Annotated in this window: 184 protein-coding genes, 3 tRNA genes and 4 pseudogenes (2 of these 191 only partly in view); 112 read left to right on the forward strand and 79 right to left on the reverse strand. The window is 73.6% G+C overall.

Annotated features, from left to right (window positions below; translation table 11 throughout):
- From atpD to GA0070622_RS08210, 5 genes are all read left to right on the forward strand, one after another.
- A protein-coding gene (gene atpD / locus GA0070622_RS08190) for a F0F1 ATP synthase subunit beta (RefSeq protein WP_091571250.1) crosses the window boundary here: on the forward strand, positions 1-614 show its 3' portion. The gene continues 832 nt to the left of window position 1, outside the view; 614 of the gene's 1446 nt are visible here — the last part of the coding sequence; its start codon lies off the left edge, out of view; it ends in the stop codon at positions 612-614.
- A gap of 213 nt (positions 615-827) precedes the next feature.
- Entirely contained in the window at positions 828-1970 is a 1143-nt protein-coding gene (locus tag GA0070622_RS08195; RefSeq protein WP_091571254.1) for an LCP family protein, read from the forward strand.
- Positions 1971-2079: 109 nt separating this feature from the next.
- Positions 2080-2358, forward strand: coding sequence for a F0F1 ATP synthase subunit epsilon (locus tag GA0070622_RS08200; protein ID WP_047893558.1), 279 nt, complete (start codon positions 2080-2082; stop codon positions 2356-2358).
- Positions 2359-2370: 12 nt separating this feature from the next.
- Positions 2371-2826, forward strand: a complete 456-nt coding sequence (locus GA0070622_RS08205; protein WP_091571258.1) for a DUF2550 domain-containing protein — start codon at positions 2371-2373, stop codon at positions 2824-2826.
- Between the two features lie 1219 nt (positions 2827-4045).
- Positions 4046-4597 carry a hypothetical protein gene (locus GA0070622_RS08210; protein ID WP_091571263.1) on the forward strand — a complete coding sequence of 184 codons (552 nt, stop codon included), beginning with the start codon at positions 4046-4048 and terminating at the stop codon, positions 4595-4597.
- A 47-nt stretch (positions 4598-4644) separates the two neighbouring features.
- Here the strand turns inward: GA0070622_RS08210 and GA0070622_RS08215 are convergent, their stop codons facing one another.
- Positions 4645-5238, reverse strand: coding sequence for a class I SAM-dependent methyltransferase (locus GA0070622_RS08215; protein ID WP_245666148.1), 594 nt, complete (start codon positions 5236-5238; stop codon positions 4645-4647).
- Positions 5239-5367: 129 nt separating this feature from the next.
- Here GA0070622_RS08215 and GA0070622_RS08220 point away from each other — a divergent pair, with 129 nt between their 5' ends.
- The 3 genes from GA0070622_RS08220 to GA0070622_RS08230 all read left to right on the forward strand — a co-directional run bounded on the left by GA0070622_RS08220 (position 5368) and on the right by GA0070622_RS08230 (position 8042).
- A complete protein-coding gene (locus tag GA0070622_RS08220; protein WP_091571268.1) occupies positions 5368-6543 on the forward strand; it encodes a sensor histidine kinase in 1176 nt (391 codons plus the stop codon).
- A complete protein-coding gene (locus tag GA0070622_RS08225; protein ID WP_091571273.1) occupies positions 6540-7232 on the forward strand; it encodes a response regulator in 693 nt (230 codons plus the stop codon). The genes GA0070622_RS08220 and GA0070622_RS08225 overlap by 4 nt, the downstream gene beginning before the upstream one ends.
- Before the next feature lie 81 nt (positions 7233-7313).
- Positions 7314-8042, forward strand: a complete 729-nt coding sequence (locus tag GA0070622_RS08230) for a DedA family protein (protein WP_091571277.1) — start codon at positions 7314-7316, stop codon at positions 8040-8042.
- A gap of 46 nt (positions 8043-8088) precedes the next feature.
- On the opposite strand, the gene GA0070622_RS08235 is transcribed toward GA0070622_RS08230, so the two are convergent.
- Entirely contained in the window at positions 8089-8508 is a 420-nt protein-coding gene (locus GA0070622_RS08235) for a VOC family protein (protein WP_091571281.1), read from the reverse strand.
- A complete protein-coding gene (locus tag GA0070622_RS08240; RefSeq protein ID WP_047893386.1) occupies positions 8484-9056 on the reverse strand; it encodes a cob(I)yrinic acid a,c-diamide adenosyltransferase in 573 nt (190 codons plus the stop codon). Before GA0070622_RS08240 ends, GA0070622_RS08235 begins: the two co-directional genes overlap by 25 nt.
- On the opposite strand from GA0070622_RS08240, the gene murA reads away from it, so the two are divergent.
- On the forward strand, positions 9055-10485 hold the full coding sequence (gene murA / locus GA0070622_RS08245) for a UDP-N-acetylglucosamine 1-carboxyvinyltransferase (RefSeq protein WP_091571286.1): 1431 nt from the start codon (positions 9055-9057) through the stop codon (positions 10483-10485). The genes GA0070622_RS08240 and murA overlap by 2 nt on opposite strands.
- Positions 10486-10550: 65 nt before the next feature.
- The gene (locus tag GA0070622_RS08250) at positions 10551-11399 is read left to right on the forward strand and encodes a 3-hydroxyacyl-CoA dehydrogenase family protein (protein WP_091571292.1); all 849 of its coding nucleotides are present in this window, start codon (positions 10551-10553) and stop codon (positions 11397-11399) included.
- Positions 11400-11490: 91 nt separating this feature from the next.
- Here GA0070622_RS08250 and GA0070622_RS08255 read toward each other — a convergent pair whose 3' ends face one another.
- From GA0070622_RS08255 to GA0070622_RS08265, 3 genes are all read right to left on the reverse strand, one after another.
- Complete coding sequence (locus GA0070622_RS08255) at positions 11491-12300, reverse strand: alpha/beta hydrolase (protein WP_091571296.1); 810 nt, start codon at positions 12298-12300, stop codon at positions 11491-11493.
- Positions 12301-12405: 105 nt separating this feature from the next.
- Positions 12406-13251 (reverse strand): ABC transporter permease, encoded by an 846-nt coding sequence (locus tag GA0070622_RS08260; protein ID WP_091571300.1) that lies wholly within the window; start codon positions 13249-13251, stop codon positions 12406-12408.
- The gene (locus GA0070622_RS08265; protein ID WP_091571304.1) at positions 13248-14096 is read right to left on the reverse strand and encodes an ABC transporter ATP-binding protein; all 849 of its coding nucleotides are present in this window, start codon (positions 14094-14096) and stop codon (positions 13248-13250) included. The genes GA0070622_RS08260 and GA0070622_RS08265 overlap by 4 nt, the downstream gene beginning before the upstream one ends.
- Positions 14097-14247: 151 nt before the next feature.
- Here GA0070622_RS08265 and GA0070622_RS08270 point away from each other — a divergent pair, with 151 nt between their 5' ends.
- Entirely contained in the window at positions 14248-16251 is a 2004-nt protein-coding gene (locus tag GA0070622_RS08270) for a protein meaA (protein WP_091571306.1), read from the forward strand.
- A 57-nt stretch (positions 16252-16308) separates the two neighbouring features.
- Positions 16309-16605: a DUF1540 domain-containing protein gene (locus GA0070622_RS08275; RefSeq protein ID WP_091577020.1), complete on the forward strand. Its 297-nt coding sequence runs from the start codon at positions 16309-16311 to the stop codon at positions 16603-16605.
- A 13-nt stretch (positions 16606-16618) separates the two neighbouring features.
- Here GA0070622_RS08275 and GA0070622_RS08280 read toward each other — a convergent pair whose 3' ends face one another.
- Positions 16619-17236 (reverse strand): DUF4126 domain-containing protein, encoded by a 618-nt coding sequence (locus GA0070622_RS08280; protein ID WP_091571311.1) that lies wholly within the window; start codon positions 17234-17236, stop codon positions 16619-16621.
- Positions 17237-17307: 71 nt separating this feature from the next.
- Between GA0070622_RS08280 and nucS the strand changes: the two genes are divergently transcribed.
- Positions 17308-17967: an endonuclease NucS gene (gene nucS, locus GA0070622_RS08285; RefSeq protein ID WP_091577023.1), complete on the forward strand. Its 660-nt coding sequence runs from the start codon at positions 17308-17310 to the stop codon at positions 17965-17967.
- Between the two features lie 3 nt (positions 17968-17970).
- Here nucS and GA0070622_RS08290 read toward each other — a convergent pair whose 3' ends face one another.
- Positions 17971-19473 (reverse strand): aldehyde dehydrogenase family protein, encoded by a 1503-nt coding sequence (locus tag GA0070622_RS08290; RefSeq protein ID WP_091571316.1) that lies wholly within the window; start codon positions 19471-19473, stop codon positions 17971-17973.
- Between the two features lie 240 nt (positions 19474-19713).
- Between GA0070622_RS08290 and GA0070622_RS08295 the strand changes: the two genes are divergently transcribed.
- The 7 genes from GA0070622_RS08295 to GA0070622_RS08325 all read left to right on the forward strand — a co-directional run bounded on the left by GA0070622_RS08295 (position 19714) and on the right by GA0070622_RS08325 (position 26108).
- Positions 19714-20160 (forward strand): FHA domain-containing protein, encoded by a 447-nt coding sequence (locus tag GA0070622_RS08295; protein ID WP_091571320.1) that lies wholly within the window; start codon positions 19714-19716, stop codon positions 20158-20160.
- 95 nt (positions 20161-20255) lie between these two features.
- A complete protein-coding gene (locus GA0070622_RS08300) occupies positions 20256-21320 on the forward strand; it encodes an alpha/beta fold hydrolase (protein WP_091571325.1) in 1065 nt (354 codons plus the stop codon).
- 123 nt (positions 21321-21443) lie between these two features.
- A complete protein-coding gene (locus GA0070622_RS08305) occupies positions 21444-23234 on the forward strand; it encodes a 3-hydroxyacyl-CoA dehydrogenase family protein (RefSeq protein ID WP_091571329.1) in 1791 nt (596 codons plus the stop codon).
- 40 nt (positions 23235-23274) lie between these two features.
- The gene (locus GA0070622_RS08310) at positions 23275-23769 is read left to right on the forward strand and encodes a SigE family RNA polymerase sigma factor (protein WP_091571332.1); all 495 of its coding nucleotides are present in this window, start codon (positions 23275-23277) and stop codon (positions 23767-23769) included.
- Entirely contained in the window at positions 23766-24842 is a 1077-nt protein-coding gene (locus tag GA0070622_RS08315) for a hypothetical protein (RefSeq protein ID WP_091571335.1), read from the forward strand. The genes GA0070622_RS08310 and GA0070622_RS08315 overlap by 4 nt, the downstream gene beginning before the upstream one ends.
- 57 nt (positions 24843-24899) lie before the next feature.
- Positions 24900-25232, forward strand: coding sequence for a hypothetical protein (locus tag GA0070622_RS08320; protein WP_091571339.1), 333 nt, complete (start codon positions 24900-24902; stop codon positions 25230-25232).
- Between the two features lie 66 nt (positions 25233-25298).
- Entirely contained in the window at positions 25299-26108 is an 810-nt protein-coding gene (locus tag GA0070622_RS08325; RefSeq protein WP_091577026.1) for an alpha/beta hydrolase, read from the forward strand.
- 4 nt (positions 26109-26112) lie between these two features.
- Here the strand turns inward: GA0070622_RS08325 and GA0070622_RS08330 are convergent, their stop codons facing one another.
- From GA0070622_RS08330 to mce, 5 genes are all read right to left on the reverse strand, one after another.
- Positions 26113-27192 carry an AI-2E family transporter gene (locus GA0070622_RS08330; RefSeq protein ID WP_091577029.1) on the reverse strand — a complete coding sequence of 360 codons (1080 nt, stop codon included), beginning with the start codon at positions 27190-27192 and terminating at the stop codon, positions 26113-26115.
- 760 nt (positions 27193-27952) lie between these two features.
- On the reverse strand, positions 27953-30004 hold the full coding sequence (locus tag GA0070622_RS08335; protein WP_091571344.1) for a hypothetical protein: 2052 nt from the start codon (positions 30002-30004) through the stop codon (positions 27953-27955).
- A 169-nt stretch (positions 30005-30173) separates the two neighbouring features.
- Complete coding sequence (locus tag GA0070622_RS08340; RefSeq protein WP_091571347.1) at positions 30174-31430, reverse strand: DivIVA domain-containing protein; 1257 nt, start codon at positions 31428-31430, stop codon at positions 30174-30176.
- A 253-nt stretch (positions 31431-31683) separates the two neighbouring features.
- Complete coding sequence (ccrA, locus tag GA0070622_RS08345; protein ID WP_091577031.1) at positions 31684-33039, reverse strand: crotonyl-CoA carboxylase/reductase; 1356 nt, start codon at positions 33037-33039, stop codon at positions 31684-31686.
- Positions 33040-33344: 305 nt separating this feature from the next.
- Positions 33345-33809: a methylmalonyl-CoA epimerase gene (gene mce / locus GA0070622_RS08350; RefSeq protein WP_091571352.1), complete on the reverse strand. Its 465-nt coding sequence runs from the start codon at positions 33807-33809 to the stop codon at positions 33345-33347.
- Positions 33810-33870: 61 nt separating this feature from the next.
- Between mce and GA0070622_RS08355 the strand changes: the two genes are divergently transcribed.
- The 7 genes from GA0070622_RS08355 (at position 33871) to GA0070622_RS08385 (ending at position 41650) form a co-directional block, all read left to right on the forward strand.
- The gene (locus GA0070622_RS08355; protein ID WP_091571355.1) at positions 33871-35070 is read left to right on the forward strand and encodes an acetyl-CoA C-acetyltransferase; all 1200 of its coding nucleotides are present in this window, start codon (positions 33871-33873) and stop codon (positions 35068-35070) included.
- A gap of 5 nt (positions 35071-35075) precedes the next feature.
- Positions 35076-36059, forward strand: coding sequence for a methylmalonyl Co-A mutase-associated GTPase MeaB (gene meaB / locus GA0070622_RS08360; RefSeq protein ID WP_369700218.1), 984 nt, complete (start codon positions 35076-35078; stop codon positions 36057-36059).
- A 116-nt stretch (positions 36060-36175) separates the two neighbouring features.
- Positions 36176-37066, forward strand: a complete 891-nt coding sequence (locus GA0070622_RS08365) for a hypothetical protein (protein ID WP_091571362.1) — start codon at positions 36176-36178, stop codon at positions 37064-37066.
- Between the two features lie 56 nt (positions 37067-37122).
- Positions 37123-37536 carry an Asp23/Gls24 family envelope stress response protein gene (locus tag GA0070622_RS08370; RefSeq protein ID WP_091571367.1) on the forward strand — a complete coding sequence of 138 codons (414 nt, stop codon included), beginning with the start codon at positions 37123-37125 and terminating at the stop codon, positions 37534-37536.
- A gap of 95 nt (positions 37537-37631) precedes the next feature.
- The gene (icmA, locus tag GA0070622_RS08375) at positions 37632-39320 is read left to right on the forward strand and encodes a coenzyme B12-dependent isobutyryl-CoA mutase large subunit (RefSeq protein ID WP_091571372.1); all 1689 of its coding nucleotides are present in this window, start codon (positions 37632-37634) and stop codon (positions 39318-39320) included.
- Between the two features lie 137 nt (positions 39321-39457).
- Positions 39458-40375, forward strand: coding sequence for a tetratricopeptide repeat protein (locus GA0070622_RS08380; RefSeq protein ID WP_091571376.1), 918 nt, complete (start codon positions 39458-39460; stop codon positions 40373-40375).
- 63 nt (positions 40376-40438) lie between these two features.
- Positions 40439-41650, forward strand: coding sequence for an arginase family protein (locus tag GA0070622_RS08385; protein WP_091571379.1), 1212 nt, complete (start codon positions 40439-40441; stop codon positions 41648-41650).
- Positions 41651-41667: 17 nt separating this feature from the next.
- Here GA0070622_RS08385 and GA0070622_RS08390 read toward each other — a convergent pair whose 3' ends face one another.
- A complete protein-coding gene (locus tag GA0070622_RS08390; protein ID WP_091571382.1) occupies positions 41668-43632 on the reverse strand; it encodes a penicillin-binding transpeptidase domain-containing protein in 1965 nt (654 codons plus the stop codon).
- Between the two features lie 288 nt (positions 43633-43920).
- Between GA0070622_RS08390 and GA0070622_RS08395 the strand changes: the two genes are divergently transcribed.
- A complete protein-coding gene (locus GA0070622_RS08395; protein ID WP_091571385.1) occupies positions 43921-48990 on the forward strand; it encodes an NAD-glutamate dehydrogenase in 5070 nt (1689 codons plus the stop codon).
- 63 nt (positions 48991-49053) lie between these two features.
- Here the strand turns inward: GA0070622_RS08395 and GA0070622_RS08400 are convergent, their stop codons facing one another.
- Both GA0070622_RS08400 and GA0070622_RS08405 read right to left on the reverse strand, forming a co-directional pair.
- Positions 49054-49887, reverse strand: a complete 834-nt coding sequence (locus GA0070622_RS08400) for a class F sortase (protein ID WP_176558940.1) — start codon at positions 49885-49887, stop codon at positions 49054-49056.
- Positions 49874-51022 carry a hypothetical protein gene (locus GA0070622_RS08405; protein WP_091577036.1) on the reverse strand — a complete coding sequence of 383 codons (1149 nt, stop codon included), beginning with the start codon at positions 51020-51022 and terminating at the stop codon, positions 49874-49876. The genes GA0070622_RS08400 and GA0070622_RS08405 overlap by 14 nt, the downstream gene beginning before the upstream one ends.
- Positions 51023-51585: 563 nt before the next feature.
- Between GA0070622_RS08405 and GA0070622_RS08410 the strand changes: the two genes are divergently transcribed.
- On the forward strand, positions 51586-53388 hold the full coding sequence (locus tag GA0070622_RS08410; protein WP_091571389.1) for a glycoside hydrolase family 6 protein: 1803 nt from the start codon (positions 51586-51588) through the stop codon (positions 53386-53388).
- Positions 53389-53494: 106 nt separating this feature from the next.
- On the opposite strand, the gene GA0070622_RS08415 is transcribed toward GA0070622_RS08410, so the two are convergent.
- The 5 genes from GA0070622_RS08415 to GA0070622_RS08435 form a co-directional block, all read right to left on the reverse strand.
- Positions 53495-53878, reverse strand: coding sequence for a hypothetical protein (locus GA0070622_RS08415; RefSeq protein ID WP_091571392.1), 384 nt, complete (start codon positions 53876-53878; stop codon positions 53495-53497).
- Positions 53879-53964: 86 nt separating this feature from the next.
- Positions 53965-54288, reverse strand: a complete 324-nt coding sequence (locus GA0070622_RS08420) for a hypothetical protein (RefSeq protein WP_091571396.1) — start codon at positions 54286-54288, stop codon at positions 53965-53967.
- A 16-nt stretch (positions 54289-54304) separates the two neighbouring features.
- Positions 54305-55960: a sodium:solute symporter family protein gene (locus GA0070622_RS08425; RefSeq protein WP_091571399.1), complete on the reverse strand. Its 1656-nt coding sequence runs from the start codon at positions 55958-55960 to the stop codon at positions 54305-54307.
- 139 nt (positions 55961-56099) lie between these two features.
- Positions 56100-57191 carry a hypothetical protein gene (locus tag GA0070622_RS08430; protein WP_091571403.1) on the reverse strand — a complete coding sequence of 364 codons (1092 nt, stop codon included), beginning with the start codon at positions 57189-57191 and terminating at the stop codon, positions 56100-56102.
- 13 nt (positions 57192-57204) lie between these two features.
- The gene (locus tag GA0070622_RS08435; RefSeq protein WP_091571408.1) at positions 57205-57798 is read right to left on the reverse strand and encodes a hypothetical protein; all 594 of its coding nucleotides are present in this window, start codon (positions 57796-57798) and stop codon (positions 57205-57207) included.
- Between the two features lie 303 nt (positions 57799-58101).
- On the opposite strand from GA0070622_RS08435, the gene GA0070622_RS08440 reads away from it, so the two are divergent.
- The 7 genes from GA0070622_RS08440 (at position 58102) to GA0070622_RS08470 (ending at position 66613) form a co-directional block, all read left to right on the forward strand.
- Complete coding sequence (locus GA0070622_RS08440; RefSeq protein WP_091571412.1) at positions 58102-60465, forward strand: sensor histidine kinase; 2364 nt, start codon at positions 58102-58104, stop codon at positions 60463-60465.
- Entirely contained in the window at positions 60465-60887 is a 423-nt protein-coding gene (locus tag GA0070622_RS08445; RefSeq protein WP_091571415.1) for a roadblock/LC7 domain-containing protein, read from the forward strand. Before GA0070622_RS08440 ends, GA0070622_RS08445 begins: the two co-directional genes overlap by 1 nt.
- Positions 60877-61266 (forward strand): DUF742 domain-containing protein, encoded by a 390-nt coding sequence (locus tag GA0070622_RS08450; RefSeq protein ID WP_091571419.1) that lies wholly within the window; start codon positions 60877-60879, stop codon positions 61264-61266. The genes GA0070622_RS08445 and GA0070622_RS08450 overlap by 11 nt, the downstream gene beginning before the upstream one ends.
- Positions 61247-61849, forward strand: a complete 603-nt coding sequence (locus GA0070622_RS08455) for a GTP-binding protein (protein WP_091571424.1) — start codon at positions 61247-61249, stop codon at positions 61847-61849. Before GA0070622_RS08450 ends, GA0070622_RS08455 begins: the two co-directional genes overlap by 20 nt.
- Before the next feature lie 103 nt (positions 61850-61952).
- On the forward strand, positions 61953-62987 hold the full coding sequence (locus tag GA0070622_RS08460; protein WP_176558939.1) for a lactonase family protein: 1035 nt from the start codon (positions 61953-61955) through the stop codon (positions 62985-62987).
- 178 nt (positions 62988-63165) lie between these two features.
- Positions 63166-64920 (forward strand): substrate-binding domain-containing protein, encoded by a 1755-nt coding sequence (locus tag GA0070622_RS08465; protein ID WP_091571433.1) that lies wholly within the window; start codon positions 63166-63168, stop codon positions 64918-64920.
- 211 nt (positions 64921-65131) lie between these two features.
- The gene (locus tag GA0070622_RS08470) at positions 65132-66613 is read left to right on the forward strand and encodes a sugar transferase (protein ID WP_091571437.1); all 1482 of its coding nucleotides are present in this window, start codon (positions 65132-65134) and stop codon (positions 66611-66613) included.
- Positions 66614-66622: 9 nt separating this feature from the next.
- Here the strand turns inward: GA0070622_RS08470 and GA0070622_RS08475 are convergent, their stop codons facing one another.
- Entirely contained in the window at positions 66623-67753 is a 1131-nt protein-coding gene (locus tag GA0070622_RS08475) for a PP2C family protein-serine/threonine phosphatase (RefSeq protein ID WP_091571441.1), read from the reverse strand.
- A 95-nt stretch (positions 67754-67848) separates the two neighbouring features.
- Between GA0070622_RS08475 and GA0070622_RS08480 the strand changes: the two genes are divergently transcribed.
- A complete protein-coding gene (locus tag GA0070622_RS08480; RefSeq protein ID WP_245666149.1) occupies positions 67849-68427 on the forward strand; it encodes a MarR family winged helix-turn-helix transcriptional regulator in 579 nt (192 codons plus the stop codon).
- A 31-nt stretch (positions 68428-68458) separates the two neighbouring features.
- On the opposite strand, the gene GA0070622_RS08485 is transcribed toward GA0070622_RS08480, so the two are convergent.
- The 3 genes from GA0070622_RS08485 to GA0070622_RS08495 form a co-directional block, all read right to left on the reverse strand.
- Entirely contained in the window at positions 68459-69454 is a 996-nt protein-coding gene (locus GA0070622_RS08485) for a cobalamin B12-binding domain-containing protein (protein WP_091571444.1), read from the reverse strand.
- A complete protein-coding gene (locus tag GA0070622_RS08490; protein WP_245666150.1) occupies positions 69451-71046 on the reverse strand; it encodes a PP2C family protein-serine/threonine phosphatase in 1596 nt (531 codons plus the stop codon). The genes GA0070622_RS08485 and GA0070622_RS08490 overlap by 4 nt, the downstream gene beginning before the upstream one ends.
- A gap of 210 nt (positions 71047-71256) precedes the next feature.
- A complete protein-coding gene (locus GA0070622_RS08495; RefSeq protein WP_091571447.1) occupies positions 71257-72516 on the reverse strand; it encodes an ROK family protein in 1260 nt (419 codons plus the stop codon).
- Positions 72517-72568: 52 nt separating this feature from the next.
- Here GA0070622_RS08495 and xylA point away from each other — a divergent pair, with 52 nt between their 5' ends.
- The 3 genes from xylA (at position 72569) to GA0070622_RS08510 (ending at position 76766) form a co-directional block, all read left to right on the forward strand.
- On the forward strand, positions 72569-73756 hold the full coding sequence (gene xylA / locus GA0070622_RS08500) for a xylose isomerase (RefSeq protein WP_091571451.1): 1188 nt from the start codon (positions 72569-72571) through the stop codon (positions 73754-73756).
- Between the two features lie 11 nt (positions 73757-73767).
- Positions 73768-75225, forward strand: coding sequence for a xylulokinase (gene xylB / locus GA0070622_RS08505; protein WP_091571455.1), 1458 nt, complete (start codon positions 73768-73770; stop codon positions 75223-75225).
- A gap of 110 nt (positions 75226-75335) precedes the next feature.
- Positions 75336-76766, forward strand: a complete 1431-nt coding sequence (locus tag GA0070622_RS08510; RefSeq protein ID WP_091571459.1) for an MFS transporter — start codon at positions 75336-75338, stop codon at positions 76764-76766.
- 59 nt (positions 76767-76825) lie between these two features.
- Here the strand turns inward: GA0070622_RS08510 and GA0070622_RS08515 are convergent, their stop codons facing one another.
- The 5 genes from GA0070622_RS08515 to GA0070622_RS08535 form a co-directional block, all read right to left on the reverse strand.
- The gene (locus GA0070622_RS08515; RefSeq protein WP_091571462.1) at positions 76826-78466 is read right to left on the reverse strand and encodes a glycoside hydrolase family 13 protein; all 1641 of its coding nucleotides are present in this window, start codon (positions 78464-78466) and stop codon (positions 76826-76828) included.
- Between the two features lie 40 nt (positions 78467-78506).
- Positions 78507-79577, reverse strand: coding sequence for a LacI family DNA-binding transcriptional regulator (locus GA0070622_RS08520; RefSeq protein ID WP_091571467.1), 1071 nt, complete (start codon positions 79575-79577; stop codon positions 78507-78509).
- Between the two features lie 65 nt (positions 79578-79642).
- Complete coding sequence (locus tag GA0070622_RS08525; protein ID WP_091571470.1) at positions 79643-80602, reverse strand: carbohydrate ABC transporter permease; 960 nt, start codon at positions 80600-80602, stop codon at positions 79643-79645.
- A gap of 1 nt (position 80603) precedes the next feature.
- A complete protein-coding gene (locus GA0070622_RS08530; protein WP_091571473.1) occupies positions 80604-81653 on the reverse strand; it encodes a carbohydrate ABC transporter permease in 1050 nt (349 codons plus the stop codon).
- 73 nt (positions 81654-81726) lie between these two features.
- Positions 81727-83067 (reverse strand): ABC transporter substrate-binding protein, encoded by a 1341-nt coding sequence (locus GA0070622_RS08535; RefSeq protein ID WP_091571476.1) that lies wholly within the window; start codon positions 83065-83067, stop codon positions 81727-81729.
- Between the two features lie 239 nt (positions 83068-83306).
- Here GA0070622_RS08535 and GA0070622_RS08540 point away from each other — a divergent pair, with 239 nt between their 5' ends.
- Positions 83307-84086, forward strand: coding sequence for a M23 family metallopeptidase (locus GA0070622_RS08540; RefSeq protein ID WP_091571480.1), 780 nt, complete (start codon positions 83307-83309; stop codon positions 84084-84086).
- A gap of 43 nt (positions 84087-84129) precedes the next feature.
- On the opposite strand, the gene GA0070622_RS08545 is transcribed toward GA0070622_RS08540, so the two are convergent.
- The 5 genes and pseudogenes from GA0070622_RS08545 to GA0070622_RS08560 form a co-directional block, all read right to left on the reverse strand.
- Complete coding sequence (locus tag GA0070622_RS08545; protein WP_091571483.1) at positions 84130-84627, reverse strand: TspO/MBR family protein; 498 nt, start codon at positions 84625-84627, stop codon at positions 84130-84132.
- Between the two features lie 153 nt (positions 84628-84780).
- Positions 84781-84924: a GPGG-motif small membrane protein gene (locus GA0070622_RS32465; protein ID WP_007464364.1), complete on the reverse strand. Its 144-nt coding sequence runs from the start codon at positions 84922-84924 to the stop codon at positions 84781-84783.
- Positions 84915-85692, reverse strand: a pseudogene (locus GA0070622_RS08550) (metallophosphoesterase family protein). Before GA0070622_RS08550 ends, GA0070622_RS32465 begins: the two are co-directional and overlap by 10 nt.
- 10 nt (positions 85693-85702) lie before the next feature.
- On the reverse strand, positions 85703-85912 hold the full coding sequence (locus GA0070622_RS08555) for a hypothetical protein (RefSeq protein ID WP_245666557.1): 210 nt from the start codon (positions 85910-85912) through the stop codon (positions 85703-85705).
- A 56-nt stretch (positions 85913-85968) separates the two neighbouring features.
- Positions 85969-86550: a nucleotidyltransferase gene (locus GA0070622_RS08560; RefSeq protein ID WP_091571492.1), complete on the reverse strand. Its 582-nt coding sequence runs from the start codon at positions 86548-86550 to the stop codon at positions 85969-85971.
- A 149-nt stretch (positions 86551-86699) separates the two neighbouring features.
- Between GA0070622_RS08560 and GA0070622_RS08565 the strand changes: the two genes are divergently transcribed.
- Positions 86700-87431 carry a dTMP kinase gene (locus GA0070622_RS08565; protein WP_091571494.1) on the forward strand — a complete coding sequence of 244 codons (732 nt, stop codon included), beginning with the start codon at positions 86700-86702 and terminating at the stop codon, positions 87429-87431.
- Here GA0070622_RS08565 and GA0070622_RS08570 read toward each other — a convergent pair.
- Positions 87416-88093, reverse strand: a complete 678-nt coding sequence (locus GA0070622_RS08570; RefSeq protein ID WP_091577041.1) for an SDR family NAD(P)-dependent oxidoreductase — start codon at positions 88091-88093, stop codon at positions 87416-87418. The genes GA0070622_RS08565 and GA0070622_RS08570 overlap by 16 nt on opposite strands.
- 246 nt (positions 88094-88339) lie before the next feature.
- Here GA0070622_RS08570 and GA0070622_RS08575 point away from each other — a divergent pair, with 246 nt between their 5' ends.
- The 3 genes from GA0070622_RS08575 (at position 88340) to GA0070622_RS08585 (ending at position 91643) form a co-directional block, all read left to right on the forward strand.
- Positions 88340-89254: a MurR/RpiR family transcriptional regulator gene (locus tag GA0070622_RS08575; protein WP_091571497.1), complete on the forward strand. Its 915-nt coding sequence runs from the start codon at positions 88340-88342 to the stop codon at positions 89252-89254.
- Positions 89251-90198, forward strand: a complete 948-nt coding sequence (locus tag GA0070622_RS08580) for an N-acetylmuramic acid 6-phosphate etherase (RefSeq protein WP_091571499.1) — start codon at positions 89251-89253, stop codon at positions 90196-90198. The genes GA0070622_RS08575 and GA0070622_RS08580 overlap by 4 nt, the downstream gene beginning before the upstream one ends.
- Positions 90199-90653: 455 nt before the next feature.
- Entirely contained in the window at positions 90654-91643 is a 990-nt protein-coding gene (locus GA0070622_RS08585; protein WP_176558955.1) for a sigma-70 family RNA polymerase sigma factor, read from the forward strand.
- Positions 91644-91712: 69 nt separating this feature from the next.
- Here the strand turns inward: GA0070622_RS08585 and GA0070622_RS08590 are convergent, their stop codons facing one another.
- Positions 91713-92678: a C40 family peptidase gene (locus tag GA0070622_RS08590; RefSeq protein WP_091571504.1), complete on the reverse strand. Its 966-nt coding sequence runs from the start codon at positions 92676-92678 to the stop codon at positions 91713-91715.
- 465 nt (positions 92679-93143) lie between these two features.
- Here GA0070622_RS08590 and GA0070622_RS08595 point away from each other — a divergent pair, with 465 nt between their 5' ends.
- Entirely contained in the window at positions 93144-93662 is a 519-nt protein-coding gene (locus GA0070622_RS08595; protein ID WP_091571507.1) for a DUF6232 family protein, read from the forward strand.
- Positions 93663-93685: 23 nt separating this feature from the next.
- Here GA0070622_RS08595 and GA0070622_RS08600 read toward each other — a convergent pair whose 3' ends face one another.
- Both GA0070622_RS08600 and GA0070622_RS08605 read right to left on the reverse strand, forming a co-directional pair.
- Positions 93686-94015, reverse strand: coding sequence for a DUF3817 domain-containing protein (locus GA0070622_RS08600; RefSeq protein WP_091571510.1), 330 nt, complete (start codon positions 94013-94015; stop codon positions 93686-93688).
- 25 nt (positions 94016-94040) lie between these two features.
- On the reverse strand, positions 94041-94460 hold the full coding sequence (locus GA0070622_RS08605; RefSeq protein WP_091571513.1) for a hypothetical protein: 420 nt from the start codon (positions 94458-94460) through the stop codon (positions 94041-94043).
- A gap of 122 nt (positions 94461-94582) precedes the next feature.
- On the opposite strand from GA0070622_RS08605, the gene GA0070622_RS08610 reads away from it, so the two are divergent.
- Genes GA0070622_RS08610 through GA0070622_RS08620 form a run of 3 tightly spaced genes read left to right on the forward strand, consistent with a single transcriptional unit; the run spans position 94583 to position 95778 of the window.
- Positions 94583-94885 (forward strand): DUF6158 family protein, encoded by a 303-nt coding sequence (locus GA0070622_RS08610; RefSeq protein ID WP_091571516.1) that lies wholly within the window; start codon positions 94583-94585, stop codon positions 94883-94885.
- Positions 94885-95202, forward strand: coding sequence for a hypothetical protein (locus tag GA0070622_RS08615; RefSeq protein ID WP_091571520.1), 318 nt, complete (start codon positions 94885-94887; stop codon positions 95200-95202). Before GA0070622_RS08610 ends, GA0070622_RS08615 begins: the two co-directional genes overlap by 1 nt.
- 36 nt (positions 95203-95238) lie before the next feature.
- Positions 95239-95778 carry a DUF1360 domain-containing protein gene (locus GA0070622_RS08620; RefSeq protein WP_091571524.1) on the forward strand — a complete coding sequence of 180 codons (540 nt, stop codon included), beginning with the start codon at positions 95239-95241 and terminating at the stop codon, positions 95776-95778.
- A 57-nt stretch (positions 95779-95835) separates the two neighbouring features.
- Here the strand turns inward: GA0070622_RS08620 and GA0070622_RS08625 are convergent, their stop codons facing one another.
- From GA0070622_RS08625 to GA0070622_RS08635, 3 genes are read right to left on the reverse strand one after another with little or no spacing between them, the layout of a single operon-like run.
- On the reverse strand, positions 95836-96045 hold the full coding sequence (locus GA0070622_RS08625; protein ID WP_091571527.1) for a hypothetical protein: 210 nt from the start codon (positions 96043-96045) through the stop codon (positions 95836-95838).
- Positions 96046-96072: 27 nt separating this feature from the next.
- Positions 96073-96306 (reverse strand): hypothetical protein, encoded by a 234-nt coding sequence (locus GA0070622_RS08630; protein ID WP_369700212.1) that lies wholly within the window; start codon positions 96304-96306, stop codon positions 96073-96075.
- 40 nt (positions 96307-96346) lie between these two features.
- Positions 96347-97444 (reverse strand): 3-deoxy-7-phosphoheptulonate synthase, encoded by a 1098-nt coding sequence (locus GA0070622_RS08635; RefSeq protein WP_091571530.1) that lies wholly within the window; start codon positions 97442-97444, stop codon positions 96347-96349.
- A gap of 253 nt (positions 97445-97697) precedes the next feature.
- Between GA0070622_RS08635 and GA0070622_RS08640 the strand changes: the two genes are divergently transcribed.
- The gene (locus GA0070622_RS08640; protein WP_091571535.1) at positions 97698-97913 is read left to right on the forward strand and encodes a hypothetical protein; all 216 of its coding nucleotides are present in this window, start codon (positions 97698-97700) and stop codon (positions 97911-97913) included.
- Here GA0070622_RS08640 and GA0070622_RS08645 read toward each other — a convergent pair.
- The gene (locus GA0070622_RS08645; RefSeq protein ID WP_091571538.1) at positions 97888-98601 is read right to left on the reverse strand and encodes a phosphodiesterase; all 714 of its coding nucleotides are present in this window, start codon (positions 98599-98601) and stop codon (positions 97888-97890) included. The genes GA0070622_RS08640 and GA0070622_RS08645 overlap by 26 nt on opposite strands.
- 81 nt (positions 98602-98682) lie before the next feature.
- On the opposite strand from GA0070622_RS08645, the gene GA0070622_RS08650 reads away from it, so the two are divergent.
- From GA0070622_RS08650 to GA0070622_RS08680, 7 genes are all read left to right on the forward strand, one after another.
- The gene (locus GA0070622_RS08650) at positions 98683-99975 is read left to right on the forward strand and encodes a M16 family metallopeptidase (RefSeq protein ID WP_091571541.1); all 1293 of its coding nucleotides are present in this window, start codon (positions 98683-98685) and stop codon (positions 99973-99975) included.
- Positions 99972-101315 carry a M16 family metallopeptidase gene (locus GA0070622_RS08655; protein ID WP_091571546.1) on the forward strand — a complete coding sequence of 448 codons (1344 nt, stop codon included), beginning with the start codon at positions 99972-99974 and terminating at the stop codon, positions 101313-101315. The genes GA0070622_RS08650 and GA0070622_RS08655 overlap by 4 nt, the downstream gene beginning before the upstream one ends.
- Positions 101316-101409: 94 nt before the next feature.
- Entirely contained in the window at positions 101410-102432 is a 1023-nt protein-coding gene (locus GA0070622_RS08660; protein ID WP_091571550.1) for an aspartate-semialdehyde dehydrogenase, read from the forward strand.
- A gap of 118 nt (positions 102433-102550) precedes the next feature.
- On the forward strand, positions 102551-103240 hold the full coding sequence (locus GA0070622_RS08665) for a TMEM175 family protein (RefSeq protein ID WP_091571554.1): 690 nt from the start codon (positions 102551-102553) through the stop codon (positions 103238-103240).
- 67 nt (positions 103241-103307) lie between these two features.
- The gene (locus GA0070622_RS08670; protein ID WP_091571557.1) at positions 103308-103724 is read left to right on the forward strand and encodes a CBS domain-containing protein; all 417 of its coding nucleotides are present in this window, start codon (positions 103308-103310) and stop codon (positions 103722-103724) included.
- A 155-nt stretch (positions 103725-103879) separates the two neighbouring features.
- The gene (locus GA0070622_RS08675; RefSeq protein ID WP_091571560.1) at positions 103880-104251 is read left to right on the forward strand and encodes an SCP2 sterol-binding domain-containing protein; all 372 of its coding nucleotides are present in this window, start codon (positions 103880-103882) and stop codon (positions 104249-104251) included.
- The gene (locus tag GA0070622_RS08680) at positions 104251-106311 is read left to right on the forward strand and encodes an amylo-alpha-1,6-glucosidase (RefSeq protein ID WP_091571563.1); all 2061 of its coding nucleotides are present in this window, start codon (positions 104251-104253) and stop codon (positions 106309-106311) included. Before GA0070622_RS08675 ends, GA0070622_RS08680 begins: the two co-directional genes overlap by 1 nt.
- Positions 106312-106320: 9 nt before the next feature.
- Here GA0070622_RS08680 and GA0070622_RS08685 read toward each other — a convergent pair whose 3' ends face one another.
- A complete protein-coding gene (locus tag GA0070622_RS08685; protein WP_091571567.1) occupies positions 106321-106698 on the reverse strand; it encodes a VOC family protein in 378 nt (125 codons plus the stop codon).
- A gap of 11 nt (positions 106699-106709) precedes the next feature.
- Complete coding sequence (locus GA0070622_RS08690) at positions 106710-107363, reverse strand: alpha/beta hydrolase (protein WP_091571570.1); 654 nt, start codon at positions 107361-107363, stop codon at positions 106710-106712.
- Between the two features lie 99 nt (positions 107364-107462).
- On the opposite strand from GA0070622_RS08690, the gene GA0070622_RS08695 reads away from it, so the two are divergent.
- Positions 107463-108215 carry a lysophospholipid acyltransferase family protein gene (locus GA0070622_RS08695; protein WP_091571575.1) on the forward strand — a complete coding sequence of 251 codons (753 nt, stop codon included), beginning with the start codon at positions 107463-107465 and terminating at the stop codon, positions 108213-108215.
- A gap of 73 nt (positions 108216-108288) precedes the next feature.
- Here GA0070622_RS08695 and GA0070622_RS08700 read toward each other — a convergent pair whose 3' ends face one another.
- The 5 genes from GA0070622_RS08700 to GA0070622_RS08720 all read right to left on the reverse strand — a co-directional run bounded on the left by GA0070622_RS08700 (position 108289) and on the right by GA0070622_RS08720 (position 113085).
- A complete protein-coding gene (locus GA0070622_RS08700) occupies positions 108289-109032 on the reverse strand; it encodes a hypothetical protein (RefSeq protein WP_091571579.1) in 744 nt (247 codons plus the stop codon).
- Positions 109033-109106: 74 nt separating this feature from the next.
- Positions 109107-109823: a response regulator gene (locus GA0070622_RS08705; protein ID WP_091571582.1), complete on the reverse strand. Its 717-nt coding sequence runs from the start codon at positions 109821-109823 to the stop codon at positions 109107-109109.
- Entirely contained in the window at positions 109793-110995 is a 1203-nt protein-coding gene (locus tag GA0070622_RS08710) for a hypothetical protein (protein ID WP_091571585.1), read from the reverse strand. Before GA0070622_RS08710 ends, GA0070622_RS08705 begins: the two co-directional genes overlap by 31 nt.
- On the reverse strand, positions 110985-112157 hold the full coding sequence (locus GA0070622_RS08715; protein ID WP_091571589.1) for a sensor histidine kinase: 1173 nt from the start codon (positions 112155-112157) through the stop codon (positions 110985-110987). Before GA0070622_RS08715 ends, GA0070622_RS08710 begins: the two co-directional genes overlap by 11 nt.
- A gap of 127 nt (positions 112158-112284) precedes the next feature.
- Complete coding sequence (locus GA0070622_RS08720) at positions 112285-113085, reverse strand: class I SAM-dependent methyltransferase (protein WP_091571592.1); 801 nt, start codon at positions 113083-113085, stop codon at positions 112285-112287.
- 73 nt (positions 113086-113158) lie between these two features.
- On the opposite strand from GA0070622_RS08720, the gene GA0070622_RS08725 reads away from it, so the two are divergent.
- A complete protein-coding gene (locus tag GA0070622_RS08725; protein WP_091571595.1) occupies positions 113159-113599 on the forward strand; it encodes an Rv0361 family membrane protein in 441 nt (146 codons plus the stop codon).
- Here the strand turns inward: GA0070622_RS08725 and GA0070622_RS08730 are convergent.
- Positions 113565-114416 (reverse strand): alpha/beta fold hydrolase, encoded by an 852-nt coding sequence (locus tag GA0070622_RS08730; RefSeq protein WP_091571599.1) that lies wholly within the window; start codon positions 114414-114416, stop codon positions 113565-113567. The two genes, GA0070622_RS08725 and GA0070622_RS08730, sit on opposite strands and share 35 nt — an antisense overlap.
- Positions 114417-114467: 51 nt before the next feature.
- Here GA0070622_RS08730 and GA0070622_RS08735 point away from each other — a divergent pair, with 51 nt between their 5' ends.
- Both GA0070622_RS08735 and GA0070622_RS08740 read left to right on the forward strand, forming a co-directional pair.
- Positions 114468-115016 (forward strand): GNAT family N-acetyltransferase, encoded by a 549-nt coding sequence (locus GA0070622_RS08735; protein WP_245666151.1) that lies wholly within the window; start codon positions 114468-114470, stop codon positions 115014-115016.
- 50 nt (positions 115017-115066) lie between these two features.
- Positions 115067-115606, forward strand: a complete 540-nt coding sequence (locus GA0070622_RS08740; protein ID WP_091571602.1) for a GrpB family protein — start codon at positions 115067-115069, stop codon at positions 115604-115606.
- Between the two features lie 41 nt (positions 115607-115647).
- Here the strand turns inward: GA0070622_RS08740 and GA0070622_RS08745 are convergent, their stop codons facing one another.
- Positions 115648-116085 carry a hypothetical protein gene (locus tag GA0070622_RS08745; protein ID WP_091571605.1) on the reverse strand — a complete coding sequence of 146 codons (438 nt, stop codon included), beginning with the start codon at positions 116083-116085 and terminating at the stop codon, positions 115648-115650.
- Positions 116086-116200: 115 nt separating this feature from the next.
- Between GA0070622_RS08745 and GA0070622_RS08750 the strand changes: the two genes are divergently transcribed.
- Positions 116201-117421 carry a Clp protease N-terminal domain-containing protein gene (locus GA0070622_RS08750; RefSeq protein WP_091571610.1) on the forward strand — a complete coding sequence of 407 codons (1221 nt, stop codon included), beginning with the start codon at positions 116201-116203 and terminating at the stop codon, positions 117419-117421.
- A gap of 20 nt (positions 117422-117441) precedes the next feature.
- Here the strand turns inward: GA0070622_RS08750 and GA0070622_RS08755 are convergent, their stop codons facing one another.
- The 5 genes and pseudogenes from GA0070622_RS08755 to GA0070622_RS08775 form a co-directional block, all read right to left on the reverse strand.
- Entirely contained in the window at positions 117442-117921 is a 480-nt protein-coding gene (locus tag GA0070622_RS08755; protein ID WP_091571614.1) for a hypothetical protein, read from the reverse strand.
- Positions 117922-118090: 169 nt separating this feature from the next.
- The gene (locus GA0070622_RS08760) at positions 118091-118345 is read right to left on the reverse strand and encodes a hypothetical protein (RefSeq protein WP_141684539.1); all 255 of its coding nucleotides are present in this window, start codon (positions 118343-118345) and stop codon (positions 118091-118093) included.
- Between the two features lie 3 nt (positions 118346-118348).
- Positions 118349-118807, reverse strand: a complete 459-nt coding sequence (locus tag GA0070622_RS08765) for an HAD family hydrolase (protein WP_091571622.1) — start codon at positions 118805-118807, stop codon at positions 118349-118351.
- 190 nt (positions 118808-118997) lie between these two features.
- Positions 118998-119462 (reverse strand): annotated as a pseudogene (locus GA0070622_RS33665) (P-loop nucleotide/nucleoside kinase family protein); the annotation flags it as partial.
- 161 nt (positions 119463-119623) lie between these two features.
- Positions 119624-119696: transfer RNA gene (locus GA0070622_RS08775), tRNA-Arg, on the reverse strand.
- 169 nt (positions 119697-119865) lie between these two features.
- Between GA0070622_RS08775 and GA0070622_RS08780 the strand changes: the two genes are divergently transcribed.
- Positions 119866-120600: a hypothetical protein gene (locus tag GA0070622_RS08780; protein ID WP_091571625.1), complete on the forward strand. Its 735-nt coding sequence runs from the start codon at positions 119866-119868 to the stop codon at positions 120598-120600.
- Between the two features lie 5 nt (positions 120601-120605).
- On the opposite strand, the gene GA0070622_RS08785 is transcribed toward GA0070622_RS08780, so the two are convergent.
- The gene (locus GA0070622_RS08785) at positions 120606-121631 is read right to left on the reverse strand and encodes an alpha/beta hydrolase (protein ID WP_176710433.1); all 1026 of its coding nucleotides are present in this window, start codon (positions 121629-121631) and stop codon (positions 120606-120608) included.
- Positions 121632-121709: 78 nt separating this feature from the next.
- Positions 121710-122120 (reverse strand): HPF/RaiA family ribosome-associated protein, encoded by a 411-nt coding sequence (locus GA0070622_RS08790; protein WP_091571628.1) that lies wholly within the window; start codon positions 122118-122120, stop codon positions 121710-121712.
- A 284-nt stretch (positions 122121-122404) separates the two neighbouring features.
- Here GA0070622_RS08790 and ssb point away from each other — a divergent pair, with 284 nt between their 5' ends.
- The 3 genes from ssb (at position 122405) to GA0070622_RS08805 (ending at position 126048) form a co-directional block, all read left to right on the forward strand.
- Positions 122405-123340 (forward strand): single-stranded DNA-binding protein, encoded by a 936-nt coding sequence (gene ssb / locus GA0070622_RS08795; protein ID WP_091571633.1) that lies wholly within the window; start codon positions 122405-122407, stop codon positions 123338-123340.
- Between the two features lie 93 nt (positions 123341-123433).
- Positions 123434-124507 carry a cobalamin biosynthesis protein gene (locus GA0070622_RS08800; RefSeq protein WP_425412757.1) on the forward strand — a complete coding sequence of 358 codons (1074 nt, stop codon included), beginning with the start codon at positions 123434-123436 and terminating at the stop codon, positions 124505-124507.
- A complete protein-coding gene (locus GA0070622_RS08805; RefSeq protein WP_091571636.1) occupies positions 124504-126048 on the forward strand; it encodes a cobyric acid synthase in 1545 nt (514 codons plus the stop codon). The genes GA0070622_RS08800 and GA0070622_RS08805 overlap by 4 nt, the downstream gene beginning before the upstream one ends.
- 34 nt (positions 126049-126082) lie before the next feature.
- On the opposite strand, the gene GA0070622_RS08810 is transcribed toward GA0070622_RS08805, so the two are convergent.
- Complete coding sequence (locus GA0070622_RS08810; RefSeq protein WP_091571639.1) at positions 126083-126484, reverse strand: rhodanese-like domain-containing protein; 402 nt, start codon at positions 126482-126484, stop codon at positions 126083-126085.
- A gap of 111 nt (positions 126485-126595) precedes the next feature.
- Here GA0070622_RS08810 and GA0070622_RS08815 point away from each other — a divergent pair.
- The 4 genes and pseudogenes from GA0070622_RS08815 to GA0070622_RS08830 all read left to right on the forward strand — a co-directional run.
- Positions 126596-127283 (forward strand): annotated as a pseudogene (locus tag GA0070622_RS08815) (uridine kinase family protein); the annotation flags it as partial.
- Positions 127258-128619, forward strand: a complete 1362-nt coding sequence (locus GA0070622_RS08820; protein ID WP_091571642.1) for a dipeptidase — start codon at positions 127258-127260, stop codon at positions 128617-128619. The pseudogene GA0070622_RS08815 and the gene GA0070622_RS08820, both read left to right, overlap by 26 nt.
- Before the next feature lie 91 nt (positions 128620-128710).
- Positions 128711-128917: a hypothetical protein gene (locus GA0070622_RS08825; protein ID WP_091571646.1), complete on the forward strand. Its 207-nt coding sequence runs from the start codon at positions 128711-128713 to the stop codon at positions 128915-128917.
- A 169-nt stretch (positions 128918-129086) separates the two neighbouring features.
- On the forward strand, positions 129087-130670 hold the full coding sequence (locus tag GA0070622_RS08830) for an ATP-dependent DNA ligase (protein WP_091571649.1): 1584 nt from the start codon (positions 129087-129089) through the stop codon (positions 130668-130670).
- Positions 130671-130674: 4 nt separating this feature from the next.
- Here the strand turns inward: GA0070622_RS08830 and GA0070622_RS08835 are convergent, their stop codons facing one another.
- Entirely contained in the window at positions 130675-131490 is an 816-nt protein-coding gene (locus GA0070622_RS08835) for an SURF1 family cytochrome oxidase biogenesis protein (RefSeq protein WP_091571652.1), read from the reverse strand.
- Positions 131491-131625: 135 nt separating this feature from the next.
- Here GA0070622_RS08835 and GA0070622_RS08840 point away from each other — a divergent pair, with 135 nt between their 5' ends.
- Both GA0070622_RS08840 and GA0070622_RS08845 read left to right on the forward strand, forming a co-directional pair.
- Positions 131626-132996 carry a cobyrinic acid a,c-diamide synthase CobB gene (locus GA0070622_RS08840; protein ID WP_091571656.1) on the forward strand — a complete coding sequence of 457 codons (1371 nt, stop codon included), beginning with the start codon at positions 131626-131628 and terminating at the stop codon, positions 132994-132996.
- Positions 132993-133562: a GNAT family N-acetyltransferase gene (locus GA0070622_RS08845; RefSeq protein ID WP_091571659.1), complete on the forward strand. Its 570-nt coding sequence runs from the start codon at positions 132993-132995 to the stop codon at positions 133560-133562. The genes GA0070622_RS08840 and GA0070622_RS08845 overlap by 4 nt, the downstream gene beginning before the upstream one ends.
- Before the next feature lie 106 nt (positions 133563-133668).
- On the opposite strand, the gene GA0070622_RS08850 is transcribed toward GA0070622_RS08845, so the two are convergent.
- Entirely contained in the window at positions 133669-135801 is a 2133-nt protein-coding gene (locus GA0070622_RS08850) for a transglycosylase domain-containing protein (protein ID WP_091571662.1), read from the reverse strand.
- Between the two features lie 121 nt (positions 135802-135922).
- On the opposite strand from GA0070622_RS08850, the gene cobC reads away from it, so the two are divergent.
- Genes cobC through cobA form a run of 3 tightly spaced genes read left to right on the forward strand, consistent with a single transcriptional unit; the run spans position 135923 to position 139394 of the window.
- The gene (gene cobC, locus GA0070622_RS08855; RefSeq protein ID WP_091571666.1) at positions 135923-137005 is read left to right on the forward strand and encodes an Rv2231c family histidinol phosphate aminotransferase CobC; all 1083 of its coding nucleotides are present in this window, start codon (positions 135923-135925) and stop codon (positions 137003-137005) included.
- On the forward strand, positions 137005-138144 hold the full coding sequence (cobT, locus tag GA0070622_RS08860) for a nicotinate-nucleotide--dimethylbenzimidazole phosphoribosyltransferase (RefSeq protein ID WP_091571671.1): 1140 nt from the start codon (positions 137005-137007) through the stop codon (positions 138142-138144). Before cobC ends, cobT begins: the two co-directional genes overlap by 1 nt.
- Positions 138141-139394: a uroporphyrinogen-III C-methyltransferase gene (gene cobA, locus GA0070622_RS08865; protein ID WP_091571674.1), complete on the forward strand. Its 1254-nt coding sequence runs from the start codon at positions 138141-138143 to the stop codon at positions 139392-139394. The genes cobT and cobA overlap by 4 nt, the downstream gene beginning before the upstream one ends.
- 130 nt (positions 139395-139524) lie before the next feature.
- Here the strand turns inward: cobA and otsB are convergent, their stop codons facing one another.
- Positions 139525-142044: a trehalose-phosphatase gene (gene otsB, locus GA0070622_RS08870; protein ID WP_245666561.1), complete on the reverse strand. Its 2520-nt coding sequence runs from the start codon at positions 142042-142044 to the stop codon at positions 139525-139527.
- 77 nt (positions 142045-142121) lie between these two features.
- Positions 142122-143522, reverse strand: a complete 1401-nt coding sequence (locus tag GA0070622_RS08875; protein WP_091571680.1) for an alpha,alpha-trehalose-phosphate synthase (UDP-forming) — start codon at positions 143520-143522, stop codon at positions 142122-142124.
- A 308-nt stretch (positions 143523-143830) separates the two neighbouring features.
- Between GA0070622_RS08875 and ettA the strand changes: the two genes are divergently transcribed.
- From ettA to GA0070622_RS08895, 4 genes are all read left to right on the forward strand, one after another.
- A complete protein-coding gene (ettA, locus tag GA0070622_RS08880; RefSeq protein WP_091571685.1) occupies positions 143831-145507 on the forward strand; it encodes an energy-dependent translational throttle protein EttA in 1677 nt (558 codons plus the stop codon).
- Between the two features lie 13 nt (positions 145508-145520).
- A complete protein-coding gene (locus GA0070622_RS08885) occupies positions 145521-145964 on the forward strand; it encodes an acyl-CoA thioesterase (protein ID WP_091571689.1) in 444 nt (147 codons plus the stop codon).
- Positions 145961-146629 (forward strand): DUF8185 domain-containing protein, encoded by a 669-nt coding sequence (locus tag GA0070622_RS08890; protein ID WP_091571693.1) that lies wholly within the window; start codon positions 145961-145963, stop codon positions 146627-146629. The genes GA0070622_RS08885 and GA0070622_RS08890 overlap by 4 nt, the downstream gene beginning before the upstream one ends.
- A 131-nt stretch (positions 146630-146760) precedes the next feature.
- Positions 146761-147345 (forward strand): type III secretion system chaperone family protein, encoded by a 585-nt coding sequence (locus GA0070622_RS08895; RefSeq protein ID WP_091571696.1) that lies wholly within the window; start codon positions 146761-146763, stop codon positions 147343-147345.
- A 19-nt stretch (positions 147346-147364) separates the two neighbouring features.
- Here GA0070622_RS08895 and GA0070622_RS08900 read toward each other — a convergent pair whose 3' ends face one another.
- The 3 genes from GA0070622_RS08900 to GA0070622_RS08910 all read right to left on the reverse strand — a co-directional run bounded on the left by GA0070622_RS08900 (position 147365) and on the right by GA0070622_RS08910 (position 150434).
- Entirely contained in the window at positions 147365-147751 is a 387-nt protein-coding gene (locus GA0070622_RS08900) for a globin (protein WP_091571699.1), read from the reverse strand.
- A gap of 78 nt (positions 147752-147829) precedes the next feature.
- Positions 147830-149197, reverse strand: a complete 1368-nt coding sequence (locus GA0070622_RS08905) for an MFS transporter (RefSeq protein WP_176558931.1) — start codon at positions 149195-149197, stop codon at positions 147830-147832.
- A gap of 235 nt (positions 149198-149432) precedes the next feature.
- Positions 149433-150434 carry a mechanosensitive ion channel family protein gene (locus GA0070622_RS08910; protein WP_245666563.1) on the reverse strand — a complete coding sequence of 334 codons (1002 nt, stop codon included), beginning with the start codon at positions 150432-150434 and terminating at the stop codon, positions 149433-149435.
- Positions 150435-150800: 366 nt separating this feature from the next.
- Between GA0070622_RS08910 and GA0070622_RS08915 the strand changes: the two genes are divergently transcribed.
- Positions 150801-151340, forward strand: coding sequence for an HNH endonuclease (locus tag GA0070622_RS08915; protein ID WP_091571705.1), 540 nt, complete (start codon positions 150801-150803; stop codon positions 151338-151340).
- Between the two features lie 6 nt (positions 151341-151346).
- Here the strand turns inward: GA0070622_RS08915 and GA0070622_RS08920 are convergent, their stop codons facing one another.
- The 3 genes from GA0070622_RS08920 to GA0070622_RS08930 form a co-directional block, all read right to left on the reverse strand.
- On the reverse strand, positions 151347-152258 hold the full coding sequence (locus GA0070622_RS08920) for a class F sortase (protein ID WP_091571708.1): 912 nt from the start codon (positions 152256-152258) through the stop codon (positions 151347-151349).
- 13 nt (positions 152259-152271) lie between these two features.
- Positions 152272-152787 carry a hypothetical protein gene (locus GA0070622_RS08925; protein WP_091571712.1) on the reverse strand — a complete coding sequence of 172 codons (516 nt, stop codon included), beginning with the start codon at positions 152785-152787 and terminating at the stop codon, positions 152272-152274.
- A 111-nt stretch (positions 152788-152898) separates the two neighbouring features.
- Positions 152899-153345, reverse strand: a complete 447-nt coding sequence (locus GA0070622_RS08930; RefSeq protein ID WP_091571716.1) for an Lrp/AsnC family transcriptional regulator — start codon at positions 153343-153345, stop codon at positions 152899-152901.
- Positions 153346-153492: 147 nt separating this feature from the next.
- Here GA0070622_RS08930 and GA0070622_RS08935 point away from each other — a divergent pair, with 147 nt between their 5' ends.
- From GA0070622_RS08935 to GA0070622_RS09010, 16 genes are all read left to right on the forward strand, one after another.
- Complete coding sequence (locus tag GA0070622_RS08935) at positions 153493-154371, forward strand: tryptophan 2,3-dioxygenase (RefSeq protein WP_091571719.1); 879 nt, start codon at positions 153493-153495, stop codon at positions 154369-154371.
- 14 nt (positions 154372-154385) lie between these two features.
- A complete protein-coding gene (kynU, locus tag GA0070622_RS08940; protein WP_091577058.1) occupies positions 154386-155720 on the forward strand; it encodes a kynureninase in 1335 nt (444 codons plus the stop codon).
- The gene (locus GA0070622_RS08945) at positions 155717-157048 is read left to right on the forward strand and encodes an FAD-dependent oxidoreductase (RefSeq protein WP_091571722.1); all 1332 of its coding nucleotides are present in this window, start codon (positions 155717-155719) and stop codon (positions 157046-157048) included. The genes kynU and GA0070622_RS08945 overlap by 4 nt, the downstream gene beginning before the upstream one ends.
- A 20-nt stretch (positions 157049-157068) precedes the next feature.
- Entirely contained in the window at positions 157069-158550 is a 1482-nt protein-coding gene (locus GA0070622_RS08950) for a 2-hydroxymuconic semialdehyde dehydrogenase (protein WP_091577061.1), read from the forward strand.
- A 44-nt stretch (positions 158551-158594) separates the two neighbouring features.
- Positions 158595-159389, forward strand: a complete 795-nt coding sequence (locus GA0070622_RS08955; RefSeq protein WP_091571725.1) for a 2-keto-4-pentenoate hydratase — start codon at positions 158595-158597, stop codon at positions 159387-159389.
- The gene (locus GA0070622_RS08960; protein WP_091571729.1) at positions 159386-160324 is read left to right on the forward strand and encodes an acetaldehyde dehydrogenase (acetylating); all 939 of its coding nucleotides are present in this window, start codon (positions 159386-159388) and stop codon (positions 160322-160324) included. Before GA0070622_RS08955 ends, GA0070622_RS08960 begins: the two co-directional genes overlap by 4 nt.
- The gene (gene dmpG / locus GA0070622_RS08965) at positions 160321-161379 is read left to right on the forward strand and encodes a 4-hydroxy-2-oxovalerate aldolase (RefSeq protein ID WP_091571733.1); all 1059 of its coding nucleotides are present in this window, start codon (positions 160321-160323) and stop codon (positions 161377-161379) included. Before GA0070622_RS08960 ends, dmpG begins: the two co-directional genes overlap by 4 nt.
- Positions 161376-162149, forward strand: coding sequence for a 2-keto-4-pentenoate hydratase (locus tag GA0070622_RS08970; protein WP_091571737.1), 774 nt, complete (start codon positions 161376-161378; stop codon positions 162147-162149). Before dmpG ends, GA0070622_RS08970 begins: the two co-directional genes overlap by 4 nt.
- Before the next feature lie 20 nt (positions 162150-162169).
- Entirely contained in the window at positions 162170-162631 is a 462-nt protein-coding gene (locus GA0070622_RS08975) for a RidA family protein (RefSeq protein ID WP_091571741.1), read from the forward strand.
- The gene (locus tag GA0070622_RS08980) at positions 162624-163148 is read left to right on the forward strand and encodes a 3-hydroxyanthranilate 3,4-dioxygenase (RefSeq protein ID WP_091571745.1); all 525 of its coding nucleotides are present in this window, start codon (positions 162624-162626) and stop codon (positions 163146-163148) included. The genes GA0070622_RS08975 and GA0070622_RS08980 overlap by 8 nt, the downstream gene beginning before the upstream one ends.
- Positions 163148-164158, forward strand: a complete 1011-nt coding sequence (locus GA0070622_RS08985; protein ID WP_091571749.1) for an amidohydrolase family protein — start codon at positions 163148-163150, stop codon at positions 164156-164158. The genes GA0070622_RS08980 and GA0070622_RS08985 overlap by 1 nt, the downstream gene beginning before the upstream one ends.
- Before the next feature lie 28 nt (positions 164159-164186).
- Positions 164187-164405: a type II toxin-antitoxin system VapB family antitoxin gene (locus GA0070622_RS08990; protein WP_091571753.1), complete on the forward strand. Its 219-nt coding sequence runs from the start codon at positions 164187-164189 to the stop codon at positions 164403-164405.
- On the forward strand, positions 164402-164830 hold the full coding sequence (locus GA0070622_RS08995) for a PIN domain-containing protein (protein ID WP_091571758.1): 429 nt from the start codon (positions 164402-164404) through the stop codon (positions 164828-164830). The genes GA0070622_RS08990 and GA0070622_RS08995 overlap by 4 nt, the downstream gene beginning before the upstream one ends.
- 141 nt (positions 164831-164971) lie before the next feature.
- Positions 164972-166432, forward strand: coding sequence for an amidase (locus GA0070622_RS09000; protein ID WP_091571763.1), 1461 nt, complete (start codon positions 164972-164974; stop codon positions 166430-166432).
- Between the two features lie 56 nt (positions 166433-166488).
- Positions 166489-166791, forward strand: coding sequence for an aa3-type cytochrome oxidase subunit CtaJ (gene ctaJ / locus GA0070622_RS09005; RefSeq protein ID WP_435794693.1), 303 nt, complete (start codon positions 166489-166491; stop codon positions 166789-166791).
- The gene (locus GA0070622_RS09010) at positions 166778-167191 is read left to right on the forward strand and encodes a DUF5130 family protein (protein ID WP_091571772.1); all 414 of its coding nucleotides are present in this window, start codon (positions 166778-166780) and stop codon (positions 167189-167191) included. The genes ctaJ and GA0070622_RS09010 overlap by 14 nt, the downstream gene beginning before the upstream one ends.
- Positions 167192-167426: 235 nt before the next feature.
- Here the strand turns inward: GA0070622_RS09010 and pepN are convergent, their stop codons facing one another.
- Entirely contained in the window at positions 167427-169973 is a 2547-nt protein-coding gene (gene pepN, locus GA0070622_RS09015) for an aminopeptidase N (RefSeq protein ID WP_176558930.1), read from the reverse strand.
- A 229-nt stretch (positions 169974-170202) separates the two neighbouring features.
- Here pepN and GA0070622_RS09020 point away from each other — a divergent pair, with 229 nt between their 5' ends.
- The 4 genes from GA0070622_RS09020 to GA0070622_RS09035 all read left to right on the forward strand — a co-directional run bounded on the left by GA0070622_RS09020 (position 170203) and on the right by GA0070622_RS09035 (position 173296).
- A complete protein-coding gene (locus GA0070622_RS09020; RefSeq protein ID WP_091571778.1) occupies positions 170203-170826 on the forward strand; it encodes a mycothiol-dependent nitroreductase Rv2466c family protein in 624 nt (207 codons plus the stop codon).
- Positions 170827-171094: 268 nt separating this feature from the next.
- Positions 171095-171421, forward strand: coding sequence for a hypothetical protein (locus GA0070622_RS09025; protein ID WP_245666152.1), 327 nt, complete (start codon positions 171095-171097; stop codon positions 171419-171421).
- Positions 171422-171550: 129 nt separating this feature from the next.
- A complete protein-coding gene (locus tag GA0070622_RS09030; RefSeq protein WP_091571785.1) occupies positions 171551-172750 on the forward strand; it encodes a DUF1015 family protein in 1200 nt (399 codons plus the stop codon).
- A 75-nt stretch (positions 172751-172825) separates the two neighbouring features.
- Complete coding sequence (locus tag GA0070622_RS09035; RefSeq protein ID WP_091571788.1) at positions 172826-173296, forward strand: ribose-5-phosphate isomerase; 471 nt, start codon at positions 172826-172828, stop codon at positions 173294-173296.
- A gap of 34 nt (positions 173297-173330) precedes the next feature.
- Here GA0070622_RS09035 and GA0070622_RS33670 read toward each other — a convergent pair whose 3' ends face one another.
- Both GA0070622_RS33670 and GA0070622_RS09045 read right to left on the reverse strand, forming a co-directional pair.
- Positions 173331-173819: a hypothetical protein gene (locus GA0070622_RS33670; RefSeq protein ID WP_091571793.1), complete on the reverse strand. Its 489-nt coding sequence runs from the start codon at positions 173817-173819 to the stop codon at positions 173331-173333.
- Positions 173820-173846: 27 nt separating this feature from the next.
- Positions 173847-175068: pseudogene (locus GA0070622_RS09045) on the reverse strand (GNAT family N-acetyltransferase).
- 99 nt (positions 175069-175167) lie between these two features.
- On the opposite strand from GA0070622_RS09045, the gene GA0070622_RS09050 reads away from it, so the two are divergent.
- Complete coding sequence (locus GA0070622_RS09050; RefSeq protein ID WP_091571796.1) at positions 175168-175692, forward strand: hypothetical protein; 525 nt, start codon at positions 175168-175170, stop codon at positions 175690-175692.
- A 50-nt stretch (positions 175693-175742) separates the two neighbouring features.
- On the opposite strand, the gene GA0070622_RS32470 is transcribed toward GA0070622_RS09050, so the two are convergent.
- Positions 175743-176234 carry a hypothetical protein gene (locus GA0070622_RS32470; protein WP_176558928.1) on the reverse strand — a complete coding sequence of 164 codons (492 nt, stop codon included), beginning with the start codon at positions 176232-176234 and terminating at the stop codon, positions 175743-175745.
- A 316-nt stretch (positions 176235-176550) separates the two neighbouring features.
- On the opposite strand from GA0070622_RS32470, the gene GA0070622_RS09060 reads away from it, so the two are divergent.
- Positions 176551-178431 (forward strand): propionyl-CoA synthetase, encoded by a 1881-nt coding sequence (locus GA0070622_RS09060; protein ID WP_091571803.1) that lies wholly within the window; start codon positions 176551-176553, stop codon positions 178429-178431.
- A gap of 43 nt (positions 178432-178474) precedes the next feature.
- Here the strand turns inward: GA0070622_RS09060 and GA0070622_RS09065 are convergent, their stop codons facing one another.
- Together GA0070622_RS09065 and GA0070622_RS09070 are read right to left on the reverse strand one after the other, a co-directional pair.
- Entirely contained in the window at positions 178475-180589 is a 2115-nt protein-coding gene (locus tag GA0070622_RS09065) for a M14 family zinc carboxypeptidase (RefSeq protein ID WP_091571808.1), read from the reverse strand.
- 95 nt (positions 180590-180684) lie between these two features.
- Positions 180685-183612, reverse strand: coding sequence for an Hsp70 family protein (locus GA0070622_RS09070; RefSeq protein ID WP_091571812.1), 2928 nt, complete (start codon positions 183610-183612; stop codon positions 180685-180687).
- Between the two features lie 128 nt (positions 183613-183740).
- Between GA0070622_RS09070 and GA0070622_RS09075 the strand changes: the two genes are divergently transcribed.
- Both GA0070622_RS09075 and GA0070622_RS09080 read left to right on the forward strand, forming a co-directional pair.
- Positions 183741-184433: an MOSC domain-containing protein gene (locus tag GA0070622_RS09075; protein ID WP_091571816.1), complete on the forward strand. Its 693-nt coding sequence runs from the start codon at positions 183741-183743 to the stop codon at positions 184431-184433.
- Positions 184430-184855, forward strand: coding sequence for a nucleoside deaminase (locus tag GA0070622_RS09080; protein ID WP_091571819.1), 426 nt, complete (start codon positions 184430-184432; stop codon positions 184853-184855). Before GA0070622_RS09075 ends, GA0070622_RS09080 begins: the two co-directional genes overlap by 4 nt.
- A 266-nt stretch (positions 184856-185121) precedes the next feature.
- Here GA0070622_RS09080 and GA0070622_RS09085 read toward each other — a convergent pair whose 3' ends face one another.
- Positions 185122-185460 (reverse strand): hypothetical protein, encoded by a 339-nt coding sequence (locus tag GA0070622_RS09085; RefSeq protein ID WP_091571822.1) that lies wholly within the window; start codon positions 185458-185460, stop codon positions 185122-185124.
- Between the two features lie 235 nt (positions 185461-185695).
- Between GA0070622_RS09085 and GA0070622_RS09090 the strand changes: the two genes are divergently transcribed.
- Positions 185696-186334, forward strand: coding sequence for an SAM-dependent methyltransferase (locus tag GA0070622_RS09090; protein WP_091571825.1), 639 nt, complete (start codon positions 185696-185698; stop codon positions 186332-186334).
- A gap of 304 nt (positions 186335-186638) precedes the next feature.
- On the opposite strand, the gene GA0070622_RS09095 is transcribed toward GA0070622_RS09090, so the two are convergent.
- Positions 186639-186712: transfer RNA gene (locus GA0070622_RS09095), tRNA-Gly, on the reverse strand.
- A gap of 254 nt (positions 186713-186966) precedes the next feature.
- Between GA0070622_RS09095 and GA0070622_RS09100 the strand changes: the two genes are divergently transcribed.
- The 5 genes from GA0070622_RS09100 to clpX all read left to right on the forward strand — a co-directional run bounded on the left by GA0070622_RS09100 (position 186967) and on the right by clpX (position 191549).
- Positions 186967-187040, forward strand: a tRNA-Pro gene (locus GA0070622_RS09100).
- 148 nt (positions 187041-187188) lie between these two features.
- Positions 187189-188535: a trigger factor gene (gene tig, locus GA0070622_RS09105; protein WP_157779179.1), complete on the forward strand. Its 1347-nt coding sequence runs from the start codon at positions 187189-187191 to the stop codon at positions 188533-188535.
- A 174-nt stretch (positions 188536-188709) separates the two neighbouring features.
- Positions 188710-189351: an ATP-dependent Clp protease proteolytic subunit gene (locus GA0070622_RS09110; protein WP_091571833.1), complete on the forward strand. Its 642-nt coding sequence runs from the start codon at positions 188710-188712 to the stop codon at positions 189349-189351.
- Positions 189352-189365: 14 nt separating this feature from the next.
- Positions 189366-190028, forward strand: a complete 663-nt coding sequence (locus tag GA0070622_RS09115) for an ATP-dependent Clp protease proteolytic subunit (RefSeq protein ID WP_013288034.1) — start codon at positions 189366-189368, stop codon at positions 190026-190028.
- 228 nt (positions 190029-190256) lie between these two features.
- Entirely contained in the window at positions 190257-191549 is a 1293-nt protein-coding gene (clpX, locus tag GA0070622_RS09120; RefSeq protein ID WP_089158259.1) for an ATP-dependent Clp protease ATP-binding subunit ClpX, read from the forward strand.
- Between the two features lie 24 nt (positions 191550-191573).
- Here clpX and GA0070622_RS09125 read toward each other — a convergent pair whose 3' ends face one another.
- On the reverse strand, positions 191574-192197 hold the full coding sequence (locus GA0070622_RS09125; RefSeq protein ID WP_091571836.1) for a helix-turn-helix domain-containing protein: 624 nt from the start codon (positions 192195-192197) through the stop codon (positions 191574-191576).
- A 41-nt stretch (positions 192198-192238) separates the two neighbouring features.
- Between GA0070622_RS09125 and GA0070622_RS09130 the strand changes: the two genes are divergently transcribed.
- Positions 192239-193072: an EamA family transporter gene (locus GA0070622_RS09130; RefSeq protein ID WP_091571841.1), complete on the forward strand. Its 834-nt coding sequence runs from the start codon at positions 192239-192241 to the stop codon at positions 193070-193072.
- 40 nt (positions 193073-193112) lie between these two features.
- Positions 193113-193366 carry the beginning of a carbon-nitrogen hydrolase family protein gene (locus tag GA0070622_RS09135; protein WP_091571845.1) on the forward strand. 544 nt of this gene lie beyond the right edge of the window, so only the first 254 of its 798 coding nucleotides appear in the window; the start codon lies at positions 193113-193115; its stop codon lies beyond the right edge, outside the window.

Here is a 193366-nt window from a genome sequence, read left to right on the forward strand (position 1 = left end):
TGCCGAGCGCCGTGGGTTACCAGCCGACCCTGGCCGACGAGATGGGCGAGCTCCAGGAGCGGATCACCTCCGTCCGGGGCCAGGCCATCACCTCGATGCAGGCGATCTACGTGCCCGCCGACGACTACACCGACCCGGCGCCGGCCACCACGTTCGCCCACCTCGACGCGACCACCAACCTGGAGCGGTCGATCTCCGACAAGGGCATCTACCCGGCCGTGGACCCGCTGGCGTCCTCGTCCCGGATCCTCGCCCCGGAGTTCGTCGGCGAGGAGCACTTCGCGGTCGCCACCGAGGTGAAGCGGATCCTGCAGCGCTACAAGGACCTGCAGGACATCATCGCCATCCTCGGCATCGAGGAGCTCTCCGAGGAGGACAAGCTCACCGTCGGCCGCGCCCGCCGGATCGAGCGGTTCCTCTCGCAGAACACCTACGCCGCCGAGCAGTTCACCGGCGTACCCGGCTCGACGGTTCCGATCGCGGAGACCATCGACGCCTTCCGCCGGATCAGCGAGGGGGAGTTCGACCACTTCCCGGAGCAGGCGTTCTTCATGTGCGGCGGCCTGGAGGACCTCAAGGCCAAGGCCAAGGAGCTGATGGGTGAGGAGGGCTGAGAGCCCGATCACATCCACGAAGGCCGCCCCGACGATTGTCGGGGCGGCCTTCGCCTGTTCAGGGCGCCTCCCTACCAGATGCCCGGTTCACCGGCAAGCGGTTCGCCGACGCGCGCGGTACCGTTCCTGACACGACTTCACATCCCGACCGTCGATCTCTGCAACGAAACGGACCCCCGCGCCCGTCTCCTCTTCGTGGCGCGACGATTGGAGATGCTCGTGGGTAAGGGCGACACGGATCGCGGCAAGCGGTCCATGTGGCGTGGCGTGCCCCGGTGGGCCCGCGTCAGCACCATCCTCGGCATCGTCATGATGGTGCTCAGCGGCTCGGTGCTGGTGGGCTACCACGCCCTGGTCGCCCGCTACGAGGGCTCAGTCGGCAAGGGCGACCTCTTCGGCGACCAGGCGGCCGGCGCGACGGAGAAGAAGAGCGACATCAAGGGGCCGCTCAACATCCTCCTGGTCGGCGTGGACCCCCGGACCGCGACAGCCCGCCCGCTCTCCGACTCGATCATGATCCTGCACGTACCGGCCGGCATGGACCGCGGCTACCTCTTCTCGCTCCCGCGCGACCTGCGGGTGGAGATCCCGGCCTTCCCCAAGGCCGACTACGCCGGCGGCACCGACCGGATCAACGCCGCCATGTCCCACGGCAGCAACGTGCCGGGCAAGAACCCGAGCGCGGCGCAGGGCTTCGAACTGCTCGCGAAGACCGTCCAGCAGGTCACCGGCATCAAGCGCTTCGACGCCGGCGCCATCATCAACTTCAGCGGGTTCAAGAAGATCGTCGACGCCATGGGCGGCGTCGACATGTACATCGAGCGGGACGTCAAATCCGAGCACCTCAAGCCGGACGGCTCGGCCCGCCAGCTCAAGCCCGGCGGCGGGGGCTACCTCGGCCCGCAGGCCCGGTACGAGAAGGGCAACGCCCACCTGAACGGCTGGCAGGCCCTGGACTACGTGCGGCAGCGCTACCCGAAGAACGGTGTGCCGGACGCGGACTACGGCCGGCAGCGGCACCAGCAGCAGTTCGTCAAGGCGATGGTGAGCCAGGCGTTCAGCGCCGACGTGGTGGCCAACCCGATCAAGCTGGACCGGGTGCTGCGCGCGGCCGGGCAGTCGCTGATCTTCAACGGCCGGGGCAACAGCGTGGTCGACTTCGGTGTGGCGCTGAAGGGCATCCGCCCCGACGCGATCGAGACGATCAAGCTGCCGGGCGGCCCGATCGGCAGCGGCAGCGCCTACCGCGGTGAGCAACTGCTGCCCCCGGCCGACGACTTCTTCGCGGCCCTGCGGGCCGAGCAGTTGGACGCGTTCCTGCTGGAGCACCCCGACTTCAAGCAGAAGACCAAGTAGCCTGAGCGGGTGCGGGGCCGTCGTGGCCCGGCTCTCACCACCCGCGTTGGGTGGGCGGCGGAGGCGCGACTAGACTTTCGGCAATCCGCCGCCGCAGCAAGGAGACAGCGTGGCACAGCAGCTTCACGTCGAGCTCGTAGCCGTCGAGGAGAAGGTCTGGACCGGCGAGGCCGAGATGGTCGTCGCCCGGACGACCGAGGGTGAGCTTGGTGTGCTGCCGGGGCACGCGCCCCTGCTCGGCCAGCTCGCGGAGCCCAGCCAGGTGCGTATCAAGCAGGCCGGTGGCCAGCAGGTCGCGTACGACGTCGCCGGCGGCTTCCTGTCGGTGACCGGCGAGGGCGTGACCGTCCTGGCCGAGAGCGCCACCCCGGCCACCCCGGCCCGCTGAGCCGACCCGCCGATGGAGATCGTCGAAGGGATCGGAATCGGCGTCGCGGTCGTCGTCGTCGCGCTTCTGGTTCTCTTCGTCCGGCGGGCTCTGTTCACCCGTAGCGGGGGCATCATCCGGCTGAGCGTCCGGGTCACCACGGTGCTCGACGGTCGTGGATGGTCCCCCGGCTTCGGTCGCTTCGTCGGCGACGAACTCCGCTGGTACCGCATGTTCAGCTTCGCGCTCCGCCCGAAGCGGGTGCTCTCCCGCAAGGGGCTCGCGGTGGAGCGGCGCCGGTTGCCCGAAGGGCAGGAGCGCTTCTCCATGCCGTCCGACTGGGTGATCCTCCGCTGTACCAGTCACCACGCTCCGGTCGAGATCGCCATGGCGCGCTCCACGGTCACCGGATTCCTCTCCTGGCTCGAGGCCGCCCCTCCGGGGGCGGTCTCGCCGCGTCTGGCCTCCCAGGACTGGCCCGCCGCCTGACCCCGGCCACCGTCCGAGCGGTCCGAGCGACTCCACCGCGGCGAGGTGGCGGCATCACCACCGACCGGACACGACCGCCTCCCCGTCGTGGCGCTCCGCCTCCGCACGCGGGCGCCGCTTCCGTCCCGGCAGGCACGGCTTCCGTCCCGGTCTCGGTACCGAGCGAGTCATCGCGAGATCTTGGAAGCTGAGCGCCCTCCTGAGGGCCCTTACCTTCCAAGATCTCGCCCTGTCGCCATGCGCCCGCGTCTCACCCCGCCCCCGCCCCTCCCTCCTCGACCGACTGGTTGATCAAGGAGTGTGCGTAGTGCCTCCGGGCGATCGTCGACACAAACTCCTTGATCGACGTGCCGTGGGGGTGGTGGGTGGAACGTGGCGGGGGTCGGGAGGCACCCGTGGTGATCCACTCGCGGGGTTGGCTTGCGCCGGGGGGAACGGTGTGGGTGTCTGCGGGGGCGGGACACCCCATGGCGTTCCACCCAACCCGTGGGGCTGCCGGCGTTGGACGGAACGCCGTGGGCGTCTCCACGGCCGGGACACACACCCACAGCGCTCCACCGATGGGGCTGGCATGCGCTGGGTGGAACGTCATGGGTGTCTCGGCGGCCGGGATGCACCCATGGGGTTCCACTGACGGGGTTGGCGGCCGCTGGGTGGATCGTCATGGGTGTCTCGGCGGCCGGGATGCACCCATGGGGTTCCACTGGCCGGGTTGGCGGCCGCTGGGTGGATCGTCATGGGTGTCTCCGCGGCCGGGATGCCCCCATGGTGTTCCACCGGCCGGGTTGGCGGCCGCTGGGTGGAACGTCACGGGTGTCTGCGGGTGTCTGCGGGTGTCTGCGGGTGTCCGGATGCACCCGTGGGCTTTCACCCGGGCGCGTGGGATGCGGTGGGGTGTCCGGTTCGGTGGTGGTGGGCGGCACCCCGGGCGCGGAATCGGCGGCGGGTCGGCGGCGTTGTAGACGGGTGAACGACCGAGCAGGCAGCGAGCCACCGAGCCGCCGCCCCGCCCACGGGAATGATGGTGGGCGGGCGGTCGTTACACATCATCCCGGCGCCGCGTGCAGGCCCCCCGCCCCGCGAGCCAGCCGGACACCCCCGGCCCCGTGAGCTGGCCCCCCGGCTCCACGAGCGTGCCGGATCCCCCTTCAAGGCTTTTCGCGCGCCTGACGGTGCCCGCACCCCCCCGGGTGTGTTGACCCCCGAATGGAGCCCCCTCATGAACACGATCCTGCGCAAGAGCATTCTCGGTATCGCTGGTCTGGCCTTCACCGGTGGCGTGTTCGCCGGTCCGGTCGCCGCCCACGCCGACACCCCCGCCCACGCCGCCGCCAAGCCCGTCGCGGTCGCGTCCGTGCAGGGCGAGCAGTCGCGCATCACCCTGAACGACGAGCAGACCGCCAACGCCAAGGCGATCATCGCCGTCACGAAGAAGGCCGGCCTGCCGGAGCGGGCCGCGGTCATCTCGATCGCCACCGCCCTGCAGGAGTCGAAGCTGGAGAACCTCGGCCACCTCGGCGACAAGAATGACCACGACTCGCTGGGCCTGTTCCAGCAGCGCCCCTCCTCCGGTTGGGGCACGCCGGAGCAGATCACCGACCCCGAGTACTCCACCCTGGCCTTCCTCAAGGGCCTGAAGCAGGTCGACGGCTGGGACAAGATGCCCCTGACCGACGCCGCCCAGACCGTCCAGGTCTCCGCCTACCCGGACGCCTACGCGCAGTGGGAGAAGCAGGCCACCGACATCGTGGCCGAGCACTGGACCAAGTAAGACGTGAAGGCCGGCACCCCCAACCCGGGGTGCCGGCCTTTCGCACGTCAGCGCGCCACGGGTCGGCGGCAGTGGTAGACCAGGGCCGGTGGCAGGTTCGACCAGACCGTCCGGCCGACGGTCACCTCCTCGAAGGCCCCGGTCAGCAGCCGCCGGAAGCGACGGGCCGGCCGGGTCGCGAGCGCGTGCCGGTAGGCGAACGTGGTGAACGCGCCGCTCGGCCGGAGCGTCCGCAGTACCGCGTCGAGGACGGCGAGTTGACGCCCCGCGCCGAACGCCGCCCACGGTAGGCCGCTCACCACCACGTCGGCGGCGGGCAGGTGCCGGTCGGCCAGCACCCGGTCGAGGGTGGCGGCGTCCGCGCGGATGACCCGTACGGCCGGGTGACGTCGGGAGAGCGCGGCGGCGAAGCTGGGGTTCAGCTCGACCGCCAGGTGCTGGCCGCGTCCGGCCAGCCGCTGCTGGATGGTGCGGGTGAAGGCGCCGGTGCCGGGGCCGAGTTCGACCACCAGCGGCTGTCCGGTGCGGGGGACGGCGGCGGTGATGTCCCGGGCCAGCGCCGATCCGCTGGGCAGCACCGCGCCGGTGGCGAGCGGGTGCCGGGCGAACTGGCCGAGGAAGGCGGGGGCGTCGCTGATCACGGTCACCGACGCTAGGCGGGCGTACGCGGTCCGGGTCTCGTGCGGTGGGCCGGCACACCGGCCAGTCGGAGGAGGGGCACCGGCCGGTGGAAGGGCCGACCTGCCCTTCCCGCTCCGTATCGTGGCCGCATGAGGGGCGGGCGGTGGACCGGGTGGCCCGAGCTGCTGCTCGGGCTCGGCACGGCCGCCCTGGGTCTGATCAGCACCCGGATCGTGATACCCGGCATCCCGCGCGAGGCGTGGGCCGGCGTCTTCGCGGTGCTCGCCGGGCTCATCCTGATCGGGGTACGCCGCTGGCCGTGGCCGGTGCTGCTCGCCACGTCGGCGCTGCTGCTCGTCGCCGACACGGTGACGGTGACCGGTGCGGACACCGCCCAGTTCGCCGCCTCGGTGGCGTTGGGCTACGTCGCGTACCGCTCGGGATGGCCGGGCACCGCCGTCGCGTACGGGCTCTTCGTGGCGGTGACGCTGGTCAACGTGATCGACCCGGGGAACGCGGAGGTGCTCCGTGGTGGTGTCGGCGTGCTCCGGGTGCTGATGCTGGCCGGGTTCGCCGCCGCGCCGGTGGCGTTCGGCCGCTATCTGCGTGGGGTACGGCAGGCGGCGGAGGCGGCCGAGGAGCGGGCCCGGGAGGCCGAGGAGCGGCGGGCGACCGAGGCGCGGATGGTCCGGCTGACCGAGCGGACGGCCATCGCCCGCGACCTGCACGACATCGTCGCCCACCACGTCGCGGCGATCGCGCTGCGGGCCGGGTCGGCGCGGTACGCCGTGCAGCACACCGGCCGGCCGGAGGAGGCGGTGACGGCGCTCGGCGAGTTGCGCGACACCGCCGGGCAGGTGCTGGACGAGTTGCGGGAACTGCTGGAGGTGCTCCGCGACCCGGACGCGGTGGAACCGGCGGAGTCGCAGGTCGAGCCGGTCCAGGTGATCCGCGACGCGGCCCGGCGGGTACGCGAGGCCGGCCTGGCGGTGCAGGTGCGGATGCCGGAGGTGCTGCACCGGGTGCCGTTGGTGGTCGGGACGACCGCGGCCCGGGTCGTGCAGGAGGCGTTGACCAACAGCCTGAAGCACGCCGGGCCGGGCGCGGTCGTCTCGGTCGACGTCCGGGTGACCGATGGGGCGCTCCTCCTGGAGGTGCTGGACAGCGGCCCGGCGCGCCCGCGTACCCGGCTGCCCGTGTCGGGCCACGGCCTGCGCGGCATGCGCGAGCGGGTCGGCCTGCTCGGTGGGACGCTCGTCGCGGGCGGCACCGACGGCGGCGGCTGGCGGCTACGGGTCCGACTGCCGATCAGGGAGAACGAATGATCAGAGTGCTGGTGGTCGACGACCAGGCCCTCGTCCGCGCCGGCGTGGGCCTGGTGCTGCGCACGGCCGGCGGCTTCGAGGTGGTCGGCGAGGCGGGGGACGGGCACGAGGCGGTCCGGCTCGCCGAGCGGCTGCGGCCGGACGTCATCCTGATGGACCTGCGGATGCCCCGGCTCGACGGCATCGAGGCGACGCGACGGATCCTGCGGCAGCAGCCGGCGGCCCGGGTGCTGGTGCTGACCACGTTCGCCGACGACGCGAACGTCTACGGTGCGCTCGGCGCCGGGGCGCAGGGCTACCTGGTGAAGGACGGCGCCCCCGAGGATCTGGTCGACGCGGTGCGGCGGGCGGCATCCGGTGAGCCGCTGCTCGCCGCGCCGGTGTTGGCCCGGGTGCTGCGCCGGGCGCTCGCCGCGCACGACCGCGACCGCGCCCCGGACCCGGCCGCCGCCGGGCTCGGCCTGCTCACCACCCGGGAGCGGGAGGTGCTGGCGCTGGTCGGCGCGGGGCTGTCCAACGCCGAGATCGGGGCGCGGCTGCACCTGGGGGTGACCACGGTGAAGACCCACGTCTCGGCCGCGATGGAGAAGCTGGAGCTGCGCAACCGGGTCCAGGCCGCGGTGGTGGCGCACCGGCTCGGCCTGGTCGACGACGGCTTCAACCCGGTGCCGGATCCGGGTGGACCCTAGGGCGACGACCGGCCACCCGGAGGACCCGGCCCGGCCGTGGGCAGGACGTCGTCGCCCGTCCCGGGCGCGACGCTGGGAGGCATGACCTTCCTGGATTCCCTGGTGGACCGGCTCGACGCGCTGCCGCCGGGCCTCCTGCTGCTGGTCGCGGCGGCGGTGCTCGCCGGCGAGGTGGGGCTGCTGGCCGGTGTGGTGCTGCCGGCCGCGACCACCATGCTGAGGGTCGGGTTGCTGGCCCGCGCCGGTCGCGTCGACCTGGGCGTCGCGCTGGCGGTGACCACCGCCGCCGCGTTCGCCGGGGACCAGCTCGGCTATCTGGAGGGGCGGCTGCTCGGCCCGAGGCTGCGGCGCGGACCGCTGGGCCGTCGGGTGGGGGAGGAGCGGTGGCGGCGCGCCGAGGCGCTGGTCGCCGCCAAGGGTGGGAGCGCCGTGCTGCTCGGCCGTTGGACCGCGTTCGTCCGGACGCTGGTGCCCCGGGTGGCGGGGGCCGCCGGCCTGCCGTACCGCCGGTTCGTGCTCGCCGACGGCCTGGCGGTGGTCGTCTGGGTGCCCGGCACGGTGCTCGTCGGTTGGACGGCCGGCGGCCTGCCGGCCGGTGTGCCGGCCGCCGCCGGGGTGGCGGTGGTCGCGGCGGTCGCGCTCGCGCTGGGGCTCCGGCACCTGCGGGTACGCCGGCGGCGCGCCGTCCGTCGTGCCTGCTCCGGGCCGGTCCGTGGCCGGCGCGGCGCCACCCGCCTCCGGTCGGGCTCGCGGCGGCCGGGGGCCGGTCGCACCGCGCCCGTCCGCCGGGGCGCGATCGACCGGTGCTGAGGCCGGGCGGGGGCGCGGGTCCGTGTCGCCCGCGCCCGCCCCCGGATCAGCTCGTCTCGCCGACCAACTCGACCTCGTAGCCCTGACCGTCGGTCAGGTAGGCGGCATAGTTCTCCGGACCGCCCGCGTGCGGGTGCCGGTCCGGGAAGAGCAGCGTCCAGCCGTGCTCGGGCGCGCCGGCGACCAGGCGGTCGACGGCCGCCGGCGGGCCGGCGTGGAAGGCCAGGTGGTTGAGGCCCGGCGCGAGCCGGTCGTGGGTCCGGCCGGTGAGCGCCGGGGACTCCTCCAGCACCAGGTAGGTGGGCCCGTGCCGCCAGGAGCGGCCGACCGGCCAGTTCTGGTACGGGGTCCAGCCCAGCTCGTCGAGAAGCCAGCCCCACGAACGACTGGCCGCCTCCAGGTCGGGTACCCAGACCTCCACGTGGTGCAGGCCGCCGACGGTCAGCGCTTCCCGCCCGGCACCCATAGCACGTCTCCGTCCGGATTCGCCGTTCTTGACAGGATAAAGAGCAGATCGGAGAGCCGGTTGAGATACTTTGCCGGGAGGGGGCTGGTCCGATCGGGGTCGTGTGCGACCAGCGCCCATGCCGCACGCTCGGCGCGCCGGGCGGTCGTCCGTGCCACGTGCAGCAGTGCCGCGCCCGCGGTGCCGCCGGGGAGGATGAAGGAGTCGAGCTTGCTCAGGCGCGCGTTGTACTCGTCGCACCAGCCTTCGAGGCGCTCGACGTACTCCTCGGTGACCCGCAGCGGCGGGTACTTCGGGTCCGGCTCCACCGGCGTGGCCAGGTCCGCGCCGACGTCGAACATGTCGTTCTGCACGGACTCCAGCACGGCCCGCAGCTCGTCCGGGAGCTGCCCCAGGGCGAGCGCGACGCCGATCGAGGCGTTGCACTCGTCCACGTCGGCGTACGCGGCGATCCGCGGATCGGTCTTCGGCACCTGCTCGTTGTTGCTCAGCCTGGTCATGCCGGCGTCGCCGGCCTTGGTGTAGATGCGCGTGAGGTGGACGGCCATGACGCACAGCCTACGGATACCGGACCTGACGATCCCGGTGCGCCCGGACCGGTCGACCGCGGTGGGGCCGGGTGACGCCGGCGACCCGGCGATCAGCGACGTCGACGTCATCCGGGTACGGGGGGACGCCCGGCTGGCCGGCACCGTGCACGTGGTGGGCGCGAAGAACTCGGCGTTGAAGCTGATGGCCGCCGCGCTGCTCGCGCCCGGCCGCAGCGTGATCACCAACGTGCCCCGGATCACCGACATCGCGATCATGGGCGAGGTGCTGCGCCGGCTCGGCTGCGGCGTACGCTTCGGCCCGGACGACCCGGTCGACCCGATGGTGGCCCGCGGCGGTGTGGAACGGTCCCGCTCGGTCGTCATCGACGTGCCGGAGCGACCCGGCGCGGAGGCCGACTACGACCTGGTCCGCCGGCTGCGCGCGTCGATCTGCGTGCTCGGCCCGCTGCTCGCCCGCCGGGGCTACGTCCGGGTGGCCCACCCCGGCGGCGACGCCATCGGCTCGCGCGGCCTGGACATGCACATCGCCGGCCTGGCCCGGATGGGCGCGGAGATCTCCGGCGAGCACGGCTTCGTCATCGCCGAGGCCCCGGACGGCCTGCACGGCGCGGACATCGTGCTGGACTTCCCGAGCGTGGGCGCCACCGAGAACCTGGTGATGGCGGCGGTGCTGGCCCGGGGCGGCACGACGATCGACAACGCGGCCCGGGAGCCGGAGATCGTCGACATCTGCACCATGCTCAACCGGATGGGCGCGCGGATCTCCGGCGCCGGCAGCTCGACGCTGCACATCGTCGGCGTACCCGAGCTGCGTCCGGTCCGGCACGCCACGGTGGGGGACCGGATCGTCGCCGGCACCTGGGCGTTCGCGGCCGCGATGACCCGGGGGGACGTCACCGTGACCGGCGTCGACCCGGCCTACCTGGAGGTCGCGCTGGACAAGCTGGTCACGGCCGGCGGCCTGGTGGAGACCCGGGGCGACGGCTTCCGGGTACGGATGGACGACCGCCCCAGGGCGGTCGACGTGGTCACGCTGCCGTACCCGGGCTTCGCCACCGACCTGCTGCCGATGGCGATCGGCCTGGCCGCGGTCAGCGACGGCGGCTCGCTGATCACCGAGAACATCTTCGACGGCCGGTTCATGTTCGCCAACGAGATGATGCGGCTCGGCGCGGAGATCCGGACCGACGGGCACCACGCCCTGGTCTGCGGCCGGGAGCGGCTCTCCGGCGCCCCGGTACGCGCCACCGACATCCGGGCCGGCGCCGGCCTGATCATCGCCGGGCTGTGCGCCGACGGGACGACCGAGGTCTCGCACGTGCACCACGTGGACCGGGGCTACCCGGACTTCGTGGCGGATCTGCGGGCGCTCGGCGTCGAGGTGGAGCGCGGCACCGCGCCGGAGGAACCCGACCTGGCCATCTGACGGCCCTTATCCCTCGTTAAGTAGGGTTCTGGAGGACATTCCAGAACACGGCGAGGGAGAAGCAGATGGCGGGTCGACTCGCGGTCGTCGGTGCCGGGCTGATGGGCTCGGGCATCGCCCAGGTGGCGGCGCAGGCGGGCTGGCAGGTGACGCTGCGCGACGTGGACGACGCGGCCACGAAGCGGGGCGTCGACGGCATCCGGAAGTCGCTGACGAAGTTCGCCGAGAAGGGCAGGATCGAGGCGTCCGACGTCGAGGCGACGCTGGGTCGGATCACCCCGACCACCGAGCTGGAGGCGGCGGCCGACGCGGACATCGTGGTCGAGGCGGTCTTCGAGAAGATCGAGATCAAGCACGAGGTGTTCCGCGCGCTGGACAAGATCTGCAAGGCGGACGCGGTGCTGGCCACCAACACCTCGGCCATCCCGGTCACCCAGATCGCCACCGCCACCGAGCGCCCGGAGTCGGTGGTGGGCACCCACTTCTTCTCGCCGGTGCCGATGATGAAGCTCTGTGAGCTGGTCCGGGGCTACAAGACCAGCGACGCGACCATGGACACCGCCCGGTCGTTCGCCGAGGAGATCGGCAAGACCGTGGTGGTGGTCAACCGGGACATCGCCGGCTTCGTCACCACCCGCCTGATCTGCGCGCTGGCGATGGAGGCGGTCAAGCTGGTCGAGTCCGGCGTGATCTCCGCCGAGGACCTGGACACCGCCTGCAAGCTGGGCTTCGGGCACGCGATGGGCCCGCTGGCCACCGTCGACCTGACCGGTGTGGACGTGCTCCTGAACGCCACCCGCAACATCTACACGGACACCGCGGACGAGAAGTTCTTCCCGCCGGAGCTGCTCCAGCGCATGGCCACCGCCGGCGACCTGGGCCGCAAGACCGGCCAGGGCTTCTACTCGTACTGACCGGCTGGTCCCGCCCCCGGCCCGTGCGGCCGGGGGCGGTTCACGTCCGCGGCCGGTTCACGTCCGCGGCCGGTTCACGTCCGCGGCCGGTTCACGGCCGGGGCGGGCTGAGCGCGGCGCCGATCAGCGCGAACGCGTCCGGGAGGACGGTGCCCCAGTAGCCGAAGTTGTGCCGCCCGTCGGCCCAGGCGGCGCGTACCGGCTTCTCGGGCAGCGCCCGGGCCAGCGCGCGGACGTCGGGGAGGAAGTTGTCCTGCCGGCCGCACCAGAGCCCGACCGGGGTGCCGCGCAGCTTGTCGACGCCGGTGAAGACCGCGTCGCCGGGGCGCACCGCCGGGGAGAAGGCCGCCGCCATCCTCAGCCAGCCCGGGTACGTCTCGGCCAGCAGCAGCGCCCCGAAGCCTCCCATCGACCAGCCCCAGACGGCCGTCCGGCTGATGTCGAAGCCGCGCCGGGCGCACCAGGCCGGCACCTCCTCGCGCACCATCCGTCGCGGGTCGTCGTCGCCGGCGGGACGCCAGGAGAGCCGGCCGCCGGTCGCTCCGGCGAGCGCGAACGGCGGGGCGCCGCGCCGCACCGCGTCGGTGAGGAAGCGGGCCAGCCCGAACCGGCCGTAGTCGCGCGGGGTGGCCGAGGCGCCGTGCAGGACCAGGCAGACGGGCAGGCCGCGGCCGTCGCCGTACCCCTCGGGCACGGCGGTCCAGAAGTCCACCTCGCGCCCGCGGGCGCCGGAGGCGATCCGGATCAGCCGCTCGTCCCCGGCCGGGGCGTCCGGCACTGTGGGTTCCGGTCCGGGCCGGGGAGTGGAGAGCTGCCGGGCGGCCAGGCCGCCGACCAGGCCGGCGCCGGCGATCCCTCCGGCGGCGGTCAGCAGTGTCCGCCGGCTCAGCGTGCGTGCCATGCCGGGCAGTGTGCCACCTCGGGCGAGGCGAGTGCGGTCGTGTGCGTGGTTAAGAAGGGGCCCCTCCTCTACCGCAGGCGTTAAGAAGGGGCCCTTCCTTACACCTCAGCCGTCGCGGCGGGTGGTCCACCGGAAGGTGCTCAGGCAGAGCACCAGGCCGATCACGCACCAGGCTGCCAGCACCAGCGCCACCTTGCCCAGCTCGAACGACCCGCCCGGCTCCTGGCCGCCGAAGCTGTCCGGCAGGAAGACCGAGCGCAGGCCCTGGCACATCCACTTGAGCGGGAAGATCGCGGCGACCTGCTGCATCCAGGTGGGCAGGCTGGTGAAGACGAAGAACACGCCGGAGATGAACTGGAGGACCAGCGCGACCGGGGTGACCACCGCGGAGCCGCTGCGGGCGGTGCGGGCCAGCGACGAGATGGCGATGCCGCAGAGCGTGCAGGCGGTGACGCCGAGGACGGCGACCCAGCCGAACGTGAGCCACTTGGCGGCGGTCTGCGGCAGGTCCAGGTCGAACAGCGCGACCGAGACGGCGAGCAGGAGCGCGGTCTCGGCGATGCCGATGACCACCACCATGATCACCTTGCCGGCGAACCAGACCCACTTCGGCATCGGCGTGCCCCGGTAGCGCTTGAGCACGCCCCGGTCCCGCTCGATCGGGATCCAGATGCCGAGGTTCTGGAAGCTCACCGTCATCAGCCCGGTCGCGATCATGCCGGTGATGAAGTACTGCGTGTAGCTGACGCCCGGGGCGATCTCGTCGCTGAAGATCGCCGCGAAGATCAGGATCATGATGATCGGGAAGCCCATCGTGAACACGACGGACTCCCGGCTGCGCAGGAACTGGGTGATCTCCAGCCGGCCCTGGCGCAGCGCCAGCGTGCCCGCGCCGAGCCGCCGGGCCGGTGCCGCGGCGAGCGGGGCCGCCGGCTTCGTCGTGGTGGTCATGAGTGTCCGATCATCCGCAGGTAGACGTCTTCCAGGGTCGGCCGGGTCACGGTCAGGCCGGGCACCTCGCCGCCGAAGCGCGCGGCCAGCTCGGCCACCAGCGCCGTCGGCGTCGCGGTCTCCGCCGAGCCCGGCGTTCCCTCCGGCGTACGCCAGGAGACGGTCGCCAGCGACTCCTGCCGGTTGCCCAGCGCGTTCGGCGGCGCGACCTCGATCACCCGCCCGGCGGCGATCACGCCGACCCGGTCGGCGAGGGCCTCGGCCTCGTCCAGGTAGTGGGTGGTGAGCACGATGGTGGTGCCGGCGGCCGAGAGGTCCCGGATCAGCTCCCAGAACTCGCGCCGGGCCTCCGGGTCGAAACCGGTGGTCGGCTCGTCGAGGAAGAGCAGCTCGGGCCGGCCGATGATGCCCAGCGCCACGTCGAGGCGGCGCTTCTGCCCGCCGGAGAGCGTGTGCGTACGCGCCCTGGCCTTGGCGCCCAGCCCCACCCGCTCGACCACCTTGTCCGGGTCGTCGGCGTCCGGGTAGAAGCCGGAGAAGTGCCGGACCACCTCGCCGACGGTCAGCTCGTCGAACTCGCCGGTGCCCTGGAGCACGATGCCCACCCGGGAGCGCCAACCGGCGTCGGGCCTGGCCGGGTCGACGCCGAGCACCCGCACCTCGCCGGCGTCGCGGTGCCGGTAGCCCTCCAGGATCTCCACCGTGGTGGTCTTGCCCGCGCCGTTCGGGCCGAGCAGGGCGAACACCTCGCCCCGGTGGACGTCCAGGTCCACCCCCGCCACCGCGACGTTGTCGCCGTACGTCTTGCGCAGTCCCCGTACGGAGATCGCGAGCTCGTCTTCCATGACGTCCAGTGTGCGACTGCCGCGTGCCCGGCCGCGGGCCGGGGTGTGGTGGTGTCGCCCATCTGTCGCCGTCCGTGCCCGTCGGTCCGCTCCATGGACCTGTGTGGTTTTCCACAGCCCGTTTTACTGAACGGTAACTTAAACTCCGGCCATGGATGACGCGACGCCGGGACGCCTGCCGGAGCGGGACCGCCCGTGGGTGATGCGCACGTACGCCGGGCACTCCTCCGCCGCGGCCACCAACGCGCTCTTCCGCCGCAACCTGGCGAAGGGGCAGACCGGGCTCTCGGTCGCGTTCGACCTGCCGACCCAGACCGGATACGACCCCGACCACGAGCTGGCCGCCGGCGAGGTGGGCCGGGTCGGCGTGCCGGTCGCGCACCTCGGCGACATGCGGGCGCTCTTCGAGGGCATCCCGATCGCCGAGATGAACACCTCGATGACGATCAACGCGCCGGCCATGTGGCTGCTCGGCCTCTACGGCACGGTCGCCGCCGAGCAGGGCGCGGAGCTGAGCCGCTGCGCCGGCACCACGCAGAACGACATCATCAAGGAGTACCTGTCCCGGGGGACGTACATCTTCCCGCCGGCCGCCTCGCTGCGGCTGACCGCCGACGTCATCGCGTACACGCTGCGGGAGATGCCGCGGTGGAACCCGGTCAACATCTGCTCGTACCACCTCCAGGAGGCCGGCGCGACGCCGGTGCAGGAGGTCGGCTTCGCGCTCGCCACCGCCGTCGCCGTGCTGGACACCGTGCGCGACTCCGGCCAGGTGCCGGCCGAGCGGATGGGCGACGTGGTCCAGCGGATCTCGTTCTTCGTCAACGCCGGGGTGCGTTTCGTCGAGGAGATCGCCAAGATGCGCGCGTTCGGCGCGCTCTGGGACGAGATCACCCGCGACCGCTACGGCGTGGAGAACCCGAAGCAGCGCCGGTTCCGCTACGGCGTGCAGGTCAACTCGCTGGGCCTGACCGAGGCGCAGCCGGAGAACAACATCCAGCGGATCGTGCTGGAGATGCTCGGCGTCACCTTCTCCCGGGACGCCCGGGCCCGGGCGGTGCAGCTGCCCGCCTGGAACGAGGCGCTCGGCCTGCCCCGCCCCTGGGACCAGCAGTGGTCGCTGCGCATGCAGCAGGTGCTGGCGTACGAGTCGGACCTGCTGGAGTATCCGGACCTGTTCGAGGGCTCGCACGTGATGACCGCGCTGGTCGACGACATCGTGACCGGCGCGCGGGTCGAGTTGGAGAAGGTGCTGGAGATGGGCGGCGTGGTGACCGCCGTGGAGTCCGGCTACCTCAAGAGCGCGCTGGTCGCCTCGCTGGCCGACCGGCGTCGGCGGATGGAGTCCGGCGCCGACGTGGTGGTCGGCGTCAACCGGTTCACCGAGACCGAGCCGTCCCCGCTGACCGCGGCCGGCGCCGAGGCGGTCGAGCAGGTCGACCCGGCGGTCGAGGCGGCCGCCGCGGACGGCGTACGCCAGTGGCGGGCCGGCCGGGACGCGGCGGCCGTGGACGCCGCGCTGGACCGGCTGCGGGCGGACGCCGCGACCACCACGAACCTGATGGACGCGACGCTGGCGTGCGTGCGGGCCGGGGTGACCACCGGCGAGTGGGCGGGCGCGCTGCGCCGGGTCTTCGGCGAGTACCGGGCGCCGACCGGGCTCTCCGGCGCGGCCGGGGCCGGTGGCGACGCCGGGCTCGCGTCGGTCCGTGAGCGGGTCGCCGCCACGGCCCGGGAGCTGGGCAGCGGCCGGCTGCGGCTGCTGGTCGGCAAGCCGGGGCTGGACGGGCACTCCAACGGCGCCGAGCAGATCGCGGTACGCGCCCGCGACGCCGGCTTCGAGGTGGTCTACCAGGGCATCCGGCTGACCGCCGGGCAGATCGTGGCCGCCGCCGTGGAGGAGGACGTCGACCTGGTCGGTCTCTCCGTGCTCTCCGGCTCGCACCTGGCGGCCGTGCCGGCCGTGCTGGACGGGCTGCGCGCGGCCGGGCGGGGCGACCTGCCGGTGGTGGTGGGCGGCATCATCCCGGCCGGTGACGCCGACGCGCTGCGGGCCGCCGGCGTGGCCCGCGTGTTCACGCCGAAGGACTTCGCGCTCACCGGCATCATCGACCAGCTGGTCACCGTCATCCGCGAGGCCAACGGGTTGAGCTGACGCGGGAGGCGCAAAAGCCTAAAATCGGGGCAAGACACCCACGGAAGGGCGGGAATGATGACCGCGTCGATGGAGATGCCCCGGGTCCAGGAGTGCGCCGTCCGGTCCTGCGCCTACAACCACACGAATGACTGCCACGCGTTCGCCATCACGATCGGCAGCAGCGACCACGCCCACTGCCACACCTTCGTGGAGCTGCCGGTGCGCGGCGGCATCGACCAGTTGGTCGCCCAGGTCGGCGCCTGCTCACGCTCCGACTGCCAGCACAACTCCGACCTGGAGTGCCACGCCCCGGCCATCACGGTGGGCCCGGACATGGACATGGCCGACTGCATGACCTACCGGAGTCGCTGACCGGCCCAGCCGGCTAGACGCGGAAGCCGGCCGCGCGCGCGGCGGCGCGTTCCCGGCGTCGGTGCCGCCGGCGGCGGACCAGCCAGACCGCGAACACCACCAGGCCGACCGCGAACACCAGCACCAGCACCGGCAGCAGGATCGCCACCACCGACATGACCACGCTCGTCGCGTCCTCGGCGGTGCTGGCCACCGGCGCGCCGAAGCCGGCCGTGGTCGCGTTGACCACCGGCCGGGCGGCGGCCTTGAGCAGGTGCACCCCGAGCGCGATCAGCACGCCGACCACCACCGGCACCCACTGGTGGGTGGAGAAGAACGTGTCCGGGTCGCTGACCGTGACCGTCTCCGAGCCGGAACCGGCGCCGAAGGCCAGGCCGCCCGCGGTCGGCCGGACCACCGTCTGCACCATGTCGTTGACGTGGTCGACCACCGGCACCTTGTCGGCCACCACCTCGACCGCGAGCAGCACGGCGAGGATCGCCAGCACCCAGCCGTTGCCGAGCCACTGCCAACCGCTGGGCAGCTCGATCAGGTCGGTGTAGCGGGCCAGCAGGCCCATCAGCATCAGCGGGATGTACGCGTTCAGACCCGCCGAGGCGGCGAGTCCGGAACCGGTGAGGACTTCGAGCACGATCTCAATATGGCACCGGTGCGCCAGTGGCGCTCGTCGGCGGCGGCCGGGGGCTCCGCTACCCTCGTCGGGTGCGGTTGGTCATTGCGAAGTGCTCGGTGGACTATGTCGGACGGCTCTCGGCCCACCTGCCGCCGGCCACCCGGTTGCTCATGGTGAAGGCGGACGGCTCGGTGTCGATCCACGCGGACGACCGGGCGTACAAGCCGTTGAACTGGATGAGCCCGCCGTGTCGCCTGGAGGAGGCGCCCGGCGTGTGGCGGGTGGTCAACAAGGCCGGCGAGGAGCTGCGGATCACCCTGGAGGAGATCTTCCAGGACACCTCGTACGAGCTGGGGGTCGACCCGGGCCTGCGCAAGGACGGCGTCGAGGCGCACCTGCAGGAACTGCTCGCCGCCAACCCGGAGACGCTGGGGGAGGGCTTCACCCTGGTCCGCCGGGAGTACATGACCGCGATCGGCCCGGTCGACCTGCTCTGCCGGGACGCGAACGCCCGCGCGGTGGCGGTCGAGGTGAAGCGGCGCGGCGAGATCGACGGGGTGGAACAGCTCACCCGCTACCTGGAGCTGATGAACCGCGACCCGCTGCTCGCGCCGGTGACCGGCGTGTTCGCCGCGCAGGAGATCAAGCCGCAGGCCCGGGTGCTCGCCACCGACCGGGGCATCCGGTGCGTGGTGGTCGACTACGACAAGCTGCGCGGCATCGAGCGCGACGAGCTGACGCTGTTCTGAGGCTCAGCGCCCCCGGCCGTACATCAGCTTGGCGACCTTGACCAGGCGGGCGACGTCGGCCGGGGTGCGCTCGAACGTCATGGCCGGCAGCAGCGAGCGGGCCCGGCGGCGGGTGACCGCCTTGGGGCGGCCGAACTCGCGCAGCCCGTCCTCGCCGTGGATCCGGCCGAAGCCGGACTCGCCGGTGCCGCCGAACGGCAGCGTGGACATGCCGGCGAAGGTCAGCGCCGAGTTGACCGAGGCCATCCCGGAGCGCAGCCGCCGCGCCACGGCCACCGCCCGCGCCCGGCCGAAGACCGAACCACCGAGGCCGTACGGGAGGGCGTTCGCGCGCTCCACGGCCTCGTCGACGTCGCGGACCCGGTTGACGGTGAGCGTCGGGCCGAACGTCTCCTCGCGGACGGCCGCCGAGTCCTCCGGCACGTCGACCAGCACGGTCGGGTGCACGTACGGCGGCTGGACCGCCTCCGGGCCACCGAGCACCGCACGACCACCCCGGGCGACCGCGTCGTCGATGTGGCGGCGGATGACGTCGATCTGGGACGGCATGGTGATCGGGCCGAGGTCGGTGCCGTCCGCGCCCACGGTGAGCCGGCCGGCCCTCGTCACCACCTTGTCGACGAACGCGTCGAAGACCTGGTCGACCGCGTAGACCCGTTCGATGCCGATGCAGGTCTGGCCGGCGTTGGTGAGCCCGCCCCAGACGGCGGCCTCGGCCGCGGCGTCCAGGTCGGCGTCGGCGTCCACGATCATCGCGTCCTTGCCGCCGGCCTCCAGCAGCACCGGGGTGAGCGTCTCGGCACAGGCGGCCATCACCTTCTTCGCGGTGGCGGTCGAGCCGGTGAAGGCCAGCTTCGCCACCCCGGAGCGGCACAGCGCCGCGCCGACGTCGCCGAGCCCGTGCACCGCCTGGAACACCGGCTGCTCCGGCACCACCTCGGCGAAGCGGTCGACCAGCCACTGGCCCACGGCCGGGGTGTACTCGCTGGGCTTGAACACCACCGCGTTGCCGGCGGCCAGCGCGTACGCGGCGGAGCCGATCGGGGTGAAGACCGGATAGTTCCACGGGCCGATCACGCCGACCACGCCGTAGGGCTGGTATTCCAGGTGACCGGTGAACTCGGCCAGGATCAGCCGGGAGCGGACCCGCCGGGGGCCGAGCACCCGGCGGGCGTTGCGGGCCGCCCAGTCGATGTGCTCCAACGCGGTGAGGATCTCCACCACGGCGTCGCCGACCGGCTTGCCGCCCTCGGTGTGCATCAGCTCGGCCAGCTCCTCGATCCGCCGGGCGAGCACGCCGCGCCAGCGCTGGAGCCGGTCCCGCCGGCCGGCGAAGCCGAGCCCGGCCCACCAGTCGGCCGCCGGGCGGGCCCGGTCGACGGCGGCGCGCACGTCCGCCTCGGTCGCCACCGGGAGTCGCCCGGCCTCCGCGCCGGTCGCCGGGCTCGTCGACACCAGTCGACCGGCCTCGATGAGCGGGGTTCCGGGGACATGCACAGCGGTCATGGCCGCAGTCTAGACCCGAACATTACTCACCGGTAGGTGTCACGGACCCCGTACGCTGCCCGGACCGGCCCGCGTCGCATCGACGCCGGTGCCACCCGATCGCGCCGCGGCCGACTGCCCGAACGGCGAACGGGAGATGGCCGGCCGGGGTCACGGGGGTGACCGCGCGGTGGTGGGAGCCACTACGGTGAGGTGGCAGGCTGACGCCGCGGGGCGATGTGGGGTGGAGGTCGACGGTCCATGGAGGATCATCCGGAGCTGATGCCGCTGCTGACGGTGTCCGGTGGGGCGATGCGCGGGCTCAGTTTCCGGGTCGGACGGGGTGTCCAGGTGATCGGTCGGGCGCCGAGCGCCGACATCGTGCTCGCCGACCCCCACCTGAGCCGGCGGCACGCCACCGTCCAGGCCACCACCGACGGGGTGCTGCTCACCGACCTCGGCTCGACCAACGGCACCTGGCTCAACGACCGGCGGATCAGCGGAAGCGTGCCGCTCGCCGACGGCGACGTGGTCCGCCTCGGCCGCACCGACCTGCGCCTCTACGACCCGGGCGTGGCCCGCACCGACCCGGTCGGGATGAGCTTCGGCGCGCCGCGGCGCGACCAGCGCCCGACCCTGCCGCTGCCGGTCCCGGCACCGCGCCAGCCGATCGAGTCGCGCGAGGCGCTGCCGATCGACGCCCGCTGACCGCCCGCGCCGCCCCCGGCGGCGACAGGCCCGGGCCGACCGGTGTGGAGGTCGGCCACATGGCTGGGGGCAGGCTGATGTGCCAGCATGCGCTGATGCGGAGCGCACGGCACACGGTCCAGGCCAACGGCATCACCCAGGCGGTCCGGGTGGCCGGCCCGCCGGACGGCGTGCCGGTGCTGCTGGTGCACGGCAACGTCTCCTCCTCCGCGTTCTGGGAGCCACTGCTGCCCCGGCTGCCGGAGACGCTCCGGGTGGTCGCCCCCGACCTGCGCGGCTACGGCGAGACCGACACCGCGCCGGTCGACGCCACCCGGGGCCTCGGCGACTTCGCCGACGACGTGGCCGCCCTGCTGGACGCGCCCGGGCTGTTCGCGCCCGGGGCCCGGCCGGTGGTGGTCGGGCACTCGCTCGGCGGCGGCGTGGCGATGCGGCTGCTGGTCGACCACCCGGAACGGGTGGCCGGGCTGCTGCTGGAGGCGCCGGTCTCCCCGTACGGCTTCGGCGGCACCCGGGACCTCGACGGCACCCCCACCACGCCCGACTTCGCCGGCACCGGCGCGGGCGGCGCGAACCCCGACTTCGTGGCCCGGCTCGCCGCCGGCGACCGGGGCGCGGACGGCCCGACCAGCCCGCGCAACGTGCTGCGCGCCGCGTACGTGGCCGACCCGGCGTCGCTCGGCGACGACGAGGACCTGCTGCTGGAGAGCATGCTCACCACCGCCACCGGGGACGACAACTACCCGGGCACCGCGGTCGCCTCGGCCCACTGGCCGGGGACCGCCGCCGGGCGGCGCGGCGTGCTCAACACGCTGGCCCCGGCCCACTTCCGGCTCGCCGACGAGCTGGTCGCCGTGCCGGTCAAGCCGCCGGTGACCTGGGTACGCGGCGACGCCGACGTGATCGTCTCGGACACTTCGCTGTTCGACTTGGCCTACCTTGGTCAGCTCGGCATGGTGCCCGGCTGGCCCGGCGCCGAGCAGTGCCCGCCGCAGCCGATGCTCGGGCAGACCCGGGCGGTGCTGGAGCGGTACGCGGCGGCCGGCGGGACGTACCGGGAGGTGGCGTTGCCCGGCTGCGGGCACAGCCCGCACCTGGAGCGGCCGGCGGAGTTCGTGTCCGAGCTGCTGGCGCTCGCCGGGGTGGCCGCGCCCGCCTGAGGCGCGGTGCGTGAAATATCCCACGGCGTCTCGACAACGCAGCGTCACGTGGCAGACTCCGGCGCATAACCTTAGCGGCCGTTCATGTCGGCAACGGCGGAGTCAACCAAGGGGAGGCCGGTCGTGGCGCGCGAGTTCACCAGGGTGGGTGTGGTGGGTCTGGGCACCATGGGTGCCGGCATCGTCGAGGTGTTCGCCCGCAACGGCCTCGACGTGACCGCCGTGGAGATCTCCGACGCCGCGCTGGAGCGGGGTCGGGTGACGCTGACCGGCTCCACCGACCGGGCCGTCGCCAAGGGCAAGCTGGCCGAGGCCGACCGGGACGCCCTGATGGCGCGGGTCGACTTCCGGGTCGGGCTGGACGCGCTGCACGACGTGGACCTGGTGATCGAGGCGGTGCCCGAGCACCTGGACCTCAAGCAGCGGATCTTCGCCGAGCTGGACCGGGTGTGCAAGCCGGAGGCCATCCTGGCCACCAACACGTCGTCGCTGAGCGTCACCGAGATCTCCGTCGCCACGACCCGGCCCAACCAGGTCATCGGCATCCACTTCTTCAACCCGGCCCCGGTGATGAAGCTGGTCGAGGTGGTTCGCACGGTGGTCACCTCGGCCGACGTGGTGGCCGACGTGGAGGCGCTCTGTGAGCGGCTCGGCAAGGTCGACGTGACGATCAGCGACCGGGCCGGCTTCATCGCCAACGCGCTGCTGTTCGGCTACCTGAACCACGCGGTCGGCATGTTCGAGGCCCGCTACGCCACCCGCGAGGACATCGACGCCGCGATGAAGCTCGGCTGCGGTCTGCCGATGGGCCCGCTGGCGCTGATGGACCTGATCGGCCTGGACACCGCGTACGAGATCCTCGACACGATGTACCGGCGCGGCGGCCGGGACCGTCGGCACGCCCCGGCCCCGCTGCTCAAGCAGATGGTCACCGCCGGGCTGCTCGGTCGGAAGTCCGGCCGCGGCTTCTACACCTACGAGCGGCCGGGCTCGCCGAGGGTGGTAGCCGACGAGCACACGCCGCCGGCCGGCGACGCCGCGCTCGCCGACGGCGCCCGGGTGGTCGCCAAGGTCGGCGTGGTCGGCTCCGGGACCATGGCCACCGGCATCATCGAGGTCTTCGCGAAGGCGGGCTACGAGGTCATCTCGGTGACCCGGGGCGCGGAGAAGTCGGCCAAGGTCTGCGAGGCGGTCAAGACCTCGCTCAACAAGGGCGTGGTGCGGGGCAAGCTCAGCGAGACCGACCGGGACGCCGCGCTGGGCCGGATCACCTGGTCCGCCACGCTGGAGCACCTCGCCGACGTCGACCTGGTGGTCGAGGCCGTGGTCGAGGAGCTGAGCGTCAAGAAGGCGCTGTTCGCCAGCCTCGACGAGATCTGCAAGCCGGGCGTCGTGCTCGCCACGACCACCTCGTCGCTGCCGGTGATCGACGTGGCGATGGCCACCCAGCGGCCGGCCGACGTGGTCGGCCTGCACTTCTTCAACCCGGCGCCGATCATGCCGCTGGTGGAGATCGTGCAGACCATCCGCACCTCCACCGAGACGTCGGCCACCGCGCGCGCGGTCTGCGCGAAGTTGGGCAAGACCGGCGTGGTCTGCGGCGACCGCTCCGGCTTCATCGTCAACGCGTTGCTCTTCCCGTACCTGAACGACGCGGTGAAGATGCTGGAGGCCAGCTACTCCACCGCGGACGACATCGATTACGCGATGAAGCTGGGCTGCGGCTACCCGATGGGCCCGTTCGAGCTGCTCGACGTGGTCGGCCTGGACGTCTCGCTGGCCATCCAGCGGGAGCTGTACCTGGAGCTGCGTGAGCCCGGATTCGCCCCGGCGCCGCTGCTGGAGCACCTGGTCACCGCCGGCTACCTGGGCCGCAAGAGCGGCCGGGGCTTCCGCGACCACACCCGGCGCTGAGCCGGTCAACAACTCGCGCCGGTGACGGCGTCATGAGGGTGTGACCTTCGAGGAGTACGTCGGCAGTCGCGGCCCGGCCCTGTTGCGCCTGGCCCGGCTGCTGACCGGCGACGCGCACCGCGCCGAGGACCTGACCCAGGACGTGCTGGCCCGCGCGTACGTGCACTGGCGGCGGATCGCCCGCGCCGACCGGCCCGACGTGTACGTGCGCCGGATGCTGGTCAACGCCCACAACTCCTGGTGGCGCCGGCGGGTCAACCGGGAACTGGCGGTGGACACCTTCGCCGAGCGGCCCGAGCGGGGCGACCTCGACGGCGAGGCGGCCGACCGGGACGCGATGTGGCGACTGATCCGCGCCCTGCCCGACCGCCAGCGCGCCGTGCTGGTGCTCCGCTACTACGAGGACCTGGACGACGCGACGATCGCCCAGATCCTCGACTGCTCGCCGGTCACCGTCCGCACCCACGCGATGCGGGCGCTCGCCCACCTCCGGGAGCGCTGCGGCGTCCCGACGACCAAGGGGAGCCGGCAGTGACCGACCTCGACCAGCGGATCACCTCGGCGCTGCGGGAGCGCGCCGACGGGGAGATCGACACCGGCCGCCTGCTGCGGGACGCCCGCACGCTCGGCCGACGCCGGCAGGTGCGCCGCCGGCTCGCCACCGGGACCGCGCTCGCCCTGGTCGGCGTGCTCGGCCTCGCCGGCGCGGTACGGACGGACGTCGGCGGGCTGCCCGGCCGGATGCCCTGGGCCGCCACGACTCCGACGGCGGTCGCGCCGGTCCCGCCGAGGGCCGACGCGGCGCCGGGGGCCGCCCGGCACCCCGACCTGGTCGGCGGCGACCCACGTGTGCTGCACCTGGGGCTGGACACCCGCCGGGCCCGCTACCTGGGATGGGCGGTCTACACCGCGAACCGGACCGAGTCGATCCGGTACCGCGTCGGCGACGGGCGACCGGTGCTGGTCGAGGTGAGCCCGGACCGCCGGGCGGTGAACGAACTTCTGCTCAACGGCCTCCCCGGCGCCGAGGGCGCGATCCCGGTGACCTTCGACGGCAGGGTCCGCGACTTCCGTGTCGGGGGCGGCGGCGTGGTCCGGGCCTGGCAGCCGGTCCCCGGCCTGTACGCCCGGGCGAGCATGCTCGGCGGCGACCGGAGCGCCCTGACCGAGGCGGTGGGCGCCATCCGCTGGAACGAGGCACGCCGGTGCGACGCGCCGCTGCGGCTGGGCGCCGTGCCGCCGGACGCCCAGGTGGCCACCTGCGCGGTCGACGTCGACGCCTTCCCGGGTGGCCTCACCGTCGAGCTGACCATCGTCCGGTCGCCGACGGCGACGATGAGTGTGCAACTGGTGCACGGGGCGCAGATCGCCCAGGACGTCACCAGCGGCAACCGGACGGTGGACGGGCGCCCCGCCCGCCTCTCCACGGACGGGCACCAGCTCGAACTGCTCGGCATACCGAAGGCGCACCTGACCGCCACGTTCGGCTGGCTGTGGCCGAACGAGCCGCCCGCGGGACAGGTCGACTTCACCGAGGCCGAGGCCACGAGCGTGCTCGCCGGGACCCGGGTGGCGCCGGACCTGACCGATCCGGAGACCTGGGACTGAGCCCCGCCGGCCGGGCCGCCCGACCCGGGCCGGTCCGGCCGGCGGCCCGTACGCTTGGTGACCGTGAGCCCCCGTCGCAACCGCCCCCGTCGGGACGAGACCACCGGCCTGGACGCCGAGCGCGCGCGCCACGGTGTGCCGACCGTGCAGCAGTGGCGCGACGGCGACTGGCAGGTGCGCGCGATCAGCGGTGGGGCGTCGGTCAAGACGTACCACTGTCCCGGCTGTGACCAGGAGATCCGCCCGGGCGTGGCGCACCTGGTGGCCTGGCCGGCCGACGACCGGGGTGACCTCACCGACCGCCGGCACTGGCACAGCGGCTGCTGGCGGGCCCGGGACCGGCGCGGTCCCAACCTCCAGCGTGGCCGCGGCGCCCCCCGCTACGGCTGAGCGATCTGGATCACCAGGTTCCCGCCCCGGCGGGCGGCGGGGCCGGTGGCGCGGGAGACTGGCACGGTGAGCACTCCGATTCGCGCGTCGTCGATCCTGCCCGGCCGCCGGGAGGACGTCGAGCTGCACACCGCCGACGGCCTCACGCTGGTCGGCGAGCTGGCCCGGCCGCTGGAGCGCGAGCCGGTCGCCACCCTGGTCTGCCTGCACCCGCTGCCCACCCACGGCGGAATGATGGACAGCCACGTGTTCCGCAAGGCGGCCTGGCGGCTGCCCGCGCTGGCCGACCTGGCCGTGCTCCGGTTCAACACCCGGGGCACCAGCAGCGTCCGCGGCACCAGCGAGGGGGCGTTCGACGGCGCCGTCGGCGAGCGGTTCGACGTGGCCGCCGCGATCGAGTACGCCGAGTTCCACGAACTGCCGAACATCTGGCTGGTCGGCTGGTCGTTCGGCACCGACCTGGCGCTCAAGTACGGCTGCGACCCGGCGGTGACCGGCGCGATCCTGCTCTCCCCGCCGCTGCGCTTCTCCGCACCCGAGGACCTCGCGGTGTGGGCCGAGTCCGGTCGGCCGCTCACCGCGGTGGTGCCGGAGTTCGACGACTACCTGCGCCCGGAGGAGGCCCGGCAGCGCTTCGCCGCGATCCCGCAGGCCGAGGTCGTCGGCGTGGACGGCGCCAAGCACCTCTGGGTCGGCGACGCGGAGAGGGTGCTGGACGAGATCGTCCGGCGGGTCGCCCCCGACGTGCCCCTGCCGCTGCCGACCACCTGGGACGGGCCGATGGAGACCGGTGACGTCAGCGCGTACGCGGACCGCACCGTGGCCGCCTTCGCCGACACCCCGGTCCCCGGGCCGGCCCAGCGGCGCGCGGAGTAACGGCTCAGCGGGCGTCCTGCCGGGGCAGCACCACCTCGCGCAGGATCAGCTGCAACGCGGCCACCGTGGGAATCGCGATGAGCGCGCCCACCACGCCCAGCAGCGACACCCCGAGCAGCGCGGCGAGCAGGGCGGCCACCTCGTTCACCGACACCGCCCGGCGCATGATCTTCGGATAGATCAGGTAGTTCTCCACCTGCTGGTAGACCAGGAAGAACACCAGGCAGGCGATGCCCACCGGCAGGTCGGTGGCGAGCCCGACCAGGGTCACCACCACCGCGCCGAGGGTCGCCCCGATCTGCGGGATCAGGTCGGTCACGGCGACCACCACGGCCAGCGCGAACGGGTACGGCAGACCGACCACCAGCGCGAACACGAACGTGCTCGCCCCGGCCAGCACCGCGATGGCCAACGCGCCGACCATGTACGCCCCGACCCGGGTCAGGATCTCGTCGCCGATCAACCGGACCCGCTCCCGGCGCGAGCGCGGCACCAGCGCGTACCCGAGGTCGCGCAGCCGGTCGAAGTAGGCCAGAAAGTAGATCGTCAGCACCAGCACGGTCAGCACGCGGAAGATCGTGCCGAAGATCAGCTGCGCGCCGCCCAGCACGCCGCCGAGCGCCCGGCCGATCGTGCCGGCGTCCGCCGCCGACCGGACCCGCTCCATCACGTCATAGCGGACCACGAGGTCGTTGACGGTGGGGTTGCGGCGCAGGTCCTCGACATAGCCGGGAAGCTGCTGCACGAACTGCCCGGACTGGGTCACCACCGGCGGCACCAGCGCCAGCAGCCCGCCGATGATCAGCAGCAGGACGGTCAGCGTCACCACCGCCACGGCCAGCCCGTGCGGCAGCCCCCACCGACGCAGCCGCACCACCGCCGGGTGCAGGCCGACCGCGAGGAAGAGCGCGATCACCACCAGCACCAGGATGCCGGCCGCGTTGCGCACGCCCAGGAAGACCGCGTACGCCAGCAGCACCCCGAGCGCCCCGGTGAACCCGACCAGGAAGCTGCTGCGCCGCAGCGGCCGGCCGGGAACGCCGAACCGCCCGCTCGGCTCGAACTCGCCCGGTTCGAGGAGCACGTCGGTGTCGCCCGCTTCCGTTGCGGTGTCGGCGGCACGGCTCGGCCGACCCCGGTTGACCGGGCCCGTGCGGTGCCCGGGCTGGCCGGCGTCAGGCACGGTCTCGGTGCTGCCGTCCTCGGCGCGACCGATGTCGTTCTGGACCGGCCCGCTGTCGTCCCCGGTTGGGGTGGTGTCGTTCTGGTCCGGGGTGGCCGATCCCTCCTGCGACACCCGTTCCTCCCGGCTCCCGCTGCTCCGGCCGACCCGCGGAGCGACCTCCTGGCAAGCCGCGCTACGGACGCCGCGACCCCTGCCCGCAGGTTAGCCGCCACCGCCCGGGCGGACCATCCTTCCGAGGCTTCCCGCCGCATCGAGGCAGACCCCTGTTGCCGATTCGAGACGGTGGGGAGCGCTATGGGTGTGTCACAGCCGCCCATCGCCGGACACCGGCGTCCGTCCGCCCCGGGCACGTTGGTTTCGAGCGATATACCGCTGAGTCATAAATATGACCCAGCGGTATATCGCCTTCGACGGGTGCCATGGGCCGACGGCGTCACCGTCCGTAACGCGCGGACGACGCAGGTTGGCGACTGACCTGCGGCGGTGGCGGGCGGAACGTGGTAGGTGCCGACGTGGTGCGCACGGGACACGGGGATGCCGCCCTCGGGGCGACCGACCTGGTGTGGATCTTGCCGGGTCGGAGCGCGAGCGGGGGCTCGGGGAGGTCGAGCGACGGCGGGTCCGGCGAGCGGCCGAACCCGCCAGAACGCGGGTCGGGTCAGTCCTTGTCGACGGTGACGGTGCTCGGCTTGGCGCTGCGCTCGTCGGTGGTGGGCTTCGTCGGGCGCTTGCCGTTCTCCCCGGTGCTGGTGATCTTCGTCGGGGTGGCGCCGCGGCCGCCCTCGCCCGGCACGGCGGCCACGGTGGGCTCGCCGTCGACGCCGGCGCCGCCGGGGGAGTCCATCGTGGTCACCGGCTCGGCGACCGGCTTGGTCTTTCCCGCCTCAGCCGGCTCACCTGCCGACGTCACCGGCGCGGACCCGTTGACCGGAGCCGGGCCGGCCCCCTTGCCCACCGCCGGCGCGCCACTGCCCACCGGCGTGCCGTCACCCGTCGGGCGGCCGGTGTCGCCGCCGGCGGCGGCCGCGAGGTCGCCCGGGTCGACCGGGGTGGCGGCGATGCCGGCCGAGTCGGCGTCGCGCCGCAGCTCGGTGAGCCGGTGCTGCAGGTCGTCGGACTCCTGCCGCGACTTCCACGTCTCGGTGCGCAGGTCGGCCAGTTCCTGCTGCGCCTTGGCGATCTCCAGCATCACCTGGGCGAGCTGCTGCCGGCCCGCGGCCACCTCCTGCTGGGTGGCGGCCAGGTGCTGCTGGGTGGTGGCGAGGTGCTGCTGGGTCGTAGCCGCGTACTCCTCGAACTGCCGCCGCGAGGCCGCGACGTGCTCGTCGGCCTTGCGGCGCTGGGCGGTGGCGTCCGCCTCGGCCCGGCGCAGCAGCTCGGCGGCTTCCAGCTCGGCCTGCTGCCGCATGCCGAGCGCGTCTTCCTCGGCGGCCTGCCGGACGCTCGCGGCGGTCCGTTCGATCTCGTCGCGCCGGGTGGCGTACGCCTTCTCCAGCTCCTCGTGCCGCTTGGTGTGCTGGTTGTCCAGCTCGTCGCGGCGCTTGGCGAACTCCTGCTCGGCGGTGGCCCGGCGCTGGGCCAGCTCCTTCTCCGCCTTCTCCCGCCGCTCGGCGACCTCCTTCTCCACCCCGGCCCGCCAGGCGCCCAGCTCCTGCTGGGTCTGCGCGCGGGCCTGCTGCACGTACGCCTCGGTCTCGGTGCGCATGCGCTGCACGTACGCCTCGACCTCGGAGCGGTTGCGCTTGCCCGCCTCGACGGCCTCGGTGGTCAGCCGATTGGCCTCGGTCCGGGCGCGGCCGCGGGTGACCTTGGCGGCCTCCTCCGCGTCGTCCACGATCTTCTTGGCCTCGGCCAGCGCCTTGGCGTGGGTGGCCCGCCCGGCCTCGGCGGCGGCATCGGTGAGCCGCTTGGCCTCCTGCTGGCCCTTGGCGTGCACCTCCTTGGCCGCCTCGCGGAGCTGGTTGGCCTCCTGCTGGGCCTTGGCCAGCGCCTCCTTGGCCGACTCGCGCAGCCGGGCGGCCTCCTGCTGGGCCCGGGAGTGGATCTCCTTGGCGGTGTCCCGCAGCTGGGTGGCCTCCTGCTGGGCCTTGGCCAGCGCGTCCTGGGCGGTCCGGCGCAGCTTCTCGGCCTCGTCCCGGGCGGCCGTGCGCAGCCGGTCCGACTCGTCCTTGGCGGTGGTCCGCAGCTTCGCCGACTCGTCCTTGGCTGCCTTCAGCGTGGCCTCGGCCTCGGCCTTACGGGCGGCGGTGTGCCGCTCCTCCTCGGCCCGGCGGGCGGCGAGCGCGATCTCGAAGTCCTTGAGCGCCTGGGCGGCCTGCTCCCGGGCCTCCTCGACGATGTGCTCGGCGGCGGCCCGGCGGGCCTCGATCTCCTCGTTGGCGGCGGCGAGGATGTCGTCGGCCTGCTCCTCGGCCATGGTGAGGATCTGCTCGACCCGCGGACCGAGGTGGCGGAACGAGGCCCGGTCCACCACACCTATCTGCTTGCGCACCTGGGCGAGGTCGCGTTGCAGCACCTCGACCTGGCCGGCCAGCTTGTGGATCTGGGTGTACGCCTGTTCCCGCTCGGTGGTCAGCGCCGCGATCTCGTGTTCCGCGCGGGCGACGTAGCGGTCGACCTGTCGTTTCTCGTATCCCCGCAGCGCGGACTCGAAGCTGGGCTCCGTGGTCACGTCCCCGCCGAGCGCGAACAGTTCCTCGCCGTGCGACATGCCCCCATCCTCACACGCATCCGGCTCTGCTGGGGCGATACGGACGCCCCTTCTGGGACCTACTTCACCCTCGTGGCGAAACGGGCCGGACAGCATGACGGCGCGGGGCGGCACCGGTCACCCGGTGTCACCCCGCGCCGTGGCTCATGCCCCGTCAGCGGGTGGTCGATCAGCTGGCCGACTCGGCCGTCACCTTCTGCCCGGAGGCGTCGGCCTTCGGCGCCTCGGCCTTGTTGGCGCCGCCGGCCGGCACGCCCGGCACGATGCCGGCCAGGCCGGAGAGCATCTGCCCGAGCTGCGAGGTGACCGCGTCCTTCTGGCGGGTGAGGTCCTCGACCTCGCGGCGGGCGGCCTGCGTGGTCAGCTCGGCCTCGGTGCGGGCCTCGTTGAGCACGCGCTGCGCCTCGGCGCGCGCCTCGTTGAGCGTCTTGTCGGCCAGCGCCTTGGCCTTGTCGACCGTGTCGTTGGCGGTGCGCTCGGACTCGACCCGGCGGGCCTCGGCCCGCTGCTCGATCTCCTTCGCCCGCTCCTGGGCGGCGCGGGCCCGCTGCTCGGCCTCGTTCACCAGCTTCTGGGTCTGCGCGACCTGGGCGGCGTGCCGGTCCGACTCCTGGCGCTCGGCCTTCTCGCGCCGCTCGGCGAGCTGGAGCTCCAGGGCCTGGAGGTCCTTGTCGCGCTTGTCGCGCGCGTCGGTGAGCAGCTTGGTCGCCTCGGCCCGCTTCTCCTCGGCCTCCCGCGCGGCCTTGGCCCGCTGCTGGGTGATCTCCCGCTCGGCGGTCGCGCGCAGGGTGGCGACCTCGCGCTCGACGGTCGACTTCAGCTCGGCCACCTCGTGCGCGGTGACCGTACGCAGCTGCTTGGTCTCCCGGTCGGCGTCGGCGCGAAGGGTGTCCGCCTCGCGGCGGGCCTGCACGCGCACCTCGGCGGCCTCCCGCTCGGCGGCGGTGCGCACGCTGCCGGCCTCGCGCTCGGCGGTGGCCTTCATGGCGGCCGCCTCGGCGCGGGCCTTGTCGGTGATCTCCCGTGCCTCGAGGCGGGCGGCGGAGAGGATGCCCTCCGACTCGCGCTTGGCCTCGTTGCGGTGGTCGTTGGCCTGCTCCTCGGCCAACCGGAGGATCTGCTCGACGCGAGTGCCCAGGCCGCTGAGCGTCGGCCGGCTGTTCTCCTCGAGCTGCTTGTTGGTCTCGGTCAGCTTCTGCTCGAGCGCGCCCTGGCGCTGCTCGGCCTGGCGGAGGCGGCGCTGCGCGTCGTTCATCCGCTGCTCGGCCTCGGCGCGGGCCTGCTCGGACTGGCTCAGTGCGGCGCTCAGCCGGCCGATGAAGTCGTCGACCTGGTTGGTGTTGTAACCGCGCAGGCCAACGGTGAAATCGGGCTGTGAGTTCGCGTTATCGAAGAACGCAAGAGGGGAGGACTGCTGCTGGGGCATTGGGACATACTCGCAGACGCCCCAGGGTGGTTCGCAAGAGTGGTCGGCAGCTTTCGCGTCCTGTTTACATGGTCAACTCCGCCCGGCGGCGGGACCGGACCAACCGGCGATCTTGGCAGGTCCCGGGCGGGTCGGACCGGGCCCGGACCGGGGCGTGAAAAGGGCCGCGGGGCGGTGCCCGCGGCCCTTTGTCATCACGACAGTCGAATGGTGTCCCGGTCGTCCGGAAAGGCAATCCGGGACAACCGTACGGTCAGTGCCCGCGGAACCGGTTGATCGCGCTTTCGTGGCGGGACCGCAGCTCGGTGTCGCGGACGCCGAGCCCGTCGGTGGGGGCCAGGCAGCGCACGCCGACCTTGCCCTGGTGCGCGTTGCGGTGCACCTCGTACGCGGCCTGGCCGGTCTGCTCCAACGCGTAGGTCTTCGACACGGTCGGGTGCACCTTGCCGAGCGCGACCAGGCGGTTGGCCTGCCACGCCTCGTGGTAGTTGGCGAAGTGGCTGCCGACGATGCGCTTGAGGTGCATCCAGAGGTAGCGGTTGTCGTACTGGTGCAGGAAGCCGCTGGTGGACGCGCAGGTGACGATCGTGCCGCCCTTCTTGGCGACGTAGACGCTGGCGCCGAACGTCTCCCGGCCCGGGTGCTCGAAGACGATGTCCGGGTCCTCGCCGCCGGTCAGCTCGCGGATGCGCTCGCCGAAGCGACGCCACTCGTCCTGGTCCTGGGTCTCCTCGTCCTTCCAGAACCGGAAGCCCTCGGCGCTGCGGTCGATGACCAGCTCGGCGCCCATCTTCCGGCACAGCTCGGCCTTCTCCGGCGAGGAGACCACGCAGACCGGGATCGCGCCGCCGTTGAGCGCCATCTGGGTGGCGTAGCCGCCGAGGCCGCCGGAGGCGCCCCAGATCAGCACCACGTCACCCTGCTTCATGTTCGCGCCGTGGTGCGAGACGAGCTGCCGGTAGGCGGTGGAGTTGACCAGCCCTGGGCTGGCCGCCTCCTCCCAGCTCAGGTGGCGCGGCTTCGGCATCAGCTGGTTGGCCTTGACCACGCACAGCTCGGCCAGGCCGCCGAAGTTGGTCTCGAAGCCCCAGATCCGCTGCTGCGGGTCGAGCATCGTGTCGTCGTGGCCGGCGGCGTCCTCCAGCTCGACCGACAGGCAGTGCGCGACCACCTCGTCGCCGGCCTTCCACCGGGTCACCCCGGGCCCGGTGCGCAGCACCACGCCGGCCGCGTCCGACCCGACCACGTGGTACGGCAGGTCGTGGCGGCGGGTCAGCTCGGAGAGCCGGCCGTAGCGCTGGAGGAACTTGAAGGTGGGCAGCGGCTCGAAGATGCTGGTCCACACGGTGTTGTAGTTGATCGCGCTGGCCATCACCGCGACCAGCGCCTCGCCCGGGCCCAGCTCGGGGGTGGGCACCTCCTGGACGTGCAAGGCCTTGCGCGGGTCCTTGTCGCGGGTGGCCATGCCGTCGAACATCCGGGTGTCCTCGGCGCGGACCACCACGCCCCGGTAGCTCTCCGGCGCCGGCAGGCCGGCGAGGCCGGCAAGGTCCCGCTCCGGCTGCGCCGAGCCCTCCGCCGCCATGATCGCTTCGAGGATGTCCTGCACGGTGACCTCCCGTTCGTCCGCACCCACACCGGGGGCAGGGGTGCTGCCATCGTCGGCGCCGGTGCGACGGGACCGCCATGTCGGCAATCGACACATCCGGCACCGGTCGCGTTCCTGTGGGGCCGGACGTTACTGAACGGTAGCTAGGGCGGGAACCCCTCTGTGAAAAACTGCATCGACCGATGCGTGGAGGTGTCCGTGGGAAGGTTCAACCGCGCAGGGCCGCGCGTGTTCCCACGTGTTAGGACGCAAGGAAGGGCCCCTTGTTAACAGACGTCTGTTAACAAGGGGCCCTTCCTTGCGTCTCAGGCGGGCTGGACCAGTTCGATCAGCACGCCGCCGGCGTCCTTCGGGTGCACGAAGTTGACCCGCGAGTTCGACGTGCCCCGCCGCGGGGCCTCGTAGAGCAGCCGGACGCCGCGCTCACGCAGCGCCGCGCAGGCCGCGTCGATGTCCGCCACCGTGTACGCGACCTGCTGGATGCCCGGCCCGCGCTTGTCCAGGAACTTGCCGATCGTGGTGTCCGGCGAGAGCGGGGCGAGCAGTTGCACCATGCCGCCGGAGGCGTCCGGCCCGACCGCCAGCATCGCCTCGCGTACGCCCTGCTCGGTGTTCGTCTCGGTGTGCACGCAGCGCATCCCGAACGTGCGCTGGTAGAAGTCGATCGCGGCGTCCAGGTCGGCCACGGCGATCCCGACGTGGTCGATGCGGCGCAGGCCGATGTCTGTGACAAACTCGGCAGCGGGCTCGACGGGGGAGTTCTCAGCCATGACGCTAGTCTGACCGAACAATCGTTAAGGCGTACAGGTCGGCACCCCCTCGGAGGCAGGCATGGCTTCGGTGATCGTCAGCGGCGCGCGAACCCCGATGGGGCGCCTGCTGGGCAACCTCAAGGACCTCCCCGCGACCAGACTCGGTGGCATCGCGATCAAGGCCGCGCTGGAGCGCGCCGGCGTGGCGCCCGAGCAGGTGCAATACGTGATCATGGGGCAGGTGCTCCAGGCCGGCGCCGGTCAGATCCCGGCCCGGCAGGCGGCCGTCGAGGCCGGCATCCCGATGTCCACCCCCGCGCTGACCATCAACAAGGTCTGCCTCTCCGGGCTGGACGCGATCGCACTGGCCGACCAGCTCATCCGGGCCGGTGAGTTCGACGTCGTGGTGGCCGGCGGCATGGAGTCCATGACCAACGCCCCGCACCTGCTGCTCGGGCAGCGCTCCGGCTACAAGTACGGCGACGTGACGGTCAAGGACCACATGGCCCTGGACGGCCTCACCGACGCCTGGGACTGCTGCTCGATGGGTGAGTCCACCGAGCGGCACGGCGCGAAGCACGGCATCAGCCGGGAGGAGCAGGACGCCTTCTCGGCGGCCAGCCACCAGCGCGCCGCCGCCGCGCAGAAGAACGGCCACTTCGCCGACGAGATCACCCCCGTGATCATCCCGCAGCGCAAGGGCGACCCGCTGGTGATCAGCGAGGACGAGGGCATCCGGCCGGACACCACCGCCGAGTCGCTGGGCAAGCTGCGTCCCGCCTTCACCAAGGACGGGACCATCACCGCCGGCAGCTCCTCGCCGATCTCCGACGGCGCCGCCGCGGTGGTCGTGATGAGCAAGGCCAAGGCCAAGGAGCTGGGGCTCACCTGGCTGGCCGAGATCGGCGCGCACGGCAACGTTGCCGGGCCGGACAACTCCCTGCACTCGCAGCCGTCCAACGCCATCAACCACGCCCTGAAGAAGGGCGGCCTGAGCATCGACGACCTCGACCTGATCGAGATCAACGAGGCGTTCGCGGCGGTCGGCATCCAGTCCACCCGTGACCTGGGGATCGACGCGGACAAGGTGAACGTCAACGGCGGCGCGATCGCGCTCGGCCACCCGATCGGCATGTCCGGTGCCCGCCTCGTCCTCACGCTCGCGATGGAGCTGAAGCGGCGCGGCGGCGGCACCGGCGCGGCCGCGCTCTGCGGCGGTGGCGGGCAGGGCGACGCGCTGATCATCCACGTGCCGACGGGTGGCGAGACCCAGGCGTGAGCGACGTGAACAGCCGGGCCTCCGGTCCGGTGCGCCGCAGCCGGGACGTACCCCTGCTGGTGGAACGGGCCCGCGCGGGTGACCCCCGCGCGGTGGCCCGGCTGATCACCCTGGTCGAGTCCGGCGACGAGGTGCTGCCGCAGGTCGCGGCCGCGTTGGCGCCGTACGCCGGGCAGGCCCAGGTGGTCGGTCTCACCGGCTCGCCCGGGGTGGGCAAGTCGACCACCACCAACGAGCTGGTGCGGGCGCTGCGGGCGCGCGGTCACCGGGTCGGGGTACTGGCCATCGACCCGTCCAGCCCGTTCACCGGCGGGGCGATCCTCGGCGACCGGGTGCGGATGCAGGACCACGCCACCGACCCCGGCGTCTACATCCGCTCGATGTCCAGCCGGGGCCACCTGGGCGGGCTCTCCGCGGCCACACCCCAGGCGGTACGGGTGCTGGAGGGCGCCGGCTGCGACGTGGTGCTGGTCGAGACGGTCGGGGTCGGGCAGGCCGAGGTGGAGGTGGCCTCGCTGGCCGACACCACGCTGGTGCTGCTCGCCCCGGGCATGGGTGACGCGATCCAGGCGGTCAAGGCCGGCATCCTGGAGATCGCCGACGTCTTCGTGGTCAACAAGGCCGACCGGGACGGCGCCGACGCCACCGTCCGCGACATCCAGGGCATGATCGCGCTGGGTGAGCGCGGCCCGGGGGAGTGGCGCCCGCAGGTGGTACGCGCGATCGCCGCCCGGGCCGAGGGCATCGACGACATCGCCGCCGCGATCGACAAGCACCGCGACTGGCTGGAGCGGCACGGCGAGCTGCGCCGCCGGCGGGAGGCGCGGGCCGCCGCCGAGATCGAGGCGATCGCGCTGGGCGCGCTCCGCGCCCGGATCGGTTCACTGCGCGACGGTACGCAACTGCCGACGCTCGCGGCGAAGGTGGCCGAGGGCGCGATCGACCCGTACGCGGCGGCCGACGACCTGCTGACCCAGCTCGCCACCTGACGCGCCGGCCGTCCGGCGACCCGGCGTTCCTGGCCCGGTGGCTGGACGGACGGCCAGGGATTGACCGGGGTCGAGGTCGGGTATCGCTGTCGACACCGATCGACGGGGGTGACGGCGTGCAACCGGGCGCGACATCCGCGACACCCGGTGACCGGGCGGCGCGGTGGCGGGGCGACGGGGTCGGTCCCCGCTGGTCGCTGCCGCGTGCCGTGGCGCTGGCGTTCGTGGCGTTCCTCGTGGCGTGCGCGCTCTGGATCGTGGTGCAGGCGGCCGGCGACCGTGACGGGTACGGGATCCTGCTGGGCGGCTGCGGAGCCGTCCTCCTCGCGCACCTGCTGGGCTTCCTCGTCGTGGCGTGGTTGCCCCGCCGGCGCTCGCCGCGGCAGGTCACGTCGGTGCGGACGCCGGACGGTCTGCTCGGGGTTCGGTTCGCGTACTCCCGCTGGGCCTACTACTGGCTGACCGCGTTGCTGCTGCTCAGCATCCTGAGCGGTGGCTCGATGGTCCTTCTCCTGGCGGCCACGGGCGGGAGCGTCGACCGGCTGGTGGCGGCCGGCGTCGGTGCGCTGTTGCTGCTGACCGGTTGGTTCCTGGTCACCGTGCTGCGGCTGGGCGTGGGCGCGGTGACGATCTCGCCCGGCGGGATCACCCACCGTGGCCTGGTCCACCTGCACGTCGTCCCGTGGCACGCCGTGCGCGAGGTGTCGGCCGGCGTGCGGGCGGGCAGCGCGGCCGTGGTGGTCGAGGCCGGCCCGTCGCCGGACACCGTGGTCCGCCACTACACCGGATGGTTCGGCACGGGCGACGGGCGGGAGGTGCCCCGACTGGTGGTCCGCACCGTCTGGCTGGCCACCGATCCGGTCGCGGTGCTGGACGCGCTGGCGTTCTTCCACGAACACCCGCGGGCGCGCGACGAGCTGGCCGACTCGCGGGGGCTCCGACGGATCACCGAGGGGCGGACCCGGCCGCCGGGCCGGGAGGGGCATTCCCACAGTGGAGCGCACTAGTACGCTCGCAGCGCCCCGTCGCGCGGGTGGGGCGGGGACGAATCCGGTGGGAGAACATGGCTGACGAGGCGACCCAGGAGCTGTCGATGCTGCCGAACGCGACCGTGGGCGGGACGACGCACGTCTCCGACGAGGTGGTGGAGAAGATCGCGGTGGCCGCCGCGAAGTCGGTGCCCGGCGTGGCCGAGCTGGGCGGCGACGTGGCCCGGTTCTTCAACTCCGTGCTCGACCGGATCGGGCTGGACCAGGTCGGCGACGCCCGGCGCGGCTGCTCGGCGCACGTGACGAACGGCGCGGCGGTGGTCAACCTGGTCATCGTGATCGACGGCGGCCGGCCGGTGCCCGAGGTGACCGAGGCGGTCCGCGCGGCCGTGACCTCGGCCGTCGAGGCGTACGGGCTGCGGGTCGACGAGATCAACATCAAGGTCGACGACGTGGCGCTGGGTGGCCCGGTGGCACCCTCCGCCTGACGTCGGGTTACCGGCCGGTACGCACATCCTTAGCGATCGTTCAGGACGGCGTTTTACACTCGGTCTTCACGAGGACTCGAGGAGGAGCTCCGCGCATGGACGCTGACGAGATCGCCGCCGGCCGGGCCCGCTGGCAGGCCCGCTACGACGCCGCCCGCAAGCGCGACGCGGACTTCACCACGCTGTCCGGGCTGCCCGTGGAGCCGGTCTACGGCCCGCCCGAGGGCACCGCCTACCCGGGCTTCGAGCGGATCGGCTGGCCGGGCGAGTTCCCGTACACCCGGGGTCTGCATCCGACCGGTTACCGCGGGCGGACCTGGACCATCCGGCAGTTCGCCGGGTTCGGCAACGCCCGGCAGACCAACGAGCGCTACAAGATGATCCTCGGCGCCGGTGGCGGCGGGCTCTCCGTGGCCTTCGACATGCCGACGCTGATGGGCCGCGACTCGGACGACCCGCAGTCGCTCGGCGAGGTCGGCCACTGCGGCGTCGCGGTCGACACGGCCGCCGACATGGAGGTGCTCTTCGACGGCATCGACCTGGCCGCCGTGACCACCTCGATGACCATCTCCGGCCCGGCCGTGCCGGTCTTCTGCATGTACCTCGTCGCCGCCGAGCGGCAGGGCGCCGACCTGTCCACGCTGGACGGGACGCTCCAGACGGACATCTTCAAGGAGTACATCGCGCAGAAGGAGTGGCTCTTCGACCCCGAGCCGCACCTGCGCCTGATCGGCGACCTGATGGAGTACTGCGCCCGGGAGATCCCGCGCTACAAGCCGCTGTCGGTGTCCGGCTACCACATCCGTGAGGCCGGCTCGACCGCCGCGCAGGAGCTGGCGTACACCCTGGCCGACGGCTTCGGCTACGTCGAACTGGGCCTCTCGCGCGGGCTGGACGTCAACGTGTTCGCCCCGGGTCTGAGCTTCTTCTTCGACTCCCACGTGGACTTCTTCGAGGAGATCGCCAAGTTCCGGGCCGCCCGCCGGATCTGGGCCCGGTGGCTGCGCGACGTCTACGGCGCGACCAGCGAGAAGGCGCTCTGGCTGCGGTTCCACACGCAGACCGCCGGGGTGTCGCTGACCGCCCAGCAGCCGGTCAACAACGTGGTCCGGACCGCCGTGGAGGCGCTCGCCGCGGTGCTCGGCGGCACCAACTCGCTGCACACCAACGCGCTGGACGAGACGCTCGCCCTGCCCACCGACGAGTCGGCCGAGATCGCCCTGCGGACCCAGCAGGTGCTGATGGAGGAGACCGGGGTGGTCAACGTGGCCGACCCGCTCGGCGGCTCCTGGTACGTCGAGGCGCTCACCGACCGGATCGAGGCCGAGGCGGAGGAGATCTTCGCCCGGATCCGTCAGCTCGGCGGCGAGGGCCCGCACACCATCGGCCCGATGACCTCCGGCATCCTGCGGGGCATCGAGGACGGCTGGTTCACCGGGCACATCGCCGAGTCGGCGTTCGTCTACCAGCAGGCGCTGGAGAAGGGTGACAAGAAGATCGTCGGCGTCAACTGCCACACCGGCACGGTCGCCAAGGACCTGGAGATCCTGCGTATCTCGCACGAGGTGGAGCTGGAGCAGCGCCGGGTGCTCGCCGAGCGCAAGTCGGCCCGCGACGAGGCGGCGGTCACCGCCGCCGTCCGCCGGATGGTCGAGGTCTCCCGGACCGGGGAGAACATGATCCCGGCGATGCTGGACGCGGTCCGCGCCGAGGCCACCCTGGGCGAGATCTGCGACGCGCTGCGCGCCGAGTGGGGCGTCTACCGCGAGCCCGCCCGCTTCTAGTGCAAGGAGGGGCCCCTTCTTAACAGACGTCTGTTAAGAAGGGGCCCCTCCTTGCACCTCTGAGCAGGGGTGAGAGTCGCAACGTCGCCGTTGCGGGTGAGCGGCGTTCCGTGTGACACGTGCGAGACTAGACAACCATGAGCGACCCACGGATCACCTCGTCGATCTTCACCCGCGGCGCGGTCGACCTCAGCGCGCTGCGCACCCCCGCACCGGCCGACACCCCCTCCGCCACACCGTCACCGGGCGGTCCGCCCGCCGGGCTGCCGGGCAGCCCCGCCGGCACGGCCGCCGTGATCGACGTGACCGAGGCGAACATCCAGTCCGAGGTGCTCGAACGCTCGCTCTCCACACCGGTCGTGGTCTTCTTCGGCGCCGCCGGCTACCCGGAGAGCGACCAGTTCGCCCCGGTGCTGGAGCGGCTGGCCGCCGAGGGCGGGGGAGCGTGGCTCCTGGCCCGGGTCGACGTGCAGCAGCAGCCGCGGCTCGCGCAGATGTTCCAGCTCCAGACGTTGCCGACCACGTACGCCATCGTCGGCGGTCGCCCGGTCGACGCCTTCCCCGGCGTGGTGCCCGAGTCCCAGCTGCGGCAGTGGCTCCAGGCCGTGCTCAAGGCCGCCGGGGTCACCGTGGCCGAGCCCGAGGACCCGCGGCTCGACGCGGCCGACGACGCGCTCATGAGCGGTGACCTCGACGCCGCCGAGGCGGCGTACCGGAAGATCCTGGCCGAGTCCCCGGCGGACGCGGCGGCGGAGGCGGGCCTGGCGCAGGTCGGTCTGGCCCGCCGGGTGGCCGGCGCGGACCCGCAGGGCGCGCTCGACGGGGCCGCCGCCGCCCCCGACGACGTGGCGGCGCAGCTGCTGGCCGCGGACATCGAGGTGCTCAGCGGCCTGGCCGACCAGGCCTACCAGCGGCTGGTCGGCCTGGTCCGCCGGACCGCCGGCGACGAGCGGGACACGGTACGCCAGCACCTGCTCAGCCTGTTCACGATCGCCGGCCCGGACGATCCCGCCGTGGCCTCCGCCCGACGCGCCCTGGCCAGCGCGCTGTTCTGAGTTCGTCGCACACGTGCGGGCCGGCGCACCGCCGGCCCGCCCGACCACCGAGGACGGGAGCCCATGATGCGCCGGATCGCCGTCCTCGACGCGCCGACCAACCTCGGCCTGCGGCCGCCCACGCCCAGCTCCGTCCCGGGCTGCGGCAAGGCCCCCGGGGCGTTGCGCGACCACGGTCTGCTCGCCCGGTTGCGGGCCCGCGACGCCGGCTGCCTGACCCCGCCCCGCTACGACCCCGGCGACTGGCGGCCCGGCGACGGCGTCTGCCACGCGCCGGAGATCTCCGGATACTCCGTGGCGCTGGCCGACCGGATCGGCGCGATCATCGACCGCGGCGAGTTCCCGCTGGTGCTCGGCGGGGACTGCTCGGTGCTGCTCGGCTCGGCGCTGGCCATGCACCGGCTCGGTGAGGCGGTCGGCGGACGGATCGGGCTGGTCTTCGTCGACGGCCACTCCGACTTCCGGCACCCCGGCAACGCCTCGTACGTGGGCGCCGCCGCCGGGGAGGACCTGGCGCTGGTCACCGGGCGGGGGCAGCCCGACCTGGCGGCCATCGAGGGGCGACGCCCCTACTTCCGCGACATCGACGTGGTGGTGCTCGGCATCCGCGCGCAGGACGAGTACCGCCTCGACCTCCAGGCCGCCGGCATCACCACCCGTCCGGTGCCGGCGCTGCGCGCCGAGGGCGCGGCCCGGACCGCCCAGTGGGCGCACGAGCAGCTCGTCGACTGCGCCGGCTACTGGGTGCACATCGACGTGGACGTGCTCGACCCGGCCGTGATGCCGGCCGTGGACGCGCCCGACCCCGGCGGCATCGCCTTCGCCGAGCTGGAGATCCTGCTCGCCGGGCTGGTCGACACCCCGCACTGCCTCGGCGTCGAGCTGACCGTCTTCGACCCCGACTACGACCAGGACGGCGCGTACGCGGCGGAGATCGTGAACACGGTGGTGGCCGGGCTCGCCCCGGTGGTGGCCCCGGGCGCGGTACCGCCCCGGCTGCTGCCGGCCACCCCGCCGGCGCCGGCGCCCCGGGCGGGCAACGGCCGGCCGGAACGGGACCGGCTGTCCGCCCCCGTTGCCGTACCGGCCCCCGCCGTGGCCGTGGAGCCGATCGGCCCGGTTCCCACCGCCGACGGCGACGGGCCGGACGACGTCGACGACCGTCCGCCGGGCGAGCCCGTCGGTGACGACCCGTTGGGGCCGGGCCGCCTCCGGCGTCCGCCCGTCGAGGACGACGAACCGGCCGTGGACCGGCCGGGCATCGACGTCACCTGAGGACGCCGGCGCGCTGCTCAGCGGGCGAGGCCGCGCAGGAAGCGCTCGGCGATCGGCACCGCGCTCGTCGTGCTCGACCCGCCCTGCTCGACGAAGACGGCGAACGCCACGTCGCCCTGCCAGCCGACGAACCACGCGTGGGTGTGCGCCGGGTTGTTGTCGTACTCGGCGGTGCCGGTCTTGCCGTGCACCGGCTCGCCGGGCACCTTCGCCAGCGCCGTGCCGGTGCCGGACGTGACCACGCCGCGCATCATCGTCTTCAGCGCCGCGACGGACTCCGGCTTGAGCGCCGGTCCGGCCGGTGCGGGCTTCGCCGGCGCCGGGTCCAGCAGCAGCTTCGGCTGCTCCCAGCGGCCCCGCGCCACCGCCGCGGTGGCGCCGGCCATCGCCAGCGGACTCACCACGGTGGTGCCCTGGCCGATCGCGGCGGCGGCCTGCTCGGTGGGCCCACCGTTCGCGGAGACCTTGCCGGTGAACACGTCCGCGCCGAGGTCCCAGCCGGCCTCCAGGCCGAGCGTACGGCCCGCCTGCGCGAGTCCGTCCGGGCCGAGCTTCGGCGCGAGCGCGGTGAAGGCGGTGTTGCAGGACTTGGCGAAGTCGGTGGCGAAGGGCACCGGGCCCAGCTCGAAGTTGTCGGAGTTCTTGAAGATCCGGCCGTCGACCTCGGAGGTCTTCGGGCAGTCCACCGTCGTCTGCGGGGTCACCGCGCCCCGGTCGAGCAGGCCGAGCGCGCTGACCATCTTGAACGTCGAGCCGGGCGGCACCTGGGCGGTGAAGGCGAGGTTCTCGCCGGCCGCGCCGGGCCCGTTCGCGGCGGCCAGCACGGCGCCGTCGCTGATCCGCACGGCGACCAGCGCCGAGCGCCGGGTCTGGCCGCGCAACGCGGCGTCGGCGGCGTTCTGGGTGGCCACGTCGAGCGTGGTCCTCACCGGCTGCCCGGCCTTCGGGTCGCTGCGGAACAGTTCGGCGCCGGTCGGTTCGGTGGCACCCTCCGGGGTGAGCCGCTCGGTGATCACGGTGATTCCGGGGACGCCGCGCAGGCGCTCGTCGTACCGGCCCTGCAGGCCGCCGTGGCCGACCAGGTCGCCGCGGGCGTACCGGTCGGGGTGGGCCTGGAGGTCGTCGGCCTGGGCCGGGTCGACCGAGCCGAGCAGCGCCCGGGCGAACTCGCGGGTCGGGGCGAGCATCAACTTGTCGGTGGGGAACCGGGTGCCGGGCAGCTCGTAGATCCGGGGCTTGATCTGCCGGTAGGCCTCCTCGCGGAGGGTCACCACCTCGACCTGCGCGTCCCGGTCCGCCTCCTTGAGGCGTCTGGGCAGGTCGCTCAGGTCGACCGGCGGGGTGAGCGCGGGCCGCACCGCCTTGAACGCGGCGTCCAGCCGGCGCACCAGGCCCGGCACGTCGGTGACCTCGCCGGGGGCGATCTGCACCCGGACCACCGGGCGCGGTGTGACGATCGGCTGGCCGGCGGCGTCCAGCACGCCGGCCCGTTGCGCCGCCTCCCGGCGCAGGGCGAGGCGGTCGCCCTCCTCCAGCTTCTCGTGCACCACGGCCGGCTCCCAGATCACCTGCCACCGGTCGTCGCCGCCGCGCTTGAGGCGCAGCGGGTTGTCGTAGGACCAGCGGACGCCACCGGGCAGCGGCCAGGTCAGCCGGACCCGGGCGGTCGCGATGTCGCCCTTGGTGGTGATCTCGCCGGTGCGCTCCAGGGCCGGTGGGTCGGCGGCCAGCTCGCCGGAGAGCGTCTTGAGTCGTTTCGTCACCTCGGCGGCCGGCACCCGCGCGCCGGTCGGCTCGACGAAGCCGACCGGTTGCAGGTCGCCGGAGCGCCAGCCGGTCAGGAACGCGTCGACGGCCTGCTCCGGCCCGTCCTCGCCGGAGCAGGCGGTCACCGCCCCGGCCGCCATCAGGACGGCGGCCGCCGTCGCGACCAGGCGGTGACGGGTGTGACGGCGGGGGCGGACGGGGTACGACACGGGCATGAAGCGGTCCCTCCGGTGCTCAACTGCCCTGCACGCTAGTACGACCCGCGGCTCCCCACCGTCCCGCCGCCTCGTCCGCCGGGGTGACACGCGGCGCTTGGCAGTGTGATGAACATCGCCAGTCGGGGTACTCCGCGACCGGCCGACCACGAACCCGCAACGGGTGAAAGGACAGAGTCCCGATCCGGACGTCCGGCCGGTGGTCCGCCGACGAAGGCACACAGCGGCAGGGCCTAGGCTGGGCGGCAGAGTGACCCACAACGCGGTGGGTCGAGGGGAGTGGCACCGATGGACCGGCGTCCGGCGATCAAACCGGGACCCGACCTCCGGCAGGCTGACACCAGCCGGGACGATGACAGCTTCGATTCGGCGACCGACGGGGACGGTTACGGCCGTCTCGACACAGGAGTGACCGGGATGACCGGTTCCAGCATCGACACCCTCTACGACCTGGGTCTGCCCGCGCAGGCGCTGGCCGACGAGTCCGAGGACGCCGAGCTGGACGAGCCCGTACCCAACGCGGAGCGCCTGGTCGCCCAGGCGGTGGCGCTGGCCGGCGACGACCACGACGCGGCCACCCTGGTGGACCGGTTCTGGCGGTTCGCGCCGGACGAGGAGTTGATCGGCTTCACCGCCGAGGAGATGTTGGAGGCGGCCCGGGCCCACCGGGACCTGGCCCAGCAGCGGGTGCCGGGCGAGCTGAAGCTGCGCATCCACGAGCCGGACGCCGAGCAGCACCACACGGTCGTCGAGATCGTCACCGACGACATGCCGTTCCTGGTCGACTCGGTCACCGCGCTGCTGAACTCCCGTCACCTCGACGTGCACCTGCTGGTGCACCCGCTGGTCGTGGTCCGGCGCGAGCCGCTGGGTCGGCTCACCGAGGTCTCCGCCGACGTGGAGCCGGACGACGCGATCGCCGGTGACCTGGTCGAGAGCTGGATGCGGATCGAGATCGACCCGGTGCGCGACCCGGCCGAGCGGGAGGCGCTGCGCCGCGAGTTGCAGCGGGTGCTGACCGACGTGCGGGAGGCCGTCGAGGACTGGCCCAAGATGCGGCAGCGGGCGCTGGCGCTCGCCGACGAGCTGGCCGCCGCCCGGACGTCGGACAACCGGCCGCCGGTGCCGGAGAAGGACATCACCGACTCGGTGGAGCTGCTGCGGTGGCTCGCCCACGACCACTTCACGTTCCTCGGCTACCGGGAGTACCGGTTGGTCGACACCGACGGGACGGGCGGCGGCGGGCAGGCCCTCGAAGCCGTCCTCGGCACCGGGCTGGGCATCCTGCGCTCGGACTCGCCGGAGGCCCGGTCGCTCAACTCGATGACGCCCGAGGCGCACGAGAAGGTGCTGGAGAAGCGCCTGCTCATCATCACCAAGGCCAACTCGCGGGCCACCGTGCACCGGTCGGCCTACCTGGACTACATCGGCTTCAAGATCTTCAACGAGGCCGGCGAGGTGGTCGGGGAGCGTCGGTTCCTCGGCCTGTTCTCCACCGCCGCGTACCGGACCAGCGTGCAGGAACTGCCGGTGGTGCGCCGCAAGGTCGCCGAGGTGCTGGACCGCTCGGGCCTGAGCCTGCGCAGCCACTCCGGCAAGGACCTGCTCCAGATCCTGGAGACCTACCCGCGCGACGAGCTGTTCCAGATCAAGACCGACGACCTCTACCACGCGGTGATCGGCGTGCTGCGGATGGCCGGCCGCCGGCAGCTGCGGGTCTTCCTGCGCCGCGACGCGTACGGGCGGTTCATCTCCTGCCTGATCTACCTGCCGCGGGACCGGTTCACCACGCAGAACCGGTTGCGCATGCAGGACATCCTGCTGCGCGAGCTGAACGGCGTCGGCGTCGACTACACCACCCGGGTGACCGAGTCGATGCTGGCCCGGGTGCACTTCATCGTCCGCACCGACCCGAACAACCCGCCCGGCGAGATCGACGCCGACCTGCTGGCCGAGGAGCTGGCGGACGCCACCCGGCTCTGGGACGACGACTACCGGCTGGTGCTGGAGCGCAAGCTCGGCGACGAGCAGGCCAAGCACCTGTTCAGCCGGTACGCCGACGCGTTCCCGGAGGGCTACAAGGACGGGCACACGCCGTACGAGGCGATGAAGGACCTGGCCAAGCTGGAGCTGCTGGAGGAGCCCGGCCAGCTGGAGATGCACCTGTTCCGCAAGCAGCTGGCGCCCCGCCCGTACGCCGCCGGTCGCGCCGCCGAGGCCGACGAGGCCATGGACGTGCGGTTCAAGGTCTACCGGTACGGCGAGCCGATGATGCTCTCCGCCGTGCTGCCGGTGCTGCACTCGCTCGGCGTGAAGGTGGTCGACGAGCACCCGTACGAGGTGGAGCGCGTCGACGGCCGGATCTGGCTCTACGACTTCGGTCTGGAGCTGCCCGAGCGGCACCAGGACCTGGCCGAGGTGCGGCCGCACGTGGAGAACGCATTCGCCGCCGCGTGGCGGGGCGAGGCCGAGGTGGACGGCTTCAACGAGCTGGTGCTGCGGGCCGGGCTCACCTGGCGGCAGGTGGTCGTGCTGCGGGCGTACGCGAAGTACCTGCGGCAGGCCGGCACCGTGTTCTCCCAGGAGTACATGGAGCAGACGTTCATCGCGTACCCGCGGATCGCCGGGCTGCTGGTGGAGCTGTTCGAGACCCGGTTCGCGCCCGGCGCGACCACGCTGGACGAGCGCCGGCAGCGCAACGGCGAGCTGGTCGAGGCGATCGGCGAGGCGCTGGACGAGGTGGCCAGCCTGGACCAGGACCGGATCCTGCGCGCCTACCTGACGCTGATGCAGGCCACGCTGCGCACCAGCTTCTACCAGAAGCCGGTGGGCGGGCGGCCGAAGGCGTACGTGGCGTTCAAGCTGGACCCGCAGGCGATCCCGGACCTGCCGGCGCCGCGACCCAAGTTCGAGATCTTCGTCTACTCGCCCCGGTTCGAGGGCGTGCACCTGCGGTTCGGGCCGGTGGCCCGGGGCGGCCTGCGCTGGTCCGACCGGCGCGAGGACTTCCGCACCGAGGTGCTCGGCCTGGTCAAGGCGCAGATGGTGAAGAACGCGGTGATCGTGCCGGTGGGCGCCAAGGGCGGCTTCGTGCTCAAGCAGAGGCCGGGCGACCGGGACGAGGCGGTGGTCTGCTACAAGGAGTTCATCTCCGCGCTGCTCGACGTCACGGACAACATCGTCAGCGGCGAGATCGTGCCGCCGGTCGACGTGGTCCGGCACGACGGCGACGACCCCTACCTCGTGGTGGCGGCGGACAAGGGCACGGCCACGTTCTCCGACATCGCCAACGAGATCTCCACCGCGCACAACTTCTGGCTGGGCGACGCGTTCGCCTCCGGCGGCTCCGCCGGCTACGACCACAAGAAGATGGGCATCACCGCCCGGGGCGCCTGGGAGTCGGTGAAGCGGCACTTCCGCGAGCTGGGCCACGACACCCAGACCCAGGACTTCACCGTGGTCGGCGTCGGCGACATGTCCGGCGACGTGTTCGGCAACGGCATGCTGCTGTCGAAGCACATCCGGCTGCTCGCCGCCTTCGACCACCGGCACATCTTCCTGGACCCGGACCCGGACGCGGCCCGCTCCTGGGACGAGCGCAAGCGGTTGTTCGACCTGCCCCGGTCGTCGTGGGAGGACTACGACGCCGAGCTGATCTCGGCCGGCGGCGGCATCTACCCGCGTACCGCGAAGTCGGTGCCGATCACGCCGCAGGTGCGCGCGGTGCTCGGCCTCGACGACGACGTCACGCAGCTCAGCCCGCAGGAGCTGATGAAGGCGATCGTCACCGCGCCGGTGGACCTGTTCTGGAACGGCGGCATCGGCACCTACGTGAAGGCGTCGACGCAGACCAACGCCGAGGCCGGGGACAAGTCCAACGACGCCATCCGGGTGGACGGCCGCGCCCTGCGCTGCCGGGTTGTCGGCGAGGGCGGCAACCTGGGCTTCACCCAGCAGGGCCGGATCGAGTACGCCTCCGGCGGTGGCCGCATCTACACCGACTTCATCGACAACGCGGCCGGGGTCGACTGCTCCGACCACGAGGTGAACATCAAGATCCTGCTCAACACCGCGGTCGCCGACGGTGAGCTGGACCGGCCGGAGCGCGACGAGCTGCTGGCCCAGATGACCGACGAGGTCGCCGAGCTGGTGCTGCGGGACAACTACGACCAGGCCCGGGCCGTCAACAACGCCCAGGCGCAGGCCGCCTCGCTGCTCCCGGTGCACCGACGCATGATCAACGAGCTGGAGCGCTCCGGCGCGCTGGACCGGGCGTTGGAGGCGCTGCCGCCGGACGAGGAGCTGGCGGTCCGCGCCGAGAACGGGCTGACCGCGCCGGAGTTCGCGGTGCTGCTCGCGTACGTGAAGATCGTGCTGGAGCGCGAGATCGTCGGCGAGGGACTGGCGGACGAGGAGTGGACGACCGACGTCCTGGTCAACTACTTCCCGACCCCGCTGCGGCAGCGCTTCGCCGACCGGATGGGCCGGCACCGGCTGCGTCGGGACATCGTCACCACGGTCCTGGTCAACGAGGCGATCAACCGGGGCGGCATCTCGTTCGTCTTCCGGGTGGTCGAGGAGACGGCGGCCTCCGCGGCCGACGTGCTGCGGGCGTACGTGGTGGTCCGCGAGGTGTTCGGGCTGGGCGAGCTGTGGAACGCGGTCGAGGCGTTGGACAACAAGGTCTCGCCCGAGTTGCAGACCGCCGTCTACCTGGACACCCGGCGGCTGCTCGACCGCGCGGTGCGCTGGCTGGTGACCAACCGGCGCTCGCCGATCGACGTGCCGGCGGAGATCGCCCGGTTGCGCGACGGGGTGACCCGGCTCCTGCCGGACCTGGAGCACCTGTTCTGGGGCACCGAGCGGGAGGCGATCGCGGCGCACATCGAGTCGCTGGTCGGCAAGGGGCTGCCGCGTGACCTGGCCGAGCAGGCGACCCGCCTGATGTACAGCTTCGGCCTGCTCGACATCGTCGAGACCGCGCAGACGACCGGGCGGGACGTGAGCGAGGTGGCCTCGGTCTACTTCGTGCTCAGCGACCGGTTCCGGGTGGACGCCCTGCTGTCGAAGATCTCCCTGCTGCCCCGGGAGGACCGGTGGCAGACCCTGGCCCGGATGGCGCTGCGCTACGACCTGTACGCCGCGCTGGCCGCGCTCACCGCGGAGGTGCTCGGGTCCACCCCGGACAGCCTCCCGCCGGCGGAACGGGTGCAGGAGTGGGAGCAGGCGAACGCGACCTCGATCCACCGGGCCCACCGGGCGATGGGGGAGTTCGACGAGTCCCGCGCCGACCTGTCCGCGCTGTCCGTGCTGCTGCGTCAGATCCGTACCCTGGTCCGGACCTCGGCGGCGGCCTGACCGCTTCCGTCCGCGCGTGGCCCGGTGGTCGGGGAACCGACCGCCGGGCCACGGCCGTTCGCGCTACGCGGTCATCCGGGCGTAGACGACGATGTTGTTCAGGTAGCTGCCGGCGGTCCGGTCGAACACCCCGCCGCAGGTGACCACCCGCAGGCCGGGCACGTCGGACGGGCCGTAGACCTGCTCCGCCGGGAACGCGGTCTTCGGGTACGACCGGACCTCGTCCACGGTGAACGTGGCGGTCGAGCCGTCCTGCCGGACGACGGCGATGGCGTCGCCCGGCACCAGCGCGCCCAGGTTGAAGAAGACCGCCGGGCCGAGCTGGGCGGAGTCGACGTGCCCGACGACCACGGCGTTGCCGACCTCGCCGGGACTGGCGCCGGGTGAGTACCAGCCGGCCTTCATCGCCTGGTCCAACGGAGGCACCTGGACTGTGCCGTCCGGGTTGGTGCCGAGCGTCATGATCTCGGCCCGCACCCCGATCCGGGGGATCGAGATGGTGGTCGGCGCCGACCGGGGCAGCGCGACCGGCGCGGCGACCGGCGCGGCCGGTGAACCCGGAACGGCCGGTGTGCCGGAGACGGCCGGTGCCGGCGGGGTGGCGGCCGCCGGGGTGGGGGAGCCGACGGCGGCGTCGGGCGGCGTGACCGGCACGTCGGGGGAGGACGTCTCCTCCGCTGTCGGGTCGAGGTCGGCGTCGGGGACCGGGTCGGTGGCGACCGGCCCGGCCTGCGCGATCGGTTGCGGCGGGGTGGGAGGCGGGACGGTCCGCACGGACGCGCCGATCAGCCCGGCGCCCACCATGGCGAGCAGGACGACGACGGCCGCGCCGGCGGCACGCCACGGTCTCCCGTGACGGCCGCCGGCCCGGGTCGTCGTCCGATCAGACGAGGCCACCGGCCCGCCGCCGGCGCAGCAGCACCAGGCCGCCCAGCGCCGCGGCGCCGATCATGCCCGCGCCACCGGTGGCGAGACCGCGGTCCACGCCGGTGGTGGCCATCCCGCCGTCACCGCCGTCGACGCCACCGCGGGGCAGGACCACCAGCTCACCCTCGCCGCAGGAGCCCCTGAGCTCGTAGCGGCCCGGGCGGGCGTGCTCGGAGACGGTGGCCTCGCCGTAGTAGACGAAGTCCTTCCCGTGCTCCCAGCCGGCCTCGTCGCCCCCGCGGCCGTACTCGTCCCCGCCACGGCCGTACTCGTCCCCGCCGCGGCCGTACTCGCCGCCGGACTGCCAGTCCTTGCCGTGCTCGTCCTTGGCGTAGTCGTCCTTGCCGTGGTCGTCCTTGCCGTCCTGCCAGGCGCCGTGCTCGTCCTTGGCGTCCCGGCCGTGGCCGTCCTTGCCGTCCTTGCCGTGCTCGTCCATCGCCCAGTCGGCGGCGTCCCGGCCCGGCTGTTCCTTCTCCCAGCCCGGTTCGGCGTCCTGGCCGTACTCCTCGTGGCCCTGCCAGTCGGCCTGGTCGCCGTGGTCGGCGGCCACTCCGCCGCCCATGCCACCGGGCTGGCCGCCCGGCTGCGGCACGTCGGCCGGCGGCTGCGGCATGCCGTTGCCACCCGGGCCGTGCTCGTCCTTGCCCTGGTCGCCCTTGCCCTGCTCGCCCTTGCCGTGGTCGTCCTTGCCCCGCTCGTCCTTGCCGTGGTCGTCCTTGCCCTCGGGGCCCTTGCCGTGGTCCTCGCGACCGTGCCCGTCCTTGCCGTCGGGGCCCTGGTCGGCGTCCCAGCCCCCGTCGGACCAGTCGCCGCCCTTGTCGGACCAGTCACCACCCTTGTCCGACCAGTCGCCGTGCTCGCCGTCACGGGCCGGGTGGAGGTCGACCTTGCCGGTCACCTTCGACCAGACGGAGGCGTGCTCCTGGGGCTCGGAGCAGATCTCGAGCAGTTCGACGGTGTCACCCGCCTTGACCACGTGCGGCTTGGCGATGACCTTCCCCTCGTCGTGTCCGCCCGCGTAGGCCATCCCCGGGGTGAACACGAGAAGGCCCGCGCCGCCCAGAGCGGCACCCGCGACGACCTTCCCGAGCATCTTCTTAGCCATGACCAGCGTCACTCCATCCCTGTTCGTCCTGAGCCCGACGTCAGTCGAGCTACCGCCGACGTTAGACCTTTTCGCGACTTATTCGGGGAAAGATTCGTTTTTAGGAGTTTGCCGATGATGTGCCGATCCTGGTGCTAAGCCGCCTGAGGTCCGATGTGCGTGCGTCCGGGCTCGCCCCGCCCTGCTGCCCCGTTCGCTCTGCTTCTCCGACCACCAAGATCCCGCCGCGCGAGCCCGCGTAGGGGCGGGATGTCAGGAGGTAGGGTCGGGGAGGCGTATCGAGGCATTGCCATGGAAGCGCTCCCATGCAAGAATCGCTGCACGCGGTTCGGGGAGCCACACCGCGAGCTGAGGCGTCGAGGGCAACCGGTCTCACCGGGCGACGTCGGGCTCCCATCGGCCGGTCCTGCGGACCGGTCGGCACCACCACCACCTCACGCCCGTCCGGGTCGGGCGTCCCCCGAAGAAACCCGTGGCGCGCACGGCCGTTCCCGCAGGACGACCGCCGCCGCCATTCCGCCGGGCCGTACGCGGATCCGGTCTCGCCCAAGGAGATCAGTGGCATGAATCTGTGGAGAAGGCTGTCCGGCCGGAGCCGGACGCTCGCGCTCACCGGCGCCGGCGTCCTCGTGGCCGGCGGGCTGGTGACCCTCCCGGTCACCGCGGCTCAGGCCGCGACCCAGTGCAGCGTGGACTACACCACCAACGACTGGAGCGGTGGCTTCACCGCCAACGTGGTCATCAAGAACCTCGGTGACCCGCTGAGCTCGTGGACCCTCGGCTTCACCTTCCCGAACAGCTCGCAGCGCGTGCAGCAGGGCTGGTCGGCGAAGTGGTCGCAGACCGGTCAGAACGTGACCGCGCAGAACGAGTCCTACAACGGCTCGCTGGCCACCGGCGCCAGCACCAACATCGGGTTCAACGGCGCGTGGAGCGGCAGCAACCCGAAGCCGACCCAGTTCACCCTGAACGGCACGGTCTGCAACGGCGGCACGCCGCCCACCACGACCCCGCCGACCACCACCCCGCCGACGACGACGCCGCCCACCACGACGCCGCCGACCACCACCCCGCCCACCACGACCCCGCCGACCACGACCCCGCCGGGGCAGAAGGTCGACAACCCGTACGCCGGGGTGAAGGGGTACGTGAACCCGGAGTGGAAGGCCAAGGCCGAGTCGGTCGCCGGTGGCAACCGGGTGTCGAACAACCCGACCGCGGTCTGGCTCGACCGGATCGCCGCCATCAACGGCACCACCGGCAGCAGCTCCAACGGCGCGATGGGGGTCCGTGACCACCTGGACGCCGCGCTCGCCCAGGGCGCCGGCTACATCCAGTTCGTCATCTACAACCTGCCCGGCCGGGACTGCTCCGCGCTGGCCTCCAACGGCGAGCTGGGCCCGGACGAGCTGCCGCGCTACAAGTCCGAGTACATCGACCCGATCGCCGCGATCCAGGGCGACGCGAAGTACAAGAACCTGCGCATCGTCAACATCATCGAGATCGACTCGCTGCCCAACCTGGTGACCAACACCTCGGGCAACCCGGGCGGCACCGCGATGTGCGACACGGTCAAGGCCAACGGCGCCTACGTCAACGGCGTCGGCTACGCGCTGGCGAAGCTCGGCGCGATCGGCAACGTCTACAACTACATCGACGCCGCGCACCACGGCTGGATCGGCTGGGACAGCAACTTCGGCCCGGTCGCCGACCAGCTCAAGGCCGCCGCCGTCGCGTCCGGCAGCACGGTGCGCAACGTGCACGGCTTCATCGTCAACACCGCCAACTACTCGGCGCTCAAGGAGCCGTACGTCAAGGTCACCGACTCGGTGAACGGCCAGACCGTGCGGCAGTCCAAGTGGATCGACTGGAACCAGTACGTCGACGAGCTGTCGTTCGCCCAGGCGTTCCGGCAGAAGCTGGTCTCGGTCGGCTTCGACAGCACCATCGGCATGCTGATCGACACCTCCCGCAACGGCTGGGGCGGCTCCGCCCGGCCCACCGGTGCCGGCCCGCTGACCAGCGTGGACGCGTACGTCGACGGGGGTCGGGTCGACCGCCGCTACCACACCGGCAACTGGTGCAACCAGGCCGGCGCGGGCCTCGGCGAGCGGCCGAAGGCCAACCCGGAGCCGGGCATCGACGCCTACGTGTGGGTGAAGCCCCCGGGTGAGTCGGACGGCTCCAGCAAGGAGATCCCGAACAACGAGGGCAAGGGCTTCGACCGGATGTGCGACCCGACGTACACCGGTAACGCCCGCAACGGGAACAACCTCTCCGGCGCCCTGCCGGACGCGCCGATCTCCGGCGCGTGGTTCCCGGCCCAGTTCGCGCAGCTGATGCAGAACGCCTACCCGGCGCTCTGAGTCACCGCCGGACCACCCGCGGCGGCGGGAGTGAGGCACCGCCGCGCGGGTTCCCCGGGCCCCTGGTCGACGCCCACGTCGGCCAGGGGCCCCCGGCCGTCCGGGGTCAGGGGACCGTACGCTCGATCGCCGCCCGGCCCAGCTCGGCCAGGTCGTGGCGGGCCCGTTCCAGGTTCTCCGGGGTCATGTCCTGACCCCGGGCCCGCACCAGGTCCTCCGGTTCCCACGGCTGCTCCGCGCCGGTGCGGATGTTGTCCCCGCCGGCGCCCGTGCCGGTGCCGGTCGCACCGGTGCCGGCCGCGTAGGGGTCGCCGATGATGTCCGGCGCGCCGGTGTCGGCCACCGCGCCGTCCGGCTCGGTGAAGGTCGGGTTGTCCGGGTCGGTGCCGCCGGTACGCAGCTGCGGCACCGTGCTGTCGTCGTCCACCGCCGCCGCCACCTCGGGGGTCTCCTCCAGCGGCCGCTCGCCACCGCGGTCACGATCGGTCATGCTGCTGCCCTCCTGTCCCACTGCGTGATCCCCGGCGTACCCCGTGCGGGCCCGGCCATGCCGACCGGGCGCGACAGCCCGCCGGATCAGGACTCGTCCGGCCCGGGCTCCGGCGCCTCGGTCGGGCTCAGTCGCTGCCACAGCAGCATGAGCAGCCCGAAGACCAGCATCACCGCGCCGGCCCACAGGTTGATCCGGACGCCCTGCGCCTTGTCGATCTCGGCCGAGGAGTCGAAGAGTCCCATCAGCCCGACGATCAGGCCGTACACGACGAACAGCCCGCCGATCACCCGGCGGATGTCGAACAGCCGGGCCGCCGCCGAACGCGCCTCCCGGGCATCCTCGGTCTCGTCCACCAGCGGGTCGTGGGCCTCGCCGCCCTGGTAGTGGCGGTCCTCGTTGTCTGCCATGGCGTGGGTCCCTTCCTCAGAAGACCGGGATGTAGAAGAGGGCGGCCAGGATCACGGCGACGATGCCGAGCAGCACCGGCGAGCGGTACCAGGCCGCGTCGCCGGCCAGCGAGTCGTCGGCCAGCGTGGTGTCGCTGCGGCCGTACACCAGCCCGGTCAGCTCGCTGTCGGTCTTCGGCCGGGTCAGCGGCGTGACGATCGCGGCCACCACCGCGACGGTCACGAAGGCCAGGCCCGCGCCCCAGAAGCTCTCCTCCAGGTCCGAGTTGAAGCTGATCACGCCGGTCTTGTAGAGCACGTAGGTGGCGATCGCCACCACCGTGCCGGACAGCAGCGACCAGAAGCCGGCCAGCGCGCTCATCCGCCGCCAGAACATGCCGATGATGAACGTGCCGAAGAGCGGGGCGTTGAAGACCGAGAAGAGCGCCTGGATGTAGTTCATGATGTTGCTGAAGCCGGCCGCGATGAACGCGGTGCCGATGCCGACCACCACGGCCACGACCGTGGCGATCCGGCCCACCTTCACGTAGTACCCGTCCGGCCGGTCCCGCCGGAAGTACGCCTGCCAGATGTCGTACGTGAAGACGGTGTTGAAGCCGCTGACGTTGGCCGCCATGCCGGCCATGAACGAGGCCACCAGGCCGGTGACCGCGATGCCGAGCACGCCGTTGGGCAGCAGGTCGCGCATGAGCAGCGGGATGGCGTTGTTGTAGACCAGGTCGCCCTGGTCGGCGCCCAGCCCCTTGACCGTGATCAGGGCGATCAGGCCGGGGATCACGGTGACCACCGGGATCAGCAGCTTCGGGTACGCCGCGATGATCGGGGTCCGCCGGGCGGCGCTCATGTTGCGTGCCGACAGCGCGCGCTGCACCTCGGCGAAGTTGGTGGTCCAGTAGCCGAAGGAGAGCACGAAACCGAGGCCGAAGACGATGCCCAGCCAGTGCGCGCCGAGGGGATTGTCGGTGCTGCCGGTGCCCTGCCAGGCGTGCAGGCCGGCCTCGCCGAGCTTGGACTCCCGTACCGCGTCCATCAGCCCGTTCACGCCGCCGACCTTGACCAGGCCGATCACCGTGATCGGCACCAGGCCGGCGATGATCACGAAGAACTGGAGCACCTCGTTGTAGATCGCGCCGGAGAGGCCGCCGACCGTGATGTACGCCAGCACGATCACCGCGCCGACCACGATCGCGACCCAGAGCGGCCAACCCAGCAGCGCCTGCATGATCAGCGCCAACGCGTAGAGGTTCACGCCCGCGATCAGCACCTGGGCGACCGCGAAGCTGATCGCGTTGAGCAGGTGGGTCGGGCGGTTGAAGCGCAGCCGCAGGTACTCCGGGACGCTGCGGACCTTCGAGCCGTAGTAGAAGGGCATCATCACGATGCCGAGGAAGACCATCGCCGGCACGGCGCCGATCCAGTAGTAGTGGACCGTCATGATGCCGTACTGGGCGCCGTTGGCGGCCATGCCGATGATCTCCAGCGCGCCCAGGTTCGCCGAGACGAACGCCAGGCCGGTGACCCAGGCGGGCAACGACCGCCCGGAGAGGAAGAAGTCCACGCTGGTCTTGATGGCGCGGCGGGCGGCGAAGCCGACACCCAGCACCGTGACGAAGTAGAGCGCCAGGATCAGGTAGTCCAGGGCGTTCATGTTCAACCGTAGGCCGCTACCCATGCCTGTAGCTCCCCTCGTGTGGGTGCGTGCTGCGCCCGCAGGTACCCCGATTGCGCAATTTCATGCCTCCTGCGTGGTCCGCCGGGCACGACGGAGCCCCGGCCGTCGGCGGCCGGGGCTCCGGGGCAGGTCGGGCGCCTCAGCGGCCCAGCACGCGGTCCAGGAAGTCGCGGTAGCCGCGCACGGCCACCCGGAGCTGCTCGGTGTCGGTCGAGCCGGACTCCTGCCAGGCGCCGAGCCGGGTGCGCTGCTCCCGCAACGCCGTGGCCAGCGCCTCGATCGCCTCCTCGACCAACGACTCGGCCTCGCCGACCGCGGCGCGCGGGTCGTCCACGAAGCGCAGCTGGACATCGCGCCAGCGGTCCCGGAAGCCCTGCGCGGCCTCCGGGGCGAACAGCGTCGCCGCGTCCGCCGGCACCGCGCCCGGGGTGGGCCGGTCCGCGCCGGCCAGCGCCGTGCCCGAGCCGGCCGCGCCGACCGCCGCCGCGCCCGCCGCCGCCGTGGCGGTGTCCGGGTCGACGGTGTGGTGCCGGCCGCCGTCCGCGTCCGCGGGCACCGGCTCGCTGTCCGGATCGACCAGACCGGGCTCGGCGCTGCCGTACCCGACCGCGCCGTCCGCCGGCGCGCCGTCCCGGACCACCCCGTCGGTGGACCTGTCGTCACGGACCTCGTCGGCGCCCGGGCCGGCGTCGGAGTGCTCCGCCTCCCAGCGGTCCCGGTCGTGCAGCCGGTCCCCGGCGGTCGGGTCGGCCCGCTCGTCGTCCAGCGGCTCGGTGCGGCCGGGCGCGCCGTCACCCGGAACGGCGGTGTCCTCGTCGCGCGCGTCCCGCTCGTCCTGCGGCCGGCCGCTCGCCAGCGCCGACGCGGCCACCGCGTCGCCCACCGTGGCCGCCCCGAACGTGGTCGGCAGCGGCGCCGGCTCGTGGAACTCCGGCCGGCCGTCGTCGTCGCGCGTGGTGTCGGTGTCGTCCGTCCGGTCGGCCGCGTCCCGCAGCTCCCCGGCGTCGTACCCGCGGGTCTCGTCGAGGTCCGCGTCCCGCCGGTCGGTCACGGCCGGGTCGTCGAAGGTGCCCCGGTCGTCCAGCGCGTCCTCGGGCACGTCGGCCCGGTCCGCGCGGTCGGCCCCCGGCCGGTCGGCGTCGGTGTGGTCACCCGGCGGGGGGACCGGCACCGGCGCGGACCGTACGGCCTCGGGGTGGTCCTGTGTGACCTGCTGCTCTTCCTGGCGCATGGCGGCGGCCTCCTCAGCGGCTCGTGGCGTCGTGCTCGTGGTCGGGGTGGCGCTGCTCCGGCGGCTGCTGGCCGACCGGGTCCTCGCCGAGCAGGTCGGCGAAGAGGGCCCGGTAGTGCACCAGCGCCTGCCGGAGGTCCTCGGTGCCGGCCTCGCCGCGCTCGTTGCGCTGCCGGATCTCGTGGGCGTCGCGGTAGTGGGTCAGGGTGCGGGCGTGCTCGACGGAGAGGTGGGCGATCTGGTCCGAGAAGTCCCCGGTGGGGTATCCGCGCTCGGCGATCAGGTGGCCGACCAGTTCGTCGGCGTCGCCGACGGTCTCCGCCGGCGAGTCGACGAAGCGCACCTGGATCTCCTCCCAGGCGGCGGCGTACCGGGCCCGGGACTCCGGGCTCAGCGGGGTCAGCTCCAGCTCGGCGTGCCGGCGCTCGCGCTCGCGCAGCTCACGCTCGGCGGCGCCCCGGCTGTCCTGCTCGGCGACGACCCGGTCGTACTCCGGGCCGAAGCGCTGCTTGAGGGCCCGCCGGCGGTTGGCGACCACGGCGAGCGCGACCAGCGCGGCGATGACGGCGACGACGATGACTATGACGACTACCTGGGTGGGCGACATGGCTCCTCCTTCGCCCGCAGGTATTCCCTCCTGCGGGTGATCGCCAATCCCGTTCCGGAGCACTTTCCGCCGCGGTCCGTGGGAGCCGGCGGCTCGGCGACGCCCTAACGGCGCGCGGCCGGAGTCCATCGGTGTCCGGCGTGACCGTTCCGGACCGTAGTGAGCGGCGAGACGGCCGGTAGTGCATCCGTCCGGGATTACGTATCCTGCCCAAGGCGTCCGGGTCGGGGCCCGGCGTCGTGGCCGGCGATCTGGCGGCCGCTGCCGGCGCCACCCAGCGACACCTTCCCGGGCGAGGTCTGATTGAACACCCGCGACTGGCCGATCCGCGCCAAGCTGACCGCGCTGGTCATCGGCCCGGTGACCGGGCTGCTGGCGCTGTGGATCTTCGCCACCACGCTCACCTTCGGCCCCGCCCTCGACCTGCTCGCCGCGCGTACCCTCCTCTACGACCTCGGCCGCCCGGGCGAGACCGTGGTCGCCGAGCTGCAACGGGAACGGCGGCTCTCGGTGGTCCAGCTCGCCGGTGACGCCGCCCTGCCGGAGCTGGGCGAGCAGCGGGAGCGCACCGACCGGGCAGTGGCCGAGCTGCGCCGCCGGATCGACGGCGAGGACCTGCGCGACGCGGCCGACGACCAGCTCGACGCCCGGCTCGACCAGCTGGGCTCGGCGCTGGAGGCGCTGCCCGCGGGGCGGGCCTTCATCGACGACCGGAAGGTGGACCGGGCCGGCGCGGTCGGCCTCTACAGCGGGATGGTCGGTTCCGCCTTCCAGGCGTTCTCCGCCATGGCCGCGCTGCCCGACGTGCAGCTCAACCGGGAGGCGTCGGCGCTCACCGCGCTGGGCCGCTCCCGCGAGCTGCTGGGCCAGGCCGACGCGCTGCTCGCCGGCGCGGTCACGGCCGGCCGGTACGCCGAGGGCGAGCACGAGCAGCTCGTGCGCACCGTCGAGAACCAGCGCTTCCTGGCCGAGAACGCGGTCGCCGACCTGCCGCCCGACGAGCGCACCGGCTACCAGCGGCTGACCGAGGGCCCGGGCTTCCTCCGGCTGCGCGCCCTGCAGGACACCCTGATCCGCTCCGCCGAGCTGCCCGCCCGGTTCGACGTCCGGGCCTGGGAGAGCAGCCACACCGAGGTCTGGCAGGGACTGCGGGACTTCGAGCTGCGCGGCGCGGACAGCCTGGCCGAACGGTCGGTGCCGATGGCCGTGCGCATCCTGGTCCAGCTCGCCGCCGCCGGGGTGCTGGGCCTGGTGGCCGTCGTGGTCTGCGTCCTGGTGGTGCTGCGGGTCGGTCGGTCGCTGGCGCACCGGCTGACCGGCGTGCGGGGCGCCGCGACCGACATGGCCGAGCGGCGGCTGCCCGACGTGGTCGCCCGACTGCGCCGGGGCGAGGAGGTCGACGTCGACCGGGAGGCCCCCGAACTCGACCACGGCGGCGACGAGATCGGCCAGGTGGCGCGCGCCTTCAACGAGGTGCGGCGGACCGCGGTGCGGGCCGCGGTGGACGAGGTCACCCTGCGCCGCGGGTTCAACGAGGTCATCCTCAACCTGGCCCGCCGCAGCCAGGGCCTCGTGCACCGGCAGTTGGCGCTGCTGGACCGGCTGGAGCGCCGCACCGAGGACCCGGACGAGCTGGCCGGGCTGTTCCAGGTCGACCACCTGGCCACCCGGCTGCGCCGGCACGCCGAGGACCTGGTCATCCTCGCCGGCGCCGCGCCCGGGCGCGGCTGGCGCCGCCCGGTCGCCGCGGTGGACGTGATGCGCGGGGCGATCTCCGAGGTCGAGGCGTACGACCGGGTCGACGTGGGCGAGGTGCAGTCCGCCGGGGTCCTCGGCCGGGCCGTCGGTGACGTGATCCACCTGCTCGCTGAGCTGATCGAGAACGCCACCGCGTTCTCCCCGCCGGGCACCCGGGTGGACGTCACCGGCCGGACCGTCCCGGGCGGTTACGCCATCGACATCACCGACCGGGGCCTGGGCATGTCACCCCCGGCACTGGCGGCGGCCAACCGCAAGCTGGCCGCGCCACCGGAGTTCGACCCGGCCGACAGCGCCCGGCTGGGCCTGTTCGTGGTGGCCCGGCTGGCCGCCCGGCACGGGGTCCGGGTGGAGCTGCGACCGGCCGGGCCGGCCGGCACGACCGCCTCGGTGCTCGTCCCCTCCGATCTGATCACCGACGAGCCGCCGGTCGGCGCGGACGCCACGCCGGCCGGGCCGGAGCGGCGGCGGATGGCGAAGGTGACCCGGCTGACCACGGTGCCGCGGGGGCGGCCGGGCCGGCCGAACCGGGACCGCTCCGAGCCGACCGTGGTGCCGTTGCCGACGGCCCGCGCGTCGACCGTGGAACCGCCGGCCGACGGTGACGGGCTGCCCCGCCGGGTGCGTCGGCGCGGGCCGACGGCGCGTCCCCGGGCGGCCGTCACCGACGTGCCGGCCCACCGGACGCCGGAGGAGGCCCGGCGGGCCATGTCCGCGTTGCAGGCGGGCACCGCCCGGGGGCGTCGGGATGGCTCCCGCACCGTCGGCGGCCCGTCCGCCGCCCGGCTGCGGGACGCCTCCGCCGCCGAGCCGGCCGAGACCGGTACGCCGTCCACCGCGCCGGAGCCGGCGACGGAGCCCTCTTCGCCGGCGCCGGACCATCGAACCGCGACTGAGAGGGACGCCTAGTGGTGCACACGACGCGGCAGAACGCCGATCTCGACTGGCTGCTCGACGACCTGGTGGAACGGGTCCCCGCCGCCCGCCAGGCGGTGGTCCTCTCCGCGGACGGGCTCCTGCTCGGCGCCTCCGCCGACCAGGACCGTGCCGACGCGGAGCACCTCTGCGCGCTGGCGTCCGGCTTCTCCGGCCTGGCCAAGGGGGCCACCCGGCACCTGGGCGGCGGCGCGGTCCGCCAGACGGTGGTGGAGATGGAGTCGGCGTACCTGTTCGTCACGGCCGCCGGGCAGGGCGCCTGCCTCGCCGTGGCCAGCGACGCCGACGCCGACATCGGCCTGGTGGCGTACGAGATGGCGATGCTGGTAATCCGCGTCGGGGAGAATCTGGCCGCACCGGCCCGGGCCGTGGGGGAGCCGACCGATGCGCGCTGAGTCCCCGGGCCCCCAGCACGAGTGGCTGGACGCCGACGCGGGCCCGGTGGTCCGCCCGTACACGCTCACCGGTGGGCGGGTGCGCCCCCCGGTCGACGGCTTCGACCTGCTGGCCTTCGTGCTGACCACGCCGGCGGCCGAGCCGGCCGGCGCGCCCGGTCTGCAGCCGGAGCACCGCCGCCTGGTCGAGCTGGCCCGGCGGCCGAAGGCCGTCGCCGACCTCGCCGCCGACCTGGACCTCGCCGTCGGCGTGGTCCGGGTGCTGCTCGGCGACCTCCTCGCCCACGGGTTCGTCGCGGTGCACCGTCCCCCGGCCACCGCGTACCTGCCCGACGACAACATCCTCAAGGCGGTGGTCAGTGGACTCCGTGCGCTTTGACCGGGAGCCGGCCGCGTCGCGGTTGCCGCTGGCCCTGAAGATCCTCATCGCCGGCGGTTTCGGCGCCGGCAAGACGACGCTGGTCAGCGCGTTGAGCGAGGTGCGGCCGCTGCAGACCGAGGAGGTGCTGACCGGGGCGGGTCTCGGCACCGACGACGTCTCCGGGGTGGAGCAGAAGTCGACCACCACCGTGGCCATGGACTTCGGCCGGATCACCATCAACGACGACCTCCAGGTCTATCTGTTCGGCACCCCGGGCCAGGACCGGTTCTGGTTCCTCTGGGACGAGCTGGCCTTCGGGGCGCTGGGCGCGGTGGTGCTCGCCGACACCCGCCGGCTGGCCGACTGCTTTCCCTCGATCGACTACTTCGAGCAGCGGGGCGTCCCCTTCGTGGTGGGGGTGAACTGCTTCGAGGGCTCCCGGCGGTTCGGGCTGGAGGCGGTGCGGGACGCCCTGGACCTCGATCCGGACGTTCCGCTGGTGCTCTGCGACGCCCGGGACCGGCAGTCCGGCAAGCTGGTGCTGATCTCGCTGGTCGAGCACGTCGCGCGGCAGCGCGGCGAGCCGGTGCCGGTGGGCTGAGCGCCGCCCCGTCCTGGATCCGGTCCGCGAATCACGAGTGACCGGGCGGTTCTCCGGGAAGCCTCTGGTGGGATCGCGGCAGGATCGGCGGAAGGTGGGAGCGGTGACCGGCACGGGCGAGGTCGTCCACATCGGCGGCTACACGGCGGAGGCGGGGGGACGGGCGGAGGGGATCGTCGCGGCGCGGCGGGACCCGGCGACCGGGGCGCTGACCCCGCTCGGCACGGCGGCGGTCACCCCGTCGCCGTCGTTCCTCGTCCGGCATCCGGGGCTTCCGGTGCTCTACGCGGTCAACGAGTTGTCCGAGGGGCGGCTGAGCGCCTTCCGGGTGGCGCCGGACGGCGACCTCGCGCCGCTGGGCGTCCTTCCGACCGGCGGTGCCGAGCCGTGCCACCTCGCGGTGGCGCCGAACGGCCGGCACGTGTTCGTGGCCAACTACGGCGGCGGCAGTGTGGCGGTGTTCCCGGTGGACGCCGAGGGCGTGCCGGGGGAGCGCACCGACCTGGTCCGGCACGAGGGGCACGGCGCCGACCCGGAGCGGCAGGAGAAGGCCCACTGCCACATGGTCTCGCCCGACCCGGGCGGTGGGCCCCTGCTCGCCGTCGACCTGGGCACCGACTCGGTCTACCGGTACGACCTCGACGTCGCCTCCGGGCGGCTGGTGCCCCGGGCGCCCCGGCTGCGGACGCCGGCCGGCACCGGCCCCCGGCACCTGGCCCGGCACCCGGACGGCCGGCGGGCCTGGCTGGTCGGTGAGCTGGACGCCACGGTGACCGCGTACGACCTGACGGCGGAGGGGTTGCACCAGCGGGTCCGGGTCGACGCCAGCGGCCGGACCGGGCACGTGCAGCCCTCGGAGGTGGCCGTCGGACCGGACGGTCGCTTCCTCTACGTGGGCAACCGCGGTGTGGGCACGGTCTCCGTCTTCGCGTTGGACGGCGCCGCGCCGGAGCTGGTGGCCGAGGTCGACACCGGCGGTGGGTGGCCCCGGCACTTCGCGCTGGCCGGGGAGCACCTCTACGTCGCCGACGAGCGGGCCGACCTGATCGGGGTCTTCCGGGTGGACCCGGGCAGCGGCGTGCCGGAGCGGGTCGGCGAGCCGGTTCCGGTGGCGAGTCCGACGTGCGTGCTGGTGTGACGGGGCGGTGACGGACAGCACTGTCCGGAGTGGACCGGAATCACCTGGGATCACTGGCTCGTGACTCAGTGTATCGATTAGGTGATCAACTGTTTCTCCTGCGTAACTTTCGTCCGAACGGTTGTGGCAGTAACCCCACGAGATACGCAAGATGGTCACCGTGTCTGGCCGCCATCGCATGCGTACTAACCTTCGTGGGGCAGGTGCCGCCGCGGCGGCGACCGCTCTCGTCGCCGTCGTAGCCGGTTCCTGGTTCGGATACCAGCAGCTGGCCGGCCCGAACTGCTCGGGTCGGATCGAGCTGTCGGTGTCGGCCGCCCCGGAGATCGCCCCGGCGGTGCGCGGCGCCGCCGACGACTGGGTCGCCAACGGCGCCCGGGTCGGTGACACCTGCATCGCCGTCAACGTCACCTCGGCCGAGCCGGTCGACGTGGCCGCCGCCGTGGCGAGCAAGCACGGAGCCACCCTGGCCGGCGTCGGGCAGGCCAGTGGCACCGCGGTGACGCCCGACGTCTGGGTGCCCGACTCCTCCACCTGGCTGGTCCGGCTCAAGGCCGGCGGGGCCAGCGCCTTCGCCCCGGGCAACGGCGCCTCGATCGCGCGCAGCCCGGTGGTGGTCGCGCTGCCCGAGCCGGTGGCCTCGCGGATCGGCTGGCCGGACAAGGACCTCCGCTGGTCCGACCTGCTCAAGCAGGTGACGTCCAGCAAGCCGCTGCGGGCCGGGATCGTCGAGCCGACGCAGGACGCGGCCGGCCTGTCCGGCCTGCTGTCGCTGACCGCCGCCGCCAGCTCCACCGGTGAGGCCGGTTCCCCGCAGGCCCAGGAGGCCATGGTCGGGGCGCTGCGGGCGCTGGCCACCAACCGGTCCTCGCTGCGGCAGGACCTCCTCGCGCGGTTCCCGCGCTCGTCCGACCCCACGGCCATCGCCAACGGGCTGGGCGCGGCGGCGCTGTCCGAAGAGGACGTGATCGCCTACAACAACACCAAGCCGCCGCTCAAGCTGGCCGCGCTCTACCTCGATCCGCCGCCGATCTCGCTGGACTACCCGTTCGCGGTGCTGCCGGGGATCGAGCCGAGCAAGGCGTCGGCCGCGCGGGTGCTCTACGAGGCGCTGCGCTCCGGCGACTTCAAGGACCGGCTCGCGGCCCAGTCGCTGCGCGCGCCGGACGGCAACTGGGGTCGCGGTTTCCAGGCGCCGACGGGCGCGCCGAGCCCGGCCAACGGTGGGGAGAAGCAGGTTCCGCCGTCCGGTCAGGGCGGCGCGGCCGAGCTGGACCCGGTCGCCATCGCGACGGCGACCACCACGTGGTCGGTCGCCACCCAGTCCGGTCGGATGCTCTGCGTCGTGGACGTCTCCGGCTCGATGAAGAAGCCGGTGGCCACGGCGAACGGCGCCAGCCGGGAGCAGGTCACGGTGGCGGCCGCGAGTCAGGGCCTGGGGCTGTTCGACGACTCCTGGTCGATCGGCCTGTGGACGTTCTCCACCAACCTGCGGGGCACGCAGGACTGGAACGAGCTGGTCGGGATCGGCCCGCTGTCGGGCAACCGGGGCACGCTGCAGCGCGGTCTGGCCTCCATCCGCCCCTCCAGCGGCGACACCGGCCTGTACGACACGATGCTCGCGGCCTACCAGAAGGTCCAGCAGGACTGGGAGCCCGGCAAGGTCAACTCGATCGTGCTCTTCACCGACGGCCAGAACGAGGACGACAACGGCATCTCGCAGAAGGACCTGCTCGACAAGCTGAAGAAGCTGCGGGACGACGAGCAGCCGGTGCAGGTGATCATCATCGGCATCGGCACCGACGTGAACCGCAAGGAGCTGAAGTCGATCACGGACGTCACCGGCGGCGGCGCGTTCGTGACCACCGACCCGAGCAAGATCGGCGAGATCTTCCTGCAGGCGATCGCGTTGCGGCCGCCCGCTCCGCGTTGACCCGACACTCAGCGATAACCTTCCGCCGTACCGGATTTCCGGTACGGCGGAAGGCTTCCCGGGTCAAGCACGGGAAAGTGAACTGACGGTAATGTGTCCGAATCAATCGGTAACCATAATTGTCTTGGCATGATGACCGGGTGCCCCGACCGCAGGCTCCCTCCGGAGCCGGGCGGGGGCGGGGCGGTCCTGAGCAGAGTGGGGAGGACCCGTGACCTCGGCGACGCTGTTGACCCCCGCCAGGACGTCGCGACCCGGTGGTGACCGCCCCGGTGCGACGACGCGAGCCGCGGAGCGGGCCTACATCCGGGTCCTGGTGGTGCTCGACACCGCCGTGCTCGCCGTGGCCATCCTGGTGGGTTACCTGGCCCGGTTCGGTGACGAGCAGCCGACCGGCTCGGAGATCCCCTACGTGGTGGTCGCCCCGGTGCTCCTGCTGGTCTGGCTGGTCTCGCTCAAGGCCATGCGCTGCTACGACGACCAGGTGCTCGGCTACGGCGCGGACGAGTACCGACGGGTCAGCGCGGCGAGCCTGCGGCTCGCCGGCGGCATCGCCATCGCCGGCTACATCGCCGACGTCGGCGTGTCCCGCGGCTTCCTGGCGATCTCCTTCGCGGTCGGCACGCTCGGGCTGGAGGCGGCCCGGTTCGCGGCCCGCAAGCGGCTGCACAAGGCCCGCTACCGGGGCGGCGGCTGGTCGCGCAAGGTGCTCGTGGTCGGCGACACCGCACACGTGCTGGAGTTGGTGCACACACTGCGCCGGGAGCCGTACGCCGGCTACCAGGTGGTCGGCGCCTGCATTCCGGACGCCCTGCTCGCGCCGGTGCCGCAGCGGCTGGGCGACGTGCCGGTGGTCGGGTCGTTCCGGGGCATCCCGGAGGCGGCCACCGCGATCGGCGCGGACACCGTGGCGGTCACCGCCTCCGGCGAGCTGACCGCCACCCGGTTGCGCCGCCTCGGCTGGCAGCTGGAGGGCACCGGGGTGGACCTGGTGGTGGCCCCGGCGCTGACCGACGTGGCCGGCCCCCGCATCCACACCCGCCCGGTGGCCGGCCTCCCGCTGATCCACGTCGAGGCGCCCGAGTTCCGCGGCGCCCGCAAGCTGGTCAAGGGCTTCGTCGACCGGTCGATCTCGCTGATCGCCCTGCTCCTGCTCTCGCCGCTGCTGGCGGTGATCGCGCTGGCGATCAAGGTCGACAGCCGGGGCCCGGTGCTGTTCCGCCAGACCCGGGTTGGCCAGGGCGGCGAGGAGTTCGGCGTCTTCAAGTTCCGCACCATGGTGGTCAACGCCGACGCCCTGCTCGCCGAGCTGGCCGCGCGCAACGAGACCGACGGCCTGATGTTCAAGATGCGCGACGACCCGCGGGTCACCCGGATGGGCCGGCTGCTGCGCAAGTGGTCGCTGGACGAACTGCCCCAGCTCGCCAACGTCCTGCTCGGCCAGATGAGCCTGGTCGGCCCGCGCCCGCCGCTGCCCTCCGAGGTGGCCCGCTACGACGGCGACGTGGCCCGCCGGCTGCTGGTCAAGCCCGGCATGACCGGCCTCTGGCAGGTCAGCGGCCGGTCCGACCTGAGCTGGGAGGACGGCATCCGGCTCGACCTCTACTACGTGGAGAACTGGTCGCTCGCGGCCGACCTGACCATCCTCTGGAAGACGTTCGGCGCGGTGCTCAACAGCCGCGGCGCGTACTGAGGCGGACCGTCAGGGCTGCGGGCCCAGCCAGTCCAGGCAGACCACCACCGCGTCGTCGACCAGGTCGCCGGCCACGAACGCGCGCAGGTCGCCGATCAGCGACCGGACGGCGTCCAGCGCCTCCATCGGTCCGGTGCGGCGCAGGAACCGGTCCAGCGCCGCCTCGCCGTACCGGACCTGCTCGGCGGTCGCGTCGATCACCCCGTCGCTGACCACGAAGAGCCGGTCGCCGCGCTCCAGCTGGAACCGCTGCTCCCGGTAGTCGGTGGCCTCGAACATGCCGAGCGGGAACTGCTTGTCCAGCACCTGCTCGGCCACCACGCCGTCGCGCAGCCGGATCAGGCGGGGCGAGCCGGCGTCGACCGCGGTCAGCGCGCCGGTGGCCAGGTCCAGCTCCAGCAGGAGCACGGAGAGGTGCTGCGCGCCCCGATGCTGCGCGAAGATCGCCTGGTCGGCCAGGGCGGCCTGGTCGGCGAGGGAGATACCGGCCCGGCGGGCGTTGCGCAGCGCGTACGTGGCCAGCGAGGTGAGCAGCGCCGCCGCCACGCCCTCGCCGAAGCCGTTGAGTACCGCGAGCCACAGCCGGTGGCCGTCGTCGGACCAGTCGAAACTGTCCCCGCGCACCGCGTACGCCGGCTCCAGCTGCCCGGCGAGGCTGAACGAGGGCCGGATCCGGCTGCGCCCGGGCAGCAGCTCCCACTGCATCTCGGCGGCCAGGGTGAGCCGTCGGCTGCGGCGGGCGCCCAGGTAGATGTCGGTGGTCGAGGTGACGGCGGCCAGCTCGTGCCCGACCACGGTGGCGATGGTGTCCAGCTGCCGGAGGGCGTCCGGGTCGTCGGGCGCCGGTGAGATCCGCAGCACGCCCCGGCGCTCACCCCGCATCCCCACCGGGAACCACCCGGTCCCGTCGACGACCACCGGCTCCTGGTGGTCGAAGGCGCGCCAGGCCGGGTGACCGGGGCCGGTGATCGGCTCTCCGCCGCCCAACGGCAGCAGTTCGGCGAGCCGGTAGTCGACCTGGTAGAGCTCGGTGCGGGTGATTCCGTACCGGCGGGCCAGCTCGTCGGCGAGCCGGTCCACGATGAGATCTGTCGGCGCATCCGTCACGATCTGGCGCGCGCGAACCTCCGCTCCGCTCATCTTTGCTCCTTTGCACAGGTCGCCGGGCTGGTCCGGGGAGTAGTCTCGGGCCCACCATGACCGAAGAGCGCGGTCCCCGGGGACCTGAAGCGAGTATGTCCGCCGCCCTGGACGAGGCGGCGGGCACCCTGCTGGCCGTCTGGGAGGCGGCGCGGGAGCGCACCACCAGCCGGCTCTCCGGAGCCCAGCTCCGCGCGGTCATGGTCATCGAGCAGTATGACGGGATCAACCTCCGCCGGCTCGCCACCCTGACCGACATGCTGCTCTCCTCCGCCAGCCGACTCTGTGACCGATTGGTGGCGGCCGGAATGCTGGAGCGCGAGCCGGGCCGCTACGACCGCCGGGAGATCTCGCTGCACCTCACCCCGGCGGCCCGACGGCTCCTCGCCGAGCTGCGCACCGACCGGCGACACCGGCTGGCGCGGATCCTGGCCGGGATGAGCGTTGACGGCCGGGCGGCCCTCCTGCGCGGGATGCGCGAGTTCGACGAGGTCGGCCGGCGCGGTGAGGCCACCGTGGCCGAGGGCTGGCCGGTCCTGCAACCCTCCGGGGAGCGCATCGGGGACCCGTTGGCCGAGCCGACGCCCCCGGCCCCGGCCGCCGAACCCACCCCGCCCCACCCGGCCGGCGAACCGCACCCGCCCGGTGAACCCCCGGTGGCCCGCACCGCCTGACCCGGCCCGGCCGACCACCGGGACGGCGCCCTCAGGCGAGGGCGACCGCGGCCCGGGCCGTACGCAGCCGCTCGACCACCCGGGGATGCTCGGTCAGAGCCCGTTCCAGGGCGGCGAGGACGTCGTCGAGCACCCCCCGCCCGCCCCGGGCGGTGAGCGCCTCCCCCTGCCACCGGACGAAGTCCAGCAACAGCTGGTCGTCGTCCACCCGGACGGCCGCTACCAGCGCGTCCACCAGGTGCGCGAGGCCCGAGGCGACGTCCTCGGCGGTTTCCTCCGGCGGATCGACCACGCTCAGCGCGAGCCGGACCAGATCGCGCCTGCGGTGCAGCACCGCCACGTACGCGTCGTCCGGCGGGGGCGGCGGGGAGCCGGTGTGCGCGCCGGCCGACAGCGGCCCGGACAGCAGCCGGACCGCGTCCCGGGCGCTGGCGCCCCAGGCCGCCGCGCCGATCGCCGTCGCCCACCGGCCCTCCGGACCGAAGCCGGGACCGCCGGCCAGCACCGGCACCCCGGCCGTCCGGCTCGCCTCCACCATCCGCGCCGCCCGGACCAGCCGGTTGGGCTGCACACAGCTCAGCAGCACCGCGTCCGGCCCGGTCTGGTGCAGGTAGGAAACCAGGTGCCGGGCCGGCACGCTGGCGCCCAGGAAGGTGACCCGCCACCCGGCCGCCCGGACCACCTCGCTGACGATCCGCGCGGCCAGCGCGTGCCACTCGCCCTCGACGCAGGCCACCACCACGTGCCCGCGGCGTGACGGGCCGACGGCCGCGCCCAGCGCGTCGACCACCAGTTCGCTGACGTGGGTCGCGGCGTGCTCCTGGGCGACGCTCCAGGAACCGGTGAGCCACCGCCGGCCGATCTCCCGCTGGGCGACCGCGACCAGGTCGACCAGGACGTCCGCGACCGAGCAGCCCTCGGCCAGCAGGCCCTGGGCGAGCGCCACCGCGCCGGCCCGGTCGGCCCGCTCCAGGTGGTCGAGGTACGCGGCGAGCGACTCCGGCCCGATCCGGCAATCCGAACTCACGCGGCGGCCACGGCCAGCATGGCGATGTCGTCGTGCGGCTGCCCGTCGAGCCACTCGTCGACGAGCTGGAGGACCCGGTCGACCAGGGCCGCCGGCGGCAGCCCGGCGCCGGAGGCCAGCGCCTGGCGCAGCCGGGCCTCGCCGAACATGGCCAACTCGGTGGGGCCGCCCCGGGCCTCGGTCACCCCGTCGGTGTACGTCAGGAGCAGGTCGCCCGGGGCCAGCCGGATCTCCGCCTCGACGAACCGCGCGTCGGTCAGCGCCCCCACCGGCATGCCGCCGACGGGGACCGCCTCGATCCCGCCGCCGGCCCGGACGACCAACGGCGCCGGATGCCCGCCGCCGGCCACCCGGACCAGCAGCCCGCCGTCCGGCTCCCGGGTCAGCGTGCCCAGCAGGAGCGTGGTGAACTGGGCCCGGCGGGCCGCGCCCGGCGCGTCCAGCAGGGCCCGGTTGAGCAGCTCCATCAGCTCCCGGGGCCGCTGTTCGACCAGGCGCAGCGTCTGCAACGACTGGCGGACCCGGCCGGTCAGCACGGCCGCGCCGACGCCCTTGCCGCAGACGTCGCCGAGCGCGAACAGGCCACCCGCCGGGGTGGGGAACAGGTCGTAGAAGTCGCCGCCGATGCGCAGGCTGTCCCCGGCCGCCCGGTAACCGCCGGCCAGTGCCGTCCCGGCCAGTCGGGGCAGCTCCGGCGGAAGCAGGCTGCTCTGCAGCACGCGGGCCAGGTGGGCCTGCTCGCCGTAGAGTTCGGCGGCGGCCAGCGCGGCGCCCGCCCGGGCGGCGAACTCCCGGGCCAGCGAGATCTCCCGCTGGTCGAAGCCGGGCCGCTCGCGGCGCCGGGCCAGGACGAGCGCGCCGGCCGGACCGCCGGCGCTGGGCATCGGGCTGATCAGCACGGTGCCCGGCCGTCCGAAGCCCGCCGGCAGCACCTCGGCCAGGTCGGCCAGCTCCGCGTCCAGCCAGGGGCTGGGCTCGGTGAGGTCACCCTCCAGCGCCTCGACCAGCCCGGGGACCGACTCCACCGTCCGCCAGCCGGCCACGCCGGTGACCGGGCCGGGGTCGCCGGTCGCGTACCGGATCCAGTGCGGCTCGTCCTCGGCGGGGGGCGGCGGACGGTGCACCACCACGGCGACGTCGGCCAGGTAGGGCACCGGCAGGTCGACGGCGGCGCGCAGCGTCTGGTCACGGTGCAGGGAGAGCCCGAGGCGGCTGCCGGCCTGGGCGAGAAAGGCGGTCCGGGACCGCTCGGTGAGCAGCGCGTCGGTGCGCGCCTGCTCCTCGGTGACGTCCCGCACATACCAGGCGCGGCGTTCCCCGGCGAGCCCGCGTCGCACGCCCCGCAGCCGCCGGCCGTGGTGCTCGGTCTCGAACGATTCGGCGCCGTCGCGGGTCGCCTCGGCCAGCCCGGGCACCGCGCAGCCGGCCAGGTCCACGCCCGGCGTCAGCTCGGGGAGGAGTTCCGCCGCCATGGCGTTGACCAGGGTCACCTCGCCGGCGGCGTCGACGGTCACGACGGCCTCGGCCAGCCCGTCCAGCAGTTCCCGGGCGAGCTGGTCGTCGGCCGGCAGCGCGGCGCCGACCCCGGCCACCCGCCGGGGTCGCTTCCTCCGGGCGTGTCCACCGCCGCTGACCGGCCCGGCGACACCGCCCCGGCGCGCGGCGGTCACCGCCGGTGGCCGGGCGCTTCGGTCGGTCGACCCGTGCGCATGCTGTCGGTGCACCCCTCACTCGCCGGACAGGTTGCCTTGCGGCAAGCGTACCCAGCGGGCACGACGAATGCTTGTCGAGGACGGCCCCGGTCAGCTGCCCCGGGCCAGCCAGCCGACCGGTCGGTCGACGATCCGGCGGACCACCGAGGTGGCTCCGCCGACCGCGGCGGACTGGGCGCCGAGCACCGCGGGTCGCACCGTGACCGGGGACCAGGCGGCCGTGAGCACCCGACGGGAGACCTCCGCCGCCACCGGGGGACGCAGCCAGGGGGAGAGCGGGGCGTATCCGCCCCCGAGCACCACGGTGTCCAGGTCCAGCAGGTTCACCACGCCCGCCACCGCCACCCCGAGGGCGGTGCCGGCGTCGGCCAAGGCGGCCAGCGTGGCCGCGTCACCGGCCTCGGCCAGGTCGGCGAGGCGGGTGGCGGCGGTGTCCGCCGGCAGTTCGGCGCCGGGCAGCCCGGCGGCGGCCAGGATCGCCTCCTGGCCGGCGTACCGCTCCAGGCAGCCCCGGCCACCGCAGCGGCAGGGCCGCCCCTGCGGCTGCACCGGGAAGTGACCGATCTCTCCGCTCCAGCCGCGCGCCCCCCGGTAGAGCGCCCCGTCCAGCACGATGCCGGCGCCGATGCCGATCTCACCGGTGACGTGCAGGAAGCTGCGCGGGCCGGCGGGGCCGGCGTACAGCTCGCCGAGCGCGGCGAGGTTGGCCTCGTTGTCGACCACCAGCGGCGGGACGCCGTCGACCGGCTCGGCGAGGGGCTGCCCGGCGAGCAGCGCCGGCACGTCCACGTCCCGCCAGCCCAGGTTCGGCGCCAGCCGGACCAGGCCGCCGTCGCCCACCAGACCCGGCACGGCGAGCGCCGCGCCGGCCAGGGTCAACCCGTCGCGTACGGCGGCGGCACGCGCCTCGGCGGCCAGCGCGGCCAGCCGGGCGAGCGCGTCGGCGGGGGAGACCGGGCGCAGGTCGGCGCGGCGGACCAGGTGGTGCCGGACCGTGCCGGTCAGGTCGACCACGCAGGCCGCCAGGTAGTCGACGTTCACCTCCAGGCCCAGGCCGGCCGGGCCGTCGGCGGCGAGCACCAGGCCCCGGGCCGGCCGGCCGGCACCGGTGCGCGGGGGTGGCTCGGCCTCGGCGACCAGCCGTCCGGCGATCAGGTCGTCGACGACGGCGGAGACGGTGGCCCGGGTCAGCCCGGTCCCGGCGGCGAGGCCGGCCCGCGAGGGCGGTCGGTCGGCGGCGGCGATCCGCCGGAGCACCACCGCGAGATTCAGCTCACGCAGACTGCCCTGCCGGACCGCTCCGGCAGTGCTGGCGCTGGTCACCACTTGACACTGCCACATCCCCGCCATTTAATTCAACCGCTGAACAAATCGCGGACGCCACCACCACCCGGAGGTTCCCATGGCACCCCGTCCCACCCCCGCGGACAAGTTCTCCTTCGGCCTCTGGACCGTGGGTTGGCCCGCCCGCGACCCGTTCGGCGACGCCACCCGGCCCGAGCTGGACGCCGTCGAGGCCGTGCACAAGCTCGCCGAGCTCGGCGCGTACGGGATCACGTTCCACGACGACGACCTGGTCCCGTTCGGCGCGGACGCGGCCACCCGCGACGCCCGGCTGAGCCGGTTCCGCAAGGCGCTCGACGAGACCGGCCTGGTCGTGCCGATGGTCACCACCAACCTGTTCAACCACCCGGTGTTCAAGGACGGCGGCTTCACCAGCAACGACCGCGACGTGCGCCGCTACGCGCTGCGCAAGGTGCTGCGCAACGTCGACCTCGCCGCCGAGCTGGGCGCGAAGACGTTCGTCATGTGGGGCGGCCGGGAAGGCGCCGAGTACGACGTGGCCAAGGACGTCCAGGCCGCGCTCGAGCGCTACCGGGAGGCCGTCGACCTGCTCTGCCAGTACGTCGTCGACAACGGCTACGACCTGCGCTTCGCGCTGGAGCCCAAGCCGAACGAGCCGCGGGGCGACATCCTGCTCCCCACCGTCGGCCACGCGCTCGGCTTCATCTCCACCCTGGCCCGCCCGGAGATGGTCGGGCTCAACCCGGAGGTCGGCCACGAGCAGATGGCCGGGCTCAACTTCGCCCACGGCATCGCCCAGGCGCTCTGGCAGGGCAAGCTGTTCCACATCGACCTCAACGGCCAGCGCGGCATCAAGTACGACCAGGACCTGGTCTTCGGCCACGGCGACCTGCTCAACGCGTTCGCCCTGGTCGACCTGCTGGAGCACGGCGGCCCGAACGGCGGCCCGGCCTACGACGGCCCGCGCCACTTCGACTACAAGCCCTCCCGCACCGAGGACATGACCGGCGTGTGGGCCTCCGCCGAGGCGAACATGCGGACCTACCTGCTGCTCAAGGAGCGGGCCGCGGCGTTCCGCGCCGACCCGGAGGTGGCCGAGGCGCTGGCCGCCGCCCGGGTGGCCGAGCTGGCCACCCCGACGCTGAACCCGGGTGAGGGCTACGCCGAGCTGCTCGCCGACCGGACCGCGTTCGAGGAGTTCGACCCGGAGGCCGCCGGTGCCAAGGGCTTCGGCTTCGTCCGGCTCAACCAGCTCGCCGTCGAGCACGTGCTCGGCGCGCGCTGAGGCGGGCCGCCATGCCGCTCGTCGCGGGGGTCGACTCGTCGACCCAGTCCTGCAAGGTGGTGGTCCGGGACGCGGAGACCGGGGCGCTGGTCCGGCAGGGCCGGGCGCCCCACCCGGCCGGCACCGAGGTCGACCCCGCCGCCTGGTGGGACGCCCTGCGGGCGGCCGTCGCCGAGGCCGGCGGCCTGGCCGACGTGGCCGTCGTCTCGGTCGGCGGCCAGCAGCACGGCATGGTCTGCCTGGACGAGGCGGGCGAGGTGGTCCGCCCGGCGCTGCTGTGGAACGACACCCGGTCCGCCGACGCCGCCCGGGACCTCGTCGAGGAGGCCGGCGGCGGGGAAACCGGCCGCCGGTTCTGGGCCGAGGCCACCGGCGCGGTGCCGGTGGCCAGCTTCACCGCCACCAAGCTGCGCTGGCTGGCCCGGCACGAGCCGGCGAACGCCGACCGGGTGGCCGCGGTCTGCCTGCCGCACGACTGGCTCACCTGGCGGCTGGCCGGCGCTGCCGGCCTGGACGCGCTGCGCACCGACCGGGGCGACGCCAGCGGCACCGGCTACTGGTCGCCGCGCACCGGCGAATACCGGCTCGACCTGTTGGAGCAGGCCTTCGGCCGGCGCCCGCGGGTCCCGGTCGTGCTCGGTCCGGCCGAGGCGGCCGGACAGCTCGACCCGGCGGCGCTCGGCGACGGGCCGACCGCCGCCGGTCCGGTCGGCGGCGCAGGGTCCGGCGCCGCCGGCCGGGTCCTCCTCGGGCCGGGCACCGGGGACAACGCGGCGGCGGCGCTCGGCGTCGGCGCCGGCCCGGGGGACGTGGTCGTCTCGATCGGCACCTCCGGCACGGTCTTCGCGGTGGCCGACGCGCCGGCCGCCGACGCCGCCGGCGCGGTGGCCGGGTTCGCCGACGCCACCGGGCGGTTCCTGCCGCTGGTCTGCACGTTGAACGCGGCCCGGGTGCTCGACGCCGCCGCGACGCTGCTCGGCGTCGACCTCGACACGCTCGGCGAGTTGGCGCTGGCCGCCCCGCCGGGCGCGGACGGCCTGGTCCTGGTGCCGTACCTGGAGGGGGAACGGACGCCGGACCGCCCGCACGCCACCGGCGAACTGCGCGGCCTGACGCTGGGCACGTCGACCCCGGCGCACCTGGCCCGGGCCGCCGTCGAGGGCATGCTCTGCGGGCTCGCCGACGGCCTCGACGCGCTGCTCGCCCAGGGCGCCCGCGCCGACCGGATCATCCTGGTCGGCGGTGGCGCCCGGTCCGCCGCGGTCCGCGCGATCGCGCCGCAGGTCTTCGGCCGCCCGGTGGTGGTCCCACCGCCCGGTGAGTACGTGGCCGACGGCGCGGCCCGCCAGGCCGCGTGGGTCGCGCTCGGCGGCGACGCCCCGCCGGCCTGGTCGATCGGCGACACCGAGGAGTACACGGCCGAGCCGGTGCCCGCCATCCGCGAGCGCTACGCCCGCGCCCGGGGGTAAGGAAGGGCCCCTTCTTAACGCCTCCGGTAGAGGAGGGGCCCCTTTTTAACACGCGCGTCAGGCCGGGGGCGGTGTCCCGGATCCGGCCCGCACCTGGTTGGCTGCCCTGCATGAGTTCCACCAGGATCTCCCGGCGCGGGAACGCGGCGCACCGGTACTACAGCGTTGTCGTCTTCGTGGTGCTCGCCTCGCTGGACAACGTGGCGATCGGCCTCGTGCCGCCGCTGTACGGGCCGATCTCCGAGGCGTTCGACGTACCCCAGCGGATGCTCGGCCTGGTCACCGCGGTCAGCTTCCTGGTCAGCGCGGTGGCCGCGGTGGGCTGGGCGTACGTCGGCGACCGGAGCAACCGCAAGCCGTTGCTGATGGTCGGCACGCTGGTCTGGGCGGCCGGCACCGGCGGCAGCGCGCTGGCCGGGCAGTACCCGACGTTCCTGGCCGCCCAGCTCGTCGCCGCGGTCGGGCTGGGCGCGGTCGGCTCGGTCGGCTTCTCCGTGGTCACCGACCTGATCTCGCCGCGCCGCCGCGGCCTGGTGATGAGCTTCTGGGGCCTGTCCCAGGGCGTCGGCACGCTGGCCGGCACGCTCACCGGCGGCCTGCTCGGCGCGACCGACTGGCGGCGGCCGTTCCTGCTGCTGACCGTCGTCGGCCTGGCCGCCACCGCGGCGTACCTGTTCACCTACGACATCCGGCGCGGGCAGAGCGAGCCGGAACTGGCCGAGGCGCTCGACGCCGGCGGCGAGTATGACTACCGGATCAGCCGCGCCGACCTGCCCCGGATCCTGGCCCGGCGGACCAACCGGTGGCTGATCCTGCAGGGGCTGACCGCCCAGGCCGCGTTCGGCTCGCTGGTCTGGCTGCCGGTGCTGTTCAGCCAGCGCGCCGAGGCGCAAGGCTACTCGCCGGCCACGGCGGTGGTGGTGGGCAGCGTCTTCGCCACCCTGTTCCAGCTCGGCGGCGCGCTGTCGATCGTGGGCGGGTTGGTCGGCGACGCGCTGCAACGGCGTACGCCGAGCGGCCGGGCCCTGGTCGCGGCCGTGGGCATCCTCGCGGCCGTGCCGTTCTACCTGGTGCTGTTCTTCGTGCCGATCGAGATCGACGTGCCCGACGGCGGCGGCTCCGGCGCGGTGGTGGCGGCGGTGCTGTCCAGTGTGCTGACCGAGCCGACGGTCGGGCTGAGCCTGCTCACCGCCGTGGTGGCGCTGGCGCTCACCTCGGCCAACTCGCCCAACTGGTTCGCGCTGATCGCCGACGTCAACCCGCCCGAGCACCGGGGCACGGTCTACAGCCTGGGCAACCTGGTCAACGGCGTGGGACGGGCGGCCGGCAACGGGGTGGTCGGGCTGGTGTTCGGCGGGCTGCGGCTGGTGTTCCCGCCGCCGCTGAACTACGCCGTCGGGCTGGCCGCGTTCCAGCTCTTCTTCATCCCCACCGGGATCATGTACTGGCTGGCCGCCCGCACCTCGCCCCGGGACATCGCGCAGGTCAACGCGCTCCTGCACACCCGCGCCGACCGCCTGGAAGGAAGGGCCCCTTCTTAACGGGTGAGTGTTAAGAAGGGGCCCTTCCTATACCGGAGGCGTTAACAGGGGGCCCTTCCTTACACCCACCACACGGTGACGTCGGTGGGGACCGCGTCGCCGTCCAGCGGGGCGCTGGACACCAGCACCGAGGCGCCGGCCGGCAGCGGCACCGCTGTCGCGCCGAAGTTGGTCAGCACGGTGAGGTCACCGTTGGTGAACGTCAGCACCTCGTCGCCGGAGGACAGGAACCGCAGCGGGCCCCGCGCCAGCGCGTGCTCGCGGCGCAACCGCAGCGCCGTGCGGTACAGCTCGTACGTCGAGCCGGGCACCCCGCGCTGCCGGTCCAGCGCGTACTCGGCCCACATCGGCGGCTGGGGCAGCCAGCTCGCGTCCGTCGGCCCGAAGCCGTACGACGGGGCGTCGGCCTCCCACGGGATCGGCACCCGGCAGCCGTCGCGGCCGCGCTGGGTGTGCCCGCTGCGGGCCCAGGTGGGGTCCTGCCGGGCCTCGTCGGGCAGCGTGGTGTGCTCCGGCAGCCCCAGCTCCTCGCCCTGGTAGAGGTAGGCCGAGCCGGGCAGCGCGAGCATGAGCAGGCTGGCCGCCCGGGCCCGGCGCAGGCCGAGCGCCACGTCGGGCTGCGGGTCGTCGACGCCGATGCCGTTCATCCGGCCGCCGGCGGTGGTCAGCCCGAGCCGGGAGGCGTGCCGGACCACGTCGTGGTTGGACAGCACCCACGTGGTCGGCGCGCCCACCGAGTCGGTGGCTTCCAGGGAGCGGGTGATCACCGCGTACTGGGCCGGGGCGGTCCAGGCGGCCATCAGGTACTCGAAGTTGAACGCCTGGTGCATCTCGTCCGGCCGGACGTAACGGGCCAGCCGCTCGGCCGGCTCCACCCACGCCTCGGCGACCAGGACCCGCTCCCCGGCGTACGAGTCGAGCAGCCGCCGCCACTCCCGGTAGATCTCGTGCACGCCGTCCTGGTCCCACATCGGCGGCCGGGGCTTGTCCACCTCGCTGCCGGAGAGGATCTCCTGCGGTTCCTGCCAGTCGGCCAGGTCGGCCTGCTTGATCAGGCCGTGCGCGACGTCCACCCGGAACCCGTCCACGCCCCGGTCGAGCCAGAAGCGCAGGACGCCGAGGAACTCCTCGCGCACCTCCGGGTTGTCCCAGTTGAGGTCGGGCTGGCCGGGGTCGAACAGGTGCAGGTACCACTGCCCGTCCGGCAGCCGGGTCCAGGCCGGTCCGCCGAACACGCTCTCCCAGTCGTTCGGGGCCTCGGCGCCGTCCGGGCCCTTGCCGTCCCGGATGACGTAGCGCTGCCGCTCCGGGCTGCCCGGCGCCGCCGCCACCGCGGCGGTGAACCAGCGGTGCGCGGAGGAGGTGTGGTTGGGCACCAGGTCGACGATCACCCGCAGGCCGCGTGCCTTCGCCTCGGTGATCAGCTTGTCGGCGTCGGCGAGCGTGCCGAAGAGCGGGTCGACGTCCCGGTAGTCGGCCACGTCGTAGCCGGCGTCGGCCTGCGGGGACGGATAGAACGGGGACAGCCAGAGCGCGTCGACGCCCAGCTCGGCGAGGTGGTCGAGGCGGGCCGTGATGCCCGGCAGGTCGCCGATGCCGTCGCCGTCGGAGTCGGCGAACGAGCGCGGGTAGACCTGGTAGATGACCGCCTCGGTCCACCAGCCGGTGGCCGGGCTCTGCTGCGTCGCGTCGGTGTTCAGCGCCTTCTCCCTGTCGTGCGTGCGGGGCGAACGGGTCCGTTCAGTGTGCCCGGGGTGGCGCGGTCGAGTCCCGCACCACCAGGCGAGTGGGGAGGATCACCGACGACGGCGTCCCGGTGTCGGTGTCGGCGTCGCGCGGGGCCGGCACCAGACCGGCGTACGGCTCGGCGACCCGGGCGCCCAGAGGGTCGAGCAGGATGCGCGCGGCGAGCAGCCCCTGCTCGGCGGCGGGCTGGGCGATCGTACTCAGCCCGAGCACCCCGGCCAGGTCGTGGTCGTCGATGCCGATCACGCTGACGTCCTGCGGGACCCGGAGTCCGGCGTCGCGCAGCGCGGTGACCGCGCCCATCGCCATCTCGTCGCAGGCGGCGAAGATGGCGGTCGGCGGTTCGCCCCGGGCGAGCAGCTCGGCGGTGGCCCGGGTGCCGCCGTCGATGGTGAACCGGGACTCGACGTCGAGGCTCGGGTCGGGGCGGATGCCGGCCCCGCGCAGCGCCTCCTGGTAGCCGCGCCGCCGGTCGAGGTGGGTGGTGAAGGCCAGCTCGTCGTCGGGGTCGCCGGAGATGTGCGCGATCCGGGTGTGGCCGAGGTCGAGCAGGTGGCGGGTGGCGGTCCGGGCGGCGGCCACGTCGTCGATGCGGACGCAGGGCCAGCCGGGCACACCGCTGCCGGAGCTGATCGTCACCCCGGGCAGGTCCAGCTTGGTCAGCGCGTGCACGTCGGCCGCGCGCAGCGGGGTGGCGACCAGCATGATCGCGTCCACCCGCTTGTGCAGGCCGGCCGGGCGGAGCACCCGCTGGCGGGTCTGCTCCCGGCCGCCGAGGTTGTAGAGCAGCAGGTCGTAGCCGTTCTGCTGGAGGTAGTCCTCGACCGCCTCGACCACGGTGCCGAAGAACCAGCGGGTGATCCGGGGGACCACCACCGCGACGGTGCCGGTCCGGCCGCCGGCCAGTCGGGAGGCGCTCGGCGAGACCGCGTACTGGAGCTGCTCGGCGGCGGCGAGCACCCGGCGGCGGGTGGCGGCGGAGACCGTCGGCAGCCCGCGCAGCGCCCGGGAGACGGTGGCCGTGGAGACCCCGGCCAGGCGGGCGACGTCGTCAATCTTGGTCATCGTGGCTCCCCGCTGCGACCCGTGTCCCACCGCCGCCGGCAGGCCGGCGGCGGTGGGACGACGGATCAACCCTTGACGCTGCCGGCGAGCAGGCCCCGCACGAAGTAGCGCTGGAGGGACAGGAACACCAGCAGCGGTACGACGATCGAGACGAACGCGCCGGCGGTGAGCCGTTGCCACTCGTTGCCCCGCGTGCCGGCCAGCTCGGCGAGCCGGACCGTCAGCGGGGCGGTCTCGTCGCCGCCGCCGGCGAAGATCAGCGCGACCAACAGGTCGTTCCAGACCCAGAGGAACTGGAAGATGCCGATCGCCGCGAGCGCGGGCGTGATCAGCGGCAGCACGATGGTGCGGAAGATCTTCGGGTGGGTGGCGCCGTCGACCCGGGCCGCCTCCATCAGGTCGCCGGGGAGCTGCGAGATGAAGTTGTGCAGCAGGTAGACGGCGAACGGGAGCGCGAAGCAGGTGTGTGCGAACCACACCTGCGCGAACTTCTGCTCGTCGACCAGGTCCCACGCGGGGAGGATCTGGACCCCGCCGAGGGTGACGCCGGTGGAGAAGAACCTCAGCAGCGGCACGAGGGCCATCTGCAGCGGCACGATCTGCAGCGCGAAGATCCCGATGTAGAGCCAGTCCCGGCCCTTGAAGTTGATCCAGGCCAGCGCGTACGCGGCCAGCGAGGCGAACGCGATCGGGAAGAGCACCGACGGGATGGTGATCGCCAGTGAGTTGATGAAGTAGCTGGCGAGCTGCCCCGACGAGCCGGTGCTGAACAGCACGTCCTGGTAGTTCTGCAGGGTGAACTGCGGGTCGCGGAAGAACGTCCACCAGCCGGTGGTCTTGATCTGGTCCTCCGGCCGGAACGAGGAGATGAACAGGCCGAAGGTCGGGATCGTCCAGAGCAGCGCGAGCACGATCGAGACCAGCGTGGCGGTGCGGCTGTTGAGCCGCTTGCGGACCCGGGCGGCCCGGGTGAGCGGCGCCGGGGGTTGGACGCCGGCTCCGACGGTGGGCGTGGCGGTGGTCATCTCAGCCCTCCCGCTGCTTGCGCAGGTTGCGGATCTGGTAGATCACGAGCGGCAGGACCAGGACGAACAGGAAGACCGCGAGCGCCGAGCCCTGCCCGTTCTCGCCGTACCGGAACGCCTGGTTGTACATCTCGGTCGCGATCACGTTGGTGTCGTAGTTGCCGTTGGTGGCGGTCCGGACGATGTCGAAGACCTTGAGCGTGGCGATGGAGATCGTCACCACCACCACGATCAGCGCCGGCCGGATGCTCGGCATGGTGATCCGCCAGAACATCTGCCAGGCGGTGGTGCCGTCCAGCCGGGCCGCCTCGATGATGTCCGCCGGGATGGCCTTGATGGCCGCGGAGAGCACCACCATGGCGAAGCCGGCCTGGATCCACACCATAATCACGATCAGCAGGAGCGTGTTCAGCGGCGAGTCGAGCAGCCACTGCTTCGGCTCGCCGCCGAGGCTGACCACGATCTGGTTGAGCAGGCCGATCTGCTCCTGCCCGTCGCCCCGGAAGGCGTAGATGAACCGCCAGATGATGGCGGCGCCGACGAACGAGATCGCCATCGGCAGGAAGATCAGCGACTTGGCCGCCGACTCGAACCGGGCCTTGTCCACCAGGACGGCGTAGACCAGGCCGAACGCGCTGGCCACCAGCGGGACCAGCAGCACCCAGACCAGGGTGTTGAGCAGGACCCGGAAGATCGAGTCCTCGGAGAACATCCAGCCGTAGTTGTCCAGCCCCACCCAGTCGGTGCTGCGCGCGTCCATGAAGGAGAGCAGCGTGGTGCGGATGGCCGGCACCACCAGACCGATGGTCAGGAACAGCAGCGTCGGCAGCAGGAAGAAGAACGCGAACAGGCCCTCACGCTGCTTGCGCCGGCGCGGCGGCGGACCGCCGGCCGTCACGGCCGCGACCAGCTGCGCCTCCCGGCGCCGGGCGAACCAGGCCGGCACCACGTCGAGGAGCAGGAGCAGGCCGCCCACCACCGCGACGAAAGCGATCAGCCCGTACATCAGCATGAGGAACTTCGGCTGTTCCGCCGCGAAGTCGAACTCCATCAACCCTCCCTCAAGGGTTCGGATGCTTCGAGGGTGGCCCGGTCCGCGACGCGGACCGGGCCACCCTCTCAGATCACTTCCAGCTGCCCTCGATGTCGTTCAGGACGCTCGTGGTGTCCTTGCCGTTGATCCAGGCGACCATGCCCTTCCAGAAGGTGCCCGCGCCGACCGCTGCCGGCATCAGGTCCGAGCCGTCGAAGCGGAAGACGGTCTTGGAGTCCTGCAGGATGCCCACGGAGAGCTTGTCCACCGGGTTCGGGACGTTGTTGAGGTCCAGCTTCTTGTTCGCGGACACCCAGTCACCGATCTTGGCCCGGCTGTTGGCGTACTCGCCGGAGGCCAGGTAGGTCTGCACCGCCTGGACCTCGGGACGGTCGGCGAAGGCCGCGACGAACTCGCCGCCACCCAGCACCGGCTTGCCCTTGGCCGGGTCGATCGCCGGGAAGTAGAACGCGAAGACGTCGCCGTCCTCGGCCACCTTGGTGCCCTGCGGCCACTGATTGGCGTAGAAGGACGCCTGGCGGTGCAGCGCGCACTTGCCGGAGGTGATCGGCGTGCCGGCCTCCTGGAACGCGGTGGTGGCGATGCTCTTCACGCCGCCGAAGCCGCCGTTGACGTACTTCTCGTTCTTCAGGATGGTGCCGGCCTGGTTGACGGCCGTGGCGACCTGCGGGTCGTTGAACGGGATGCCGTGGGTGGTCCACTGGTCGTAGACCTCGGGGCCCGCGGTACGCAGCAGGACGTCCTCGATCCAGTCGGTGGCCGGCCAGCCGGTGGCGTCACCGGACTCGATGCCGGCGCACCACGGCTTGGTGCCGCTCGCCGCGATCTTGTCGCTGAGGTCGATCAGCTCCTGCCAGGTGGTCGGGACCGACCAGCCCTTCTCCTTGAAGGTCTTCGGCGAGTACCACACGAAGGACTTCACGTTGGAGCCCAGCGGGGCGCCGTAGAACTGGCCGTTGACGGTGCTGTACTTCAGCCAGTCGGGGGAGTAGTTCTGCTCGGCCATGGCCTTGGTGTCGGCGCCGGCCGGCTTGAGCTTGCCCGAGTCGACGAAGCGCTTCAGCAGACCCGGCTGCGGGATGAAGGCGATGTCGGGGGCGTTGCCGCCGTCCACCCGGACGGGGAGCTGAGCCTCGAACTCGCCCGAGCCCTCGTGGTCGATCTCGATGCCGGTGCAGTCCTCGAACTGCTTCCAGGACTGGTCCAGCCGGTCGGCCTCGATGTCACGGATCGAGGAGTAGATCGTGACCTTCTTGCCGTCGTTGCCCTGGTACTTCTCGTATGCCGCGCACTCGGGCGAGCTCGCGTTGTCGCTCTTCTTGTCGTTGCCGGTGCCGCAGGCGGCGACGCCGAGCGCCAGCCCCAGCACGCCGGTGACCGCGAGAGCCTGGCGTGATCTGGCAAACGCCATGCCGATCTCCTTCCTTGCCGGCGCGTGGGGGGAAATCGAACCCGCGCCGGTCCGATGGTCGTCCCCACATGTAAGCGCTTGCATCCCGCCCGGTCCACCCCCTGCCGGACACGGCCCGGTAACAATCCCGAAACCCTCGCCAGCGGCCGTGGGTGCGCTCCCACCAATCTTCCGTTCGATGGAACTTTCTGTCACGCTGTCCGCATCGGATTGAAGACTTTCAACATAGGAGGCAGTGGATGCGTAAGCGGTGGCTCAGTCTCGCGTCCGGGGTGGCGGTCCTGGCGGCGGCGGTCCTGGTCCCGGCGGCGCCCGCCCTGGCCGCGCCGACCTTCAAGGTCCCGTTCCCGTGCAATCAGTCCTGGTCCGGCCAGACGCGGACCAACCACAGTCCGGCGAACGCGATCGACTTCAACCGCACCGACGACCTCGGCGACCCGGTGGTGGCCAGCGCGCCCGGCACGGTCGACGTGGTGACGAACCTCGGCGACACGAGCTACGGCAAGTACGTCCGGATCAACCACGGCGGTGGCTGGACGACCTACTACGCGCACCTGAACGCCTTCAACGTCTCGGTCGGGCAGACCGTCGGATACGGCCGGGTGATCGGGTACGTCGGCACCACCGGCGGGTCCACCGGCCCGCACCTGCACTACGAGCAGCGCTCGAGCGGCAGCGCCGTAAAGATCAAGTTCAACGGCGCCCAGGCCCTCTACTGGGGCACGAAGACCTACACCAGCGACAACGGCTGCGCCGGGGCGGACACCGGTGCGGGCACGGTCAACACCGCGGGCGCCGCGCTGACGGTCCGGTCCGGTCCGGGCACCGGCTACAGCGCGGTCGGCACGGTGGCCGACGGCGCCGGGGTGACGATCTACTGCCAGACCAGCGGCACCAGCGTCACCGGCACCTACGGCACCAGCTCGATCTGGGACCGGATCGGCTCCGGGCGGTTCATCTCCGACGCCTACGTCTACACCGGCTACGACGGCTACATCCCCGGCGTGCCCCGCTGCTGACCCCGGCGGGCGCGGGGACGACCGGTCCCCGCGCCCGCACCGGTCAGGAGTTCAGCCGCCAGATGGCGAAGTTGAGCGCGGCGGCGAACGTGACCCAGGCCCAGTAGGGCAGCATCAGCAGCGTCGCGGGCCGGGAGACGCGCCGGAACAGCGCCACGGTCACGCCGATGGCCAGCCACATCACCACGATCTCGGCGAAGGCCAGCCCGTACCGGCCGGCGCCGAAGAACAGCGGCGTCCAGATCGCGTTGAGCACGAGCTGCGCGACCCAGGCCCCGAGCGCGGGGCCGAACCCGACCCGGCGCCAGACCAGCCAGCCGGCGATCGCGATCAACGCGTACAGCACCGTCCAGACCGGGCCGAACAGCCAGGAGGGCGGCGCCCAGGCGGGCTGCTCCAGGCTCTGGTATTCCGCGGAGGTGCCCCGGACGCCCAGCCCGCCGATGGCGGCGGCGGCGAACGTGGCGGCGCCGAAGCCGAGCAGGGCCCACCACTTCCGGACCCCGGCGGTACGCCGACCCGCGCTCTGCGTTGTCTCCATGGTCGAGATGTTTCCGCTCGACGGGGGTCACAAACGCCCGGCCGGGGGCCGGACGTGGAAACGCCGGGATCGCCGGGTCCGGACGCTCCGGTCTGGGAGGACAGAGCGCCGGACCCGACGACCCCGGCGGGTCAGGGGTGAAGGAAGGGTTCGCTAATTGAAGATGCTGACGCCACCCGGGCCGACCAGCAGGCCGACGACGATGAGGACGATGCCCCAGAGGATCTGCCGGCGGAACAGCGCGAGAATTCCGGCGACCACGAGTACGACTGCGAGAATCCAGAGAATCAGCTCCATGGCGGCTGGATACCCGGCTCGCCGATCCCGGAAACCTCCCGGTCAGTCGACCTGGTCGCCCAGGTGGAACACGCTGTAGGCCTGCTTGATCACGGGGTGCGCGACGTTGCGGACGCGGACCCCGCCCGGCGTGGTTCCACGCTCGGTGCCGTGGTGGGCGTGGCCGTGCAGCGCCAGCGCGGTCGGCGCCGAGTCGATCGCCTGCCCGAGCTGGTAACAGCCCAGGAACGGGTAGATCTCCAGCGGCTCGCCGGCCAGCGTGTCCGGCACGGGGGAGTAGTGGGTGAGCGCGACCAGCGAGTCGCACTCCAGCGACAGCAGCGCGGCGGCCAGCGCGTCGGCGCTCTCCCGGGTGGTCCGCACGAAGGCCTTCATCTCCGGCTCGCCGAAGTCGCTGGCGCACCGCCCGGCGAACCCGCCGCCGAACCCCTTGACCCCGGCCACCCCGAGCCGCCCGCCGGCGCACTCCAGCACGGTGCCGGTGCCCTCCAGCACGGTGATCCCCGCGTCCTCCAGCACCTTGACCACCTGCGGCACCTGGTCGCACTGGTGGTCGTGGTTGCCGAGCACGGTGATCACCGGTACGCCGAGGTCGCCGAACTCCCGCGCCACGCACCGGGCCTCGGCCTCGGTGCCGTGGCGGGTCAGGTCGCCGGCGAGCAGCAGCACGTCGGCGCAGTCGGGCAGCTCCTCCAACGCGGGACGGAACCGGCCCACCACGTCCTCGTCCACGTGCACGTCGCCGACGGCGGCGATCCGGATCACCATCGAACCTCCCTCACGGCAGCTCCTCGACCTGGGTGGGCGCCTGGGTGCGGATCACCCCGATGTCGCTCGTCACCGGCGTGTCCGGGAAGCGCTCGGCCACCCGGCGGAGGATCTCCTCCCGTCGGTGCGGGCTCTCCACCTCGCCGTAGAGCACCAGCCCGCGCTCGCGGCGCACCACCGTGATGCCCTGCTCGGCCACGGACGGGTCCTCGGCCAGCATGTTCTGGATCTCCGCCTCCACGTACTCGTCGGGGGGCACGTCGCCGGACCGTCCGGTCACGGGGTCTCCCTTCCGCCGGGCGCGCCGCCGGGCAGCACGTCCAGCCGGTCGAGCAGCACCAGGAACGCCTCCGCGTACGGCGAGTGCTGCGTTTCCTTCCGTACCCGTTCCCAGTCGATCTGTTCCCGCAGCGAACGGGCGAGCGGCAGGGCGCGGGCGAAGTCGCAGTAGTGCTGGGAGAAGCTGAGCAGCTTGTGCACCATCAGCTGGCTGGCCGAGAGCACCGGCATGTGGATCGCGTCGACCGGCCGCACGATGGTGTCGGCGAACGTCTCCTCGGTCACCGGGGTCTCGATCGGCCGGTGGATGAGGTCCACCATGCGTCCCTCGTCGTAGACCTTGACCAGCCAGTCCTCCGGCGGGCGCTCGGCGGTGAAGCCGGCCTCGACCAGCGCCTCCAGGGCCCGGTCGACGTCGGCCTCGCGGAGCAGGAAGTCCACGTCGTGGTCGCTGGAGTGGCCGCCGTGCGCGTACACGGCGAAGCTGCCGCCCAGGGCGAACGGGATCTCGGACTGCTTGAGCACGGCGGCGACCTTCTTCAGCGTGTGCACCAGGGTCTCGTCCCCGCGCTCGGCCATCTGGGTCTCCCGTCGTCGTCATGGGCGGTGGGATCAACAGGCGTACCCGGCGGAAGCTCCGGTCACACCTGTTCCGGCGCGGTCCGTCCGCTCGGGGAGGAAAGCGACAAATCGCCGAGGATGAGCGTCGGTCGGATAACCTCGGCAGGGTGGCCAGCTCACTGCGGACGCGGCGCGGCAGGGCCCGACTGCGCGCCGTCGCCCTGATCGGCATCGACGGCTCGGGCAAGACCACTCAGGCCCACCGGCTCGCCGAGGCGCTCACCGCCGCCGGCCACCCCGCCACCTACCACCGCAACGCCGGCGGTCGCCGCTGGCTCGGCCGCCTCGCCCAGCGGGTCGGCCGGCCGGACGCGCAACGACTCGTCGGCCGCGACGGACTGCTCGCGGTGGAGTCCGCGCTGCGCTGGCTCGCGATCGCGCTGGCCCTGGTCAGTTGCCTGGTGACCGGCCGGACGGCGGTGATGGACCGCTGGTCGGCCTGTCAGTACGCCAGCATCCGGGCGCACGGCGGGCAGCGCTGGGAACGGCTGGCCCGGGCCGGGTACCGGATCTTCCCGTCGCCCCGGGTCACGTTCCTGCTCACCCTCGACCCCGCCGAGGCGTACCGGCGGATCGAGCGGCGCGGCACCGACCACGAGAGCATGCGGTGGCTCACCGCGGCGGACGCCGCCTACCGGTCGCTGCCGGAGTACGCCGGGTTCGTGGTGGTGGACGGCAGCGGCACGCCGGAGGAGGTGTCCCGCCGGATCCGGGCGCACCTGAGCGAGTGGCTGCCGGACGACCCGCCGGCCCTGGCCGCGCCGGGCCCGGAGGGCACGCCTCGGCCCTCCGGCGGCGCGGGGCGGGACGGACCGGTGCCGGCTCAGGCCCGGCCGTAGACCGGGACGCTCGCGCCGCTGGTCGGCGCGGACTCGTCGGAGGCGAGGAAGCGGATCACGGCGGCGATCTCGGCCGGCGGCACCCACCGCCGGTGGTCGGCCTCGGGCTGGGCGGCCCGGTTGGCCGGGGTGTCGATGACGCTCGGCAGCACCGTGTTGCACCGCACTCCGTGCGGCCGGTACTCGACCGCGACCGCGTCGGCGAACGCCCGCACCGCGGCCTTGGCGGTGACGTAGCCGGCCGCGCCGGGGAACGGCGCCACCGCCGCCCGGGCCGACACGCAGACCACCGCGCCGCCGCCGGCCTCGACCAGGTGCGGCAACGCCGCCTGGGTGACCAGGTAGGTCGGGCGCAGGTTGATCCGCAGCATCCGCTCGAACTCCTCGACCGGGGTCTCGTGCACGAGCCCGCCGCTGGCGTACCCGCCGACGAGGTTGACCACCGCGCGCAACGGCGCGGCCGGCTCGTCGGTCGCCGCCTCGACCGCCCGCGCCGCCCCCTCGGGGGTCAGCAGGTCGGCCACGACCCGGACCGGACCGTCGTCCGTCCCGGGCTCCCGCTGGGGTACGACCACCCGCCAGCCGCTCCGCAGGAAGACCGCGGTGACCGCGCCCCCCAGCCCGCCCGTGCCTCCGGTCACCAGCACCGTGCGATCCGCCATGCCCACACGCTAACCGGCCGCCCGGAGGGCCGACCGGTGACCCGGCGACGGCCGTCCGGCCGGCCCGGGAGCGCATGACGGCGGACGGTCCGGTCGGCCGGCGGCACCGACTCGACCGGACCGGATGAGGCGGCCGGGCTGCGACGATGGGACCCTGGGCGAGGGGGCCGGGCGCGGAAGGCGGTAAATTTCCCGATACGCGGCGTCATGGTTGACGCTCACGGCCTGTGAAAGTAAGTTTCATCCGTGGCGAAGAGTCCGAAGATTTCTGCGAGTCACGAGCCCGGTGGACTGATCGTCCACATCAGCGGCCTCCTTCCCTCGCTGTCCCCGGCCGAGCAGCGGGTGGCCCGGCTGGTCGTCGCCGATCCGGCCGACGCGGCCCGGCGCACCATCACCGATCTCGCCACCGCCGCCGAGACATCCGAGGCGACCGTGATCCGGTTCTGCCGGTCGGTCGGCATGGACGGCTATCCCCAGCTGCGGATCCGGCTCGCCGCCGAGGCCGCGCGCCGGATCGAGCCGCCGGACGCCCGGGTGGTCGGCGGCGACATCCCGCCGGGCGCGGACCTGGCGCAGATCATCGCCACCATCGCGTTCAACGACGCGCGAGCCGTCGAGGAGACCGCCGAGCAGCTCGACCCGGCGGTCTGCGAGCAGGTCGTCGAGGCGATCGGCGCGGCCGGCCGGATCGACGTCTACGGCGCGGGCGCCAGCGGCTTCGTCGCCTCCGACTTCCAGCAGAAGCTGCACCGCATCGGCCGCATCGCGTTCTACTTCCCGGACGTGCACACCGCGCTCACCTCGGCCGCGCTGCTCGGCCGGGGCGACGTCGCGGTCGGCATCTCGCACACCGGCACCACCTCCGACGTGATCGAGGTGCTGGAGCAGGCCCGGGCGCGCGGGGCCACCACGGTGGCGCTGACCAACTTCCCCCGCTCGCCGATCTCCGACGTCGCGGACCACGTGCTCACCACCGCCGCCCGGGAGACGACCTACCGGTCCGGCGCGACGGCCAGCCGGCTGGCCCAGCTCACCGTGGTCGACTGCCTCTTCGTCGGGGTGGCCGCCCGCAGCCGGGCCCGGACCAAGAAGGCCCTGGAGGCCACCGCCGAGGCCGTCCAGTCGCACCGGGTGGGTCCCGGGCGGAGGCGGGGATGACGGCGGGCCGGGTGGAGCGGGACGAGGTGGCCGTGGTGCGTCCGGTGGTGCGCGTCGGCGCGCCGACCGAGCGGCGCAACCCGCAGAGCGTCGACCTCGACCTGATGTCGACCCGGGACGTGCTCACCGTCATCAACGAGGCCGACCGGCGGGTGCCGGCCGCGGTGGCCGCCGTGCTCGACGAGATCGCCGAGACCGTCGACCTGGCCGTCGCCGCGCTGCGCGGCGGGCACCGGGTGCACTACTTCGGCGCCGGCACCTCCGGCCGTCTCGGCGTGCTGGACGCGGCCGAGCTGGCCCCCACGTTCAACTCGCCCCGGCACTGGTTCTGCGCGCACCTCGCCGGGGGCCCGGAGGCCATGTGGCGCGCCGTCGAGGACGCCGAGGACGACGAACGGGGCGGCGCCGCCGAGGCGGGCGAGTGCGTGCACCCCGGCGACCTGGTGGTCGGCCTGGCGGCCAGCGGGCGCACCCCGTACGTCCTCGGGGCGCTCGCCGCGTCCCGGGCCCAGGGGGCCGGGACCGTGCTGCTGTGCGCCAACCCGGAGGCCGAGGCCGCCCCGTCGGTGGACGTGTTCATCGGGGTGGACACCGGACCCGAGGTGGTCACCGGGTCGACCCGGATGAAGGCGGGCACCGCGCAGAAGCTGGTGCTGAACACGTTCTCCACGGCCGTCATGGTGCGCCTGGGCCGGGTCTACTCGAATCTGATGATCGACATGGTGGCCACCAACGCCAAGTTGCGCGGCCGGATGATCTCGATCCTGGTGGAGGCGACCGGGTGCGCCGAGGAGGTCTGCCGGGTCGCCCTGCGGGAGGCCGACGGCGACCTCAAGACCGCCCTGGTGGCGCTGGTCTCCGGCGCGGAGGTGCCCGCCGCCCGGGCCGCGCTGGCCCGCTCCGCCGACCAGGTACGCGGCGCCCTGGCCCTGCTCGCCTCCTGACCCCGAGCGCGAAACCACCCGCCCGGCGCATCCGCCCGGCGGGTGCGACGCGTATCACGTGGCGGGAGGGGACGTCTCTCCCCGAGCGGATTGTTCAACGAGGCGGAGGGTAATCCTCACCGTGGCTGAACCGGTGGGTCCACGGGCGCGTATCAGGCAGTGACCAGGATCGCAATGACGCGGTGACGCGGCTCGCTGTGTTCATGGAACAGGCAATGGTGCCATTCCATGGACGGACGGCGATTCCGCTGCTCCCGCGCCCACCACCAGGGCGGCCACGAGTCGCCCGAGCAGGGGTCCTGACAGGAAACATGGACCGGGCTCTCAGCTACTACTCAGGCATTCGTGACAGTTTCGACTCACGACATGGAATCCCCGACGCGTCACATCTGTTGTGTAGGTGTCAGCACCTACGGGCACAGCGGAGGTTACGGGGAGGGCTGATGAACGTGGGGATGGCAAGGAACCGGGCAACCGGCGCGAGCGAGGGGACCGTGGCAATCGTGGACAAGAACATCGGCATGCGTACCGACGAGGTCGCCGAGGAGCGGGACCTGGTCGGCGTCTACCTGCACGAGATCTCCCGGACGCCGCTGCTGGACGCCGCCCGCGAGGTGGATCTCTCCAAGGCGATCGAGGCGGGTCTCTACGCCGAGCACCTGCTCGACACCGACCGGCTCCCCGACGGGGCCACCCGGGAGGAACTGGAGCGCGTGGTGGCCGAGGGGGAGCGGGCGAAGGACCTGTTCATCCGCGCCAACCTGCGGCTGGTCGTCTCCATCGCCCGGCGCTACGTGCGCTCCGGCATGCCCATGCTGGACCTGATCCAGGAGGGCAACACCGGCCTGGTCCGCGCGGTCGAGAAGTTCGACTACGAGCGTGGCTTCAAGTTCTCCACCTATGCGACCTGGTGGATCCGGCAGGCGATCAGCCGGGCCATCGCCCAGCAGGAGCGCACCGTCCGGCTGCCCGTGCACCTGGTGGAGGACGTCAACCGGATGCGCAACGTGGCCCGGCAGCTCACCCGCGAGCTGGGCAGCGACCCGGAGCCGGAGCAGATCGCGACCGCGCTCGGCGTCACCGTCGAGCGGGTCAACGAGCTGCGCCGCTGGTCGCAGGACACCGTCTCGCTGGACACCCCGGTGGGCGACGACGGCGACACCAACCTCGGTGACCTGGTCGCCGACAGCGACGCGCCGTCGCCGGAGGAGATCGTGCTGACCGGCCTGGAGCGGCAGCGGATCGAGGGTCTGCTCAACCACCTCGACGACCGGTCGGCCGGCATCATGCGGGCCCGCTACGGCCTGGAGGACGGGCGTGAGCACTCGCTGACCGAGGTCGCGTCGCGGTTCTCGCTCTCCCGGGAGCGGATCCGCCAGCTGGAGATCCAGGCCCTCGGCCGGCTGCGTGAGCTGGCCCGCGCCGAAGGGCTGCAGGCGGCCTGACCTGGTAGTAATGGAAACGACGAACGGCCGGCGTCCGACAGGGGGACGCCGGCCGTTCGTCGTTGCGGGTCAGACCCGGCCGTAGCCGGCGATGCTCATGATGTTCATGCCCCGCTTGCTGACGTTGCGGCCCGCGCTCGGCGCGTCGATGATCTGACCGCCGCCGACGTAGAGCGCCACGTGTCCGAGGCCGGAGTAGAACACCAGGTCGCCCGGTTGCAGTTGGCTGCGACTGATCCGCGTCACCGCGTCCCACTGTTGCGCCGCGCTGTGCGGCAGCGACTTCCCGGCGGCCCGCCAGGCGGCCAGCGTGAGCCCGGAGCAGTCGTAGCTGCCGGGGCCGTCGTCGCCGTAGCCGTAGGGCTTGCCGACCGCGCCGTAGGCGTACCGCACCGCGACGCCGGCCTTGCCGGAGACGGCCGGGGGCGTGCCCGCCGAACTCGCCTTGACCGGGGCCTCGGTGGCCCGACCGTACGCCTTGCGACGCATCTCGTAGAGGCCGGACAGGTCCGCCTCGATCCGCTTCTTGGCGGCGGCCAGCTGCTTGGCCTGCGCCGCCTCCTTCGCCAGCGTGACGTCCAGCCGGGTCTTCTGGTCGATCAGCCGGCGCTGGTCACCGGTGAAGCTGTCGATGGTGCGCTGCCGCTGGCGGGTGAGCTGGTCGAGCGTGCCCAGCCGGTCCGGCAACGACGCCGGACCGCCCGGCTCCAGCAGGGCCGCCGCGGTGCGCATGCCGCCGGTCTTGTACGCCGTCGCGGCGATCGCGCCCACGTCGGCGCGACTCCGCTCGGCCTGGTCCTGCAACGGGCCGATCCGGGCCTCCAACGTGGCCGCGGTGGCCTTGTTGGCCTTGATCTCCTCGTTGAGCTTGTTGTACGACTCGACGATTCGCTCCAGCTCAGTCGAGGACTTCTCGATCTGCTTCGTCAGCTCGGCGGGGGTGGGCTCGGCCCGAGCCACCGACGCCGGAGCGAGCAGCGCGGCCGAGAGGCCGGCCACCGCCAGCGAGCGGAGCAGCATCCGTAAGGACGACAAGAGCGGAAAGCTCCTCTCCACGGTCGACGGGAGGCGTTCCACGCCCCGTCGACACCGACCCGGCGCCGTCCGGGCGGACGGCGGTCGACCGGACCGACCTGGACAACCTAACCCGTGATCGGAGTGGACGGGAGTTCAAGCAGGGGCGAAAGTTGGCAAAGTGTCGGAAAGTGACAATGGGGCAGCTGACCGTCCGTGACCGTTTCGCGGACCTCGCGTCGCGTGCTTCGGCGCTCCTGGGCGGAAGGCGCGACTCGCCCGATTCGTCGTTCTGGACGGATGTCGCCAGCCCACGCCAGGCAAAGTCACGACAAAGACGGAAATCGTTCTCTGTTTCCGGCGGGCCGGTCCGGCGACGTGCCGGCCGGGCGGGCGAAAACCCGAGGTCGGGTGGCGTGTCCGCCACACAATGAAGCGCGGAACCGGGAATCCCCACCACGGGATCCGCGACCCCGGGAGGCCGCCGTGCAGACCGATCGCTCCTCCGCCCGCCCGCCCCGGTCGCCGCACGCGACCGCGCCCACGCTGCTCTACGCCCGACCCGGCATCGTCGTCACCGCCGAGCGTTTCACCGTCGGCCGCAACAGCTGGGCGGTGACCGAGATCACCCAGCTCTGGACCACCCGCGGGCCGCACGACCGGCTCGCCGTGCGGGCGGTCGCCGTCTCCGCCGCGCTGATCGCCGCGGTCGGCCTGCTGCTCGGCTTCACCGGCGGCCTGGAGCGGCTCACCGCCGGGGCGTACCTGACGCTCGGCGCGGTGGGACTGCTGCCGCTGCTGCTGGTGCTGCTCGGCGACCGCTGGCGCCCGCCCGCACACGAGTTGTGGGGGCGGATCCGGGGTGCCGAGGTGCTGCTGTTCAGCAGCGACGACGAGCGGCAGTTCGGCCAGGTGACCCGCGCGCTGCGCCGGGCCCGCGAGGGCGCGCGCCTCGGTGGCTGGACCGACCCGCCCGCCGCCGCGCCGTGGCGGCCGGCACGCTGAGCCCGGCCCGCGGCGGTCCGGGGTCAGCCGGCGACCGGCTCCGGGGTGCGGGGCCGGTTCCCGGCGGCCACCCAGTGGCTCACCCGCCGTTCCGCGTAGAACGAGACGAACGGCACGGTGCCGGCGAGCATCACCAGCAGCATCCGCTTCAACGGCCAGTCGGCCCGGCGGGACAGGTCGAAGGTGAGCGCCAGGTAGAGCATGTAGAGCCAGCCGTGCGCGACGCCGACCACGGCCACCACGCTCGGGTTGTCGAAGCCGTACTTCAGCGGCATGCCGATCAGGACCAGCACCACCAGCGCCACGCCCACGATCCAGGCGATCACGCGGTACCGGGTAAGGGCTCCGCCCACCGTCGTCCGTCCTTCCGCACCGGCCTCAGCCGGGATAGTCGCCGGGCCGGGAGCCCGGATTCGCGTTCAACCAGGAAAGGTAGCGGTTGTAGGCGGCCAGCTCGCCGTCGTCCGCCCCGTCGAGCGGCGCCGCCGGCACCCGGACGGCGCGCACCGGCCGGCGTACCGCCGGGGTGGTGGTGACCGGCTCCGGGTCGGCGGCCGCCGACGGTGGCGGCGCGGTCGACGGCCCGGGCGCGGCGCGCAGCGCGTGCCGCACCTCACGCCACCAGACGAAGACCACGAAACCGGCGAAGACCGGCCACTCGATCGCGTAGCCGAAGCTCAGCGCGTTGCCCTGGGCGGCCCGGGTCACCTGCCACCAGCCCAGCCCGAGGAAGCCCACCACCAGCACGACCATGGCCACGTGGCGGACGATCCACGCCGGTGTCCAGAGCCGCTGCATGCCATCGAGGGTACCGGGGCCGCCGGCCGTCTCCGACGCGGCGTCGTAGGTGCCCCGGGTTTGGTGGCAGCCGCGCTGGGCATCCGTCTAGTCGCCAGCCCGAACGAGACGAGGGGGCGACGATGACCGAATCGGTACGCCGGGACGCCAGCCCGGAGCAGCGGGTCACCGAGTGGGACGGCGACCACGCCCGCACCACCGGGGCCGGCGACGGTGAGGTGCTCGGGGTGGACCCCGCCGAGCTGGGCGACGAGGACCTGATCCGGGAGATGCAGAGCCTGCACCGCACCCGGCTGGACACGCTGCGGCACGCCACCGACTCCGCGCTCGCCAACCACCTGCGTCGGACCGCCGAGCTGGAGACCGAGTACCTGGCCCGCCACCCGGGCCGGGAGGTCGACCCGAGCCGGCTGCGGGACGCCTGATGGCCAGCCACGCCGAGCGCGGCATGTCCGCGCCGCCCGAGGTGGTGTTCAACACCGCGACCGACCCGGACCGCTCCTCCGCGTGGTTGCCGGAGGAGCTGCGCCGCTCCGGCGACTGCCAGGTGGAGGTGGTCGACGCCGAGGACATGCGGGCCCGGTGGAGCGCCGCCGACTGGTCCGCGGAGATCGACGTGGAGCCGGCCGACGCCGGAGGCGCCCGGGTACGCCTGGACCTGGCCGGTCCGGACCACGCCCTGGCCGACGAGATCCTGGCCAACCTCGACCGCGAGGTGGCCGACAACCTGACCGCCGGCTGAGCCCGGCCCGCCACGACGCACGAGAGGGAGGCCGGGTTGACCGGGAGTGGCCTGAAGCAGAAGGTGGCGCGCCTGCGCCAGGCGTACGCGCCGCACGAGCACCGACCGCTGGAGGGCTACCTGAAGGCGATGGGCACCTACGCCGGGGTGACCGCGGCGCTGGTCGGGCTGGTCCGGGCGACCGGCCGGCCGGTGCCGGAGCGGCCCTCGCCCGGCGACGTGGTGCTGCTCTCGGTCGCCACGCACAAACTGAGCCGGCTGCTGTCCAAGGACGCGATCACCAGCCCGCTGCGGGCGCCGTTCACCCGCTACGACCACCCGATCGGCAGCGGCGAGGTGATGGAGCAGGTCCGGGACGAGGGCAGCCCCACCCGGCACGCGCTCGGCGAGCTGGTCAGCTGCCCGTTCTGCCTGGCGGTCTGGGTGGCCACCGGGCTCACCGGCGGCCTGGTGCTGGCGCCCCGGCTGACCCGGCTGGTCGCCACCGCGCTGACCGCGGTGGCCGCCTCCGACTTCCTCCAGATGGGCTACGCGGTGGCCCAGCAGGCCGCCGAGGGTGGGCACCACGAGAAGTGAGCACGACTCGACGGGGCCGGCGCGAGTGCGCCGGCCCCGTCGTCGTCGCGCCGGAGATCAGGTGGGGGTGGTGCCGTGGTCCTCGCCGGCCCAGCCGCGTGACGTCTCCGGCTCGCGCTCGTCCTCGTCCGCCCCGGTGATGATGTCCCGGTCCACCGCCGTGCGGTCGTGCTCGTTGGCGAAGTCCGGCTCCGGCAGCGTGTCCATGCCCTCCGGGGGCTGGCCGAGCGCCGCCAGGTGCTCGTGCTCGGGCTCGCGGTCGGTCATGTCGGGTCCTCTCGGTCGGGCGGGTGTTCAGGCGACCGTGCCGCCCAGCAGTTCGGCCGCCTCGTCGACCGCGTACTCGCCCTGGGGGAGCGCGGCGATCCGGGTGAGCAGCTCGGCCGGGAGCTCGGCGGCCACCGCGCGGCGGTAGATGTCGGCCTGGGTGATCCGTTCCTGACCGCGGTAGAGGTCGTCGAGCAGGTCGTCGAGCGGCCTGGTGTCCGGCTGCTCGGTCACGGGCGCGTCATCGGTCACGCCGACCACCTACCCGGCCCCGAACCGGTCAAACTCCCCCCAACCCCGCTCAGGCCAGGGTCGGCAGCGTGGCGCGACGCGCCCGGACGGCCTGGGCCAGGTGGTCCAGGACCTCGCCGGTGGTGTCCCAGCCGATGCAGGCGTCGGTGATCGACCGGCCGTACTCCAGCTCCCGCGTCGGGTCCAGGTCCTGCCGGCCGGGGAGCAGGAAGCTCTCCAGCATGATGCCCACGATCCCGCGCTGCCCGGCGGCGAGCTGCGCCGCCACGTCGGCGGCCACCACCGGCTGGTTGCGGTGGTCCTTGCCGCTGTTGGCGTGGCTGGCGTCGACCACGACCCGCTCGGGCAGGCCGGCCGCGCGCAGCAGGTCCAGCGCCCCGGCCACCGACTCCGCGTCGTAGTTGGGCCGGCCGCCCCCGCCGCGCAGCACCAGGTGACCGTCGGCGTTGCCCCGGGTGTGCATGATCGCCGGGGTGCCGGAGACGTCGATGCCGGGGAAGACGTGCGGCACGCCGGCGGCGCGGATCGCGTCGACCGCGGTGGCGATGCTGCCGTCGGGCCGGTTCTTCATGCCGATCGGCATGGACAGGCCGGAGGCGAGCTGCCGGTGGACCTGGCTCTCCACGGTCCGGGCGCCGATCGCCCCCCAGGCGACGGTGTCGGCGATGTACTGCGGGGTGATCGGGTCGAGGAACTCGCACCCCACCGGCAGGCCCAGCCGGAGCACGTCGAGCAGGAGCGCCCGCGCGGTCCGCAGACCCGTGTTCACGTCGCCCGAGCCGTCCAGCGCCGGGTCGTTGATCAGTCCCTTCCAGCCCACCGTCGAGCGCGGCTTCTCGAAGTAGACCCGCATCACCACCAGCAGGTCGTCGGCGACCCGGTCGGCGACCTCGCGCAGCCGTCCCGCGTACTCCAGGGCGGCGGCCGGGTCGTGCACGGAACAGGGGCCGACGACGACGAGCAACCGGTCGTCGTCGCGGTCCAGCACCCGGCCGACCGCACGCCGGCCGGCCACGACGGCCTCGGCCAGCGGGGTGTCCAGCGGCAGGTCGTGGTGCAGCAGGGCCGGGGTGGTCAGCGGCACCACACGGTCGATGCGCTGGTCGATGACCCGATGGGCGTCCTGGGACGTGGTCACGGTGGGGATTCCTTCCGCCGACCGTGCCCCCGTGCCGGGTCCGGGGGATCGAGCCGGCTGCTCGCATACGAAAGGGCAGGGAAAAGAATCCCTGCCCGGCCGGCTCGAAGAGGTGGTGACGTCAGCTCATGGTCGAGTCACCGGCTCCTCCAGCCGGCTGCCTAAACCATCGATACGACCGCGTCACGTCGGCCAGCCTACCCGACGCGACCGGGAAGTCCCGCTCCGTTCCGCAGAGCGGAACGCGGGGTATGGAACGACCATGAGCCACGACCAGAGCGACCAGGACCGGATCTCCTCCCGCGCCCACCTGCTGCCGGAGGAGGCGGCGGTGGGCAGCGACGACGCGGAGGCCCAGGCCGACGCGATCCTCGCCGAGTCGGACCTGCGTGAGGAGGACCGCAACGCCGCCCCCGACACGGTGCTGGAGCACCGCACCTCCGAGGAGACCGTCACCCCGATCGAGCCCCCCGACTGAGCCCGACGCCCCGGCCCCGACGCGACCCCCGGTAGCCGGCGTCCCGCAGCCGGGCCAGCGGACCGGCCAGGCGCAGGCCGGGCGGCACGTTGCCGACCGGGTCGAAGGCGAGCGCGGCGTCCCCCGGGGCGCCGCGCCGCCCGTCGAGGCGTACCTCGCCGAACGGTCGCCACGGGCCCACCGCCGAGGCCACCGCGAGCACCAGCCGGGGCTCGTCCGCGGCCACCGCCGCGTCGACCCCGGCCAGGGAGCGACCCAGGTCGGGCGAGTCCGGGTCGGCCAGCGCGGCGAGGAACAGCCGCCGCGCCCCGGCGCGGAACGGCATGATCGACGTGTACGTCCCGGTGAAGCGCCGCCGGGGCAGCGGCAGGTTCCGCAGCACCGGCGCGGCGCCGCTGGAGCTGACCAGCAGGTCCACCGGCGGCTCCGGGTCCCGGTGCAGGCGGACCGCCACGCCCAGCACGTCCGGCCAGCCGCCCGGCGTCGGCACCCCCTTGGAGAGGCGCACCGTGGCCGGCCACCGGCCCGGCCGGTCCAGCAGCGGCACCCCGGTCGGCGGTCCCGACGTACCCCAGATCAGCACCTCGGCGGCGAAGGTGCGGCCGGCGGGATGCAGCAGCCGGGCGTGCCGCAGGCGGGCCAGCGCGGCGGCGGCCCGCTCGACGGCGGACGGTACGGGGGGCGCCATGCCGCTCGGGTACCCCGACCCGCGGCGACGATGCTCCCCGCGCGTCACCTTTCCGCCCCCGGGATCGGATAGCGTCGTGCCATGCCCGACAGCGGTTACCCCTGGCCGATCGAGACGACCCGACTGGACAACGGCCTGCGTGTGGTGGTGAGCGAGGACCGCACCGCCCCGGCCGTGGCCGTCAACCTCTGGTACGACGTCGGTTCGCGCCACGAACCGGCGGGCCAGACCGGCTTCGCCCACCTCTTCGAGCACCTGATGTTCGAGGGCTCGGTGAACGTGGCCAAGACCGAGCACATGAAGCTGATCCAGGGCGCGGGCGGATCGCTGAACGCGACCACCAACCCCGACCGGACCAACTACTTCGAGACCGTCCCCGCCGAGCACCTGGAGCTGGCGCTCTGGCTGGAGGCCGACCGGATGGGCGGCCTGGTGCCGGCGCTGACCCAGGAGACGCTGGACAACCAGCGCGACGTGGTCAAGAACGAGCGGCGGCAACGCTACGAGAACGTCCCCTACGGCGACGCCTGGCTGCGGCTGCTGCCGCTGCTCTATCCGCCCGGCCACCCCTACCACCACGCCACCATCGGGTCGATGGCCGACCTGAACGCCGCCGACCTGGCCACGTTCCAGGCGTTCCACAGCACCTACTACGCGCCGAACAACGCGGTGCTGACGGTGGTCGGCGACACCACCGCGGCCGAGGTGTTCGCGCTGGCCGACAAATACTTCGGCGGCCTCGCCGCGCGCTCCGACATCCCGGCCGCCCCGGACGGGCGCACCGTGCCCGCCGCCGGCACGCCGGCGGTGGAGACGGTCACCGCCGACGTGCCCGCCCCCCGCGTCTACCTCGCGCACCGCACCCACCCGTTCGGTGACCCGGGGTACGACGTGACCACCGTGCTCGCCACCGTGCTGGGCAGCGGCCGGGGCAGCCGGCTCTACCAGCGGCTCGCCGACGGCGAGCGGATCGCCCAGCCGGACCTGGTCGGCGCGTACGGGGTGGACCTGGCGCACGCCCCGGCGCCGCTGATCGCCACCGCCACCGCCCGGCCCGGCGTGACCGCCGAGCGTTTGCGCGACGGGCTCGCCGAGGTGGTGGACGAGCTGGCCACCGTGCCGGTGACCGCCGCCGAGCTGGACCGGGCCAAGGCCCTGCTGAGCACCATGTGGTGGCGGCAGATGTCCACCGTCGACGGTCGCGCCGACACGCTCGGCCGGTACGCCACCCAGTTCGGCGACCCGGCCCGGGCCGCCGACCGGCTGCCCGGCTGGCTCGCCGTCACCGCCGAGCAGATCGCCGAGCAGGCCGCCGCGCTGCTCGGCGCCGACGACCGGGTGATCCTGACCTACCTGCCCGAGGAGACCTCATGACGCTGATCGCCACCCGTCCCGGCCCCGGCGCCGCCCGCGCCTACCGGTTCCCGCAGGTGGTCCGGCGGACGGTGGCCGGCGGTCAGGTGGTCGCCGCGCACCTGCCCGGGCAGACGCTCGCGGTCGCGCTGCTGCTGCTCGACGGCGGCGCGGGCCGCGAGCCGGTCGGCAAGGAGGGGCTCGGCGCGGTGCTGGCCAAGGCCCTGGAGGAGGGCACCGCGCAGCGGGACGCCACCGCGTACGCGCTGGCCATCGAGGCGCTCGGCACCGAGCTGGTGGCCGGGCTCGACTGGGACTCGTTCCAGGTGAGCGTGCAGGTGCCGGTCGACCGGCTGAGCGCCGCGGTGGAGCTGCTCGCCGAGGCGGTCCGCACGCCCCGGCTCGACCCGGCCGACGTGCTGCGGGTCCGCGACGACGAGGCGACCGCGCTGCGGATGGACTGGGCCAACCCGGGCCCGCGCGCCGACGCGGTGCTGCGCGCCGACCTCTTCGGCGCCGACAACCGGTGGGGGCGCCCGCTCTACGGCGACCCGGAGAGCGTCGCCGCGCTGGAGGTGGACGACGTGACCGTCTTCCACTCCGAGTGGTTCATCCGTCCCGGCACCCTGATCGTCGCCGGCGACCTGGAGCGGATCGACCTGGACGCGCTGGGCGCGACCGCGTTCGCCGGCACCGGCGGCGGTCCGGTCGACCGGGGCGGCCCGATCGGGACGACGCTCGCCGGCCGGCGGCGGGTCATCCTGGTCGACCGGCCCGGCTCGGTGCAGTCCACGCTGCGGCTCGGTCACCCGTCCCCGCACCGCGCCCACCCCGACCACGTGCCGATGACGCTGGCCGGCACCGTGCTCGGCGGCGCGTTCACCTCCCGGCTCAACCACCTGATCCGCGAGGTACGCGGCTACACGTACGGGATCCGGGGCGACTTCGCCTCGTCCCGGCGGTTCGGCCGCTTCGCGGTCACCTCCGGCGTGCAGACCGCGGTGACCGCGCCGGCCCTGGTCGAGTCGGTGGGCGAGGTCTCGCGCACCCAGCTGACCGGGGTGAGCGAGGAGGAGCTGGAGGTGGCCCGCTCGTGGCGGGCCGGCCAGCTCTCGGTCGAGTTGCAGAGCCCGCGGGCCATCGCCTCGGCGCTGACCACACTGGTGGTGCACGACCTGCCGGACGACTACCACGCGCGGCTGCGCGAGGCGCTGCTCGCGGCGACCGTCGAGGAGGTGTCCGCGGCGGCCGCCGCGCACCTGCACCCCGAGTCGCTGACGCTGGTGGTGGAGGGGGACGCGGCGGTGATCAGGGACGAGCTGGTGGCCGCCGGCCTCGGCGACGTGGTCGACCACGGCTGACCGGGCGGGGCGACGGGTGTGATTCCCGTCGCCCCGGCCCGCGCGCTGGGAAAGGCTTCCCGCCCGCCCCGCCCGGCTGGGTAGCCTCGCGGGCATGAGGATCGGCATTGTGGGAGCCACCGGCCAGGTCGGTGGCGTCATGCGGCAGGTGCTGGCGGAGCGCGAGTTCCCGGCGGAGCAGGTGCGGCTGTTCGCCTCGGCCCGGTCGGCCGGGCGCACCCTGCCCTGGCGCGACGGCGAGGTGACCGTCGAGGACGCGGCCACCGCGGACTACCGCGGGCTGGACATCGTGCTCTTCTCGGCGGGCAAGGGCACGGCGAAGGAGCTGGCCCCCCGGGTCGCCGAGGCCGGCGCGGTGGTCATCGACAACTCCTCCGCGTTCCGGATGGACCCCGAGGTGCCGCTGGTGGTCGCCGAGGTCAACCCGCACGCTCTCGCCGACCGGCCCAGGGGCATCGTGGCGAACCCGAACTGCACCACGATGGCCGCGATGCCGGTGCTGCGCCCACTGCACGCCGAGGCCGAGCTGGTCAGCCTGGTCGTCGCCACCTACCAGGCGGTCTCCGGCGCCGGCCTGGCCGGGGTGGCCGAGCTGGACGAGCAGGTCCGCAAGGTGGCCGAGGACGCGAGCGCGCTCGCCTTCGACGGTTCGGCGGTGTCGTTCCCGACGCCCCGGTCGTTCGCCGCCCCGATCGCGTTCAACGTGCTCCCGCTCGCCGGCTCGATCGTCGACGACGGCTCCGACGAGACCGACGAGGAGCAGAAGCTGCGCAACGAGAGCCGCAAGATCCTGGAGATCCCCGGCCTGAAGGTCTCCGGCACCTGCGTGCGGGTGCCGGTCTTCACCGGTCACTCGTTGCAGATCAACGCCCGGTTCGCCCGGCCGATCGACCCGGCCCGCGCCCGGGAGCTGCTCGACGGCGCGCCGGGGGTGGCGCTGCGCGACGTGCCCACGCCGCTGGAGGCGGCCGGCCAGGACCCGACGTACGTCGGCCGGATCCGGGTCGACGAGACCGTCGCCCACGGGCTCGCGCTGTTCTGCGCCAACGACAACCTGCGCAAGGGCGCGGCGCTCAACGCCGTGCAGCTCGCCGAACTGGTCGCCGCCGAGCGCTGAGCCGGCTCGGCGCCGGGGCGTGGAATCGTCGCGGGGGCGTCCGTGACCGCACGGACGCCCCCGCAGCGGGTATGCGGGCCCAGTCGTCGGCGAACCACGCCGGCGGGCGGGAGGAACCATGGCGGCCGGACGGGACACGGGGGACGTCGACGAGGTCGAGATCGAGGCCGGGCTCCGCTCGGACACGGCCCGGGCGATCGGCTTCAGCGACGCGGTCTTCGCCATCGTCATCACCCTGCTGGTGCTCGACCTGCGTGTGCCCGAGTCGGCGCCGGGCGGGATGCTGCACGCGCTGCTCGACCAGTGGCCGGTCTACCTCGCCTACGTCACGTCCTACCTGTACGTGGCGGTGAACTGGCTGAACCACAAGGGGACGTTCCACCGAGTCCGCTGCGCCGACCGGGGCCTGCACTGGGCCAACCTCGGGGTGCTGTTCAGCGTGGCGCTGCTGCCCTTCGTCACCGCGCTCGTCTCCCGCGCGGTGGAGAAGGGTGACACCTTCGACGAGCGGGTCGCGGTCGCCGCGTACGCGGTCGTCGGCGTCGTCCTCTCGGCGGCCTGGCTCTGGCTCTACCACTACCTGAGCCGGCACCGGGAGCTGTTGCAGGCGGGCGTGACCGCCCGGTTCTTCGCGGCCGAACGGATCCGGGCGGCGCTCGGCGTCGCCGCGTACGCGATCGCCGGCGGGGTGGGGTGGTGGGTGAGCGTGCCGGTGGCGCTGGTGGTGCTCCTGCTGCTGCCGCTCTTCTACGGGCTGTCCAGCAACGGCTCCTACGACCTGCTCCGGCGACTGCGGCACCGGCGGTGAGGCGGCCCGCGTTACCCCGCCTCGGGCGGCGGGTAGACGGCGGTGCCGACACCGAGAGGGGAGCACCATGACAACGGTCGGAGAGTTCATGACGACCCGGTTGGTGACGATGGACGGCAACGACACGCTCACCGCCGCGGCGCAGGAGATGCGCGACAGCGCCATCGGCGACGTGGTGGTGACCGACGGCGACAACGTGATCGGCATCGTCACGGACCGGGACATCACGGTCCGGGGCGTCGCCGAGGACATGAACCCCAGCTCCACCACGCTCAACCAGATCACCAGCAAGGACGTGGTGACGGTGAGCCAGTACGACGACGCGGTGGCCGCCGCCGACCTGATGCGCACCTACGCGGTCCGGCGGCTCCCGGTGATCGACGACGGGCGGCTGGTCGGCCTGATCTCGATGGGTGACCTGGCGGTGGAGCGGGAACCCCAGTCGGTGCTCGCGGACATCAGCGCCGACGACCCCAACAACTGACCGACGCACGCGGTGAACGCCGGCTCCCGGTTCGGGGGCCGGCGTCTCGCGTACGCCGACCGTCGCCTCACCCGGAACGGGCGAGGTTGACCCGCCACCCGGCGGGGACCCGTGCTCGGACGGAGGAGGCCGGAAGCGCGGGAGGAGTCGGCCGGATGGTGGACGCGACGACGAGATTCTTCGAGGACCTGGACCGGCGGGGGTTCGAACCCCTGCTGGTCAAGACGTCCGGGACGCTCCGGTTCGACCTGCACGAGGGTGCGCAGACCACGCACTGGCTGCTGGAGATCGACCGGGGCAACCTGCGCGTGCGGCAGGAGGACGGCGAGGCGGACACCGTGGTCGGCACCGAGCCCCGGCTCTTCGCCGACCTGGTCGGCGGCGAGGAGAACGCCGTCGCCGCGCTGCTGCGGGGCGACATGACCGTCGTCGGTGACCTGCGGCTGGTGCTCCAGGTCGAGCGGGTCTTCCCCGGCCCGCCGAACTCCCGGGGACCGCACCACACGTTCCAGAGGAGGGCCGCCTGATGCCCGGGACCAACACCGTCCGGATCCTGGACGGCAACACCTTCGTGGTCTCCGAGGACACCGGTGACATCGAGGCCACGCCGAGCGAGCCGACCGGCCTCTTCTCCCTCGACACCCGCTACCTCTCCAAGTGGGTGCTGACGGTCAACGGCGAGCGGCTCAACGCGCTGTCCTACGACGACCTGCAGTACTACGAGGCCCGCTTCTTCCTGGTCCCGGGCGTGGCCACGCACTACGTCGACGCGAAGCTGTCGATCATCCGGGAACGGGCGGTGGGCGGCAGCTTCCGGGAGACGCTGACCATCCTCAACCACGACGAGAAGCCGGTCGACCTGGAGATCCGGATGGACGCCGGGTCCGACTTCGCCGACCTGTTCCAGGTCAAGGACGAGATCCTGAACAAGAAGGGCGAGCTGTACTCCGAGGCGGAGTCCGATCGGCTGCGCCTGGGCTACCGGCGCGGCAACTTCAAGCGGGAGACGGTGGTCTCGGCGAACCAGCCGGCCCGCTACGACCGCAAGGGCTTCGCCTGGAGCATCCACCTGGAGCCGAACGAGCAGTGGGACGTGCTCATCGACGTGCAGACGTTCGCCATCGGTCCGGGCGGTCGGGACCTGCGGATGGGGCTGCGCGCGCACGGCACCGAGCGGCTCGCGCTCCAGCACGACCTGGAGGAGTGGATCGACCGGGCGCCGAAGGTGAACAGCGAGCACGGACGTGTCGCGGCCACCTACCGGCGGAGCCTGGTCGACCTCGCCGCGCTGCGCTTCTCGCCGCTGTCGCTCGGCGGGCAGACGCTGCCCGCCGCCGGCCTGCCCTGGTTCATGACCATGTTCGGCCGGGACAGCATCCTCACCTGCCTCCAGGTGCTGCCGTTCGCACCGGAGATGTCGAAGACCACGCTGCGGATCCTCGCCGCGTTGCAGGGCACCCGGTTCGACGACTTCCGGGACGAGGACCCGGGCCGGATCCTGCACGAGATGCGGTACGGCGAGACCGCCGCGTTCGAGGAGCAGCCGCACTCGCCCTACTACGGCTCGGTCGACGCCACCCCGCTGTTCGTGGTGCTGCTCGACGAGTACGAGAAGTGGAGCGGCGACGTCGCGCTGGTCCGGGAGCTGGAACGGGAGTGCCGCGCCGCGCTGAAGTGGATCGACGACTACGCCGACCTGGTCGGCAACGGCTACATCTGGTACGAGCGGCGCAACACCGACACCGGCCTGGAGAACCAGTGCTGGAAGGACTCCTGGGACTCCATCTCGTACGCCGACGGCACGCTGCCGCCGTTCCCGCGCGCCTCCTGCGAGGTGCAGGGCTACGCGTACGACGCGAAGATGCGCGCCGCCCGGATGGCCCGGGAGTTCTGGGGCGACCCCGCGTACGCCGACCAGTTGGAGCGGGAGGCGGCGGAGCTGAAGGCGCGGTTCAACCGCGACTGGTGGGTGGAGGACGGCGGCTTCTACGCGCTCGCCCTGGACCCGGAGGGGCGCCAGTGCGACGTGCTCAGCTCCAACATCGGCCACCTGCTGTGGAGCGGGATCGTCGACGACGAACGGGCGCCGATGCTCGCCGAGCACCTGGTGGGGCCCCGGCTCTGGTCGGGTTGGGGCGTGCGGACGCTGGCCGAGGGCGAGGTCCGCTACAACCCGATCGGTTACCACAACGGCACGATCTGGCCGTTCGACAATTCGTTCGTGGCGTGGGGCCTGCGCCGGTACGGCTTCGCCGAGGAGGCGGCCACGGTCGCCAACGGCATCCTGGACGCGGCCACCTACTTCGACGGCCGGTTGCCGGAGGCGTTCGGCGGCTACCAGCGGGACCTGACCAAGTTCCCGGTGGAGTATCCGACCGCGTGCAGCCCGCAGGCCTGGTCGACCGGGGCGCCGCTGCTGCTGATCCGGACGATGCTCGGGCTGGAGCCGCACGAGGGGCACCTGGCGGTGGACCCGCGGCTGCCGGTGGGCATGGGTCGGATCGAGGTGCTGGACATCCCGGGCCGGTGGGGTCGGGTGGACGCGTTCGCCCGCGGCCGGCTGGACCTGCACAAGCTGGACGACTGAGCCGGCCGGTCAGTGCCCGGTGTGTGCCTCGTTCGGGGGCAGCAGGCAGAACTCGTTGCCCTCCGGGTCGGCCAGCACGGTCCAGCGGGGCAGCTCGCGGACCACTGTCGCGCCGGCCTCCAGCACGGCGGCCCGCTCCTCCGCGTCGCCGACCAGGTCCAGGTGGATCCGGCCGGGCGCGGGCAGCTCGGCGGCGGGACTGATCCACAGGTCGGGCCGCCGCCCGTGCGGGTCACGCAACAGCACGGCCTCGCTCGGGGCGAGCGTACGGTCGGCGAGCTTCGCCCGGTCCGCCTCGACCACGGGCAGCCCGCTGACCGCGCTCCAGAACGGGGCGAGCAGGTAGGGGTCCCGGCAGTGGATGACGATCGCGGCGAGGTCGGGCATGCCTGTAGAACCTAGTCGGCCGGTGCCTCCGGCAGGACGCTGTCCAGGAACGCGGCGGCGACGGCGCGCAGGTCGGGCCGGGCCAGGTCGAGCGCGTGGCCGCCGTGGGTGAGCCAGAGGTGCGTCGGGTGGCCGGCGGCGAGCAGCCGGGCGGCCAGCCCGACCGCCTGGGCGGCCGGCACCGGCACGTCGTCGCGCCCCTGCACCAGCAGCACCGGCACGCCCGAGCCGAGGTGGGTGGCGACGGTCGCGTCCGTGGTGGCCGGATCGCCGGCGGCCGGCGGGTGGCCCAGCAGGTCGGTCCACGGGTCGTCGCCGGGGGGACGGTGGCGCCGCTGCTCCGGGTCGAGCGGGTCCACCGGAGCCCAGTACGCCAGCGCGCCCGCCACGTCGCCTGGCCGGTCCACCCCGCGCAACGCGACCTGGAGGGCGAGCATCCCACCGGCCGAGTCGCCGCCGACCAGCAGCGGCAGGTCGCCCGCCCGGGCCGCCCGCGCGGCGGCACGGACGTCGTCGAGCTGCGCCGGCCAGCGGGCCTGGTGCGAGAAGCGGTAGCCCGCCGGCACCACCCGCAGCCCGAGCGACGCGAGCGCCGCGCCGTCCTCGTGGGCCCGGGCCCGCCAGCCCCCGCCGTGGATCCAGAGCAGCACGCCGCGTTCGGTCATCCCGCCATCGTGACGGTGGCCGGGCCGGGGGACCACCCCGGTCTGCGCAGGGCAGAGCGGCCCTACGGTCGCGTAACCTACCCGGGGTAAAGTTACCGGATGCCGGAGCTCGTGTACCCGCCCGTGATCACCGCCGCCAAGACGATGTTCCGCGCCCTCGACCTGCGCCTGGACGTGCAGGGCAGCGACCATGTGCCGCGCACCGGTGGCGCCGTGTTGGCGTCCAACCACGTGAGCTACCTCGACTTCATCTTCTGCGGCTACGGCGCGCACGAGTCCCGCCGGCTGGTCCGGTTCATGGCCAAGGACAGCGTCTTCCGGCACCGGATCTCCGGGCCGCTGATGCGCGGCATGAAGCACATCCCGGTCAACCGCGCCGCCGGCGCCGGGTCCTACGCCGCCGCGGTCGGCGCGTTGCGCCGGGGCGAGGTGGTCGGCGTCTTCCCGGAGGCGACGATCAGCCGCTCCCTCACCGTGAAGGACCTGAAGAACGGCGCCGCCCGGATGGCGCAGGAGGCCGGTGTGCCGCTGCTGCCGGTCGCGCTCTGGGGCACCCAGCGGCTGTGGACCAAGGGCCGCCCGCGCACGCTGACCCGCCGGCACACCCCGATCACCATCCTGGTGGGGGAGCCGATGGACCCGGCCGCCTACCCGGACGGCACCGCCATGACGGCCGACCTGCGCACCCGCCTGTCGGCGCTGGTCGACCGCGCCCAGCGGGAATACCCGGACCAGCCGGCCGGCCCGGACGACGCGTGGTGGCAGCCGGCGCACCTGGGCGGCAGCGCGCCCACCCCGGAGCAGGCCGCCGAGCTGGACCGGTCGGACCGCCGCTCCCGCAGCACCTCCTGATCCTCCGCGCCCCCGCCGCCCAGCCCCGGCGGGCGGGGACGGCGGTCGGCGGAACGGCGGCCGGGGAGAGGCGTCAGCAGGCGGAGCCGGGCTGGTCGCGGACCGGGAAGTCGGTCACCGGCCAGGCGGGCGTGTCCACCGCCAGCGGGCGGTAGTAGTCGTCCCGGGACAGGAACTCCACCGGCAGCGAGCCCGGCAACGTCACCGCGCCGAGCGTCGGACCGGGGGACGCGGCCACCCGGGTGGCGAGGGCGTCGCGTTCCGGCGGGGACAGGTCCACCAGGTCCGGGTGGGCCAGCCGGAACCCGGCCACCGACCGGCGTACCTGCCGGGCCAGCGCGGTGACCAGGTCGACCGGGCCGATGAGCGCGAGCGCCGGCTGCCGGATGGTCCGCAGTGCGTCGCAGACCACGCGCAGCTCCGCGGTGTCGTCGCCGACCTCGGCCAGCTCCAGTCGGGACGGCCACTGCCAGCGGATCTGACCGCTGACCAGACGGGACAGCCGGACGGTACGCCGGTGCCGGGCGTCCGTGCGGCTGTCCCGCCCGGGGACCAGGGACAGTTCGGAGCCGGTGCAGACGTACGCCAGCCGCCGGTCGGTCACCGTGACGGACGCCGGGGCGGGCAACGCCCAGCAGCGCACGTCCTCGGTCGGGCCGAGCAGGTGACCGGCGACCGGCAGCCGGTGCTGGCCGAGCAGCCGCTCGCCCGGCTCGGGCACCAGCGCGTAGCGCCGGTCGAGCACGGGACGGGTGGGGTCGTCGTCGGCGTCGAACCGGTGCGGCCCGATGAAGAAGGGTGCGGCGTCCTCCGGCACGGTACGACCTCCCGGTGACGGTTGGCGATACTGACGAGCCTCGCGGATTCCTGGGGTGATTGTCATGACAGCCGTTAGGGGGTCGGCCGGTCGGCCGACGCCTGCGACCGGTAGATGCCGATATCTTCCGGTCGGACGAGGCCGTCCTCGATCGCCCGGGCGAGGAGCGCCGCCTTGGTGGCGGCCGGACGCCCCGCCCGGGTGTACTTGATGCGCGCCCGGTCGACGTACTGCTTCACGGTGTGCTCGCTGATCTGCATCCGCCGGGCCACCGACGCCTTCGACATCGACTGGAACCACAGCAGCAGCGCCTCACGTTCCTTGTCCGACAGGGACGGACGGTCCGGCCGCGCGTCACCGACCATCGCCCCGGCCAGCGCCGGCGGCACGTACGGGCGGTCGCTCGCCGCGGCGAGCACGGTGGCCACGCAGTGCTCGCGTCCCTCGTGCTTGGCCAGGAACGCGATCGCCCCCGCGTCCAGCGCGGCCAGCATGGTCTGCGGGTCGGTGTGCTCGGAGTAGACCACCACCCGCCACCCGGCCGCGCTCAACTCGGCCAGCTTGTCGAGCACCATCCGCCCGTGCAGGCGCAGGTCGAGCAGCACCACCTCGGCGTCCGGCGCCGCCCGCAGCACCGCGTCCGGGTCGTCCCCGGTGGCCAGCACCCGCAACCGTGGCTCCGTGGCCAACCAGGCGCGCACCCCGTCGATGACGACGGGATGGTCGTCCACGATCGCCACCCCGACCGCCCGTCCCGCGTTCACATCCGCCGCCAGCGGGTCTGCGTCCATCTGATCTCCCCGTCCCGCTCGTGCAGATGCTCCACCGACCCGTCCCCGCCCGGTGGGGCGACGCCGTCGTCCGGGCCGTCGTGGTCCGGTGTCACCAGGCTGACCACCACCTCGTCCGGGCCGGCGACCACGGTCAGCCGGGCCCACCCTCGGGCGCCGGCGAGCGCCGCCGTCAGCGGGTCGGCCAGGCCCCGGCGCACCTCGACCGGCAGCGTCGGCGGGGTGCCGACCGCGACCAGCTCGATCGGCAGGCCGTTCCGCTCGGCCAGGTCGGCGGCGGCGCGCAACTCGTGCAGCAGCGGGTCGGGCACGTCGTCCGACTCGGCGATCAACCGGCGCAGCCGGGCCGCGGCCAGCACCGCGCGGCGGCGTACCGCCGGGTCGGCCGGATCGGCGTCCCCGGCGGCCAGGGCGGCCAGCACCTCCTCGGCCGTGCCGCTGACCAGCGCGAGCCGTTCCTGCCGTTCGCCGCGGGCCCGCTCGGCGGCCTCGCGCTCCGCGGCCACGGCCAGCACCGCCGCGGCGGTGCCGGCCCGGTCCCGGACCAGGGCGGTCAGCGCCGCCGCGCCGGCGAAGACCGCCACCGGCAGGGTGGAGGTGCCGTAGACGTACATCGCGTAGCGGCTCAGGTCGGCCGGCGCGGTCGCGCCGTGGAGCACGACGGCGGCCAGCGCGATCGTCGCGTGCGCGGCGAGCAGCGCGAGCAGCCAGCGCACCGGCCGCCGCCAGAGCACCAGCAGGAAGAACCAGGCCAGGCCGCCCCACACCCAGTTGGCGGAGGTGAACAGGAACCGCCCGCCGGCCGCCGCGAACACCGCCGCGTCGACCACCAGCAGCACCGCGGCCAGTGGCCCGGCCGGGGGCAGGCCGCCACGCAGCAGGCGTACGCCGGTCGCGACGCCGACCAACGCGGTCACCAGCCAACCGGCGGCCACCACCGCCGGGGCGGCCATCCCGGGACCGGCCGCCAGCACCGCCGGCAGCCCGATCGCCAGGTGCCAGGCGAGCGCGATGACGACCGCGACGACCCGGGCGCCCCGGTCCGACGCGTCCGCCACCGCGTGCGCCTCCGGCGGGGCGGAGGCGGTCCCGGAACGCGCCGCCGGCCGGGGCCGGGGCAGGGCACGCGGCGCGGCGCCGGTGGTCACCGCCGTACCCGCCTCAGTCGTCATTCGACCACTCCAACCGGATTCCGGTGCCGGCGCCAGGGGCGGAGGTCACCACCGCCCGGCCGTCCACGGTGGCCATCCGACCGTGGATCGACTCGCGCAGCCCGTACCGGTGGGCCGGGACCGTGGTCGGATCGAAGCCGGGACCGTCGTCGACCACCTCGACCACGACGGCGCGCCCCTCGCGGGCCAGGCGCAGCGTGGTGGTCGCGCCGGGCGCGTGCCGGGCGACGTTGGCCAGCGCGGCGGCGGCGCTGTCCGCGAGCGCCGCGGCGACCTCGGCCGGCACCCGGCACGGCGCCAGCGTCGCGGCCACGGTCAGCTCGGGCATCCCGGCCAGGACCGCGCGGAGCCGCTCGTCCAGGTCCACGTCGCCGGTCGCGGTCCGCGCGCCGGCCAGCGCGGTGAGGGTACGCAGGTCCGCCGCGCACCGTTCGCGCAACGCCGCCGAGCTGCCCGGAACCGCGCCGAGCCCGACCATGGTGAGCGTCCCCAGCACGGTGTCGTGCAGGTCCCGGTGGTGCCGCCGTTCGGCCTCGCGCGCGCTACGGGCCACCACCGCCTCGTGGGAGAGGCGCTGGTAGTCCGCGAACGCCGCGTCGGCCCGTCCGATCCGCCGGCGCATCACCGCCGTCATCACCGCCGTGCAGCCGGTCTGCACCAGCAGCGTGCCGGTGTGCGCCCGAGCCTCGACCGGGTTCCCGGCCATCGTGGCCCCGGTGGCGTAGGCGGCGGTCACCAGCAGGCCGGCCGGCACCGACCAGCGGGCCGGGGCGGTCGCCTGCGCGTTGATGACCGTGGTGCTGGCGAGCACCGCGACCCAGCTCGCCTCGCCCGGGAGCACCTCCGGGGCGACCAGCCAGGGCAGGGCGAGGACGGCGGCGGTGGTCAGCGCCACGTCACCGGCGACCAGCGCGCCGCCGATGCCGTGTCGCAGCGCGCGCAAGGCGTACCAGCCGGACCAGGCGGTGAGCAGCGCGACGGCGGGCAGCAGCAGCGCCACCCGCACCGGCGGTGTTCGCACGGACAGCGCGACGACCGCGCCGACCAGGCCGCAGGTGAGTCGCAGCAACGCGGGCAGCGTGGTGAAGACCAGGGTGAACGCGCCGCCCGCCGGACGGTCCAGGGGCGACCGGGACAGGGGCGTGGCGGCAGCGACCGGCATCGGGGAGGTGTCCTTCCGGCAGCGACCCGGCCGGGTCCGCACGGCATAGATTGACGCCGGAGAATAACATACCTTTTCGGAATTGGTCACCCTCGGTACGCGGCGCGTCGCTGCCGTACCCCCGGGGTCAGGCGCGTGCGACCGCGAGCAGGTGCGCGCTGGCCCCGAGCACCGACCAGTCCCGTTCGAACGTCTCGGCGCAGGCCACCGCGTCCTCGAACAACCGCTCGGACGGGGCGGTGTCGAGCGCGTTCAGCAGCGGCCAGAGCGGACCCTCCACCCCGTACACGGTCGGGTCGGGCAACCCGGCCGCGGTGAACTCGCCGACCAGTTCGTCCGGCCGATGGAAGTACGCGGTGGTGAAGCCCGTGCGCGGGTCGTTCACCCCGGTCGCGTACTCCTCCCGCAGCAGCCAGCGGTTCTCGTCGTCCACCAGGCCCCGCGCGGTCAGGTCGATCAGGGCCGCGTTGCGGCTGATCACGGCCGCCACCACCGGCCCACCCGGCCGGGTCAGCCGCGCCGCCTCCCGCAGCGCCGCCACCCGGTCCGCCCGGTCGGGCAGGTGGTAGAGCGGGCCCAGCAGCAGCGTCGCGTCGGCCACCGCGTCCGGCAGCGGCACCGCCCGGGCGTCCCCGACCGTGGCCGTGACCAGCGGAAACGCGGCCCGCGCGGCGGCCACGTGCGCGGGCACCAGGTCGACCAGGTGCACCCGGTGACCGGCGGCGGCGAGCGGGCCCGCGTAGGCTCCCGGCCCGCCGCCGATGTCCAGCACGTCGGCGGGCGGGGCGGGCAGCAGCCGGGCCAGCAGGTCACGGGTGCGCCGGCCCTCCAGCCGCCCCTGCGGCGACCGGTCGAGCCGGTCCGCCTCGACGAAGACGTCGGTGTAGTAGGTGCGGATGTCCGGCTCGGGTGGACGGTGTGCGGGCATCCGTCGATGGTCGCCGAGAAGCGGACGACCGGCATCCGGTTTACGGGTTGACCGGGCTCCCTACCCTGCCGGCATGGCGTACGAGCCGGCCATGGTGCCACCGAAGAAGTCCAGGCGGACGCTGTTCATCGTGCTGGGTGTGGTGCTCGCCCTCTGCTGCTCGGGCGGCGTCGTGGGTGGCTTCGTCCTCTACCGGGTGGCGCAGGACGCCACCGGTCCGGCCCGCGCCACCGTGGACACCTTCGCCGGCGCGATCGTCGCCCGCGACTATCCGGCCGCCTACCGGCTGTTCTGCGCCGACGTGCGCGACCGGCTCGGCGAGGCGGACTTCGCCCGGCAGCAGTCCGCCCAGCCGGAGCTGACCGGCTACGAGATCGTCGGGTTGAACGTCACGAACAACAACGGCCGGGTACGCGGCTCGGCGAACGTCCGCTTCACCCCGCGCGACGGCGTCGCCGTCAACCAGGTCCTCCCGCTGGTCAAGGAAGACGGGGACTGGCGGATCTGCGACTGAGCCACGCCAGCGCCGGCTCGGCGTGCCGCAGCACAGAGACGTGCCCGTCCTCGGGGAAGGTGCGCAGCTCGGCGGCGGGGCAGCGGTCGGCCAGCCACCGCGCGTGCGCCACCGGCGCGATGCCGTCGCGCTCGCCGTGCACCAGCAGCACCGGCGCGGTGACGGCGGCCGGGTCGAAGCCCCACGGCCGCACATATGCCAGGTCGTCGGCGATCGACCCGTCGGGGCCGGCCGCCACCGCCGGGCCGACCACACTGTCGAACCAGGACCACTCGGCGTGCAGCGCGGCCAGGTCGGCCTCGGTGAACTCCGGGTCGTACTCGACGTCGGACGCCTCGTGCGCCTCCTTGGCCGCCCGCCCGGCAGCGGCGGCGCGGAGTGCCGCCACCCCCGACGGCACCATGCCGGCGAACCAGTCCAGCCCGGCCGCGCCGTAGGGCGCGAGCCCGGCGCCGACCACCACCGCGACCACCCGGTCGGCCAGCAACGCGCCGCAGGCCAGGGCGTGCGGGCCACCGCCGGAGTGGCCCATCGTCGCGAACCGGTCGAGACCCAGCGCGTCGGCCACCGCCGCCACGTCGCCCGCCACCGAGGCGACGTCGCGGTCGGGCAGCGGGGTCGACCCGCCGTAGCCCGGGCGGTCGTGCGACACCCAGCGCAGGCCGAGCCGGTCGGCGGCGGCGAACAGCGGCGCGGGCGGGGCGCCGACGTTCGGCGTGCCGTGGTGCCAGAACACCGGCAGCCGGTCCGCCCCACCCGTGTCGTAGACGTGCAGGGTGCGGCCGTCGGGCAGGCGGAGATCGGTCTCGGTCACCATGCGGGGAGCCTACGGGCGGCGGGCGACACTTCCGGCCGCTATGGTCGGCGCGTGACCGGGGCGGGCAGGGCCGACGGCGTACCGGCGGTGCGGCTGCGGCCGGTCGCCGGGGAGGATCTGGCGATGTTCCGCCGGTTCGCCACCGAACCCGGCCTGATCGGCCTGGACTGGACCGGCTTCACCGACCCGCAGGCCCCGGCCCGGCGCTTCGCCCTCGACGGCTGGCTGGGCCCGGAGAACAGCCGGCTGATGGTCGAGGTGACCGACGAGCGGACGGCGGCCGGCTTCGTCGGCTGGGGCCGGCGCGACTTCGGCGGCCCCAGCTGGTGCTGGGAGGTCGGCATCGCGTTGCTGCCCGAGTGGCGGGGCCGGGGGATCGGCGCGCGGGCGCAGGCGATGCTCTGCGACTACCTGTTCACGCACACGCCGGTGCAGCGGATCCAGGCCGGCACCCACCCGGAGAACACGGCCGAGCAGCGGGCGCTGGTGCGGGCCGGCTTCCGGTTGGAGGGCGTGGTGCGGGCGTGCGAGTTCCGGGACGGCCGCTGGTGCGACGGCCTGCTCTACAGCCGACTCCGCACCGACCCACCCCCATCCTGACGTTTGCCGCCCCCGGTGGTTGTGCCGTGGGAGCCGCTACCGTGACCGGCATGGGGGACGACGCGCGGCCGGTCGAGGTGGTGCGCTACGACCCGAGCTGGCCGGCGCGCTTCGAGGCCGAGCGACTGCTGCTGTCGGACGCGCTGCCCACCACGCTCGGGATCGAGCACATCGGGTCCACCAGCGTCCCGGGGCTGATGGCGAAGCCGATCATCGACATCCAGGCGGTGGTGCCCGAGGTCGACGACGTGCTCGCCGACCTCGCACCGCTTCGACGTCTCGGCTACGTCCATCGACCGCTGGCCTTCCCGGCGGACGGTGACCACCTCTTCCTCGTGAAGGACACGGCCGGTCGGCGGAGCCAGCACCTGCACGTCTTCCGCGTGACGTCCGGGGCGCCGGAGGAGAACCGGCTCTTCCGCGCCTACCTGACGACCCACCCGGGCGCGGCCCGACGCTACGAGGCCGCCAAGCTGCGCGCGGCCGAGCGGCACCCCGACAGCCGGGCCCGGTACGCCCTCGCGAAGGAAGAGGAATTCCTGCGGCTGCTGACCGAGGCCCGGCTGTGGGGCCGGTCCGGTGACGACTGAGCCGACTGTCGGTCCGCGGGTTGCACCCCTGGTTGCTCGTGTCAGTCCGGCGGTGGGGCGAAGGGACGGCGCCGAGGCTGCCGCAGCTCCCACTCGGCCGGGCACAGGTGGGCCCAGGCCCCCGACGTCACCGATCCCATCTCGGGCAGCGCGGAGCCCCACCGTGGCGAGCGACCCGCGAGGTGCTGCTCGTAGCGCTGGTAGACCGCGTGGAAGTGGTACCGCGCATCCGTCCGCCACAGGGCGTACGGCTGGTCGCGCATCCAGTCGCACGCCGCCTCGCCCTCGGCGACCAGATCGGCGGCGGGCGGCAGCACCGGTACGGGGTCGTCGCTCCCCGGATCGCCGTACCGCTTGAGGTAGGCGAGGTAACCGTCCTCGTCCCTGGGGTGGGCGAGGTGGACGCCGAGGACGGTGGCCGGCGCCACCAGCGCGCCGGCCAGCGCGACACCGAGCGCGATCCGTAGGCGCTTCCGCATACCGCAGAGGCTAGGCCCACGACGCCCGATCCTGATCGGACGAACGGCGGTGGCGTCGTCGACACGAGCCGCCTACCGTTGACGAGGCGCGACTTCGTCCGGACGGGGAGGACCGATGCCGCCGTACGAGGGACAGCGACCGTTCGTCGCGTTCGGCGACCGGCCCATGACGGTCATGCGGCAGGCCTACGCGGTGGCGGTGCGCAACGGTTCGAGCAGCGTCGGCACCCTCGACCTGCTGTGCCGCGTGGCCCCGTACCAGAGGTCGGTCCCGCCGTGGCTGTTCGCGGGCGCCAACGGCGCGAACCTCATGCGGATCGTCGCCGACCCGCGCCGCCTTCCGGCCGGGCGGTCCGTCGGCGAGCTGGTGACGCAGCCCGTCGGCGAGTTCGACGCCGAGGTCCGGGCCGCGCTGCGTGAGGTCGAGTGGAGCGTCCACCGCCGGCCGGACAGGCGCGGCAGGGCCGACCCGCCGGCTCCGCAGGACCTTCCGACATGGACGAACGGCGCCCGGGTCGCGTTGACCGGCGCCCTGCGGGCGGCGCGCGACGGCCGGACACCGTTCGCCAACCTGTCCCACCTCGTGCTCGGCATCCTGGAACTGCCCACCTGCGACGGAACCCGCTACGTCTTCCCGTACGAACACGCCCGCACCGAGGCCGTCGACCGGTTGCGTACCGACCCGGCCATGCGCCGGGCCGACGACCCCCATCCGGACCTCGACGTGGAGAGGCTCGCGGTGTCGCCGGGTGCCGGGTCGCTGGGCGCCCGACTCGCGGGAAGGTTGTTCGCCCGCATGTCCCGACTGAGCCGCGTCGGACCCGTCCTGGCCGGAGTCGAGGTCGAGGCGAGGCGACAGGCGGTCCGGCTGGGCCACGGCGTGATCGGGCCGCCGCACATGCTGCTCGCCCTTCTCACCCACGACGACACGCTCGCCGCGGCCCGGATCCCGCTGACCGCCGAACACGCCAGCCGTAACCGGGGCGCGGCCGTCCTCCGTGCCCACGGCGTCGACGCCGACCGTGTGCGCGACCTGGCCTCGCGACGTGGCGCTCCCGAGGAGCCGCCCGCCGAGGCGCTCACCGGGCAACTGGGCAGCCTGCGCCCGGGCGACCCGTTCACGGGCACGGACGTCACGGCCGCGATGGCACGGGCGATGGAGATGTCGCTCGCCCGCCGCCACCCCGACACCGGCACCAGTCATCTTCTGCTGGCGTTGGTCGAGGACGACGCCGGCGAGGCCGCCGCGATCCTGCGCGAACTCGGCGTCGACCCGGAGTCGGTGCGCGCGCGGGTCGAGCAGGACCTCCGCGCCGCGCCGACCGCCTGGGCGTGACCGGGGCCGTCGGGCGTGGCTCAGAGGCAGATCCAGCAGTAGATGCTGTCCCCGCTCGCGCGCGCTCGCCGGGCCAGCCCGACGAACTCCCGCAGACGCGACAGCATGACCTCCGGCTGCGTGTCGCTGTAGTACGACAGCTCCTCGATCTGCGACCATCGCTCGGCCAGGTCCGGCAAGCGGTCGTCGGGGATCCCGGCGAGAGCGTCCCGGGCGCGTTCGCCCAGCACGACGACCCAGGGTCCCTCGTACTCGCGGTCCTGCGCGACGCCGTCCGGCCAGACGAGTCGATCCCCGACCAGGTCGGTGGACCACGGCACGTCGAGGGCGAACGCGACGACCTTGCCGAGGACGACGGCTGGATCGATCGCCGCGCCGTCCACGGCATCCGCGACGGGGGAGTCTCCCGCCCGCACCACGGGTCCGCCGTCGATGGCGGCCATCAGCTTCGCGACGGCCTCGTCGTCGGGAGCGCGAAAGTAGTCGTACAGAACACCCACAGGAGCCTCCGGTCGGACGTCGTGCCGCCGCCGGCGGGCGACCGGGAGAACATATCCGAACGGCTGTACGGGGGCCGTCGCCCGCGCAGGGTGTCTGCCGGTGCCCGGGAGTCTCGGCCCCAGCGCCGTCGGCTTTCGCGCGGTACGCCCCGGCGTCCGTCGCCGCGCCTCAGCGGCACAGATCGCCGGGGTAGGCGTCCAGCTGGCCGGTCTTCCGCCTCACCACGAGGTGATACTGCGGCGTGCGGTGCTCAGGTGGTCCGAAGTCCTCGACCCAGATCGTCTCTCCGGCCTGGACCAGGACCGGGCGCTCGGGCACGAAGTTGCGCCACTCGGTGAGCAGCGTCAAGCGGTCCGCCTGCTCGGGCCCTGTCCGGTAGGGCCTGTTCACGCGGGGCCCCGGGTATCGGTTCTTCTTGCCCATGTCTCACCGCCGTCGCTCGCACGCCTGGTCGGCCGCCGTGTCGGGCACGCCAACGCCTCGCAGTACCTCGACAGCGGCCACCACGTCCGTGACGGTGCGGTCGGGCGGAGCGAGTTCCGCCGGCCAGTCCTTGCCTCGGCTGACCCAGATGGTGGCGAGCCCTGCCGCGCGGCCACCCTCGACATCAAGTACAGGGCTGTCACCGATCGCCCAGCCCCCGCCCCGCAGATCGAGGCCGCACCCACGGGCCGCCGCTTCGAAGATCTCGCGTGCTGGCTTCCGGATGCCCAACTCTCCGGAAACTGCCCAGGCATCGACGCATCGGTCCAGCCCGGTACGCCTGATCTTCCCCAGCTGATTGTCGGCCTGACCGTTGGTCACGATCGCGACCGCCCAGCGCCGGAATGCCTCCGAACGGTCCACGAGCGTGTTGTCGAGATCGAAGAGCGCCAACCGCTGCATGGTCAACAACCGTACCGAGCGGTTGAGGCGGATCTCCTCGTCGGGCAGTCGTCAGCCCCGTCCAGCCTGTCCCGAACGGTGGCAAGGTGGAGCCCACCTGCTCGCGGCCGCGTGTGCCGTACACGGCCTTCAGCTCGTCAGTCGGCGGCCACCTCCACAACTTCCTCCCCTCGCCGAACGGCGGCTCGAAGCTCTGGAGGTAGCGGTCCAGCAGGTCGTCGGTGATCGGAAAAGCGGCGTTGGCGTCGAAGCGCTCAGCTCGCGCGTGGAGACGCTGTCGCAGCAGCGCCGGGTCGGTCTTCAGGTAGACGAGGCGCCAACGGGCCCCGGCCTGCTCGACCAGCTCCTTGTATGCCTGCCGACGTGACCGTTGCCAGAAGCTGGAGTCGATGACGACGTTGCGGCGCTGTGCGATGAGTGAGAGCAACCGCTCCCGCACAGCCTGCCTCGCGACTTCGGTGTGCATCTCGTACTGGTCGGGCTCGTAGTCGATGCCGTAGCGACCGAAGCGACGCCAGATCTCCTCATCGACGGACAGGCGGACGTAACCCATGGCCTCGAGGCCGTTGGCGAATGTCGTCTTTCCCGCGCCAGCCACCCCGCACATCAGGACCACCTCAGGTTGTTCAGGAAGCCCTGCTTCGTCCGCTCTCATGGTCGCCAGGGTGGCGGACAGGACCGGCGCTGTCGCCTGGAATTCGGCTACGAAGCCGCGAAGCACGCCTTCGGCTGACTCGGCCGCACGAATGGCGGTACGGAGGCCGTGGAGATCTTCCCGACCCGGATCGGGAAGCCGCTGACCTGTGGTGGGGAGGGTGCGCCCGGCAGGATTCGAACCTGCGGCCTTGGGATTAGAAGTCCCCTGCTCTATCCGCTGAGCTACGGGCGCGCGCCGACGATCGTCGCGCCAAGAGGGTACCGCCGGCTCCGGCCCGCCCGGGGGTACGGGTCGGCGCGTCCACGTCGTCGCCCAGCGTCCCATGCCGGGGCCCCGCCCGGCATCCCGGTTCCGGCGGGTCCCGGGCCGGCGGCCACGGCGCGGTCCGTACCCTCGGCGGATGCTGCTCGACCAGGAAACCGAGAACGAGATCGTCTTCGAGCTGTGCCAGCTGCTCGGGCGGGCCATCCTGCCCGTCACCGGGTCGGCGGGACCCGGCGCGGCGGTCGGCACGGTCGGCACCGCCTTCTTCTACAGCGAGCTGGTCGGCGCGACCGACGACGGGGAGGTCGCGCACGAGTGGCTGCTCACCGCGGACCCGGTCACCGCTTCCGCGTACGGGGAGATCGGACTGCGGCCGAGCGTCACCGACCCGGCGGAGGGGGCGGAGGAGCCGATCGAGCTGCCCGGCTTCGCCGACCACTGGCTGCACCTGCCGGATCTGGGGCTGGCCGCGATGCCCACCGGCAGGCTGCACGGCTACGCCGACGACCGGGGCTGGCGCTGGCGTACCCAGCAGGTGACCGAGGCGGTGGCCGCGCCGGCCGACGCGGTCGCCCGGATCGGCGCGGCGCCCGCCTCGGCGTTCGTGCTGGCCCTGGGCGTGGGGGAGGACGGGTCGCGGCCCCTGGAGGCGGTGGTCGAGCGGGTCGCGCGGGACGGCGACGAGGTGCGGGTCACCCGCGAGCTGCCCGCCGGGTACGTGGGCGCGCCGGTGTTCGCGGTCGAGGCCGGGCCGGACGGCGGGCCGGCGCTGCGCTGCCTGGGCGTGCTGCTGCCGCCCGGCGGGGGCGGGCACCCGGTCGCGACGTTCGACCGGATCCGGGCGGCGCTCGCCGAGGTGGTCGACGGCTGACCTGGTCAGCCGTCGGCGGTCGCCCCGGCCGGCTCGTCGGCCGGCCGGCGCGGGGCCGGCGGCGTGGACTCCGGCTCGGTCGGCCCGGCCCGGAGGAAACCCTCCGCCCAGCGCCCGACCTCCGCGAAGACCTTCTCGCGTACGACGGGACTGGACAGCGTGAGGTCGTGCAGCCCGCCGTCGAAGCGGGCCAGGGTGACGTGCCGCCCGAGGCGGGGCGCCCAGCGCACCATGTGCTCGACGTCGAGCACCGCGTCGGCGAGCGTGGCGTTGTCGTGCCACTTCGCGCCCCGGAAACTGCGGGTGGAGCAGGCCAGCAGCACCGGCACCGGGATGTCGAGGCCGGCCCGCAGCCGGCGCTGGCCGGCCCGGATCGCGTTGATCCAGCCGGCCCGGACCGGGAACCCGGCGAGCGGCTTCCAGGCCAGGTCGTAGCGCCACTCGCCCCGGTGGTCGGCGTGCAGGCTCTCGCCGTACACCGTGCCCAGCCCGAACGGCAGGATGCGCTGCGGCGCCCGACGGCCCAGGCGGGAGACGGCGGCCGCGAGGGGTCGGCGGACCACCCAGGGGGCGTTGATGTCGAAGAAGGGGCTGTTGAGCACGATGCCGTCGACCAGGCCGGCGTCGCGTCGGGCGTCCGCCCACAGCGAGATGATCAGGCCGCCGGTGGAGTGGCCCATGGCGAGCAGGGTGTCGTGCCCCTCCTCGGCCCGGATGATCTCGGCCGCGGCGTCCAGCTCGGGGAAGTAGTCGGCCAGGTCGCGGCAGAAGTTCGGGGTCTGGTGCGGCAGCAGGCTGCGCCCGTACTTGCGCAGGTCGAGGGCGTAGAAGTCCCACCCGCGCTCGGCGAAGAAGTCGGCCACGTGGGTCTGGAAGAAGTAGTCGACGAAGCCGTGCACGTAGAGCACGGCGCGGCCGGTCGGGCGGTCGGCCCGCCGGCGGACCAGGGTGGCGACCACCGGTCCCTCGTCGTCGGTGCCCAGGTCGATCGTCCGCCGCTCGTAGGGCGCTCCCAGCACGTCCGGTTCCACGACCGCGACGGTACGCCGCCTCGCTACCCGGCGGTAGCCCCCGCCCGCCGGCACCGTGCGGGCGGGGGCGTACGGGGCTCAGGCGGTCTCGGCGTCCTCGCGCGCGGCGGCCTGCAGCGGGACGTCCTCGGGCTGGTCGACCGCGCGCAGGTGCTTGTTGCTGCGCGGCTCCTGCCGGGTCTTCGCGTCGTTGAGCTTGCGGCGCAGGTCGTCCCGGACGTCGTTGAGCGCGGCGTGCAGGTCCTCCTCCGTCGAGGTGGTGACGATCTTCTGCCGGCCGGCCACCCAGCACTCCAGGGTCACCTTCTGACCCCGGGCCTCGCGGTCCTTGACCGACACCTCCAGCTCGGTCGCGTCGGCGTGGAAGCCGGCGAGCCGGGCGTCAAGCGTCGCGAACTGCTCGGCGATCCAGTTGCGGTCGCCCTGGGAGAACCCGGCACCGACCCGCAGGCACTCGGCCACGGTCGCGGGGTTCGCCACGGCGCTCATCGCCCTGCCTCGCGGACGTCTCGGAGAAGCATCGGCGCTCCCTTTCTCTCGGTTGATCAAGTACTTACCCAGCCGGCGTGATTCCGGAACGCCCTCCGCCGGTCACATTCCGATCATGTGTCGCCGCAGGTCGGCGTCGTAGGGTCCGTGGTCCTAGCAGATCGGGACCTTGATCAGGGGGTTGTCCACAAGGCGGTCCGTCGTCCACAGGCGGGGCGCCGGCGGTCGCACCGACCGGGCGAAGCGGCCACGCTCTGCCGGACAAGCCGATCCCTGGAGGGGCGATGTTCGATACGTACGTCACGATCGTCGGCAACGTGCTGACCGCGCCGGAATGGCGCCGGACCACCCAGAGCGGGACACTGGTGGCCAACTTCAAGGTGGCCTCGACCGCCCGCCGGCTCGACCGCGACAGTGGCCGCTGGGTGGACGGCAACAGCCTGCGGGTGCGGGTCAACTGCTGGCGCCGGCTGGCCGAGGGGGTGGCCGCTTCGGTGGCGGTCGGCGACCCGGTGGTCGTCGCCGGCCGTCTCTACACCCGCGACTGGACCGACGAGGCCGGCACCCACCGCACGCTCTACGAGCTGGAGGCGGTGGCGGTCGGGCACGACCTGTCCCGGGGGCGGGCCCGCTTCCTGCGCAACCAGCCCCGCGCCGCCACCAGCTCGGTCGAGGACGCGGAGGCGGAGCAGCGGGTGCACGGCGAGGCGACCGAGCCGGTGCCCGACGCGCAGGCCCCGGCCACGTTCGACCACCGGCCGTTCGACGACGACTTCCCGCCGCCGGAGTTCGGGGCGGCGCGGGTCGGTCTCACCGGCAGGATCGAGCGGGCCGGCGAGTCCGACCCGTTCGACGCCCGCCCCGACGTGGCCGGCGGGCTCGACGGCGCGGGCGGCGCCCACGGCGGGCTCGGCCGCGCCGAGAGCCGGCCGGGCGGTGGGGACGGTCGGTTCGACGGCGTGGTCCCCGACCGGGACGCCTGGCCCACCGGCCCGGACGCGGGCGAGCACGACGAGTTGGCGGCCGACGACGGCGACGAGCCGGTCGAGGTCGGGGACGACGAGTTGGCCGAGGTCGACCCGCCGGAGGCCGACCGCGCGGGCGGCCACGAGCCGGGCGACCCCGGGCCGGGTGACGGGAGCGCGGGTGGCGCGGGCACGGGCGGCGTCGGGCCCGCCCCGGGTCGTCGCGGACGGCGACGGACCCCGGTGCCCGCCTGAGCGTCCGGGCCGTGCGAACGGGGGCGCGGGGTGGCGACGACGACGTGGCCACCCCGCGGTACGGCTAGGCTGGCCGGCCGGAGGTGGTGACGGGTGCGGCAGGCGACCGCCATGGCGAACGCGACCGGGCTGGTGGCGGGCTACGCGCTCGACGCGCTGCTCGGCGACCCGCGCCGGTGGCATCCGGTGGCCGGCTTCGGCCGGTCTGCGGGCGCGCTGGAGCGCCGGCTCTACCGCCCCGACCGGTCGGCCGGCGCCGCGTTCACCGCGCTCGCGGTCGGCGCGCCGGTGCTGCTCGGCGCCGCCGCCACGCTGGCCACCCGCCGGCATCCGGCCGCCCGGGCCGCGCTGGTCGCCGCCGGCACCTGGACGGTGCTGGGCGGGCGCACGCTGCGGCACGAGTCCCGGGTGATGGCACGGGCGCTGCGTTGGGCCGACCTGCCCGCCGCGCGGGCCCGCCTCGGTCACCTCTGCGGCCGCGACCCGTCCGCCCTCGACGAGCCCGAGCTGGCCCGGGCCACCGTCGAGTCGGTCGCCGAGAATACCTCCGACGCGGTGGTCGCTCCCCTGGTGTGGGGTGCGGTCGCCGGGCTGCCCGGCCTGCTCGGCTACCGGGCGGCGAACACGCTCGACGCCATGGTCGGCCACCGCTCGCCCCGCTACGCGCGCTTCGGCACCCCGGCCGCCCGCCTGGACGACCTGCTCAACCTCGTGCCGTCCCGCCTGACCGGGCTGCTCACGGTGGCCGTCGCCCCGGTGGCGCACGGCGACCGCGCGGCCGCCTGGCACGTCTGGCGGCGGGACCGGGCCGACCACCCCAGCCCGAACGCGGGCCAGTGCGAGGCGGCCATGGCGGGCGCGCTCGGCGTCCGGCTCGGCGGGCGCAACGTCTACTTCGGTCGCTCCGAGACGCGGCCGTTCCTCGGCGACGGCCCCCGCCCGGAGGCGCGGCACCTGAAGCGGGCCGCCCGCATCTCCGGCGCGGTCGGGGTGGCCGCGCTCGGCCTGGCCGCGCTCTACCCGGTGACCGTCGGCCGGCTGGCCGGCGCCACCGGCCGCGCCGCGGCGCGCGGGCTCCTGCGCGCCGCCGGCGGCCGGTCCACCGCCGGCCGCGTCCTCGCCGGCTCGGCCCCGGTGGGCGGCGGGCGGCGGGGGAGCGGGCGGTGAGCGGCGGGCTGCTGGTCGCCGGCACCACCTCGGACGCCGGCAAGAGCGTGGTCACCGCCGGCATCTGCCGCTGGCTGCGCCGCCGGGGCGTCCGGGTGGCCCCGTTCAAGGCGCAGAACATGTCCAACAACTCGGCGGTGGTGGTCGGCCCGGACGGCCGGGGCGGCGAGCTGGGCCGGGCCCAGGCGATGCAGGCCGCCGCCTGCGGGCTGACGCCCGACCTGCGTTTCAACCCGGTGCTGCTCAAGCCCGGCAGCGACCACGCCAGCCAGGTGGTGCTGCTCGGCGAGGCGGTCGACACGGTCACCGCCGGCAACTTCCACACGCTGCGGCCCCGGCTCGCCGACACGGCGTACGCGGCGCTGGCCGAACTGCGGTCCGAGTACGACGTGGTGATCTGCGAGGGCGCCGGCAGCCCGGCCGAGATCAACCTGCGCGCGGGCGACTACGTCAACCTGGGCCTGGCCCGGCAGGCCGGCCTGCCCACGGTCGTGGTCGGCGACATCGACCGGGGCGGGGTCTTCGCGTCGATGTTCGGCACGGTCGCGCTGCTCGACGCCGCCGACCAGGCGCTGGTCGCCGGCTTCGTGATCAACAAGTTCCGGGGCGACCTCGGGCTGCTCCGACCCGGGCTCGACATGCTGCGCCAGGTCACCGGCCGTCCGACGTACGGGGTGCTGCCCTGGGCGCTCGACCTGTGGCTGGACGCGGAGGACTCGCTGGCCTACGGGCGGGTGCTCGGCCGTCCGGCGGCGCCGCGGGGCACCGACTGGCTCGACGTGGCGGTGGTCCGGCTGCCCCGGATCAGCAACGCCACCGACGTCGAGGCGCTCGCCACCGAGCCGGGCGTGCGGGTCCGACTGACCGTGGAGCCGGCCGAGCTGGCCGCCGCCGACCTGGTGGTGCTCCCGGGCTCCAAGTCCACCGTCGCCGACCTGGCCTGGCTGCGCGAGACCGGCCTGGCCGACGCCGTCCGGGCGCACGCCGCCGCCAACCGGCCGCTGCTCGGCATCTGCGGCGGCTTCCAGATGCTGGCCCGGGCCGTCCACGACCCGGTGGAGAGCCGCCGGGGCACCGTCCCCGGCCTCGGGCTGCTCCCCATCGAGATCACCTTCGACGAGCGCAAGACGGTGCGCCGCGCGGTCGGCACCGCCGCCGGAGACGTGCCGGTGCACGGCTACGAGATCCACCACGGGCGGGTCTCGGCCGCCGACCCGGGTCTGCCGCCGCTGCTGCGCCACGCCGACGGCACCGGCGAGGGCGCCCGGCTCGGCGCGGTGTACGGCACCCACTGGCACGGCACGTTCGAGTCGGACGCGTTCCGCCGCCGCTTCCTCACCGAGGTGGCCGAGGCGGCCGGGCGGACCGGCTTCAAGGTCGCGCCGGACACCTCGTTCGCCGCCGCCCGGGAGCGGACCCTGGACCTGCTCGGCGACCTGGTCGAGGAGCACGTCGACACGGACGCGCTCTGGCGGCTGATCGAATCCGGCCCTCCGCCGGGCCTGCCGTTCGTGCCACCTGGCGCGCCGGAGACACCGTGACCGCGCGGTTCGGGCGGGGACCGGTCGGCGTGACTCAGTGGCGCACGTCGGCCGGCCGGTCGGACATCGGCAGCCCGGCCTCCCGCCAGCCCTGCACCCCGCCGATCATGTCGGTCGCCTGCCGCAGGCCCAGCGTCTGCAGGCTGGCGGCGGCCAGGCTGGAGCTGTAGCCCTCCCGGCAGACCACCACGATCTCGCGGTCGTACCCGGTCGCCTCCGGGATGCGCCAGGCGCTGGCCGGGTCGAGCCGCCACTCCAGCACGGTGCGGTCGATGACGATCGCGCCGGGCAGCTCACCCTCCTCGCGGCGCTGCGCCTCGGTACGCGTGTCGATGAGCAGCGCGCCGCCGCGGACCGCCTCGACGGTCTCGTGCGGGGTGAGCCGGCGGAGACCGGCGCGGGCCTGTTCCAGGAGGGCGTCGACGCCCGGACACATCACGTCATGGAGCACCCCCCGATCATGCCCAGGGTGCCGCCACGCCGCCCGGTGAACGGGCCCGCCCGGGTCGCAGGATCCAGCGGACGGGGGAACGTTAGCGTCGGTCGGGTGAACGTGGCGGTGGTCGAGGCGTACGCCGGTCTGGCCGGGCGGGTGCTGGCCGGGCCGGCGCGGTTGGGGCGTACCCGCCTGGTGGCGGTCGACGGGCCGAGCGGCGCGGGCAAGAGCGTGTTCGCGACGCGCCTCGCGGACGCCCTCGCGGCGCGGGCCGGCGGGGACCGGCCGCCGCTGGTGCGCACCGACGACCTGCTCGACGGCTGGGACGACCAGCTCACCTTCTGGACCCGGCTGGAGGAATGGGTGCTCGGGCCGGTGCGGGCCGGGCGGCCGGGCGGCTACCGGCGCTACAGCTGGGTCCGCCGCCGCTTCCTGGACCGGGTGACGGCGGTGCCGGCCGGGGCGGTGCTGATCGTGGAGGGGGTGAGCGCCGCCCGCGCCCTGGTGCGCCCCGAGCTGACCCTGTCGGTGCTGGTCACCGCGCCGGCCGAGCTGCGGCTGTCCCGCGCGCTGGCCCGCGACGGCGCGCAGGTCCTGCCGGAGCTGCGGCGGTGGCACGCGGGGGAGCGGGCGCACTTCGCCGCCGACGGCACGGTGGCGGCGGTGGACCTGGTCGTCGACGGCGCGCCGGCGGTGCCGCACGACCCGGACCGCTACTACGTGCGGTTCGGCCGGCGACCGGGCTCGGGTAAGGCCGGCATACGATTCCGGTCATGACCTCACCGATCATCTCCGAGTCCGAGGTGCGGGCCGCCGTCGAGCGCGAACTGCCCGGCGTCCGTGCCGACCTCGAACGCCTCGTCCGCATCCCGGGCATCGCCTTCGAGGGCTTCGACCACTCGCACGTGGAGCGCTCCGCCGAGGCGGTGGCCGAACTGCTGCGCGGCTGCGGTCTCGACACCCGGATCGTCCGGTCGGGCGGCCAGCCGGCGGTGATCGGGACGAGGGCGGCCCCGCCCGGCGCGCCCACCGTGCTGCTCTACGCGCACCACGACGTGCAGCCGGTCGGTGACCTGTCGCTGTGGGAGTCCGACCCGTTCGAGCCGGTGGAGCGCGACGGCCGCCTCTACGGCCGGGGCGCCGCCGACGACAAGGCGGGCATCATGGCGCACGTCGCCGCGCTGCGCGCGTTCGGCGACCGGCTCCCGGTCGGCGTGGTGCTCTTCATCGAGGGCGAGGAGGAGTACGGCTCGGACTCGCTGGAGCGGCTGCTCGCCGAGCACCGCGACGAGCTGGCCTCCGACGTCATCGTGATCGCCGACTCCGCCAACTGGGACATCGGGGTGCCGGCGCTGACCACCTCGCTGCGCGGCATCGTGAACTGCTTCGTGGAGGTGCGCACGCTGGAGCACGCGGTGCACAGTGGCATGTTCGGCGGGGCCGTGCCGGACGCGCTCACCGCGCTGGTGAGGCTGCTCGGCACGCTGCACGACGACGCCGGTGACGTGGCGGTGGAGGGCCTGGCCGCCCGCGAGGGCGCCAGCGTCGACTACCCGGAGGACCGGTTCCGGGCCGAGGCCGGCCTGGTCGACGGCGCGCGGTTGTTCGGCACCGGCCGGATCACCGACCGGCTCTGGACCAAGCCGGCGCTGGCGATCCTGGGCGTCGACGCGCCGTCCACCGGCGAGGCCCCGAACGCGCTGGTGCCGTCCGCCAGGGCCAAGCTGAGCGTACGGCTGGCGCCCGGCGACGACCCGAAGAAGGCGTACGCGGCGCTGACCGCCCACCTGGAGCGGCACGCGCCGTGGGGCGCGCGGGTGACGGTGACGTTCGAGCACGACGGTTCGCCGTGTGTCATCGACGCGACCGGCCCGATGTTCGACGCGGCGCGGGCGGCGTTCCGGGGCGCCTGGGACGGCACCGACCCGGTGGACATCGGGGTGGGCGGCTCGATCCCGTTCATCGCCACGTTCCAGGAGATGTTCCCGCGGGCGGCGATCCTGGTGACCGGCGTGGAGGACCCGCACGCCCGGGCACACGGGCCGAACGAGAGCCTGCACCTGGGCGAGTTCGCCCGGGTCTGCCTGGCCGAGGCGTTGCTGCTGGCCAAGGTGGCCGAGGCGGGCCGCGCCTGACCGGCGCGCGTTCGGTGTCGAAACCGTAACTTCGGGATGGATGTCGGAGTTTGCGGTGTGTCGGCCGGCGGGGTGTTATAGCCTTTCGAACATGCGTACGAACGACGAGATGGCGCGGCTCCAGGCCGCCGTCCGTGCTCTGGGGGACGTCGACGTCTCCGCGTGGCCCGAGGCCACGCTCAAGGAACAGCTCGGTGAGCTCTCCGCCACGCTGGTCACCCTCGACGCGTTGCTGACCCGGGTCGCCGACGGCGTGCGCGGGCGCGGCCTGCGCGTCGAGGAGCCGGTCTCGGCCTGACCTCCGTCCCGGTCCCGGAGCGATCCGGGCCCGTCCCCGGGCGCGCGGCCCGGCGACCGGCACGCCCGGGTCGTCGCGTCCGAGCTTCCGGCGGTCCCGGCGACACCCGTGCGGTGCGCCGGGCCGCCGGAAGCGCCTCGCCGGCACAGGTGACTGGCAGGATGTGCACGTGCGTTTCGCGGAGCTGGCGGCCACCTCGGCCGCGGTCGGCGCCACCGGCGGCCGTCGGGCCAAGGTGGAGCTGCTGGCCGCCGCGTTGCGCGCGCTCGATCCGGGCGAGATCCCGGCCGGCGCCGGCTACCTCGCCGGCGAGCTGCGCCAGCGCCAGACCGGCGTCGGCTGGGCGGGTCTGCGTGACCTGCCCCCGCCGGCGACCGAGCCCACCCTGACCGTGGCCGGGGTCGACGCGGCGATCGAGGAGATCTCCCGGGTCGGCGGCGCCGGCTCCCAGGCGCGGCGGCGTGAGCTGGTCGGCCGGCTCTTCGCCGCGGCGACCGCCGACGAGCAACGCCTGCTGGTCGGCCTGTTCCGGGGTGAGCTGCGTCAGGGCGCCCAGGCCGGCCTGCTCACCGAGGCGGTGGCCCGGGCCGCCGACGTGCCGGTCACCGCCGTGCGGCGCGCGCTGCTGCTCGCCGGCGACCTGCGGGCGGTGGCGGTCGCGGCGCTCACCGGCGGCGCCGCCGCGCTGGCCGGGTTCGGGCTCCAGGTGGGCCGGCCGCTCGCGCCGATGCTGGCGCAGAGCGCGCCCTCGGTCGACGAGGCCCTCACCGCCACCGGCCTCCCCGCCGTGGTCGACGTCAAGCTCGACGGCATCCGCATCCAGGTGCACCGCTCCGGGCAGGACATCGCGGTGTTCACCCGCAGTCTCGACGAGATCACCGGCCGGCTGCCCGAGGTGGTGGCCGCCGTCCGCGCGCTGCCCGCCCGCGAGCTGGTACTCGACGGCGAGGCGATCGGGCTGGACGCCACCGGCCGTCCACTGCCGTTCCAGGAGACGTCCAGCCGCGCGGCCCGGCGCACCACGCCCAGCACCACCGGCCGCACCCCGGTCGCGCCCGCCGTGCTGGCCGCCGCCGAGCGCACCGGCGAGCCGGTGCTGACGCCGTACTTCTTCGACCTGCTGCACCTCGACGGCGCCGACCTGATCGACGCGCCGGGCCGCGAGCGCTGGGCGGCGCTGGCCGGGGCGGTCGACCCGTCGCTGCTGGTCGGCCGGGTCGAGGTGGACGACGTGGCGCAGGCCGGCGCGGCGTTCGCGGCGGCGGTCGACGCCGGTCAGGAAGGGGTCGTGGTCAAGGATCCCGCCGCGCCCTACGACGCGGGCCGGCGCGGCTCGGCCTGGGTCAAGGTCAAGCCCCGGCACACGCTCGACCTGGTGGTGCTCGCGGTCGAGTGGGGCAGCGGCCGGCGTCAGGGCTGGCTGTCCAACCTGCACCTCGGCGCCCGCGACCCGGGCACCGGCGAGTTCGTCATGCTCGGCAAGACGTTCAAGGGGCTCACCGACGAGCTGCTGCGCTGGCAGACCGAGCGCTTCCTGTCGTTGGCCGTGGAGAAGGGCGACTGGGTGGTGCGGGTCCGGCCGGAGCAGGTGGTCGAGATCGCCTTCGACGGGGTGCAGACCAGCAGCCGCTACCCGGGCGGGATGGCGCTGCGTTTCGCCCGCGTGGTGCGCTACCGGGACGACAAGACCGCCGCCGAGGCGGACACGATCGACGCGGTGCGGGCGATCCACGCCGGTCGGGTCACCGGCTGACGGATCAGGTGGCGGCGGGCTCGGCGGCCCGGTCCACCGGCTCGCGCGGGCCGTCCAGGCCGGCCCGTCGACGCGCCTCCCGGCGGGCCACCCAGCCGTAGCCGACCAGGCTCATCACCGCGAAGATCCACCACTGCCAGACGTAGCCGAAGTTCTGCCAGTTGTTGGTGTGCCCGATCGGCACCGCCTGGAACGCCGGGTCGGCGGCCGGGGTCTGCCCGTCGAGCAGCACGTAACCGCCGGTCACCGGGTAGGGCAGCTGCTTCGCCAGGCGGGGGATGACGATCCGCCGGGCCTCCAGCTTGCCGTCGCGCCGGTCCACCCCGCCGCCACCGCTCTCGCTGCCGACCACCCGGCCGGTGACGGTGACCTCGCCGGTCGGCGCGGCCGGCACGGACGGCTGGGCGGTGGCGCCGGCGCCCGGCGCGGGCGGGACCCACCCGCGGTCGACCAGCACCGCGCTGCCGTCGGCCAGCACCAGCGGCGTGAGCACCTCGAAGCCGACCTTGTTGTCCACGGTCCGGCCCCGGATCAGCACGACGTTCGCGGTGTCGTAGCGGCCGGTGGCGGTGACCCGGCTCCAGGTGAGCCGCTCGGCCGGGGCGGGACCGACGCTGCCCGGGCCACCGGTCGGTGCGGGCAGCGCGTCGCGCAGCGGCGCGGGGGTCATCGTGGCGCCGGCGTCGATCCGGTCGTTGATCGCCGACCGGCCCCGGTAGCGGTCCAGCTGCCAGTTGCCCAGGAACACCATCACCGTGGCGGCCACCAGCGTCAGCGCGAGGTAGCCGAGCCAGCGCGGGGTCAGCAGGAACCGGTACACGTTGGCCAAGGCTACCCGTATGAGCGGGGCCACTCGCGGCTGCCGGGCGGAACGGGACGCTCCGCGGCCGACGGGCGCCGGGGCGGACGGGTATGGTCACGCGGGCGGAAATCACCCCGGACCCAGGAGTCGATGATGACCGACGTGCCGCGCGTCGTGCTGAGCGCGCCCTCCTCCGGGCACGGCACCGGTGCCCTCTCCCTCGGCCTGCTCGCCGCCCTCGCCGAGCGCGGCGTGCCGGTGGCCGGCTTCAAGGTCGGGCCGGACCAGGTGGACGCGGCGTACCTGGGGCTGGCCGCCGGTCGCCCCGGCCGCACGCTGGACCCCCGGCTGGTCGGCCCGGAGCGGGTCGCGCCGCTCTTCGCGCACGGCGCGGCCGGCGCCGGGTTCGCGCTGGTCCAGGGCACCATGGGGCTCTACGACTCGGTCGCCGGTCGGCCGGAGAGCGAGTCCACCGCCGCCGTGGCCACCGCGCTGCGCAGCCCGGTGGTGCTGGTCGTGGACGTCGCCGCGATGGGGCAGTCGGTGGCCGCGCTGGTGCACGGCTTCCGCTCCTACGACGAGCAGCTCTGGCTGGGTGGCGTGATCCTCAACCGGGTGGCCTCGCCCCGGCACGAGACGCTGCTGCGCGAGGCGCTCGACGACGTGGGGGTGCCGGTCTACGGCGCGCTGCGTCGGCACGAGCTGCCCCCGGTGCTGCCCGCCCGCCGGCACGGCGCCGCGCCCGTGGTGCGCGGTGACGCCGAGGCCGAGCGCGGCGTGCGCCGGCTCGGTGAGGCGGTCGCCGCCACCGTCGACCTGGACCGGCTGCTGGCGCTGGCCCGGTCCGCTCCCGCCCTGACCGTGGAGCCCTGGTCGCCGGAGCCGGCGGACGGTCCGTCCGCCCCGGCGGAGCGGCCGGTGGTGGCGCTGGCCGGCGGCCCGGCCGGCAGCTACAGCCATCCGGAGGTCGCCGAGCTGCTGCGGGCCGCCGGCGCCGAGGTGGTCACGCTCGACCCGCTGCGCGACGAGGCGCTGCCCGCCGGGGCCCGCGCGCTGGTCGTCGGCGGCGGGCTCCCCGAGACGTACGCGGAGCAGCTCTCCGCCAACCGCCGGCTGTGCATCGCGGTGGCCGAGCTGGCCCGGTCGGGCCGTCCGGTGGTCGCCGAGGGGGCGGGCCTGCTCTGGCTGGCGCGCGAGTTGGACGGCCTGCCGATGTGCGGCGTGCTCGACGCGGTCGGCACGGTCCGCGACGGCCTGGTGGTCGGATACCGGGACGCGACGGCGGTCACCGGCAGCGTGGTGGCGCCGGCCGGCGCGGCCGTGACCGGGCACAAGCAGCACGCCGCCGTGCTCACCCCGCGCGCCGGTGACCAACCGGCCTGGCGCTGGGACGGCGGCACCCCGGAGGGCTTCGTCCGCCACGGTGTGCACGCCTCGCAGCTGGTGCCGCACTGGGCCGCGCTTCCGGGCGTCGCGTCCCGCCTGGTGGCCGCCGCGTTGGCGCCCTCGGCGGCCCTGGCGTGATCGGTCAGGTGGCGGTACGCCGGTTCCCGGCGCTGACCGTCTCCACCCCGCGGACCGAGGTGCGCCGGCTGGTCGCGACGGACGCGGCGGCGGTCGACGAGGTGTTCGGCGACCGGCAGACCCAGCGGTGGCTGCCGCTGGCCGAGGCGGCCGGGCAGATCGACGGGCGGGCGTGGTGCACGGAGCTGGCCCGGCAGCGGCGGGACAGCGGCGACGGCGACCACTGGGCGGTGGTCCGTCGGGAGGACCAGCGCGTGGTGGGGTGCCTGTGGACCCGCCGCACCGACTGGGGCGCCCGGCTCACCGAGGTGTCGTACGCGATCGCGCCGCACGCCCGCGGCTACGGCCTGGCCGCCGAGGCGGTGGACGCGGTGGCCATCGCGCTGATCCTGGAGCACGGATTCCACCGGGTGGAGCTGCGGGTGGCGCCCGGCAACGTCGCGTCCCGGCGGGTGGCCGAGAAGGCCGGTTTCAGCTACGAGGGCCTGTTGCGCAACGCCGGTTTCGTCCGCGGCGCCCGGGTGGACCTGGAGTTGTGGTCCTTCGTCGCCGCCGACCTCCGCTGAGCCCCCTCCCACGTCGATCAAGGAGTTCGCGTCGGGGACCACGCGATCCCGGACGCAAACTCCTTGATCAACTGACCCGGGCGCACCCCCGGGCGGAACGTGGGGCTCAGCCGACGATCTGGTCGGAGGGCGGGGTGAACTGGCGGGACGGCTGGCCCTTGAGGGCGTCGCGCAGCGTCTGCGCCACCGCGTTCACCGGGATCTGCGACTGCCCGTCGCCCACCGCGTTGAACGGATTGTCCGGGTCGGCGATGAAGCTCGCCGCCGCCAGCTCCGGCGTGTAGCCGACGAACCAGGCGGACCGGGTGCTGTCGGTCGTACCCGTCTTGCCGGCGACCGGGCGGCCGACCGTGCCCCGCACGCTGTCGGCCGTCGACCAGCCGCCACAGCTCCCCTTGGCCGGGGTGTCCCCGGTCGGGCAGCGCGCCGCGTCGGTGGCGGCCCGGGCCGCGTCCGCGTTCACCACCTGCCGGCACCGGGGCTTGGCGATCTCCCGTTGCACCCCGCCGGCGGTGGAGTAGGTGGCCGGCGTGCCGTCCCGGTTCATGATCGCGTTGACCGGGATCGCCTCGCAGTAGCGCCCGTCGGCGGCGATCGCCGCGTACGCGTTCGCCATCTCCAGCGGGGTGGCGTCGGAGACGCCCAGCGTGAACGCGCCCCACTTCTTCGCCTTGGCCGGCGACGCCTGCTCCTTGTCCACGTCGGTCCGCCAGCGCAGGCCCAGCTGCTCGGCCAGCCGCACCCCGGCGTCCGCGCCGATCTTCTCCTCCAGCTGGATGAAGTAGGTGTTCACCGACTTGCCGAAGCCGGACCACATGGTCTGCCGGCCGGTCATCGCGCCACTGGCGTTGGACGGCGCCCAGCCGTCGTAGACCGCCGACTTGTACGTGTACGGCGAGTCGTAGGCGGTGGACAGCGGCATCCCGGCGTTGAGCGCGGCGAGCATCGGGAACATCTTGAACGTCGAGCCGGCCTGGTAGCCGGGGAGCGACCCGCCGCCCAGCAGCGGCGCCACCGTGTTCGGGTAGTTCGCCTTGACCTTCGGGCCGGCCTCGGGGTTCGAGCTGTTCGGGTTCTCCGCCAGGTCCAGCGAGTAGTTCCGGTTGACCGCCATCGCCTTGATCCGGCCGGTGCCGGGTTCGGCGACCACGATGCCGTTGGCGAACGGGCTGCCGGTGTTGTCCTTGGCGCCCACGTTCTTCTCCGCCGCCGCCTGGGTCTTCGGGTCGAGGGCGAGCACGATCCGGTAGCCGCCGCGCCGCAGCTTGTCCATCCGTTCCAGGCGGTTCTCGCCGAACGCGGGCTGCGCGCTCCACCAGTTCTTCAGGTAGTCGCAGTAGAAGCCCCAGCTGCGGTGCCCGCCGTCGATCGCGGCGCAGTCGTTCGGCGGGGTGGTCAGCTTCAGCTTGATCGGCTGGCCCTTGGCCGCCGCGGCGGCGTCCGGCGACAGGTAGCCGAGGCGGGCCATGTTGTCGAGCACGTAGTTGCGCCGGCCGGTGGCGTCCTTCTGGTCGGAGGTGATCGGGTCGTACTCCGAGGGGGACTTCACCAGGCCGGCCAGCGTGGCCGCCTCGACCGGGGTGAGGGTGGCCGGCGTCTTGGAGAAGAAGATCTGCGCGGCGGCGTAGATCCCGTAGGCGCGGTGGCCGAAGTAGGCCGAGTTGAGATAGCGCTCCAGGATCTGGTCCTTGCTCAGGTGCTTCTCGATGTCCAGCGCCATGCGCATCTCCTTGACCTTGCGCAGGCTGGTCTGCTGGGTGGCCTCCTGGACCTCCCGCGGTGTGGTCGCGCTGTCCCGCAGGGCCATCCGGACGTACTGCATGGTCAGCGTCGAGGCGCCCTGGGAGACGCCGCCGGAGCGGGCGTTGGACACGAACGCGCGCGCCACGCCCTTCGGGTCGACGCCGTGGTGCTGGTAGAAGCGGTTGTCCTCGGCGGCGACGATCGCCTGCTGGATGTTCGGCGACATGTTCTCGATCTTGGTGTACTGCCGGTACTCCTCGTAGAACATGGTCAGCACGGTCTTGCCGTCGGGCGCGTAGACGTACGACGTCTCGGCCGGCAGCGCGGTCTTGAGGATGTTCGTCTTCTGTTCCACGGCGTGCGCGGTGGCCTTGGCGCCGATGCCGGTGACGGCGACGAGCGGGTACAACGCGGCGGCGACGACGATGCCGGCGATCAGCCCGGCGCGGAGAAGGGGCACGGCACGACCAGCGGAGGCAAGGGGTCGGTTGCTCACGGGGTCAAGCTATGACATTTCCGATTCGGAAATGAGAAGAACTCATAAACCGGCGGGTCGTGACGCGACCCACGCCGGGATGCGCTGTCCCGGGCGGCGGCTTCCCGGCAGGATCGCGGACATGCCCGCACCACCGACCGGGAGCGCCGCCGCTCTCGACGAGCCCGACCTGGGCCACCACGGGGACTCCGAGGCCACGCCCGGCCTGGTCGACCTGGCCGTCAACGTGCGCCGCGCGCCGATGCCCGAGTGGCTGGCCGACCCGCTGACCGCCGCCCTGGGCGAGCTGGCCGCGTACCCGGACCCGACGCCCGCCCGCGCCGCCGTCGCTCACCGGCACGGGCGACCCCCGGACGAGGTACTCCTCACCGCCGGCGCCGCCGAGGGTTTCGTGCTGATCGCCCGCGCGCTGCGCGACGCCCGCCACCCGGTGGTGGTGCACCCGCAGTTCACCGAACCGGAGGCCGCCCTGCGCGCCGCCGGCCACCGGGTGGACCGGGTCCTGCTCGACCCCGCCGACGACTTCCGGCTCGACCCGGCCCGGATACCCGCCGACGCCGACCTGGTCATGGTCGGCAACCCCACCAACCCGACGTCGGTGCTGCACCCGGCGGACACGATCGCCGCCCTCGCCCGCCCCGGCCGGGTGCTGGTGGTCGACGAGGCGTTCGCCGACACCACCGCCGCGCCCGGCGTCGACGGCGAGCCCGAGTCCCTGGCCGCCCGGCGCGACCTGCCCGGCCTGGTGGTGGTGCGCAGCCTCACCAAGACCTGGGGGCTGGCCGGGCTGCGGATCGGCTACCTGCTCGGCGACGCCGCGCTGCTGGCCCGGTTCGCCGCCGCCCAGCCGCTCTGGGCGGTCTCCACCCCGGCGCTCGCCGCCGCCACCGCCTGCGCCGCCCCGGTCGCCGTCGCGGCCGAACGCGCGATCGCCGCCGGGCTCGCCGCCGACCGCGACCACCTGGTGACCCGCCTGTCCGGCCTGCCCGGGGTACGCGTGGCGGGCCGCCCGGCCAGCGCCTTCGTGCTGATCCACCGCGCCGGCGCCGCCGACGTGCGGGAGCGGCTGCGGGAGCAGGGTTGGGCGGTCCGCCGGGGTGACACGTTCCCCGGGCTCGGCCCGGACTGGCTCCGGATCGCGGTACGCGACCGGGCCACCACCGACGCGTTCATCGAGACGCTGGCACGGATCCTGGAGGCATGATGCTGGAGTCCACCGTCGCGGCGATCCGGCCGCTCGACGAGGCGGCCATGGCGGCCGCGCGTGAGTTGCAGGGCCGGCTGACCAAGCCCGCCGGCTCGCTCGGCGCCCTGGAGCCGCTCTCGGTACGCCTCGCCGGGCTGGCCGGCGCCTGCCCGCCGCCGCTGCCCGACCAGGCCGCGGTGGCGATCTTCGCCGGGGACCACGGCGTGCACGCCCAGGGCGTGACCCCGTGGCCGCAGGAGGTCACCGCCCAGATGATCGGCAACTTCCTGGCCGGCGGCGCGGTGGTCAACGCGTTCGCCCGGCAGGCCGGCGCCTCGGTCACCGTGGTCGACGTCGGCGTGGCCACCCCGCTGTCGGTCACCCCGCCCGACCCGGCGGCGCGCGCCGCCGACCCGGCCGGCCCGTCCGCGCTCACCGTCGACGTCGTCGCGACGCCCGCCGACCCGGACGGGCCGCGCCTGGTGGCCGCGAACGTCCGCGCCGGCACCCGCGACATGACCGTCACCGCCGCGCTCACCCGGGACGAGGCCCGGGCGGCGGTGGAGACCGGCATCCGGGTCGCCGACGAGCTGGTCGACGGCGGCGCGGGCATCCTGCTCACCGGCGACATGGGCATCGGCAACACCACCCCGGCCGCCGCGCTGGTCGCCGTGTTCGCCGGGGCGGACGCGGCGGCGGCGACGGGCCGGGGCACCGGCGTGGACGACGAGACGTACGCGCGCAAGGTCGCCGTGGTCCGGGCCGCGCTGGCCCGGCACACGCCCGACCCGGCCGACCCGCTGGGCGTGCTCGCCTCGGTCGGCGGGCTGGAGCACGCCGCGCTGGCCGGCCTGATCCTCGGCGCCGCCGCGCGTCGGGTGCCGGTGCTGCTCGACGGCGTGATCGCGGTCAGCGCCGCGCTGGCCGCCGCCGCGTTCGCGCCGGACGCGGTCGGCGCCATGGTCGCCGGGCACCGCAGCGCCGAGCCGGGCGCCACGGCGGCGCTGCGGCACCTCGGGCTCGATCCGCTGATCGACCTGGGACTGCGCCTCGGTGAGGGCACCGGGGCCCTGCTCGCCCTGCCGGTCGTCACCGGCGCCGTCCGGGTGCTGCACGAGGTGGCCACGTTCGACGCGGCCGGGGTGGCCGAGAAGTGAGTGAGCCGGCCCCGGAGGCGTCGCCCAGCCCGTACCCCCTGGGGTTGCGGCTGGCCGGCCGGCGCGTGGTCGTGGTGGGCGGGGGAGCGGTCGCCACCCGGCGGGTGCCCGCGCTGCTCGACGCGGGCGCGGACGTCCTGCTGGTGTCGCCCGAGCTGACCCCGGCGCTGCGCGCGCACGCCGACGCCGGCCGGCTGCGCTGGGAGCCGCGCCGGTTCGCCCCCGGCGACCTGGACGGCGCCTGGCTGGTCCAGGTGGCGGTGGACGACCGGGTGGCCGCCGCGGCGGTCAGCGCGGCCGCGGCCGAACGGCGGATCTTCTGCGTCCGCGCCGACGACCGGGCCGCCGCCAGCGCCTGGACGCCCGCCGTGACCCGGCACGGCCCGGTGACCGTGGCCGTCCTCGGCGGCGGCGACCCGCGCCGGGCGATGACCGTCCGCAACGCCGTCCGCGACCTCCTGGGCGCAAGGAAGGGCCCCTTGTTAACGCCTCCGGTAGAGGAAGGGGCCCCTTTTAACACCACGGGCGGTCGGGTTGCGCTGGTGGGCGCCGGGCCGGGCGATCCGGAGCTGATCACCGTGAAGGGCTGGCGGCTGCTCACCGAGGCCGAGGTGGTGGTCGCCGACCGGCTCGTCCCGGGGCTGCTCCTGGACGAGTTGCGGCCGGACGTCGAGCTGGTGGACGCCTCGAAGATCCCGTACGGGCCGTCGCGCACCCAGGAGGAGATCAACCGCATCCTGGTGGACCGGGCCCGGGCCGGCAAGGTGGTGGTCCGGCTCAAGGGCGGCGACCCGTACGTCTTCGGGCGCGGCGGCGAGGAGTTGCTGGCCTGCGCCGAGGCCGGTGTGCCGGTGACCGTGGTCCCGGGGGTCACCAGCGCGGTCGCGGTGCCCGGGGTGGCCGGCGTGCCGGTGACCCACCGGGGCGTGGCGCACGAGTTCACCGTGGTCTCCGGACACGTCGCACCGGATTCGCCGGCGTCGCTCGTGCGCTGGGAGGCCCTGGCCGGGCTGCGCGGCACGCTGGTGGTCCTGATGGGCCTGAAGAACCTGGCCGCGATCGCCGCCACCCTGATCGCGCACGGCAAGCCGGCCGACACCCCGGCCGCGGTGATCCAGGAGGGCACCACCGCCGCCCAGCGGACGCTGCGCTCAACCCTCGCCACGGTCGCCGCCGACGTCGAGGCCGCCGCGCTGCGCCCGCCCGCGATCGTGGTGATCGGCGACGTGGTCCACGCCCTGACCCCCTGACGCCCGCCAACCTCGCCGATCGTGCACTTGGCGCCCGAGAGATGCCCGTTGTGCCCCCTTTGCTGGGGCAGCAAGTGCAAGATCGCCGAGGACGGGGCGGCGGGGGAGCGGGTCCCCCGCCGCCGTCAGGTCACTGCTTGAGCATGTTGTCCAGCAGCAGGGCGCAGCGGATCAGGCCCAGATGGCTGTAGGCCTGGGGGTGGTTGCCCAGGCCCCGCTCGGCGAGCGGGTCGTACTGCTCGGGCAGCAGGCCCGTGGGGCCGGCCGTGTCGACCATCTGGGTGAACAGCTCCTCGGCGTCGGTGCGGCGGCCGGTGCGCAGGTACGCCTCGATCAGCCACGCCGTGCAGATGTGGAAGCCGCCCTCCCGGCCGGGCAGGCCGTCGTCCCAGTGGTAGCGGTAGACGACCGGGCCGCTGCGCAGGTCCGCCTCGATCTTCAGCACGGTGGAGAGGAAGCGCGGATCGTCGCCGGCGAGCAGGCCGGAGATGCCGATCCAGAGCGACGAGGCGTCCATCTCCTCGTACCCGTACGCGACGCTGTACGCCTCGGCCTCCGGGTGCCAGCCGTGCTCCAACACGTTGGCGGCGATCCGGTCGCGCAGCTCGACCCACTCCGGCCGGTCCTCGCCGCCGTGCTGACGCACCACGTGCAGCGCCCGGTCGACGGTCATCCAGAGCATGACCTTGGAGAAGACGTGGTGCCGGGGTGGGAGGCGGGCCTCCCAGATGCCGTGGTCGGGCTCGTGCCAGCGGCGGCGTACCGCCTCGACCATGTTCTCCAGCACCCGCCACTCGTCGTCGCGGACCGAGCCCCGGGCGTCGGCCACCGCGGCGATCAGGTCGGCGACCGGGCCGAAGACGTCGAGCTGGAGCTGGTGGTTCGCCAGGTTGCCGACCCGGACCGGCCGGGAGCCGGCGTAGCCGGGCAGCGTGTCGATGACCGCCTCGGCGCCCAGCTCGTAGCCGTCGACGGTGTAGAGCGGGTGCAACCGCTCCGGATGGCCGCCGGTGCGGTCGACCACGCCGTCGATCCAGCGCAGCAGCCCCTCGGCCTCCTCGGTGGAGCCGAGGTCGACCAGCGCGCGGGCGGTCATCGCCGCGTCCCGCAGCCAGCAGTAGCGGTAGTCCCAGTTGCGGACCCCGCCCAGTTCCTCGGGGAGCGACGTGGTCGCCGCGGCGAGGATCGAGCCGGTCGGCTCGTGGCAGAGCCCGCGCAGCGTCAGCGCGCTGCGGGCGACCAGGTCCCGGGCGGTGGCGGGCAGCCGCAGCGAGGCCACCCAGTCCTTCCAGGGCTGCTCGGCGGCGGTCTGCCGCTCGTGCACCGGCAGCCGGTGCGGCTCCAGGCTCTGCGTGCCGAAGCGCAGCTCCAGCACCACCTGACCGCCGGCGGCGGAGAGGTCCACCACCGCCTTCGCGGTCTCGTAGCCGGCGTCGTTGGTGACCTCCCACTCGACGCCGGGGGAGTGCAACGCGACCGGCTCGTTGGAGCCGAGCACCAGCAGACCGTCGTCGAGCGGCTGGAGCTGGACCGCCACCTGACCGAACTCGGGGCGCGGGGCGAACTCGACCCGGGCCCGCCCGGTGCCGCTGAGCACGCGGACCAGGGTCGAGTCGCCGCTGACCACGACCGGGTCGTCCGGGGTCGTCTCCCGGACGGGCAGGTCCAGCCAGTCGGTGACGGTCAGGCCGGACCAGCGGGTCTCCACGGTCATGGTGTTGCTGCGGTAACGCTGGCCCAGTGGGATGCCGCCGCGCTCCGGGCCGACGGTGAAGTGCCCGGCCGGGCTGCCGCCGACCAGGTCGGCGAAGATCGCCGCCGAGTCCGGCTTCGGGTGACACAGCCAGGTGATCTTGGCTTCGGGCGTGACCAGCGCGACGGTACGGCCGTTGGCCAGCATCGAGTGCCGCTCGATCGGCACCGCCCGCTCGCCGAAGAGCCAGTGCCGCCGGGTCTCCAGCAGCAGGCCGAGCGCCCGGGCCGCCTCGATCGGCTCGGCCACCCGGTAGTCCGCCTGGGTCTCCCCGGGGCCGATCTTGATGCCGACGTCCGGCCCGTGCAGGTTGCCGAAGGCGTTCTCGTCGGTGACGTCGTCGCCGATGAAGAGCACCGCGCTGGCCGCGAGCTGGGTCCGGAGCTGGTCGACGGCGGTGCCCTTGTGGGTGGCGACCACCGACAGCTCGATGACCTCCTTGCCCTGGGTGACGGTGACGTCCTCCCAGGTCGCGGGCCCGCTGCGGACCGCCTCGACGGCGGCGGCGGCGATCTGCGGGTCGACCCCACGGGTGTGCACGGCCACGCTCGCCGGCTTGCGCTCCAGGCGGACCCCCGGATGCGCGGCGGCGATGTCCCGCAGCACCTCGCGGAGCCGGTGCCGGACCGCGATCAGCTCCGGGGTGAGCCGCTCGACGAAGCCGATGTCGAACTCCGAGCCGTGGCTGCCGACGAGGTGCACCTCGCTGGGCAGCCGGGAGAGCGTGGCCAGGTCACGCAGCGCGCGACCGGAGACCACCGCGACGCTGGTCTGCGGCAACGAGGCCAGCGCGCGCACCGCGGCGACCGACTCGGGCAGCGGCACGGCCTTGCTCGGGTCCTCGACGATCGGGGCGAGCGTGCCGTCGTAGTCGCAGGCGACGAGGAGCTGGGGCATCCGGGCGATGCGGCCGATGGCGGCACGCAGTTCCGGGTCCAGCGCGCCACCGTGGGCGGTGGCGGTTGCGGGCGAGGTCACGCCACCTCCGTATCGGGGACGCCGAGCTCGCTGAGGAACGACTTGGCCCAGTGGCCCACGTCGTGGCTGCGCAGATGGCGCTGCATGACGCGCATCCGGCGGCGGGCCTCGGGTTTCTCGACGTGCACGGCCCGGAGCAACGCGTCCTTGACCGCGTCCGGGTCGTGCGGGTTACACAGGAACGCCTGGCGCAGCTCGGTGGCGGCGCCGGCGAACTCACTGAGCACGAGCGCGCCGCCCTGGTCGGCGCGCGATGCGACGTACTCCTTGGCCACCAGATTCATTCCGTCTCGCAGCGGGGTCACCATCATCACGTCGGCCGCGACGTACATCGCGGCCAGTTCGGAGCGACTGTACGACTGATGCAGATAATGCACCGCCGGCACGCCGACCCGGCCGAATTCACCATTGATCCGGCCAACCTCGCGTTCCACCTTCACCCGAAGTGCCTGGTAGTGCTCCACGCGCTCGCGGCTGGGCGTGGCGACCTGCACCATAACCGCGTCGGGAACTGTCAACTTTCCGTCAGCAAGGAGTTCCCGGAAGGCCTTGAGGCGGAGTTCGATGCCCTTGGTGTAGTCGAGCCGGTCGACGCCCAGGATGATGGTCTTCGGGTTGCCCAGCTCCTCGCGGATCTGCTTGGCCCGGGCCTGGATCGCGGGGTCCTCGGCCAGCCGCTCCATCTCCCTGGTGTCGATCGAGATGGGGAACGCGCCCGCCTTCACCTGCCGGCCGTCGACCTGGATCATCTGCCCCTCGTAGCGCAGACCGAGCAGGTGCCGGGCCAGCCGGACGAAGTTCTGCGCCGCCAGCCGCTGCTGGAAGCCGACCAGGTCCGCGCCGAGCAGGCCGCGCAGGATCTCGGTGCGGAACGGCATCTGCATGAACAGCTCGATCGGCGGGAACGGAATGTGCAGGAAGAACCCGATCCGCAGGTCCGGACGCAGCTCGCGGAGCATCGCCGGCACCAGCTGGAGCTGGTAGTCCTGCACCCAGACCGTGGCCCCCTCGGCCGCCACGTCGGCAGCGGCCTCCGCGAACCGGGCGTTGACCAACCGGTACGCCTCGCGCCAGCGCCGCTTGTAGGCCGGCGTCTCCACCGCGTCGTGGTAGAGCGGCCAGATGGTCGCGTTCGACTGGCCCTCGTAGTAACGCTCCAGCTCCTCGGCGCTCAACGGCACCGGGTGCAGCCGGATCCCCTCCAGGTCGAACGGCTCGGGCGCGGCGCCGGTGCCGCCGGCCCACCCGACCCACGTGCCCTGGTGCTCGGCGAGCACCGGGTGCAGTGCGGTCACCAGGCCGCCCGGGCTGCGCCGCCACTGCCGCCCCTCGGGTGTGCTCACCTCGTCGACCGGCAGGCGGTTGGCCACTACGACAAAGGAGCTACGGACGGTCACGATCGGCCACCTCCGGGTATGACGGGTCCACCGCGATGAGCGTACTGAGCGTAGCTGCGGCGTCTGATCCCCCGTGCCGGAGTTCCCTACCCGTCCCAGAACCGCCGAACCCTCCGCGTGATCTTGTCGACACCCCGGCCTCGTACGCCGCTGGGGTGGGGTGATGTGGGCGGGGCCGCCCGTACCTGTCAGGATTGACGACGGCGTGCGCGCGGCCGGCCCCCGGCCGGCGGCGGCGGGCGGAGATCGACGCCCGCGCCTCGCGCCCCGCAAGCCCGCGATCGCAACCGACGGAGGTAGCCCGCACCGTGGCCCAGTTCATCTACGTCCTGGACAAGGCGCGCAAGGCGCACGGCGACAAGGTCGTGCTCGACAACGTGACGCTGAACTTCCTGCCGGGTGTCAAGATCGGTGTGGTCGGTCCGAACGGCGCCGGCAAGTCCAGCCTCCTCAAGATCATGGCAGGGCTCGACCGGCCGAGCAACGGCGAGGCCCGGCTGATGCCCGGCTACTCCGTCGGGATGCTGGCGCAGGAGCCGCCGCTGAACGACGCCAAGACGGTCCTCGGCAACGTCGAGGAGGCGGTCGCCGAGACCAAGGCCAAGCTGGAGCGGTTCAACAAGATCGCCGAGCAGATGGCGACCGACTACTCCGACGAGCTGATGGAGGAGATGGGCAAGCTCCAGGAGGAGCTGGACACCGCCGACGCGTGGGACATCGACTCCAAGCTCGAACTGGCCATGGACGCGCTGCGCTGCCCGCCGCCGGACGCCGACGTCACCACGCTGTCCGGTGGCGAGCGTCGCCGGGTGGCGCTGTGCAAGCTGCTGCTGGAGGCGCCCGACCTGCTGCTGCTCGACGAGCCCACCAACCACCTGGACGCGGAGAGCGTGCAGTGGCTGGAGCAGCACCTGGCCAAGTACGCCGGCACCGTCCTGGCCATCACCCACGACCGGTACTTCCTGGACAACGTGGCCAACTGGATCCTGGAGCTGGACCGCGGCCGGGCCTACCCCTACGAGGGCAACTACTCCACCTACCTGGAGAAGAAGGCCGCCCGGCTCTCCGTCGAGGGCCGCCGCGACGCCAAGATGAAGAAGCGCCTCTCCGAGGAGCTGGAGTGGGTCCGCTCGAACGCCAAGGCGCGGCAGACCAAGTCCAAGGCCCGTCTCGACCGCTACGACGAGATGGCCGCCGAGGCGGAGAAGACCCGGAAGCTGGACTTCGAGGAGATCCAGATCCCGCCGGGCCCGCGTCTGGGCAACACGGTCATCGAGGCCAACAACCTGACCAAGGCGTTCGGCGAGCGGGTCCTGATCGACAACCTGTCGTTCTCGCTGCCGCGCAACGGCATCGTCGGCATCATCGGCCCGAACGGCGTCGGCAAGACCACGCTGTTCAAGACCATCGTCGGGCTGGAGGAGCCGACCGGCGGTTCGGTCCGGGTCGGCGAGACGGTCTCGCTGTCGTACGTCGACCAGAACCGGCAGGGCCTGGCCGGTGACAAGAGCGTGTGGGAGGTCGTCTCCGACGGGCTGGACCACCTCATGGTGGGCAAGGTCGAGATGCCCTCCCGGGCGTACATCGCCGCGTTCGGCTTCAAGGGGCCGGACCAGCAGAAGCCGACCAAGGTGCTCTCCGGCGGCGAGCGGAACCGGCTCAACCTGGCGCTGACGCTCAAGATCGGCGGCAACGTCATCCTGCTCGACGAGCCGACCAACGACCTGGACGTGGAGACGCTCTCCAGCCTGGAGAACGCGCTGCTGGAGTTCCCCGGCTGCGCCGTGGTCATCTCCCACGACCGGATGTTCCTGGACCGGGTCGCCACGCACATCCTGGCCTGGGAGGGCGACGACCAGAACCCGGCCAAGTGGTTCTGGTTCGAGGGCAACTTCGAGGCGTACGAGAAGAACAAGATCGACCGGCTCGGCGCCGAGGCCGCCCGGCCGCACCGGGTGACCTACCGCAAGCTCACCCGTGACTGACCGGTGCTGACCCTTGTCTGACCGGTTCGTCTACCACTGCGCGCTGCGCTGGTCCGACCTGGACGCGTACGGCCACGTCAACAACGCCCGCTTCCTCACGCTCTACGAGGAGGCCCGGGTGGCGATGATGTTCGCCGGCGGCCGGGCGTGGGGGGTGGGCTCGTTCGCCGACGGTGTGGTCATCCGCCGGCACGAGGTCGACTACCTGCGCCCGGTCGACTACGCGCTCGGCCGGGCCACCGCGGAGGCGGCGCCCACCGTGCGGATCGAACTCTGGGTCGACGAGATCCGCGCCGCGTCCTTCTCGGTCGCCTACGAGCTCTACGACGGCGACGCGCTGGCCGGCACCGCCCGGTCGGTGCTGGTGCCGTTCGACCTGTCCGCGCAGCGGCCGCGCCGGATCGCGCCCGAGGAGCGGGCGTTCCTGCTCCGCTACGCCCCCGGGCTGACCGGATGACCGGGCCGGCGGCCGGGCACGGGCTGACCGGGGTGGCCGACGCCGGCGCGTTCCTGGCCCGGCTGGTCCGGCTCGACCCGGCCTCCCCGGTCCGGCTCCGGCCGGTGCCCGGCGTCGGCCGTACGGCGCTCTGGGCCCACCTGCCCTGGGACGTGCTCGTGGTGCGCAGCGTGCCCGGCACGGCGTCCGGCGACGTCACGGTCGCCGCCGGGGAACTCCTGGCCGAACTCTCGTCCGGCGGGGACGGGCTGCCGCGGCGGCGGGACGACGCCTGGCGCTGGCCGTTGCCGCCGCCGGCCAGCCGGCCGGTGGAGGTGCTGCCCGGCGGGGAGGTGCGCCGGATCGCCGAGGCGGCGGCCGGGACGCTGCGCGAGGCGGCGGCGCACGGGGTGGCCGGGCGGGCGGTCGGCCAGCGCGTGCTGCGCGACGCGCTGCTGGACCACGTCGCGGTGGTGGTCACCCCGGACGAGGCGCCGCAGGCACCGGTGGAGGTGTCCCAGCGGTTGGTGCAGGGCGTGGTCCGGATGGGCTTCGTCGGCGCGGGCGACGTTCAGGTGCGGGTGGCCGGCCGTTGGGTCGGACTCGTCGGTCCGTACGGGGCGGCGTGGTCGCGGACCGTTGCGGATCTTGCACTGACGCCTACCCGGGCTCATCCGAACGGCTGACCCCGCATCGTTCTTCCGGGCTGGGGCGGTCGTTGGGGGGATGCCTCCTGCCGGCTGTCCGGGTACCGTCCATCCTCGGATCCAACGCACCGTAGGCGGCTGGATCCGCTGGGGAGTGAGGTGCGCGAGCGATGCCGTGGTGGTCATGGCGCCCCGGTCCCGCCGGTGGCGGCGATCCGGAGACTCGAAGCGGGACCACAGTGGACGACACCGTCCGGGTCGGGCCACCGGCCCCGCGCCAGCCGGGAGACGACACGGCGGCGCCCGAGCGGCCGGTCATCGCCGACATGCCGGCCACGGTCGCCCCGGTCACCCTCCGCCGGGTCTGCGACGCGCTCGACCTGCTCGACGTGCGCTACCTGGCCGACGGCGACGGCAACCTGCTCGCCATGTGGGAGCGGCACGCCGTGCTGGTCGCGCTGGAGGGCCCGGAGGACGAGATCCTGGTGATGCGGGCCCGTCCTCACGCGACGGTGCCGCCGGACTGGGCCGACCGGGCCTACCGGGTGGTCAACGAGTGGAACCACACCCGACGGTTCTGCAAGGCCTACATCGGCGACCCGACCGAGCGGGGGCAGCTCCCGATCTACGCCGAGCTGCAGGTGCCGCTCGGCGCCGGCACCCACGACGCGCTGCTGGTCGAGATGCTCGACTGCGGCGCCGCGGTGGCCACCACGTTCGTCGACTGGCTGCACGACGAGGGCGCCCTGCTCTGACTCCCCACCGGGCCGTCGGTCAGCCGGCGGCCGGGTCCTCCATCACGTTCACCATGAAATAGGCGGCCCGCTCCAGGTAGTCCCAGAGCGCGGCGGCGAGCTGCGGCGGCAGGTCCAGCTCGTCCACCGCCCGGCGCATGTGACGCAGCCAGGCGTCCCGCTCGGCCGCGCCGATGCGGAACGGGGCGTGCCGCATCCGCAGTCGCGGGTGGCCGCGCTGCTCGGAGTAGGTGTGCGGGCCGCCCCAGTACTGGACCAGGAAGAGGGTCAGCCGGTCCGCCGCCGGGCCCAGGTCCTCCTCCGGATACATCGGCCGCAGCAGCGGGTCGTCGGCGACGCCGGCGTAGAACACGTCCACCAGCTTGCGGAAGGCCGGTTCACCGCCGATCGCCTCGAAGAGCGTCATCGACTCGCCTGGGGAAGTCACGCTTCCATCCTGCCAGGTGCGCCCCGGCCACCGCCCCCGCCCGCCGGGCGGCGCCGGTCACGTCACCGCGTGCCGGCGTCGCCCGTGCTCCCGCCCCCGGTCGCCCCCTCCCGGCCCCCGGGCCGGGGTGTGCGCCCGCGCGGCGCTGGACTCGGCCTGGGCGGTCTCGACGGCCGCCTGGATCGTCGCCGGGCGGGGCCAGGTGGCCGCCGCCACGAGCATCAGGAGCACCCCCGCCGCACTCCAGACCCCGACGACCGCCGGGATGGAGAAGCGCTCGGCCAGCGCGCCGGTGGCCAGCACCGCGCCTCCCTGGATGACCTGCGTGCCGCTGGCCATCACCCCGAACGCCCGCGCCCGGTAGCCGTCCGGGAGGGCCTGCACGAAGAGGCTGTTGGCGACCGGGACGATCCCGGCGACCGCGAAGCCGCACGCGGCGGCGAGCAGGGCCACCACGGCCGGCGGCGGGTCGAGCAGCGCGGGCACGAGCGCGGCCGGCGCGAGCACCGCCAGTGGCGGCAGCAGGGTCAACCGGCGGGTCGGACCGACCAGCCGCGCGATGAGGATCCCGCCGATGACGTAGCCGACCGGGTTGGCCGCCATGATCAGCGCCTGCGCGGTGCCGGCGTCCATGCCGCCGCCGGTGCGCTCGGCGGCCCAGCCGGCGGCGAGGCCCTCGGGGACGATCGAGAAGACCATCGCGCTGAACACCAGCACCGCGATGGCGCGCAGCACCGGTCGCTCGAAGACGATCCGGAAGCCCTCGGCGGTCTCCCGCAGCAGGTGGCTGCGGGGCCCCGCGGCCAGCGCCGGCGCCCGGTCCCGCAGGCCGAACCGGACCAGGAGGGCCGACAGGGCGAACGTGCCGGCGTTGATCAGCAGCGCGGTGCTCGGGTTGAGCGCCGCGATGGTCGCGCCGGCGAGGTAGCCGACGACCTGGGCGGTCTGGACGGCGCTGGTGGAGGCGGTGAGGCCCACCACCAGCCGGTCGCCTTCGAGGATGTGCGGCAACAACGCCGAACGCGCGGCCTGGCTCGGCGGGTTGGCCAGCGTCGCCACGAAGATCAGGACGAGGATCGCCCAGGCCGGCATGAACGGCATCGCGACCAGCACCATCAGCGCCATCCGGATGAGGTCGCAGAGGACCATCACGCGGCGGTAGCGGTGCCGCTCGGCCAGCGCCGACAGCAGCGGGCCGCCGATCAGCCAGGGCAGGTAGCTGGCCGCGAAGGCGGCGGCGGAGAGGGCGACCGAGCGGGTCTCCTGGAGGACCAGCACCGTGAGCGCGGCCTTGGCGAGGTAGTCACCGATCCAGGAGAGGACGTTGGCGGCGAAGAGCGCGCGGAACTCGGACTGACCGAACACGTCGCGGAAGGTGGCCGGACCCTCCTGGTCGGGTCGCTCGTCGGACACCGTCGCCTCCATCGTTCCTGGTCGACCACTTGTGATGGCCCGGCCGGGAACCGTCGTCAGATCAACCGATCAGCGAGGACAGGAGCACACTCCCCGGTGGAGTGCGTTCACCGGATTCTGCCCGATCGTCTGACAACTGGCTAGGGCGAACGGATTGATCGTCGCATCTCCGACTGAACGAACGGACGATACCCGAGGGGCCGCGCGACGCGCGACCCCCGGAAATCGTCCGTCCGGTACGGGTACGTCAGGTGGCGCCGCCGGTGCCCGTCCCCTCCGGCCGCGGCGGCGGCGAGGGCTGCGGCGGCAGGCCGGGGAAGAGCCGGGCCGCCGCGATGCGGGCCGTGATCCCCGAGTTCTCCAGCGCCTCCGCGAGGCGCCGGCGCAGCTCGCGACCGACCGCGAACTGCCCCTCGGCGGTGGTCTTGACCACGGTACGGATCACCGCTCCGTCGACCGTCATCTGCTCCACACCGAGTACCTCCGGCTGCTCCACGATCTCCGGTGCCAGCTCCGGGTCCAGCGCCACCGACGCCGCCGCGGTCCGCAGCACCGCGGTGGCCTCCTCGGTGCCGGCGAAGCCGATCGGCAGGTCCACCACGACCAGCGCCCAGCCCTGGCTCTTGTTGCCGACCCGGACGATCTCGCCGTTGCGGATGTACCAGAGCACGCCCCGGCCGTCCCGGACCGTGGTCACCCGCAGGCCCACCGCCTCCACCACGCCGGTCGCCTCGCCGAGGTCGACTGTGTCGCCCACGCCGTACTGGTCCTCGATCAGCATGAACAGGCCGGCGATCAGGTCCTTGACCAGGCTCTGCGCGCCGAAGCCGAGGGCCACGCCGGCGATGCCCGCGCTCGCCAGCAGCGGGGCCAGGTCGAAGCTGAACTCCTTGAGCACCATCAGCAGCGCGATGCCGAAGACGAACGCGGTGACCATGCTGCGCAGCACCGACCCGATCGCCTCGGCGCGCTGCCGGCGCCGCTCCGGCACGAACTGCTCCGGGTCGAGGGTGGCGCTGGGGATCCGCTCCCGCAGCGGGCGGAGCATGGTCGGCACCGCGCCGTGGGTGGTGGTGCGCACCAGCCGGTTGATGGTGCGGTGCAACGCCCAGCGCGCGGCCACCGCGAGCAGCAGGATCAGCGCGATCCGCAGCGGTTTCAGCAGGATCCAGTAGCTGCCCTCGGCGAACCAGCTCGACCCGGTCAGGTCGTAGATGTTGCGGCACAGGGGGTCGGTCCGGCAGTCGATCGACGGGGACGGGCTGGAGCTGGGACTCGGGCTGGGCTCGGACGCGGCGGCCAGCGCGCGCAGCGTCAGATCGGCGGCACTCACCCTGCTTTCGTACCGCACGGGCGGCGCGCGCCCACCGCGGACCCACCCCGGACGGCGTCGGCGGGTCGACGATCATCCCGGGCGGAACCGGTCATCGTGGCACGGCGGGGTCAGGCTTGCCGGGGGTACCCCGGATTAGTGCGTGCAATCCGGGGCGCGATCAGGGACTATTGGCGCAACGGACGTCGGTGGTCCCGGCCGGCGCTCGGGGCCGTCGCGCGCTGTCGCGGGCGGTCCCGGCGTGCAGGCGGCGGGAGCGGCTGGACCGGGAGGGTGAGCGCGATGCCTGACATACGACCCACGGCGGGCTCCGGTGCACTCGTTCTCAACGCCACCTACGAGCCCCTGTGCGTCGTGTCGGTGCGTCGTGCCGCGATCCTCGTGCTCTCCGCCAAGGCCGTCTGCGTGGCCGACGGCGAGGGCATCCTGCACAGCGCCCGCAACGCCCTCCCGGTGCCCTCGGTGGTGCGGTTGACCCGCTACGTCCGGGTGCCCTACCGCACCCACGTGGGGCTGTCCCGCCGGGCGATCTTCGCCCGCGACGGGTGGCGGTGCGCCTACTGTCGCGGGCCGGCGGAGACCATCGACCACGTCTTCCCGCGCAGCCGGGGCGGCCGCCACGCGTGGGAGAACGTGGTCGCCGCCTGCGCCCGGTGCAACCACACCAAGGGCGACAAGACCCCGGCCGAGCTGGGCTGGCGGCTGCACCACCTGCCGGCGGCGCCGAAGGGCAACGCCTGGCGGGTGCTGGGCCACCGCGCGCCCGACCCCCGCTGGGCGGACTGGCTCGACCTGCGTGAGCCCGAGGTCGAAGCGGCCTGACGGCGCTCAGCGGGCCTGGACCAGCGACGCGTAGACCACCAGGTTGTCGGCGTACCCGGTCTCGCCGCCCACCCAGCGCCCGCCGCAGGTGATCAACCGCAGGTTGGGGCGGCTGAAGTCGCCGTAGACGTCCTCCACCGGCAGCTTCTCCTTGCCGTACCGCTCGATCGAGGTCACCTCGAAGACCGCCACCGACCGGTCCTGCCGGGTCACCTCGATCCGGTCGCCGTCGTCGAGTTCCTTCAGCCCGTGGAAGACGGCCGGTCCGGTGGTGGTGTCGACGTGCCCGACCAGCACCGCCGGCCCGTACTGGCCGGGGGTGGGGCCCTGGTCGTACCAGCCGACCTCGCCGGCGCGGCTCACGTCCGGCACCGCGATGCTGCCGTCGGGCGCGATGCCGACCCGGTGCACCGGCGCGCGCAGGTCGAGCTTGCCGATTCGGAGGTCGGTCGGCGGGCTGGCGGGCAGCACCGGGAACTTCTTCGGCGGCGGTCGCAGCCCGGCCACGATCCGGTCCGGCAGCACGCTGACCCCGGTCACCCGTTCCACCCCGAGCATGGCCACGATCAGCGCCATCAGGCTCGCCACCACCAGCACCGGGGCGCCGGGGCCGCGCCCCGGGGCGTACCGGCGGGTGGTGGTCCGGCCGGGGCGGGCGGTGACCGGCCGGCCCTGTGGGTCGGCGGTGGCGACGCTGGCCGAGAAGGCGTGCCCGGCGGCGTGGGCGAACCGGCGGGCGGCGCGGGACGTCAGTCGCAGCGCGGCCCGGAGCCGCCGCCGGGCCCGGTCCCGGTCGCACCCGCGCCCCGCCTCGACGGCGACGGGCGGGTGCGCGATGCCGCGCCGTCCGGTGCCGCCGGGGCGGCGTCGGGGCGGCTGCGGTCCGGTGCGGGTGTGGCGTCGCGGTGAGCGGGCCATGGCCGCACCCCGGTCAGACGCGGCTACCGGACTTGCGGCGGGCGCCCACGCCGGCCACCACGGCCACCGCCACCAGGCCGCCGACCAGCAGCAGCGAGCCGGCGCCCCGGCCGCCGCCGGCGGTGCCCCCGCCGCCGGTCGCCGGGCCCTTGCTCGGCTGGCTCATGTTCAGCACGGTGAGCATGGTGGAAGCGGTGTTGCCGTTGGAGCAGTCGAGGTTCACCGGGTAGTCGCCGGGCGCCTTGTTGCCGGGCACCGTGGTCGAGCCGGTCAGGAAGCCGTTGTCCGGCCGCAGCATCACCCGGCCGCCGAAGGCGTCCGAGGTGACCTGGGCCTGGCGGTTGTTGCTGTTGTCGCAGCCGGCCCGGATGGTCACCCGGGAGCCGGCCTGGACGCTGTTCGGCGTCACCTCGATGAACACGCTCTCCCCGGCCCGGGCCGGTACGGCGGTGGTCAGGACGAACGCCGCGACCAGGCCGACCAGGCCCAGGACGGACGACAACACGCGGTGTGACAGGAGCCCTCGCATGGTTCCCCCCTCCCGGTGCGTCGGTGCACCGGAATCCTGCTGACGGGCAGCGAGGGCTGCGTTCCCGGACGGCGGGGGTGTTAACAGGGGGCCCCGCCCATACCGGAAGCGTTAAGCGGGGGCCCCGCCTTTCACGACCGGGTGCCAGGCCAGCGGGGTGGAGAGCACCATCGTGCTGGACGGCTGGCCGTACGGGGCGAGCCGGTCGATGACCTCCTCGAACTCGCCCATCGACCCGGCCGCGACCTTGAGGAAGCTGCACGCGTCACCGGTGATCCGGTGGATCTCCATGATCTCCGGCCACTGCGCCACCCGGGGGTCGTTGAGGATGCAGCGCGAGCCGTAACAGGACATTCGGATCAGCGCCAGCACGGTCCGCCCGGCCCGGGTGAGGTCCACGTGGGCGTGGTAACCGGTGATCACCCCGGACTCCTCCAGCCGCCGGACCCGCTCCGCGACCGCCGGCGGGGACAGGTGCACCCGGCGGGACAACTCGCTGTAGGAGAGCCGGGCGTCGGCCTGGAGCTCGCGCAGCAGCGCCCAGTCCATGTCGTCCACGCGGCGACCTTCCTTACGTTAAGTCGGCGACCCGAGATGCTTTCAGGTCGTGAGGTCAGACCACCTTACCGCCGTTGAACAGGCATTCCATCCGCGCCCGGACCGGCGAGATCATGGCGTCTACCCCGCGTACGGACGGAGAAGACGGTGGAACAGACGACGGCGGTGCGCCCGGCCACCTCGCAGCAGCGGGCGGCCCGAGCGGCACGCAACGGTGGCGAGCCGACGCTGGAGTTCGCCGACCGCGTGCCCTACGACGCGTACGTGCACGCGAGCACGCTGCACCGGCTCCAGCAGCCGCTCAGCGACGATCCGGGCGAGATGTCCTTCCTGATGGTCAGCCAGATCATGGAGCTGTACTTCAAGCTGACCTGCCACGAGCTGCGGCACGCCCAGCGCGAGGTGCGGGCCAACCGGATCTGGGAGGCGCTGCCCCCGCTGCGCCGGGCCGCGCTGCACCTGGAGGGGCTGAACGCGGCCTGGCAGGGGCTGCGCTGGATGACGCCGGCCGACTTCAACCGGTTCCGCGACCGGCTCGGTGAGGGTTCCGGCTTCCAGTCCGCGATGTACCGCCAGCTGGAGTTCCTGCTCGGCCTGCGGGACCCGGCGCTGATCCGTCCGTTCCGCCGGCAGACCGACGTGCACGCCGAGCTGACCGCCGCGCTGGCCACGCCGAGCCTCTGGGACGACGTGGTGGCGCTGCTCGCCCGCCGCGGCTTCGACCTGCCCGACGAGCTGCTGGACCGGGACGTCGCGGCCGAGCACGAGCCGCACCCCGGCGTCGAGGCGGCCTGGGTGCGCGTCTACGCCGACAGCGGCCCGGACAACCACCTGCGCCTGCTCGGCGACGCGCTGACCGAGGTGGCCGAGCAGTTCGGCGACTGGCGCTGGAACCACGTCAAGGCGGTGCAGCGGACCATGGGCGCCAAGGTCGGCAGCGGCGGTTCGGCCGGCCTGGCATGGTTGCAGCGCAGCATGGCCCGGGTCGTCTTCCCGGAGCTGTGGTCGGCCCGTACCGCTATGTGACCGGAGAGAACAGCATGCACACCCCCGAGAGCGAAGCCCACCGGCGGGACGCCGCCGATCCCGGCCACCGCCACCTGTTCCACGTGCCGCCGGCCGAGGGCGGGCGCCATCCCGACGTGGCGTACCTGGCCGGCAACTCGCTGGGCCTGCAACCCCGGGCCACCCGGGACGAACTCGTCGCCGACCTGGACGCCTGGCGCCGACTCGGCGTGGAGGGGCACCTGGAGGCGGAGCGGGCCTGGCTGCCGTACCACGAGCTGTTGACCGCACCGGCCGCGCGCCTGGTCGGCGCGCTGCCCACCGAGACCGTGGTGATGAACTCCCTCACGGTCAACCTGCACCTGCTGATGGTCAGCTTCTACCGCCCAGCGGGGGAGCGCACGACGATCGTCATCGAGGACAGCGCGTTCCCGTCGGACAGCTACGCGGTGCGCAGCCAGGCCCGCTTCCACGGCCTCGACCCGGGCGCCACGGTGGTGCGGCTCAAGCCCCGCCCCGGCAGCGACACGCTGGGCACGCAGGACGTCCTGGACTACCTGGCCCGCGAGGGGCACACGGTCGCGCTGCTGCTGCTCGGCGGCGTCAACTACCTGACCGGCGAGCTGATGGACATTCCGGCGATCACCGCCGCCGGCCGGGCCGCCGGGGCGGTCGTCGGCTGGGACCTGGCGCACGCCGCCGGCAACGTGCCGCTGGCGCTGCACGACTGGGACGTCGACTTCGCCGCCTGGTGCTCGTACAAATACCTGAACTCCGGCCCGGGTGCCCTGGGCGGCGTCTTCGTCCACGAGCGACACCACGGCGACCCCTCGCTGCCGAGGTTCGAGGGCTGGTGGAGCACCGAGGCGGCCACCCGGTTCGAGATGACACCGGTGTCCCGGCCGCCGGCCACCGTCGAGGCGTGGCAGATCTCCAACCCGCCGATCTTCGCGATGGGCCCGGTGCGCACCTCGCTGGAGCTGTTCGACTCCGTCGGCATGCCCGCGCTGCGCGAGCGCAGCCTGCGGCTGACCGGCTGGCTGGAGGAACTGCTCGACGAGGTGACCCCGGGTCGGCCGCTGACCGTGGTCACCCCCCGCGACCCGGCCCGCCGCGGGTGCCAGCTCTCCGTCCGCATCGGTACGGGCAGCGCGAACGAGCTGACCAAGCGGCTGCGACACGAGCACGGCGTGATCGCCGACGCCCGGGAGCCGGACATCGTCCGGTTCGCCCCGGTGCCCCTCTACTCGACGTACCACGACTGCTGGCGCGTCGCCGACGCGCTCGCCGCGACCGTGCCGGTGAGCGCGAGGAGTGAGCCGGGTTTGCGAGCCCCGCAGTCGCGAACGGAAGGCGGGCATTCCCGATGAGCACGGAGCGCGACGAGGTCGCGGTGGTCGGCGCCGGGTTGGCCGGCTGCCTGCTGGCCTGCTTCCTGGCCCGGCGCGGCTACCCGGTGGCCCTCTACGAGCGGCGGCCGGACCCGCGGACCGGCACCGTCGAGCGGGGCCGCTCGATCAACCTGGCGCTCTCCGAGCGCGGGCTGGACGCGCTGCGCCGCATCGGCCTGGACGAGCAGGTGATGGCGGACGCCCTGCCGATGCGCGGCCGGATGATCCACCCGGTCGAGGGCGAGTCGCAGTTCCAGTCGTACAGCGTCTCCGGGGACCGGGCGATCAACTCGATCAGCCGGGGCGCGCTGAACAACGCGCTGCTCGACGCCGCGACCGCGCTGCCGGGCGTGCGGGTCGCGTTCGACCACCGGCTGGTCGGCCTCGACCCGGTCGGCGGCGAGATGACGTTCGAGACCCCGCAGGGCAAGGTCACCGCCACTGCGTCGGTCGTCCTCGGCGCCGACGGCGCCGGCTCCGCGGTGCGCGGGCAGCTGCTCGCGTACGGGGGCCTGACCGAGAGCCTGGACTTCCTCGACTACGGCTACAAGGAGCTGACCATCCCGCCGATCGGCGGGGAGTTCGCGCTCGACCCGGGCGCGCTGCACATCTGGCCGCGCGGCACCTCCATGATGATCGCGCTGCCGAACCCGGACCGCTCCTTCACCTGCACGCTGTTCTGGCCCACCCACGGCACCCGCAGCTTCGCGTCGCTGAGCAGCCCCGCCGCGATCGAGCGGTTCTTCGCCGACCACTACCCGGACCTGGTCCCGCTCGCCCCGAACCTGGTCGACGACTACCAGCACAACCCGGTCGGGGTCCTCGGCACAGTGCGCTGCACGCCGTGGCAGGTGGCCGGCCGGGTCGGCCTGCTCGGCGACGCGGCGCACGCCATCGTGCCGTTCTACGGCCAGGGCGCGAACTGCGCCTTCGAGGACGTGGTCGAGCTGGACCGCTGCCTCGACGAGTGCGACGACGAGTGGGCCGCCGCGCTGCCGCTGTTCCAGCACCGCCGGCAGGACGACGCGGAGGCGATCGCCCGGATGGCGCTGGCCAACTTCGTGGAGATGCGGGACAAGGTCACCTCGCCGGTGTTCCGGACCCGCAAGAAGGTCGAGCACGCGCTGGAACGCGCGCTGCCCGGCCGCTACGTCTCCCAGTACGAGCTGGTCTCCTTCTCCACCACCCCGTACGCGCGGGTGCGCCGCCGGGTGCGCCGGCAGTACGCGGTCGTCGGCGCGGTCGCGGCCGGCGCGGCGGCGCTGCTGGCCGCCGGGGTCGGCGCGGCGCTGGGGCGGCGGCGATGACGCTCTGGGACCCCCGGCTGATGGCCGGGCACGCGCCGGACGGCCCCGGCCTGCTGCGCAACTTCGTCGGCGGCGCGTTCGTCGACGCCGGGACCCGGTTCACCAAGCGCAGCCCGGTCACCGGCGAGCCGGTGTTCGAGGTCGTCGAGGCATCCTCGTCGGTGGTCGACGACGCGGTGGCCGCCGGCCGGGCGGCGCTGCGCGGCCCGTGGGGCCGGATGGGGGAGCGGGAACGCGCCGAGGTGCTGCGCCGGGTCGCCGACGAGCTGGAACGGCGCTTCGACGACCTGGTCGCGGCCGAGGTGGCGGACACCGGCAAGTCCATCTCGCAGGCCCGCACGCTGGACATCCCACGCGGCGCGGCCAACTTCCGGGCGTTCGCCGAGATCGTGGCGACCGCGCCGACCGAGTCGTTCACCACCGTCACCCCGACCGGCGGCCGGGCGCTCAACTACGCGGTCCGCAAGCCGGTCGGCGTGGTCGCGGTGATCGTGCCGTGGAACCTGCCGCTGCTGCTGCTCACCTGGAAGGTCGCCCCGGCGCTCGCCTGCGGCAACGCCGTGGTGGTCAAGCCCAGCGAGGAGACCCCGGCCTCGGCCACGCTGCTCGCCGAGGTGATGGCCGCGGCCGGCGTGCCCGACGGCGTGTTCAACCTGGTGCACGGCTTCGGGCCCGGCTCGGCCGGCGAGCACCTGACCCGGCACCCCGGCGTCGACGCGATCACGTTCACCGGCGAGTCGGCCACCGGCAGCGCGATCATGCGGGCCGCGGCCGACGGGGTGAAGGCGGTCAGCTTCGAGCTGGGCGGCAAGAACGCCGGCCTGGTCTTCGCCGACGCCGACCTGGACGCGGCGGTCGCCGGCTCGGTCCGCTCCAGCTTCACCAACGGCGGCCAGGTGTGCCTCTGCACCGAACGGATCTACGTGCAGCGGCCGGTGTTCGAGGAGTTCACCGCGCGGCTGGCCAAGCGCGCCGACGAGTTGGCGTACGGCTGGCCGGCCGACGAGGCGACGGTGAACATGCCGCTGATCTCGCACGGCCACCGGGACAAGGTGCTCGGCCACTACGCGCTGGCCCGCACCGAGGGCGCCGAGGTCCGCGCCGGCGGTGGCACGCCGCGCTTCGGCGACGCCCGCGACGGCGGGGCGTACGTGCAGCCGACGGTGCTCACCGGCCTCGGGCCGGACGCCCGGACCAACCAGGAGGAGGTCTTCGGTCCGCTGGTGCACGTCGCGCCGTTCGACGACGAGGACGAGGCCTACGCGCTGGCCAACGGCACCGAGTACGGCCTGGCGGCGACCGTCTGGACCCGGGACGTGGGCCGGGCGCACCGGGCCGGGTCCCGACTGGACGCCGGCATCGTCTGGGTCAACACCTGGTTCCTGCGCGACCTGCGCACCCCGTTCGGCGGGGTGAAGGCGTCCGGCGTGGGCCGGGAGGGCGGCGTGCACTCGCTCGACTTCTACTCCGAGTTGACCAACGTCTGCGTGGACCTCTCATGAGTGAGAATGGCCGGCGTCCCGAGGACAGTGAGCGAGGAGCCGACATGACAGTGGACATCGAGGCCGCCAACCGGGAACTCGCGGTGGCCCGGCAGGACGGGAAGCCCTGCCCGCCGCTGCGCGGCCGGCTGCTGCCCGAGGGCGACGTCGAGGCCGCGTACCAGGTGCAGCAGGTCTACACCCGGCAACGGCTGGGCAAGGGACACCGCCGCGTCGGCGCGAAGATCGGCCTGACGTCGCGGACCGTGCAGGAGAGCTTCGGCGTCTTCCAGCCCGACTTCGGGGTGCTCTTCGACGACATGGCCGTCGGGGACGGCGTCGAGGTGCCGATCGGCCGGCTGCTCCAGCCGCGGGTGGAGGCGGAGATCGCCTTCGTGCTCGGCGCCGACCTGCCGGACGAGCGGGTCACCACCGTCGACCTGATCCGGGCGGTGGACCACGTGCTGCCGGCCATCGAGATCGTCGACTCGCGGATCGCCGACTGGGACATCTCCATCGTGGACACGGTGGCGGACAACGCCTCCAGCGGGCTGTTCGTGCTCGGCACCGCACCCCGGCGGCTCGCCGACGTGGACCTGCGGCTGTGCGGGATGGTGCTGGAGCACGCCGGTGAGCCGGTCTCGGTCGGCGCGGGCGCGGCCTGCCTCGGCAATCCGCTGCACGCGTTGCAGTGGCTGGCCGGCACCATGGCCCGCGCCGGTGACCCGCTGAAGGCCGGGGACGTGGTGCTCTCCGGCGCGCTCGGCCCGATGGTGCCGGTCACCCCCGGCGCCGCGTACGAGGCGCGCATCTCCGGGCTCGGCTCGGTGCGTATTTGCTTCTCCCGGGAGGTTTCGTGACCACGACAGGTGTGGCGGTGCTGGGGTCGGGCAACATCGGCACCGACCTGATGATCAAGGTGCTGCGGCTCAGTGAGAGCCTGCGCATGGTGGCGATGGCCGGCATCGACCCGGCCTCCGACGGCCTGGCCCGGGCCCGTCGGCTCGGCGTCACGACCACCGCCGAGGGCGTCGACGGGCTGGTCGCGCTGCCCGAGTTCGCCGACGTCCAGCTCGTCTTCGACGCCACCTCGGCCGGCGCGCACCAGCGGCACGACGAGGTGCTGCGCGCACACGGCCGTACGGTCGTCGACCTGACGCCGGCGGCGATCGGCCCGTACGTGGTGCCGCCGGTGAACCTCGACGAGCACCTGCGCGAGCCGAACGTCAACATGGTCACCTGCGGCGGCCAGGCCACCGTGCCGATCGTGCACGCGGTCGGCCGGGTCACCCCGGTCGCGTACGGCGAGATCGTCGCCTCGATCGCCTCGAAGTCGGCCGGGCCGGGCACCCGGGCCAACATCGACGAGTTCACCGAGACCACCGCCCGGGCCATCGAGGTGGTCGGCGGCGCCGAACGCGGCAAGGCCATCATCGTGCTCAACCCGGCCGACCCGCCGCTGCTCATGCGCGACACGGTCTACTGCCTCTGCCCGGACGCCGACGCCGACCGGGGCACGATCGCCGCCTCGGTGGCCGACATGGTGGCGACCGTGCAGGAGTACGTGCCCGGCTACCGGCTCAAGCAGGACGTGCAGTTCGACGCCGTGGACACGTACGCGCCGGTGCTCGGCCGGCACTTCACCGGCCTCCAGGTGTCGGTGTTCCTGGAGGTTTCCGGCGCCGGGCACTACCTGCCCGCGTACGCCGGCAACCTGGACATCATGACGTCGGCCGCGCTGCGGACCGCCGAGCGGCTGGTGGCGCTGCGCGCGCCGGAGGTGAGCGCCCGATGACCGACCTCTACATCCAGGACGTGACGCTGCGCGACGGCATGCACGCCATCGGGCACCGCTACACCGTCGACCAGGTGCGGACCGTCGCCGCGGCGCTCGACGCCGCCGGCGTGGCCGCCATCGAGGTGGCGCACGGCGACGGCCTGGCCGGATCCAGCGTCAACTACGGGCACGGTGCCGCCGCCGACGCGGACTGGATCGCCGCCGCCGCGGAGGTGCTGACGAACGCGCGGCTCACCACGCTGCTGCTGCCCGGCATCGGCACCATCGCCGACCTGAAGGCGGCCAAGGCGCTCGGCGTGACCAGCGTGCGGATCGCCACCCACTGCACCGAGGCGGACATCTCCGCCCAGCACATCGCCTGGGCCCGGGAGAACGACATGGACGTCTCCGGGTTCCTCATGATGTCGCACCTCAACGACCCGGCCGGGCTGGCCGCGCAGGCCAGGCTGATGGAGTCGTACGGGGCGCACTGCGTCTACGTCACCGACTCCGGCGGGCGACTGCTGATGTCCGACGTGGCGCAGCGGGTGGACGCGTACCGGCAGGTGCTGGAACCGGAGACGGAGATCGGCATCCACGCGCACCACAACCTGTCGCTGGGCGTGGCGAACAGCGTGCTGGCGGTCGAGCACGGCCGGATCCTCGGCGACGGCCCGCTCGGGTCCCCGGCCGGGCGGACCGTCCGGGTGGACGCGTCGCTGGCCGGCATGGGCGCCGGCGCGGGCAACGCCCCGCTGGAGGTCTTCGTGGCGGTCGCCGAGCTGCACGGCTGGAAGCACGGCTGCGACGTGTTCGCGCTGATGGACGCCGCCGACGACCTGGTCCGCCCGTTGCAGGACCGGCCGGTCCAGGTCGACCGGGAGACGCTCTCCCTCGGGTACGCGGGCGTCTACTCCAGCTTCCTGCGCCACGCCGAGCGGGCGTCGGCCAAGTACGGGGTGGACGTGCGCTCGATCCTGGTCGAGCTGGGCCGCCGCCGGATGGTCGGCGGCCAGGAGGACATGATCGTGGACGTGGCACTCGACCTGGCCGCTAAGGAGAACAACTCATGATCGGGCCGGACATCGCCGGCATCGCGGAGAAGCTGGGTGCGGCGGCCGACGACGCCACCGCGATCCCGCAGCTCGCCGCCGAGACCGGCCTCGACGTCGACGCCGCGTACGCGGTGCAGACCGCGCTGGTGCAGCGCCGCCTGGACCGGGGTGAGCGGCTGGTCGGCCTCAAGATGGGGCTCACCAGCAAGGCCAAGATGGCCCAGGTCGGTGTGGACGAGGTGATCTGGGGCCGGCTGACCGACGTGATGCGGGTGCCCGACGGCGGCGGCGTCGACGTGAGCGCGTTCATCCACCCCCGGGTCGAGCCGGAGGTGGCGTTCCTGCTAAACCGGCTGCCCGACCCGGGCGAGCCGGTCGGCTCGTTCACCCGGGCGGTGCGCGCGGTCGCCCCGGCGATCGAACTGATCGACTCCCGGTACGCGAACTTCACCTTCTCCCTGCCGGACGTGGTCGCCGACAACACCTCGGCCGCCGCGTTCGTGGTCGGTCCCTGGTCGCCGGTGCCGGACGGGCTGGACAACCTCGGCGTGCTGCTGGAGATCGACGGGCGGGTGGCGCAGGTCGGGTCGACCGCCGCCATCCTCGGTGACCCGCGCCGCGCGCTCGACGAGGGCCTCCGGCTGGCCGGCCGGCACGGCGTCCGGCTGCGCAAGGGCTGGGTGTTCCTGGCCGGCGCGGCCACCGCCGCGGTGCCGCTACGCCCCGGGGCGCACGTCCGCGCCACTGTGGAGAAGCTGGGTTCCGCCTCCCTGAAGGCGCTCTCGTGAGCGCGAGGAGTGAGCCGGGTTTGCGAGCCCCGCAGTCGCGAACGGAAAGCGGCCCGGCGACCGCCCGCGTGGTGGCCGGGAAGGCCGTGCCGCGGGGCGCGTTCCCGCACGTCAAGGTGGCCGGCGGGTTCGTCTTCGTCTCCGGCACGTCATCCCGCCGCCCGGACAACACGTTCGCCGGGGTGTCGGTGGACGAGTTCGGCACCACCGACCTGGACATCCGGGAGCAGACCCGGGCCGTGGTCGGGAACATCCGGGACCTGCTCCGCTCGGTCGGCGCCGACCTGGCCGACCTGGTGCAGGTCACCAGCTACCTGGTCAACATGAACGACTTCGGTGGCTACAACGAGGTGTGGGCGGAGTTCTTCGACGCCACCGGGCCGACCCGGACCACGGTGGCCGTGCACCAGCTTCCGCACCCGCACCTGCTGATCGAGATGCAGGCCGTCGCCCTACTTCCGTCGGGAGGTCCCCATGAGTGAGATCGCCGAGCCGTTCAGCTTCTCCGGCTGGATCGGGGAGAACCAGCACCTGCTCAAGCCGCCGGTGGGCAACAAGGAGATGCTGCCCGGCAGCGACGACTTCATCGTCATGGTGGTGGGCGGCCCGAACCAGCGCACCGACTTCCACGTCGACCCGTACGAGGAGTTCTTCTACCAGGTCAAGGGCAACATGCACATCAACCTGATGCTGCCCGAGGGCCCGCGTACGGTGCACGTGCGCGAGGGTCAGATGTGGATGCTCCCGCGTAACACCCCGCACTCGCCGCAGCGCCCCGAGGCCGGTTCGATCGGCATGGTGATCGAGCGGGTCCGCGAGGAGGGCACGCTGGAGAAGTTCCAGTGGTACTGCGCCGAGTGCCACCACAAGGTGCACGAGGTCGAGTTGCAGGTGCGCGACATCGCCGCCGACCTGCCCCCGGTCTTCGCCGCGTTCTACGCCGACGAGAAGGCCCGCACCTGCGACAACTGCGGCGCGCTGCACCCGGGCAAGGGCTGATGCCGGTGCCGGTGGTGGACGTGCACACGCACGTCGTACCGAAGGGGTGGCCGGACCTCGCCGCGGCGTGCGGCGGGTCCGGCTGGCCCTGGCTACGGGTGGACTCCGAGCGCGCCGCCATGATCATGGTGGGGGAGACGGAGTTCCGGCCGGTCGGCGCGCCGTGCTGGGACGCACCCACCCGCCTGGCCGACATGACCGCCGACGGTGTCGACGTGCAGGTCGTCTCGCCCACCCCGGTCTTCTTCAGCTACGACCGCCCGGCCGACCAGGCGGTCAAGGTGGCCCGGATCTTCAACGACCTCACCCTGGAGATCACCGCCGCCGGCGGCGACCGGCTGGTGCCGTTCTGCCAGGTGCCGTTGCAGGACCCGGACGCCGCCTGCGCCGAGCTGGACCGCTGCCTGGCGGCCGGGCACGCCGGCGTGGAGATCGGCAACCACGTCGGCGACCGCGACCTCGACGACGCGGGCATCGTGGCGTTCCTGACCCACTGCGCCGAGGTCGGGGCGCCGGTCTTCGTGCACCCGTGGGACATGCCCGGCGGGCCCCGGCTGGACCGGTGGATGGCCCGCTGGCTGACCGGGATGCCGGCGGAGACGCACCTGTCGGTGCTGGCGCTGATCCTCGGCGGCGTGTTCGACCGGGTGCCGGAGACGCTGCGGATCTGCTTCGCGCACGGCGGCGGCAGCTTCCCGTTCTGGCTGGGGCGCGCCGACAACGCCTGGCACCGCCGTGGCGACCTGGTACGTGGGGCGTCCTCCGCGCCGCCCAGCTCCTACGTCGACCGGTTCAGCGTCGACTCGGTGGTGTTCGACCCGGCCGCGCTGCGGCTGCTGGTGGACACCATGGGCGCCGACCGGGTGCTTCTCGGCAGCGACTACCCGTACCCGCTGGGGGAGCGGCCGGTCGGGCAGGTGGTGCACCGCTCCGACTTCCTCACCGACGCGCAGCGGGCCGCGCTGCTCGGCGGCAACGCCCTGCGCTTCCTCGGCCGAACCGATATATAAATAGCTTAGAAGAGTATATAGTCGCTCCGTGAAGACTGTCATCGACCTTGACGACGAACTGCTCGAACGCGCCCGGCGTGAACTCGGCACAAAGAGCAAGAAGGACACGATCCACGCGGCGTTGCGGCTGGTCGCCGAGCGCAGCGAGCGGATGGAGGCGATCCGGGAACTCCTGTCGGTCGATCGCGACTGGACCGGCATCGTCGGCGACGACAAGGTGCCCGCCAGCGAGAAGGACGCGGCGTGAGCGTCGCGGGCGGGCTCTATCTCATCGACACCTCGGCGTGGGCTCGACTCCGACTGCCCGTCGTGGCCAAGCGGGTGAGCGCCATCCTGGAGGAGGGCTTGGCCGCGACATGTCTGCCACTCGATCTCGAGGACGGTCGCAGCGCGCGGGACTTCCGGGACGCGATGACCATCCGCGCCCGTCGCGCTCAGGTCATGGTCGACCTGCCGGTGACCGAGGCCGTCTCCACCCGTGCCCGGGACCTGCAACTCGCGCTCACCGCGCGGGGCCATCACCGGGCGGCGAGCCCGGTTGACCTCACGGTGGCGGCGGTCGCGGCGGAATACTCCGCGACCGTCCTCCACTATGACCGGGACTTCGACCTGCTGGCGGACGTCGGTGGCCCCCGATCGGAGTGGGTGGCCCCGCCCGGGACCCTGTCCTGACCGCGCTCGGCCGCTGACCCGGCGGCCTCGGGGGCGTCTGTCAGGACGGGTCGGTGCGAAGGCGCAGGGTGCGCGGCTCGGTCGGGGTCACCTCGGTCGTGTCGTCCGACCGTCCGACCGCGCACCGGGCAGGATGGCGGAATGACCGAGCCGCACGACCTGACCGCGCTGGAGCAGGCCGCCGCGATCCGGCGGGGCGAGCTGTCCAGCGTGGAGCTGGTCGACCACCACCTGCGCCGGGTCGACGCGCTCGCCGACACCGTCGGCGCGTTCGTCACGGTCACCGCCGAGCGGGCCCGCGCGGCGGCCCGGGCCGCCGACGCCGCCCCCGCCGACGCGCGCGGGCCGCTGCACGGGGTGCCGACCGCGATCAAGGACCTCACGTTGACCGCCGGGGTGCGGACCACCTTCGGCTCCGCCGCCTTCGCCGAGTTCGTCCCGCCGGTCGACGCCGACGTGGTCCGCTTCCTGACCGCCGCCGGGCTGGTCAGCCTCGGCAAGACCACCACCTCCGAGCTGGGCTGCTCGCTCTACTCCGAGGGGCGGGTGGCGCCGCCGGCCCGCAACCCGTGGGACCTGGCGTACACGGCGGGCGGGTCCAGCGGCGGCGCGGCCGCCGCGGTCGCCGCCGGGCTGGCGCCGGTGGCGCAGGGCTCCGACGGCGGCGGCTCGCTGCGCATCCCGGCCGCGCTCTGCGGCCTGGTCGGCTACAAGCCGAGCCGCGGCCTGGTCTCCGGCGGCCCGCTCGGCTTCGGCGCGTTCGGGCTGCCCACCAACGGCCCGCTCGGGCGCACCGTCACCGACGTGGCGGCGCTGCTCGACGTGCTGGCGCAACCGGTGCCCGGGGAGCCCTACCTCCCACCGGCCGCCCCGGCGGGCGGCTACCTCGGCGTCGCCCGCGCCGTCCCCGGCCGGCTGCGGATCGGCCGCTTCACCACCCCGATGCTCGCCGACGAGCCGGTCCACCCCGACTGCGTCGCCGCCGTCGACCGGGCCGCCGCGCTGCTCGCCGACGCCGGCCACGAGGTGGTCGAGGTCCCCGCGCCGCTCGGCCCGGAGGCCTGGCCGATGTTCGAAACCGTCTGGTACGCGCTGGCGCTCGCCCCGGTGCCCGCCGACCGCGAGGGCGACCTGCTGCCGCTGACCCGGTTCCTGCGCGAACGGGGCGAGGCGCTCGGCGCCGCCCGGCTGATGGCCGCGCTCGGCGAACTCCAGGCCCAGGTGCGCCGCGGGGTGCGCCGCACCGCCGGCTGCGACCTGCTGCTCTGCCCCACGCTGGCGGCCCCGCAGGCGCCGGTCGGGGCGTTCGCCGCGCTCGACCCGGCCGAGGATTTCGACCGGCAGCGACGCTTCTCGCCGTACTGCGCCGTCTTCAACGTCACCGGCGACCCGTCCGTTTCGCTGCCGGTCGGCCGGACTGCCGAGGGCCTGCCGGTCGGGGTGCTGCTCACCGGCCGGTACGGCGACGACGCGACATTGATCGCCACTGCCGCGCAACTGGAGCACTGCTGTGGCGGATGGGATCAGCACCCCGCAATCTGGCGGGCCGCCGACTCCGCTAACGTGAACATCACAAGCGAGGTCGGGCGCGGCCCGTCGTGACCGTCCACCCGACCCGGAACATTCCTGGTCTCTCTTTCCGCCTGGGGGCGTTGGGATTGTCTGTTACCGAGACGTTGGTGGTCTTCGTCGGCATCCCGCTCGCCGCGGTGCTGGTGATCGCCGGGCTGGCGGCCGTCGGCAACCGTGGCAGCGGTGGCGGCGCCAAGCGCTACCGGCCGGGCCGGCCCTTCGACTTCACTCCGGTCTGGTTCCTGGGCCGTCCGGAGCAGCTGGCCGACTCGGCCGGCACGGCGCTGACCGCCGGGGCGCAGGCCCCGGCGCTGACCAGCCGCAAGCAGGAGCAGGCCGGCCGGGAGGCGCCGGCCGGTGGAACCGGAGGCGCAAGTGACCGTTGGTGAAGCGCGGCCCACGACCGGGACGGGCACCCCGCCCGACGTGCTGGACGGGCCGTTCTCGACCCGGCAGCTGCTCCGCATCGACGAGGCGCTCCGCCTGGCCGACCAGGGCACCGGCCTGGTCTTCTCGGTCTACGTGGGCGGCCTCGACGAGCCGATCCGGGAGCACGCCGAGCGGCTGCACCGGCAGCTCGCCGAGCCGGACAAGTCGGTGCTGATCGCCGTGTCGCCCAACCAGCGGCAGCTGGAGATCGTCACCGGCAAGTACGCGCGCAAGCGCATCCCGGACACGTACGCCAAGCTGGCCGCGCTCTCCATGGTGGCCGCCTTCGGCGGCGGCGACCTTGCCGGCGGGGTCATCCAGGGCCTCGACCAGCTCGCCAGCCACGCCGGCAAGGGCTGAGCACCCGCCCGCAGACACGACGAAGCCCGGCCCGCGTACGCGTGGGCCGGGCTTTCTCGTGGTCTCAGCGCGGCCAGGCGGAAGGGTCGAGCCGCATCGGCCACGGCTCGTCGATCCGCACCGGATCGTCCGGGCCACTCGTGAGTCGGCTGTCGCCCTCACGTCCCGACACGACCAACGGCCGGGGCCGGCGCGGGCTCCCGCCCACGCCGGCCCCGGCCGTCGTGCTCCCCGCTCAGGCGCTGCGGGCGTCCCGCTCCCGGGCCTTCAGCGCGCGGACCACGCCGTCGCGCCCCTCGGCCACCAGGCGGCGCAGCGACGCCGGCTGGCCGTCCCGGGCCAGCCAGGCGTCGGTCGCCGCGACCGTGTCCTCGTCGACCAGGTAGGCCGGGTAGGCGAGCTGCACGAACTCCTGCGCCGGTTCGCTGTCCCGCTGCGCCCACACCTGGTCGACGGTGGCGAAGTAGCGCTCCCGGTAGGGCGCGGTCAGTTCGACCTGCGCCGGGTGGGTGAGGCCCTGCAGCAGCGCCCGGTTGCGCCAGTTGGGCAGCGCGTCCGGGCCGGTGAGCTGCGCCCAGACCGCGGCCTTGTTCGCCTCGGTCGGCACCAGCGCGTACGCGTAGGCGGCCTCCCGCTCGCCGCTGGCCGTGCGGTCGCCCGCCAGCTCGGCGTCCACCTCGGCCGTGCCCGCCGCGCCGTTGGCGACGAGCGCCTGCAGCACGGCCCAGCGCAGCTCGGTGTCGACGGTCAGCCCGTCCGGCACCCCGTTGCCGTCCAGCCAGCCGCGCAGCGTCGCCAGGTCCTCGCTGGAGCGGGCCGCGGAGGCGTACGCCCGGGCCCAGGCGAGCTGGAAGCCGCTGCCCGGCTCGGCCGCGGCGAGTGCGGTCCGCGCGGTGCGGGCCAGGTCCGCCCAGCCGGTCGGCGCCCACGCCGGGTCGGCGTAGAAGGTGAGCGCGGTGGTGGCCTGCCGCAGCGTGGCGGTCACCAGGTTGATGTCGGTCTCGGCGGTCAGTCCGGCCAGCACCAGCGCCACGTAGTCGCGGGCGGACAGCTCGGCGTCGCGGGTCATGTCCCAGGCGGCCGTCCAGCACAGCGCCCGGGCCAGCGACGAGTCGAAGCCGGAGATGTGCTGCACCACCGTCGACATGGACCGCTCGTCCAGGCGCAGCTTGGTGTAGGTGAGGTCCTCGTCGTTGAGCAGCAGCACGTCCGCGGCGGGCTTGCCGTGCAGCGCGGACAGCTCGGTCACCTCACCGGTCACGTCCGTCTCGACCAGCTCGCGGCGGACCAGGCGGCCGTCGGTCAGGTCGTAGAGACCCACTCCGATCCGGTGGGTACGCAGCGTCGGGTACCCGGCCGGCGCCTCCTGCCGGACCAGCACCCGCTCGTACGCGCCGTCGGCGCCGATCGTCACCTCCGGGCGCAGCGTGTTGACCTGCGCCGTCTCCAGCCACTGGGCGGCGAACTTGCGCAGCTCCCGGCCGGAGGCCGCCTCCAGCTCGGAGAGCAGGTCGTCGAAGGTGGCGTTGCCCCAGGCGTGCTTGCCGAAGTAGGCGCGCAGGCCGGCCAGGAACGGCTCCTCACCCACGTACGCGACGAGCTGCTTGAGCACGCTGGCGCCCTTGGCGTACGTGATGCCGTCGAAGTTGACCTCGACGGCCTCCAGGTCCGGCATCTCGCAGTAGACCGGGTGGGTGGAGGAGAGCTGGTCCTGCCGGTAGCCCCAGTTCTTGCGGATGGACAGGAACGTCGTCCAGGCGTCGGTGAATCGGGTGGCGTGGGTGTTGCACCAGTGGCTGGCCCACTCGGCGAACGACTCGTTCAGCCACAGGTCGTTCCACCAGCGCATGGTGACCAGGTCGCCGAACCACATGTGCGCCAGCTCGTGCAGGACCGTGTTGGCGCGCTGCTCGTACTCGAAGTCGGTGACCTGGGAGCGGAAGATGTAGTGCGACTCGGCGTGCGTGACGCAGCCGAAGTTCTCCATCGCGCCGGCGTTGAAGTCGGGCACCCAGAGCTGGTCGTACTTGGGCAGCGGGTAGCGGACGCCGAACTTCTCCTGGAAGAAGTCGAAACCCTGCGTGGTGATCAGGTGCAGGTCGTCGGCGTCCAGGTGCGGCGCCATGCTGGCCCGGCAGAAGTAACCCATGTCGATGCCGTCGTGGGTGTGGCGCACCTCGTGGTACGGCCCGGCGCACAGCGCGGTGATGTAGGTGCTCATCCGCTCCGAGACGGTGAAGTGCACCGTCTTCAGGCCCTCACCGGCGGCCTCCTCGCGCTCCACCGGCATGTTCGACACGACCCGCCAGTGGTCCGGGACGGTGGCGTGCCAGGTGTAGACGCTCTTCAGGTCGGGCTGGTCGAAGCAGGCGTAGACCTTCTGCGCGTCGGCGGTCTCGAACTGGCTGTAGAGGTAGGTCTCGCCGTCCACCGGGTCGACCGTGCGGTGCAGACCCTGCCCGCTGTTCGAGTAGCCGAAGTCGGCGTCCACCACGAGCACGTTCTCGGCGGCCAGGCCGGTCAGCGTGAGGCCCTTCTCGGCGGACCAGTCGGACAGGTCGACCGGATCGCCGTTCAGCGTGGCCGAGCGCACCGACTCGGCGGCCGTCTCGATGAAGGTGGTCGCTCCCGGCTCGGTGCAGCGGAACCGGACCTCGGTCACCGAGCGGAACGTGCGGCCGGTGGGCTGCACGGCGGTCGACAGGTCAAGGCTGATGTCGTACCCGGTCACCTCGAGCAGGCGGGCCCGCTCGGTCGCCTCGACCTGGGTCAGGTTGCGCACTCCCGGCACTGTTCGTCTCCATCCCACTCGTCTCGCCGCGCCCCGCGGCACCGGCCTCGCCCCGGTCCGCTCGTGGCGGCCGGCCGAAACCGAGTCTTCCATGCACACACCGCTTTCGGTGGCCGAGGTCACGCTCTCATTCCGGTACCGGTCGACGCGGCGCGGGGTGAGGATCGTAGGCGAAGGCGCCGGGCTCCCGGCGCGGGGAAAGTCGTGAAGGGATGACACCGTGACCGAACGTGTCACCGCGGACATGTGGTTCGACCCGCTGTGCCCGTGGGCGTGGATCACCTCCCGCTGGCTGCTGGAGGTCGAGCAGGTCCGGGACGTGGACATCCGGTTCCACGTGATGAGCCTGGCCGTGCTCAACGAGGGCCGGGACCTGCCCGAGGAGTACCAGGACCTGATGCGCAAGGGCTGGGGTCCGGTGCGGGTGTGCATCGCCGTCGAGCAGGCCCACGGGGCCGAGGCGCTGGCGAAGCTCTACACCGCCATGGGCACCCGGATCCACCTCGGCAAGGAGGAGCTGGGTCGGGACATGCTGGTCGGCGCGCTCACCGATGTCGGCCTGGACCCGGCGCTCGCCGACGCGGCCGAGTCGACGCAGTACGACGACGCGCTGCGGGCCAGCCACGAGGCGGGCATGCGGCCGGTCGGCACCGAGGTGGGCACCCCGGTGGTCCACGCCCCGGGGCCGGACGGCCGGCAGGTGGCGTTCTTCGGTCCGGTGATCACGCCGGCGCCGAAGGGGGAGGCGGCCGGCCGCCTCTGGGACGGCGTGCTGCTGGTCTCCGCGACGCCGGGCTTCTACGAGCTCAAGCGCACCCGCACCCAGGGCCCCATCTTCGACTGAGGGGTAAGGAAGGGCCCCCTCTTAACGCCTCCGGTAGAGGCGGGGCCCCTTCTTAACAACCCGCGCCGCAGCGCGCCGAGCCCCGCGCCGCAGCGCGCCGAGCCCCGCGCCGCAGCGCGCCGAGCCCCGCGCCGCAGCGCGCCGAGCCCCGCGCCGCCCGTCACCGGGTCGGCGCGGGGCTCGTTTCACCGGGTGTCCCAGCCGACGGCCCGAACGAGGCCGCACCACGGCAGCTCCTGGAGGCATTCCCATGGCTAAGCACCGCCGCATGTCCGACGACGCGCCGCAGCCGGCGACCGAGGACTCCGGTGCGACGTACTGGTCCGTGGCCGAGGGCGACTGGCCGGCCGGCCCGGCCGACCTGGCCGACCTGCTGGCCCCGCCGATCGTGGTCGGCGTGGCCCGGGTGGTGGCCACCTCGCGGATGACCCCGCCCGAGACCGACCGGCCCGGCCGCGCCCCGGCCCGCTCCGGCGCCGCCGGCCTCCCGGCCACCGCGGGGGCGACGACGGTACGCCTCAACGCCGGCTCCCGTCCGGCTGCGTCGACCCGCCGTCCCGCGACGCCCGGCCGGCACCGCAACCCCACCGCCTGAACCCGGACCGCTGTTAACAAGGGGCCCTTCCTCTACCGCAGGCGTTAATAAGGGGCCCTTCCTTTCACCTGGTGGAAGGGAGCGAGTCCGGCGGCGGCGGCGGAGCGGGCCCGGGTAGCGTCAGCGGGCATGACGGTCGTGCATCCGATCGCCCGGGCCTGGATCACCACTGGCGGCACCGGCGCGCAGAACTACGACGAGTTCGCCGACGACGCGGAGATCACCGCCATCGTCGAGGCGAACCCGCACAGTGCCCTGGGCATCGAGATGCCCCACCGGGCGCCGGGCAGCCTGGGGAAGTCCTTCCTCGACGCGCTGCCGGACGCGGTGTCCCGCCTCGGCGAGGCCAAGGCGGACGGCAGCTACACCCCGGCCGAGCAGGTCGTGGCGCTCTACCGGATCAGCGCGCCCGGCGAGGAGAGCGCGTACGGGCTGTGGGCGATGGTCGACACCGACCAGATCTCCACCCGAGCCGACGAGCCGGGTCTGGTGATCCGCAACGAGGACGTGTTCATCGCCAAGGTGCGCGAGCGCGTCGCGCTGGCCGAGGCGCTCGGTCACCTGCTCTCACCCGTACTCCTGCTCCAGACCGGGCGGGGCGACGAGCTGCACGCCGCGCTCGCGGCGGCGACCGAGACGGCCGGCGCGCCCGCCGCGACCGACGTCGACCAGTCCGGCCGCACCCACGCCATCTGGCTGGTCGGCCCCGGCCGGACGCAGGACGAGCTGACCGCCCTGGCCGGCGGCGGCGAGCTGGTGGTGGCGGACGGCAACCACCGCAGCCTGGCCGCGCAGACCGGCGGTTTCCCGCGCTTCCTGGCGGTGGTCACCACGCCCGCGTCGGTCGCCATCCAGCCCTACAACCGGCTGGTCAGCGAGCTGACCACCACCCCGGACGAGCTGCGCGACCGGCTCCGCGCCGCCGGCGCGGAGGTCACCCCGGCGGAGGGCCCCCTCGGCGTCCCGGCCACCGGCGGCGCCGTGCACCTGCACCTCGCCGGCCGGGGGTACGCGGTGACGCTGCCGCACGTCGGCACCGGCCGGTTGGAGAACCTCGACCACGCGCTGGTCGAGCGGCTGCTGCTGCGCGACGCGCTCGGTCTCGACCCGGGCGACAAGCGGATCACGTACGTGGGCGGCGACTACCCGGCGAGCTGGCTGACCGGCGAGGTCGACGCCGGCCGTGCCGAGCTGGCCGTGCTGGTGGCGCCGGTGACCGTGGACGACTTCGTCGCGGTGAACCTGGCCCGGGAGAAGATGCCGCGCAAGAGCACCTGGTTCACCCCGAAGGCGCGGGCCGGCCTGGTGGTGGCCGAGCTGCCCCGCTGACCGGCGTGTGACGAATCCGCCTCCGGGTCGCCGCCCGCGCGCCGACGGAGGGGCGGGCCTGTCAGACTGCGCGGTATGCGCGTCTACCTGGGATCCGACCACGCCGGCTTCGAGTTGAAGGTGCACCTGGCCAACCACCTGGCCAAGCAGGGCTACGAGGTGGTGGACGTCGGTCCGCACGCCTTCGACCCGGACGACGACTACCCGGCGTTCTGCCTGCACACCGGTGACCGGGTGGTCGGCGACCCGGGCAGCCTGGGCGTGGTGATCGGGGGCTCGGGCAACGGTGAGCAGATCGCCGCGAACAAGGTGGCCGGCGTCCGGGCGGCGCTCGCCTGGAACGTGGACACCGCCCAGCTGTCGCGGGAGCACAACGACGCCAACATCGTCGCGATCGGCGCCCGGCAGCACACGCTGGACGAGGCCACCGCCCTGGTCGAGGCGTTCCTGACCACGCCGTTCTCCGGCAACCCCCGGCACAGCCGGCGGATCGCCCAGGTGGCCGACTACGAGCAGAGCCGCCGGCTGCCCGAGCTGCCCGCCTGATCCGCGTCCGGCCGCACCCGCCCGGGTGCGGCCGTCAGCGTCCGCCGCGCGGCAGCTCCTCGCGGGGCACCCAGTTGCGGCGGACCAGCACCATCCGTTCCTCGGCCTCGGCGAGGTCGTCGTCGGTGGGCCGGGCGGCGTCCCGGGCCCGCATCGCCGCGGTCACGCTCACCTGCGACGACCCCGAACCGACCAGACCGCGCAGCCCGCGCTCGCCCTCGTCGGCGACGGGGCCGGCGCGCCGGCCCCGTGGTTCCGACTCCGGCTCAGCACGTCGGATGCCGCGCGGCGACCGCGAGCCGCCGTCGGAGGTCCCGTGCTCGGTCCGCCGGGGGCCGTGCGGTGGGCGGGGCGCGACGTCGTCGTGCACCCCCGACGTGCTCGCGCTCGTCTCCACGGCCGCGCTCGCGGCCCCGGACGGGTCGGTGCCCGCCTCGCGGGTCGGGTGCGCGCCCGCCGCGCCGGTGTCGACCGCCTCGGCCTGATGCCGCAGTCGCCGTCGCCGTCGCTCCGCCTCACCCATTCCCCGACCGTACCGCCCCGGGACCCGTCAGAAGTTCTCCATCGGGGTCGGGGCGCGGTGCCAGGTGAAGGCCGGCGAGACGGTACGGAGGGTGTGCGGGACCAGTTCGCGGACGCGGCCGGTGCCGGCCAGCGCGGCCGGGGTGGTGCCGCCCAGGTACAGCTCGCCGAGCGCGCGCACGTCGCAGGCCAGCCCCGCCGGTGCGGTGGTGGCGGCGCACTCCGCCCCGCCCGGCCCGCCGACGAGCCGCCACCGGCCGGTGTTCTCCGGCAGCAGCTCGTCGGTGACCTCGATCACCACGTCGATGTCGGTGGCGTAGCGGCGGGCGGCGAGCGCGGCCGGCACGTCCACCACCCGCACCCAGAGCCCGTCGACGAGTTGCGGGGCGAGCTGACGCGGCTCGTCGACCAGGCGCAGCAGCGGCTCGTCGACGGCCGCGATCGGGAACGACAACCGACGGGTCAGGTCGACCGAGAGGAGCAGCCGCCACAGCGTCAGGTACGCCTCCGGGGTGACCGCGACCACCTCGTCGACCCGTACCTCGCCGCGGGGGACCTCGCCGACCCACTCCTCCTTCGTCCGGTAGAGCGCGTACCCGTCGATCCCCTCCGGCCCGTCGTGCCGCAGCACCCGCCGCTCGGTCGCGCCCTGCCGCCGGCTCGTCACGTCCGCCAGCACGTACGCCCACCAGCGCTCGTCGCGCCGGGACCAGCCGGGGCGGTCGGCGCGCGCCCGCTCGTACAGTCGGGCCAGCTCGTCGCGGTGCGCGGCCGGGCGGTCCAGGCGCAGCGTGCTCTCGGCGGCCGTCTGGGGCGGGCAGTCGCAGCCCCGTGGTGTCGGCGCTCAGGATCAGCCGTTGCGCGGCCGAGCCGTAGCCGAACCGGGGGTAGATCCGTCCCTCGCTGGCCCAGAGCACCGCGACCGGCTCGTGCCGGGCGTCGCGGACCTCTCGCAGCTGTCGGCGCATGAGCCCGCTGAGCAGACCGCGCCGGCGGTGCGTGGGGGCGACCGCGACCATGGTCACGTGTGCCGCCGGCACGGTCGCGCCCGGTACGGTCAGGTCGCGGCTGAACGCGGCGGCGTGCGCCACCGCCGTGCCGGCGTCGCGGACCAGGAGCGATCGTTCCGGCTCGAAGATCGGGCGCTCGACCGTCTGGAGCTCGGGGTTGAGGTCGCTGTGGAAGGCCAGCGCGAGCAGCGCGGCGATCTCGTCGAAGTCGTCGGCCCGGGGCACCACCGCGTCGGTCATCGCCCGTGTGTACCCCATCACCGTGGGGGTCGGCACCCTATTTGCCGGGTGGCTACCCTCGGAACCGTGGCCGACGTCGGTCGAGGGGGAGGACGGAAGATGGCGGACCAGACACAGCCGTGGGCGGAGCGCACCGTGGAGGTGCCGCCCCAGCCGGTGCCCGAGCAGCGGGACGCGTTCCGGCGCGGGGTGGCGGCGGTCGGCCGACCGCGTACGCCCCGCACCGAGCAGTTCCCCACCGTCGAGCACGCCGACTGGTCCGGCGAGCCGGCGCCGCGCCGGTCGATGAGCTGGCACCTCACCCAGGCCCGCCGGGGCGGTGAGTGGAGCGCCGCCGGCGCCCTGTTCGCGTTCGTCTGCTGGGGCATCTGGGCGATCTCCGGTCGGGGCAACCTGATCGCCCCGCTGCTCACGTTCGTCCTCAGCCTGCTCACCGCGGTCGGCCTGTTCGCGCTGGCCCGGCTGATCGGCCGGTTGATCCTGGAGCGGCAGCTCGGCCGGGTACGCCGCAGCGCCCGCGGCGCCCACCTGATCACCGCGCTGTTCCTGGTGGGCGTCGGGGTGGCCTACCTCCAGCAGACCGAGTGGGTGGTCTCCGCCTGGAACTGGGTCACCGGCAACTGATCACCGCAGGACGCGCGGGCGGGCTGCCGCCCGCGCGTCCCCGGCGCCGCTCAGAAGACGGTGGTGACGCCGACCGCCTTGCAGGCGGCGTTGAAGTCCTCGCCGGCCTTGGCCATGGTCGGGTTGTCGGCGGCGGTGACCGGGTCGGGGGCCGCCGCGGCCTTGGTGACCTCCACGCTGAACTGCCGCAGGGCGGTGGCCGCCGGGCCGTCGCCGGCGGTCGCGACCAGTGCGCTGACCTTTCCGCCCAGCTCCTTGAGGATCTTCGCGAGCTCGGCGTTCGTGTCGCCGCTGGACTGCATGACCGCGACGAGCTTCGCCTTCATCTCGTCGTTGATCTTCTTGGCGGAGGTGCAGAGGTCCTTCTCGCCGACGGTGGCCGCCGCGGCCGCCGAGGTCGGGGCGGCGGAGGGGGTCGACGAGGCGGGCGTCGGCGCGGCGGAGGTGGCGGCGGAGTCGGCCCGGGTGGAGCTGTCCTCGCCGCCGCAGGCGCTCAGCGCCGTGACCGCGACACAGGCCAGCACGACAGGGAAAATGCGCATCGATTTCACGTGGGCGCACGCTAGTCGACGGAACCCTCTTGATCAAAAAGAATCCGGCGGCACGCGGGCGGACGGTGTGTCACCGTCCGCCCGCGGGGTCGCGGTACGCCGCGACGCCGGTCGTCACTCCACCAGGACGGCGTTGGCATTACCCGGCGTCGCCCGGTTCATCCGTCGCCCGTCGGGATGAGCCAGGCGTGCCGACGCCGACCGCCCGTCGGCGGCTCGGGGCCGCTCACCGAGCCGGGACGTGCTTCCGGCGCACCGGCCCCGGTCGGACGTCGTGCCCCGGCCCGACCCGGGTCAGCATGGCGGCATGGGCGCGTATCGATCAGCGTACGAGCGGAGCATCGCCGACCCGACCGGCTTCTGGCGGGACGCGGCCGGGGACATCGACTGGTTCACGCCCCCGGAGCGGATCCTCGACGACTCGGCCGCGCCGCTGTACCGGTGGTTTCCGGACGGGCGGCTCAACACCTGCCACAACGCGCTCGACCGGCACGTCGCCGCCGGCCGGGGCGACCAGCCGGCGTTGATCCACGACAGCCCGGTCACCGGCACGGTCCGCACCCTCACGTACGCCGAGCTGCTCGCCGAGACCGCCCGGTTCGCCGGGGCGCTGCGCCGGCTCGGCGTCCGGCCCGGTGACCGGGTGCTGCTCTACCTGGCCATGGTGCCGGAGGCGGTGATCGCCATGCTGGCCTGCGCCCGGATCGGCGCGGTGCACTCGGTGGTCTTCGGCGGCTTCGCCGCGCACGAGCTGGCCGTGCGGATCGACGACGCCCGGCCGACGGTGGTGGTGGCCACCTCGTGCGGCATCGAGGTCGACCGGGTGGTGCCGTACCACCCGATCCTCGCCGCCGCGCTCGACGAGGCCGACCACGCGCCACGACACTGCGTGGTGGTGCAGCGCCCGCAGGAGCCGGCGCCGCTGGTCGCCGGCCGCGACCTCACCTGGGACGAGGCGATGGCGGACGCCGAGCCGGCGGAGTGCGTGCCGGTCGCCGCCACCGACCCGCTCTACATCCTCTACACCTCCGGCACCACCGGCCGCCCGAAGGGCGTCGTGCGGGACAACGGCGGGCACGCGGTGGCGCTGCGCTGGTCGATGCGCAACGTCTACGGGATCGAGCCGGGCGACGTGTTCTGGGCCGCCTCCGACGTGGGCTGGGTGGTCGGCCACTCCTACATCGTCTACGCGCCGCTGCTCACCGGCGCGACCACCGTGCTCTACGAGGGCAAGCCGGTCGGCACCCCGGACGCCGGGGCATTCTGGCGGGTCGCCGCCGAGCACCGGGTGGCCGCGCTGTTCACCGCGCCCACCGCGATCCGGGCGATCCGCCGGCAGGACCCGGACGGCGCGCACCTCTCCCGGTACGACCTGGGCGCGCTGCGCACCCTCTTCCTGGCCGGTGAACGCCTGGACCCGGACACCTGGGCCTGGGCGGGCGAGCGGCTCGGCGTACCGGTGGTGGACAACTGGTGGCAGACGGAGACCGGCTGGCCGGTGGCGGCCAACCCGCGCGGCCTGGAGCCGCTGCCGATCAAGGCCGGCTCACCGTCCGTGCCGGTCCCCGGCTACGACGTGCGGGTGGTCGACGGCGCGGGCCGGGAGGTGCCGGCCGGCGTGGACGGCTCGATCGTGATCCGGCTGCCCCTGCCGCCCGGCTGCCTGCCCACGCTGTGGGGCGACGACGAGCGGTTCGTCCGCTCCTACCTCGCCTCCTTCCCCGGTCACTACCTGACCGGCGACGGCGGCCGGTTCGACGACGACGGCTACCTCTACGTGATGGGCCGCACCGACGACGTGATCAACGTGGCCGGGCACCGGCTCTCCACCGGGGCGATGGAGGAGGTGCTGGCGGCCCACCCGGCGGTGGCCGAGTGCGCGGTGATCGGGGTGGCCGACGCGCTCAAGGGCCAGGTGCCCAGCGGGTACGTGGTGCTCAAGGCCGGCGCCGAGGTGGACCCGGAGGCGCTCGCCGGTGAGCTGGTCGCCCTGGTCCGGCAGCGGATCGGCCCGGTGGCGGCGTTCCGCCGGGTGGCCGTGGTGCCGGCCCTGCCGAAGACCCGGTCCGGCAAGATCCTCCGTCGCACCATGCGTGGCCTGGTCGAGGGGCGGGACGAGCCGGTGCCCCCGACCATCGACGACCCGGGCGCGCTGGCCGTCTTCCGGGACCTCGGGGCCACGGACTGACGCCGGGGTCCCCGGCCGGACGCACCGGCCGGGGACCGTCGGATCAGCGCCGGACCGGGTTGCGGGCCGCGTAGTCGCGGGCCACCCGGACCAGCTCCACCAGGCCGCCGGCATACTCCTGCGACTCGCCGTGCGCCTCGTCGAAGGGCGGCTGGAAGCCGACGCCCTCCCACTGCCCGGTGGCCTCGTTCCAGCGGTCGTTGCCCACCTCGAAGTCCCAGGCGAAGATGCCCAGCTCGTAGTAGAGCTGGTCGGCCGAGTTGCCGGCCGCCGAGTAGAGCACGTCGGCGACCGGGCCGGTCTGCGACGGCCAGGTGACCGTGCCCCGCTCGGCCGCGATGGCCCCGACGATCCGCCGGGCGCTGGCCAGGAACAGGGTCGACTCGTCGATCGACGGGCGCGGCAGCGTGACCCGCCCGTCCGCCTTGTACGCCCCGGGCGGCCACATGAAGTAGCCGCCGTAGGAGTGCACGTTCATCGCGAACCTGATGTTCGGGTGGGCCTTGGCCAGGTCGATCACGTTGCGGCTCTCCGCCTCGGACAGCTCGGCGGTGCCCGCGTAGTTCCCGGACAGGCAGTTGGCGCTCGCGCCCACGTACCCGTCGAACAGGGACCCGACGGTGTAGTTGCGGTTGACGTCCACGCCCCAGCTGGTGCGGTACTTCGGGTCCCGTGCCGTGCCGGCGCAGTGGTTGACCAGGTTCTTGCGCTGGAAGTTGTAGTCGTGGAACGAGTAGTTCGCGCCGTCCGGGTTGACGGTCGGGATCACGAACACGTCCACCTGCTCCAGCAGCTGCCGGGTCGCCGCGTCGGTGCGGGCGTTGGCCAGCAGCCGCTCGGCGAACTCCAGCGTGACCAGCGGCGTCGCCCACTCCCGGGCGTGTTCCTGCGAGTAGGCGAGCACCCCGACCCGGGAGCCGTCCCGGTGCCTGCCGATGCGCAGCGCCTGCACGGTCCACGGACGGGCCGGCACCTCGGTGCCCTGCAATCCGTCGTCGAGGCGTACCGGCCCGGCCACCGGCATCGGCAGTCCGGCGGAGACGTCCTCCACGGTGGCCCGGAACCGCGCCCCCTGCCGGGCGTTGATCGCGGCCGCGACGTCGTCGGTGCTGCTGGTCACCTTGCCGGCGACGTCGGTGGCCAGGGAGACCGTGAGCACCCGGTCGCGGTACCGGACGGTCAGCGGCCGGTTCGCCCGACCCGGGTCGACGGTGCGCACCTGGACACCGTTCATGCCCTGGTCGCCGAAGCGGACCGACTCCACCACCACCGCGGCGGCGGCCGGATCACCCAGGTAGGCGGCGGCGGTGCGCCGGTAGCCCTGGGTGCGGTTCGGCAGGTCGATCACGTCGACCAGGTCGCGGTACTGGCGACCCAGCCGGGCGATCCGCGCCTTGATGTCGACGGGCGTGAGGTAGGCGTCGATGAAGTCCTTCTGGTAGCCGGCCGGCTGCGGTGGGGGTGCGGCGTTCGGCCAGAGCGCGGGCGTGACCGGCCGGCTCGTCCCGCCCAGGCTGGAGGTGGCGGTGAGCTGCACCGGCCGGGCGGGCACCGGCTGGGGGAGCGCGTAGTGGTACTGGTACTCGCCCGAGTCCTCGAACCGGTAGAGCGGGAAGGAGCCGGCGGCGCCGTCGGCCGTCCGCCAGTTCACCGTGATCTCCACGTCCGGGTCGTCGGTGGCCGTGGTGGCCACCTGGGCCTGGAGGAAGGTCCTCCCTCCGGTGGTCCACCAGTAGGCCTGGAGGAACTGCAGGGTGTCCACCCCGTCGGCGGCGCGCAGGCCGCCACGGGTGCGGGCCTCGGCGGCCCGGACGCTCTCGGCGAGTCGCCGGGCGCCGTCGTCGGCGCGTTGCACGACCTGCACCGCGCTCGCGCCCTGCCGGGTGAGGTCGGCGAGCTGCCGGCCGCTGAGGACGAGGTCGGCGACCGGCCGGCCGTCCCGCGAGCGCGGCCGGTTGGCCAGGTCGGCGCCGCCGGCCACCAGGCGGTCGAGCTGCCCCTGGTCGGCCAGGCGCACCCGGACCAGCGCGGTCTCGGTGGGGGCGAGGGTGATCGTGGGTGCGGCCGGCGCGGCCACGCCGGGATCCGGATGGGACAGGGCGGCGGTGATCAGGATGCTGGTGGCGGCGAGCGCGGTCCACCGTCGTCGGACGAACACGGGGCCTCCTGACGGACGTCGATGTCACTGCCGTCCACACCAGCCGAGGCATCGATCGCTGTCAAGCTCACTTTCGGTCCGCCGTCCGGACGCCCTCACCCGGCGAACCGGTACAGCCGGAACTCCTTGTCCGCGCCGCACACGAGCGTGTCGGTGTTCCACGAGCAGGACTCGCTGCGGACCTGCTTGACCAGCCCCATCTCGAACGGCTTCCCGGCCACCGCCAGCCCGGCGAGGCTGCGGTCGTCCTCGTAGCCGCTCGGCGCCTCGCTGAACAGCAGCAGGTTGCCGGCGTCCAGCCGGACCGCCACGCCGTCGCGGTCGCGCAGGACCGGAGCGGCGCCGTCCGGCCCGAACAGGGTCACCGTGTCGCGCGGCGTGCCCCGCTCGGCCAGCAGGTGCTCGCCGAGCGGGACCAGCCGTTCCGCCTGGGGGGCGGGCCACTGCCGGCTGTCCTCGCCCTCGGTCACCGCGACCACCCGGGTGCCGTCCGCGCCGGCCTCCGGCACCTCCAGCAGGCAGGCGCGGTGTTCCCCGCAGGTGACCAGGTCCTTCGCCCGGCTGCCCGGCTCCGATGCGTACAGCACGTCGGGCACGCCCAGGCTGCCCAGGTCGTAGGAGACCAGGCGCAGGCCCCGGTCGGTCTCCGCCACGTACAGCCGGTCGTCGCGGGCGGTCACCGGGTCGTCGAGGTCGGCCACGTTGCCCCGGCTCTTCAGAATCTCGCCGCTGCCCATGGCGAGCACCCGCACCGACCGGTCCGCGCCGACCTGCACCAGCCGGTCGGCCTTCCCCGCCCACGGCGCGCGCGGCGAGCCGTCCGGATATCCGGCCCCGTCGAGCGCCTCGGCGGTCGCGACCGGGACCACCACGGTCCGGGCGTCGCCGTACTCGCTGCGCGGGTTGTCCTGCACCCAGCGCTGCCGGCCGTCGTCCAGCCGCAGCCCGACCAGCCGGTTGCCGGTCCGGTCCAGCCACACCACCCGGTCGGCGCCGAGGAAGATCTCGTCGTCGCCCCGGATGTCGATCTTCCACCGCTGGTCGCCGTTCCCGCCGTCGAGCACCAGCAGGGGGCGGGGCGTGGCGGAACCGGACGCCTCGGCGAGGACGGCGACGCCGTCGGGCAGCGCGCGGATCCCGGCCCACCGGTCCGCGCCCACCCCGGTCTGCTGCTCCCAGATCTTCTTCCCGGTGGCGGTGTCGACCGCCCGCACGGTGAGGCGGTCGTCCGGCCGCGACCAGGCCAGGTAGGCGCGGTCGGCCACTGTCGCGGTGAACATCTCACCCGGCCGTTCGTCGCCGACGGCCGCCGTCCCGACCAGCACCGGCGCCTGGAAGTCCAGCGCCGGGTGCCGGTCCCGGAACACCCAGAGCAGCGTCGCGGCCGCCAGGCCGACCACCACCACACCGGCGCCCAGCGCGATCCACCGGCCCCGCCGGCCGCGTCCCCGACCCCCGCCGCCCGGCGGTGCGGCGTCCGGGGTCGGCGGGAGGGGCGATCCGGGTACGCCGGCAACCGGCGCCGCGCTCGGCCAGCCGCCATCGGCCGGCCGCGCCTGTTCGGGTGTCGCAGGGGCGGCGTACGCCGACGCGTACCCCGGCACGAACGCGCCGGCGTGCGACGGCGCGCTGCCCGGCGGGGGCGCCGGACGGGCCGTGGCGGCGTACCCCACCGGGTTCTGCTCGGATGCGTCGGCGACCAGCGTGCCGTGCGGGCCGGCGGGCGCCGGGGCCGTCGCCTCGGGGACGGTGCCGTGCGGTCCGCGCACCGACGCGGGGCCCTCCCCGGCGCGGGCCGCGGGGACGGTGGTCGCCTCGTGCCCGCCCGGCGCCGGCGCTCCGGGCTGCGGTGGCGCCACCGGCGCCCCGGGACGCCGGGCCGCGCGGGGCAGCGGCAGGTCGGTCAGCGCGCCCTCGGCGACCGGCAGTTCCGGCTGCTCCAGCACGGTCGGCGCGATCCCCAGCTCGGCGTGCAGCAGCCGGGCCACCAGCGGCACCCGGGTCGAGCCGCCGACCAGGAAGAGACCGGAGAGCTGGTCCGGGCGCAGGCCGGCGACGGCGGTCACGTGCCGGGTCTCGGCGACCGCGCGGGCGAGCAGCGGCGCGGCGAGCCGCTCGAAGTCCTCCCGGGTCAGCGGAACGGCCTCCTCCACCCCCGGTACGGCGACCGGCGCGACCACGGCCCGGGAGAGCATCTCCTTGGCGCCGCGCACGTTGTCCCAGAGCTGCTGGCGGTCCCGTCGCTCGGCGGTCGTCGTCGGGTCGGTCAACCGGGCCCACCGCTCGGGATGGGCCGGCCGAACCAGCTCACCGAGCCGGCCCAGCAGGGCCGCGTCGAGGTCCAGCCCGCCCAGGTCGGCGATCCCGCCGGTGGCGACGAGCACGAAGCCGGAGTCACCCCACGGGTCGGCGCCCTCGTTGCGCAGCACGGCGACGTCGAGCGTGCCCCCGCCGAAGTCGAAGACCGCCACCACGCCGCCCACCGGCACCGGCCGGCGCAGCACCTGGGTGTAGTAGCGGGCCGCGGCCACCGGCTCGCGCAGCAGGCGGGTGCCGGGCGCGATCGGCCCGGCGAGGGTGTGCTCGGCCGCCGCCGGCCACCCGGCCAGCTCCAGCGCGTCGTGCAGCACCTGTCGCCGGGGCGCCGCCCAGGCCGCCGGATGGGTCACCACCGCCGGGGGCAACAGGCCGACCGCGGCCACCGCCGCGTCCGCGACCGCCCGCAGCGTCGCGGCCAGCAGCTCCGCCGGCCGGTACGCGCGCCCACGCAGCTCGACCGTCTCCTCGTCGACCCGCCGCTTCGGGTTCGGCTCGTAGCCGGCCGGGTCGGCCTGGGCCAGGCGCTGCGCGTCCCGGCCGACGTGCAGGTGACCGTCGGCGTCGGCGTACACACCGGACGGCAGGATCGGGTGGCCGTCCACCAGCAACGGCCGGGTACGCCCGTCGGGCCGGCGCAGCACCGCCACGGTGTTCGAGGTGCCGAGGTCCACGGCGAGCGCGAAACCGTCCTGCTGGCCTGACATCCGTCGCTACCTCCACCCGACGAGCCGATGTCCGGCCCCGCATCGTACGCAGCCCGCGCCGCCGCGCTTCCCGCCCCGGTGCGGGAATGGGGTGGCCGGGTCGGCCCCCAGCGCCTACCGTCGCCGCCATGAAGGTGCTCTCGGTCAACGTCGGCCGGCCGCGACCCAACCCGTGGAAGGGAATCGGGGCCACCGGCATCGACAAGCGGCCCGTCGACGGTCCCGTCCCGGTCACCGCGCCCGGCCCCAAGGGCACCGGCCAGGTCGGGCTGGCGGGCGACCGGGTCTACGACGTGGCCCACCACGGTGGCCCCGACCAGGCGGTCTACGCGTACGCCCGGGAGGCCCTGGACCGCTGGGAGGCCGAGCTGGGCCGGGCGCTGCCGAACGGGGCCTTCGGAGAGAACCTGACCACCTCCGGCGTCGACGTCGACGGCGCGCTGATCGGGGAACGGTGGCGGGTCGGCGCGGACCTGGTGCTGGAGGTCTCCTGCCCGCGCATCCCGTGCGGCACGTTCCAGGGGTGGCTGGGCGAGCGCGGGTGGATCAGGCGGTTCACCGAGGCGGCGCGGCCGGGGGCGTACCTGCGGGTGGTCACTCCGGGCAGCGTGCGGGCCGGCGACCGGGTCGAGGTCGTGCACCGCCCCGACCACGACGTGACCGCGGCCGTCGTGTTCCGGGCGACGACGCTGGAGCCGGAGTTGCTGCCCCGGCTGCTGGTCGCCGACGCGCTGCCCGGGGAGGACAGGGAACGGATCCGCCGCCGACTGGAGGCGTCCGCCGCCGTGGCGACGCACGACGGCCCCGAGGAGGCCCGATGACACCGGACGACGAAGCGTTCCTGCGCCACGCCGTGGCCCTCGCCGACCGGGCCGGGGCGTCCGGGGAACGGCCGTTCGCCTCGTTGCTGGTCGGTCCGGACGGCAGCGTCCTGATCGAGGACCACAACACCGTGGTCTCCGACTCGGACGTCACCGCCCATCCGGAACTCAAGCTGGCCCGCTGGGCCGCCCGGGAACTGGCCCCCGACGTGGCCGCCGGCACCACCATGTACACCAGTTGCCAGCCCTGCCCGATGTGCGCGACCGCGATCGGCGTGTCCGGCCTCGGCCGGGTGGTGTACGCGCTGTCCAGCGAGCAGTTCGCCGCGGTGAAGCCGGCCACCCCGGCGCCGCCCCCGGTGCGCTACGAGGGGCCGGCGCTGTTCGACGAGGCGCGCCGGCCGATCGAGGACCACTACTAGGTCCGTCCGCGCTCGTCACGAGGCAAGCCTCCGTGGCGGTGGTCCCGTTCACCAGTGCCGAATCCCGTTCGCCCTGGGCCGGCACACCGGGCAGGATGCCGGCATGGCCGGCCAGGAACTGCCGCTTGCCGACGCGCTGGCGCTCGGTCTCCGGCAGGCCACCGGCTCGGCGGCCTGGTCTCGGCAGTCTCTCGTGGCCTCGGCTGGCCCTGTTGTCCTCGCCCAATGGCACGCTAATGGCACGCCGAGTCCTGCCCGTCGCGTTGTCAGTCCCCTACGAACGCGATCGAGGCATCCGTCATCGTGGCGCACACCTCAGCCAAGATCCGCAGCCTCTCCAGGCCACGGCGCTCCGGCTCCTGCCGCGCGGAGGGCAACAGCCTCTCAATCTCGGAGAGAAGCTGCGGCATGTCGAACGGCATGAACTGCACGTCGCCGTAGGGATCGACACGACTAAGCAAGGGGAAGCTGGACTCTTCCCTCCCTAGCACCCGGTCGAAGTCGCCTGCCGCGTCAAACGTCCCGCCAGCGGGGTCGGGCAGCCCGATCAGCTGCCTCCCCGCCTGCCATAGAGATGCCTGGACGCCCATGTGCTGATGATCCATGGTGCATCGCCGGCTAGGCATCGCACCTGCAGGTTGGAAGAGCGCGATCAACCGGCCGTGATGCCCGAAACGCCTGCGGCCGGCGGCAGAGCCGGAAGCCACTCGTGACCGCTGATGACCGCTGCGCGCCACGGTTACTGGGCCGTGGATGGCCCAGGCCGGGCCGGACGCCCGCAATTGGTCTCGGTCTGTAACGGGGCATCGCTGTAAGTTCTGCTCTGGCAAGGTGGCCCAGATGACCGCCCAGACTCACTGGCAGGCGTGGCATGAACCCTACGCCGATGAGGGTTCCCCCCTGTCGCGTCGACTGCGGCTGGTGCAGCAGCACATCGCCTCGTGGCTTGATCAGCGCTCCGACGAGCGGCTGACCGTGGTGAGCGCGTGCGCAGGGCAGGGCCACGACCTGATCGGTGTCCTCGCCTCAAGGCCTGATGCTCAACGGGTACACGGGACCCTGCTTGAGTACGACGCGGGCAACGTGGCCGCCGCTCGAGCCGCAGCCGATCAGGCCCGGCTCTCGAACCTCGTTATCAAGCAGGCAGACGCGGGCCAGCTCTCTTCGTACGTCGGTGCGGTACCGGCCGACCTGGTGCTCATGGTCGGGGTCTTCGGCAACATCTCGGACGCCGACGTGAAGCGAACGATCGCCGCCCTGCCCCGGTTGTGCGCAGAGGGCGCCAGCGTGATCTGGACCAGGGCGCGACGGGCACCGGATCTGACGCCAGCCGTACGTGGGTGGCTCCGGGACGCCGGCTACGTGGAGGAGGCATTCCACGCTCCGGACGACGTGCGGTTCTCGGTCGGCGTCCACCGGTTCGAAGGCGCGCCCCAGCCTCTGGACGCCGCAGGAACGGTCTTCACGTTCCTGCACTGATGGTGATGCGGTAGCCCTTGTGGTGCCCGACGAGGTGATCCGCCCCGGCCGATGCCTCCAGAGGCGGGGGAGATCCCGCCCCGCGTACCCGCCAGCTCTACGAATACCTGTTCGCCCTTCACCTCGGCCCGCACCTCGGGCACCTCGCCCTCGCCGCGATCAAGCTGGCGGCCATAGCCGCATCGGCGGGGAGGGCCGACGCCGCCGGTGAATGGCACGCGGATTGGCACGCAAGATCAAAGCATGGGGGAGAAGCGAAAGGCCCAGGTGCCGCGATCATGCGGTCTACCTGGGCCTTCGTGGGTGGAGCGGGCGACGGGAATCGAACCCGCGTAGTCAGTTTGGAAGACTGAAGCTCTACCATTGAGCTACGCCCGCGTGCACCCCACAGCGGCGGGGCGCGCCCGACAGCCTACCGAATCCCCGATCCGGACGCGCGGCGGTATACCGCGTCGTCGTCGACCTCCATGATCGACGCCACCTCGGCGAGGTGGCGGGGTTCGGGGCAGGACGATCCCGCCACCTCGGTGAGGTGGCGGGGCACGGCCACCGGCCGGCAGGCCCCGCCGGGCGACGCGGCGCGCCCCGGTCACCCGCTCGGGGGCCCGGACGGCATACACTCTTCGTCGCCACGGGGTGTGGCGCAGCTTGGTAGCGCACTCGCTTTGGGAGCGAGGGGCCGTGGGTTCAAATCCCGCCACCCCGACTGTCGTACGCGACCGGATCGTCCCGGGAACCGCCGGTTTTACCGCGCGGCACCCGGGCGCTGCCCGTGCCGCAGCCCGGCTCGCCTACACTCGATGCGCGCAATCACGCCCCAGACTCAACACCCAGATCCGTCAAGGAGTACGCCTGTGAAGAGCACCGTCGAGACTCTGAGCCCGACGCGCGTGCGGCTCGCCATCGAGGTGCCGTTCGTCGAGCTCGAGCCGAGCCTCAAGAAGGCGTACCGGGAGATCGGCCAGCAGGTCCAGGTTCCCGGCTTCCGCCGGGGCAAGGTTCCCAGCGCGGTGATCGACCAGCGGGTGGGCCGGGGGACCGTCCTCAACGAGGCGATCCAGGAGGCCATCCCGCAGAACATCCTCGCCGCGGTCCGCGAGCACGACCTCAAGACGCTCGGCCGCCCCGAGGTGGACATCACCGAGTTCAACGACGGTGACTCGCTCAACTTCACCGCCGAGGTCGACGTCCGTCCGGAGATCACGCTGCCGGACCCGGCCACCATCGAGGTGACCGTCGACGAGATCGAGATCGCCGACAGCGAGATCGACGACCAGGTCAACAGCCTGCGCGAGCGTTTCGCCACGCTGAAGACCGTCGAGCGGGCCGCCCAGGAGGGCGACTTCGTGCAGATCGACCTGAACGCCACGGTCGACGGCGAGGAGGTGCCGGGCGGCTCGGCGAGCAACATCTCGCACGAGGTGGGCAGCAAGCAGCTGCTGCCGGGTCTGGACGAGGCGCTGGTCGGTCTGGCCGCCGGCGAGAGCACCACCTTCACCACCCAGCTCGTCGGCGGCGACTACGCCGGCCGCGACGCCGACGTGGCGGTGACCGTCCGCACGGTGAAGGAGAAGGAGCTCCCCGAGCTCGACGACGACTTCGCGCAGATGGCCAGCGAGTTCGACACCATCGAGGAGCTGCGCGGCGACCTGCGGGAGCGGGTCACCCGGGGCAAGCAGGTCGAGCAGATCTACGCCGCCCGCGACAAGGCCCTCGAGCAGATGGTCGCCGCCGCCGAGGTGCCGGCGCCGGAGGGTGTCGTCAAGGAGGAGGTCGAGAGCCGCAAGGCCGCGATGGTCGACCAGCTCGAGCGCATCGGCGCCTCCCTGGAGGAATACCTCGCCGCCGAGGAGAAGACCGAGGAGCAGATCGACGCCGAGCTGACCGAGGCGGCGACCGACGGCGTCAAGATCCAGCTCCTGCTGGACACCCTGGCCGACGCCGAGGACGTGCAGGTCTCCGACGACGAGTTCGGGCACGAGATCGTGCACCGCGCCCAGCGTGCCGGCATGGCTCCCCAGCAGTACTACGACCAGCTGGTCCGCTCCGGCGCCGCCGCGGCCGTCTTCGGTGACGTCCGCCGGGGCAAGGCGCTCGCCGCGGTGATGGAGAAGATCACGATCAAGGACGCGGCGGGCAACGAGGTCTCCCTCGACGCGCTGCGGGCCCAGAACGAGGCCGAGCACGACCACCAGCACTGATCGTCAGGGCGTCGGCCGTCGTCCCGCGCTGCGCGCCGGGCGGCGGCCGAAACCCTTTCCGGGGTACGCCGACCGGGTGACTGCGCTGAGAGCGAACAGTGCCCCGACCGGGAGTACGCCTCCCGGCAGAGCGGTTAGTGTCGGGTAGGACGGTACGGAGAGCGAAGGGCTGCCATGACCGACATGCACATCCCCAAGAAGTCGCTCCGGGCGATCGAGGCCCGCGGTGGCGACTCCATTGGCAACCTCGACGACTCGGTCTACAACCGGTTGCTCAAGGAACGGATCATCTTCCTGGGCAGCGAGGTGAACGACCAGGTGGCCAACCGCATCTGCGCGCAGCTGCTGCTGCTCGCGGCGGAGGACCCGGACCGCGACATCTTCCTCTGGATCAACTCGCCGGGTGGCTCGGTCTACTCCGGCATGGCGATCTACGACACGATGCAGTACATCGACAACGACGTGTCGACGGTGGCCATGGGCATGGCGGCCTCGATGGGCCAGCTCCTGCTCTGCGCGGGCACCAAGGGCAAGCGCTACGCCCTGCCGCACGCGCGGATCATGATGCACCAGCCCTCCGGCGGCCTCGGCGGCACCGCGTCGGACATCGCGATCCAGGCCGAGCAGATGCTCTACACCAAGCGGATGTTCCAGGAGCGGGTCGCGCACCACACCGGCCAGTCCCAGGAGCAGATCGAGGCCGACTCGGACCGCGACCGTTGGTTCACCGCCCAGGAGGCCATGGACTACGGCTTCATCGACAAGGTGATCATCGGAGCCGCCCAGGTTCCGGATGGCGCCGGGACCCTGAGCTGAGCGAGGAGCTGACGATGACCGACCTGAGCCTGCCGCCCCAGTTCGCGGCCGTGCACAACCGCTACGTGCTGCCGTCGTTCGTCGAGCGCACGTCGTACGGGATGAAGGAGTCCAACCCGTACAACAAGCTCTTCGAGGACCGGATCATCTTCCTCGGCGTCCAGGTGGACGACGCGTCGGCCAACGACGTGATGGCCCAGCTGCTGACGCTGGAGGGCACCGACCCGGACCGCGACATCATCATGTACATCAACTCGCCCGGCGGTTCCTTCACCGCCATGACGGCGATCTACGACACCATGCAGTACGTCCGCCCCGACATCCAGACCGTCTGCCTCGGGCAGGCGGCCAGCGCGGCGGCGGTGCTGCTCTCCGCGGGCACCCCGGGCAAGCGGATGGCGCTGCCCAACTCCCGGATCATCATCCACCAGCCGGCCACCGAGGGTGGCTACGGCCAGGGCTCGGACATCGAGATCCAGGCGCGGGAGATCCTGCGGATGCGGACGCAGCTGGAGGACATGCTGTCCCGGCACTGCAACCGCCCGATCGAGCAGGTTCGCAAGGACATCGACCGTGACAAGATCATGACGGCCGAGGAGTCCAAGGAGTACGGGCTGGTCGACACCATCCTGACCAGCCGCAAGAAGGGCCTGCTGGCGTCCCACGCCGCGGGCTGAGCGACGCGGGGTCGGAGGTCGGCCGGGGCATCGTTCCCGGCCGACCTCTGACACACCCGTTTTGGGGGTCGGAGAAAACCCGGCCACCGGGTAACGTCGGGTCTGTACCGCTCCGCGGGTCGGATCGGGTGGAGCCGACAGCATGGTGGAACGACAGGACGGACGAGCGCCCCGGGCGCTCGCAGGTCAGGGCCGGCGCTCCGGCCGATGAGTGCAGGGAGAACGTAGGTGGCACGGATCGGTGACGGCGGCGACCTACTGAAGTGCTCCTTCTGTGGCAAGTCGCAGAAGCAGGTCAAGAAACTCATCGCGGGCCCCGGCGTCTACATCTGCGACGAGTGCATCGATCTCTGTAACGAGATCATCGAGGAGGAGCTGGCCGAGTCCGGCGAGGTGAAGTGGGAAGAGCTTCCCAAGCCGATGGAGATCTGCCAGTTCCTCGACAACTACGTCGTCGGCCAGGAGCAGGCCAAGAAGGCGCTCGCCGTCGCGGTCTACAACCACTACAAGCGGATCCAGGCGGAGGCCGCCGGCGCGCCCGGCTCGGGCAGCGACGGCGTCGAACTCGCCAAGTCCAACATCATGCTGCTCGGTCCGACCGGCTGCGGTAAGACCCACCTGGCGCAGACGCTGGCCCGGATGCTCAACGTCCCGTTCGCGATCGCCGACGCCACCGCCCTCACCGAGGCGGGCTACGTCGGCGAGGACGTGGAGAACATCCTCCTCAAGCTGATCCAGGCCGCCGACTACGACATCAAGCGCGCCGAGACCGGCATCATCTACATCGACGAGGTCGACAAGATCGCCCGCAAGTCGGAGAACCCGTCGATCACGCGCGACGTCTCCGGCGAGGGCGTGCAGCAGGCGCTGCTCAAGATGCTGGAGGGCACGGTCGCCAACGTGCCGCCGCAGGGCGGCCGGAAGCACCCGCACCAGGAGTTCATCCAGATCGACACCACGAACGTGCTGTTCATCTGCGGTGGCGCGTTCGCCGGCCTCGACCAGATCATCGAGGCCCGCACCGGCTCCGGCGGCACCGGCTTCGGCGCCCGACTCCGGTCGGTGTCGGAGCGGTCCACCGACGACATCTTCAGCCAGGTCATGCCGGAAGACATGTTGAAGTTCGGGCTGATCCCCGAGTTCATCGGCCGGCTCCCGGTGATCACCAACGTACGCAGCCTCGACCGGGGCGCCCTGGTGAAGATCCTCACCGAGCCGCGCAATGCGCTGGTCCGGCAATATCAGCGCCTGTTCGAGCTGGACGGCGTCGAGCTGGAGTTCGAGCAGCCGGCGTTGGAGGCCATCGCCGACCAGGCGATGCTCCGCGGCACCGGCGCCCGTGGCCTGCGGGCCATCATGGAAGAGGTGCTCCTCTCCGTGATGTACGAGGTGCCGAGCAACCCCGACGCCGCCCGGGTGCTGATCACCCGCGAGGTCGTCCTGGAGAACGTCAACCCGACCATCGTGCCCCGCGAGTTCACCGGCCGGCGCCGGCGGGACCGCGAGGAGAAGTCGGCCTGAGCCGTCGTCGCGACCGCGCCCGGGTCAGCTCGGGCGCGGTCCGCGTGACCGGGTCCGCCGGTCCCACTCGCCCGACGGGGTGACCACCACCATCACGAGGCGTACCGGCTCGTCGCCGACCACCCGGTAGCCGTGGTCCCGGTCGGCGTGGAACTCCACCGTCTGGCCGGCGCGCACCTCGTGGTCGACGCCGTCGACGGTGACCGTGACGGCGCCGTCCAGCACGTACAGCACCTCGCGGGTGCCGTGCGCGTGGTCGGCGGAACGCAACTCCTCACCCGGCCGCATCCGCCAGTCCCAGAGTTCGACCAAATCGGGTTCGCCGAGGCCGCTGAGCAGTCGCGCGGTGCCGCCGTGCGCGCCGCGCCACAGCACCGGCGCCTCGTCCGCCGTGGTGACCCGTACCGCCTTCTCCTCCGCCGGCTCCAGCAACCGGGCGATGTTGACGCCGAACGCGTCGGCGACCCGGCAGAGGGTGCCGATGCTCGGGTTGGTCCGGGCGCCCTCGATCTGCACGAGCATGCCCTTGCTGACGCCGGACCGGCCGGCAAGCTCGTCGAAGGACCAGCCCCGGGCGGCCCGCAGTTCGCGTACCTGCCGGGCGACCGCGGAGGTCACCGCGCCCACGCGTCCGCCGGTATCGGTCATCACACTGTCCTTCGCGGTCAATATTATGGTACGACTGTCGGGTGCTTCCCATTGTGCTCGCCGCGGTGTCCGCGATCGCGTTCGGCACGGCCGACTTCTCCGGGGGCAAGGCGTCCCGGCACGCCCACCCGATCGCCGTGACCGTCGTCTCGCAGCTGCTCAGCCTGCCGCTGCTGCTCGTCCTCGTGCTCGTCGTGCCCGGCACGCCGGCGCCGCTCGACCTGGCCTGGGGCCTGCTCGCCGGGGTGGCCGGCGCCGCCGGCGTCATGCTGCTCTACCGCGCGTTGGCCACCGGCGTCATGGCGGTCGTGGCACCGGTCACCGCGATCACCGCCGCGGTCGTGCCGATCGTCGCCGGCCTGTTCCTGGCCCACTCCCCGGGCACCCTCGCGCTGGGCGGCGCCGGGCTCGCCGTGGTGGCCATCGCGCTCGTCAGCCTGGGGGAGCGGGGTGACGCCGGCCGCCTCTCCGGCCGGGTGATCGGCACCGCCCTCGCCGCCGGTCTGCTCTTCGGCATCTTCTTCGCCCTCCTCGGCCAGGCCGACGAGAGCGCCGGCATGTGGCCGGTGCTGGCGGTACGCGTCAGCTCGATCGCCTTCGGCCTCGCGCTCGTCGCCCGCACCGGCGCCCGCCTGCGACTCGGCCGACGGGTGCTCGGCTGGACGGCCGCCGCCGGCCTGCTCGACTCCGCGGCGAACGCGCTCTTCCTCGCCGCCGCCGGTCGGGGGCACCTCAGCGTGGTGGCCGCGATCGCCTCGCTCTACCCGGCGAGCACCGTCCTGCTGGCGCTCGCCGTCGACCGGGAACGGCTGCGGCCGGTGCAGCTGGCCGGGCTCGGATTCGCCGCCGCCGCGCTCGTGCTGGCCAGCGTCTGAACCCTGTCGCCCATCCGCCTGCCCCCGTACCCTCGGGGTCATGCGCGTCGCCGTCTGCCAGCTCAACACCCGCGACGACCGGGCGGCGAACCTCGCCGCCGCCGAGGCCCTGCTGGTCCGGGCCGCGGCGGCCGGCGCCGACCTCGCCGTCCTTCCGGAGTACGTGGACTACCTCGGCCCCGCCGACCGGATGCCACCGGCCGAGCCGGTGGACGGCACGGTGGGGCGGTTTTTCGCCGAGGCCGCCCGGCGGCTCGGCATGTGGGTGATCGCCGGCTCGTTCCACGAGGCCGG

The organism is Micromonospora sediminicola, assembly GCF_900089585.1.
GTDB lineage: Bacteria > Actinomycetota > Actinomycetes > Mycobacteriales > Micromonosporaceae > Micromonospora > Micromonospora sediminicola.

Coding starts and splice junctions, on each gene's coding strand:
- GA0070622_RS08680 (WP_091571563.1), top strand. CDS start 104,251: ATGCCCGGGACCAACACCGTCCGGATCCTGGACGGCAACACCTTCGTG.
- GA0070622_RS08230 (WP_091571277.1), top strand. CDS start 7,314: ATGACCTTCCTGGATTCCCTGGTGGACCGGCTCGACGCGCTGCCGCCG.
- GA0070622_RS08275 (WP_091577020.1), top strand. CDS start 16,309: ATGACCGCGTCGATGGAGATGCCCCGGGTCCAGGAGTGCGCCGTCCGG.
- GA0070622_RS08890 (WP_091571693.1), top strand. CDS start 145,961: ATGACCGGGCCGGCGGCCGGGCACGGGCTGACCGGGGTGGCCGACGCC.
- GA0070622_RS09025 (WP_245666152.1), top strand. CDS start 171,095: ATGTCCGACGACGCGCCGCAGCCGGCGACCGAGGACTCCGGTGCGACG.
- GA0070622_RS08430 (WP_091571403.1), bottom strand. CDS start 57,191: ATGCGCCAGGAAGAGCAGCAGGTCACACAGGACCACCCCGAGGCCGTA.
- GA0070622_RS09110 (WP_091571833.1), top strand. CDS start 188,710: ATGACCGACATGCACATCCCCAAGAAGTCGCTCCGGGCGATCGAGGCC.
- mce (WP_091571352.1), bottom strand. CDS start 33,809: ATGGCTGAGAACTCCCCCGTCGAGCCCGCTGCCGAGTTTGTCACAGAC.
- xylA (WP_091571451.1), top strand. CDS start 72,569: ATGGCACCCCGTCCCACCCCCGCGGACAAGTTCTCCTTCGGCCTCTGG.
- xylB (WP_091571455.1), top strand. CDS start 73,768: ATGCCGCTCGTCGCGGGGGTCGACTCGTCGACCCAGTCCTGCAAGGTG.
- GA0070622_RS08810 (WP_091571639.1), bottom strand. CDS start 126,484: ATGTGTCCGGGCGTCGACGCCCTCCTGGAACAGGCCCGCGCCGGTCTC.
- GA0070622_RS08720 (WP_091571592.1), bottom strand. CDS start 113,085: ATGCCCGCACACCGTCCACCCGAGCCGGACATCCGCACCTACTACACC.
- GA0070622_RS08660 (WP_091571550.1), top strand. CDS start 101,410: ATGAGGATCGGCATTGTGGGAGCCACCGGCCAGGTCGGTGGCGTCATG.
- GA0070622_RS08425 (WP_091571399.1), bottom strand. CDS start 55,960: ATGGGTAGCGGCCTACGGTTGAACATGAACGCCCTGGACTACCTGATC.
- GA0070622_RS09090 (WP_091571825.1), top strand. CDS start 185,696: ATGACCGCCCAGACTCACTGGCAGGCGTGGCATGAACCCTACGCCGAT.
- GA0070622_RS08925 (WP_091571712.1), bottom strand. CDS start 152,787: ATGCGAGGGCTCCTGTCACACCGCGTGTTGTCGTCCGTCCTGGGCCTG.
- GA0070622_RS08760 (WP_141684539.1), bottom strand. CDS start 118,345: ATGGGCAAGAAGAACCGATACCCGGGGCCCCGCGTGAACAGGCCCTAC.
- GA0070622_RS08605 (WP_091571513.1), bottom strand. CDS start 94,460: ATGCAGCGGCTCTGGACACCGGCGTGGATCGTCCGCCACGTGGCCATG.
- GA0070622_RS08610 (WP_091571516.1), top strand. CDS start 94,583: ATGACCGAATCGGTACGCCGGGACGCCAGCCCGGAGCAGCGGGTCACC.
- GA0070622_RS08650 (WP_091571541.1), top strand. CDS start 98,683: ATGCCCGACAGCGGTTACCCCTGGCCGATCGAGACGACCCGACTGGAC.
- GA0070622_RS08205 (WP_091571258.1), top strand. CDS start 2,371: ATGGAGATCGTCGAAGGGATCGGAATCGGCGTCGCGGTCGTCGTCGTC.
- GA0070622_RS08255 (WP_091571296.1), bottom strand. CDS start 12,300: ATGGCACGCACGCTGAGCCGGCGGACACTGCTGACCGCCGCCGGAGGG.
- GA0070622_RS08690 (WP_091571570.1), bottom strand. CDS start 107,363: ATGACCGAACGCGGCGTGCTGCTCTGGATCCACGGCGGGGGCTGGCGG.
- otsB (WP_245666561.1), bottom strand. CDS start 142,044: ATGCCCCAGCTCCTCGTCGCCTGCGACTACGACGGCACGCTCGCCCCG.
- GA0070622_RS09125 (WP_091571836.1), bottom strand. CDS start 192,197: ATGACCGATACCGGCGGACGCGTGGGCGCGGTGACCTCCGCGGTCGCC.
- GA0070622_RS08745 (WP_091571605.1), bottom strand. CDS start 116,085: ATGCGGAAGCGCCTACGGATCGCGCTCGGTGTCGCGCTGGCCGGCGCG.
- dmpG (WP_091571733.1), top strand. CDS start 160,321: ATGACCGACCTCTACATCCAGGACGTGACGCTGCGCGACGGCATGCAC.
- GA0070622_RS08300 (WP_091571325.1), top strand. CDS start 20,256: ATGCGGAGCGCACGGCACACGGTCCAGGCCAACGGCATCACCCAGGCG.
- GA0070622_RS08920 (WP_091571708.1), bottom strand. CDS start 152,258: ATGGCCCGCTCACCGCGACGCCACACCCGCACCGGACCGCAGCCGCCC.
- GA0070622_RS08580 (WP_091571499.1), top strand. CDS start 89,251: ATGACGGCGGGCCGGGTGGAGCGGGACGAGGTGGCCGTGGTGCGTCCG.
- GA0070622_RS08405 (WP_091577036.1), bottom strand. CDS start 51,022: ATGGCTAAGAAGATGCTCGGGAAGGTCGTCGCGGGTGCCGCTCTGGGC.
- GA0070622_RS08335 (WP_091571344.1), bottom strand. CDS start 30,004: ATGTCGCACGGCGAGGAACTGTTCGCGCTCGGCGGGGACGTGACCACG.
- GA0070622_RS08915 (WP_091571705.1), top strand. CDS start 150,801: ATGCCTGACATACGACCCACGGCGGGCTCCGGTGCACTCGTTCTCAAC.
- GA0070622_RS08675 (WP_091571560.1), top strand. CDS start 103,880: ATGGTGGACGCGACGACGAGATTCTTCGAGGACCTGGACCGGCGGGGG.
- GA0070622_RS08540 (WP_091571480.1), top strand. CDS start 83,307: ATGCGTAAGCGGTGGCTCAGTCTCGCGTCCGGGGTGGCGGTCCTGGCG.
- GA0070622_RS08545 (WP_091571483.1), bottom strand. CDS start 84,627: ATGGAGACAACGCAGAGCGCGGGTCGGCGTACCGCCGGGGTCCGGAAG.
- GA0070622_RS08355 (WP_091571355.1), top strand. CDS start 33,871: ATGGCTTCGGTGATCGTCAGCGGCGCGCGAACCCCGATGGGGCGCCTG.
- GA0070622_RS09070 (WP_091571812.1), bottom strand. CDS start 183,612: ATGTCAGGCCAGCAGGACGGTTTCGCGCTCGCCGTGGACCTCGGCACC.
- ssb (WP_091571633.1), top strand. CDS start 122,405: ATGTTCGATACGTACGTCACGATCGTCGGCAACGTGCTGACCGCGCCG.
- cobT (WP_091571671.1), top strand. CDS start 137,005: ATGCTGGAGTCCACCGTCGCGGCGATCCGGCCGCTCGACGAGGCGGCC.
- GA0070622_RS08210 (WP_091571263.1), top strand. CDS start 4,046: ATGAACACGATCCTGCGCAAGAGCATTCTCGGTATCGCTGGTCTGGCC.
- GA0070622_RS08945 (WP_091571722.1), top strand. CDS start 155,717: ATGAGCACGGAGCGCGACGAGGTCGCGGTGGTCGGCGCCGGGTTGGCC.
- GA0070622_RS08790 (WP_091571628.1), bottom strand. CDS start 122,120: ATGAGCGCCGTGGCGAACCCCGCGACCGTGGCCGAGTGCCTGCGGGTC.
- GA0070622_RS08535 (WP_091571476.1), bottom strand. CDS start 83,067: ATGGCGTTTGCCAGATCACGCCAGGCTCTCGCGGTCACCGGCGTGCTG.
- GA0070622_RS09035 (WP_091571788.1), top strand. CDS start 172,826: ATGCGCGTCTACCTGGGATCCGACCACGCCGGCTTCGAGTTGAAGGTG.
- GA0070622_RS09115 (WP_013288034.1), top strand. CDS start 189,366: ATGACCGACCTGAGCCTGCCGCCCCAGTTCGCGGCCGTGCACAACCGC.
- GA0070622_RS08555 (WP_245666557.1), bottom strand. CDS start 85,912: ATGCTGGCCGAGGACCCGTCCGTGGCCGAGCAGGGCATCACGGTGGTG.
- murA (WP_091571286.1), top strand. CDS start 9,055: ATGACGCACAGCCTACGGATACCGGACCTGACGATCCCGGTGCGCCCG.
- GA0070622_RS08695 (WP_091571575.1), top strand. CDS start 107,463: ATGCCGGAGCTCGTGTACCCGCCCGTGATCACCGCCGCCAAGACGATG.
- GA0070622_RS08495 (WP_091571447.1), bottom strand. CDS start 72,516: ATGGCGGGGATGTGGCAGTGTCAAGTGGTGACCAGCGCCAGCACTGCC.
- GA0070622_RS08475 (WP_091571441.1), bottom strand. CDS start 67,753: ATGAGCGGAGCGGAGGTTCGCGCGCGCCAGATCGTGACGGATGCGCCG.
- GA0070622_RS08225 (WP_091571273.1), top strand. CDS start 6,540: ATGATCAGAGTGCTGGTGGTCGACGACCAGGCCCTCGTCCGCGCCGGC.
- GA0070622_RS08955 (WP_091571725.1), top strand. CDS start 158,595: ATGACAGTGGACATCGAGGCCGCCAACCGGGAACTCGCGGTGGCCCGG.
- GA0070622_RS08840 (WP_091571656.1), top strand. CDS start 131,626: ATGACCGACGTGCCGCGCGTCGTGCTGAGCGCGCCCTCCTCCGGGCAC.
- GA0070622_RS08820 (WP_091571642.1), top strand. CDS start 127,258: ATGACCTCACCGATCATCTCCGAGTCCGAGGTGCGGGCCGCCGTCGAG.
- GA0070622_RS08730 (WP_091571599.1), bottom strand. CDS start 114,416: ATGGTGACCGAGACCGATCTCCGCCTGCCCGACGGCCGCACCCTGCAC.
- GA0070622_RS08235 (WP_091571281.1), bottom strand. CDS start 8,508: ATGGGTGCCGGGCGGGAAGCGCTGACCGTCGGCGGCCTGCACCACGTG.
- GA0070622_RS08900 (WP_091571699.1), bottom strand. CDS start 147,751: ATGACGCTCTTCGAGGCGATCGGCGGTGAACCGGCCTTCCGCAAGCTG.
- GA0070622_RS08295 (WP_091571320.1), top strand. CDS start 19,714: ATGGAGGATCATCCGGAGCTGATGCCGCTGCTGACGGTGTCCGGTGGG.
- GA0070622_RS08970 (WP_091571737.1), top strand. CDS start 161,376: ATGATCGGGCCGGACATCGCCGGCATCGCGGAGAAGCTGGGTGCGGCG.
- GA0070622_RS08530 (WP_091571473.1), bottom strand. CDS start 81,653: ATGGAGTTCGACTTCGCGGCGGAACAGCCGAAGTTCCTCATGCTGATG.
- GA0070622_RS08685 (WP_091571567.1), bottom strand. CDS start 106,698: ATGCCCGACCTCGCCGCGATCGTCATCCACTGCCGGGACCCCTACCTG.
- GA0070622_RS08560 (WP_091571492.1), bottom strand. CDS start 86,550: ATGGCCGAGCGCGGGGACGAGACCCTGGTGCACACGCTGAAGAAGGTC.
- GA0070622_RS08520 (WP_091571467.1), bottom strand. CDS start 79,577: ATGACCAAGATTGACGACGTCGCCCGCCTGGCCGGGGTCTCCACGGCC.
- GA0070622_RS08465 (WP_091571433.1), top strand. CDS start 63,166: ATGCGTACTAACCTTCGTGGGGCAGGTGCCGCCGCGGCGGCGACCGCT.
- GA0070622_RS08670 (WP_091571557.1), top strand. CDS start 103,308: ATGACAACGGTCGGAGAGTTCATGACGACCCGGTTGGTGACGATGGAC.
- GA0070622_RS08480 (WP_245666149.1), top strand. CDS start 67,849: ATGTCCGCCGCCCTGGACGAGGCGGCGGGCACCCTGCTGGCCGTCTGG.
- GA0070622_RS08370 (WP_091571367.1), top strand. CDS start 37,123: ATGGCTGACGAGGCGACCCAGGAGCTGTCGATGCTGCCGAACGCGACC.
- GA0070622_RS08510 (WP_091571459.1), top strand. CDS start 75,336: ATGAGTTCCACCAGGATCTCCCGGCGCGGGAACGCGGCGCACCGGTAC.
- GA0070622_RS09075 (WP_091571816.1), top strand. CDS start 183,741: ATGAAGGTGCTCTCGGTCAACGTCGGCCGGCCGCGACCCAACCCGTGG.
- GA0070622_RS08740 (WP_091571602.1), top strand. CDS start 115,067: ATGGGGGACGACGCGCGGCCGGTCGAGGTGGTGCGCTACGACCCGAGC.
- GA0070622_RS08390 (WP_091571382.1), bottom strand. CDS start 43,632: ATGCCCGTGTCGTACCCCGTCCGCCCCCGCCGTCACACCCGTCACCGC.
- GA0070622_RS08825 (WP_091571646.1), top strand. CDS start 128,711: ATGCGTACGAACGACGAGATGGCGCGGCTCCAGGCCGCCGTCCGTGCT.
- cobC (WP_091571666.1), top strand. CDS start 135,923: ATGCCCGCACCACCGACCGGGAGCGCCGCCGCTCTCGACGAGCCCGAC.
- GA0070622_RS08250 (WP_091571292.1), top strand. CDS start 10,551: ATGGCGGGTCGACTCGCGGTCGTCGGTGCCGGGCTGATGGGCTCGGGC.
- GA0070622_RS08895 (WP_091571696.1), top strand. CDS start 146,761: ATGCCGTGGTGGTCATGGCGCCCCGGTCCCGCCGGTGGCGGCGATCCG.
- GA0070622_RS08625 (WP_091571527.1), bottom strand. CDS start 96,045: ATGACCGACCGCGAGCCCGAGCACGAGCACCTGGCGGCGCTCGGCCAG.
- GA0070622_RS08985 (WP_091571749.1), top strand. CDS start 163,148: ATGCCGGTGCCGGTGGTGGACGTGCACACGCACGTCGTACCGAAGGGG.
- GA0070622_RS08395 (WP_091571385.1), top strand. CDS start 43,921: ATGGACCGGCGTCCGGCGATCAAACCGGGACCCGACCTCCGGCAGGCT.
- GA0070622_RS32465 (WP_007464364.1), bottom strand. CDS start 84,924: ATGGAGCTGATTCTCTGGATTCTCGCAGTCGTACTCGTGGTCGCCGGA.
- GA0070622_RS08260 (WP_091571300.1), bottom strand. CDS start 13,251: ATGACCACCACGACGAAGCCGGCGGCCCCGCTCGCCGCGGCACCGGCC.
- GA0070622_RS08570 (WP_091577041.1), bottom strand. CDS start 88,093: ATGGCGGATCGCACGGTGCTGGTGACCGGAGGCACGGGCGGGCTGGGG.
- GA0070622_RS09000 (WP_091571763.1), top strand. CDS start 164,972: ATGACCGAGCCGCACGACCTGACCGCGCTGGAGCAGGCCGCCGCGATC.
- GA0070622_RS08340 (WP_091571347.1), bottom strand. CDS start 31,430: ATGCCCCAGCAGCAGTCCTCCCCTCTTGCGTTCTTCGATAACGCGAAC.
- GA0070622_RS09030 (WP_091571785.1), top strand. CDS start 171,551: ATGACGGTCGTGCATCCGATCGCCCGGGCCTGGATCACCACTGGCGGC.
- GA0070622_RS08750 (WP_091571610.1), top strand. CDS start 116,201: ATGCCGCCGTACGAGGGACAGCGACCGTTCGTCGCGTTCGGCGACCGG.
- GA0070622_RS08905 (WP_176558931.1), bottom strand. CDS start 149,197: ATGGAGGCGACGGTGTCCGACGAGCGACCCGACCAGGAGGGTCCGGCC.
- GA0070622_RS09085 (WP_091571822.1), bottom strand. CDS start 185,460: ATGGATCATCAGCACATGGGCGTCCAGGCATCTCTATGGCAGGCGGGG.
- GA0070622_RS09080 (WP_091571819.1), top strand. CDS start 184,430: ATGACACCGGACGACGAAGCGTTCCTGCGCCACGCCGTGGCCCTCGCC.
- GA0070622_RS08240 (WP_047893386.1), bottom strand. CDS start 9,056: ATGGCCGTCCACCTCACGCGCATCTACACCAAGGCCGGCGACGCCGGC.
- GA0070622_RS08715 (WP_091571589.1), bottom strand. CDS start 112,157: ATGCCGGTCGCTGCCGCCACGCCCCTGTCCCGGTCGCCCCTGGACCGT.
- GA0070622_RS08265 (WP_091571304.1), bottom strand. CDS start 14,096: ATGGAAGACGAGCTCGCGATCTCCGTACGGGGACTGCGCAAGACGTAC.
- kynU (WP_091577058.1), top strand. CDS start 154,386: ATGCACACCCCCGAGAGCGAAGCCCACCGGCGGGACGCCGCCGATCCC.
- GA0070622_RS08450 (WP_091571419.1), top strand. CDS start 60,877: ATGCGCGCTGAGTCCCCGGGCCCCCAGCACGAGTGGCTGGACGCCGAC.
- GA0070622_RS08950 (WP_091577061.1), top strand. CDS start 157,069: ATGGCCGGGCACGCGCCGGACGGCCCCGGCCTGCTGCGCAACTTCGTC.
- GA0070622_RS08710 (WP_091571585.1), bottom strand. CDS start 110,995: ATGACGACTGAGGCGGGTACGGCGGTGACCACCGGCGCCGCGCCGCGT.
- GA0070622_RS08585 (WP_176558955.1), top strand. CDS start 90,654: ATGGCAAGGAACCGGGCAACCGGCGCGAGCGAGGGGACCGTGGCAATC.
- GA0070622_RS08525 (WP_091571470.1), bottom strand. CDS start 80,602: ATGACCACCGCCACGCCCACCGTCGGAGCCGGCGTCCAACCCCCGGCG.
- GA0070622_RS08195 (WP_091571254.1), top strand. CDS start 828: ATGCTCGTGGGTAAGGGCGACACGGATCGCGGCAAGCGGTCCATGTGG.
- GA0070622_RS08640 (WP_091571535.1), top strand. CDS start 97,698: ATGAGCCACGACCAGAGCGACCAGGACCGGATCTCCTCCCGCGCCCAC.
- GA0070622_RS08705 (WP_091571582.1), bottom strand. CDS start 109,823: ATGGACGCAGACCCGCTGGCGGCGGATGTGAACGCGGGACGGGCGGTC.
- GA0070622_RS08615 (WP_091571520.1), top strand. CDS start 94,885: ATGGCCAGCCACGCCGAGCGCGGCATGTCCGCGCCGCCCGAGGTGGTG.
- GA0070622_RS32470 (WP_176558928.1), bottom strand. CDS start 176,234: ATGCGCATTTTCCCTGTCGTGCTGGCCTGTGTCGCGGTCACGGCGCTG.
- GA0070622_RS08725 (WP_091571595.1), top strand. CDS start 113,159: ATGGCGTACGAGCCGGCCATGGTGCCACCGAAGAAGTCCAGGCGGACG.
- GA0070622_RS08665 (WP_091571554.1), top strand. CDS start 102,551: ATGGCGGCCGGACGGGACACGGGGGACGTCGACGAGGTCGAGATCGAG.
- GA0070622_RS08415 (WP_091571392.1), bottom strand. CDS start 53,878: ATGACCGATCGTGACCGCGGTGGCGAGCGGCCGCTGGAGGAGACCCCC.
- GA0070622_RS08980 (WP_091571745.1), top strand. CDS start 162,624: ATGAGTGAGATCGCCGAGCCGTTCAGCTTCTCCGGCTGGATCGGGGAG.
- GA0070622_RS08655 (WP_091571546.1), top strand. CDS start 99,972: ATGACGCTGATCGCCACCCGTCCCGGCCCCGGCGCCGCCCGCGCCTAC.
- GA0070622_RS08380 (WP_091571376.1), top strand. CDS start 39,458: ATGAGCGACCCACGGATCACCTCGTCGATCTTCACCCGCGGCGCGGTC.
- GA0070622_RS08780 (WP_091571625.1), top strand. CDS start 119,866: ATGCTGCTCGACCAGGAAACCGAGAACGAGATCGTCTTCGAGCTGTGC.
- GA0070622_RS08270 (WP_091571306.1), top strand. CDS start 14,248: ATGGATGACGCGACGCCGGGACGCCTGCCGGAGCGGGACCGCCCGTGG.
- GA0070622_RS33670 (WP_091571793.1), bottom strand. CDS start 173,819: ATGGGTGAGGCGGAGCGACGGCGACGGCGACTGCGGCATCAGGCCGAG.
- icmA (WP_091571372.1), top strand. CDS start 37,632: ATGGACGCTGACGAGATCGCCGCCGGCCGGGCCCGCTGGCAGGCCCGC.
- GA0070622_RS08220 (WP_091571268.1), top strand. CDS start 5,368: ATGAGGGGCGGGCGGTGGACCGGGTGGCCCGAGCTGCTGCTCGGGCTC.
- GA0070622_RS08765 (WP_091571622.1), bottom strand. CDS start 118,807: ATGCAGCGGTTGGCGCTCTTCGATCTCGACAACACGCTCGTGGACCGT.
- GA0070622_RS08420 (WP_091571396.1), bottom strand. CDS start 54,288: ATGGCAGACAACGAGGACCGCCACTACCAGGGCGGCGAGGCCCACGAC.
- GA0070622_RS09050 (WP_091571796.1), top strand. CDS start 175,168: ATGGCGGACCAGACACAGCCGTGGGCGGAGCGCACCGTGGAGGTGCCG.
- GA0070622_RS09060 (WP_091571803.1), top strand. CDS start 176,551: ATGGGCGCGTATCGATCAGCGTACGAGCGGAGCATCGCCGACCCGACC.
- GA0070622_RS08435 (WP_091571408.1), bottom strand. CDS start 57,798: ATGTCGCCCACCCAGGTAGTCGTCATAGTCATCGTCGTCGCCGTCATC.
- GA0070622_RS08645 (WP_091571538.1), bottom strand. CDS start 98,601: ATGGCGCCCCCCGTACCGTCCGCCGTCGAGCGGGCCGCCGCCGCGCTG.
- GA0070622_RS08410 (WP_091571389.1), top strand. CDS start 51,586: ATGAATCTGTGGAGAAGGCTGTCCGGCCGGAGCCGGACGCTCGCGCTC.
- GA0070622_RS08385 (WP_091571379.1), top strand. CDS start 40,439: ATGATGCGCCGGATCGCCGTCCTCGACGCGCCGACCAACCTCGGCCTG.
- GA0070622_RS08290 (WP_091571316.1), bottom strand. CDS start 19,473: ATGACCGCTGTGCATGTCCCCGGAACCCCGCTCATCGAGGCCGGTCGA.